Source organism: Dyella lutea, from assembly GCF_024158035.1.
GTDB lineage: Bacteria > Pseudomonadota > Gammaproteobacteria > Xanthomonadales > Rhodanobacteraceae > Dyella_A > Dyella_A lutea.
In genome coordinates, this window is sequence record NZ_JAMZEK010000001.1 from 281,577 (window position 1) to 508,157 (window position 226,581).

Consider the following 226,581-nt stretch of genomic DNA (forward strand, 5'->3'; position numbering starts at 1 on the left):
GTGAGCCCGGCCCCGCTATGCAGCGTAAGCCGCATTACGTCCTGCTCGCCATCACGGCGATGGCACCGCCAGGTCGCTGGTGTAGGTGCGGGCCAGGGCGATCACGCGGGCGGTGAAGTCGTCGTAGCCGTAGGGCCACGGGCCTTTGCCGTCGTAGCTGGGGTCGGCCTCGATCTGGCGCACGGCGACCAGGTGCGCCTTGGGTACCACCACGATGTACTGGCCGAGATAGCCGTTGGCCTCGTAGGCCACGATCGGGCCGGAGCGGTCCTCGATGAGGTCGTCCATGCCGCGGCCGTGCGCGTTGATGTCCTTGGCCAAGGTGGGCAGCTCCGCGCCCAGCGCCTGCGTGAACGCCGGCCGCAGTTCGCTGGGCTGGGTGAAGGTGCGCGGCACCAGCGGACGCAGTTTCTCCAGGCCGACCCGATCGATGCCCTGCTGCTCCATCGCGTCGATCGCCTTGGCACTGACACCCATCTTGCGGTCGGCGCTGCGGCGCCACCAGAGCAGGCCATAGCTGGGCGTGAAGGGCTGGCTCTGACCGACCATGGCGCGGATGTACGCCGGGTCGATCAGCTGCTTGCCGTGCCAGCGGCCGTCGGCCAGCACCAGCTCGCCGATCTTCGCCGCGTCGGCGGCGGTGGCCTTCCAGCCGGCCATCGCATAGGGGTGACCGGCATGATCGAAGCCGCCGTCCGTGTTCCAGGCCGGTCCCGGGATGCCCATCGGCTGCAGGATCGTGCGCTCGATGTAGTGATCCATGCGCATGCCGGACGCCTGCTCGATGACGCCGGCGAGCAGGTTCATCGCCTTGTTGTTGTAGCTGAAGCGGGTGCCGGGCGGGCTGCTCAGCTCCGCCGCCAGCGCGAGCTTGATGCCATCCGGCGCGGGATAGATCTCCACGGTGGTGTTGGGCACGTTCTGCAGGCCGGAGGTGTGGTCGAGCAGCATCCGCACCGTGATCTTGGCCTTCTGGCCCTGCTTCCACTCCGGATAGAAATCGCTGACCGGCTCGTCGATCGACTTGATCTTGCCTTCGGTGACCAGGCGCCCGACGACGAGGCCCACCAGCGACTTGGTCGCCGACATCATCTCGATCGCGTGCGGCGTCTCACCGGGCTTGGTGTAGGAAGCGAGCACCTTGCCGTCGCGCAGCACCAGCATGGTGTCGCTGTGCGAAGCCTTGGCGCCCTCGACCAGCGCGTTCAACGCCGTATCGGACGCGCGGCCGGCGTGCGCGGTGGAGACCATCAGCAGGCTGGCAAACAAGGGGAGTAACCATCGGGGCGTGCGCATTCGTTTCATTCCTTTTCACGAGGCTCGTTCACGGAAGGGCTCTCATGGCGCCCAGGACTTTGCAGCCTGGCTACTCGCTTCGACTGGCTCCGCAGCGCAAAGCCTGCAGGTCGCGGCGCGGAGAGGGCGACTGCCGGTAAGCGGGAATATAAGGGGCACTACGGGCGGTTCCGGAAGTGACAGTCGGCCTATACGGACGTGAGGCCGAGTGGTGGGGCCAACTAGCGAGCGACATCAGGTTCACTTCATTTCGTGCGCGGAAGCAGGGGCCACGGTGCTCATTCGGGGCGAAGCGGGCACCTCTGACCAGTCAGCTGCCACTCGTCCATCTCAGTAGCGCCCGCTCGAGTTGCACCTCGTTATGGAACGGAAGTGTTTCCAATGCCCACGCCAGGAATGCCGATACGGCGTCGATCTGTGCGTCGGTCTGCACCACTGCTTTGGGGGGAGCAGATGCAGTAGTTGATCGCAGGGCGTCGAGAGCGGAGGCATGTGGGGCCATGCTCAACGAAGGGCCGGCATTCCCGTCCAGAGCTCCAATCACCACATCGAGCGGCGGTCAAGGCTGCCAACAGCCTTCGGCTCAGAGGCGAAGCGCTCGGGCCCCCGCTTTTTTCTTGGACTTCAACTCTCGCTCGAACTCAGCGACAAAGTCAGTCAGCGACTGCCCGCATGCGCTGCAGAACTCCTGAAGTTGCAGGAGATCCATTCGCCTGGACCCGCGCTCGACGTCGCTTACATAGGATTGCGGGCGCTTTAGTACCGCGCTCAGATCGACTTGGGTTAAGCCGGCCTGTGTCCGTAGTGCACGCAGGTGGCGCAGCAACACCACGTACTCGCTCTTATGTATGGACTTCGAAGACATGATCGCGGCCGCAGGAGACGGCGACGACGCTATATCTGCTTTTCAAATATCTGAAAAAGAGATATTGTGTAATTGAACGTACAAGTCCTCGCATGCCGCCAGGGAGCCACGCCATGACCCAGGAACGCCTTTCCTTCGGAGTCACCCTCAACCAGATCGATGAGCTTCACGGTTTGCTTCGCACGATCACCGCCAACGGCGACATGGTGACCGTGGGTTGCCAGGAACCGCTGCACCCACAGACCGTCTCGGCGCTGGGTGAAGGCATTTTCAACGCGGCACTGAGCGTGCGCGAGATCGTCGACCGGATCGAGGAACAGCGGCTAGCGCCGGAACCGGTGTCGAAGGTCGTCGACCCGGCGCTGTGACGTAGGCACCGGAACGCGGGCGTTCATCGCCGCGGCTTGCGGGTGGCGCGCTTCTTTGGCGCCATCGACTGTGTTGCCGTGCCCGCTGTGCCCAACTGCTCCAGCCACGCCAGCTCATCCACGTAGGCGAGGAACGCGCGCAGGTAGCCGGGCGACAGCTCGCGCATCAGCGCGATGGCGCGGCTGGCGAGAGCGGTGGAATTGAGCGGGCCGGCGTCGGCGGGGATGTGCGCGACCGCGTGCTGCAGCTGGCTGTCGGCGCGCAGGGTGGACCAGCGCTGGCGGAAGTCGGCGAGGGCAGGGAGTTCCGGATAACGGCTGCGGTCGGTCGGCGCCTCGCGGGCGAGCTGGTCTGCCAGTTCACGCAGGGGGCCGAACTGGCGTTCCGACGGCTCGACTTCTGCCGTGTCACCGGAGGCTTCGGCATCGCGCGCACGCAGTGCGGCCAGTCGCGCATCGAGCACGCGGCGCGCTTCACCGTCGAGGCCGGCGGCGCGCTGTTCCAGCGCCGCGATCAGCTGCGCGCGGATGGCCGTGGCGGTATCAGGGCCCATGGCCGGGGGCGACGTCTTTCGTGGCGGTGTTGCCGGCCGAGGAGCGCGGGATCGGGGCGATCTCGACGCGGCGGTTCTTCGCGCGGCTGGCTTCGTCGGTGTTGGCGCTGACCGGCTGCTGCGCGCCGAAGGCAGCGGCGAACACGGCATTGGCGGGCACGCCGGCGGCGATCAGCGCACGGGTGACGGTGAGCGCGCGCTGGGCGGACAGCTCCCAGTTGTCGGCGAACTGGCGGTTGTCGCCGTGCACCGGCTGGTCGTCGGTGAAGCCACTGACCATCAGCAGCTCGTCGCGCGATTGCAGGTACTGCGCCAGCGGCGCAGCGAGACTCTGGATCAGCTGCCGGCCCTCGGGCTGCAGCTGGTCGGAGTTGAGCGCGAACAGCAGGTTGCCGCGGATGCCGATACGGCCGTTGACCAGGGTGACGCGGCCCTGCGCCAGCGGGGTGGCGAGCGCCTTCTCCAGCGTGGTGCGGCGTTGCAGTTCAGCCTGGCGCTGCTTCTCGGCCACTTCCAGTTTGTGCGAGAGCTGCAGCTGCACGCCGATGACGCCGACCAGGATCAGCACGAAGGCACCGAGCAGCACCGACATCAGGTCGCCGAAGGCCCAGATCGGCGCGGTGGATTCGGGCTCGAGTTCGACTTCGTCGGTCATGGGGTGGGGCGGGCGATGAGCGGATGGTTCGTGCCGGTCGAGGCCACGGGCTCCCCACGGCTTCCTGTAGGAGCGCACCCTGTGCGCGACTGGACGCTTGGTGGTCGCGCACAGGGTGCGCTCCTACAGGGGTTTGGGTTCATGCCTTGGCCGCCTTGGCCGGGGTGCGGCGGCCGGCGAGTTGCTGCATGTCGTCGAGGATCTGCTGCTGCGAGAGCACGCTGAGTTCGACCACTTCCTTCGCCTGTGCGACGTAGTAGGCGAGCTGCTCGTCGCTGCGCGCGAGCGAGGCGTCGAGCGCGCCGGCGATCTGCTGCAGGCGTTCCATCAGCGCGTCGTTGGTCTGCGCGAACTGCGCCACGCCGGCACCAAAGGCTTCGCCCAGGCCGGCCACTTCGGCGGCGCTGGCGGTGAGCTGGGCGGCGGCGTGGTCGAGCTTGCCGGTCTCGCTTTCGATCTGCGCGGCGAAGCGGCTGCCGACGCGGTCGAGCAGCTCGGCCGAGGTGCTGACCAGCGCGTCGACCGCGCTGCGCTGTTCGGTGGACGCGTGGTTGACCGCGTCGAGCAGGGTTTCCAGCGTCGCCAGCAGGCGGCTGCGTTCCTCCAGCATGGCGGTGTCGCGCACCATCGAGTCGGACAGCTTCTGGCGCAGCTCACCGACCACTTCGGCGGCCACGCGCGGCGCCTCGGAGGCCGCCTCGACCAGCCGGCCGATCTCGGCGAGGGTCTGGCCGGCGTGGGCCTGGGTCTGTTCGGCGATGCCGGCGGCGGTGGCCTCCAGCGTGTCGCAGATCGCCTGCTGGCGCTGGGCGGTGGCGTCGCCGGTGGCGGTCCATTGCGCGCCGAGGTCGGCGCTGATGGCGTCGAGCTTCTGCGCCCAGGCGGCGAGGCGCTGCTCGTCGCCCGCGGCCAGCGCCGACCGCAGCTCCGCATGCGAGCGGTTCACCGCCTGCACCAGCGCGGCGGCGTGCGACGCGAAGGCTTCGCCCGCGGCGGCCAGCGCCTGCTGGTTGCGGGTGGCGAGTTCGGCGTGGGTGGCATCCTGTTTCGCCAGCGCGGCGTTCCACGCCTCGGCGGCCCGTTCGGCTCCGGCGTCGAGGCGGCTGGCGACGCCGTCCAGCAAGGTGGACGAGCGCTGCTCGAAGGTGTCGGCAAAGCGGGTGAGCGTGTCCCCCAGCGCCTGCGCGTGCGCTGCGTTGGTCTGGCGATGCTGGACGAGTGCGTCGTTCCAGATGCCGGTGACGGTGCGCGCGGTATCGTCGAAACCGGCGGCGACGCCGTCGAGCTGGCGCTGCACCGCGGCGCTGACGCTGGCCTGGATCGCCGCGGATTCGCGGGCGAGGCTGGCCAGGGTGGATTCCACCACCGGCTGCAGCACACCGCTGGCGGTGCGCGCGCTGGCGACCACGCTGTCCTTCAGCGACTGCTCGACCGACTGCGCCAGGCGCGTGTACGCCGTTTCGGTGTGGCGATGAAAGGCCTCCTGCTCGGCCTGCTGGCGCGCGTGCGCTTCGGCGCTGTGCTGTTCCAGCGTGGTGGCCATCGCCTGCAGGCGATCGACGATCGTCGGCATCGCCGCAGCCTGCTGCTGCAGCAGACGGAAGGCTTCCTCGCGCTGGTGCGCCTGCGAGTGGACCCGCAGGGTGGTGGCGATGCGCGCGTCCAGACCCTGCACCGCGAGCAACCGCTCGCGACGGACCAGCGCGGAGAACAGGCCGAGCATCGCCGAGCTGGCGACACCGGCGATCGAGGTGCCGAAGGCGAAGCCCAGGCCGTTCACCGGCGCGGCCAGCGAGCCGCGGATCGCCGCGATATCGCTGGCGCTCTCGAGCGCCATGCCGGTGCCGCGCAGCGTGGCCATCATGCCGAGCAGGGTGCCGAGCATGCCCAGCAGCACCAGCAGGCCGACCAGGTACGGCGTCATCGCCGGTGCCGGCAGCGCGACGCGCTCGCCTTCCACGCGCAGCCGCACGGCGTGGCGCAGGCCGGGATGCAGGCGCTGCAACCAGCTGCCGAGATCGGCCGGGGCTTCGTCCAGGTCATCCACCGCATGACGCAACGAAGCGGTGGCCTGGCGGTAGCGGAACAACTCGGACGCGCCGGCGAGATAGCAGGCGCCGATCAGCAACGCGACCGCCATGCCGAGCGGGTTGGAACCGACATAGCCGACGGCGATCCAGCCGATGGCGGCGAGGCCCAGCGCAAAGACGGCAGCGAGGAGGAGATTCTTGATCATGCGGACTCTTGGGTAGTGCACAGCGCCGCAAGCAGCGCGTCGACCGGTTGAAAACGGAGCTCCAGCTCGGCCAGCAACACGCTTTGCATGTCGCGGCGGAAGGTGTCGAGCCAGTGGGTCTGCCCGGCGCTGCGCAGGGATTCGAAGCGCCGCTCCAGCAGCGTCGGCACCTTGGCCAGCAGGCTGTGTTCGCGAGGGCTGAGCGTCACTTCCATCACCGCGTCGACTTCGGCCAGCCGCGCGGCATCGGTCGAGGCCTGCGCCAGGGCATCGCGCAGCTTGCCGCGCAGACGGCCGGTGGTGGCCTGCATCGCACGCTGGTGGGTGAGACAGCTCTGGCGCATCGCCGCGTAGTCGGCCTCGTCCGCCGTCGCGGTGCCTGCGGCGAGCAACGGGTCATTCCGGATAGCGGAATCGAGCACCTCGCGGGCCCGCGCGCACCCGGCCGCCAGCTCGTCCGACGGCGTCACGGCACCCCCGCACACGACCGGACACGCATCCAGTGCGGACGAGAGCGCCAGCGCATGTTTCCAGTCCAGCCACTGGCCAAGCCGATCAGGCAGCGACGCGCCCGGTGCGGCCACGTCCACCTCTGCCAGGCGCGCCAGCAGACGGATGAAGGTAGGTCCGCGGACCGTTGGGCGGAGGGCTGCTTGCGCCATGTTTCGCCGGGCAAAACCGGCAGTTTACCGCGCCAGCGGGGCTGCGGCCCGCCCGGTCGTCGCAGCGAGCGCGCGGTCGCTCACGCTTCGGGAGCTGCGCCCCTCCGTCAGCTCGCCCGACCGGCCCGGTCAGGCCACGCTGGCGCGCCGCGTGAGATGGGCGGCTACCAGCCGGCGGAACAGCGGCACGCGCCCGGCAGCGCCCAGCAGGGCACCCCGCAGGAAGCACGCGGGCGGACGATCGTCGGTGTACAGCGAGGCGATCAGCCCGGTGGCGAGATAGAGCGGTGCCGTGGCGCGGCGGTGCGCCTGTTCGTAGGCCGCCAGCACATGCGGGCTGCCGATGTCCCGCCCGCTCTGCACGGCGGCACGCAGGTGGGCGGCCAGCGTCTCCGCACTCTGCAGGCCGAAATTGAAGCCGTGCGCGGTGACCGGGTGCATGCCGACCGCGGCATCGCCGACCAGCGCACAGCGCGGCGCCACGAAGCGCTGTGCATAGGTGCCGACCAGCGGATAGACATGGCGCTCGCCGAGCAGGCGCATGCTGCCGAGGCGATGGTCGAAGCGCTCCTGCATGGCCCGGGCGAAATCCTCCGGCGGCAGGTCCTGCATCGCCTGGGCGAGCTGGTGCGGCAAGGTCAGCACCACCGAGGATTGCCCCTCCCACAGCGGCAGCAGGGCCAGCGTCTGGCCGTAGCCGAACCACTCCCAGGCTTCCTGCCGGTGCGGCTGCTCGTGCGCCATGCGGCACACCAGCATGCTGCGGCCGAAGTCGCGCATGCGCGCACCGATGCCGAGCAGCCGGCGCATGGCCGAGAAGCGGCTGTCCGCCGCCACCGCCAACCGCGCCAGCACGGACAGATCGCCGGCGCAGTGCAGGCGCACGCCACTGCCTTCGATGGCGATGTCCTGCACGTCGGCATGGTTTACCACCTGCACCGAGGCGCGGCTGTTGGCCGCCTCGAACGCGGCGCGGCGGATCTGGGCGTTGCTCACCAGGTGTCCGAGCAGGCCGTGGTCCGGCGCGGCGATCTCCATCGGACGGGCACCGCGGCCGTCCATCACCCGCGCCGCGCGCAGCGGATGGATGTAGGCCGGATCGATCCGCGACCACACGTCCAGCCGCTCCAGTCGTTCGCGGGAGGCCTTGGTCAGCGCGATCTCGCGGCCGTCGTCAACCGGCTCGGCCAGCGCCAGCAGCGACTGCCGCTCCAGCACCGCCACCTCGAGCCCCGCATCGGCCAGCGCGCTGGCCAGGCACAAGCCGGCCGGTCCGCCCCCCACCACCGCTACGTCCACACGCATCGCGCTTCTCCGTCCGGAAAGACGGGAGGCTAGGACTGGCGGGGGACGGCCGCGCTGACGCGGATCAAGCGGGTGCGGCGAAGCGCTCTACGCGCTGTGATCGGCGATGTAGACCAGCAGGCCGTCGAACACGCGGTATTCGGAGCGGCCTGGCATGGCGATGCGCTGGCCGGCGCGGATACCGTTGGGCAGGTCGAGGGCGAAGGTGCCTTCGAACTGGATCTCGGCCCAGGCGGTGTCACCCTGTTCGCGGTAGGCGGTGATCACCTGCCGGCGTGCGCTGAACAGCGGCTGCGTGCTGCGGGCGAGGCGGTCGAAGTCCAGCAACCCCTCGGTGCGCAGCGTGCGCTGGCCGCCGGCATGGTTCTCGAACACGATCGTCGGATGCAGAGTGAGCAGCATCGCGTCGACGTCGATACGGTTGTAGGCGTCGATGTAGCGGTCGATCAGGGGGCGCATGGCGGGTGGCTCGACATTCGGGACGACAGTGCGGCCATTATCCCGGGCCGGCCGGCCGATCGACTAGCTGGCCGGATAAAAGACGTACCCCATTCGCACGGGCGAGCGCCATGCCGTGAACCACCCCACGGGCCGGACGCTCTCGGCACGGACATGCGGTGCATCGGCACGATTCACCGCGCCCCACTTTCCTTCCGGATGCCAATCGGCCATCAGCGCAGCGCGGGCCTGCAGCACAGCGGCGTCCGCGTGGGGCGCGCGCACGGTAAAGGTGACGTAGAAGCCGACGATCGGCTCGGAACCGTCCTCCGCCGGTACCTCGACATGCTCGCCGTGCAACATCACCCGGAAGAATGGCATCGCGACTCCCCCGCACCGGGTGGAAAGGGCGGGCCGCAAACGGCCCGCCCGCGGACTTACTTCACGTTGTCGGTAGCCTGGATGAACTTCACCACATTGTCGTGCAGCGTCTTCAGCGAGGCGGTGTGGGCGTAGACCATGTGGCCGGACGGGTACCAGGCGTAGCTGATGTTCTTCTGCAGCGAGTCCGGGATCGGCAGGTGGTCCATCTCGTACTTGGCGGCGTAGAACGGCGTGGCCAGGTCGTAGTAGCCACTGTTGAGGAAGACCTTCAGATCCGGGTTGGTCTTCATCGCCATCGCCAGGTCGCCCATCACGTTCATGGCGCCGTCGTGGCCGTCGTGCTTCATGCCCCAGTCGTCGATGTCGGCGAACAGGCGATAGGTCTGGTTCTTGCCGAACTTCAGCTGCTGGCGCACGTAGTCGTTGAACACCGCCACATAGGCCGAGCTGATCGCCGAGGACTGCGGGTCGTACTCGGAGCTCTTGCTCAGCGGATCGATCGAGGGGCCGGAGAAGCGGCTGTCGAGGCGACCGGTGGTGATGTCGCCATCGGCCTGCAGCTCGTGCTCGAACATGCCGCCGGTGACGCGCAGGTCGGCCTTCAGCAGGTAGGCCACCGGCAGGCCGGTGTACTGGTGCAGCTTCTCGGCGATCGCCTGCTTGCGCGCGGCGTCCAGCGCGGCGCCGGCGAACAGCGCGCTGGCATAGTCGCCCGCGGCGAACTGCTCCACCTCGGCCAGGAACGGCTCGAGCGCGGCCGGCTGCTGCGGCAGCTTGTGGTGGTAGTAGGCGGTGGCGGCGAACGTGGGCAGGGCCAGCGCGTAAGGCAGGTCCATGCCCGGGTTGCGCTCGGGGCCGTCGATGGAGTTGTCGAAGTTGAGGATCTGCGAGAGCAGGATCACGCCGTTGAGATCGACGCTGTCCTCGTTCTCCAGGTCGTTGGCCAGCACCGCCGAGCGGGTGGTGCCGTAGCTCTCGCCGAACAGGTACTTCGGCGAGTTCCAGCGACCGTACTTGGACAGGAACTGGGTGATGAACTGGGCGAAGGCGTGGCCGTCGCCGTCGACGCTGTAGATGTCCTTCTTGCGCTCCTTCATCTGGTCGGCGCGCTTGGCCGGATCCTTGTCGTCGGCGATCAGCCGGCTGAAGCCGGCGCCGGGCGCGTCGATGAACACCAGATCGGAAGCGTCGAGCAGGCTGTAGTCGTTGTTGACCAGGCCGTAGGGAGCGGCGGGCGTGTGGGTGTCGTCATTGGTGACCACGCGCTTGGGACCGAACGCGCCCATGTGCAGCCACACCGTGGCCGAGCCGGGACCGCCGTTGTAGATGAAGGTGACCGGACGCGAACCTGGCGCCACGCCCTTCTTGAAGTAGGCGGTGTAGAACATGCTCACCGTCGGCTCGTTCTCCTTGTCGCCCTTGCCGTGCAGCACCAGGGTGCCGGCAACCGCCTTGTAGTCGATGCGCTTGCCTTCGACGGTGACGCTGCCTTCGGTTTCGGACGACTGCGGCTTGACCAGCGCGGCGTCGGGCGCGTCGGCCTTGGCCTTGGCGTCGTCGTGCTTGTCGTCGTGGGCGAAGGCGGCGGTGCTGATCAGTGCGCTGGCGAGCGCGGCGGCAAGAGCGAGTCGACGCATGCGGGTTCCCCTGGGGTAGTGGTGGGCCAAGCCTTCGAGACTAGGCGCCACCGCGCGGTCAGCCATCCCCCGGAAGTCACGCTTCTCAACCCAGTGTGAGCAGCGCGATCGCGGCGGCGGCCAGCAGCACGCCCAGCGCATTCAAGCGCCCAAGCCGTTCGCGGAACGCGACGACGCCCACCAGCGTGCCCAGCGCGACCACGCCGAGGTTCATCGCGGCGAACACAAACGCAGGATTTTGCGCCAGCGCGACGTGCGCGCGCAGGTAGAAAAGGATGTTGGCGAAGTTGAACACCCCCAGCAGCAGGCCACCGGCCAGGCTGCGTGCAGTGAAGCGTTCGCCGCTGCGCTGGCGGGCGACGAGGGCGAAGCCCAGCGCCACCGGCAGCGCCAACGCGAACATCGCCTGCAGCGAGGCGGCGATCGGCACGCCCGCGGCGGCGACGCGCTTGAGCAGGATGTCGATCGCGCCGAAGCCGGCGAACACCACCAGCGGCCACAGCCAGGCCGCCGCACCGTGATCGCCAGTGGCACGTCCGCTGCGCCAGACCATCGCCAGCAACGCCGCCAGGCCGAGGGCCAGGCCGGCCAGCATGCGCAACGTCGGCACCTGGCCGAACAGCGCGAAGGCGGCCAGCAGCGAGAGCAACAGCGACAGCCGCTGCGCCACCTCCGAGCGCACGATGCCGGCGTGGCGCACCGAGGCGCCCAGCGCCAGGAAGATTGCCGGCAGCAGCACCGCCAGCGCGAGCAGCGTGTAGCGAGGCGCAGCCGGCTGGCGCAGCGGCTCCAGCGACGGGTGCAGCACCAACGCCACCAGCGCGCCGGCGGAAAGATAGTTCCACGCCACCATCTGCGGCACGTCGAGCCGGTAGCGCCGGGCCAGTTTCAGCCAGACCGACACCAGCACGCTGCAGACGATGGCAAGGCAGAGGTAAGGCATGGCGTCAGGATCCGCGAAAACCCGGAACGATAGCCGGAGCGGGCGTCCCGTGCATCGCTAACGACGGCGCCGGCGACGAATTTACCCGGGTGATATTGACGGCGGCATTTTATCCGGGTCAAATACGTCGCCATGACGCCTGCCGACTGCCTACGCTGCACCGCCTTCGATGGCCACCACCGCATCGCCTCCGGCACGCCGGAGAAGGTGGCGCTGGCGGTGCACGCCCACCTCGCCGGACATCGCCGGAGTACGCCACTAGTGCTGGACGACGCCACCGGCGAGGCGCTGGAGTTCGACCTGCGCGGCAGCGCCGACGAGGTGCGGGCGCGCCTGCGCTCCGCGCCGACGGAGGTCTCGCCCGCACCGCGCGGCCCCGGGCGACCGAAGCTCGGCGTGGTGCCGAAGGAGGTCACCCTGCTGCCGCGCCACTGGGAGTGGCTCTCCCGCCAGCCCGGCGGCGCCTCGGTAACCCTGCGGCGACTGGTCGAAGAGGCGCGACGGGCCGGCAGCGCGAGGGACCGGGCGCGCCAGGCGGGCGAGGCGCTGGACCGCGCCATGCGCACCCTGGCCGGCGACCTGCCCGGTTACGAGGATGCCTCGCGTGCGTTCTGGCGCGGCGAGCAGGCCGCCTTCGAACGACTGACCAAACCCTGGCCGGCCGACGTGCGCAGCTACGTGCGCCGGCTGGCCAAGCCCGCGTGGACCGAACCCGCGCACGACGATTGAGCGTTACCCCCTATCGAAAGGATGCCCCCATGTCGCGCCACCCGCTCGCTACCAACGCCAACTTCCGCCTGCTGTTCGGCGGCAGCACGGTGTCGATGTTCGGCGACCAGTTCACCCTGGTCGCGCTGCCCTGGCTGGTGCTCAAGCTCACCGGCGATCCCGGCGCGCTGGGGCTGGTGCTGGCCACCATGGCGGTACCGCGCGCGGTGTTCATGCTGATCGGCGGCGCGGTGGTCGACCACTTCTCCGCGCGGGCCGTGCTGCTGCTGGCGCGCGGCGCCAACGCGGTGATGGTGGCGGTGCTGGCGGCGATGGTGCTCACCGGCACCATCAGCATGCCGTGGGTGTACGCACTGGCGCTCGGCATCGGCCTGGCCACCGCCTTCGCCTACCCGGCCAGCACCGCGCTGCTGCCGTCGGTGATCGATCCGCGGGAACTGCAGCAGGCCAACGGCTCGATGATGGGGATGCGCCAGCTCAGCCTGTTCATCGGCCCGGCACTGGCCGGTGTGGTGATCGGCACCGGCGCCCACGCGCCCACCGCGGGCAGCGCGCTGGCCGACGCCTACGGGCTCGGCCGGGCGTTCGCCATCGATGCGGCCAGTTTTTGTGCGTCGCTGCTGTCGCTGGCGTTGATCCGCGTGCCCGCCGCCGCGGAGCCGGGCCCCGTGCAGCACGGCGTATTCGGCAAGCTGCTCGGCGGCCTGCGCAGCATCGCGGCCGATCCGCCGCTGCGCGCGTTCATGTTCTACGCGGCGGTGGTGTCGGTGTTCGTCGGCGGACCGACCCAGGTCGGCCTGCCGGTGCTGGCGGACATGCGGCTGGACCACGGCGCCACCTCGCTGGGCATTGTGATGGCCGCCAGCGGCGGTGGCATGCTGCTTGGCGGCCTCGCCTCCGGCGCGGTGGCGAAACTGGTGCGCGGCCACCTGGGGGCGATGATCCTGTGCTTCGACGCCTGCATCGGCCTGGCCCTGGTGGCGCTGGCCGGGGTGCATTCGACGGTGCTGGCCGCGTTGCTGCTCGGCGTGACCGGCCTGTTCGGCGGCATCGCCCAGATCACCCTGGTCAGCTGGATCCAGCGGCGGGTGCCGCGGGAGCTGCTCGGCCGTACGATGAGCGTGCTGATGTTCACCTTCCTCGGCCTGGGACCGCTGTCCGCCGCCGGCGTCGGCGCCCTGCTCAAGGTGATCTCGCTGCCGACGCTGTTCGTGATCGCCGGCCTCACGCTCACCGCGATCGCGCTGGGCTGCATGACCAGCCCGGCGCTGCGCGGCATCCGCGCGCAGGATGCCGCGCCGACGGTGGCCTGACCGGCTGGCTCGACGAAGGCTTCGGCCACGAGCATGGCCACTGAACGAAGGAGTCCCCGGATGCTGGTACTGCGCCCCACCTGCGAACACTGCAACACCGCGCTGCCCGCGGACTCGACGGCGGCGATGATCTGCGGGTTCGAATGCACGTTCTGCCGCGACTGCGTGGAGCGGCTGGACAACGTCTGCCCGAATTGCGGGGGTGGCTTCGCGCCACGCCCGATCCGCCCGGCCGCCATGCGGGCGAAGTACCCGCCCAGTACGGAGGTGGTCCACAAGCCGGTGGATCTCGAGGCGCATGCAGCACGCGCGGAACAGCTGCGGGGGATTCCGCCGGAACGGCGATGAGCGTCGAAGCGGCCACCCTGCGCCGAGCCGGCGGTGCGGAGCTCGACGCGCTGCTGCCGCCATGTACCGAGCACGCCACCTAGGAGCGCCTCGCACACGACAAGGCCGGCGAACATCAGCTGTTGGCCGCGGCGCTGAATGCGGCGCCACCGAAGCTCTCGCCTGGCTGGCATTCGTTACGGAGACAGCAGTCGACTACGCCCGCGCCACCCTGGACTTCTCCACGCTGGATCGCACCCCGTTCCTGCACCTGGACTGCTTCTACGTGTGCAAAGCCTGGCGCAGCCGTGCGATCGGCCGGCGCCTGTGGCAACTCGCCCGAGACCACGCCGTCCAGTTGCGTTTTCGCCCGCGGCAATGGCAGACGCCGGACTGGAACGAGGCTGCGATCCGCTTCTGTCGCAGGCTGGGCGCCACGGCCCGTGCCAAACAGCGCTTCACACCGGATCTCGGTGCCGGACCCGCCGCCGCGTCCTAACGCAACGAGGCCGCCTCGCGAGCGAGCAACTCGATGGCGGCCCAGTCGCCGGCCCTGAGCTTGTCCGCCGGGGTCAGCCAGGAGCCGCCCACGCACAGCACGTTGGGCAGGGTGAGGAAGTCCGAGGCGGTGCTCAGGCTGATGCCGCCGGTGGGGCAGAACTTCACCTGCGGCAGCGGGCTGGCCCAGGCGCCGATCAGCTTGGTGCCGCCGGCGGGCACGGCTGGAAAGAATTTCAGGAAGCGGTAGCCGCGCTCGATCAGGGTCATCACTTCGCTGGCGGTAGCCGCGCCGGGCAGCAGCGGCAGCTCGCTGTCGTCGGCCGCATCGAGCAGTTTCGGTGACACGCCCGGCGACACCGCGAAGCGCGCGCCCGCGGCCTTGGCGGCGGCCAGATGCCCGGCGTTGAGGACGGTGCCGACGCCGACCACGGCGCCTTCCACTTCCTGCGCGATGGCACGGATCGCATCCAGCGCGGCAGGGGTGCGCAGGGTCACCTCGATCGCCGGCGTGCCGCCGGCGACCAGGGCGCGGGCCATCGGCACGGCGGCAGCCACGTCGTCGATGATCACCACCGGGATCACCGGCGCCAGCCGCATGGTGGCCTCGACCTGGGCCTGCTTGGTTTCCATCGATTGCGTCACGGCTTCACTCCGGGAATGCGGGGGGATCAGAGCACGCCGGCGCCGAGATCGGCGGTGACGGCGTTGTTGCGGAACAGGCCGAACAGCTCGCGGCCCATGCCGACGTGGTGCGAGTGGTCGGGCAGGGTGACGCTGGGGCGTGCGGCGAATTCGGCGGCGTCGACCAGCACGTCGAGCGTGCCGTTCACTGCATCGAGGCGGATCAGGTCGCCATCGCGAACCTTGGCCAGCGCGCCGCCAGCCTCGGCCTCGGGGGTGACGTGGATCGCCGCCGGCACGCGTCCGGACGCGCCGGACATGCGCCCGTCGGTGAGCAGCGCGATGCGGTGGCCGCGGTCCTGCAGCAGGGCCAGCGTCGGGGTGAGCTTGTGCAGCTCCGGCATGCCGTTGGCGCGCGGCCCCTGGAAGCGCACCACGGCGACAAAGTCGCGGTTGAGCTCGCCGCGCTCGAACGCGCCGCGCACCTCGTCCTGGTCGTTGAACACGATCGCCGGCGCTTCGATCACCATGCGGTCGTCGGGTACCGAGGACACCTTGATCACGCCGCGGCCGAGGTTGCCGTCGAGCAGGCGCAGGCCGCCGTCGGGTCGGAACGGCTCGCTGATCGCGCGCAGCACGCCGCGGTTGCCGCTCTCGCCGGACACCTTCTGCCAGGCCAGCTTGCCGCTGGCGTCGAGCACCGGCACCTGGGCATAGCCGTCCAGGCCGGTGCCGTTGACCGTGTTCACGTCGGCATGCAGCAGGCCCTGCGAGAGCAGCTGATCGATCAGGAACGCCATGCCGCCGGCCTCGTGGAACTGGTTCACGTCTGCGTAGCCGTTCGGGTATACGCGCGCCAGTAGCGGCACCACCGAGGACAATGCGTCGAAGTCTTCCCAGCGCAATTCCACGCCGGCCGCGCGCGCCATCGCCACCAGATGCAGCAGATGGTTGGTGGAACCGCCGGTGGCGTGCAGGCCGATCACGCCGTTGATCACCGACTTCTCGTCGACGATGTGGCCCACCGGCAGGTAGTGCTCGCCCAGCGCGCTCATCGCGGCCGCACGGCGCACCGCCTCGGCGGTGAGCGCGTCGCGCAGCGGGGTATCCGGCGGCACGAAGCTCGCCCCGGGCAAATGCATGCCCATGATCTCCATCAGCATCTGGTTGGAGTTGGCGGTGCCGTAGAACGTGCAGGTGCCGGGCGCGTGGTACGCAGCGGCCTCGGCTTCCAGCAGCTCCTCGCGGCTGGCCTTGCCCTCGGCATAGGCCTGGCGCACCTTGGATTTCGCCTCGTTGGTGATGCCGCTGGGCATCGGGCCAGAGGGCACGAACACGCCGGGCAGGTGGCCAAAGGCCAGCGCGCCGATCAGCAGGCCCGGCACGATCTTGTCGCAGATGCCCAGGTACAGGCCCGCGTCGAACATGTCGTGCGACAGCGCCACCGCGGTGGCCATGGCGATCAGGTCGCGCGAGAACAGCGAGAGTTCCATGCCGGCACGGCCCTGGGTGACGCCGTCGCACATCGCCGGCACGCCGCCGGCCACCTGCGCGGTGGCGCCCGCCTCGCGCGCGATGGCGCGGATCAGCTCGGGGTAGCGCTCATACGGCTGGTGCGCCGAGAGCATGTCGTTGTACGCGGTGACGATGCCGAGGTTCGGCGCGCGACCGGCGCGCAGCGCAGCCTTGTCGTCGGCGCCGCAGGCGGCGAAGCCGTGGGCGAGGTTACCGCACGACAAGTGCTGGCGGTGGGTGCCGTCGCCGCGGGCGGCGGCGATCTTCGCCAGGTACGCCGCGCGCGAGGCGCGGCTGCGCTCGCGCAAGCGCTCGGTGACTTCACGGAGGACGGGGTGCAAGGAACTCATGGTTTCACTCCTGGAACGGATGGCAGCAGCCCGCCGCGGCGGGCGCTGCGCAGTGCCTTACGGGCACCAGTAGACCGAAACGGGCACGCGGGTCTGTTCGAGCACCGCGCGCACCGGGTAATCGCGACCTTCGGCCAGGCCCAGCTGCGCGTCGGCGAGCACGCGGCGCTTGGCGTCGCCTTCGATGTGCAGGAACAGCGCGCGGGTGTCGAGCAGCGCCGGCAGCGTGAAGGTGATGCGCGGCTCGCCGGCGCCGTCGGCGCGCATCGGGATCACCCGCACGGTGCCGGCCGGGTCCAGCGCCTCGGCGAGGCGGTCGCCACCCGGGAAGAACGACGCGGTGTGGCCGTCCGGCCCCATGCCGAGGACGACCACGTCGAACGGCAGGGCCAGCGCGTCGACCTGCGCCTCCAGTGCGGCGAGGCCTTCCTCGGGCGTCGGTGTGTCCTGATGCAGCGGCACGAAAGTGGCCGCGGCGGCGCGATCGGTCAGCAGCATCGCCTTGACCAGGCGCGCGTTGGAACGATCGCTGCTCTCCGGTACCCAGCGTTCGTCGACCAGGGTGACCTGCACCTTCGACCAGTCCAGCCCGGCGTGCGACAGGTGTTCGAAGAAATGTTTCGGCGTGCTGCCGCCGGACACCGCGAGCACGGCACGGCCGCGTGTGGCGATGGCTTCGCGCAGCAGGTCGGCGACGCGTTCGGCGAGCGAGGCGGCGAGCGCCTGGCAATCGGTGAAGCTGTGAGTGGCGATGTTCAGCATGACGTTCCGTGGGGCAGCAGGGATGGCACGACGGGGTTTACTCGCCGCCGTCGTTCCAGGTGCGGCCGTCGCGCTCGATCAACGCGACCGAGGCGCTCGGGCCCCAGGTGCCGGCGGTATAGGGCTTGGGCGATTCGCCGCTGCAGGCCCACGCGTCGAGGATCGGGTCGGCCCAGAGCCAGGCCGCCTCCACCTCGTCGCGGCGCATGAACAGCGTGGGGTTGCCGCGTACCACGTCGAGCAGCAGCCGCTCGTAGGCATCCGGCTGCGACACGCCGAAGGCCTCGGCGAAGCTCATGTCCAGCGGCACGTGGCGCAGGCGCAGGCCGCCCGGGCCCGGATGCTTGATGGTCAGCCACAGCTTCACGCCCTCGTCCGGCTGCAGGCGCAACACCAGCCGGTTGTTGGCGATCGCGCCGGCGGACGCGTCGAAGATCGAGTGCGGCACCGACTTGAACGCCACCACGATCTCGGACACGCGCTCGGGCAGGCGCTTGCCGGTACGCAGGTAGAACGGTACGCCGGCCCAGCGCCAGTTGGCGATCTCGGCCTTCAGCGCGACGAAGGTTTCGGTATCGCTCTTGCCACCCAGCTCCTCGAGGTAACCGGGCACGCCCTGTCCCTCGGCCGCACCGGCGCGGTACTGGCCGCGCACGGTGAGGTGGGCGGCGTTGGAGGCGTCGATCGGCTTGAGCGAGCGCAGCACCTTGAGCTTCTCGTCGCGCACCGCGTCGGGCGACAGCGAGGCCGGTGGTTCCATCGCCACCATGCAGACCAGCTGCAGGATGTGGTTCTGCACCATGTCGCGCAGCGCACCGGCGCGGTTGTAGTAGGCGGCGCGGTTGCCCACGCCCAGCGTCTCGGCCACGGTGATCTGTACGTGGTCGATGTGCTCGGCATTCCACAGCGGCTCGAACAGCGCATTGCCGAAGCGCAGCGCCAGCAGGTTCTGCACAGTTTCCTTGCCGAGGTAGTGGTCGATCCGGTAGGTCTGCGATTCGTTGAAGACCTGGCCGACCGCGTCGTTGATCTGGTTGGCGCTCTCAAGGTCGCGGCCGATCGGCTTTTCCAGCACCACGCGCGAGGCGCCCTCGTTGAGACGGTGGCTGCCCAGCCGGGTGCAGATGTCGATGAACAGGTCCGGCGAGGTGGACAGATAGAACACCCGCACGTTGTCCGGACGCTCGGCCATCAGCGCGGCGAAGTCGTCCCAGCCGGCGTCCTTGCGCGCGTCGAGCGAGCGATAGAACACCTGCTTGAGGAAGGCGTCGACCTTCTCCGCCTTCGGGCCCTCGGCATTGAGCGCCTTGCGCATCTGCTCGCGGTAGCCGGCGTCGTCGGTGGCCTCGCGGGCGATGCCGATGATGCGGCTGTTTTCCGGGATCTGGCCGTCGACGAAGCGATGGAACATCGCCGGCAGCAGCTTGCGCGCCGCCAGGTCGCCGGTGCCGCCGAAGATCACCAGGTCGAAGGATTGCACCTGCGGGTTGGGGGAGCTCACTGCGGACACCTCGCGCACATCGGTTGCTTGGCAGGGCGGCCGCGACAGTCGCGCGGCGCGCCGGGAAAGGCCCTGATCGTACCAGTGTCATACCAGCGCCGACCAGCTTTCGACGACGACCGCCGTCGATCGGCAGGATGTATTCGTTTGCATTTGTAACTAACTGGCGCGGCCCGGACGCCGCGGCCAGGCACTGGCATGTCCAGACACGCCCATGTTGCGGCCATTGGTTTGAAATTGGTATTGTCCCGGTATGGAGACCACTCTCGCCAAAGAATACCGCCGGCTCTGCCGCGACCCGGCCTCGCACCAGCCGCTGGCCTACCTGCGCCTGCGCAGTGCGATCCGCAACGTGATCGAGCAGCGCGACATCGAGCCGGGCCACGCACTGCCCAGCGAGCGTGACCTGGCCCGCGCGCTGGCGCTGTCGCGGGTGACCGTGCGCAAGGCGATCGCCGGGCTGGTCGAGGAAGGCATGCTGACCCAGCGCCACGGCGCCGGCACCTTCGTCGCCGAACGCATCATCAAGCCGATGTCCCGGCTGACCAGCTTCACCGAGGATCTGCGCGCCCGCGGCCTTAACCCGCGCTCGGAGTTCTTCGAGCGCGGCATCGGCGAGGTGACGCCGGAGGAATCGATGGCGATGAACCTCTCGCCCGGCGTCGCGGTGGTGCGCCTGCACCGCGTGCGCTACGCCGGCGAGGAGCCGCTGGCAATCGAGCGCAGCGTGGTGCCGGCCAACCTGCTGCCGGACCCGAGCCTGGTCGACGACTCGCTCTACGAGGCGCTGGAAAAGCGTGGCTGCCGACCCCGTCGCGCGCTGCAGCGGCTGCGCGCCGTGCTGCTCAGCGCCCAGCACGCGCGCCTGCTGCACGTGCCGACCAACAGTGCCGGCCTGGCCATCGAACGCCGCAGCTTTCTCGACGACGGCCGCGTGGTCGAGTTCACCAGCTCCTGGTACCGCGGCGACATCTACGACTTCGTCGCCGAGCTGCATACCGACTGAGACGTCGGCCCGGCCGCAGATTGCCGCGATCCCGGGCGACCGCTATCGTAGGCGGCGTTTCGGGTGTCCCCGCGGCCTGTCCGGGGGATGAAACGGGAAGCCGGTGCGTCGCGTGTCCTCACGCAGCCAGGCCGGCGCTGCCCCCGCAACGGTAGGCGGATGATCCGCCGGACGTCGACAAGACCACTGTGCTTCGGCATGGGAAGGTGTCGTCCGGTACATGCTTTCGAAGGCATGTCGTCCGCGAGCCCGGAGACCGGCCCGATTCACTGTCCTGACGGCTCGCGGTGGGCGAGGCTGCGGTTTCGTGCGCGGCCCTCGCCCGTGCCCGCGTCGCTGCCCCGCTCCCGCCTGCCGCCAGCTCGTTCCTCTTCGAGCCGCGCGTGGGCGCACGGCAAAGGGCTTTGACTTCATGAATCGCACATTCCTCGCAGCGGCGCTGATCGCCGCCCTTCCGGCCACCGGGGCCATTGCGGCGCCGGCCGACGCCGGCCAGTCGCTCGACCCGGTGATCGTCACCGCCACGCGCACGGCCATCACCGTGGACGACGCGCTTTCCTCGGTGACCGTGATCACCCGCGACGACATCGAACGACTGCAGCCGGTCTCGCTGGTGGATCTGCTGACCGGCCTGCCCGGCGTGACGCTCACCCAGGCCGGCGGCATGGGCGAGCAGACCTCGCTGTTCCTGCGTGGCACCAATTCCTCGCACACCCTGCTGCTGGTCGATGGCGTGCGGGTGGGCACGGTCAGCGCCGGCTTGCCGGCGTTCGAGCAGATCCCGGTGGAGCAGATCGAGCGGATCGAGATCGTGCGCGGACCGCGTTCCAGCCTCTACGGCGCTGATGCGATCGGTGGCGTGATCCAGATCTTCACCCGCCACGGCCACGCCGGCGCCGGGCTGGTGCCCTCGCTCAGCGTGACCACCGGCAGCCGGCATACCGTGGGCGGCCAGTTCGGCCTCTCCGGCGGAAGCCGGCACGCCTGGTACAACCTCAGCCTGGGCGGCGAGTACACCCACGGCATCAACGCCTGCCGGGTCGGTGCGGGCACCGTGTTCGCCGGCTGCTTCGCCAACGAGCCGGACAGCGACGGCTACCGCAACTACAACGCGCTGGCCAATGCCGGCTACCGCTGGGACGGCGGCACCGAGCTGGCCGCCACGTACCTGCGCAGCCGCAACTTCGTCTATTTCGACGGCGCACCCTACGGCAACCAGGCGCTCAACCAGCAACAGGTCGCCGGCGCGCGGCTGTCGTTCCGGCCGCTGTCGTTCTGGCAGGTCACGCTGGGCGCCGGGCAGAACCTGGACAAGGCCACCACCTACAACGACGGCGCCTATGTGCGCTATTCGGACTCGCGTCGCAACCAGGCCTCGTGGCAGAACGACCTGACCCTGGCCGACAACCAGTTGCTGACCCTGGGCACCGACTACCAGCTGGAGCACCTGTCCAGCGACACCGGCTACCTGGCCAGCCGGCGCCAGGACACCGGCGTGTTCGTGCAATACCAGGGCACCTTCGGCCGCAACGAGTTGCAGGCCTCGGCGCGGCACGACCACAACGGCCAGTTCGGCAACCACGATACCGGTGCGCTGGCCTGGGGCTACCGGCTGGATCATGGGCTGCGCCTCTCGGCCAGCGTCGGCAGCGCGTTCCACGCGCCGACCTTCAACGACCTGTACTACCCGTACGGCAGCGGCAATCCGGACCTGAAGCCGGAAACCTCGCGCAGTGCCGAACTGGGGCTGGCCCAGCAGGGCGAGGGCTGGAACTGGGCGCTGAACGCCTACCAGACCCGGATCCACCAGCTGATCACGCTGGATGCGAACTACTACCCGCGCAACCTCAGCCGCGCCCGCATCCGTGGCCTGGAAGGCCAGCTCGGCCTGACCCTGGCCGGCTGGCGCTGGCAGGGCTACCTGACCCTGCAGCAGCCGCGCAACGACGACGGTGGCATCAACGACGGCCACTGGCTGCCACGCCGCCCGGAGCGGACCGCCCGCATCGACGTTGACCGCCGCTTCGGCACGTTCGGGATCGGCGCCACCTTCAACGCCGCCGGTGCGCGCTACGACGACCTGGCCAACGTGCATCGCCTGGGCGGCTATGCCACCACCGACCTGCGCGCCAGCGTGGCGTTCGCGCCGCACTGGGAACTGGAGGGACGGCTGGCCAATGCCTTCGACCGGCGCTACGAGACGATCTACTACTTCAACCAGCCCGGTCGCAGCTGGTACCTGACCCTGCGCTACCGTCCCGGCGGCTGAACCACGGCGGCACGGGGGCGCTTCGTCCCCGTGCCTTCCGGCACGGTGGGGACTTCAGGCACATACACTATGACGGGCACGCGGGCATAAAAGCGCGCATGCCTGTCACCCTGAACCCTGCGGCCCTCACCGTGCCCGTGGCGCCTCGCTGGCGCGCCGGTCGGTCGCAACCTCCGCGGGCCACGGAAGCGCCATGAACATTTTTGCTCCACTGATCCGCCGTCCCGTCGGCACCTCTTTGCTGGCTGCCGGCCTGGTGCTGGCGGGCATCTGCGCCTACCTGTTGCTGGGCGTGGCCGCGCTGCCGTCGCTGGAGTTTCCCGGCGTGTACGTGGTGGCGCAGCAGCCGGGGGCCAGTGCGCAGACCATGGCCAGCACCGTGCTGGCGCCGCTGGAGCGCCACCTCGGCCGGATTCCCGGCGTGGACGAGATGTACGGCAACGCCAGCGAGGGTTCGGCCTCGGTGATGGTGCGCTTCACCTTCGACCGCACCGCCGACAAGGCGGCGCGCGACGTGCAGGCGGCGATCAACGCGGCCGCCCCGGATCTGCCCTCCGGCATGCCCTCGCCGCCGCAGTACTTCAAGTTCGACACCTCGCAGATCCCGATCCTGTTCATCACGCTGACCTCGACCGGGCTGCCGCAGGACAAGCTGTTCGACCTGGCCGATACCCTGCTCAACCCGGCGATCGCGCAGATCCCCGGCGTCGCCCAGGTGCAGGTGTTCGGCGGTACCCCCCACGCGGTGCGGGTGGAGCTGGACAACGCCGCGCTCGCGGCCAAGGGACTGACCCCGACTGACGTCAGCAATGCGCTGCGCGCGGCCAACGTGACCTCACCGCAGGGCACGCTGAGCAACGGCGTGACCCAGATGACGGTGGTGGCCAACGATGCCCTGCACGAGCCGGAGGAATTCGCCCGGCTGCTGATTGCAAGCAAGAACGGCACGGCGGTGCGGCTGTCCGACGTCGCCAAGGTCTACGGCGGCCAGCAGGACAAGTACCAGGGCGCCTGGTTCAACGGCCATGACACGGTGGGTCTGCAGATCACCAAACGGCCCGAAGCCAACGCCGTGGCGACGGTGGAGGCGATCCGCGCCAAGCTGCCGCAACTGGAGGCCTCGCTGCCGGCGAACATCACCGTGACGCCGGTGTTCGACCTGACCCAGACCACCAAGTCCGCGCTGCACGAGGTGGAGACCGCGCTGCTGATCTCGATCGCGATGGTGGCGATGGTGATGCTGGTGTTCCTGCGCCGGTTGCGTCCGACCCTGATCGCCATGCTCAGCGTGCCGCTGTCGCTGGCCGGCGCCTTCGTCGCGATGTGGGCGCTGGATTACACGCTCAACACGCTGTCGCTGGTCGCGCTGGTGCTGTGCATCGGCTTCGTGGTCGACGACGCGATCGTGGTGATCGAGAACATCGTGCGCCACATGGAGAAGGGTGACGCACCGCTGGAGGCCTCGCTCAAGGGCGTGCGCGAGATCGGCTTCACGGTGATCTCGATCACCCTGTCGCTGGTGGCGGTGTTCGCGCCGCTGCTGTTCGGCAACAACATGCTGGTGGTGCTGCTGCGCGAGTTCTCGGTGACGCTGACCGCGGCGGTGGTGATCTCGGCGGTGGTCTCGCTCACCCTCACGCCGGCACTGTGCGGCCGCGTGCTCAAGCACGAGAACGAGCACGAACGCTCGCCGGGTCGGCTCGAACAGGCCGTCGCCCGCTTCGACCGCACCCTGCTGCGCGTGTACGAGCGCGCACTGGACTGGGCGATGCACCATCGCCACCTGATGCGCTGGCAGCCGCTGCTGCTGATCTTCCTCACCTTCGCGCTCGGTTTCGCCGTGGTGAAGACCGCCGGCGGCACCTTCATGCCGGACGAGGACACCGGCCAGCTGCAGGTGTTCATCAGCGCCGACACCAACATCTCGCCGGCACTGCTGACCGAGCGCGCGCGCGAAGTGAGCCGGATCATGGCGAAGGATCCGGCGGTACTGGACCAGCTCACCATGCTCGGCGGCAACGGCTTCGGCGGCGCGGTGGGCAACTCGGCCCAGATGTTCGTCGACCTCAAGCCGCTCGGCGACGGCCCGGGGATGCGCAAGGAAGGCATCAAGACGGTGATCGAGCGCCTCTCCAAGCAGTACAACGCGCTGCCCAACGTGCAGGTGTCGCTCAGCGCCGCGCAGTTCCTCGGCGGCGGTGGCAGCGGCGGCAACGGCGGCCAGTACGAGTTCCAGCTGATCAGCGACAGCGGCGCCGACCTGCAGCCGTGGGCGCTGAAGATGGTCCGCTACATGCGCACGGTGAAGGACTTCCAGGACGTCAGCAGCGAGTTCGACCAGACCGGCAAGCAGCAGCTGATCAGGATCGACCGCGAAGCGGCCGGTCGCCTGCACGTGGGCGTCGGCACGATCGACTCGGCGCTGTACAACGCGTTCGGCCAGAACCAGGTGTCGGTGATCTACTCGGACATCAACCAGTACCGCGTGATCCTCACCTCCGACTCGGCCGAGGACCTGAGCCCGCAGGCGCTGCTGAACATCCACGTGCGCAGCACGCTGGGCCAGATGATTCCGCTGTCGGCACTGGCGACGATCCAGCCCACGGTCAGCCCGATGCGCATCCGTCACCACAACCAGCTGCAGGCGGCGACGATCAGCTACAACCTGGCCAAGGGCGTGACCCAGGACCGCGGCATCGCGCTGGTCAACCAGGCGGCCTATGCCGCGCACCTGCCGGACGGCATCCGGGTCGAGTTCACCGGCAACAACCAGCGTCTGCAGCAGGCACAGAACAACGGCATGATCCTGCTGCTCGCCTCGATCGTGGCGATGTACATCGTGCTGGGCATCCTCTACGAGAGCCTCGGCCATCCGCTGACCATCCTGTCGACGCTGCCCGCCGCCGGCATGGGCGCCTTCCTGGCCATGCTGGTGACGCAGACCCAGCTGTCGCTGATGGCGATCATCGCGATCCTGATGCTGATCGGTATCGTGAAAAAGAACGCGATCCTGATGGTGGATTTCGCCCTGGTCGGCGAGCGCGAGCACGGGCTCACCCCGCCGGAAGCGATCCGCGAGGCCGCACTGGTGCGCTTCCGCCCGATCACCATGACCACGCTGGTCGCGCTCGGCGCGGCGCTGCCGCTGGCGATCGGCTTCGGCATCGGCTCGGAGATGCGCCAGCCGTTAGGGATAGCCATCGTCGGCGGCCTGCTGGTGTCGCAGCTGCTGACCCTGCTCAGCACCCCGGCGATCTACTTGTTCGATTACGACCGGCTGGCCCGGCACGCGAAGGGCCTGATGCCGAACCGGCTGAAGTGGTGGGCGATCGGCTGCATCGTGCTTGGCGCAGTGCAGGTGCTCGGCGGCCTGGCCGTGGCCCTGGTGCCGAAGCTGGGCGAGAAATTCGCCGGCAAGGGCCCGGTGGTCGGTATCGCGATGGTGCTGCTGGGCGCCGTGCTGCTGACCTTCGCGATCCGCCTGCTCAAGCACAAGCGACGCGCGCGCTTCGTGCTGTTCGGCATATTCGCCGTGGCGCTCGGCCTGCCTGCGCTCGCCCAGATCGCCGCGCTGGCGACGGCGCCACCGGGTGCGCCGGGCGGCAACCCGGCCGGCATCGTGCTGATGCTGGTGCTGCTCGGCGTGTTTGCCTGGGCGACCTTCAGCGCGCGCACCAAGGCCTACTTCGGCGAGCCGCCGCAGGGTTTCCTGGCGCGTCGGTTGGCGCGCCTGAAGCCCGCTCGCCAACACGGCTGAGCACGCCAGGCGGCGATCAGCCGCCGGCGGAACCCAACGCCCGCCGCAGCGGCTCGAGCTGCGATTCGTAGCGTCGCCACTGCTCCAGGGCGCGCCGATGCAGCGGCTCACGCACCTGCGCGCTGCTCGGGGTCGCCACCGCGCCGCGGTTGGCTTCCGGATGGAGACAGCGGATGTCCATGGACAACCCGCAGTGGTCAAGGACGCGTGCCAGCGTCGCCTCCGGATCCGTCACCAGGTCCTCGTAGGCGACCTCCAGCATGGCGTCGGCGTCGAGCTGGCGCCACCGCTCGACGATCCGCCTGTACAGGCCGTGGTAATGCGCCATCGCCTGCATGTCGTAGCAGTAGGGCGAGGCGCTGCCGAACATCACCTTGAGGTTGGAATAGCAGACGTCCATCGGCGGCCGCACGATGTGGATGATCCGCGCCCGCGGCAGCGCCCGGCGGATGAAGGGAACCAGCCGCACGTTGATCGGCAGCTTGTCGATGAAGTAGCGCGCACCGGCGGCACGCCATGCGGTCCGCTCCAGGTAGCGCCGGCCAACCAGCGGCAGATCGAGTGACGGCATACGCTGCATCACCGCCCGCAGGCTGCGATGCCCGGCCTGGGCGACGTCGGCGACCCAGTGCAGCTGGCGCTGGAAGTCGCTGATCTCGCCCGCGGAGACGATCTCCGGATGCGCCGAAAGCATGTGGTCCAGCAGGGTACTGCCGGAACGCGGCAGACCCACGATAAACAGTGGCGCGGGAGCGCCCGCCTGCGGCAACTGCTCCGGCGGAACCGGACCGAGGCGATCGGCGGCCTGCTCGAGCGCCTCCACGGTGGCGAGTTCGTCGTCCCCATCGTAGGGATGCAGCTCACGCATGACGGCATTGCAACGTTCCAGCGCGGCCCAGGCAGGTCCGTATTGGCCCAGGTCGTCATGCACCTTGAACCGCGCCGAGTCGTACTCGGCCAGGGCGAAGCGGCCGCGGGAATCGCTCGGCGAACCCAGCCGTGCGCGCCACCGATCGATCCGGTCGAGCAGGTTGTCGTCCACCGTCTGCCGACGCAGGTTGGCGAGGATCACCACGGCGTCGGCGTGGCCCGGCCAGCGCTCGAGCAGACCGGTAAGCACGGCCTCGGCCTCGTCCAGACGCCCGGTGAACTGGAGCAGCATGCCACGAAGGTAATACTCGCCCGGTCCATCCAGACCCAGCGCGTTTGCACGCTCGATCGAGCCGGCGGCGGCCTCGATGTCACCCAGCATCCAGTGCAGATGCGCCTGTTCGACCAGCACGTGCGATGGCGGATTCGGCGCCCGTGCCAGATGGGCGAGGCAGGCACGCGCCCCCGGCGCCTCGCCCTGCAGCGCGAGTTGCCAGGCGAGCCGCGCGATCAGCTCGGCGTGGTTCGGCAGGCAGGGGACCGCTTCCAGCAGGTGTCGCGTGGCCTCGCGCATGCGTCCCTGCCGGAGGATCGCACCGGCAAGTTCCATCCTGACCGGAACATCATCCGGCTCGCTCTCGGCCAATCGCCGCAGCAGGGTTTCGGCAAGCGCGTGCTGCCCCGCCGCGATGGCCTCGCTGGCCTGCCGGCGCAATTCCGGTCCGCTGGCAATCAAGCGGCAGCCCTCCCGGAGACGATAAGGGTGCGGATCATTCCACGGGACATTCCATCGCTCATGAGCCAAGTGCCCGCTGCAACGGCCCGAGGTGCTGCGCATACCGCCGCCACTCGCCGATACTTCGTGCATGAACGGGCTCGCGTACCTGGCTGCTGCTCGGCGTGGCGACCGGAGCCTCATTGCGCTCGGGCTGCAGGCATTCCGGCACGAATGCCAGGCCGCAGCGCGCGAGAATGTTCCGCAGCAGCGGTTCCGGATCGCGCACGAGATCTTCGTAGCGGACGTCGATGACGGCCCCGGGATCGCGCCCGGACCACGGCCCGACGCAACGGCGATACAGGCCGTGGTAGTGCGCCAGCGAATCCATGTCGTAACTGTAGGCCGAAGCGGGTCCAAGCATCGCCTTCAGGTTCGAGTAGCAGACATCCATCGGCTCTCGGTGGATATGCACGATGACCGCGTCGGGCAGGGCGCGGCGGATGAAGGGAACCATGCGGAAGTTGATCGGCATTTTGTCGATCAGGTAGCGCGCCTCCGGCGCGCGCCATCGGGTCTGCTGGCGATAGCGCTCGCCGAGCAACCGGAAGTCGGTGCCCGGCAGCCGCTCCAGCACGGCGAGCATGCCGGCGACACCGTCGGCGGGCACATCGGTGACCCAGCGCATCTGGCGACGGAAATCGTTGATCTCGCCGGCGGAGGCGATCTGCGGGTGGCGCGAAAGCATGCGGTCGAGCAACGTCGTCCCGGAACGAGGCAGGCCGACGATGAAGACCGGCCTCGGGCCGACGCTGCTCTCGTCGGGTACTTCCGCGGAGATGGGGATTCCGGACCCGGCACCGATCAGCGCGTCGACGACCGCACTCTCGCCAGACCGGTCATAAGGAGCATGCCGGTGCATCAGTGCGTTGCTCCGTTCGAGATGGGACCAGGCTTGGTCGTAGTCGCCCAGATCGTCGTGGATCTTGAACAGCGCCGATTCGAAGTTGGCCAGCGCGAGACGGTCAACCGGATGGTCCGGCATGGCCGGCAGGCCCTTGACCAGGCCGCGGATCCGATCGACATGGTCCGCCGCGGTCTGAGGGCGCAGGTGCACCAGCGCTACCGCTGCATCTCCGAAGCGTCGCCATGTACGCAGACATCGCAGCAGCACCTCCTCCGCCTGGCCGACACGTCCGTGGAACTGCAGCAGCATGGCGTAGAGGTAGTGCGCATCCGGCGCCTCAATGCCCTGCCTGACCGACCGTCCGATCAGCGTCAGGGCCTCGCCGAACTCCCCCAGCAGCCAGCGCATGCGCCCCGCTTCGGCAAGGGTCGCCGGAGCGCCGACCTCTTCCCACGAGATGCGGGCCAGACATCCTCGAGCAGCCTGGAGCTCGCCAGCGAAATACAGATGCCGTGCCAGGGTGAGCATCACAGCCGGCTGGGCGGAGGCGAGCTCCGCCGCACGCAACCACTGACCGATTGCACCCCGCAGCCGCCCTCCCGCCATCAGCACGGCGGCCAGATCCGCCCGCACGGCGGCATCCTCCCCACCCTCGCGCAGCACCGCCTCGAGGCTGGATCGGGCCGCGTCCCACTGGCCCAGTTCGACGTGCCGGGCCGCAAGGCGACGGTGCCGCTGCAGCGATATTTCCCGTTGGATGGAGCCAGGTTCCATCAATGAGTCCAAGGCGAAGGTGAGCCGTGGTCCGGTTGCGTCTCGATCATCCGCCTACACAGCCGCATCACGGTTTTGGGTGGGTTCGAGCGCTTTTCGAAGCGGCTCGAGATGATCGGCGTAGCGCTTCCATCCGGCAACGCCGCGGCGATTGAGCGGCTCGCGCACCTGCGCGGCACTCGGTGTCGTCACCGGAAAGGGATTCCGCTCCGGATGCAGGCAGGCGTCGTTGAACGGGAGGCCGCAGTCGTGCATCAGTTCGCGCAGCACCGACTCGGGATCGGCCACCAGGTCCGCGTAGGAGACCTCGATCATGGCGCCGGGATAGTCCTTCCGCCACGCCTCGACGATGCGCTCGTAGCAGACATGGAAGTGGGCGACCCAGGCCAGCTCGTTGCACCAGGGCGACACGTCGCCGAACATCGCGCGGTAATTCGAGAAGCACACGTCCATCGGATCGCGCACGAGGTGCAGGATGGGCGCATGGGGCAACGCCCGGCGGATCAGCGGCACCAGCTGAACGTTGATGGGCAGCTTGTCGACGAAATACTTCCGGCCACCCGCCCGCCAGGCGGTCTGTTCGAGGTAGCGACGTCCGAGTTCGACTGGATCGACCCGGTCCAGCCGCTCGAGCGCCCGGTGCATACCGGCATGGCCGGACGGCGGCACGTTGGCCAATCGATGCAACTGGCGCAGGAAGTCGTTGATCTCGCCTGCCGGCGCCACGTCGGGGTGCGCGGAGATCATCCGGTCCAGCAGGGTGCTGCCCGATCGCGGCATGCCCACGATGAAGATCGGCGTCGGCCGGCCGTGCACGTGGCCGGGCTGGAAAGCCGCCGGCTGCACGTGGCGGCGCATCGAGGCGACGATGTGCCCGGTGATGGCCGATTCGGCCTCCGCGTCATAGGGGTTGAGGTTCCGCAGAATACCCTTGCTGCGGGACAGGGCCTCCCACGCGCCGGAAACATCCCCCAGATCGTCAAGTTCCTTCGACAAGGCTGCCTCGAACTGCGCGAGGTTCAGCATGTGGGCGGGTGCTTTCTCCGTGCGCGCATGCAACTCCTTCAGGCGCATCTGCAGTGCGGTCACGTGATTGCTGCCTGGCGTCTGGCGACGCAGGTTTGCACGCGCCTGGGCCGCCGTCCCGAAGTTGGGCGCCAGCCTGACGCACTCTTCCAGCAGGCGGTCGGCCGCCCCGGCGTCTCCCCGGAAGTGGCAGAACATTGCATGGAGATGCAACTCGTCGGGTGCGCGTAATCCCGAGCGGTAGGCACGCTCGATCCATTCGAACGCATGATCGACCTCACCGGTCATCCAGCGCAGGTGAGCGATCGCGGCATGCAGGTGGGCGGTTCCCCGCAGACGCTCCAGGCGGTCGATGCATCGGCGGGCGACCTCGACCTCACCATGGAAATTCAGACGCCTTGCCAGCGCGATCAGCGCCGAAGGGTCATCGTCGGAGATGCCTGCCGCTTCGACGAGGACCCTGGCCGAGGCATCGAAGTCGCCGGCCTGCAACAGCAGGTGCGCCAGCTGCAATCGCGGCGGATACAGCGTCGGATGGCCCTGGACGATTCGACGCTGCAGGTCTGCAGCGTCGGCGAAACGTTGATCGTCCTGCAGCGCCTGAATGGTCCGCTGCAGGTCTGCCAGCGGGAGCGATGATGGCGAGATCGACATGGAATAAGTGGAGGACCGGCAGGAATCCCGAGCATAACGCACCCCTTGCGGGACAACGGCACTCACGCCGGGCATGCAACGCAAGACCTCTTCGGCAAAAAAAAGCCACCGACCCGGAGGTCGGTGGCTCGCTTGGGCGGAACAGCCTTGCGCTATCAGTAGTCGTAGGACACCGACAGACGCATGTAGCGCGGCTGCTGGAAGTAAATGCCCATGCCGTAGGTGTTGCTGATCACGTGGTTACCCGCTTCACCCACCGGATCGGTCTGGATCGCCTTCTGCTCGTTCAGCACGTTGTAGATGTCGAACTTGAAGGCGAGCTTCTGGTTGGCAAAATCCGGGGCGTAGCGGACACCCAGGTTGATGGTCTTGGTCCACGGGGTGTGGCCCGGATCGCCCGGATGGACGATCTTGCCGGAACACCAGTGGTAGTTGCCGCCACCACCCTGGTTGTAGCCGGTCGGATCGCCGTCGGCGTTGGGGCCGTAGTAGCCCAGGCACTCCTTGGGCGTACCGGACTGGATCAGCGCGGTGGCCGATACCAGCCACTCGGGGGTGAACATGTAAGCACCGCGGAAACGCAGCGAGTGCTTGCGGTTGTTGATCAGCTCACCGTCCTGGCCCTGCATCAGCTGCCAGGAGTCCCAGTCTTCCGTCTTCGACACGTCGGCCTGGCCGAAGTCCGAACGCACCTGGCCCTCGGTGTTGCCGATGCCGTGGGAGTAGGTGTAGTCGACGCGACCCATCCACTTGCCGTCGAACGGGTGCTCCAGGTACAGGTCCAGCGAGGTGATCTGACGCTTCACACCCTTCAGGTAACCCCAGTCCTGCTGGTTCATCTTCACGATGACCGAGCCGGTGCCGTCGTCGCGGGTAACCAGCAGGTCGTTGGTCAGGCCCGGATTGATCAGGCGGCAGTAGGCGGCGCCATAGAGCGAGTCGTAGTACTGGTTCGGATCCAGACCCATCTTGGTCATCTTGGCCGCGATCTGGCCCGGCGAGCACTCGTCGTCGATGGCCGTCTTCAGGTCGCGATAGGTGAGCTTGGCACCGTAGGTCCACTTGTCGTTGAGCTGCTTGTCGAAGCCAACGATGTACTCGTCGAGATACTGCGCCTTCAGGTTGCGCGCGGTCACCTGTTTCGGATCCTTCGCGCCGCCGGTCTCGCCGTCGGGCGAAATCGGACCCTTGTACTGGGTGAGGCCCGTCGGAATGCCGTTGGCATCGATGCCGGTGTAATCGTAGTAGGTATACAGGAGGGTCGAGCGGGTCGCTGCACGCTCAGCCGCATTGTTCGGCAGGGCCAGATAGTAACGACCGGCATTGCCGTACACCTTGAACGACGAGTCACCGTTCACGTCCCAGCTCACACCCAGGCGAGGCTCCCACTGGTTCTTCTCATCCACGAACGCCTGGTGCAGGTCGTTGTAGTTGGTGAACCGGTCGTTGCGCAGGCCGAGGTTCAACTGCACGTTCTGCGAAACCTGCCAGACGTCCTGGAAGTAGTACGCCTTCTGCGACAGCGACATGCTTGCCAGCTTGGCGAAGTGGATCTGGCGAGCGATGTAGTGCGTGCTGCCATCATCGTTCTGGCCGGTGGTGTAGCTCCAGTAGTAGCCGTTGGCGGCGTTGAACGGATCGGAGATGCTGGCGTTCGGACCGCTGGCGTAGGTGCCTTGGTCGTGTGCCTTGTAGTACTGGTTGTCGATACCGACGCTGAGGTCGTGGTCGCCCAGGCGGTAATCGAAGTCAACGCGCAAGCCGCGGGTATCGGATGTGGCATCGATCGCGCTCAGGCTGGTTACCGTCTGCGCATTGCGGATCTGCTGGCCGCCCGTGTACGCGGGATTCTGGTACTGGGCGCGGGAGATGAACGGCAGGTCGCTCAGCGCGCCGTAGATCGTCGGGTTCGTGAAGTGGCCCTTGCCGTACTCCACGCTCAGCGTGCCGTTGTCACCGATATAGCTGGTGTACTTGCCGATGTAGAACGTGGCGGTGTCTTTGGTGCGGTTGCTCGGCTGGACGAAGCTACCCGTGGACAACGTGGTGTAATCGTAGTTGTACAGCGAGCCACCGCCATTGTCCTGGCGATCCTGCAGGGTGGTCAGCTCGAGGACGTTGTTCTCGTTGATGTTCCAGTCCAGCTTGCCGTAGATCTTGTTTTCCTTGTTCGTGTAGAACGATTCACGGCCGTTGTCGAGGTTGCCAACGTTGGTGCCCTTTTCCTTGGTCTGCTCGGCCGACAGGAACATGTACAGCTTGTCCTTGATCAGCGGACCGCCCACGTAGCCGGAGTAGATCGTCTGCCAGCTCTTGTTCTTGCTGCGATCCCAGTAGAGGGTCCCCGGCGCGCTGGGGTCGGCCAACTTGAAGGCCTTGCCGTCCGGCGTCGGTCCCGGAATGGTCGGGTGGCCGTAATAGACGTCCTTGCCGCCCGACGAGAGATACTTCGGCGCCCAGGCGATCTGGCCACCGAAGTGCCACTCGTTGGTGCCGCGCTTGCCGATCTGGTTGATCACGCCGCCGTCGGAACGACCGTACTTGGCGCTATAGCCGCCAGTCAGGGTCTGCTGCTGGTCGATCGAGCCGTAGGGCAGCGAGAAGCCACCGATGTTGCGGTACGGCTCGCCGGTGTTGTAGCCGTTGATGTAGTACGCGTTCTCGGAAACGCTTGAGCCGCCGAACGAGACGGCGTTGCCGAAGTAGCCGCTACCCTGGACGGTACCCGGCGCGAGCAGTGCGATCGACTCGGCGCTGCGGCCGACCGGCAGCTGCTGCAGATCCTTCGAGGTGATGATGGTGCTCGAGGTCACGCTCGATACGTCGATGGTCGGCAGCGCGCTGGCGACGACCTGCACCGCGCTCAGGTCCTGCGCATTCTGGCTGCTGGCGAACGGCACTTCGGTACCGCCGCCGACCGTCACGTTGACGTTGTCGCTGGTGGACACCACCTGGCCGTCCTTGAGCAGCGAGACGGTGTACTTGCCGACCGGCAGGTTGCTCGCCGAATAGCGACCGGAAGAGTCGACCGGCACCGTGCGGGTGGCACCATTGGAGACGTTGACCACCTTGACGGACTCGCCCGAGGCGACCGGAGCGGTGCCGAAGATGGAGCCAGTGGTGGACTGGGCAATCGCGGCCGTCGAAGTGAGGCCCATACCGATTGCGAGCGCGAGCGCCAGCGCGTTGTGCCGGGGGGTGAGCCCCTGCAGGGAATTACGCTTGTGAAGTGCCATGTTTTGCTGATCTCCCCAGATCTGCCCAAACGGGCTGAGAAAAATTCGGACGCTCGTAATTGGCGACCGGCTTTGAACCTCCTTTCGGTGTTAGGCATCCGATGCATACCGGGCTCTCGCGAGGAACCGCGCAGACATCCCGTCTTGAGACTTTCCCCTGGGTGGTCCCCTGAGCCCGACCACCGCTCGAACCTACGACGGCCTCCTGGCAGTGTCAACAATTTCTTAGCAACTGCCAAAAGGCGCTGGTTTCGGCAATTTCCGAGCCGGCGCAGTCACATTCGCCCGCATGCGATGGTGATGAGAGGGAGCCTCTCAACAGGCATGCGACGAGGGATGGATGGAAGCCGTCTCCCAAAGGTCACGTGCCTGCACGCGGCCCGGGCTTGCTAACGTGGATGGATCATCCGGGAAAGGAGATCCGCCCATGCACCCTCGTCTACGGGCCGCCGTCCGGCTCGTGCCCCTCTTGCTGCTGACTGCTGGCACCACGCCAGCCCTGCACGCGGCCGAACTCGTTGCGCCACCGATTCGGTACCACGAGCACACCCTGGCCAACGGCCTGCAGGTGATCAGCGTGGAGGACCACGCCAGCCCCACCGTCACCGTGCAGGTCTGGTATCACGTCGGCTCGAAGGACGACCCGGCCGGCCGGTCCGGCTTCGCCCATCTGTTCGAACACCTGATGTTCAAGAGCACGGCGCATATGCACGCCGAGGAAATGGACCGGCTGACCGAGGACGTCGGCGGCGCCAACAACGCCTCCACCGGCGACGACATCACCAACTACTTCGAGGTGATTCCGGCCAACTACCTGCGCACGCTGTTGTGGGCGGAGGCCGAACGCCTGTCCAACCTCAACGTCGACGAGAAGAACTTCACCTCCGAGCGCGCGGTAGTGGAGGAGGAGTACCGCCAGAGCGTGCTGGCCAATCCCTACGGCAAGCTGTTCAACGCGATCGATCCGCACTCGTACACCGTGCATCCATACCAGCGGCCAACCATCGGCAGCATCAAGGACCTGGAAGCCGCCTCGCTGGCCGACGTGATCGCCTTCCACAAGACGTTCTACCGACCGGACAACGCCACCCTGATCGTCGCCGGGGACTTCGACCAGAAGGAGCTCGACACCTGGGTGGACGACTATTTCGGCGGGATCCCGAAGCCTTCCACACCCGTGCCGCAGGTCACCGCACAGGAGCCGGCGCGCACCGCCGACAGGCGCTACACCGAGACCAGCCCCACCGCGCCGCTGCCGGCGATCGCAATGACCTGGTTGATCCCACCGGCGCGCTCGTCCGACACCATCCCGCTGCAGGTTGCCGCAGCACTGCTGTCGCAGGGTGATTCCTCGCGGCTTTACCAGGCGCTGGTGTACCGCACGCAGATCGCCCAGCAGGCGGGTGCGGAGGTCGATGGGCGGGTGGGTCCCGGCCTGTTCACCGCCTACGCCATTCTGGCCAGCGGGCATCAGCCGGCCGAGGCAGAAAAAGTGCTGCGCGACGAGATCGCCCGGCTCGCCGACCAGCCGATCCCGGAGGCCGAGCTGGCCAAGGTGAAGACCCAGTTGCTCACCGGGGAGCTGGAGCGGCGCCAGACGCCGATGGGTCTGGCTTTCGCGCTGGGCCAGGCGACCCTGACCGAAGGTGACCCGGCCCGGGTCAACACGGATCTGGCTGCGCTGCAGAAGGTATCGGCCGCCGACGTGCAGCGGGTGCTGCACCAGTACGTGACTGGCGCACACAGCGTGACCATCGATTATCTGCCGCAGCCGAAAGCTGTGCCGGCCAACCGCCAGGGAGCGACGAAATGAGCCGAGCCATCCACCGCCTTGCCCTCGCCGCGCTGATCACCGCCAGCTTTGCCTGCCGCGTCGCGGCGGCCGACTTCCCCACCACGCCACCGGCGCCGGGGCCCGCGCCAGCGCTGCACATTCCCTCGCCGGTACGCCAGATCCTGCCGAACGGTCTGGAGGTCATCAGCGTGCGACGCGCCGACCTGCCGCTGGTCACCGCCCGCCTGCTGATCCGCCGCGGCGGGGAGATGGATCCCCCGAAGCTCGCGGGCCTGGCCAGTCTGACCGCCAATCTGCTGACCAAGGGCGCGGCGGGCAGGACCGCGCCGCAGATCGCCGCCGATGCCGAGGCACTGGGCGGCTCGCTCGACGCCTATGCCGGCTGGGACCAGAGCAGCGTGGGCATCACCGTCACCACCCCCAAGATCGACGCCGCGCTGGCCCTGCTGGCGGACGTGGTGCGCCAGCCGACCTTCGCGCCGGACGAGCTCGCGCGCGCGCGCAAGCAGGCCGCCGACGATCTGGAACTGCTGCTCAGCCAGCCCACCGCGCTGGCTTCGCTGGCCTCGTCCCGCGCGGTGTTCGGCGAGGGTGCTTACGGGCATCCACGTGGCGGCACGCCCGAGTCGCTCAAGCGGATCACCCGCGCCGACGTGCTCAAGCTGCACGAAGAGCTTTATCGGCCGGACAACGCGATCCTGGTGATGACTGGCGACATCACCCCCGAGCAGGCATTGGCGCTGGCGCAGCGACGCTTCGGCGACTGGGCGAAGCCCGCCTCCGCGCTGCCGCCCCTGCCGGCGGCCAACGGCCACCCGACGCTACCGGCATTGCTGGTGATCGACCAGCCAGGCGGTGGCCAGGCTGGCGTGGTGGCCGCTCACGCCGCACCGCGCCGCGACGATGCGCGGTTCTACGTGGGCACGGTAGCCAACGCGGTACTCGGGGGCTCCTACTCGGCCCGACTCAACGAAGAGATCCGCATCAAGCGCGGCCTCTCCTACGGGGCCAACAGCAGTTTCGATCCGCGCCGCGATGGGGGCCTGTGGCTGGCCTCGGCACAGACCAAGAATCCCTCCGCGGTGCAGGTCGTGCAGCTGATGCAGGGTGAGTTCGACCGGCTCGGCAAGACCCCGGTGGCGGCCGCCGAACTGGCCGCGCGCAAGGCCACCCTGGTGGGAGCCTACGGTCGCAGCCTGGAGACCACCGCCGGACTGGCCCGCCGCGTCGGCGAGCTGGCGGTGTACGGGGTGGATCTCGACGAGGTCGGACGGTACGTCGATGCGGTGGAGGCGGTCACGCCTGCGCAGATCGAAGACTATGCCCGCGCGTACCTGGGTCCGACGGGACGCCATGTCGTGGTGGTCGGGGATGCATCGGTGTTCGCCGCAGCGATGCACCGGGCCTATCCGCAAAGCCGGCAGATCAGCAAAAAATTGCTCGATCTGGACAACGCGAACCTGGAAGCATCGGGGCACGGTTCGCACTAGATCCCGCGCCAGCAACAGCCTCCCGGGCCCGGGCGAGTGATCGCCCGGGCCTTTTCGTTGCCCCGCGTGAACGCTCTGTCCATCAGTTCGCCAGGGGAAATGCACTGCATTTCGACACATCTTTTATTAAACTATGCGGTGCAGTAACCCTCCCAACCCCCAAAACGCAAGGACTCCCCACCGTGCGCGCAACATCTCCCCTCCGCCGCCTTGCCCTCGCTGCCGCCCTGCTCGCGCTCCCGGTACTGTCGCAGGCCGCGACCCGGATCGAAGTGCAGGCCGGTCGCAGTTACATGGACTCCCATGGCGCGAACACCGGCTTCGTCGAGGCGGTTTTCGCTCCCCACGCGATCGGCACCACGCGCTTCACCTGGTCACCGGATGTCTCGGCCGGCTGGATCGACGGCCGTAGCCTGTCGCAGTTCCGCGGCATGCGCTACGACACGAGCCCGTCGGTCGCGCTGATCGCCGCCGGCGCGCGCCTGCGCACCACCGACGAGAGCACCTGGTACCACCCGGTGTTCTTCAGCTTCCAGGTCGCCGGCACCAACCACACCACGCAGGCGCTCTCCACGCACTACCAGTTCGTCAGCACGCTGGGCCTGCAGTTCGACCACGTCACCGTCGGCATCCGCCACATCTCCAATGGCAGCACGCACAAGCCGAACCGCGGCGAGACGATGGCCGTGGTTGGCCTGGGTTTCGACATCTGAGCCGGGCGCCGCGCATCCGGCGCCGCAGCGCCGGATGCCACGTCAAAGCAGGCGGATCCCGAACGGCTTCACCGCCCAGGCGAACAGCGCGAAGCACACCACGGTGATCACCGCGCTGATGGCCAGCGCAGGCCAGAAGCCGAAGCGCGACAGCAGGCGCGGGAAAGCGAGGAACATCGGCAGGGTCGGCACCACGTACCAGAACGTGTACCAGGCATGGTTGGCGACCTTCTCCACTGGCTGCTTCTCCACGTGCAGCCAGATCAGCGCCAGCAGCGTGACCAACGGCAGCGAGGCGATCAGCGCACCGGCGCGATCGCTGCGCTTGGCCGCCTCGGAGACGATCACCACCACGGCGGCGGTGATCAGGTACTTGGTGATGATCCAGGGCATGGCGCGGCTCGCGATCGGTGGCGTGTGATGGCATAACGACAGACCGGCATCGTATCGTCTCGCCTCGTTCCCGCCGCAACTGCGATCCTCCGTGGCCCACTCCTCGCACCATCCGCACGATCACGCCCACGATCACCCCCGCGATCACGATCATCGTGACCACGGACATGACCACGGCCACAGCCACGCGCTGGCCAAGGACGCCGACCGCCGCTATCTCGCCGCGGCACTGGCGCTGTTGCTGGGTTTCACTGCCGTGGAGGTGGTGGTCGGCGTGGTCGCCGGATCGCTGGCGCTGATCTCCGATGCCGGCCATCTGCTCACCGACGCCGCCGCCATCGCGCTGGCGCTGTGGGCGATGCACCTGGCCGATCGACCCGCCACCGGCAGTTACACCTTCGGCCTCAAACGGGCGGAAATCCTCAGCGCCCAGGTCAACGGGCTGAGCCTGTTGCTGCTCTCGGTGTGGTTCATCGCCGAAGCGGTGATCCGGCTGGTCAGGCCACCGCGGGTCGACGGCGAGCTGGTCACCCTGGTCGCGACCGCCGGCATCCTCGTCAACCTCGCCGCGGTGTGGGTGATGAGCAAGGCCAACCGGCAGAGCCTCAACGTCGAAGGCAGCTTCCAGCACATCCTCACCGACCTGTATGCCTTCATCGCGACGGCCGTGGCCGGCGCGGTGGTGTGGTGGACCGGCTGGAACCGGATCGACTCCGTCGCCGCGCTGGTCGTGGCCGGGCTGATGTTCAAGGCCGGCTACGCGCTGGTGCGCGATGCGGGCCGGGTGTTCCTGGAAGCCGCGCCGCGCGGGATGGAGCCGGCAACGATCGCCGAGGCGATGCGGGCGGTCGAGGGCGTGACGGCGGTGGAGGATCTGCACGTGTGGGAAGTCACCTCGGGCTTCCCGGCCCTCTCCGCCCACCTGTTCGTCAGCCGCGCGCTGGACTGCCACGCCACCCGCCGCCAGGTGCAGGCGATGCTGGTCGAGCGCTTCGCGATCCAGCATGCGACGCTGCAGACCGACCATGCCGACGAGGGCGAGTCCAGCGACCGGCCCGACTCGCCCTGCGCGTTCACGCACGCGCACTGACGCCGCCGCGCTAGTGTCGGCCGGCGGACGATGTTCTGGCCGGTGAATCGGCCTTCGCGTCATCCTGCATGCCACCATCCATGTCGTCGTCCGGCGGCGCCCGGGCGACGATGTCGCGATACTGTGCCGGGCTCAGGTCCGGTAGCGTCTGCAGGAACGCCACCATCGACCAGATCGTGGCGTCGTCGTGGCTGGTGCCCCAGGCCGGCATCGCACTCATCTTGATGCCGTGCTTGATCGCCCAGAAGGCCACCTTCGGGTCGATCCGCACCCGGGTCAGATCCGGCGGCTGCGGGTACAGGCCCGGGCGGATCTCCGAATGGCGCATCACCGGGGTCAGATGGCACTGCGTGCACATCGCCGCGTACTGGCCGGCCCCCTGGAGGATGCGCCGGGGATCGGTCAGGTCCGGAACCCGCAGTCCAGCCGCATGGGTGCGCAGCGAACGCTCGCGGAGCACGGTCAGCAACGCGGCAACCGGTCGCGTGTGGGGCGCATCCGCGCCGATGTCGTAGCGGCCGGCATAGACGAACAGGAGCAACCCGGCGGCGGACAACCCCGCGGCGACGAGCACGCCGAGCAGGAACGGACGAAGCGATGTCTTCATGAGAGTCTCCCGGTCAGAACCAGAGGCGCAGGCCGACCACCAGCTGGCGGTCGGATACCGGCTGCCCAATGGCGCGGGCGAAGTCGGCGGTGCGGCCAAGTCGGCGCACGAACTGCATGCCGACATACGGTGCCAGCTCGCGACGGATCTCGTAGCGCAGGCGCAGGCCGAACTGCACATCGGAGAAGCCCCGGCCGATGCCGCGCGCGGGGTCGTCGCGCCCGTACAGGTTGGCTTCGAGCTCCGGTTGCAGGATCAGTCGCTGGGTGAACAGTACTTCGTAGTCCGCACGCAGTCGCGCGGCGGTACGCCCGGAAAGCCCCACGTAGCCCGTGGCTTCCACGTCGAACCCGTAGGGCGCCAGACCCTGCACGCCGACCGCCAGCCAGTTGCGGCACGGGCCATCACCCAGGTCGTGGCGGACACCCAGCGTGGTGTCCCAGTAGGCCGCGACGGCGTGACTCCACAGCGCCTCGAGATCGCCCTCAGCCACGCGGCCAGCGCTGCGTTCGCCTTCGCTGCGTACCAGCAGCTTGTCGTTGTCGTTGCCGTACCAGCCGTGCAGCTCCCAGCGCTGGCCATGTTCCTCGCGTCCCGCGAACGACTCGAGCCGGTCGAACTGCAGCAGCGCGAAACGGGCCTCCTCGCCCATGTCCATGCCCGGCAGGTGACTGGGGGCGACGCCGTCGGAGTAGTCCGGACTGCGGGCATCGGCTGGCGGCGGACCGCCCTGCATGCGGCCCATGGCCATGGCGCGGGCGGACGGCCCGGCCGCGTCGCCCTGGGCAGACATCCCCGTCATGGTGCCCGGGTGCATGCCCTGCGAGCTGGCATCGTGGATGCCGCGCTGTGTGCCGGGGGACATGGCATGCCCGGCCGGCGCTGCTTCGCCACGCATCGGCGCCGGCACGCCGCTGGCGGCGCGGGCGGGCATCGCCGTGCCACCCATCGTGGACGACGCCGGGGCGGGCGCGCTGGCGGCCGGGGCGGGCATGTCCATGCCCGGCATGCCATCCATCCCGGCATGCTGGTGCTGGGCGGTTGCCGGGAGGGCCAGCACGGCGAGGAAGATCGCCAGGGCGGCGGCGCGGATCGTCGGCCGGTTCAGACGGATGCTCATGACACCACCACCTCGCGGAACATGCCCGCCTCCATGTGGTAGAGCATGTGACAGTGGTAGGCCCAGTGCCCCGGCGCATCGGCGGTCACGGCGTAACTCACGCGCTGCGCCGGCTGCACGTTGATGGTGTGCTTGCGCACCTGGAACGATCCGTCGGGATTCTCCAGCTCGCTCCACATGCCATGCAGATGGATCGGGTGATTCATCATGGTGTCGTTCACCAGCACGATGCGCAGGCGCTCGCCAGCGCGGAAGTGGATCGGCTTCGCCTCCGCATAGGGCACACCGTCGAAAGACCAGCGGTAACGGGCCATGTTGCCGGTGAGGTGCAGCTCGATCTCCCGCCCGGGCGAGCGCGGATCGAGCGGCCCGCCGAGCGTGTGCAGGTCGGCGTAGGTGAGCACGCGCCGGCCGTTGTCGCGCAGGCCGATGCCCGGGTCGTCGAGGTTGTCGCGGGGCATGTCCACGTGCATGTCCACGCCGGGGCCGTATTCGGTGCGCGCGTGGCGGGCCATCGCCGGGCGCGCGTCCGCTGCGCCGGACATGCCCATGTCGGGCATCGCATGGCCGCCATGGCCCATCGCCATCGCTCCCATCATGTCGACCATGGTCAAGCGCGCGCGCGGATCCAGCGGCGGCACCGCGGCGGCCATGCCGGGACGCGGCGCCAGCGTGGCGCGGGCGTAGCCGCTGCGGTCGATGGCCTGGGCGAACACGGTGTAGGCACGGTCGTCGACCGGCTCCACGATCACGTCGTAGGTCTCGGCCACGCCGATGCGGAACTCATCGACGCTGACCGGCTCCACGTCCTGGCCGTCGGCGGCGACCACGGTCATGCGCAATCCCGGAATCCGCACGTCGAAGAAGGTCATCGACGAGCCGTTGATGAAGCGCAGCCGCACCCGCTCGCCGGGGCGGAACAGTCCGGTCCAGTTGCCGGCCGGCGCAGTGCCGTTGACCAGATAGGTGTAGGTGGCACCACTGACGTCACTGAGGTCGCTCGGGCTCATCCGCATCGTGTTCCACATGCGGCGACCGGCCAGCGCCTGCTGCAGACCGTGCTCGCGCACGTCGCGGAAGAACTCCGGGGCGGTCGGCTCGGCGTAGTTGTAGTAGTCGCTGTGGCGCTTGAGCGTGGCGTAGATGTGCTCCGGATCGTCGTCGGTCCAGTCCGACAGCAGCACCACGTGCTCGCGGTCCGCCGGGTGGTGCTCGCCGTCGGCCGGGGCGACCACGATGGCGCCGTACAGCCCGGTCTGCTCTTGGAAGCGGCTGTGCGAGTGGTACCAGTAGGTGCCGGACTGCCTGACCGGAAAGCGGTAGGTGAAGGTCTCGCCGGGTGCGATGCCGGGAAAGCTCAGGCCCGGCACGCCATCCATCGCGGCCGGCACCAGGATGCCGTGCCAATGTATCGAGGTCGGCACGGCCAGGCGGTTGGTCACGTGCAGGGTGACCTCGGTGCCCTCGCGCCAGCGCAGCACGGGGCCGGGCACGCTGCCGTTGATGGCCGTGGCCAGCCGGCGCCGCCCGGTGAAGTCGACCGGCTGCTCGCCGATCGCGAGCGCGAAGTCGGTGCCGGGCAGCTCGGGCGTCGTGCCGACGGCGGTCGCCGCCGGGTGGCCCCAGGCCGAGGCCTTCGGCACGATGCCGAGCGCCACGGCGCCGCCGCCAAGCGCGCAGCCCAGCACGAAGCGGCGACGGGAAAGATCCGGCCACTGCACGGCCGGGGGATGGAGGGAAGATCGGTTCATCGGTGACTCCTCGCGCGACGGCGCCTGCCGCAATGCGCATACCCATGGGCCCGACCGACGACAGGCCGGGCGGGAGCGGTCTCGGGGTAGGACTCAGACCAGGGGAGGGCGCAACGGAGGGCTGCCGAAGCGGCGCGGAGCGGTACCGGCGGCACTGCCGGCCGGACTACCTGACGGCGGCAGCGGGGCGAGTACCGCGCTGTCCGGCAGGATCGGCAGGGCGGCGGTGCAGTTGGCTGGGCAGGCGCAATGCCCGCCGGCGGCACCGCAGCAATCGGGCATGCCGGTGTGGGCGTCCAGCATCGCCGCGTGATGCATGGCAGCAGCCGCCAACGTCCCCATCCCGCCGTGCATGGCCGGATGGACGGCAGCGAGCACGCCGCCCCCCTGCAGCGCGAGTGCGAGCCAGGCCAGCAGGCCCAGCGCCCACAGGCGCGGCGATCGACGGAGCAGGTGCGGAGCCGGCAACATGCGCGGGAGACTAGGGGGAACCGGCGGCCCGCTCAACGCTGGAGCAGGCTCCATGCCGGCTCAGGGCTGGCTGTACCCCAGGTGCAGGGTGATCTTGTCGCCGGGCTTGAGGTTCTTCATCGCCGGCGGCGGGAAATGCACCACCAGCGCCATCCCGGCGGAGTCGACCTTGACCAGCCCGGTGGTCGGGTCGGCCGAGGTGACCGTGGCCGGCATGCGGTGCGAGCCTTTCACATACTGGGTGCCGTGCAGGCGCTGCATGTGCTGCATGTGCTGCATCGGCGACATGGGCGCGGAGCCGGCGGCGGCCGGCATGGTCTGGGCGCAAGCCGTTCCGACGGCCAGGGCCACGGTGGCGAGGCTGGCGGCGAGCATGGTGCTGCGGTTCATGGCGTTCTCCTCGAGCGTGGGGATCGGGACGAAACCGCGCCACGATAGCGCGCACCGTGTTCAGTTCCCCTGAAGACGGCGCGCGCGCAGCGCTCAGTGTCCGCCCGAGGAGGGACCGGCCTTGGCCGCGAACGGCGGCTTGGCCAGCCAGATCACCGCCACCAGCGCGAGGAAAATCCAGCCCAGCATGTGGAACACCTCGTTGAAGGAGATCTGGTAGCCCTGCTGGGTGATCATGCCGTTGATCATGCCGGCGGCCAGCTGGTCGTTGCCTCCGCCGAGCTGCTCGATCGCTCCGGCGGCCACCGGATTGTAGGGATTGATCCGCTCGGCCAGCTGCGCGTGATGCACCACCGCGCGGTGCTCCCACAGGAAGGTGGTGATCGAGGCGGCGAAGCTGCCGCCCAGGGTGCGCAGGAAGGTCGCCAGGCCGGAGCCTGCGGCGATCTCGTTCTGCTGCAGGTCCGACAGCAGGATCGACAGCACCGGCATGAAGAACAGCGCCACGCCTAGGCCCTGGATCAACTGCACCAGCGCCACGTGGGTGAAATCGATGCCGAGATAGAAATCCGAGCGCATGAAACAGGTCACGCCCATCACCACGAACGCGGCCGAGGCCAGCAGGCGCAGGTCCATGCGATGCGCGTACTTGCCGACGATGAAGGTCAGCAGCACCGGGATCACGCCCAGCGGCGCGGTGGCGAAGCCCGCCCAGGTGGAGGTGTAACCGAGGTTGCGCTGCAGCCACAGCGGCACCAGCAGGCCGATCGAGAAGAACGCGGCGTAGGCCAGCACCAGCGCCAGCGTGCCGGCACTGAAGTTGCGGTGGCGGAACAGTTTGAGGTCGACGATCGGATCCTTGTCGGTCAGCTCCCAGATCAGGAACACCGCCAGCGCGATCGCCGAGACGATGCTGGTGACGATGATGAAGGTGGAGTTGAACCAGTCCTCGTCGTTGCCCTTGTCCAGCACCACCTGCAGTGCGCCGACGCCGATGATCAGGGTGATCAGGCCGACATAGTCGATCTTCGGACGCTGGGTCTGCTCCACCCGTTCGCGCATCTGCGCGGCGACCACCGTGCTGGCGAAGATGCCGATCGGCACGTTGATGAAGAAGATCCACGGCCAGGAGTAATTGTCGGTGATCACGCCGCCGAGGATCGGGCCGGCGATCGGCGCCACCACGGTGACCATCGCCAGCAGCGCCAGCGCCATGCCGCGCTTGGCCGGTGGGTAGATCGAAATCAGCAGACTCTGCGTGATCGGGTACATCGGCCCGGCCACCGCGCCCTGGATCGCGCGGAACAGGATCAGCATGCCCATGCTCTGCGACACGCCGCACAGGAACGAGGTCAGCGCGAACAGCAGCGTAGACCACACGAACAGCTTCACCTCGCCGAAGCGGCGGGTGAGGAAACCGGTGAGTGGCAGCGAGATCGCCATGCTCACCGCGAACGACGTGATGACCCAGGTGCTCTGGTTCGAACTCACGCCGAGGTTGCCGGCGATGGTCGGCAGCGACACGTTGGCGATGGTCGTGTCCAGCACCTGCATGAAGGTCGCCAGCGACAGGCCGATCGTGGTCAGCGCCAGATTGGGGGGGCGGAAGGCAGTGCTCATCGGACTCAATCAGTCAATGTTGTAGGAGCGCACCCTGTGCGCGAACGCTCTTGGTCACGTGACGGGAAACACCGCACACGGGTGCGCTCCTACGGGTTATTTGGAGCGTGCTAGGTTGGCGTGGATGATCCGGGCGATCAGGTCATCCGCCTGTGCCAGCTGCTTCTCGTACACGTCGGTGTTGAGGATCGGCGCGGCCGGCGTCTGCTGGGCCAGCATCGGACCCTTCTGGTCGTGCAGGCCCACCTCCACATCGCTGGACAGGCCGATGCGCAGCGGATGCGCGTCGAGCTGCTTCGGCTCGGTGAACACCACCCGCACCGGCACGCGCTGCACGATCTTGATCCAGTTGCCGGTGGCGTTCTGCGCCGGCAGCAGCGAGAACGCGCTGCCGGTGCCCACGCCCAGGCTCTGCACCTTGCCCTTGTAGACCACGTCGTCACCGTACAGATCGGTGGTGATCTCTACCGGCTGACCGATGCGCATGTGGGTGAGCTGGGTTTCCTTGAAGTTGGCGTCGATCCATACCTGATGCAGCGGCACCACCGCCATCATCGGTGCGCCCGGAGCCACGCGTTGGCCGAGCTGCACCGAGCGCTTGGCGACATAACCGTCGACCGGCGCCACGATGGTGGTGCGCAGGTCGTCGAGGTAGGCAGCGCGCAGCTTGGCGGCGGCGGCCTGCACATCCGGGTGCGAGGCGACCACGGTGTCGTCCACAAGCACCTTGTTGGTCTGGTACAGCTGCTCGGCGTTGGTCAGCGCGCTCTCGGCGGCGGCCAGCGCATCGCGGGCGTGCGCCAGTTCCTCGGCCGAGATCGCGCCGGACTTGACCAGATCCCTGCGGCGCGCGAAGTCGGCCCGGGCCTTGTCGACCGCCACCTTGCGCGCGGCGACGTCGGCCTGGGCTCCGGCCACGTTGTTGTACAGGCCGCGCACTTTGCGCACGGTGTTGGCGAGGTTGGCCTTCGCTTCGGCCAGCGCGACCTCGGCGTTGCTCTTGTCGAGCTTCACCAGCACGTCGCCGGCATGCACCAGGTCGCCGTCGTCGGCGCCGATGGTGACCACCGTGCCGGGAATCTGCGGCGTGATCTGCACGATGTTGCCGTTGACGTAGGCATCATCGGTCGATTCGTACCAGCGGCCATCGAGGAAGTACCACACGGTCCAGCCGATGGCGGCCAGGACGATGACGATAAGCAGCAGGCGAAGGAGCAGGCCACGGCGGTTGTTGGCCGGCTTGGCCGGTGCGCTGGCCGGATTGTCGGCCGTCGGAGTGTTGGGGCTGGACATGGTCGGCCTCAGGAATGATCGGAGGGGGGAACGGGGGAGGAAGAAGCGGCGGGCGGGACGGCGCTCGCATCGCGGGGCTGGTAGCCACCGCCGAGCGCGGCAAGCAGCTGCACCGAGGTATCGACCTGCTGCGCTTTCAGCGCGGCCATGCCCTGCTCGGCCTGCAGCAGCTGCTGGCGCACCGTCAGCGCCTCCAGGTAGCTGCCGACACCGGCCTTGTAGCGCTGCTCGGCCAGCTTCCAGGCGTCGCGGGCGGCATCGAGGGCATGCTGCTGGGCATCGATCTGGGTGCGCAGCGAATCGAGCGCGGACAGGTCGTCCGCCACCTCGTTCACCGCGCCCACCAGGGTCTGGTTGTACTGCGCCACGGCCATGTCGTAGGCAGCATCCTGGCGATCGAGATTGGCGCGCAGGCGGCCGCCATCGAAGATCGGCAGGCTCAGCGACGGTCCGAACTGGTAGAACCGCGCCGGCAACTCGAACAGGTTGTGGCCGCCGGTGGCGAGCAGGCCGGCCATCGCGCCGATGCTGACGTTGGGGAGGAACTCGGTCTTGGCGGCCTTGATCTGCTTCTGCGCCGCCTCGACCCGCCAGCGCGCCGCCACCAGGTCGGGGCGGTGGCCGATCAGGTCCGCGGGCAGGTTCGCCGGTACCGCCACGGCGGCGGGCTGCAGCACGGCCGGCCGGTCGATCGAAAGGCCGCGGTCCGGACCCTTGCCGAGCAGCACGGACAACGCCGAACGGGCCGCATCCACCGCGCGATCGGCCACTGCCTGCTGGCGCTGGGCCTGCGCCACCTCGGCGTCACCCTGCTTGAGCTGGAGCTGGCTGTCGATCCCGGCGGCGACCCGCTGCGCGGTCAGCTTGCGGGCTTCGCTGGCGCGCTGGTACTCGGCATCGGCGACGTCCTTTTGGGAGAAGGCGTAGCCGAGCCGCGCGTAGGCGCGGGCGACATTCGCGGACAACTCGATGCGCGCGGCGCGCGACTCGACGTCGGCGGCCCTGGCTGCGCCGACGGCCGCCTCCCAGGCGGCTTTCTTGCCGCCCCACAGGTCCAGCCCCCAGTTGAAACTGGCGTAGCCATACTCGGCCTTGAGGAAATGGCCGCCGATGGGGACCGACGCCGGCAGGCGAGCGCCGGATATCGCCGCGCCCGCATTCACGCTCGGACCGCGCGCGGCGTTGGCATCGACCACGGCCGTCTGCGCCTCGCGGGCACGGGCATCGGCGACGGCCAGGCCCGGGTTGTCGCGCAGCGCCTCGGCGATCAGCGCGTCGAGCTGCGGATCGCCCAGCGAGGTCCACCAGTCCTGGTTCGGCCAGGTGGCCTCGGCGGCGTGCGCGCGCGCCAGGCTCTGGCCGGTGGCCAGCGAGGACGGGTCGGTCAGCGTGCCGTTCGGATGCAGGCCGCCGCTGGTGGCACAGGCGGCCAGCAAAAGCGAAAACCCGATGCCGGCCGCGAGGTGGTGCAGGCGCATGATCGTGATCTCTGGGGAGAGGGTGTGGGGGTCAGGATTTGTCGCGGAGCGCGTACAGCACGCGCTCCAGATAGTCGTGGAGCTGCTCGCGCTCGATGGCGCTCAGCGAACGTTGGGCCGCTTCCAGCACGCGGTCGTTGCACGGCGTCATCTGTTGCCACAGGGCATCGCCGGCCGCGGTGAGCTCGATGCGCAGCGCGCGGCGGTCCTGCTCGTGCGGCGTGCGGCGCAGCAGACCCTTGGCCTCGAGCTGGTCGAGCTGGCGGGTCATCGCGCCACCATCCAGCTCGACGGCGCGGGCCAGTTCGCTCGCGCTCATCGGGCCCAGCTTGGCCAGCTTCTTGAGGATCAGGAACTGGGTGAAGCGAAGGCCGATCTGCTGCGCAGCCAGCTCCGATTCCATCGCACGGACGATCTCGGTGCGGACCAGGCCCAGCAGCACGCCCAGACTCTCAGCGGGGCCCTTGGCGATCGAACAGGAGTGCGTGGCGGTATTCATGGCCGCGCATTCTATTGCCTCGAGTTTATTTGTCAAGGCAAATATCTATATCGCAGTCTTTGGGCGGGCAAAATTTCGATGAGCTCAATTTCGCAGGAAGTGGAAGCCTCGGGTGCGGCCCGGGTGCTGCCTCCGGTAACGGTCCGGCCATCGCGAGCGGCTTTCCCGACGCCGCTGCCGCGCCGGCGGGCGCAGCAGCGGGCGGGCCATCACCGCCATCCTTGAATATTCGAATATGCTAATATAATGTTCCAGCGAAGGCGCTGTCCGCCTCAGATTGATTGCCCACCCCGCGTCACCGATGCCGGTCCAGGAGCAGGAAATGGCCTCGCAGCGCCCCGATGTGAAAGCGTTCTTCGACGAACCGTCCAACACCTTCAGCTACGTGGTGTCCGATCCGGGCACCGGCCGCGCCGCGGTGATCGACAGCGTGCTCGACTACGACGCCGCTTCGGGGCGCACCCGGCACGACTCGGCCGACGCCATCGTCGCCTGGGTCCGCGAGCACGACCTGAGCGTGGACTGGGTGATCGATACCCACGTGCATGCCGACCACCTCTCTGCCGCGCCGTACATCCAGCAGGAGCTGGGCGGCAAGCTCGGCATCGGCGCACACATCCGCACCGTGCAGGAGACTTTCGGCAAGCTGTTCAACGCAGGCACCGGGTTCGCCCGCGACGGCAGCCAGTTCGACCACCTGTTCGTCGACGGGGAGGCCTACAAGGTCGGCGGGATCGAGGCGGTGGCGATCCACACCCCGGGGCATACGCCCGCCTGCATGACCCACGTGATCGGCGACGCGGCCTTCGTCGGCGACACCCTGTTCATGCCCGACTACGGCACAGCGCGCTGCGACTTCCCGGGCGGCGATGCCGCCACGCTGTACCGCTCGATCCGCAGGATCTTCGCGTTGCCGGATGCCACGCGCATCTTCCTCTGCCACGACTACAAGGCGCCGGGCCGCGATAGCTATGCGTACGAAACAACCGTGGGTGCGGAAAAGCGACACAACCTGCACGTGCACGAAGGCATCAGCGAAGCCGAGTTTGTCGCCATGCGCACCGCGCGCGACGCCACGCTGGCGATGCCGAAGCTGATCCTGCCCTCGGTACAGATCAACATGCGTGCCGGGCACAAGCCGCCGCCGGAAGCCAACGGCGTCAGCTACCTGAAGATTCCCCTCGATGCGCTCTGACGCGCCGGAGTAGACGCACCATGGACATCCGCCCGCTGACCGACACGCTGAGCGTGTCCCCGCAGATCGCCCCGTCCGACCTGGCCGAACTGGCCGCACGCGGTTTCCGCACCGTGATCAACAACCGTCCCGATGGCGAGGAGCCCGGCCAGCCGACGTCATCGGCCATCGCCGCGGCCGCTGCGTCCGCCGGACTGGCCTATCGCCATATCCCGGTGGTGCCGGGGCAACTGCAGGAAGCCCAGGTGGACGGCTTCGCCGTGGCGCTCGCCACGCTGCCGGGACCGACCCTCGCGTACTGCCGCACCGGCACCCGCTCGACCACGCTGTGGGCGCTGCAGGCGGCGCGCCGGCTGCCTGCCGACAGCGTGCTTGCCAGCGCCCGCGAGGCCGGTTACGACCTGTCCGGGCTTGCGCCGCGGCTGGCCGCCATGCGCCGCGACTGAGCCCGGCCATCCCCTCCCAAACCCGAGCGAGATCCCGTCGATGCCGGCATTCGACCTGGTCCAGACCCTCATCGCGATCGCCTGCGGCTCGGCCGTCGGCTTTTCGCTGGCGCTGATCGGCGGCGGCGGCTCGATCCTCGCCGTGCCGCTGCTGCTCTACGTGGTCGGCGTACACGATCCGCATCTGGCGATCGGCACCAGCGCGCTGGCGGTGGCGGTGAACGCGTTCGCCAACCTGATCCCGCACGCGCGGGCCGGCCACGTGCGCTGGAAGGCGGCCTTCATCTTCGCCGCCACCGGCGTGGTCGGCGCCTTCATCGGCTCGACCATCGGCAAGGCGGTGAACGGCCAGCGCCTGCTGGTGCTGTTCGCGCTGCTGATGATCGTGGTGGCGGTACTGATGGTGCGCGGCCGCGGGCGCGGCGGCCCGGACCGTTATCCGCTGCCGCACACCAACCCGCGGCTGGCCGGGGTGGGCCTGGGTGCCGGCGCGCTGTCCGGCTTCTTCGGCATCGGCGGCGGCTTCCTGATCGTGCCGGGGCTGATGCTGGCCAGCGGCATGGAGATCATCCACGCCATCGGCACTTCGCTGTTCGCGGTGGGCGCGTTCGGCCTCACCGCGGCGGTGAACTACGCCCGTTCCGGCCTGATCGACTGGCCGGTCGCCGGCGCCTTCATCGGCGGCGGCGTGGTCGGCGGCTGGCTCGGTGCGCTGGGTGCGAAGCGGCTGGCGAAGACCCGCGGTGCACTCAACATCGTGTTCGCCGGGGTGATCGTCGCCGTCGCCGTCTACATGCTGGTGCGCTCGCTGCGCGGCTAGGCCGTTCCCGGCCTGCCGCGCAGCACGTTTCACGGCGTCGCCGGGCGGTTCTTCACCCAGGTGGTGAACAGCTCGTGGATGCGGCGGTACTCGTCGTACCACGAGTCCGGATGGACGAAGCCGTGCCGCTCCAGCGGGTAGAGCGAGATCCAGAAGTTCTTCTTGTGCAGCTCGATCAGGCGCTGGTACAGGCGGATCGAGTCGGCGGTCATCACGTTGTCGTCGATCAGGCCGTGCTCGATCAGCAGCGGGTCCTTCAGGTTCGCCGCGTACTCGATCGGCGAGCTGGTCTTGTACGCCTCGGGATCGATCTGCGGGTCGTTGAGGATGTTCGAGGTGTACTCGGCGTTGTAGGTAACCCAGTCCGACGGCGGACGCAGCGCCGCGCCCGCGGCGAACTCGCCCGGCGCACGCAGCAGCGCCATCTCGGTCATGAACCCGCCGTAGCTGCCGCCGTAGATCCCCACGCGCTTCGGGTCGACGCCGTGCTGCTTCACCAGCCAGGCCTTGCCGTCCAGGATGTCCTCCAGCTCCGGATGGCCCATGTGCCGGTAGATCGCCACGCGCCACGCGCGGCCGTAGCCCTCCGACGCGCGGTAATCCATGTCCAGCACCACGTAGCCCTCGCGCACCAGCAGGTTGTGGAACATCTGTTCGCGGAAGTAGTAGGTGGAACCCAGCGTCACGTCCTGGGTATAGCCGGCGCCATGCACGAAGATCACCGCCGGGCGCGAGGCCGGCGCGTCGGTCTCGTTCGCCGGACCGTAGTACTTGGCGTAGATCACCCCGGCCCCGTGCGAGGAGGGCACCTGGACGATCTTCGGCGCGATCCAGTGGTGCGCCATGTAGGCCGGCTTCATGGTGTCGGTCAGCTCGCGCGGCGCGCCGCCCGCGGCCGGCAGCACCGCCAGCTGGTCGAACACGTAGGGCGCCGAATGCAGCACCGCCAGCTGGCTGCCGTCCGGCGAGAGCACGAACTGGTCCATGCCCTGGTACTGCGTGAGGCGGGTCAGGTCGCCGCCCGTCGAAGGCACGCGGTAGACGTCGTAGCTGTACGGCGCCACGCGGTTGGAGCGCACGTAGAACCAGCGGCCGTCCTCGCTCAGCTGCGGGTGGCTGATCTCGAACTTGCCCGCGGTGAGCGGCTTCGCCTTGCCGTCCAGCGGCTTGACGTAGAGCTGCGACCAGCCGGTCTGCTCGCTCAGGTACCACAGCGTGCGGTTGTCTTTCAGCCAGCCGAAATCGTTGAAGTTCCAGTTGATCCAGGCGTCATCGTGCAGGCGCTGCTGGTTGACCAGTGCGTGTTTGGTGAAATCGACGCTGGCGATCCAGCGGTCCTTGTTGTCGACCGCGCGCAGCTGGATGGCAAGCTGGGAGCCGTCGTCGCTCCACACGATGCCGCCGCCGGAACCGTCGTTGTCGCCGGACACGATGTGTACCGGACGGACCTTCGGCGCCTTCAGCGCCTCGGCGCCGGCGCTGTCGCCGGCCTTTTCGCGGGCGGCGATCGCCTTGGCGCGCAAGGCCTTCAGCGGATCGTCCTTGATGCCGGGCAGCACGGCGGTGTCGAGGTTGTAGGTGGCGTGCCTGGACAGGTCCAGCAGCAGCAGCGACTGCGCGATCGGATCGTTGCGACCGACGTAGGTGCGCGCGTCCTGGGTCTCGGTGTAGCCCGAGTCGGTGACGTAATGGATCACCTTCGGCGCCTCGCCCTTGGGCGCGCCCTTCGGCTCGGTCACCACCAGCATCCAGCGTCCGTCGGGCGACAGCTCGGTGTCCACCGCGGTGATCTTGTCGCCCAGCCAGAACGGTTCCGGTGCGCGACCGGGATCGGCCGCCTCCAGCGTCTTCTGGCGCGCGCGCACGGCGTCCTTGTCGGCCTTGATCTGGCGCAGCGTGCTGAACAGGTCGAGCTGGTGCTCGCGCAGCGTATTGGGCTTCTCCGCGTGCGGATCGTCGGCGAACTTCAGCACCGCGGCCGGGCCGCTGACGCCGCTGGCCAGGTCGTAGCTGTACCAGTCGTTGCCCTGGCGGTACTGCAGCGCGTGGCCGTCGGCGGAGAACTGCGGCGCGGACTCGTCTTCCGGCGTACGGGTCACCTGGGTGCGGCGGCCGCTGGCGAGGTCGACCAGGAACACGTCGCCGTGGCGGATGAACGCCGCGTGGGTGTGGCTACGGTCGTACACCGCCGGGCCGTCGGCCTGCGCCACCGCTGCTGGGTCCAGCTTCCCGCCGCGACCGGTGGCCGGATCGACGCGATAAAGGTCGCGCACCGGGCCGCCGTCACGCTGCACCTGGTAGTACAGCGAACGTCCGTCGACGCTCCAGTACGGCGACTCGACCGGATGCCCGATCCAGTCCGGGTTGGCCATGATGGTTTCCATGTCCAGGTGGCCGGCGTTGGCGGCGGGACTGGCGGCATGGGCTGGCAGCACGAGCAGGGCGACGAGGCCCGCGAGCACGGTTCGGTGCATGGGTGGCTCCACGGTGGCAATCCACTGAGCGTACCCAGCCGCGATGCGCCGTGCCTACCGCCCAAGGTCATGGTCGGCGCACGCAAGGAATTTCGTACACGGCCTCTCAGCGGCCGCGGAATTCGCGCCGGTAGGCCGAGGGCGTGGTATCGAACGCTGCCGCGAAGTGCTGGCGCATCGACAGCGGCGTGCCAAAACCCGCGCGCTCGGCGATGCGCTCCACCGGCTGGTCGGTGGTCTCCAGCAGCCGCTGGACCAGCGCCAGTCGCTGCCCCAGCAACCACTGGCTCACGGTGGTACCGGTGTGGCGACGGAAATGACGGGTAAAGCTGCGCCGGCTCATCGCCGCGCGGGCGGCGAGCGTGTCCAGGCTGTGTGGCAGGTCCAGATGGCCGTTTGCCCAGTCCAGTGCGCGCTGCAACGGTCCGGGCTCGGCGCGCGCGGGCACCGGCTGTTCGATGTACTGCGCCTAGCCGCCCTGGCGGTGCGGCGGCACCACCATCCGGCGTACGATGCGGGCCGCAGCGTCGGCGCCGCACAGGCGTCGCACCACATGCAGGCAGCAGTCGACGCCCGCAGCGGTACCGGCCGAGGTCACCACCGGGCCCGCGTCCACGTAGAGCACGTCGGGCTCCAGCTTGACCTGCGGAAAGCGCTGCGCGAACAGGCCGGCACCGACCCAGTGCGTGGCGGCACGGCGCCCGTCCAGCAGTCCGGCGTCGGCGAGCACGAACGCGCCCAGGCACAGGCCGACCAACAACGCCCCGCGCCGGTGCGCCGAAGGCTCGCATAGCTGGCAATTGCACCCGGCCGTTGCGGGTAGGCCGCATGACCACCTGGTGCGCAAGCGGCTGCCCAGCGCATTCACCGGCACCGACCTCGGCGACTGGCTGCGCGCGCGCGGCATCGACACGCTGGTGGTGACCGGCTACATGACCCACAACTGCAACGACACCACCATCAAGCACGCGTTCGATGCGGGGCTGCAGGTGGAATTCCTGATGGACGCGTCCGGCAGCGTGCCTTATGCCAATCGTGCCGGCACGGCCAGCGCGGAGGAGATCCACCGGGTGTTCGCCGTGGTGGCGCAGTCGCGCTACGCGGCAGTGCTCACCACGGCCGAATGGATCGCGTGCGTGCGCGAAGGGCGGTTGCCCGAACGCGACACGATCCATGGTTCGCACCAGCGGGCGCTGGCATCGGGACAGCCTGCCTGAGGCACAGCGATAGCTTTCCCGGCTGGCGGGACGGACGGGCATCGTGGAGACTTGGGCGCCTTCCCGTTCCCCGAGTCCAACGCATGAGCCTGCTGCCCACCGTCGAGCGTGAAACCGGTGCCGACCCGACCCACAGCGTGATCTGGCTGCATGGCCTGGGCGCGGACGGCAACGACTTCGCGCCGATCGTGCCGGAGCTGGTGTCGCCGCAGTGGCCGGCGCTGCGCTTCGTCTTCCCGCACGCGCCGGTACGTCCGGTGACGATCAACGGCGGCATGCCGATGCGCGCCTGGTACGACATCCTCGGCTTCGACCTGATGAGCCGGCAGGACGCGACCGGCATGCGCGCGTCGATCGAAGCGGTGGAAGCGCTGGTCGCCCGCGAGCACGAGCGCGGCGTGCCCAGCGAGCGGATCGTGCTGGCCGGCTTCTCGCAGGGCGGCGCGATCGCGTTGGCGGCGGGCCTGCGCCACGTGCAGCGACTGGCCGGCATCGTCGCGCTTTCCACCTATCTGCCGCTGGCCGACACGCTGGCCGCCGAGCGCAGTCCGGCGAATGCGCAGGTGCCGATCTTCTGGGGTCACGGCACGATGGACCCCGTCGTCGCCCTGCAGCGCGGCCTCGATTCGCGCGCCGCGCTGGAGGCGCTGGGCTATGCGATCCAGTGGCACACCTACCCGATGCCGCACTCGGTCTGCGCCGAGGAGATCGCCGACCTGCGCCGCTGGTTCGACGCGCGACTGGCCGGCTGATCGCTACCCCCGGTCGTACGGCATACTGCGACCAATGCCGTCCGCGACCGCACCCCGCCCCGCCAGCCCGCTGCCGGATTTCTGCGGCCTGCCGGCGCTGTTCGCGATCCTGCTGGTCGGCGCGCTGGCGGTCACCGTGATGTGGCTGGCACCGGATACGCGCTTCAGCTGGCGGGGCTACAGCGTCGCCATGGCGTTCGTTGCCTGGCTGGCGATGCTCGAGACGCTGGCGCTGTGCAAGGCGAGACCCTGGCTGGAACGCCTTTCGGGCTGGATGCCGTATGCCGGCGTCTGGCTGGTGATCGTACTGGTGGTGATCGCCGCCAGCCTGGCGGGCCGCTGGCTGGACCGGGTGCTGGGTCTGGCCCTGGTCGACGGTGGCTACATGCGCTTCGCCCGCGCCAACGTGCTGGTAGCCGCCCTGCTCGCCGCGGCGATGCTCCGCTATTTCTATGTATTGGGGCAGTGGCAGCTGCGACTGGCTGCGGCCGCCCAGGCGCAGGTCGCCGCGCTGCAGGCGCGCATCCGCCCGCACTTCCTGTTCAACAGCATGAACACCGTGGCCGCCCTGGTGCGGGTGGATCCGGACGCGGCCGAGCGCACCATCGAGGACCTGTCCGAACTGTTCCGCGCGGCGTTGGGAGAGCAGGGCGGCGGCGACGACACGCTGGCCGAGGAATGGGCGCTGGTGGATCGCTACCTGGCGATCGAGCAGCTGCGGCTTGGCGGGCGCCTGCACGTGCATCGCGAACTGGACACGCTTCCGCCGGACTTTCCGCTGCCGCGCCTGCTGCTGCAGCCCCTGGTGGAGAACGCCGTGCGGCACGGCATCCAGCCGCTGCGCGAAGGAGGCGAGATCCGGTTGGAGGGACACGTCGACCAGGGCACGCTGGTGATCGAAATCAGTAATCCGCTGCCGGCCGCCCCCACGCCACGGGGCAACGGACAGGGCCTCGACAACGTGCGCCAGCGGGTCGCCTATCGCTATGGCGCGCGCGCGCGGGTGGAGGCCGGACCGGTGGGCGATCGCTTCGTGGTGCAACTGCGCCTGCCGGCCTCCGGTGGACGCGATGGCTGAGCACGACCCGATGCGCGTGCTGATCGTCGACGACGAGCCGCTGGCGCGGATGCGCCTGGCGGCGCTGGTCGGGCAGTGCGAAGGAGCCGAGGTGGTAGGGCAGGCCGGCGACGGCGAGGCGGCGCTGGCGGCGATCAGCGAGCTTTCGCCCGACGTGCTGCTGCTGGACATCAACATGCCCGGGCTCGACGGCACCGCGCTGGCGCGCCGGCTGGGCCACCGGGTGGGGCCCCACGTGGTGTTCTGCACCGCTTACGAGAATCACGCGGTAACCGCCTTCGAACTGGGCGCGGTCGACTACCTGCTCAAGCCGGTGCGGCTGGACCGGCTGCGCGAGGCGCTGGCGCGCGCCGGGCGGCGGAGGGAGGCGGCGCCGAAACGGGCTCCCGGCTACCTGCACGCCCGCCAGCGCGGCGAGGAAGTGCGCATCGCGCTGGACGAGGTGATCGCGCTGCAGGCCGAGGACAAGTACGTCGCGGTCCTGCACGGCGGCGGCGAACTGCTGATCGAGGAATCGCTGCGCCAGCTCGAGGAGGCCTACCCCGACCAGCTGATCCGCCTGCACCGAAGCTGCCTGGTGCCGCAGTCACGGCTGGTCGGGCTGAAGACGCTGGGCGACGGACGCACGCTGGCCCGGCTGGCGGGCAGCGAGCTGCAGCCGGAGGTCAGCCGGCGCAACCTGCCCGCCGTTCGCCGACTGTTGCGCATGGGCTGAGCCGCCGACCCCGGGGAGACCTTGCGCCGCACTGCCCCACCGGCGCGAATGCGGGACAATGCATGCTTCCACCGCGCCGTTCCCATCATCCGCCGAGGCCCGAATGACCCCGACCACGCTGCGTATCGCCACCCGCAAGAGCGCACTCGCCCTATGGCAGGCCGAGCACGTCGCCGCGCAACTGCGCGCAGCGCATCCCGGGCTGGAGGTGGAGCTGGTGCCGATGAGCACGCGCGGCGACGAGGTCCTCGACCGGCCGCTGGCGGCGATCGGTGGCAAGGGACTGTTCCTGAAGGAACTGGAAGTGGCGATGCTCGAGGATCGCGCCGACCTCGCCGTGCATTCGCTCAAGGACGTCCCGGCCGAACTGGAACCCGGCTTCGCGCTGCCAGCGATCCTGGCACGCGCGGATTGCGCCGATGCCTTCGTCAGCAACCACTACCAGGATCTGGCGGCGCTGCCGCAAGGCGCGCGGGTCGGCACCTCCTCATTGCGCCGGCAGGCGCAGCTGCGCGCGGCACGACCGGACCTCGAATTGCTCGACCTGCGCGGCAACGTCGGTACGCGCCTGGCCAAACTCGATGCCGGCGATTACGACGCGATCCTGCTGGCCTGTGCCGGCCTGGACCGGCTCGGCCTGTCCAGCCGCATCCGCAGCCTCCTGGTCGCTCCGGACTGGCTGCCCGCACCCGGCCAGGCCGCCATCGCGATCGAGGCGCGCGACGACCGGCCCGACGTACTCGAGTTGCTGCGCGCGCTGGACGACGCCGATACCCGGCTGACGGTGACCGCCGAGCGCGCGATGAACCATGCGCTGGGAGGCAGCTGCTCGGTCCCGGTCGGCGCGTGGTGCATGCGCAGCGAAAAGGGCTTGCACCTGCGCGGTCTGGTCGGCGATCCGCACGGCGGCAGCCTGCTGCACGCCCATGCCGACGGATCGGAACAGGCACCGGAGGCGCTGGGCCGCGCCGTCGCCGAATCGCTGCTGGCACAGGGTGCGGCGGCCTTCCTCGACCGACACTGAGCGCAAGGTTCCGCCCACAAAAAAGCCGGCGGCCTGAGCCGCCGGCTTTTTCGCGCCACCGGAACCGCCTGCGTCAGAAGTTGTAGACGAGGTTGGTGGTGGTCAGCGTATCGGTGCTCTTGGTGCCCGGCTGGGTATCGCTGTTGTAGCGCACCTGGAAACCGAGCTTGAGCGCCATCTTCTTGGTCATGCTGACCGACAGGCCGGCGTCGTTCTGGTAGTACTTGTTCTTCGAACCCGCTTCGGTCAGCAGGGTGTCTTCGAACGCCGTGTTGTCGGTCAGGCGGTACTTGAAGTTCGCCAGACCGCGCGCCACCGCCTCGCCCTGGGTCGGCTGGCGCACCTTCAGGGTCGTGCCGTTGACGTCCTGCTGCTCGTCGGCCGGCCGGTACCGCTTGTAACCGGGACCGATTTCGAACGACAGCTCGGTACGCTGGCTCTTCAGGGCGATGTATCCGTAGCCGAGCGACACCGTGCCCTGCCACAGGTTGGCGCCGAAATCGTCGTGCTCGTAGCGCAGGGCACCGACGATGTAGCTGCGCGGGTCCAGCTTGTAGCCAACCGAGGCTCCGCTGTCGTAGCGGTTGGCCGTGGTGCTGAAGCGGTTCACGGTGTTGCCGGCGGCATCCGTGACACTTACCTCACCCTTCGAACGCAGGCCGTTGAGGAAGAAGTTGTTGCGCCACAACTCGTTTTCCTGACTGAGACCGAGCTTGGCGTTGAGGTTCTCCGAGCGCGAGTTGCCGCGGGCAGAGGCGAAGCCGAATTCGCCCGAGCCGCTCCAGCCACCGTTGTCGGTGGCACTGGCATCGGACCCGGCGGCAGCGCCGCCGGCAGTGGTTTGGGCGTGCGCATGGCCGGCCATCAGCGTGGCGGCCAGCAGGAGAGTAAGCGGGGTCTTGTTCATCGAGGGGACGATCCGATTGTTAAACAAACGTAACCGATTACCTTAACGGATCGCGTTGAATCCGTTGTGAACCAATGGCGCGCCCGTCATCCCGGGCAGGGCTCGGCGTTGCGTGCGCACTCGCGCCGATAGAGCCACTGTTCCCAGCCGCGCCCGACGAGATTGCTGACCGCCGCGATGGCCGCCAGCAGGCCGCTGGCCTGCCAGCGATCGGCAAGCAGCAGGGCCACGCACGGCAAGGCGTGGCTGAGCACGGCCGCGACGAACCGCCCCTTCGGCAGGCGGGCCGGTGCCCGCGCATCGTCTGCGCCCCCCGCGCGCAGCGTATGCCAGCGCATGCCCTCGATCAGCCCCAGCAGCAAGGCCATGATCATCAGCACCAGCAGCCATGACTGGTGCTCGGGCAGCGCCGGACCGACCGGCACGTTGCTGTCGGCGGCCACGCACAACCACAGCCACAAGCCGCCACCGAACAGTGCAGCCATCACCCGGCCCGCCGGCAGGGCAGCGACCGGCGCCGAACCCGGTACGCGGCCGGGCAGTCGACGGGTGCTGTAGAGCAGGTGCCCCAGGCAGGCCATCATCAGCACGGCGCCCGCCAGCCGGGTGGCCCAGAAATCGTTGTCGCCGCGGGTCAGCCCCGCCACGGCCAGCATCGGCAGGTAGGTCGCCAATGCCGTCAATGCTTCGCGCGTTGGGCGGGCGTTGCGACCCGGCCACCAGCCGTACCAGTCCGGTGGTCCTGCCCGGCGTAGGCTGGCCACCACGAGCCCAGCGCTGACCAGCACCAGGCCGATCAGCAACGGCACCAGCGACTCGCCGCGCCCGCTGCGGTAGATGCCGAGGGCGAGCCCGATGCCCTGCAGGGCCCAGATGCCGTAGCCGGTGTCCGCGGTCACCTGCAATGCGACGGCGAGCGCCCCCGGGGCGGGGGACGGGCGGGCGGGCGACCCGGTTTCGGGAACGTCGAGAGGTACTGGCATCGTGGAGTTTCTCGGGCGGGGAAGCGGAGTGGGAGCGCCGAAGGCACACCGGGGAACTCGGGCTTGCGGCCGTCACGGGGCGTGCCCATGCTACACAACGCCTCCCCTCGACGATATGCCATGGACCGCTACGAGCGCATTCTCACCCTGCATCGACTGCTCAAATCCGCACATTACCCCGTGCCGCTGCCGCGCCTGATGGACGAGTTGGAGTGCTCGCGCGCCACGCTTTACCGAGACATCGCGTTCCTGCGCGACGCCCTGGGCGCGCCGATCGAAAGCGGTGGCGGCGAGCAGGCGGCCTTTCGCTACGAGGTGGGTGAGGGCGAGCGTTTCGAATTGCCGGGCCTGTGGCTGACCTCCGACGAGCTGGCGGCCTTGCTGGCGCTCAACGAGCTGATCGGGCGCAGCGGACCGGGGGTGCTGGCCGGCGCGCTGGCGCCGTTCAAGGCACGCATCGAGGGACTGCTGTCCGACCAGGGCAGCGGCAGGGCGCTGCCGATCGAGCGCATCCGCGTGATCGCCTGGGGCGAGCGCAGGCTCGACCAGCAGGTGTTCCGCATCACCGCTGGCGCCGTGCTCGAACGCCGCCAGCTGCGCTTCCGCTATCGCGCGCGCACCACCAACTCGGACAGTCGCCGCACGGTTTCGCCGCAGCGGCTGACCCACTACCGCGACAACTGGTATCTCGATGCCTGGGACCACGATCGCGAGGCACTGCGCAGCTTCGCGGTGGACCGCATCCTGGAGCCGCATGCGCTGGACGAGCGGGCGATCGACGTCGCCGACAGCGACCTCAACGAGATGCTCTCCTCCAGCTACGGCATCTTCGCCGGCAAGCCCAAGGCCTGGGCGACGATCCGCTTTTCCGCCCATGCGGCGCGCTGGGTCGCGGACGAGCACTGGCACTCGCAGCAGAAGGGCGAATGGTTGCCCGACGGCCGCTACGAGCTGCAGGTGCCCTACTCGAACTCGCGCGAGCTGCTGATGGACGTGCTCAAGTACGGGCCGGATGCGGAGATCGTGGCACCGCTGCCGCTGCGCGAGGAGATGAAGATCATGCTGCAGCTGGCGCTGACCGGCTACACCCGTTGACCCCGGCCGGTGCCGGCCGTGCCGCTCAACGGGTGAGCGGCTGGAACGGCCAGAAGTGCGGGATCAGCCACATCGACAGTGCGCAGAACAACACGATCAGCGGGATGCCCACCCGCATGAAATCGGTGAAGCGGTAGCCGCCGGCGTAATAGACCATGGTGTTGGTCGGATAGCCGACCGGCGTGGCGAACGAGGTGGCCGCAGCGAACGCCACCGCCACCACGAATGGCCGCGGATCCACGTGCATCGCGTGCGCCACCGAGGCGGCGATGCCGACCATCAGCACCACCGACGGGTTGTGCCCCATCAGCTCGGTGAGCAGGGCGGTGAGCAGATAGACCATGAACAGCGCCGCCAGCGGTCCGTGGCTGCCGACCACGGCCATCCCGGCGTGCACCACGGCGGTGGACAGGCCGCTCTTCTCGATCGCCACCCCCAGCGGCAGGATCGCGCCGAGCAGGATCACGATCTTCCAGTCCATGCCTTCGTAGACATCCTTGCGGCCGAAACAGCCGGCCAGCGCCATCGCGGTGGCGCCGCAGATCGCCGCGATCGGGATCGGCAGCCAGCGCAGCCCCGAGGCGACGATCACCCCGGCCATGATCGCCACCGCGTAGAGCGCCTTGCGTGGCGTCCTGTGTGCGTTCTCGCGCTCGCTCAGCACGATCAGCGACTCGTCGTTGCGCAGGTTGGACATCGCCTCTTCCGGCACCAGCACCAGCAACACGTCGCCGACCGCCAGCACCACGTCGCTGAGCTTCTCGCGCAGCACCTGGCCACGGCGGTGGATCGCCAGCGCCACCGCGTCGTAGCGCCAGCCGATGCCGGTCTCGCCGAAGCGCCGACCCTCCAGCGCGCTGGCCGGCGCGACCATGATCTCGGCCAGCACCCGCTGGCGATCGTCGGTATGCGCGTAATGCCCTTCCGGCGCATTGCGCAGGCCGGCTTGGCGGCGGAACTCCTCGATCTTCTCCCAGTCGCCGCGCACCAGCAGCACGTCGCCGCGGGCAATCTTCTGCGACCGCGGCGACCAGGTGCGACGATCACCCCGCAGCAGTTCCAGCGGGTAGACGCCGTAGCGCTCGCCCAGGCTGGCATCGGCGATGCTCTTGCCGAGCAACGAGGAGTGCTCGGTGACTTCCAGCTCGGTGACGTACTTGCCGATCTCCACCTGCACCGGCATGTCGGTGTGGATGTGGCGCGGCAGCAGCCAGCGGCCGACCAGCATCAGGTAGACGATACCGACCACCGCCAGGATGGCACCCAGCTCGGTGAACTCGAACACGCCGAACGGCGGCATGCCCTGCTTCTGCGCCAGCGTGTCGGCCAGCAGGTTGGACGAAGTGCCGATCAGCGTGCATACGCCGCCCATCTGCGCGGCGAACGCCATCGGCATGAGCACCCGGCCAGGCGAGGTCCCGGTGCGCTGACACACCTTCAGCGCCAGCGGCAGGAAGGTGGCGACCAGGGCAATGTTCTTGATGAAGGCGCCCAGCGGAGCGATCGCCAGCATCAGCGCCAGGGTGAGCAACCACGGCCGGCGGATCTTCATCAGCAGCCGGCTCAGCGGCTCCAGCGCACCGGAGCGCTCGATGCCCATGCTCAGCGCGAACATCGCCGCCACGGTCACCGTCGCCTCGTTGCTGAAACCGCTCAGCGCCTCCGCCGGGCTGACCACGCCCAGGATCACCAGGGCCGCCAGCGCCATCAGCGCCACCAGGTCGATGCGCACCTTCTCGCTGGCGAACAGCGCCATCGCAGCGACGATCACCGCCACCGTGGCCCAGGCCTGCCAGCTCATGCGCCTTCCCCGGGGACAACGGATCGCCGGGCAGCCGCGCGGAGCGGTCGTCGCAAGAGGTATCGCATCAAGACAGAACTTCCCAGGGAGACAGACCGGCGCCTGGTGCGAACCGACCGCGGCGGACCGTCGGTCGGCCTTCCGCGCGGTCGCCGCTGCGGCGCCTTTCTGGCATCGTACGGAAACCGGGCGTTTGCACAACGTTATGAAGCGCCCTCCCGCTGCGACGCCATGGCCGACAACGATCCTCCCGGGCAGGACATCCAGACCACCGCGCGCGCCGGCGGCGCGTCGAGCCGGCCCACGGTGGCGCTTGCGCTCGGCGCCGGCGGCGCCAAGGGGCTTGCGCACATCGGCGTGATCGAGGAGATCGAGGCGGCCGGCTACGAGATCTCGGCGATCGCCGGCAGCTCGATGGGCGCGCTGATCGGGGGCATCTACGCGATGGGCAAGCTGGACGTCTACCGCGACTGGGTGTCCACCCTGGCCAAGCTCGACGTGCTGCGCCTGCTGGACTGGACCTTCACCGGCGGCGGCCTGATCAAGGGCGAGAAGATCATCGGCACACTGCGCGAGCTGATCGGCGACGTGCACATCGAGGACCTACCACTGGCCTACACGGCGGTAGCCACCGACCTGGAGCGCGAGCGCGAAGTGTGGCTCACCCGCGGCTCGCTGTTCGAGGCGATCCGGGCGTCGATCGCCATTCCCACCATCTTCCGGCCGCATCGCGTGGGCGGCCGGCTGCTGCTCGACGGCGCGCTGCTGAACCCGGTGCCGGTGACCCCGCTGATCCGCGAGCGCGCGGACTATCTGTTCGCGGTCAGCGTGGACGGGCCGGCCGAAGGCGCCCGGCCGGACCCCGCGGTAGCGGTCGACGACGAAAACCACCGCGGCCGGCTCGGCGAGTGGCTCGGCAAGTTGTTGCCGGCCGGCAACGGCACGCCCCGCGATGCCGCGCCCGGTGCACTTGAGCTGCTCAACCAGTCGATGGACCTGATGCAGGCCAACCTGTCACGCCTGCGGCTGGCAGCCTATGCGCCGGACCTGCTGATCCAGATGCCGCGCGACGTGTCCACCGCCTTCGAGTTCTACCGCGCGAAGGAGCTGATCGAACTCGGACGCGACCGGGCGCGCCAAGCGTTGCGCGGCTGGCACGAGCGCGAGGGGGCGGTGCCCGCGGGCATGCCCCGCTAGGCCGTCTCAGCGCGGCCCATGGCCGTGCAGCCAGCATTCCAGATAATCCTTGAGCACCAGCGCATGGTTGTGTTCTTCGTCGCGCGCGGCATAGAGCAGGGTCAAGGGCCGGTGCACGGCCTGGTCGGCCAGCGGTCGCCAGTACTCGGCAAGATCATCCAGCTCCGCGGCATAGCGATGGCGGAAGGCCTCCCAGCGCGCGGGCTCATGACCGAACCAGCGTCGCAGCGCGGCCGACGGCGCCACCTCGCGGATCCAGCCATCGAGCCCGGCGGCGTCTTTGCGCACGCCTCGGGGCCACAGCCGGTCGACCAGCACCCGCCGACCGTCAGCCGGGTCGGGCGGAAGATAGATGCGTTTGACCCGGATGCGCATGCGCCGCCCCGCGTCCCAGGGAAAGCGCGAGCTTACGCCTGAAGCGGATGGTGGCGGGCTAAGCCGGCGTGAAGCCGGTTACAGCTCCTCGACCGCGGTGACCTTGCCCCGGCGCATCAGCCAGGCCACGCCCCGCAGGTCGGCCAGGCCGACCCACAGGCGATCGAGCATGCCGTACTTCGACGTGCCCGCGGTGCGCGGGCGGTGCCCCACCGGCACACTGGTGCTCTGGAAGCCGGCGCGCTTGACCAGCGCCGGCAGGTAGCGGTGCATGTGGTCGAAGTAGGGCAGGCGCAGGAACACCTCGCGCTCGAACAGCTTCAGGCCGCAGCCGGTGTCCGGGGTGGCGTCCTTGAGCATGCGCGAGCGCACCGCGTTGGCGATCTTCGAGGAGATCCGCTTGTTGAAGCTGTCCCGGCGCGTGGTGCGCCAGCCGGCGAACAGCCGCACCGCCGGCGCGGCGTCGGCGCGCGCGGCGAGCAGCTTGGGGATGTCGGCCGGGTCGTTCTGGCCGTCGCCGTCCAGCGTGGCGATCCACGGCGACTGCGCCGCGCGCACGCCGTTCCACACCGCCGTGCTCTGGCCCGAACGGGTGACGTGGTGCAGCACGCGCAGCTCCGGGTGCTGCGCTTTCTGCGCGGCCAGCACCTGGCGACTGTCGTCGGTGGAGTCGTCGTCGACGTAGATCACCTCGTAGTCGACCTGGCCACGCAGGGCGGCGGCTATCTCGGCGAGCAGGGGCGGGATGTTGTCGCGCTCGTTGAAGACGGGGACGACGACGGAAAGCTGGGGCATGGGTCGGGCCTTGGAATGACGCGCCGCGGCGGCAGGCAGCGCAAGAGTTTACCGCCTGGCGGGCACGACCGCCCGGCACCGGCGCGACGGAACCGCGCCGCGTCGCCGACGGGCGATCAGCGGATCTTGCCGAGGATGCCCTCGAGTTCGTCGTTGCTGTGGTAGTGGATCACCAGCTTGCCGCGGCCGCCGCGGCTCTGCGCCAGCTCCACCCGGGTGGCGAAGCGCTCGGCCAGCTCGCGCTCCAGCGCGTCGATGTTGGGATCTCGCGCACCGGCCGCCTTGGCCTTGCCCTTCGGCGCGCTCTGCGCCTTGCGCGCGGCATCCTCCAGCTCGCGCACGCTCCAGCCCAGCGTGGAGGCTTGGCGCGCCAGCGGCACGGCAGCCGCCTCATCCAGCGTGAGCAGGCATCGAGCGTGGCCCATCTCCAGCTTGCCCTCGTCGAGCAGCTTCTTGATCGCCGGGGGCAGGTCAGTCAGGCGCAGCAGGTTGGACACCGCGGCGCGCGAGCGACCCACCGCGTCGGCCGCCTGCTGGTGGGTGAGCTCGAAATCCTCGATCAGCCGCTTCAGCGCGTCGGCCTCTTCCAGCGGGGTCAGGTCCTGGCGCTGGATGTTCTCGATCAGCGCCATCGCCGGCACGGCGACTTCCGGCACGTCTTTCACCAGCGCCGGGATCTCGCTCATCTGCGCCCGCTGCGCAGCGCGCCAGCGTCGCTCGCCAGCGATCAGCTCGTAGCTGTTCTTGCCCAACGCGCGGACCACCACCGGCTGGATCAGGCCTTGGGCCTTGATCGAGGCGGCCAGCTCGTCCAGCGCCTCGTCGTTCCAGTGACGCCGCGGCTGGTACTTGCCGGGCTGGATCTGCTGGATCGGCAGGGTGCGCAGCTCGCCCTCCTGCTCGATCACCGACGGGGCGCCGGCTCCATCGCCGCCCAGCAGGGCATCGAGCCCGCGTCCCAGTCCACGCTTCTTCGCAGCCATGCTTACTCCTGGTGAAGATCGATCGTCGCGTCGTGCGCGGCGGTCGGGTCGTCGTGCATTTCGCCCAGCGCGGCGAGCGCCGCCTGGGCGCCGCGCTCGCGGCGGATGATCTCGCCGGCCAGCCCTATGTAGGCGATCGCACCGCGCGAGCTGCGGTCATAAAGGTGAATCGGCTGGCCGTGGCTGGGCGCCTCGGCCAGGCGCACGTTGCGCGGAATGATCGAACGCAGCACCTTGTCGCCGAAGTGCTGGGTCAGCTGTGCCGAGACCTCGTTGCCCAGGTTGTTGCGCACGTCGTACATGGTGCGCAGCAGGCCCTCGATCTCCAGACCCGGGTTCAGCCGTGCCCGCACCGCCTTGACCGTGTCGAGCAGGCTGGACAGGCCCTCCAGCGCGAAATACTCGCACTGCACCGGGATCAGCAGCCCGTCGGCCGCGGTCAGCGCGTTGAGCGTGAGCAGGTGCAGCGAGGGCGGGCAGTCGATCAGGATCGTGTCGTACTTGCCGGCCACCTTGGCCAGCTGTTCCTTCAGCCGGCTCTCGCGCGCCAGTGCGTCCATCAACTTGAGCTCGGCCGCGGTCAGGTCGCCGTTGCCCGGCAGCAGGTCGTAGTGCGCCGCGGTGGTGACGATGGCGCGCTCGATCGGCGCCTCGTCCAGCAGCACCTCGCAGCCGTTCGGCTTGGCCTGGTTCTTGTCCACACCCGAGGCCATCGTCGCGTTGCCCTGCGGATCGAGGTCGACCAGCAGCACCTTGCGCTTGGCCGCCGCCAGCGCAGCGGCAAGGTTGACGGCGGTGGTGGTCTTGCCGACGCCGCCCTTCTGGTTGGCGACAGCGATGATGCGTGCCATGGGTCGTCGTTACCGTGCGCGGACGAAAAGGGCAGGTAGATTAACAGGCTGCCGGGGCCGAAGCGGGCCCCGCATGGCGGATTACCGCGAGGTGGCGTTCGCCCTCCAGCCCGGGCACGGCCAGCGTGTGCATCGAGGCCAGCCCGAAACCCGGCGGCAGCGCCTCCAGCTCGTCGTCGGGCCGGCGCCCCTTCATCGCCAGCCAGGTCCCGCCCGGGGCCAGCAAGTGGCCGCCCCAGCCCAGCATGTCGGCCAGGGTGGCGAAGGCGCGGGCGGTGATGCACTCGAACCGGCCCTGCACGTCCTCCACCCGCGACTGCACCGCCTGCACGCCCTCCAGTTTCAGGCTGCGGATCGCCTCGCGCAGGAAGCGGACCTTCTTGCCGTTGGAATCGACCAGGGTGATGGCCCGACCTGGCGCGGCAATCGCCAGCACGATGCCCGGCAGCCCGGGGCCAGTGCCCAGATCGGCCAGCGTCGCCCCGGACACGAACGGCAGGATCGCCAGCGAGTCGAGCAGGTGTCGGGTCACCATCTCGGCCGGATCGCGCACCGCGGTGAGGTTGTAGGCCGCGTTCCAGCGCACCAGCAGGTCGAGGTAATCGAGCAGCCGCGGCACGGCGCCGGGCGGGAGCTGCAGACCGAGCGTGGCGATGCCCTGTTCCAGGCGGTGTTGCAAGGCGGCGCGATCGGTCATGGTGGGTCCAGGCAGGCGGTTTGGCCGACGAGTATCGGGCGTGCTCCGGGCAAAAGAAAACCCGCCGGAGCGGGTTCGCAAGTACGCAAAGTCCCCTTCGCGCCGCCGCTCTGGGGCGGCTCGGCGCGCTTCGGATTCAGGCGATTTCCAGCTCCACCCGCGTGATCATCAGACCACGCTCACGCAGGGCACCGTTGAGCGCCTGCTTCATGCGGCTGCCGAGATCGCGGCGATCGCCAGCGACAAGCGGCGACTCGCCGAGCGCGGCCAGCGCGCCGCAACGGATCAGCTGGGGTGCCTCGTCGATGGTGGCTTCGGCACGCTCGGGCTCGAGCACCTGCCAGTACACGGTGCCGCGCAATTCGTGGCTGTCGGCCTGCGGTTGCTCGAAGCGCAGCACCTGGCCGCCCAGATCGATGCGGTGGCCTATGCGATCCAGACCCGGCACCACCCAGTGCGTACCCGGCTCCAGCAGGCGCAAAGGCTGGCCCCGGCGATACAGGCTGTGGACCTGGCCGATCGGCACCCGACGCATCGCGGCGGCGATCACGCCGGCGGCGACTGCGATGATGGCGATGGCCAAGGTCAAGTTCATAAGAGTCAGTGAGTTGCAGAGTTTTATTGCTCAAACTTTCATGACAAGCATACAGGTGCATGTATGCGCTTTGATTAATTTAAATTTAACGGCACTACAAGTCCAGCACCCGGACTGTGACGGGCAGCACGCCGCGGATGGCGGATGGGCGCCTCCACCCCGATATCGGCGGACCGAGCGGGTGCTTGAGGCATCCCGCCCCAGCGCCGTCGGTGGGTGAGGAAGACTTCTTGCTGCGTCGCGGGATATCACTCCGCGCATGTGATCCAGTTCAAAAACGAATCCCGGCGGGCGTTTCCGGCGACGCGCCAGCCGTTTCGGGGATTTTTCCTTATCGCAGCGCAGCAAATCTTTGTTTTGCAAAAGCTTTACAAGCTTCGATGAAAACGTTTACGTTCCACCCCGGCGCAGGGGACCGGCGCGGCAAAAAGGCGGAATCGTGACGACAGTGACCATCAAAGACGTGGCGCGGGAGGCCGGCGTGTCCGTGGCCTCGGTGTCGCGTGCGCTCAATGGCACCGGCGGCGTCACGGCCGAGACCGAGAAGCGGATCCGCGATGTCGCCGCGCGACTGCGCTACATCCCCCACGGCGCGGCACGCAGCCTGATCACCCGCCGTACGCACACCATCGGGGCGCTGTTGCCGGACATGTACGGCGAGTTCTTCTCCGAGCTGATCCGCGGCATCGACCTGGCTGCGCGCGCCCGCGGCCTGCACCTGCTGGTGTCCAGCGCGCACGACGGCGTGGAAGATGCCGCTGCCGCGTTGCGCACCATGCGCGGACGGGTCGACGGCATGATCATCCTGTCGCCGCGCGCCGACGCTTCGTTCCTGCACACCAACCTGCCCGAGTCGCTGCCCACGGTGCTGCTCAACAGCCCGCTGCGGGGTCCGCGCTACCCGGTGCTGAACATCGACAATCATGGCGGTGCGCACGCCATGGTGCGGCACCTGGCGGTCGAACGCGGCTATCGCGACATCGCTCTCGTCGCCGGTCCACACGACAACTACGACGCCCAGCAGCGCGAAGAGGGCTATCGCGCGGCGATGGCGGAATTCGTACCCGGTGCCTCGTTGCGCATCATCCGCGGCGAGTTCACGGAGGAGTCGGGGTACCGCGCGGGCTGCGAAATGATGGCCTCGGGGAAGCTCCCGCGAGCGGTGTTCGCCGCCAACGACATGATGGCGATCGGCTGCCTGCTGGCACTGCGCGAGGCCGGCGTGCGCGTGCCCGAAGAAGTCGCGGTGACCGGCTTCGACGACATCCCCATCGCCCGCTACATCACACCTGCATTGACCACGGTGCAGGTGCGCATCGTGGACCTGGGACGGAGTGCCCTCGAGCGACTGGCCGCGCTGCTGGATGCACCCGACCAGGCCACCCCGCCGGAAGCCGACACGCTCGGTTGTCACGTCGTGGTGCGTGACAGCTGCGGCGCACGTCCGCCCGGCAAGACATCGACCAAGAAAGCCCGCTAAGGGCACAACAGAATCATCCCTTTGGGAGGGAAGTCATGAAGGCGCCACTGCATCTGAAGAGAAAGCTGCTTGCGAGCGCCATCGCCACCACGGTGGTGGCGATCGGCGCGGCACCCACCACCGCCTGGAGCCAGTCGGCCTACGCGACGCTGCGCGGCAAGGCCTCGCCCGGCGCGACGGTCACGGCATTCAACCCGGCCACCGGCACCACCCGCCGCACCACCGCCAGCGGGGACGGCAGCTACACGCTGACCGGCCTGCCGCCGGGCACCTACCAGGTCGACGCCGGCCCGGGCACGCAGCAGAACATCAAGCTCACCGTGGCCTCCACCGCCACGCTGAACTTCGGCGCAGCTGCGGGCCCGGCGCCCTCTACCGCGAACGCCACCAATCTCGGCGGCGTCACGGTATCGGCCACCACGCTGCAGGAAGTGAAGACCTCCGAAATCGCCACCACGATCTCGCAGCATCAGATCGACACCATCCCGCAGATCTCGCGCAACTTCCTCGAGTTCGCCGACACCGTGCCGGGCATGGTGTTCAGCGTGGACTCCAGCGGCCACACCTCGCTGCGCGGCGGTGCGCAGAACAACAGCTCGGTGAACGTCTACATAGACGGCGTCGGCCAGAAGAGCTACGTGAAGGAGGGCGGCGTCAGCGGCCAGTTCTCCAGCCAGGGCAACCCGTTCCCGCAGCTGGCGATCGGCGAGTACAAGGTCATCACCTCGAACTACAAGGCCGAGTACGACCAGATCTCGTCCGCCGCGGTGACCGCCGAAACCAAGTCGGGTACCAACGAATTCCACGGTGAGGCCTACTACACCTACACCAACGATGGCCTGCGCGCGCGCACGCCTGCCGAGGCAGCGGCCGGTACCAAGACGAAGTCGCACGAGAAGCAGTACGGCTTCGCGATCGGGGGGCCGATCATCAAGGACAAGATGCACTTCTTCTTCGCCTACGAGCCGAAACGGTTCGACACGCCGACCACGGTGGTACCAGGCGTGACGGGGGTGACCAACCTGCTGCCGGCGAGTGTCGCGGCGCAGGAAGGACCGTCGAACCTCCCGTTCAAGGAAGACCTGTACTTCGGCAAGATCGACTGGGAGCCGACCGACCGCGACCGCTTCGAGTTCAGCGGTCAGGTCCGCAAGGAAGACCAGTACGACAACATCGGCGGCGCGACCGCGGCCAGTGCGGGTATCGACACCAAGAACAACGATACCCGCCTCGCGCTGCGCTGGCAGCACAGCGGCGAAAGCTACTTCAACGAGGTGCTGCTGACCCACGAGAAGGCGTACAACAACCCGACTTCGCTCGGGAGCGGCAACGGTTCGGTCTACACCTTCGAGCCGCTGCAGGACGCCACCATCCTGATCACCGGCTCGGCCAACGCGCTGGCGACCCAGAAGAAGGGCCAGAAGGGTCCGGCGATCCAGGACGACCTGACCTTCAATGACCTGGAGTGGCACGGCGACCACGTCGTGAAGATGGGCGTGAAGTACAAGGAGGTCACCCTCAACGCGCAGGACGCGGGCCTCTCCAATCCCCAGTTCTTCTACAACGTCACCACCAGCGGAACCAGCAGCACGCCGTACAAGGCGTTCTTCCCGAACCCGGTGGCCGGCCTCAACCCGGTGGCGAAGTCCAAGGACAAACAGCTGGGCATGTACATCCAGGACGACTGGGCGGTGAACGAGAAGCTGACCCTGAACCTGGGCGTCCGCTGGGACTATGAGCGCAACCCGTCGTACCTGAACTATGTGACCCCGGCGAACGTGATCGCCTCGCTGAACGGCCCCAACCCGGATCCGGCCGCGCCGGCCGGACAGACCTATGCGCAGGCGCTGGCCCTGGGCGGCATCAACGTCAACGACTACATCAGCAACGGCCACAACCGGAAGGCGCAGAAGAACGAGTTCCAGCCGCGCCTGGGCTTCTCCTACGACATCAACGGCGACGAGGAGCACGTGATCTTCGGCGGTGCCGGCCGCGCCTACGACCGCGACCTTTACGATTACCTGCAGCTGGAGCTGACCAAGTCGGCGCTGCCGGAATCCACCGTCTACTTCACCGATCCGGCGACCGGCCTGTGCAAGAACGGCGGCACGCCCTGCTTCGCCTGGGACCCGGCCTACCTCGGTGGCGTCGGCACGCTGCAGTCGCTGGTGTCGACCACCAACGCCGGCAACGAAGTGGACATGATCAACAACAAGCTGAAGGCACCGTATTCGGACCAGTTCAGCATCGGCATGCGCAACAAGCTCGGCGACTGGAACACCAGCGCCACCATCGCGCGCATCCTCAGCCACGACGGTTTCGCGTTCACCCTGGGCAACCGCTATCCGGACGGCGCGTTCTTCCACAGCAACGGCCAGCCCTGGGGCAACGGCGTACCGGGCTTTGGCGGACTGATTCTCGGCAACAACGGCATCGAGACGCGCACCACCCAGCTGCTGCTCTCGGTGGACAAGCCGTACGACAAGGAGTCGGGCTGGGGTGCCACCTTCGCCTACACCTATACCAAGGCGACCCAGAACCGCGACATCAACGAGCACTACTCGTTCGACGAGGCGACGATCGGGAATTACCCGTTCATCACGTCCAACGCGGCTTCGAAGCACCGCTTCGTCGCCACCGGCGTGATCGACGTGCCGTGGGGCATCACGTTGTCGGCCAAGGTGACCCTGGCCACGCCGATCCCGGGCAACACCATCGGCTGCTACAACTTCACCTTCCCGACCGGCAGCCACTGCACGCCGCAGGCGGGCATCCCGGGCGGCAACGGGCGGTTCCTGATCGGCGGCAAGGTGTTCGGCTATCGTGACGTGGACTTCCAGGCCACCAAGGACTTCGACCTGGGCCACGGCATCTCGATCTACGGCCGCTTCGACCTGCTGAACGCGTTCAACTTCCGGAACTTCTCGGACCAGCTGTACTACTTCGGCGCAACACCCAGCGACCTGGTCGTGAGGTACAACACCACCGGCAACATCACGTTCGTCCCGCGGACGTTCAAGCTGTCGGTCGGCATGCGGTTCTGATCCATCCGCGACGCCGGGCCGGACGGTCCGGCGTCGCACGGTTTCCCTGGACGCGGCGCAAGCCGCGTCGTTTTTTTCGAGACTTGGCATGAACGAGCAGGCCATCCGCAACATCGTGATCGTCGGCGGCGGCACCGCCGGCTGGATGGCCGCCGCGGCCTTTGCCCGGGTGCTTGGCCCCGCCTGCACGATCCGACTGGTGGAGTCCGAGGAGATCGGCACCGTCGGCGTGGGCGAAGCCACGGTCCCCCACCTGAAGCTGTTCAACAACCTGCTGGAGATCGACGAGACCGAGTTCGTCCGGCAGACCCAGGGCACCTTCAAGCTGGGTATCCAGTTCAACGACTGGGGCCGCATCGGCGACTCCTATATCCACGGCTTCGGCGAGCTGGGCCATGACCTGGGCCTGGTGCCGTTCCACCAATGCTGGGTCCGCGCGCGGCAACTCGGCTTCGCCGGCGACCTGGGCGACTACTCGATCAACACGCTGGCCGCGCCTCGCGGCCGGTTCATGGCATCTGCCAGCGACGTACCGCGCAACTCGCCGTTGGCGAACATCGCCTACGCCTATCATTTCGATTCCGGTCTCTATGCGCGCTTCCTGCGCCGCTATGCCGAGGCGCGTGGCGTACAGCGGACGGAAGGCAAGATCGCGCAAACCCGCCTGCGACCGGACAACGGCTTCGTCGAAACGGTGCTGATGGAGAACGGCGAGGCGATCGCCGGCGACCTGTTCATCGACTGCTCCGGCTTTCGCGGTCTGCTGATCGAACAGGCCCTGCATGCCGGATATGAAGACTGGACGCACTGGCTGCCCTGCGATCGCGCGCTGGCGGTGGGATGCGAGAAGGTCGGACCGCCCACCCCCTATACCCGCTCCACCGCACGCCTGGCCGGCTGGCAGTGGCGGATTCCGCTGCAGCACCGCACGGGCAACGGTTACGTGTATTCCAGCGCGCACGTCAGCGACGATGAGGCTGCCGCCACCCTGTTGGCGAACCTGGACGGCAAGGCATTGGGCGATCCCCGGCCGCTGCGCTTCACCACTGGCATGCGGCGCAAGTTCTGGGATCGCAACGTGGTTGCGCTCGGCCTGTCGAGCGGCTTCATGGAGCCGCTGGAGTCCACCAGCATCTACCTGATCCAGTCGGGCATCGCCAAACTGCTGAACCTGTTCCCGCGCCAGGGCATCAGCCAGGTGCTGGTCGACCGCTACAACGAGCAGTCACGCTTCGAGTTCGAACGCATCCGCGACTTCCTGATCCTGCACTACCACGCGACCCGGCGCGATGACACGCCGTTCTGGAACCAGTGCCGGACGATGGACATCCCGTCATCGCTGAAGGACAACATCGCCCTGTTCCGCGACAGCGGGCGATTCTTCCGCAACGCGGAGGAGATGTTCGCCCTGGTGAGCTGGGTGCAGGTGATGATCGGGCAGGGCATCGTTCCGCAGGCATGCCATCCCTTGGCCGACCTGATACCGCCAGAGGAGCTGCGCGCCTTCATGCAACACGTGCGACGCGTGATCGCCGACTGTGCCCAGGCCATGCCCGCGCATGAGGCCTTCATCGCGAAATACTGCGCCGCTCCGGTACCTGGTGCACCGATGCCCGCATAGGGCGTTCCGATGACGGTGCGCCCGGCTCCAACCGCCGGTATCGCGCGTCGCCCCTTCCTTTTTCAGACGAGACCGCTTCCTGATGCAGGCTGCAACGAAGAGAATTTCCAGGGTAAACGTTTTCGTCACCCCGTTCGCCGCTGCGCTGGTCCTGGCCACTGCGGCCGCCGGCGCGACCGGGCGCGCCACGCCGCCGATGAAGGCTGTCCACACCTTCCAGGACGCGTCGCCCGCCCAGCAGGCGATGATCGACGACCTGGAGCAGCGCACCTTCCGCTGGTTCTGGGACAGCGCCGATCCGGGCACCGGGCTGGTGCCGGACCACTACCCGGGCGAGTCGTTCTCCAGCATCGCCGCGGTGGGCTTCGGCCTGACCGCCTACGGCATCGGCGCGGAGCGCGGCTACATCACCCGCGACCAAGCCGTGCAGCGCACGCTGGCCACGCTGAAGTTCTTCCACGACGCGCCGCAGAACGCCAGTGAGGACGACGCAGCCGGCTACCACGGATTCTTCTACCACTTCCTCGACATGCGCACCGGCAAGCGCGAGGGGCGCTGGACCGAGCTGTCCAGCGTCGACACCACCCTGCTGCTCGGCGGCGTGCTGTTCGCGCAGTCCTACTACGACCGCGACACCCCGCAGGAACAGCAGATCCGCCAGCTCGCCGACGCCATCTACCGGGCGGTGGACTGGCCGTGGATGCAGGTGCGCTATCCGCTGATCTCGATGGGCTGGACCCCGGGCGGCAAGTTCATCCCCAGCGACTGGAAGGGTTACAACGAAGGCAAGCTGGTCTACCTGCTGGCGCTGGGCTCGCCGACCCACCCGGTCAAGCCGGACGCATGGAAGGCCTGGTGCTCCACCTACGACACCACCTGGGGGCGCTTCCACGGCGAAACCTTCCTCAACTTCGCACCGATGTTCGGCCACCAGTACACCGAATCGTGGGTGGACTTCCGCGGCATCCGCGACGACTGGAACCGCAAGCACAACCTCGACTACTTCGAGAACGGCCGCCGCGCCACCTACAGCCAGCGCAACTACGCCATCGCCAACCCCGGCGGCTGGACCGGCTACGGCAAGGACGTATGGGGCCTGACCGCCAGCAACGGCCCGGGCGGGTTCGTGGTGAAGAGTGCGCAGGGCGAAAAGAAGTTCCAGGGCTACACCGCGCGCGGCGCCGGGCTGGACTACATCTCCGACGACGGCACCATCGCGCCGACCGCAGCCGGCGGCTCGATCGCCTTCGCGCCGGAGATCGTGTTGCCGGCGCTGATGGCCATGAAGCAACGCTACGGCCAGTACATCTACGACCAGTACGGCTTCGTCGACGCCTTCAATCCCAGCTTTCATACCCAGACCGCGCTGCGTACGGGCAAACTGGTGCCCGACGTGGGTTGGGTCGACACCGAGCAGCTCGGTATCGACCAGGGCCCGATCCTGCTGATGATCGAGAACTGGCGCAGCGGCTTGGTGTGGAACGTGATGAAGAAAAACCCGTACATCCGCAAGGGCCTGGAGCGCGCCGGCTTCACCGGCGGCTGGCTGGCGGCGGAGCCGGCCACGCCGTGAAACGAGGCGCACGGCCCGCCCTGCGCCAGGCGCAGCGGGCCGTGCTGCGCGCCCTGGCCGTGTTCTGCGTGGCCGGCGCCCTGCTGACCGGCTGCCACGAGGAGACCGGCGGACGGCAGACCCTGACGTTCTGGACGTTCGGTCGCGAGGGCGAGGCGATGCAGGCGCTGCTGGCGCCGTTCGAACAGGCCCATCCGGGCATCCAGGTGCGCGTGCAGCAGCTGCCGCTCAGCGCCGCGCACCAGAAGCTGCTCACCGCCTATGCCGGTGGCTCGATGCCGGACCTGATGCAGCTGGGCAACACCTGGCTGCCGGAGATGGTGGCACTGGATGCGGTGGAGCCGCTGGACGCCCGCGTCGCCCATTCGACCGTCATCCAGCCGGCCGACTACTTCGACAGCATCTGGGCCACCAACCGCATCGACGGGCGGCTATACGGCGTGCCGTGGTACGTCGACACCCGCCTGCTGTTCTACCGCGTCGACCTGCTGCGCCAGGCCGGCTTCGACCATCCGCCGCGCACCTGGGCCGAGTGGCGGCAGATGCTTGCCGCGCTGAGCGATCCGGCCGAGCATCGCTACGGCATCCTGCTGCCGACCAACGAATACGAACAGCTGATGTCGCTCGCGCTGGAGCAACCCGACCCGCTGCTGCGCGACGGCAACCGCTACGGCAATTTCGAGAGCGCCGGCTTCAAGCGCGCGCTGAGCTTCTACGTCGACACCTTCCGCCTGCACCAGGCGCCGGCCATCAGCAACGTGGTGGCCGGCAACCCATGGGAGGAATTCGGTCGCGGTGTCTACGCGTTCTATTTTTCCGGTCCGTGGAACATCGGCGAGTTCCGCAGCCGCCTGCCGGCCAGCGCGCAGTCCACCTGGGACACCGCGCCCCTGCCCGGCCCCGACGGCCCGGGCACCGGGGCGGCCGGCGGCGCCAGTTTGGTGATCTTCCGCGGCTCGTCGCACAAGGAGGCAGCCTGGGCGCTGATCCAGTACCTGTCCGAGCCCGCCGTGCAACGGCGCTTCTACGAGCTGGTCGGCGACATGCCGCCGCGGCGCAGTGCCTGGGCCGGTGGCGCGCTGAGCCGTGACCCCAAGGCGCAGGCGTTCCGCGTCCAGCTCGAGCACGTCAAGCCGACCCCACCGGTGCCGGAGTGGGAGCGCATCGCCAACGAGATGCAGCTGGCCGCCGCCCGCGTGATCGCCGGCGAGCTGAGCGTCGACCAGGCCTGCGCCGCGCTGGACCAACGCGTGGACGCGATCCTGGAAAAGCGCCGCTGGGTGCTCGACCACCGCAAGGAGGGGCGATGAACCGGCAGCGCGTCGCCTGGCTGTTCCTGACCCCCGCGCTGATCGTGCTCGGCGTGTTCTTCCTGCTGCCGGTGCTCGGCGCGCTGGCGCTGAGTTTCACCGACTACGACCTGTACGCGCTGGCCGACCCGCACAACGTGCGCTTCGTCGGGCTGCACAACTACTGGGCGCTGCTGCACCGGCCGGTGTTCTGGGCCGCACTGGGACACACCGCCTACTTCGTCGCGGTGGGGGTGCCGCTGTCGATGGTGGTGTCGCTGGGCGCGGCACTGCTGCTCAATTCACCGCTGGCGAAGGCACGGGCGTTCTTCCGCACCGCGCTGTTCGCGCCGGTGGTGACCACGGTGGTGGCGGTGGCGATCGTCTGGCGCTACCTGTTCAACACCAAGTACGGCCTGGTCAATGCGCTGCTGGAGTGGCTCGGCCTGCATCCGGTGGACTGGCTGGGCGACCCGCACTGGGCGATGCCGACGATCATCCTGTTCGCGGTGTGGAAGAACTTCGGCTACAACATGATCATCTTCATGGCCGGGTTGCAGGCGATCCCCGCCGAGCTGTACGAGGCCGCCCGCATGGACGGCGCCACGCCGTGGCGGCAGTTGCGCCACATCACCCTGCCGCTTCTGCAGCCGACCCTGCTGATGGTGGCGATCCTCACCGTGTCGGGCTATTTCCAGCTGTTCGCCGAACCTTACGTGATCACCGAGGGCGGCCCGCTGCAGAGCACGGTGAGCGTGCTCTACCTGATGTACGACGAGGGTTTCACCTGGTGGAACCTGGGCTCGGCGTCGGCAGTGGCGTTCGTGCTGTTCATCGTGATGTTCGCGGTCACCGCGCTGATGCTGCGGCTGTCGCGACGCAGCCTGCGCGAGGGCGAACTGGCATGAGGCCCCGACTGGCCAGCTGGACGCTCAACGGCCTGCTGCTGGCCGGTAGCGCCGTGGCGCTGTTCCCGCTGGCGTGGATGCTCTCAGTGTCGTTCATGCACCCCGGCGACACCGGCAGCCTGCCGCCGCCGCTGCTGCCGGCCGATGCCACGCTGGCCAACTACCGCACGCTGTTCCTGCGGGTGGGCATCGGCGGCTACCTGGCCAACAGCCTGGCGGTATCGACCGCGATCACTGTGTTGTCGCTGGCGTTCAACCTGATGGCCGGCTACGCCTTCGCCAAACTGCGCTTCCGCGGCCGCACGGCAGTGTTCCGCGCATTGATCGGCGGCCTGGTGATCCCGGCCCAGGTGGCCATGCTGCCACTGTTCCTGCTGCTGAAGTACCTGGGCCTGGTGAACAGCTACGCAGGCGTGGTGCTGCCGGCGCTGGCCAGCGTGTTCGGCATTTTCCTGGTGCGCCAGTACGCCCGCGGCATTCCGCGCGAGCTGCTGGAGGCCGCGCGCATGGACGGCGCCGGCGAGGTACGGATCTTCGTGCAGATCGTGCTGCCGCTGCTCCGGCCGATCGTGGTGACGCTGGCGATCATCACCTTCCTCACCGCCTGGAACGATTTCATGTGGCCGCTGATCGTGCTGACCGGGCAGGACCACTACACGCTGCCGATCGGACTGGCCTCGCTGGCCCGCGAACACGCACGCGATACCGAACTGATGATGGCCGGCGCGGTCGTTACCGTACTGCCGGTGCTCGCGCTGTTTCTGGCGCTGCAACGCTATTACCTGCAAGGGCTGCTCCTGGGCAGCATGAAACGATGACCGAAAACCTCCCCCCGCTGCTGCCGCGACGCTATCGGCTGGCCTGGCTGCTGCTCTGGTTCGCCCTGCTGGGCGCGCTGGCGTGGTCGGCCGCACAACCGCATCACGCCTCGCCAGCGCCGGCCATCGGCGCACAGACGCACCGCCCCAAGGACGCGCACGGTGGCGCCGACGAGACGATCGACCGCCACCTGCGGATCGGCGGCGCACCCGGCGAGACCGCGTTCCGTCAGCGATGAGGGACGCAGCCCCGCTCGCGCTGGTGGTGATGGGCGTGTCCGGCAGCGGCAAGAGCCATGTCGGCGCAGCGCTGGCCGCGGCACTGGGCGCGCAATTCCTCGACGCCGACGATCTGCACCCGGAAGCCAATTTGCACAAAATGGCCGCCGGTACGCCGCTGGACGACTGCGACCGCATGCCATGGCTGGACGCCGTGGCCGCCTGGATCGGAGCGGGACGGGCCCGCGGCGAGGCCGGCGTGGTGGCCTGCTCGGCGCTGCGCCGACGCTATCGCGACCGACTGCGCGCCGCTGCACCCGACCTGGGCTTCGTCCATCTGGCGGTACCGCGCGATGAGCTGGCCCGGCGGATGCGCGAGCGTCGGCACTTCATGCCGCCGTCCCTGCTGGACAGCCAGCTCGCCACGCTGGAGCCGCCGGCGGCCGACGAGGACGCCTGCACCCTCGACGGCACCCGCCCCATGGACGAGAACATCGCGCGCGTCCGGGCCTGGCTGTCGACGCGCGCGGCGGCGAAGGGCTAGAACTTCCCGGCGCGGAAATCCGCGATCGCCTCGTGGATCTGCTCGGTGGTGTTCATCACGAACGGACCGTAGCGCGCCACCGGCTCCTTCAGCGGCTGGCCGGCGACCAGCAGCACGCGCGCTGCGCTGTCGCCACCGGCAATCGTCACCGACTCGCCGCGGGTCAGCACCGCCAGCTCGCTGCGCGCCAGCGACTCGCCGGCGACCTGCGCCGATGCGCCCTCGAACACATAGGCGAAGGCGCTGTGGCCTTCCGGAAGCGGCACGGTGATCGCGGCACCCGGCTGCACACTCACGTCGAGGTAGATCGGTGCGGTCGCCACTCCGCTGACCGGGCCGGTGGCGCCACCGAGCTCGCCGGCAACCACGCGCACCTCGACACCGGGCGCCGGCTGCACCACCGGGATGCGCTCGGGTGCGATGTCCTGGTAGCGCGGTGCGGTCATCTTGTCCTTCGCCGGCAGGTTCACCCACAGCTGGAAGCCCCACATCAGGCCGTTCTCCTGCTGCGGCATCTCCGAATGCAGGATGCCGCGGCCGGCGGTCATCCACTGCACGCTGCCGGGACCGAGATCACCCCGGTTGCCCTGGTTGTCGCCGTGCTGCATGTGGCCGGCCAGCATGTAGGTAACCGTCTCGAAGCCGCGGTGCGGGTGCTCGGGGAAGCCGGCGATGTAGTCGCCGGCCTGGTCGGAGCGGAACTCGTCCAGCAGCAGGAACGGGTCGAGCATGTCCAGCGCGGGCTGGCCGATGACGCGCTTGAGCTTCACGCCCGCGCCGTCGGCGGTGTCCATGCCGTGGATGCGGCGGAAGATGCGGCGCTCGGTCATGACGGACTCCATGCGGAAGGGGATCGCGACAAGATGCGCGCGGGCACGCGATTCGCCAAGGGTGGACCGGCGAACGGATCGTTTCGCCGGCGGCTCAAGCCAGCCAGCGGAAGGCGCGGCGCAGCTCTGCCTCGCCGTCCTGCAGATAGCAGCGGCCGTGCGCCAGGATCACCCGGCGTGGCCGCCACGCCAGCATCCGCTGCAGGCTGGCGCGGGCGATGCGCTTGCGGCCGACATAGGTCAGGCGCATGTCCACCGGCGCCTTGCCGTCGGGATCGAGCGAGCCGGCCAGGCGCACCAGCAGGCGCATCGCACGCGGCAAGCGGGACGGCTCGAAATTCTCGATCAGGTCGGTGAGGATCAGCGTGCCGCTGTCGCGGTGCAGGAACACGATCTCCTCCAGCACGCGGCTGCCGCGGAAATGCAGCTGGTCCAGCGTCGCGGCCCATTCCGGCGGTGGCGCGTCACCGAGCTCGGCATCGAACGCCACCGCGATGTGCTGTCCGGCGGCGCGCTCGCGCACGCCGGGCGAGGCCCACGCCACGGCATCGGGATAGCGCTGCTTCCACGCCGCGATGTGCGCGTAGTGCAGCCTGTTCGGCGATACCAAGTGACGCACCGGTCCCAACGCGTCGATCGCCGCGAACAGGCTGGCGTCCGGCGCGATCGGCGAGTGGCACCACAGCCCGCCATCGGCGAGCCGGACCACGGTCATGCGGGTGGGGAAGGGGATATGGCCGCCGGGGATGGCCATGCGGATCGCCGGACCATCCACCAGCCAGAGATCGGGGGCCACCGGCTTGAGGACGTTGAGCGGTTCGTACAGGCCGACCGAGATCACGCCCCGCCCCGAAACCTCAGTGCACCCAATGGCCGCTGCGCTGGCGCGGCGGAGTCGACGGCTCGTCCTCCTGCGCGACAGCCGTGCGGGCCATCGCCTCCAGCTCCGCCTCGGTGGCCGGATGCTCCTGCCAGTAGCGGCTGACCGCACCCAGCACGGCCGGCAGCTGCGCCAAGCACTCGTCGTACTCCTCGTCGCTGAGTTTCTCGAACTCGGCGTCGGCGTTGAGCACGCCCTCGTCCACCGCCAGCGCCATCACCGGGCCCAGCAGCTCCATCAGCGAGGGGTCGTCGGCCAGGCGCTTCTCCCACAGCGTGGCGCGCAGGTCGATGCCGCGGCTGAAGCCCTCGCACCAGCCGGCGGCGCTCAGCGCCGGGCCCATCTCCGTGTCGATCTCGCCGAGGATCGGCTCGTAGGCGTCCACGTCCAGCTCGGCCTCGATCGAGTCGTTGAGCTTGGCCAGCAGGGCCAGCACGCGGTTGCCCTCGTCCTCGTCGGCGAAGGGCTGGTGCAGCACCTCGGGCAGCCATTCCTCCGGGGTCACCAGGATCGGCCCCACCGCCAGCGCGGAGAGTAGGCCATGCACGCCGTCCAGCAGCAGATGGTCGCCTTCGGCGTGGGAGCGCAGGTAGCGGTCCAGTTCGTCCAGTTCGCTGTCGTCCAGCGAGCTGGGCCAGTCGTTCGATGCGTTGCTCATGCGTGTCAGATATCCAGGTCCAGCGTGACCGGCGTGTGGTCGGAAGGGCGCTCCCAGCGGCGCGGTTCGCGGTCGATCGCGGCGGCGCGCGCGCGCGGCTTGAGCGCCTCGCCGATCAGGATGAGGTCGATGCGCAGGCCCATGTTGCGCCGGAACGCCGCCTGCCGGTAGTCCCACCAGCTGAAGTGGCCGGCATCCTGCTCGAACAGGCGGAAGCTGTCGGTGAGGCCAAGGTCGGTGATCGCCTTCAGTGCGGCACGCTCGGGCGGCGAGCAGAGGATGTCCTCGCCCCAGGCCACCGGGTCGTAGACGTCGCGGTCGTCCGGGCAGATGTTGAAGTCGCCCAGCACCACGAGGTTCGGGTGACGTTCCAGCTCGCCGGCGAGGAACTCGCGCACGCGCGCCATCCAGTCAAGCTTGTAGGCGTATTTCTCGTCGCCCACCGCCTTGCCGTTGACCACGTACAGGTCGACCACGCGCAGCTCGCCGATGCTGGCGGCAAGGATGCGCCGCTGCGGGTCGTCCAGCCCGGGGATGTCGGTGACCACGTCGGCGAACTCGGGCTGGCCGTCCGTGCGGGCAAGCAGGGCGACGCCGTTGTAGGTCTTCTGGCCCGAATACACCGCGCGGTAACCGGCGGCGGCCAGCGCATCGACCGGGAACTTGGCGTCCTCCAGCTTGGTTTCCTGCAGCGCCACCACGTCCGGCTGCGCGTCGGCAAGCCATTGGGTGAGATGCGGCAGGCGCACGTTGAGCGAGTTGACGTTCCAGCTGGCGATCTTCATCCACGCATTGTAAGGGAGCCGCCCACGGGCCGCTTCGCGATCAGCCGGGCGGCGCCACCAGCCGCACCGGGGCCGGCGGGATCGGCAATGGAGTGGTGCAGTGCACGGGCGAATCGGCCGGCGCCGGCTGGCCATGCTCGGCCGCATAGCCAACCACAACCGGCTTGCCGGCGATGCACAGGGCACGCACTTGCCGCGCCAGCGCCAACGGGTCGGCCGCGGCCAGCGGTTCGCCGAGAATCGAGGCGACCCGCGCGCCGGCGTGCAGCGCGTGGCAACGCGGCAGCGGCTGGTCGAGGCGGAATCCGTCGGGGTTGTTCCAGAAGCTGACGGTACCGCCACAGTCCGCCGCCATCAGATGCATCATCACCTTGCCGAGATAGACCCGGCGGGTGCCGGCATCAAGCGTGGTGACCGGCTGCACCTGCACGCCCAGCGCCGTCCACGCCTGCTCGAGCTTCGGCGCGAAGGCGTCCGGCTCGGCCACCGCCTGTTCCAGCCGTTGCCGCACGGCCGGCGCCAGAGTGGGTGGCATCAGGTCCTGCCAGCGGTAGCCGTCGCGCGGATGCCGTGCACGCGACTGGCGCAGTGCACGCCACAAGCCGAAATAGCCGCGTGCCGGATCGGCGGGATCGGCCGCCACGGCCAGCGCCGACATCAACGCCGCGCCGCAGGCATAGGGCAGGACCCCGGGCTGCCGACGCTGCAGCGCCGTGGCCACGCTGGTGTCCGGCGGCAGCTGCAGCAGGCAGGTGTCATAGGACCGCGCCACGGCGTCCCAGATCGCCTGCCGCGACTGGCCCAGCACCGCGCCACCGGCAAAGATCTTGGCGAGGTCGGCGCCACCTTCCTTGGCCAGCAGCGCCTCGCCCTCGGGCGAACCCAGCGCCGGACCGCTGTTCCAGCTGTGGAACAGCTCGTGGGCGACGAAGCGGGTGAGCTGGTCGGCACTGTCCGGGTCGACCTGGCTCCAGCCATCGCCGAACAGGCCGAGGGTGATCGAGGCGGGCAGGTGATCGCCCTTGAAGCCGCGCGCGCCACGCGGCAGCGGTCGGTTGAAGACGAACAGCATCGATACCCGCGCCGGACCCATCGACTGCGTGTACCGATGGACGAGCGCCGGCACCTCGCGGGTGATGCGCTGACGCACCCAGGCCGGCGTGCCGCGGTCGCTCACCAGCATCAGCGCGCCATGGTGCAGCACCTGCGGGTGGCCGAACGCGACGTAGCCCTCGGGCCTGGCCATGTCGGTGGCCAGCGGGGTGGACTGCGCATGGCCGTAGCCGATCACCCGCTGTGCCGACGAAGGCACCCAGCGTGGACACAGTTCGATCGGGCTGTCCGACGCTGCGAGGAGCATGGGCGCATACACCGCCACCGTGCCGTCGGCGAAGCGCAGCCAGGGCGCATACCCGCGGTCCTCGATCGGTGCGTCCCCATGCACGTCCATACGCAGGTGCAGCACGCGTTCGTCAGGCCGTGTCCCCACCAGCTTGGTTTCGTCGATCCGTGCCGAACCATCCGGCGAGGTCCACAGCGTGCCGCGCCGGTAGGGCGACAGATCGCGCAGCGCCAGCGTGTCCACGCCCCGGGGCAGGGTAACGGTGGCTTCCACCGCCTGGGCCCTGGCGTCGTAGCGCACCGTCACGGGAACGCATGCGGCGTGGGCCTGCACAGCGTGAGACGCCACTGTCGCCATCAAGGCCGTCAACACGCGTTTCATCGTCGGGCATCCTTGTCGAATCGGTCGTCCATTGAAGAGGGCGCGCACGCACGCGCGCACACCCCAGAGGTCACGCGAGCACCGTGACGTTCGACTCAGTCGATCAGGCCATGGCTGCGCAGCAGCGCGTCGGGCTCGGGCTTGCGGCCGCGGAAGGCGACGAAGCTCTCCAACGCCGGGCGGCTGGCGCCGACAGCGAGGATCTCCTGGCGGAAGCGCGCGCCGGTGGCCGGATCGATCACGCTGCCGCCCGCCTTTGCGGCCTCCTCGAAGGCGCCGAAGGCATCGGCGCTGAGCAGTTCCGCCCACAGGTAGCTGTAGTAACCCGCCGCGTAGCCGCCGGCGAAGATGTGGCTGAAGGCGTGCGGGAAACGCTGCCAGGCCGGCGGGTGCAGCACCGCCACCTCCTTGCGCGCCTGCTCGAGTACGGCCATCGGCCGCGCGCCCTGGGCGGGGTCGTAGTCGCGGTGCAGCAGGAAGTCGAACAGCGCGAATTCGAGCTGGCGCACCAGGAACAGGCCGGCGTGGAAATGCCGTGCGGCGAGCATGCGCCGGAACAGCTCCTCCGGCAGCGTCTCGCCGGTCTGCCAGTGGCGTGCGAATAGGTCCAGCGCCTCGCGGTTCCAGCCGAAGTTCTCCATGAACTGGCTGGGCAGTTCCACCGCGTCCCATTCCACCCCGTCGATGCCGCCGATCGAGGGTAGGTCCACCTCGGTCAGCAGGTGGTGCAGGCCGTGGCCGAACTCATGGAACAGGGTGAGCACGTCGTCGTGGGTGAGCAGGGCGGGCTTGCCCTCGGTGGGCGGCGCGAAATTGCAGGTGAGGAAGGCCACCGGCAGCTGCTTCGCCGTGCCGTCGTCGAAGCGGGCGCGGCACACGTCCATCCACGCACCGCCGCGCTTGCCGCTGCGCGCGTACAGGTCGACGTAGGCGCCGGCGAACACCCGGCCGTCGGCGTCGACCACGTCGAAATAGCGCACGTCCGGATGCCACACGTCGACGTCGTTGCGCGCGGCCAGGGTGATGCCGTACAGCTTGCGGGTGATCGCCCACAGGCCGTCGATCACCGCCGGCAGCGGGAAGTACGGCTTGAGCTGCTCCTCGTCGAGGTCGAAGTTCTTCTGGCGCAGCTTTTCCGAGGCGTAAGGCACGTCCCAGGGCTCGAGGTTGTCGAGCTTGAGCTCACGGCTGGCGAAGTCGCGCAGCGTGTCGAGCTCCCGGCGCGCGACCGGCTTGGCGCGCGCGGCGAGATCGCGCAGGAAGGCCAGCACCTCGTCGGTGGACCCGGCCATCTTGGTCGCCAGCGACTCCTCCGCCGCGTTGGCGAAGCCGAGCAGCTGCGCAGCCTCGTGGCGCAGCGCCATGATCCGGTCGATGCGCGCGGAGTTGTCGTACTTGCCGGCGTCCGGCCCCTGGTCCGAGGCGCGGGTCTGGTAGGCCCAGTACACGCGCTCGCGCAGGTCGCGGTTGTCGGCGTAGGTCAGCACCGCCTGCACGCTGGGCTGCTTGAGCGTCACCAGGAAGCCCTCCAGCTCCTGTTCCTTCGCGTACTGGCGCAGCACGGCGCGGCCGGACTCGGGCACGCCGGCCAGGTCGCGCTCGTCGGTGATGTGCTGGTGCCACGCATCGGTGGCGTCGAGCACGGCGTTGGAGAACTCGGTGCCGAGCCTGGACAGCGCCACGCCGATCTCGCGGAAGCGGCTGCGCGCCGGCTCCTCCAGCGCCACGCCGGAGAGGCGGAAGTCGCGCAGCGCATGCTCGACCAGCGCCCGCTTCGCGCGCGGCAGGCTGGCGAACTCCGGCGCGTCGGCCAGCGCCTGCACGGCGGCGTAGAGGTCGCGGTTCTGGCCCAGCTCCAGTGCGTGATCGGTGAGCTTTTCCTCGGCAGGACCGTAGGCTTCGCGCAACGCTGGCGTGTCGGCCACCGAGTGCAGGTGGCCGACCGGGGCCCACGCCCGCACCAGTCGCTGCTCCAGCCGCTCCTGGCCGAGCATCACGGTGTCGAAATCGCGCGGCGCGTCCGGCGCGGTCATCGCGGCGATGGCGGCGCGGTAATCGGCCAGCAGCGCATCGACCGCCGGGCCCACGTGCTCGGGGCGGATCGCCGAGAAGGCCGGCAGCGGCGCGTTGGACAGCAGGGGGTTGCCGGTGGGGGCGGTATCGGAAGCCATGGGATCTCCTACGTGGTGGTCCAGCGTGGCGACCGCCGGGGGTGAAATCAAGCGGCGGCGCGGGCTGCGGCACCGTGCTGTCACATTCGCCGCCTAGCATCGTCCGGATGTCCCGCGCCCCTGCCGACCTGCTGCTGGAGCATCCGTTGTTCGGCCGCCTGGATGCGACGACGCGGCGGGCGCTGGGGGCCGCCATGGTGCGACTCGGCCTACCGGGCGGACGCCCCCTGTTCAAGGCCGGCGAGCCGGCCGACGCGCTCTATCTGGTGGCCAGTGGCAGCCTCGGCGTATTCGACGGGCCGACCCACCTGGTGCGGCAACTCGGCGCCGGCATGAGCGTCGGCGAAGCCAGCCTGCTCGGCGACGGCAAGCGTCATCGCACCGTGCGCGCCCTGCGCGACAGCGAACTGCTGCGGCTGGATCGCCCCACCTTCGAGGCCCTGCTGCATCACCATCCGGAACTGCTGCTGCAGCTGGCGCGCGACACGGTGGCGCGGATGCAGCCGCGGGTGCGCGAGGAACAGGCCACCGATTCGCCGCGCACCTTCGCGCTGGTGGCGGCCGATGCCGGGGTACCGGCACGCACCCTGGCCATGCAGCTGGCACGCGAACTGGAAGCACTCGGCAACGCCGTGGTGCTCGATGCCCAGCAGGGTCGCGACCGCAGCGCCGACTGGTTCGCCGAACGTGAAGCCCGCGCCCGGTTCGTCATCTATCTGGACGAGTCGAAGGACCCGGCCTGGCGGCGACGCTGCCTGCGCCAGGCCGACGTGCTGCTGCCGACCGCCCGCGCCAACGACGTGGCCCGCCCCTGGCCGGACCTGACCCATCCGGCTGCCGCGAGGCACCGACCACGGCATCTGTTGCTGATCCACCCCGGACACCGGGTCGCACTGGGCAGTGCCGACCGCTGGCGCGCCGTGTTCAGCGGCGAGCTGATGCACCACCACGTTTGCCGCGCTGCCGACATGGCGCGGGTGGCGCGCCTGGTCAGCGGTCACGGCCGCGGGCTGGTGCTGGCCGGCGGCGGCGCGCGCGGACTGGCCCACCTGGGCGCGCTGCGGGCGCTCGCCGAGGCCGGCCACCGCTTCGATGCGATCGGCGGCAGCAGCATCGGCGCCATCGTCGGCGCCGGCGTGGCCGCGGGCTGGACCATCGACGAATGGCAGGCCCGTTGCGTGGACGCGTTCCTGCGCGGGCGACTGCTGTCGGACTGGACCGTGCCGCTGGTGGCCTTGACCCGCGGCGCGCGCGCCACGCGCACCCTGCGCGGCACATTTGGCGCGCTGGCAATCGAGGACCTGCCGGTGCCGTTCTTCGCCACCGCCACCAGTCTGTCCGGCGCCGGCCCGCGGGTGCTGCGGCAGGGACCGCTGTGGTTGGCGCTGCGCGCGTCCAGCGCGATCCCCGGCGTGCTGCCGCCGGTGCTGCAGGGCGGCGAGGTGCTGGTGGACGGCGCCCTGGCGAACAACCTGCCGACCGACGTGATGGCGGCCGACGGGCTGGCACACATCACCGCGCTGGACATCCGCGCCGAGATCACCCTGCGTGCCGGCGTGGACGAGGCGGTCACCCCGCCCTGGTGGCGCGTGCTGCTTGAGCGCGACCGCCGTCCGGGACTGGTATCCAGCCTGGTGCGCGCGGGCATGGTCAGCGGCGAGGCGGCGGCGCTGGAACGCCGGGCGCTGGCCCACCGGCTGGTCACGCCCGCGCTCGACCGCGTCGGCGTGCTCGACTGGAAGGACTGGCGGCGGGCGGTGGAAGCGGGCTACCGGGCGACGGTGGAGGTGCTGGAGAGCGAGAAGTGAGGGAAGAGGAGTGAGGAGTGAGAGAGAGCCAAAGCGTGGGGGAGCCGCTTTTCTCTCACTCCTCACTCCTCTTCCCTCACTCCTAGAATGCTCCCATGAGCATCCGCACCTACCAGCACCACACCCCCACCCTCGGCCAGCGCGTCTACGTCGATCCGGCGGCCACCGTGATCGGCCGCGTCGAGCTGGCCGACGACGTGTCGATCTGGCCCGGCGCGGTGCTGCGCGGGGACGTGCACTTCATCCGCGTGGGCGCGCGCAGCAACGTGCAGGACGGCGCCGTCGTGCACGTCACCCACGACGGCCCGTATTCGCCCGGCGGCTTTCCCACGGTGATCGGCGAGGGCGTTACCGTCGGCCACGGCGCAGTGATCCACGCCTGCACGATCGGGGATTACTGCCTGGTCGGCATGCACGCCACCGTGCTCGACGGCGCGGTGGTGAAGAAATACGGCTTCGTCGGCGCCGGCAGCCTGATCCCGCCGGGCAAGGTGGTCGGCGAGCGCGAGCTGTGGCTGGGCAACCCGGCCCGCTGCGTTCGCCTGCTCAGCGACAGGCAGATCGAGCAGCTGCACTACTCCGCCGACCACTACGTGCGGATCAAGGACGGTTACCTGGCCGAGGCCGGATGACGCCGCGGCGCGTGCTGTTCCTGTGCAGCCGGCACCGGCTGCGCAGCCCCACCGCGGCAGCGGTGTTTGCCGGCCGGTCCGGACTGGAGGTCGACTCGGCCGGCCTTGCCGACGACGCGGACACGCCGCTGGATGCCGAACAGCTGGACTGGGCCGACCTCGTCGTGGTGATGGAGGCGCAACATGCGCGCCGCCTGCACCAACGCTTCGGGCCCCGGCTCAAGGGCAAGCGCGTGGTCACGCTCGACATACCCGACGACTATGATTTCATGCAGCCCGAGCTGGTCGCGCTGCTGGAACGCCGCGTCGCGCCACTACTGCGCTGAGCCGCCGCTGGAGCTGGCCGTCGCGGCCTCCGCCTTCGCCCGGATCGCCGCGGCGCGGGCCTCGTCCTCACGCACCACGATCGCGCGCTGCGCGTCGAGCTTGCCCGCCAGCAGCTGCACGGTGAAGTTGTTGTTGTCCACCTCGCGCAGCAGGCGCAGCTCGCGCGCCGCTTCGTCCAGTTGGCGACCGTTGATCGCCTGCTCGACCGCCTCGGTCGCCTGCGGCAGGTGGTCGGCCAGGTTCTGGTGCGCGGTGGCGTTGGCCGGGTCGAGCTCGAGCACGCTCAGGTAGAACTCGTAGGCATTGGCACCGGCCGGGGCGATCAGGCGGTGGTCCTTGAGCGCCTCGTCGGCCAGGTTGAGCAGGATGCCGACGCCATCGTTGTTCGAACCACCGGCGCTGTCTACGCTGGACGAATCGCTGCCGCCATGCGATGTACCGCACGCCGCGAGCATGGCCGCGAGGGCAAGCAAAGCGGCGCGGCGCGGAATCTCCCGGCACGCGGCCGGTATCAGGGGCTGCATGGATATCACTCTCGGTCGGGGGAGCCAGGCATGGTGCGGGGCACGCATGTCATCGCCGTGACGATGGTGCGGGTTTGCGTTACAGGCGGAAGTCCAGCCGCTGGTGCAGGTCCATCGCGATCGGCCGGCCGTCGCGCGTCGCCGGCTTGAAGGTCCAGCGGCGCACCGCGGTGGTCGCGGCCAGGTCGAACATGCTGCCCGGCTCGGCCTGCAGCACGCGTACCGCGTCCACCCGCCCGTCGGGCAGCACGGTGAAGGCCAGCTCCACCCACCCTTGGCGGCGGGCCCGACGCGCGGCCTGGGGATAGTACGGCTCCACCCGGCGCAGCAGCACCGGCGGGGTCACGCGGGGCGCCGGTGCCGCCGCGGGCTTCGGCGATGGCGCGATCCGGGCGACCGGCGGCGGCACGGGCATCGTCGACGCGGGCGAACGGCTTTCCGGTACGGGCACCGCTGCAACGGTTGGCGCCGGCGGCTCGCGTCGTGGCGCCGGCACCGCGGCGGAAGGACTGTTTGCCGTTGTCGCGGCAGCGGCCGTCGCGGCGAGCTGTGCCTCCTGCGCGGCGAGCTGGTTGCGCAGCAGGGTCAACGTGTAGTTGGCCGGGTCGGCGCGAGCGAGCAGGTCGAGCTCGCGCTTCGCCTCGTCGGTATGGCCGTCGCGGATCGTCGCCGCCACATGGTCCGCCGCATACGGAAACAGTTCACGCAGGGCATCGTCGGCGACCCCGCGCGAAGACGGCTGGGCGCGCAGGACCAGGTAACGCTCGAATGCGTTGTCGCCGACCGGGGCCAGCAGGTGCTGCGCGGCGACATCGGCGCGCGCCGCGCGCAGCAGCGCATCCGGCGGTAGCGCCTCGGCCGGACGTGCCACGGAGCCGGCAGCGGCGCTGGTCACCGGGGATGGCGGCAGCGAGGCATCGCGATGGATGCGCTGCCACCACGCGTGAACGAACACGCCGGCCAGCACCAGCAGCAGCACGACCACGGCGAGGGCCGGACGGGTGACGCCGCGCTGGCTGCGACGCCGCGCGGGAATGGAAGATCGGAACATGGGCTGACCGGGGATCGTCGGCACCGGCAGGCATACCGGCGGCGCGCAGGGTAGTCAGGCGATGTTGCGATCGCGTGGCGACTTGCCATCGAGCGGGAGTGCCGCTGCCGTGCGCGCACGACAGCGGCGATATGGCTACCAGCCCAGCAAGGCGCTTCCGCTGACCGGCGAGCCATCCGGACGGGTGAACCAGTAGACGTGGTTCTGGCCGTCCGGGCAGCCCACCCCGGTGGCTTCGTCGGTGACTACGCCGTCGGTGCTGGCCACGTCCGTGCGGTAACAGCCGCCGAGCGAGTCGCGGAAGGCGAAGCTCTGCGCGTTCTGCTGCCCGTTGTGTCCGGTCACGTTGAAGCTGCCGTCGAAGTCCAGCGTGTCGCCGGCATCCACCGTGTTGCTGACGTGCGCGGCGTACAGCGTGCGCCCGGCGAACTCGCGGCGGATGTCGTTGGTGTAACCCTGATGCACCTGGGTCGCCATGACGTAACCGCCATCGCTCGTGGGATCGAAGCTGTAGTCGACGTGCAGCGGGTAGCGGAGCCGTTCGTGGTACTCGGCGACGAGGTGGCGACCGATGCGGTGGCGGCTGACGCCATCCACCGAGGTGAGCTGGTCGGTGACCTGGCGATAGGTGCTGGCGTCGATGGTGAAGCTCTGCGTGTCGGTGAAGGCCACGGTCTGATCCACCGTGCTGTCCACCCGCCCGTGCGAGGTGATGGCGTATCCCGCGATCACGTAATGGCGGCTGAGACGGGTGGTGATGGCACCGCTCACGTTGCCGTCCGTGTCGGTCGCCAGCGTGTCGCCGATGGTGGGCGTCGGTGCCTGTCCGGCCAGGGTGTTGCGGAGCAGTCCGCCGCGGACCCGGCGCAAGTGCGGATCCTGGTAGAGCAACAGCGTGGCGCTGGCCAGGAAATAGTGGTTGGCGCCGGCGACATTCACCGCCACGGTGTGCGGGTTGCCGTCGCTGAGCAGCCCGGCGAATGGCGTGAGGTCGACCCGGTAGGGCATGAAGTTGAGCGTCTGCACGCCCGGCGTCGGCCGCCACAGGTAGGGATCGATGCCGCCGGTGTAGATCCATGGATACACCGGAGCCACGCCGGCCGGCTGCCCGTCGATGCTGACCTCCGCCTCGCGGAAGTTGCCGCCGCCGCACTCCTGCACTTCGGCCGCGTAGCTGTCGGGTACGCAGGTGTACCAGAACTCGTCGCTGCTCTGGCTCTGCGCGATGACGTCCAGATAGGCGCGATCGATGTTGGTCGGCAAGGTCAGCGTCTTCGACAGCGGGCTGTCGGAGGTGTCCAGCAGGGTGGCGTTGCCGACGGCGTCGCTGCCGAGCGGCAGCACGCTGTCGGGCGTGAGGGCCCCCGGAGCCCGCAGCGAGGCCGGATAGAACAACAGACGCGCGCTGCCGTGGATCACGCCTGTGTAGGTGCCGTTGACCACGTTGCCCAGCACCGCGCGGCCAGTGCCGGCCTGACGGAGCAGGGCGCTGTAGTCGGTCAGGTCGCGCTCCACGTGCCAGCTCGGCGAGACCGTGGACGAAGGCTCCTGGGTGGTGCCGTAGTAGAGGTTCACCCCACCCAGCCAGAGCTGCGCAGTGCGGTCGAACTGACGTCCGGCGGTGACGGAAAAATCGGCCTCCAGCACCACCTTGGCCCAGTGTGTGCCGCAGCCGCCGGGCGGCGCATAGCTGTACGGGTGGTCGCTGAAATCGACGAAGCTGTCGCCGCTGAACAAGGTCACCACGCACGGTGTGCCGGGCGGTCGCGGTACCGTCGGATCGGCGACCGTGACATTGGTCGAACCTACCGCGCTGGCGTCGGCCACGCATGGTCCGGCGATCGACAACGCACCCAGCAGCCCGCACAACCACGGACCGCACTTCGAATATCCCCTCGGCAGCATGCGCGTACTCCCTTCGTCATGATGCCCCCTGTGAGGCGCACGCTAGCACGGACCTGCCGCGCAAGAATTCGCGCTTCGCGGATGAAGCGCGGGGCTCAGCGCGTCGCCGCTTCCAGCCGGGTCAGCCAGCGCATGGCGTGGTCGCGATCGTCGCCACACATCGCCGGTTCCGGGCGCAGGCTGGCGCAGACGGCCGGGCGTTCTGGCCGGCCGAACAGCCGGCAGCGGTTGGCCTCGTCCAGCTGCACGCAGCGCACGCCGGCCGGCTTGCCGTTTGGCATGCCGGGGATCGGCGAGCTGATCGACGGGGCGATGCAGCACGCGCCGCAGCCGGCGCGGCAGTCCATCGGGCGGCTCAGCCGCGCAGCATGGCGTAGACCGGATCGGTGTCCGGACGATGCCCATGCCACAGCTCGAACGCGTCGGCTGCGGTCTCCACCAGCATGCCCAGCCCGTCGAAGGCGAACAGCGCGCCGGCGCTCTTCGCCCAGGCGAGGAAGGCGATCGCCGCAGTGCCGTAGCTGAGGTCGTAACAGAGCGCGCGCGCGCCGACCAGCGCGGTGGGCAGCTCCAGCGACTTGCCCAGCACCCCGGCCGAGGTGGCGTTGAGGATCAGGTTGTAGCTGCCGATATCGGCGAGGTCTTCCCAGTAGCGGGTGTGGACGCGATCCGGCTCGCCGATGGCGTCGGCCAGCGCATCGGCCGGCGCCGGGCTGCGGTTGACGATGGTCAGGCTCTGCACCCCCGCATCGAGCAGCGACCACGCCACGCCGCGCGCCGCGCCGCCGGCGCCGAGCAGCAGCGCATCGTGGCCGCGCAGGTCGACGCGGTGGCGGTCGGCGAGGTCGCGCACCAGGCCGGCGCCATCGGTGTTGTGGGCGGCCAGCCGGCCGTCCTCCAGCCGGGTCAGCACGTTGGCGGTACCGGCGCGGTGCGCCGCCTCGCTGGCGGTGTCGGCCAGCGCCAGTGCGGCGGCCTTGTGCGGCAGGGTGACGTTGGCGCCGTGGCCGCGGTCGGCGAAAAACGCGTGCACGGCCTCCGGGAAATCCGCCGGGGCCGCGTCGATGGTGCGGTAGTCGACGGTGAGGCCGAACTGCCGCCCGAACGCCTCGTGGATGCGCGGCGACAGCGAATGGCCGATCGGATGGCCGAACACGGCGTAGCGGCGGTCGGTCATGGCGGGTCCTTCGATGGAAGCGGGCGTCGATTCTAACCGGGCCGCGGCGGCGTTCCGACCCGGCTCAGGGCGTGTCGAAGCCCGGCTGGCCGAAGTCTTCCGGCTTCTGCGGCACCTTGCGCACCTCCTCGACCGGGAAGCCCTGTGCCTTCGCCACATCGAGCAGGCGGCGGTACTCGGCCTCCGGCAGCTGCCGCTCGCGCGCCATGATCCACATGAGCTTGCGCGAGGGCAGGCCGACCAGCACCGAGTGGTAGTCCGGCGACAGGTCGACGATCACGTAGTCGGAGCGCAGCGGCCATACCAGCTGCACTTTCCAATGCGCCGCGTTGGACGGATCCGGCAACCATGCCTTGCCGCCCCAGGTTTTTTCCGGCGCGTCGAAGCCCTTGCGGTAGTGGTAGGTGACGGCAATGGTGCCGTCCGGCTTGAGCCGATACTCGTCGGCGGTGGCGACGTCGCCGCGCTCGGCGAAGTAGGGCACGTGGGCGATGACGTACCAGGTGCCCATGTAGCGCTGCAGGTCGACCGAATGCGCTTCGCGCAGCGGCGGCTGGCTGGCGCAGCCACCGAGCAGGGCGATGCCGAGCAGGAGGGCGAGCGAGTGGGAGTGGCGTTGCATGGGGAGCCTCGCTTGGGGATCGGGAATCGCTCAGAGGTACGGCCTGCCATGCCGAACCGATGCACGCTCCCGGCGGTTGCCGTCAGCCATCGCAGCCGCTGAGACGGCCCCAACGGAAGCTCGCCGGCAACCGTTCGGCCACCGGAGTCCGCCATGTCCCGCCTGTCCACCGCACGCCTCGTCGCTCCCTCGTTCACGCAGTACGCCGCCGCGATCGCCCTGTGCTGGCTGCTGGTCGGTGCCTTCGCCCTGACGCTGACGCCGCTGCCGGCGAGAACCGCCGGGGCGGGGTGGTCGCCCTTGTTCTGGCTGGTGCTGGCGCCGGCCTGCACGCTGGCCGGGTTGCGTCTGCGCCGGGGCTGAACCCACCGCGGTCCCCGCGCCGGGGGCGTGCTTCTGTGCTACAAGACGCGCTCGCTTGAACGTCGACAGTGCCCGGGGATGCGGCCCCGGGCGTGAACACGGGGCCGCATGGCACTACCTCACAACCTCTGGTTGCCCGCGCTGCTGGGCGCGCTCGCCACCCTGCACGCCTATCTCGCGCTGGACACGATCCCGCGAGTGGCTGCCGCGCGCGGTGCGGTGGCCATGTTGTGGCTGGGGTTCGGCGCGGCGGTGCTGGCGGTCGGTGTGTGGACCACGCAGTACCTCGGCCACGCCGGGACCTCCGGCCTGGGCGGCGCGCGTGCGGCCGTGGCCGGCGGCATCGCCTGGGCGAGCGCCGTGCTGGCGCTGTGCCAGGCCGCACGGGGACGCGCCTGGCTCGCCGGCATTCTGCTCGGCACGGGCCTGGTGCTCGCCACCACCTTCGACCAGCGGCTGGACCGCCCGGGCATGGCCAGTTGCCTCGCGTGCATGCTGCTGCTCGGCGCTGGCGGCGCGATGGCCGCGCTGGCCTGGCGCGAGCGGCGGCCCCCGGCGCCGCGGGTGTGGAGCGCCGCGGTGCTGCTCGGTCTGACCATCGCAGCGCTGCCGGTCGCCGGTAACGCCCTCGCGCCCGACGCGGCGATGCGCCCTCCGGCACAGGTGCCCGGCGCCGCGGCATTCGTGATCTCCGCGCTGGTACTGCTGCTGGCCGCAGTGGTGCAGCTCGCGCAGCGCGAGCTGGCGCGGCAGGCGGCGCAGATCCGCGGCGAACTGGAGTCGGCGCGCCAGGCGCTGGTGCACCAGGCCTTCCACGATGCGCTCACCGCCCTGCCCAACCGCGCCAAGGTGCTCGCGCAGTTGCAGGAGCTGCTGCCGGAGGCGCGACGCGACGGGCAGGACGTGGCGGTGATGTTCATCGACCTGGACGGCTTCAAGTCGATCAACGACACCCTCGGCCACGAGGCCGGCGACGAGTTCCTGCGCCGCGTCGCCGAGGCGCTGAGCGCCAGCGTGCGCCCGCGCGACACGGTGGCCCGCTTCGGCGGCGACGAGTTCGTGGTGGTGCTGGAACGGTTCCGCAACCGCGAGAACCTCGGCGCGATCTGCGAGAAGATCCTCGCCCGCGTCGGCGCCCCGGTGCTGGTGGCCGGGCAGAAGGTGACCGCTACGCCCAGCATCGGCGTGGCGGTGTTCCCCGACGATGGCGCCGAGCCCACCGAACTGCTGCGCCACGCCGACATCGCCATGTACGCCGCCAAGGAGCGGGGCAAGGCCGGCTTTTGCTTCTACGAACCGCAGATGATCGCCCGCGCCAGCGAGCGGCTGGCGCTGTCCACCGACCTGCGCGAGGGTCTGGGCCGCGACGAGCTGCGCGTGTGCTACCAGCCGAAGGTGGACCTGCGCTCGCGTCGGCTGGTCGGGCTGGAGGCGCTGGCGCGCTGGGCGCATCCGACCCGCGGGCACCTGCCGCCGTCGATGTTCATCCCGCTGGCCGAGGACTGCGGCCTGATCGCCCGTCTCGGCGAACGCGTGGTGCGCGAGGTGGCCGGGCAGATCGCGCGCTGGCGCGCCGAGGGCCTGCCGCTGGTGCCGGTGGCGATCAACCTGTCGATGCAGGAGATCCAGGGCGTCAACTTCGTGCCGTCGCTGCTGCGCACGCTTGCCGAGGCCGGACTGGACCGCCACGCGATCGAGTTCGAGATCACCGAGACCGCGGCGATGACCGACGTACACACCACGCTGCGCCACCTGCGCGAACTGGAAGCGCTCGGCTTCCGCATCGCCATCGACGACTTCGGCACCGGCTTCTCCAGCCTCAGCCACCTGCGCCAGCTGCCGGCGCGCACGATCAAGATCGACCAGTCGTTCGTGCACGGCGCAGACGCCTCGCACCACGACCGCGAGATCACCGAGGCGATCATCGCGCTGGCCCGCAAGCTGCGCCTGCACACCGTGGCCGAGGGCGTGGAGAGCGAACAGCAGGCGCGCTGGCTGGTGCAGGCCGGCTGCGACATCGGCCAGGGCTATCTGTTCGGACGGCCGCTGCCGCCGGGCGAGACGGCGACCCTGCTGGCCGCGGGGTTCGCCGGCGCGCCGATCGACGCCTGAGCCGGCTCAGCGGCCGATGCCCAGCCGCTTGTGCTCCAGCCGGCGCAGGAACTCCTGCATGATCCGGCGATACAGGTCCTCGCCGAGGTAGACGTCCTCGACGCCGGCGTCGATCGACGGGTTGTCGTTCACCTCGATCACCACCGGCTTGCCGTTGACCTGCTTCAGGTCCACGCCATACAGGCCGTCACCGACCGCGTGGGTGGCCTTGAGCGCCAGCTTCAGGACGTCCGACGGCACGTCGCGCACCGGGATCGTCTCGAACCCGCCTGACTTGGCGGTGCCCTTCGCGCCGTGGTTGTAGATCTGCCAGTGGCCGCGCGACATGTAGTACTTGCACGCGTACAGCGGCTCGCGGTTGAGCACGCCGATGCGCCAGTCGAACTCGGTGTAGAGGAACTCCTGCGCCAGCAGCAGCGCGCTGTGCTGGAACAGCTCGCCGGCGGCCTTCTCCAGCGCCGCGGCGTCCTCCACCTTCACCACGCCGCGCGAGAACGAGCCGTCCGGGATCTTCAGCACGATCGGGAAGCCGAGCTTCTCGCCGATCTCCTTCAGTCCCTTGGTGTTCTCGCGGTAGAGGATCTCCGTGCGCGGCACCGCCAGTTTGCGCGAGACCATCAGGTCGTTGAGGAAGATCTTGTTCGTGCAGCGCAGGATCGAGGCGGGGTCGTCGATCACCACCATGCCCTCCTTCTCCGCGCGGTGGGCGAAGCGGTAGGTGTGGTTGTCGCTGGCGGTGGTCTCGCGGATGAACAGGCCGTCGTACTCGGCCAGGCGCTGGTAGTCGTTCTTGCCGATCGGATCGACCTCGATGCCGAGCTCCTTGCCGGCCTCGACGAAGGACTTCAGCGCCTTCTTGTTCGACGGCGGCATCGCCTCGTTCGGATCGACCAGCATGGCGATGTCGTAGCGGTAGCGCTTGCGCGCCCGCGGCTTGCGCCAGAGCTTCTTGGAGAAGCGGTCCAGCTCGGCGGCAAAGGCGTCTTCCTGGGCGTCGTCCAGCGTGTGCAGGCCGACCGGCTTGATCGAGGCGACCTGCCACACGCGCTCGCGCTCGAACTCGATCCGCAGCAGCGGGCAGGGGAACATCTCGAACACCTGGCGCGACAGATCCTGCAGCGCGGGGTAGGCAGTCTCGCCGAAGTACACCAGGATGCCGAAGTCGGTGGTGTCGCGACCGCCGGCCGGCAGGAAGTGGGTGAGCTTGCTGTTGAGGTCGTCGATGTCCAGGCCGTACAGCGAGCGCCGGCGCAGGTCGTTGATGGTGCGCACCGAGGGCATCACGCGGTGCCCGCGCGCCTCGGCCAGCAGCGACACGTAGTAGCCGGTGCCCAGGTACTTGTAGCTGCGGCACAGGTTGATGACGTGGGTGCGCTCGTCGTCGGTGCCGATCGGCTCGCGCAGGTAGTCCATCGCGCTGACCACGTCCACCGACGGGTAGTACGAGCCCCAGTCCGAGGCTTTCTCCACAACGATGACCAGGCGGGTCATGACACCTCGAGAACACGCGTGAGAGGGAGGCCCCGTCGCAGGCCGTGAGCGGGCGGCGCGGCACAAGGCGCGCAGTTTGGCATAGCGCCGCGGGCGTACAAACCGGTCCACTGAAGGACGACTAAACCGCCTGTGGCCAAGCCAGCCGGACCGGTGCAGCGCAAGCGTCGCTGCACTAAAGTGCCGCGCTCGTCACGGCTGCCCCACACCCGTGGCGCGAACCTTCGCGCTTTCCCTGTCTGGATCGACCGCCCTGAACAGAGCTACCCGCCCCGCCCATGACGCCGCGCCTGCGCCCGCCACCGCTGACGTGCGCGTGCGACGCGCCGAGCTGTCCGACCTGGACGACCTGGTGGCACTGGAAGACGCCACCTTCGACAGCGACCGCATGAGCCGGGTGCAGTATCGCCGCCACCTGGACAGCGGAAGCGCCAGCATACTGGTGGCCAGTGCCAACCATCGGCGCTTCCTCGGCACGGCCGTGGTGTTCTTCCGCAAGGGCAGCCGGGTCGCTCGACTGTATTCGCTGGCCAGCCGGCCCGAGGCGCGCGGCAAGGGGGTCGGATCGGCGCTGCTGGCGGCAGCCGAGCGCACTGCACGCCAGCGCGGCTGCACCGAACTGCGGCTGGAAGTGCGTACCGACAACGCCAGCGCGATCCGCCTGTACGAGCGACTCGGCTACCAGCGCTTCGCCCGCATCGATGGCTACTACGAGGACGGCGCGGACGCCTGGCGCTACGCGCGGCCGCTGGACGCGGCGACGCGCTGACTAGCGCAGCAGTTCCTGCATCCGCTGTGCGGTCGCGTCGTCCGGACGAGCCACCAGCGCGCCGGTGCGCATCATGGACACCTCGTAGTGGCCCCGGTCGACCAGCGGCAGGAACGCGCCGCTGCCGAACACGGCATCCACTTCGGGTAGCCAGCCGGGCAGCTCCTTGCGCAGGGTCAGCAGGTCGAAGCCACCGGAGGGAGCGAAGTCGATTACCGTACGCGGCGCCTCCTGCTCCTGGCGGGCATCGTCATAGCGACCGTCGATGCGGTCGAGCCGGTATACCGGCGGGGCGCCGGCGAGCAGCGCCGGCAGCTTCCACTTCAGCACGATCGCCTCGACCCGGAAGGCATCGCCGGCCACCTCGACCACCCGCGAGCTGCCGTCCGGCCAGGTCAGGGTGAGCGCCCAGCGCTGGGGCGACAGGATGCGTGCGTCGACCGCCACCACCGGCACTTCGGCGACCAGCTTGCGGTAACCCCGCAAGCTCCATCCCAGCGTGAACGAGCCCAGTGCCAGCACCAGCCAGGCCAGAGTCAGCACGAGCGCCAGCGAGGCACGCAGGTGCCGCCGGTCTCGCCAGTGACGACGGCCACCCGCGGCAGCGGTCAACGCCAACAGCAGCAGCGCGGCGGCGACCACGAACAGCAGGGTGGCAGGCAGAGCGAGCAGATGCTCCCAGTTCACGGATCACTCCAGCGACAGGACAGGTTCAGGCCGTGACCATCGGCGTGTTGCCGGCCGCGACTCCCGGGCGTAGGTTAGCCGATGCTCCCCAGCGACCAAGGAGGTTCGCCATGCGCAGGATGTGTGTTGCCGTTTTCGTGCTGGCCGGGACGGCCGGTTTCGCCCAAGCCGCCAGCCAGCCACCGAAGCCACCGGAAGATCCCCAGGTGCGCGCCCTGCTCGACGGCATGGCCGAAGCGAGCACCTGGGGACATCCCGACCAGTTCGGCCAGTACCAGGGCATGGTTGCCTACTCGCACGGCCGCTACGCGGCGGCGATGCGGCTGTTCACCATCGGCGCCTATTACGCCGACAAGGTGTCCCAGCTCAGCATCGGCCTGATGTATCTCAACGGCCAGGGCGTCGCGCGCGATCCGGTGAAAGCCTGGGCGTGGACGGCACTGGCCGCCGAGCGCGGTTATCCCCGTTTCGAGGCGACCCGCGACGGCATCTGGAAGAACCTGTCCAGCGACCAGCGCAAGCAGGCATTGGCGATGCGCGACGAGTTGGCCAGGACCTATGCCGACGTGCACGCGAAGCCGCGGATGATCGGGGAGTTGCGTTATTACCGCACCCAGCTCACCGGCTCGCGCCTGGGCGACGATCCCGGCGTGCATACGGTAGCGGTCGGGCCGTCGCAGACCGAGGGCGTGAATTGCATGCGCGCAGCCCGGGTCGGGTTGCGTGGGGCAGGGTGTGGCAGCGCGGACATGGCCTCGCCCGAACAATGGGACCCGAAGCTCTACTTCAAGGTGCGCGACGCGCAGTACGAGGGCACGGTGACCGTCGGCGAGGCCCAGCGGGACACCAGCAGCAAGCCCTGACCGGCAGCGGCGGATGGCTATACTCGCGGTCTCTTATTCGAGGAATCCCGCATGCGCCGTCTGCTCCTGCCCACCCTGGCCGCCCTGTCCGCAGCCGCCTTGGCTGGTTGCGGCAACAAGGGTCCGCTGGTGCTGCCCGCGAGGCCGGTGGCGCCCGCCTCCGCCACGAGCGTGCCGGTGACTCCCGCTGGCGCAAGCAGCTCGTCGCCGGCGCCGGCGACGAGCGCGCCGGCATCGACCGGCTCGCGCTGAAGCGGCTCCCGGCGCATGAAGCTGCGCTTTTCCAAGATGCACGGCATCGGCAACGACTTCGTCGTGCTCGACCGCCGAAACGATCCTTCCGTCCCGGATGTCGCGTTGGTCCGCGCCATGGCGGATCGTCGCAAAGGCGTTGGTTTCGACCAGCTGCTGACCATCGAGCCGGCGCGCGATCCGTCCTGCGCCTTCTATTACGGCATCTGGAATGCCGACGGCTCGCCGTCCGGCCAGTGCGGCAATGGCGCGCGCTGCGTCGCTGCCTGGCTGCACCGCGCCGGGGCGCTACCGCTGGGCCGGACGGTGCGGCTGGAGAGTCCGTCCGGCCCGGTCGCGGTGCAGCTGCAGGCTCCGCTGGACGTGGCGGTGGACATGGGCGAACCGGCTTTCCAGCCGTCGCGCATACCGTTCCAGCGCGCGCGCGACGTCGACAGTCATCCGCTCATCGTGGGCAGCGACACGCTGACCATCGGCGTGGCATCGATGGGCAATCCGCACGCGGTGCTGCTGGTGGAAGACACCGATGCCCCGAGGGTGGATGCGCTGGGGCCGCGCATCACCACGCACCCGGATTTTCCGCAACAGGTCAACGCAGGCTTCGCCCAGCCGCTGGCGCGCGACCACATCCGGCTGCGCGTGCACGAACGCGGTGCCGGCTGGACGCTGGCCTGCGGCACCGGGGCCTGTGCGGCGATGGCGGTGCTGCGGCGGCGTGGCCTGGTGGACACCGAAGTACGCGTGGATCTGCCCGGCGGCTCGCTCACGATCACCTGGTCCGGCCCCGGCCACACGCTGTGGATGCGCGGTCCGGCCGCCTTCGTGTTCGAGGGCGAGTGGCCGGCGTGACGCAGCGTTGATGTTCGCCGGCGCAGGTCGCAGACTCGGTGCGTTCGCGCGGCGAAAGATGCTGCGCCCTGTCCCCGACGTGCCCGAGGATCGACCCGCATGACCGACAGCGTGACCGAGCCGACGCTGCAGCCCGAGCAGGTGGCCGCCTACCTGCGCCGCCACCCCGACTTCCTGACCGACTATCCCGACCTTGCCGCGAAACTCACGCTGCCCCGCGAGCAGGGGGCTGCCGCGTCGCTGGCCGTGTACCAGCTGCAGAGCCTGCGCGAGAAGAACGCCGAACTCGAGGGCCGGCTGGCCGAGCTGATCGCCATCGCCAGCGAGAACGAAACGCTGATGAAGCGGGTGCACGACCTGACCATCACCCTGCTGCGCGCCAACACGCCCGAGGTTACCGCGCGCAGCGTGATCGCCAAGCTCAGCGCCGACTTCCAGACCGAGCAGGTCCGGCTGGTGCTGTTCGGACCGGCCACGCTGCCGCCCGCGGACTGGCTGGTGCACGTGCCGGAGGGGCGTGGGGGGTTGCCGGAGTTCGCGGACTTCCTGGCCCACCACGAGCCGATCGCCGGACGCCTGTCGGCCGAACGCCTGTATCGGCTGTTCGGTCAGCGTGCGGAAAACGTGCGCTCTGCGGCAGTGATGCCGCTGGGCGAACTGGGCCTGCTGGCGATCGGCTCGAGCAATCCCGATCATTTCCAGCCGGGCATGGGCACGCTGTTCCTGAAGATGATCGCCACCACGATCACCGCCGCGCTCGCGCGGGCACGCGACATCGGCTGAGTCCGTCGCCATGACCCGGACATCGGCCGCCCCCGCCCGATCGCAGGTGGAGGCGTGGCTGGCACGGCTGGCCGACGAACGGCAGGCATCGCCACATACCCTGGCCGGCTACCGGCGCGATCTGGACAAGCTGCTGCGCTACATGAAGGCACAGGATTTGGCCGGCTTCGACCGGCTCGACGTCCACGCCATGCGCCGTTTCGTCGCCGCCGAACACCGCGCCGGACTCTCGCCGAAAAGCCTGCAGCGCCTGCTTTCGGCCTGTCGCAGCCTGTTTCGCCACCTCACACGGGAGGGTCGGCTCGACCACGACCCCGCACTCGGGGTACGGGGACCCAAGGTGCACCGCAAGTTGCCGCAGGTGCTCGATGTGGACGAAGCGGCCAGCCTGATCGAACACGGCGGGCAGGAAGGCCCGCTTGGTCTGCGCGACCGGGCCATGCTGGAGCTGTTCTATTCCTCCGGCCTGCGTCTGTCCGAACTGTGCGGGCTGCACTGGCAGGACCTGGACCTGGAGGGGGGCGAGGTGCGCGTGCTCGGCAAAGGCCGCAAGACCCGCATCGTGCCGGTGGGCCGCCAGGCGGTGGAAGCGTTGCGGGCGCTGGCTGCCGCCGAAGGCATGAGCCCTGCCTCGCCGGTGTTCCGGGGCAGAGCGGGCGCGCCGATCAGCCCCCGGACGGTGCAGGCCCGCCTGAAGACGCTGGCGCTGCAGCAGGGGAGCGCCAAGCGCGTCCATCCCCACTTGCTGCGGCACACCTTCGCCAGCCACATGCTGGAGTCTTCCGGCGACCTGCGAGCGGTGCAGGAGTTGCTCGGCCATGCCGACATCGCCACCACGCAGATCTATACCCACCTGGATTTCCAGCATCTGGCCCGCGTCTACGACGCGGCCCATCCGCGTGCCAAACGCAAGTAAATCCGGCGGCGAAAGGTTGGCGACGGAATGACGCAAGCGGCCTGAAAGCAGGGAACGTGGACACTCCCGGACACCCTCCGCTCAGCATGGCTGCCGATGGTTCCCGTCGTCTCCCCGGACAACCCGTTGGCACAATCCCCCGCATCCCGGGAGTTCGGACCGTCGTCACCGCCCATGACAGGTGGACGCGTACCGGTCGGCGGGCTGGCTTGCCGCGGCATCCACCGGATCCTGGTGCTTCGCCCCAACCACCGGCTGGGCAACACGCTGCTGATCACGCCGCTGCTGTGCGAACTCGAGCGCTATTTCCCGGGCGCCGAGGTCGACGTGGTCACCGGTTGCGAGGCCGCCCCGGACATCTTTGCCGGCTTTCGCCAGGTCCGCCGCATCTATCAGCTCACCCGCCGCCCTGGTCACCATCCCTGGCGCCTGTGGCGGGCGATCCGTTCGATGCGTCGCGCCCGCTACGACCTCGCTATCGACTGCGTGAAGGGGTCGCACTCCGCCCGCCTGCTCATGCGCTGGAGCGGCGCACGACATTGGATAGCACCGCCATTCGATGCCCGGGATCAGCGCCAGGCCGGCCCTGCGTGGCAGGCGGTGTGGTCGAGCGCCCCGGGCCATTTCGCCCTCGATGCGGTGCACGCGCTGCGGCATGCGCTCGTGGCCGGGGCGGGCGCCCCGGAACGTCCGCAGCCCCGGTTGTGCATGAAACTGCGCGCCGATGAAATACAGGACGGACGCGCCACGCTCGACAATCTGCTCGAACAGGCGCCCCCCCGCGGGCCGGTGGTGGCGATCTTTCCCAATGCCACGGGCAACAAACGACTGCCCGGCAAGTGGTGGCAGCAGTTCATTGAGGCGCTGCAGCAACACGATCCTTCACTGCGCTTCATCGAAATGGTGGCTGCGCACGGCTGCTCGCAGCTCGAGGGAAAGCTGCCGGCCTACTTTTCCAGCGATGTGCGCCGGATGGCGACACTCATCCGCCAATGCGACGGCTACATCAGTGGCGACTGCGGCGTGATGCATCTGGCCTGCGCCAGCGGCACGCCCACGTTGGGCCTGTTCACCCGGCCCAATCTGGAGCGCTACCGACCATACGGCCCGCTCGACGGCGCCATCGCCGTCGATCCGTCCGACGTGGCGCCAGCCGTCGCGGCCGCGAAATCCTTCCTGGATGCCCTGTCCGAAAGCCGGGCCGTGAACTAAGCGCGGGCTGGACTCGCCGCGCTTGCAATCGCCAGCTCCGAACCCCACTGAGACCGTTCGTCTGTCTCGCGGAGCTGCCATGGAATCGTTCCACGCCACCACCATCGTCTCGGTGCGCCGCCACGGCAAGGTCGTGATCGGCGGCGACGGTCAGGTGACCCTGGGGCACACGGTGATGAAGGCCAACGCCCGCAAGATCCGCCGGCTCGGCAAAGGTGACGTGCTGGCTGGTTTCGCCGGTGCCACCGCCGATGCGTTCACTCTGTTCGAGCTGTTCGAGCAGAAGCTCGAAAAGCACGGCAACAACCTCACCCGCGCCGCGGTGGAGATGGCCAAGGATTGGCGCACTGACCGTCGCTATGGAAAGCTCGAGGCGATGCTGGCGGTGGCCGACAAGGACACCTCGCTGCTGATTTCCGGCAACGGCGACGTGCTGGAGCCCGAGCAAGGCCTGATCGCGATCGGCTCAGGCGGACCCTACGCCCAGTCCGCGGCGCTCGCGCTGCTGGAGAACTCCGACCTCGATGCCCGCAACATCGTCGAGAAATCGCTGAAGATCGCCGGCGACATCTGCATCTACACCAACCACAACGCGGTGATCGAAGAGCTCTGAGCGCTCCCCGCTGCCGCCGTTCCGGCCCCGGGCCGGGACGGCGGTCCCGCCAGTCCCCACCGACCGGTGCCCCATGTCCGAACTCACCCCCCGCGAAATCGTCAACGAACTCGACCGTTACATCATCGGCCAGCACGACGCCAAGCGTGCCGTGGCGGTGGCCCTGCGCAGCCGCTGGCGCCGCATGCAGCTGGAACCGGCGATGCGCAACGAGGTGACGCCGAAGAACATCCTGATGATCGGCCCCACCGGGGTAGGCAAGACCGAGATCGCGCGGCGCCTGGCCACGCTGGCCAACGCGCCGTTCGTCAAGGTCGAGGCGACCAAGTTCACCGAGGTCGGCTACGTCGGCAAGGACGTCGAGTCGATCATCCGCGACCTCGCCGACGTGGCCTACAAGCTGACCCGCGAGCAGGCGGTCAAGCGCGTACGCACCCAGGCCGAGGACCGTGCCGAGGACCGCATCCTCGACGCCCTGCTGCCACGCCGCCAGGCGCCGGCCGACTGGAGCCACGACACTGCAGCCACGCCGTCGATCGACAGCGACACCCGGCAGAAGCTGCGCAAGCAGCTGCGCGAGGGCGTGTTGGACGAACGCGAGATCGAGCTGGAGACAGCGATGAACGTGGGCGTGGAGATCATGTCGCCACCGGGCATGGAGGAGATGGGCGCCCAGCTGCGCCAGATGTTCCAGAACCTCGGCGGCGCCAAGACGCAGAAGCGCAAACTGGCGATCAGGGCGGCACGGCCGCTGCTGATCGACGAGGAAGCGGGCAAGCTGCTCAACGACGAGGAGATCCGTGCCCAGGCCGTGGAAGCCGCCGAGCAGCACGGCATCGTCTTCATCGACGAGATCGACAAGGTCGCCCAGCGCAGCGACTACGGCCACTCCGGCGTCAGCCGCGAGGGCGTGCAGCGCGACCTGCTGCCGCTGGTCGAGGGCTCCACCGTGTCGACCAAGTACGGTCCGATCAAGACCGACCACATGCTGTTCATCGCCTCGGGCGCGTTCTCGCTGGCCAAGCCTTCGGACCTGATTCCCGAGCTGCAGGGCCGGCTGCCGATCCGGGTCGAGCTGTCGGCGCTGTCGGTGGACGACTTCAAGCGGATCCTGCGCGAGCCGAACAACGCGCTGACCAAGCAATACGTCGCTCTGCTGGCAACCGAGGGCGTGACGGTGGAATTCGCCGGGTCGGGGATCGACCGGCTGGCCGAGGTGGCCTTCCAGGTGAACGAGCGCACCGAGAACATCGGCGCCCGCCGCCTGCACACCGTGATGGAGCGCCTGCTGGAGAGCATCTCGTACGAGGCTGCGGACAAGAGCGGCGAAAAATACCTGATCAACGACGAATTTGTAGACAAAACGCTCGGTAGTCTCGTCGAGGACCAGGATCTGAGCCGCTACATACTCTGAACAAGCCGGGCTGTCCCAGTCTGCTAAAATGATTGCCATGGGCAAGGTCATCGAACTCAAAATCACCGGTCAGCGGGCGCAGTTGCGTGAAGCGCAGCAGCGGCAGCAACTGGTGCGGCTGTGGCGCGGCGACCTGGAACACGGCAGCTTCTGCGGCTACGTGGCCGGCGTGGGGCGGGAGTTCTTCCTGCTCTGGGTGGTCGGTGATGCCATCACCTACGATGGCTTGTACGTGATGCGCCACCGCGACGTCACCGAGCTGGAGGCGCCGGATGCGCACCACTCGTTCATCGAACGCGCGCTGGCGGTCAAGCACATCGTGCCGCGGGTGCCACGCCAGTTCCCCCTGGACGGCATCCGCGAGGTAGTGCAGGCCGCCGGCCTGCTCTCGCCGGTGGTCGGCGTGCACGTGGACAGCGAGGAGGAGTCGGAGGTCTGCTACGTCGGGCGGGTACTCGGCGTGGAGGAAGACGGCTTCAACATGCAGGAAATCACTCCGGACGCGGAGTGGCTGCGAGAGCCCTCGTTTTTCGCCTGGGACGAGGTATCGACCATCAGCATCCAGGATGGCTACGCACAGTCTTTGCTGGCCGTGGCCGGCGATCCGCCACCGTTGGAGCAGGGCGATTCCGGCGTCGGTCGCGCACAGTAAGGCCGCCACACCAGCGCCACACGAAGCCCACCGGAAACGGTGGGCTTTTTCGTGCGCGCCCTCCGGACGATGGCGGCAACGTTCACTCCCGCTTGCCGGGACCGGCGTTGCAATGGGGCGATCGCCCATCGACGCGGAGTGCCCCATGTCCAGGAAGAAGGTCGCCGACATCATCATCGAGACGCTGGCCGAGGCCGGCGTGCAGCGCTGCTACGGTATCGTGGGTGACACGCTGAACCACATCACCGATGCGATCCGCCGCAGTCCGATCGCCTGGGTGCACATGCGGCACGAAGAGGCCGGCGCCATGGCCGCGGGCGGGGAGGCGCTGATCACCGGACGGCTGACGGCCTGTGCCGGTACCTGTGGACCGGGCAGCCTGCACTTCGTCAACGGGTTGTTCGAGGCTCATCGCAATCGCGCACCGGTGGTGCTGATCGCCACCCAGGTGGCGACCGCCGAGATGGGCATGGACTTCCCGCAGGAAGTGGATCTGAAGGCGATCTACGACACCTGCAGTCACTTTTGCAGCTACATCCATCATCCGGCGCAGGCGCGCAGGGTCACCGCGCAGGCCGCGCAGGCGGCACTGAACCGCCGCGGTGCGGCGGTGATCATCGTGCCCGGCGACATCAGCAGCGCCGAGGTGGACGAGGGCCTGCCGTTCCGGCCGCACCAGCCGCAGCCGGTGCTGCGTCCCAGCGACGCCGAACTGGATGCGATCGCCGAACGGCTCAACGCCGGCAAGCGCGTGACGATCTACTGCGGCTCCGGCTGCGAGGGTGCGCACGACGAAGTGGTCGCACTGGCCGAGAAGATCCAGGCGCCGGTGGCGCATACCTCGCGCGCCAAGGATTTCATCGAGCCGGACAACCCCTACAACGTCGGCATGACCGGCATCATCGGTGAACCCTCGGGATTCCGCGCGATCGACGCCTGCGACACCTTGCTGCTGCTCGGTGCGGACTTCGCCTGGAGCCAGTTCTACCCACATGAGGCCACCCTGATCCAGGTCGACAGCGACGCCACCCACCTGGGCCGCCGCCATCCCGTCGACCTAGCAGTGGTCGGCCACGTGCGCGAGACGCTGCAGGCGTTGTTGCCACGGTTGCATCCGCGTGAGGATCACGCCTTCCTGCGCAACAGCCTGCGCCTTCGCGCCGACACGCGCGGGCGCGAGCGGGGCGAAGAGCATGCCGGTCACGACGGGCTGGTCCATCCGCAGTACCTGACGGCACTGATCGATCGCCACGCCGACGACGATGCGGTGTTCACGGCCGATGGCGGCAGCCCGATGGTGTGGCTGTTGCGGCATGTGCGCAGCAACGGCCGGCGACGGACGCTCACCAGCCTGGTCCACGGCACCATGGCGAACGCGATGCCCTCGGCGCTCGGCATCAAGAAGGCCCTGCCGCAGCGGCAGGTGATCGCGTTGTGCGGCGATGGCGGCCTGGCCATGCTGCTGGGCGACCTGCTCACCGCCGTGCAGGAAGACATCCCGATCAAGGTGGTCGTCTACAACAACGGTTCGCTCGGCTTCGTCGAGATGGAGCAGAAGGTGGAAGGTCTGCTCGACGCCTATACCGACCTGAAGAACCCCGACTTCGCCCGTCTCGCCGACGCAATGGGCATCTACGGCCGGCGGGTGGAAGGCGCAGACACGCTGGAGGAGGCGATCCAGGACGTGCTGTCGCGACCCGGGCCGGCCCTGATCGACGTGAGGGTCAACCGCTACGAACTGGTGATGCCGCCGAAGATCGAACCCGGCCAGGTGCTGCATACCGCGCTTTATTCGGCCAAGGCCGTGCTGAGCGGTCGCGGCGACGAGGTGGGCGAGCTGCTGCGCAGCAACTTCCTCGACTGAAGGTCGGCTGGGAGCGACGCCTTGCCCGCCGCCCGGGCAGCACCGGCGGGCCGCCGCAGCCTGGCGCCGCGTTCGGCTGCGCCAGTGGTTCCCGCCCGGCAGCCGTCTCGCGGACCAGCGGCCGGGATGGCCCGCTACCTCAAGGGAAGCGCCGCCTGAGCGGGTCAACCCACCGCACGGAAGGGCGTTCGGGAGGAACCTTCCCACGCAGGAGCCGGCCATGTCCCGTCCGCTGATATTCATCGCACTGCTCGGCTTCGGCCTGGTGTCCGTCCAGGCCATGGCGCAGGATGCATCCACCACGCCGCCCGCCGGTGCCCGTGTCGAAAAGGATCCGCAGCGCCAGGTCCGGCACCTCAGCCGCCTGCTCGACCTGAGCCCGCAGCAGGCCGCCGCATTGGCGCCGGTGATCGCGCAACGCCAGCAGCAGCTGGCCCAGTTGCGGCAGGACCCGTCGATGGACAAGCGGGTGCGACGCGACCGGCTCCGCTCGATCCAGCGCGACACCGACGCGCAGATCCAGTCGGTGCTGACCGACAGCCAGAAGCAGAAGTACGCGCAGTGGAAGCAGCAACTGCAGGAACGCCGTCAGCAGAAACGGCAGGGCAGCAGCGCCGCGGACGGCGAGTAGGCACGGCACGCGATCGGCATCGCGTATGCTGGACGGCCTGATCGCTTTCCGGAGTGCGCATGACCCGCATCGTCGTCGTGGGCAGCATCAACATGGATCTGGTGACGCTGGCGCCGCGCTTCCCCGCGGCGGGGGAGACGCTGCTGGGCGAACGCTTCCTCACCGTGCCGGGCGGCAAGGGCGCCAACCAGGCGGTAGCGGCGGCGCGACTCGGCGCGGAAGTGGCGCTGGTCGGCGCGCTGGGACGCGACGCGTTCGGCGAACAGCTCGCCCGCGGGCTGTCCGAGGAAGGCGTGGACACGACCCACGTGGCGTGGCGTGATGACGTCGGCAGCGGCACGGCATCGATCACCGTGGCCGAAGGCGACAACCAGATCGTCGTGGTTCCGGCCGCCAACGCCCATGTCACACCGGCCCAGGTCGAGGCCGCGCGGGCGCACATCGAGCGCGCCGACGCGGTGCTGGTGCAGATGGAAATTCCGCTGGAAAGCGTCGAGGCGACCGTCCGGCTCGGCCGGTCGCTCGACGTGCCGGTGATCCTCAACCCGGCGCCGGCCCAGCCGCTGCCGACGGAATGGCTGGCAAGAGTGCGCTACCTCACGCCCAACCAGCATGAACTGGCGACCGTGCTCGGTGACGAGGGCCGGACCGACTTCCGCGAACTGATACGGCGCGCGCCCTGCCCCGTGGTACTGACCCGGGGCGGCGAGGGCGCGTGGTACCGCGAGCAGGGCGAACCGCGGCACCAGGCCGGGTTCGCCGTGGACGTGGTCGACACCACCGGCGCCGGCGATACCTTCAATGGTGCGCTGGCGGTGTTCCTGCGCGAGGGACTCGAGACCGCCGTGCGCAAGGCCTGCGCCGCTGCCGCACTGTCGGTGACCCGGCTCGGCGCCCAGGGCGGCATGCCCCGCCGGGTCGAGCTTGATGCGTTTCTCGCCGGCCAGGCCAGCGCGTGAGTGCGTTGGAGATCGCTGCCAACGTGCTGGCCGGGGCGTCGATCCTGCTGGCCGGACGCAACAGCGTGCACACCTGGTGGACCGGCATCGTGGGTTGCAGCCTGTTCGCCATCGTGTTCCTGCACAGCCGGCTGTATGCCGACGTGGTGCTGCAGGCGTTCTTCGTCGGCACCAGCGTCGTCGGCTGGTGGCAATGGCTGCACGGCCGCGACGGCGAGCAACTGCCGGTGACCGACCTGCCGCCGCGTCACCTTCTCGGACAGATGCTGGCGGGCGCCGCCGGGGCCGCGCTCTATGGCCTGCTGCTGCGCCGCTTCACCAATGCCTACGCGCCGTTCCTGGACTCGACCGTGCTCGCCTTCAGCATCGTCGCGCAGTTGCTGATGATGCGTCGGCGCGTACAGAACTGGCCGTTCTGGCTGCTGGTCAACTCGATCGCCGTACCGTTGTATTTCAGCCGCGGTCTGTACCTCACCTCGGCGCTGTACGCGGTGTACTGGATCAACGCGCTGGTGTCATGGCGGCACTGGCGCCGCTTGCGCGAGGCAACGGCGGGGCTCGCCATCGCCTGATCCGCGGCGCTGGGCGCGAACAGGCGCTACTTGCCGATGCAGAACGAGCCGAAGATCGCGCCGAGCAGATCGTCACTGGTGTACGTGCCAGTGATCTCGCCCAGCGTGTGCTGGGCCTGGCGCAGTTCTTCCGCGGCAAGCTCACCCGCGCGCAACGCACCCAGCGCGTGGGCCGCCTGAGCCAGTCGGTTCCCGACCCGCCGCAACGCGTCGACGTGGCGGCGGCGCGCGCTGAAGGCACCTTCGCCACCGGTCTGACCCGCGAGCCGTTTGAACGCCTCGCGCAGTGCATCCACGCCGAGACCGGTACGCGCCGACAGCCATAGCGTCTGGATCGCGTCCACCGTCCCGGTGGCGGGAAGCCCGCCATCGCGGTCGATCTTGTTCACCACCACCACGCGCGTGATGTCCGGCGGGAGCGAGGTCAGCAGGGCCAGGTCCTCCGCGTGGTGCGCCTGTTCGGTCACCAGCAACGCGACGTCGGCCATGGCCAGTTCGCCATGCGCACGGCGCACGCCTTCGCGCTCGACCTCGTCCTCGGTATCGCGCAGCCCCGCGGTATCGGCCAGCTCCAGCGCGATGCCGTCGAGCCACACGGTTTCGCGCAGTACGTCGCGGGTGGTGCCGGCGATCGATGTGACGATGGCGCGATCCCGTCCGGCCAGCGCGTTGAGCAGGCTGGACTTGCCCGCGTTCGGCCGGCCGACGATGACCACCCGAAGGCCGTCGCTCAGCCGCACCCCGCGTTCGGCCTCTTGCAGCAATGCCGCGTGCCCGGCGCGCAACTCCTGCAGTTTCCGGGCAATGGCCGGATCGGCGAGAAAGTCGATTTCTTCCTCGGGAAAGTCGATCGCCGCTTCCACGTGCACGCGCAGGTCGATCAGTTGCTGCAGCAGATCGAGCACCCGGCGCGAAAAAGCGCCTTCCATCGACTGCAGCGCGGCCCGGGCCGCTGCTTGCGAGCGGGCCGCGACCAGATCGGCGACCGCCTCGGCCTGGGCGAGATCGAGCTTGCCGTTGAGGAATGCCCGCTCGGTGAACTCGCCGGGTCGGGCCAGTCGCGCACCTAGCGCGCATACCCGGCGCAGCAAGGCGTCGAGCAACACCACGCTGCCGTGTCCCTGCAATTCGAGCACGTGTTCGCCGGTGTAGGAATGCGGGGCCGGGAAGTACAGCAGCAGGCCGCGATCGATCAGCTCGCCGTCGGCGCCGCGGAAGGCGGCGAAGTGCGCATGCCGCGGCGTCGGCGCACGGCCGAGAAGGACCTGCGCGATTGCCGGGACGCCCGGCCCGGACACCCGCACCACGCCGACACCGGCCGCGCCTGCTGCGGTAGCGATGGCAGCGATGGTGTCGTGGTTCGCGGTGGCATTCACGCGGAGGACTCCCGACATGGAACGGCCCGCCAGGGGCGGGCCGTCCGGATCAGCGGCTGGCCAGCGCCTTGGCGGCCTCGGCGCGATCGATACGTCGCGTGACCCACCACTGCTGCGCCAGACGGCACAGGCCGTTGACGATGTAGTACAGCACCAGGCCAGCAGGGAAGAAGGCAAACATCACGCCGAACATCAGCGGCATGAACTTCATCATCTTCGCCTGCGTCGGGTCCATGCCCGGCTGGGTCGGCATCATCCACTGGGTCATGAGCATCACGCCCATGTAGAGCACCGGCAGCACGAAGTACGGATCGGCCGCGGACAGGTCGTGGATCCAGCCGATGAACGGTGCCTGGCGCAGCTCCACGCTCTCGCGCAGCACGGTGTACAGAGCGAAGAAGATCGGGATGGTGATGAGGATCGGCAGGCAACCGGCGACCGGGTTGATCTTTTCCTTCTTGTACAGCTCCATCATCGCCTGCTGCATCTTCTGCTTGTCGTCGCCGTAACGCTCCTTCAGCGCGTCCATCCGCGGCTTGAGCTTGCGCATGCGCGCGGCGGAAACGTACTGCGCCTCGCTGAGCTTATAGATCGCAAGGTTGATCAGCAGCACCAGCAGGATGATCGCGAAACCCCAGTTGCCGACCAGGTGGTGCAGGTGGGAGAGGATCCAGTGCAGTGGGCTGGCGACGATCGAGAAGATGCCGTAGTCCAAAGCCAGCTCGAAGCCCGGCGCCAGCGCGCCGAGCTGCTCGCGCAGCTTCGGTCCGACGTACAGGCGGGCATCGGTGGTGCTGCTCTGACCCGGCGCCACGGTGATCGACGGGCCCATGTCGCGCACCAGATAGCGTGGGCCGTCCTGGTCGTTGATCACCGTGCTGGAGAAGGTGTCGGCCTCGCTCGCCGGCGGCAGCCAGGCGGTGACGAAGTAGTGCTGCTCCATCGCCAGCCAGCCACCGGTGACCGGCTGGTTCAGCGGCTCCTTGGCAAATTTGTCGAAGGCCAGCTTGTCGAACTTGTGCTCCGGGCTGTACCACGCGGCACCGAAGAAGCTGTAGCGCGACTGGTCGGAGAACTTCGCCAGGAAATTGCTGTGCACCGGAGCCGGCGGCACCACACGCTGCAGCTGGCGGTAGGCGTTGCCGGTCCACGGCTTGGCGCTGCCGTTGTCGATCTTTTGGCTCAGGTCGACCACGTAGCTGCCGCGGTGCAGGGTGTAGCGCTTGATGACCTTCAGGCCGGAGGGGTCGGTCCAGGTGAGGTCCACGTTGAGCGCGTCCTGGCCGTTGGCCAGCGTGTAGCTGGCCTGCGTCGACTGGAACAGCGCGCGGTGGTCCGGCGCCGGGCCGGTGCCGCTGATCAGACCGTCCTGGGCGGCGAAGAAATGCGAGCCGGTATCGTCGAGCAGGCGGATCGGCGCGGGATCCGGATCCCTCTTCGTACGCGGTGTAACCGGGTAGTCCAGCAGTTCCGAGCGGACCAGGCTGCCGCCGCGGGTGTCGATGGTCAGCCGCAGCACGTCGGTGGTAACGGTGATCAGCTGTGTCTTGTCGCCGGCGGCCGGTTTGGCCACCTCGTTCGACGGCAGCGCTGGCGTGGTCGGCACGGACGCACCCGGAACGCTTCCGTCAGCGGTGGTCGCAGCTGCCGGTGCGGCGGCGGTGCCTGCGGCCGCCACGGCGGGTACGGCTGGTTGCGGACCGTAGTCCTTTTCCCAGGCGTTCCACAGCAGGTAGGCCACGGCCACCAGGGCAAACAGGAGGAAGGTACGCGTTTGGTTCATCGCGAGGCAGGTCCGGTGGGCGCGTCGCCAAGGCGCGGCGACGGAAGAAAATAGGTCAACGCGCGATTGTGCCGGCCGCGGGATCGGGCTTCAACGGCAGGAGCTTGCGCCACAACAGGTCAAGCTCGGCCAGCAATTCCGTTCCGGGCAAGTGTGCAGCTTGCTCGCGCGCCATCACCACGAGGTCGATCGCGGGCAATTGGTGGCGAATGCGGCGGAATGATTCACGCACAAGACGCTTGATGCGGTTGCGCTCGACCGCGCGCTTGGAAACTCGCTTCGAGATCGCCAGGCCGAGCCGGGCGTGGCCGTGATCGTTCGGTCGATACCGCACAGAAAAACAGCGGCCGCCAAGGCGGCCGCTGGCGTGGCGCAGAGCGGCGAAATCACCGGCGCGGCGAAGCCGCGCCTCGCGCGGCAGGCCGGCGGCACGCATGGCTTGCGCGCCGCTTACGGGATCAGGCGCTTGCGGCCCTTGGCGCGGCGCGCATTGAGAATCTTGCGACCGTCGGCCGTGGCCATGCGGGCACGAAAGCCGTGGGTGCGGGCGCGCTTGAGCTTGCTGGGCTGGAAGGTCCGCTTCATGGCTTCCTCCTGATTAATGGTGAGAAAAAGGTTGGAAATTATGCGGAGTTGCTTGACCTGCTGTCAAATAGCCCCTCGTCCGGGCTGTGGACGGGGGTGTGGATAAATCTGCCATTCGCGGTGGATGGTGCTGTTAGACTTTCGCGTCCACCCTGCGCGCAAGCGCCCCTGCCGTGGTTGAAAGAACGATTCATGAGTGATCTCTGGCGGCGCTGCCTCGAGCGTCTGGAAGGCGAGCTCGGCGCCGACGAACTGCACACCTGGCTGATGCCCCTGCAAGCGCGGGACGCGCATACCGGGCTGCAGTTGTTCGCCCCGAACCCCTACACCCTGGACACCGTTCGCGACCGCTACCTGGCGCGGATCGAAGCGGTGATCGAACAGCTCACCGGGCATGTGCTCGAGGTGCGTCTCGAAGTCGGGTCGAACACCTCACGCGCCCCGACGACGCGATCTGGGTCGGCCACTGCCCCCGCACGCCCGGCGGCAGTGGCCCAGGTCCCTCAGGGCGCGCCGTTCGTCCACAACCTGGACCCGCACTACACCTTCGAGACCTTCGTCGAGGGCAAGTCCAACCAGCTCGGCAAAGCGGCTGCCATCCAGGTGGCGACCAACCCGGGACGCGCCTACAACCCCCTGCTGCTGTATGGGGGCACCGGGCTGGGCAAGACCCATCTCATGCATGCCGCGGGCAATCTGATGCGCGAGCACAACCCGGACTTCAAGGTGCTGTACCTGCGCTCCGAGCAGTTCGTCGGCTCGATGATCGAGGCGCTGCGGACCAAGAGCATGGACCAGTTCAAGCAACGGTTCCGCTCGGTCGACGCCCTGCTGATCGACGATATTCAGTTCTTTGCCGGGAAGGACACTACGCAGGAAGAGTTCTTCCACACGTTCAACGCGCTGTTCGAGTCCAAACAGCAGATCATCCTCACCTGCGACCGCTACCCGAAGGAAGTGGACAAGCTCGAGCCGAGGCTGAAGTCGCGGCTGGGCTGGGGCCTTTCTGTGGCGATCGAACCGCCTGATTTCGAGACGCGCGCCGCGATCCTGCTGTCCAAGGCGCAGGACAAGGGCGTGCAGGTAAGCGAGAGCGTGGCGATGTTGCTGGCCAAGCGTATCCGCTCCAACGTTCGTGACCTGGAAGGCGCGCTCAACACGCTCGCGGCCAAGGCCAACTTCTTCGGTCGACCGATCACCACCGATTTCGCGGAGGAAACCCTGCGCGACCTGCTGGCTACGCACGCCCAGGCTGTCACGGTACCGAACATCCAGAAGATCGTCGCCGAGTACTTCAACGTGCGTCTGCAGGACCTGTTGTCCAAACGGCGCGTGCGCTCGCTGGCGCGTCCGCGGCAGATGGCGATGGCGCTGGCGAAGGAACTGACCGAGCACAGCCTGCCCGAGATCGGGGAAGCATTCGGTGGGCGGGACCACACGACCGTCCTGCATGCCTGCCGGACGATCAAGAAGCTGTGCGAGACCGATGCACGCATGCGGCAGGACTGGGAGCAGCTCATCCGGACCCTTACCGGTTGAGGTTCGGCCCGGATCCAGCCACAAGCTCTTGATAAGACGTGCCGTAACTTGTGGATAAGCGGGGGATGTTTTGGCGTCGAAATTTATCCACAATTGGCGCACAGTCTCGCCAAGGCTTCAGACACAGGGTGGGTTTGCTGCAAAATTTTGATTTATAAGCAATGTTTGCCTAAATCCGGGTTTTGCACCGGTACAGCAACAACTACCGCCCTTCTTTTAAAAACAGAAAAGCAGTGTTAGGGGACGCCCACCTATGCAATTCAGCATCCAAAGAGAAGCCCTGCTCAAGCCGCTCCAGCAGGTCGTCGGCGTCGTCGAGAGGCGGCAGACCTTGCCGGTTTTGGCCAACCTGCTCGTCCGCGTCTCCGACGGTCGTGTTTCCCTGACCGGCACGGACCTGGAGGTCGAGATGGTCGCGACCACAGCGGCCGACAAGTTGGCCGATGGCGAAACCACGATTCCTGCGCGCAAGCTGTTCGACATTGTTCGTGCCTTGCCCGACGGCGCCCTCATCGAGCTGAAGCTCAACGGTGATCGGGTCGCTCTCAACGCGGGACGGAGTCGGTTCACTCTGGCGACGTTGCCGGCCGGGGAGTTCCCGACAATCGACGAAATCGAACTGGTCGAGAAGGTCAGCCTCCCTGAAGAAGTGCTCAAGGACCTGATGGAGCGCACGGCTTTCGCGATGGCGAACCAGGACGTGCGTTACTACCTCAACGGTATGCTGCTTGATCTGCAGGAACACACACTCCGTTGTGTGGCGACCGATGGTCACCGGCTGGCACTCAAGGAAACCCAGCTGGAAAGCTCGGTGTCCGCGCGCCGCCAGATCATCATTCCGCGGAAGGGCGTGAACGAGTTGATCGGTTTGTTCGAGAACGGGGACGGCACGGTCGAACTGGAGTTCGGACGGAACCATCTGCGGGTACGTCGCGGCGATGTGGTGTTCACCTCGAAGCTGATCGATGGCCGGTTCCCGGATTACGAAGCGGTGATCCCGCTCGGTGCGGACAAGCGCGCGACGCTGGATCGCGAGGTTCTGCGTGGAGCACTCCAGCGTGCGGCGATTCTCTCCAACGAAAAGTATCGCGGAGTGAAACTGGAGCTTTCTCCGGGCAGGCTGCGCATCGTGGCGCACAATCCCGAGCAGGAGGAGGCCGTCGAGGAAGTCGAGGCGGATACATCAGTTTCCGATCTCGCGGTGGGCTTCAATGTGGGTTATCTGCTGGACGCGCTGGCAGCACTGCGGGGAGACAAGGCTCGGCTCAACCTTCGCGACGCGCAGTCCAGCTGCCTCGTGCAGGAGGACGACAGCGAGCAGTCCCGCCATGTGATCATGCCGCTGCGACTCTGATGTTGATCACGTGAGCCGGAGGCGCTCGACCCGTATCGCCACTAGACGCCGGAGCCGTCGCCTGACGCTCCGGCGTTCTTCGTTGTGGATGTCCCCATGCGCCTGGTGAGACTGAAGATCAACTCGTTTAGGTGCTTTCGAGACGTTGAGCTTGAGTTGTCGCCCGGGATCAATGCTTTCGTCGGGCCCAATGGAGCAGGGAAGACCAGTCTGCTCGAGGCTGCATTTGTGCTTTCTCACGGACGCTCGTTTCGTAGCGGCGCCCGCGATGCGTTGATCCGGCGCGGAGAGCACTCCCTTGGCATCTTTGCCGAGGTGTTGCATGCCGATGGCCGGCTGGATCGCCTGGGCATGGGCAAGGATGGAGCGCATTGGCAGGCTCGCCTCAATTTCGAGGGCTGTTCGGTGGCCGAGCTGCTTGGAAGATGCGCAGTGGTCAGCTTCGATCCTGGCTCGCACGCACTGATTTCCGGGGGAGCCGAGGAGCGCCGGCGGTTTCTTGACTGGGGTGTGTTTCACGTGGAACACGCGTTCCTTGCGCTTTGGCGGCGTTACCAGCGTGCTCTGCGGCAGAGGAACAGCCTGCTTCGGAACAAGCATTCGGACGATGCCCTATTCGCGCCGTGGGAGTACGAACTGGACGAGAGCGCGGCGAACATCGATCGACTCAGGCGGAGCTACCTCGATCGCCTCGCTCCGGTTCTGGCGCAATCTGTGGCTACCTTGCTTCCGGAGCTGGGCGAGTTGAGCCTGCGTTATCGCCCGGGTTGGTCAGAACAAGGAACGTTGCGGGAGCAACTGGCCAGTTCCCGGGGGAGGGATCTTTCCAAGGGACACACGACTGTCGGCCCGCATCGGGCCGACTGGCAGATTGCCTTCGCGCACGCACCCGCTCGTGAGCATTTGTCGCGCGGCCAGGAGAAGCTCACCGCGCTGGCTTGCCTGCTCGCCCAGGCGGGACTTTTTTCGGAAGAGCGGGGGGAATGGCCGATCGTTTGTATCGATGATCTCGCCTCGGAGCTTGATCGGGCACATCAGGCGGCGCTCGTCGAGCAATTGCGTGCGGCCGACGCACAGGTTCTCGTCACCGGCACTGAGCTACCGGCCAGCCTGGATCCCCAGGCACGTGTGTTCCACGTGGAACAGGGTGTGGCAACGCCCCTGCTATAATTGAAAAGTTGACCATCCTCCGGCCCTTCGAGGCGCCATGCCGGGGGATTCTGGCGCCGGAGACCAGCCACCGAATGAACACGACTTACGATTCGAGCAACATCAAGGTACTCAAGGGCCTCGAAGCGGTGCGCAAGCGCCCCGGCATGTACATCGGCGACACCGATGACGGCACCGGCCTCCACCATATGGTGTTCGAAGTCGTCGATAACTCGATCGACGAAGCGCTCGCCGGCTATTGCGACCATGTCGTCGTCACCATCCACGACGATGGGTCGGTCAGCGTCAGCGACAACGGTCGCGGCATCCCGGTCGGCATGCACCCAGAGGAGGGTCGATCCACCGCTGAGGTGGTGATGACCGTGCTGCACGCGGGCGGCAAGTTCGACGACAACTCGTACAAGGTGTCCGGTGGCTTGCATGGTGTGGGCGTCTCGGTGGTCAATGCCCTGAGCGCGCACCTGTGGCTCACGATCTACCGCGAGGGCAAGGAGCACGTCCAGGAATACAAGCTGGGCGAGCCGCAGTACCCGGTGAAGGTGGTGGGCGAGACCACGCGCCGCGGCACCACGGTGCGCTTCCTTCCCAGCTCGGAAACCTTCAGCCAGGTCGAATTCCACTACGACATACTGGCCAAGCGTCTGCGCGAACTGGCCTTCCTCAACTCCGGCGTCACCATCGATCTGAGAGACGAGCGGGGCGAAGGGCGGCAGGATCGCTTTGCCTACGAGGGTGGCATTGCCTCGTTCGTACAGCATCTGTCCCAGCTGAAGACTCCGCTTCACCCGAACGTTATCAGCCTCAGCTCGATGTCCGAGCAGGACGGGATCTCGGTAGAGCTTGCGATGCAGTGGACGGACTCCTATCAGGAGACCGTGTTCTGCTTTACCAACAACATCCCGCAGCGAGATGGCGGTACCCATCTGACCGGCTTCCGTGCCGCGCTCACCCGTTCGCTGCAGGGCTACATCGAAAAGGAGGGGCTGGCCAAGAACGCCAAGGTCGCCCTGTCCGGCGATGACATGCGCGAAGGCCTGATCGCCGTGCTCTCGGTGAAGGTGCCTGATCCGAAGTTCTCGTCCCAGACCAAGGACAAGCTGGTTTCCTCCGAGGTCAAGACCGCCGTCGAGCAGGCGGTGAACGAAAAGCTTGGCGAGTTCCTGCTCGAGCATCCCAACGAAGCCAAGGCGATCGCCTCCAAGGCGGTCGATGCCGCACGGGCCCGCGAGGCGGCCCGCAAGGCGCGCGAGATGACCCGACGCAAGGGCGCGCTCGACATCGCCGGCCTGCCAGGCAAGCTGGCCGATTGCCAGGAAAAGGATCCTGCGCTTTGCGAGCTGTTCCTGGTCGAGGGTGATTCGGCAGGCGGTTCGGCCAAGCAGGGGCGCAACCGCAAGTATCAGGCCGTTCTGCCGCTTAAAGGCAAGATCCTCAACGTGGAAAAAGCGCGCTTCGACAAGATGCTGTCCTCGGCCGAGGTCGGCACGTTGATCACCGCGTTGGGCACCGGGATCGGCAAGGAGGACTACAACCCCGACAAACTGCGCTACCACCGCATCGTCATCATGACCGACGCGGACGTGGACGGTTCGCACATCCGCACATTGCTGCTGACGTTCTTCTACCGTCAGATGCCCGAGCTGATCGAGCGCGGCCACGTCTACATCGGCCTGCCGCCGCTCTACAAGCTCAAGCAGGGCAAACAGGAGCTGTACCTCAAGGACGATACCGCGTTGAACGAGTACCTGATCTCGAACGCGGTCGACAATGCCGAACTGGTCTATGCACCGGGCGCGCCGGCGATCACCGGCGAGGCTCTCGAAAAGCTGCTGCGCGACTACCAGCAAGCACTGGACCAGATCGTCCGTCTCAGCCACCGCGTTGATGCGGCGGTGTTGTCCGCGCTGCTCGAGCACCCGCCCATCGATGCGTCGCTCTGGGCCGAGGCGGATGCGATGCAGGGGTGGCTCGACGCCGTATCGGCCAAGCTCGCAGCCTCCGGCCTTGGCAAGCCGCGCTATCGACTGGCCCTTCGTGAGGCGATCGCCGACCAGCCGGCCGCGATCGAGGTGATCCGCGAGCAGCATGGGTTGAGCCACACCTGGCTGCTACCGCAATCGTTCTTTGCCAGCAGTGAATTCCGGCCGATCCTGTCGACCAGTCACCAGCTCTCGGGCCTGGTGCAACCCGGTGCGGTCATTCGGCGAGGCAATGCCTCGCGTGGCGTGGCTAGCTTCGCCGAGGTCCGCGCCTGGCTGCTCGACGAAGCCAAGAAGGGCCGTAGCATCCAGCGCTTCAAGGGCCTGGGCGAGATGAACCCAGAGCAGTTGTGGGAGACCACGGTGAATCCGGAAACCCGGCGCATGCTGCAGGTCGGTATCGAGGACGCTTTCGCTGCCGACCAGATGTTCTCCATGCTGATGGGCGAAGCCGTCGAACCACGCCGCGACTTCATCGAAGCCAATGCCCTGAAGGTGGCGAACCTCGACATCTGACAAGGTTCCGGCGAACCCGTCCGGCGGCGCTCATCCTTCTGGTGGCGCCGCCGTACTCGCGGGAGGCGCGTTACAGGTAACTGCATACGCGGCCGCATGCTAAATGTTTGATTTTTATAAAATCGTCATGTGGCACCGCGACTTGTTATCGATTGCATGTGCCGCTAGTCTTGGGGATCCCCTTACGCCTTTCTGCGCGTAATCCCGACATGAGGACAGCCATGAAGCATGCCCCCCTGTTCAAGTTGCTGGCAGGTGCGACCCTTGCCTTGACGATCGTCGCTGCGCCGGTGGCCCATGCCAGCCATGCAGACAAGGACAAGAAGGAAGCGTTGTACCCCAACGCGACCCGCAAGGAGCCCAAGCTCGACCTGACCAGCAGCAAGGATCAGAAGCAGCTCAACGAAGGCCTCGATGCAGTGAACTCGGGCGACGCGGCCAAGGCCGAGTCGGTCCTGCAGCCCATCCTGGACAAGAGCAAGAGCAAGTACGCCCAGGCACTGGCCCTGCAGGGTCTGGCCAGCCTGAAATACAACGCGGGCGACCTGAAGGGGGCGATCTCGCTGCTTTCCCAGGCACTGGCCAACGGGGTCATGCCGAATGACACCTACTTCCAGCTCGAATACGAGATGGCCCAGTTCCAGCTCGCGGACGAGCAGTACCAGGCATCGATCGACACGATCGCCAAGTGGCGCGCCGAGGGCAAGCGCGACACCGCGGATTCCCACGCGCTCGAAGGCAATGCCTACTACCGGCTGCAGAAGTATCCGGAGGCGATCGCCGCGATGAAGCAGGCGATGTCGATGTCCGACAAGCCGCAGAGCAGCTGGAACCAGATCCTGATGGCCAGCTATGCCGAGTCGGGCCAGAGCGACCAGGCCGCGCAGCTGGCCGAACAGCAGTTCGAGGCCAATCCGAATGACCCGACCACGCTGAACAATGCGGTGGCGGTGCTGATGCAGGCGCAGAAGTACCCGGAAGCCATCAAGCTAATGGAGAAGGCCAAGGCACAGGGTGTGCTGAAGTCCGACAAGGACTATGTGAATCTGGCCAAGCTCTACCTGATCACCGGCCAGACGTCCGACAACCCCAAGCCCAGCGCCCTTAAGGCCGTGCAGACCCTGGAGGACGGCATGGCCAGCGGGATCATCCCGAGCACCTACGAGAACAACAAGCTGCTCGGCGATGCGGCCTACGTGGCCGGTAACGAATCCAAGGCGGTCGCCGCGTACAAGAAGGCCATCCCGATGGCGACCGACGGCGAGGCTGCCGTTCGTGCCGGCCAGATCCTGGTGGTGCAGAATAAGAATCGCGAAGCGGTTCCGCTGATTCAGCAGGGTATTGCCAAGGGCGTGAAGCACCAGGGTTCGGCCTACATGCTGCTGGCCGAGGCCGAGCGCGGCCTGAAGAACAAGCCGGCCGCCATCGCGGCGATGAGGAAGGCCGCGCAGGATCCGGAAACCGCGGCAAAGGCCAAGGACTGGTTGCGGAAGGCAGGAGCCGGCAAGTAACGCCAAGGCCTTGTTCCCCGGGTACAAATAGACGTCCAAAACCCGTGCCCGGGAGCTATACAAACGCCTTGCGCTGATGTACCGTTGAAATCTTTCCGCGCGCGAAAAGTTCCCGCGTTTCATGGCCTTGTTAAGGCCTGAGACACCGCTTCAGCGCTGCGGCAAACGCCCACCGATCGACTAGCTCCAAGATAGTGACAGATGGCCTCAAGCAACCACGAAATCGACAATAAGTCGTTCAATTGGAGGCGCACCTGGGCGTTGGCAGCCGCCATCGCGCTGCATTCCTTCGCGTTCCTGATGCTGGTGGCGCCCATGGCCCCGCCCAAGCAGGCGCAAAAAGAGAAGGATAAGGTCGTCCAGGTAAACTTCATCGAGCCGCCGCCGCCGCCGCCGCCCCCGCCGCCGCCGCCGCCGGAGCCGCCGAAGCAGCCGCCCCCGAAGATCATCAAGCAGGTGCAGCCGCCGCCGACCCCGCCGCCGCCGGCTCCGCCGCCGCCGGTGGAAGAGGCGACGAACAACCCGGCACCGCCGGTTCCGCCCGCGCCGCCGGCACCCCCTGCGCCGCCGTCGGACATCACGGCCAGCCAGGACCTGAGCTACAACAGCCGTTTGCAGCCGCGCTATCCGCCGCAGGCGATCCGTCAACGTCACGAAGGTACGGTGACGCTGCTGATCCTGGTTGGTGTCGATGGCTCGGTGAAGGACGTCAAGGTGGACGTCTCGAGTGGTTATCGCGAGCTGGACCGCGCCGCCATCGAAGCTGCACGCCACTGGCGCTTCAACCCGACGATCCGCAATGGTCAGAAGGTCGAGGGCTACGCCCGTGTCCCGGTCAATTTCAACCTCAATCAGCTGTAATCCCCATTACAGTTACAGTTCACGCTTGACTTCCCAAGGGTAGCGTTATGTTCCAAGAGACCTCTGCACCTCTGTCCAATGCCGAAGCGATGAAGCAGATCGGCTTCGACGCACTTCTCCACAACCTTGATCCGCTGGGCTGGATCGTGCTGGTCACCCTGGTGATCATGTCCGTGTCCTCCTGGTACTTCATCGTCGCCAATGCGATCCGCAACGCAATGGTGCGTTCGCGTGCCGACAAGGTGATCGACGGCTTCTGGAACACCGGTTCCACTCAGGAAGCCATCCGCGAGCTCGAGGCCCAGCCGAAGAGCGAGCCGTTCTCCAAGATCGCGCTGGACGCGGCTTCGGCCGTCGCCCATCACCAGCAAGCTGCTGGTGGTGGCAACGGTCTGGCCCAGACCCTGAGCCGCTCGGAGTTCATCGATCGCGCCCTGCGTCAGGCCGTGGCCCGCGAGAGCCTGCGTCTGGAAGGCGGCCTGACCCTGCTGGCGACGGTCGGTTCGTCCGCTCCGTTCGTCGGTCTGCTCGGTACCGTGTGGGGCATCTACAACGCGCTGATCGGCATCGCTGCTGCCGGCAATGCGTCGATGGTGGCCGTGGCCGGCCCGGTGGGTGAGTCGCTGATCATGACCGCGATCGGTCTGTTCACCGCCATCCCGGCGGTGCTCGCCTACAACTTCTTCAATCGCTCCAACCGTCTGACCTACGCCCAGTTCGACGAGTTCGCGCACGACCTGCACGACTTCTTCGCCACTGGCGCGCGCGTCGAAGGCAAGTGAGGGTCTGACCCATGGCGATGAGCACCGGAAATTCCGGCGGTCCGATGTCGGAAATCAACGTCACGCCCCTCGTGGACGTGATGCTGGTGCTGCTGATTATCTTCATGATCACGGCACCGCTGGCCAGCCATCGGATCACCGTCAAGCTACCCACGGCGACTCCGATCAAGGCGGACAACAAGCCCATCAAGCCGCTGGACCTGGCCGTGCAGGCAGACGGATCGATGTTCCTCAACGATGCATCGGTGGATGAGAACCAGCTGAAGGCCGCCCTGGCCGTTGCTGCGTCCGAGTCGCCCCAGCCGGAACTCCAGATCCGCGCCGACAAGACGACCGAGTACAAGATCGTGAAGAAGATCCTCTCCGATGCGAAGGACCAGGGCATGGTCCACGTCGGTTTCATCACGACGGCGAAGGAGTAACGACCATGGCTTTCAGTACGGGAAGCGGCAAGGGACCGATGGCGGACATCAACGTCACGCCCCTCGTGGACGTGATGCTGGTGCTGCTGATCATATTCATGCTCACCGCGCCGATCGTGACGCATGACGTGAAGATCGATTTGCCGCAGCCGACCAACAATCCGCCGCCGGATACCGATCATCTTGATCCGATCCGTCTGAAGATCGATGCATCGGGAGCCTATTACTGGAACGATGTGCCTGTCGACGAGGCAGGCATGAAGGCCCAGATGGCGGTGATCGCGCAGCAGACCAACCAGCCGGAAATCCAGATCAACGCGGATGACGCGGTGGCCTACGAGTATCTCGCTAGGGCCCTGGCGGACGCGAAGAGCTACGGCCTGGTCAAGATCGGCTTCACCGAGCAGTAACCCTGCTCGGAGCACAAGCGTGAACTGAAACCCCCGCCTCGGCGGGGGTTTTCTTTTGGGCAAACCGGTCGCCGAACTAGTCGAGGATCTGCAGGTAACGACGCACCGTTGCCGCCATTCCTTCGTAGAGCGCCTCGCCGATCAACGCGTGACCGATCGACACCTCGGCCAGGCCGGGAATGGCCGCCTTGAAAGTGCCGAGGTTTGCCTGGCTCAGATCGTGTCCTGCGTTGACCGCCAGCCCGGCCTGCTGCGCGCGCCGGGCCGTTTCCACGCAAGCGGCCAGTGCGTCGCCGACGCGGCCTTCCGCAAATGCAGCGGCGTACGGGCCGGTATAGATCTCCACGCGTTGTGCGCCGATGCGCACCGCCGGCTCGAAGTTCGTCGTCCCGGCATCCACGAACAGGCTGACCCGGCAACCGATTTCGCGGAAGCCAGCCACCAGTGGCGCCAGCCGGTCCGCGTCACGCGCCAGATCGAAACCGTGGTCCGAGGTGATCTGTCCGTCGCCGTCCGGCACCAGGGTGATCTGGGTCGGGCGGACCTCGCGCGCCAGTGCGAGCAGACCGGGATAGCTTCCGCGCGCCCCGGCGAACGGATTGCCCTCGATGTTGTATTCGACGCGCCCCCGCAACAGTTGCGCCAGCATCCGCACATCGTCGGGTCGGATGTGCCGCAGGTCCGGGCGCGGATGGACGGTGATGCCCCCGCAGCCGGCCTCGATGCAGGTGTGTGCGGCCCGGGCGAGAGAAGGCTCGTCGCCGCCGCGCGAGTTGCGCAGTACGGCGATCTTGTTGAGGTTGACGCTCAGCAGGGTCATCTAAGTCGGCACCGGCGCAGCGAGGAAAGGACACGCGCGGAGCGAAGTACCGCGGCGAACCCCAAGAGTACGCCAACTGCATGACGCCGGATCACTCCAAGTCGCCGCGCCAGCGAACCTCCATCGGGCGGCCGCGCCAGGCAAGCGCGGCCACCCAGGCTTCGTCGCACATGAGCTCTTTCAGATGCCAGTCTGCGAGCACTTCGCCCTCGAAAGCGAGCAGCGCGGGCGAGCCGGGATCCAACGACACGGCTACCCGCTCCATGCCGAACGCGAGGCCACGGCCCTGCGCCTTCAGCAGCGCCTCCTTGGCTGTCCACAGGCGCAGGAACTGCAGTGGCCGGCTCGCATCGTCACAGCGTTCGAGAGCGGTCGCCTCGGTCGCGGCGAAGAAGCGTCTGGCAAGCGCCAGCACATCACGCGTCCGCCGGGCTCGATGCTCGAGATCGATACCCGGCTGCACCGATCGAGCCACCGCGACGAGCGCGCGCTCACCGCTGTGCGACCAATTGAAACGAAGCGCGCCGCGCCCGCCCGCCTGAAGCACCGGCCGGCCGTGTTCCTCTTCGTGCAACTGGAGCGTATCCGCATCGCTGCCCAGATACCGGGCGAGCAGGCGCCGCAGCGGTTCCCGCCCCACCGCGGGACGATAAGCGCAGGACCACACATGAATCTCGTCTTCGCCCAGGGGCTCTGCTAGTTTGGCCTGTGGCGGCCGGACATGCTCGGACATGCCCGGCATGGTGCCGGGCCGCATGCGGCCAGCACAAGAACCGGACAGGAGCGCCACGGACGCGCGCGCATCGGGCGAGGGCCATCGGTGATTTCAGGCTGGCTGCTGCTGATCGTGGCCGCACTCTACGTGGGGCTGCTGTTCGTGGTCGCCTGGAAAGGCGACCGCAACCCGCTGTACCCGCGCAAGGCGTCCCTGCGGCCGCTGGTCTACAGCCTCGCGCTCGCCGTCTACTGCTCGTCCTGGACGTTCTATGGCGCGGTCGGTACGGCGGCGCGCGATGGCCTGGCCTACTTGCCGATCTACCTCGGCCCGGCCCTGCTGTTCCTGTTCGGTTTCGGCCTGATGAGCCGGCTGGTGACCGTGGCCGGCCAGCGCAACATCACCACCATCGCCGACTTCATCGGCGCACGCTTCGGCAAGTCGCACGGCCTGGCTGCCCTGGTGGCGCTGATCGCGGTCATCGCCGTGGTGCCTTACCTCGCGCTGCAGTTCAAGGCGATGGCAATGTCGGTCGACGTGCTCTCGGACACCGGGCCGACATCGATCATTCCCTCCGCGGACAGCGCGCTCTGGTGCGCGTTGTTGTTGGCCGCCTTCGCGATCCTGTTCGGCACCCGCAGCATCGACGCCAGCGAACACCATCACGGGATGATGCTGGCGATCGCTCTGGAGTCGGTCATCAAGCTGGTTGCCTTCCTCACGCTCGCCATTTACGCGCTGTGGCGCGGGCCCGGCTGGGAGGCCCTGGCGGCGTTGCCGCCGGCGCGTTTCACCCAGGGCCAGTCGCCGGGCTTCCTGGCCCAGACCGTGCTCGCCTTTCTAGCGATGTTCTGTCTGCCGCGACAGTTCCAGATCGGCGTGGTGGAGTGCGAGGACCCGCACGACCTGCATCGGGCGCGCTGGATGTTTCCGCTGTACATGCTGCTGATCAGCGCGGCGGTGTTGCCGATCGTGGCCGCCGGCATGCACCTGCCGGCAGTGCGCGGTGGGCTCGCCGACGCGTGGGTGCTCAACCTGCCCCTGGCTCACGGCGATCGCGGCACGGCTCTGGTGGCGTTTCTCGGCGGATTCTCCGCCGCGACCGGGATGGTGATCGTCGCCACCGTGGCGCTCTCGACCATGATCAGCAATGACCTGGTGATGCCCGCCCTGCTGCGCATCCGGAGGCTGCGGCTGGAGCAGCGGCAAGATCTCTCGCTGCTGCTGCTGCGCATCCGGCGCGTGGCCATCATCTCGCTCTCGCTGCTGGCCTACGGCTACTACCGGCTGGTGGCGGACAACGCCAATCTGGCGGCGACCGGCCTGCTGGCATTCGCTGCGGTGGCGCAGTTCGCGCCGGCGATCATCGCTGCGCTGTACTGGCGCGGCGCCAGCCAGTCGGGCGTGGCGATCGGCCTGCTCGCCGGCTTCGCCTCCTGGTTCTACACCCTCCTGCTGCCGGCCATCGATCGCCATGCCAGCTGGCTGCAGGAAGGGCCGTTCGGCATCTCCTGGCTGCGCCCGCAGGCGCTGTTTCACCTCAGTGGCTGGGACCCGGTGATGCACAGCACCTTCTGGTCGCTGCTGCTCAACGTCGGTTGTCTGGTGTTCTTCTCGCTGCGTTTCCGGCCCAGCCTGGCCGAGCGTATCCACGCGGCGATGTTCGTCGATCCGTACATCGCCAGCAGCAGCGGCAGCGGCGACTGGCGCGGCCGCGTCGCGGTGGGCGACCTGATGACGATCGCCGGCCGCATCGTGGGCGAGCGCAGTTCGCAGCGCGCCTTTGCCGAGTACGGCCTGCGCCAGGGCAAGGCGCTCGAGCCGAACGAGTCGGCCGACCGCGCGCTGATCCAGTACACCGAACGCCTGCTCGCCGGCGCCGTGGGCGCGGCCAGCGCGCGCCGCATCCTGATGGGCGCGCTGTCCGGCTCGGGCCTGGACATCGCCGAGGCGATGGCGCTGATGGACGAAGCCTCGCAGGAGCTGCGCTTCAACCGCGAGCTGCTCTCCACCACGCTGGAGAACGTCTCCCAGGGCATCAGCGTGGTCGATGCGCGCATGCGCCTGGTCACCTGGAACCGCCGTTATCTCGAGCTGTTCGACTACCCCGACGGCATGGTCTACATCGGTGTGCCGGTCGCCGACCTTATCCGCTGGAACGCCGAGCATGGCGAATGCGGCCCGGGCGAGGTGGAGGAACACGTGGCCAAGCGCATCGGCCACCTGCGCGCCGGTACGCCGCACCTGTTCCAACGCGTGCGCCCGGACGGCACGGTGATCGAGATGCGCGGCCGGCCGTTGCCCGGTGGCGGCTATGTCACCACTTACACCGACGTCACCGCTTACAAGCATGCCGAGCTCGCGCTGCGCGAGGCGAACGAGAATCTCGAGCAACGGGTGGACCAGCGCACCGCCGAGTTGAGCGAGGCGCTGGACGCCACCGCGCGCGCGCAGCGCGAGGCGGAGGCGGCCATGGTCTCTAAGACCCGTTTCCTCGCCGCTGCCAGCCATGACCTGCTGCAGCCGCTCAACGCCGCCCGCCTGTTCACCTCGGCCCTGCGCCAGCAGCCGGCACTGGACGAGGAGTCGCGCCGCCTGGCCGAGCGCATCGACGCGTCATTCCGCGCCGCCGAGGACCTCCTGGATGCGTTGCTCGACGTCTCGCGACTGGATGCCGGGCGCTACCAGCCGGAATTCGGCGATTTCGCCATGGCCGACCTGTTCGATTCCCTGCGCGCACAGTTTGCCGTGGTCGCCGAGCAGCGTGGTCTGCGCCTGCGCGTGGTGCCGACCAACCTGTCCATCCGCAGCGACCCGCAGTTGCTGCGGCGGATCCTGCAGAACTTCCTCTCCAATGCGCTGCGCTACACCCGCGAAGGTGGTGTGCTGCTGGGCGCGCGGCGCGACGGCGACGAGGTGCGGATCCAGGTCTGGGATACCGGGCCTGGCATCGCGCCGGAGCAGCGTGCGCACATCTTCGACGAGTTCCAGCGCCTGCAGCGCCCTTCCCCGTGGGGCGAGAAGGGGCTGGGCCTGGGACTGTCGATCTGCGACCGCATCGCGGCGATCATGGGGCATCGTCTCGAACTGCATTCGCGCGAGGGACACGGCAGCTGCTTCGGCTGCGTCGTACCGCGTGTGGCTGCGGTGCCCCGTCGCCCCGCGGTCGCCCCGCGCCTGCCTACCGGCGAACAGTTGCCGCTGACCGTGCTTTGCCTGGACAACGACCCCGCCATCCTTGATGGCATGAAGGCGCTGCTCGGGCGCTGGGGCGTCGATTGCCGGCTCGCCGAGGACGTGGCGCAGGCCGAGGCCGAGCTGCGCCGCGGCGGGGTCGATCTGGTGCTGGCGGACTACCACCTGGCCGACAGCACCGATGGCCTGCAGGCGTTGAACCAGTTGCGGCTCAGGCTGGGCAGCCTGCCGCCGGTGGCGATGATCACCGCCGACGGCAGCAGCGAGCTGAAGCAGCGCGCGCGCGAACTGGGCTACCCGCTGCTGCACAAACCGGTGCGTCCGGCCGCCCTGCGTGCACTGCTGGGAGCGCTGGTGCGTCGCCAGGCCAGCAACGGCTGACCGCCGCGCCTACTCCGAGTCGTCGTCGGGGAACGACTGCATGGCACCCGGATCCACCGCCAGCTGGCTTGCGGCAAGCGCTACCTGGGTGCGGTTGTTGACCCCCAGCTTGCGCATGATCGCGGTCATGTGGGCTTTTACCGTCGCCTCGGACACGCCCAGGTCCCATGCAATTTGCTTGTTGAGCTGGCCCTCGGCGATCATCGTCAGCACGCGGAACTGCTGCGGCGTGAGCGAAGCGACCCGTGCGGCGACGTCGGCTTCGTCGCGCTTGAGCGCGATCTCGCCGCCGACCAGCTGGTGCGGCAGCCAGGTGTTGCCGTCGAGCACGGCATGGATCGCCTGCACGATCTCATCGCCCGGCGTCGACTTCGGAATGTAGGCCGAAGCGCCGTGTGCCAGCGCGCGGCGAGCCACCTGGGCCTCCTCATGGCCGGAGACCACAATGGTCGGCAGCCCCGGATACTGGCCCCGGATGTGCGCGAGGGCGGAATAGCCACGGGCTCCGGGCATGTGCAGGTCCAGCAGCAGCAGGTCCGCCTCCGGGTACTGCTCGATCATCGCCATCAGCTTGTCGACGCTGTCGGCGCAATGCACCGCGGCGGCGGGCAGGGCGGAAACCACCGCGCGCTCCAGCGCGTCGCGGAACAGGGGATGGTCGTCGGCGATCAGTACGTCAGGCATGGGATGCGGTGCGGGAGCGCTTCGGCAGCACCCCCGCCCATGATCACTTGATGAGTCGCTCGTCGACGAGGTTCTTCACCACGCTGGGATCGGCCAGGGTGGAGATGTCGCCGAGCTGGTCCGGTGCGTTCTCGCCGATCTTGCGCAGGATCCGGCGCATGATCTTGCCCGAGCGCGTCTTCGGCAGCCCGGGCGCCCATTGCAGGAAATCCGGCGTGGCGATCGGGCCGATCTCCTTGCGCACCCACGCGATCAGTTCCTTGCGGAGGGCGTCGTCCCCGACCTCGCCAGCGACCAGGGTCACGTAGGCGTAGATGCCCTGGCCCTTGATCTCGTGCGGGCAGCCGACCACCGCGGCCTCGGCCACCTTCGGATGCGACACCAGTGCGCTCTCCACCTCGGCGGTGCCGATGCGGTGGCCGGAGACGTTGATCACGTCGTCGACGCGGCCGGTGATCCAGTAGTAGCCGTCCTCGTCGCGGCGCACGCCGTCGCCGGTGAAGTAGTTGCCGGGGTAGGCGCTGAAGTAGGTCTCGACGAAGCGCTGGTGGTCGCCATAGACCGTGCGCATCTGGCCCGGCCAGGAATCGGTGATCAGCAGGTTGCCCTCGCAGGCACCCTGCTGCACCTCGCCATTGGCGTCGACGATGGCAGGCACCACGCCGAAGAAGGGCAGGGTGGCCGAGCCGGGTTTGGTGGCGATGGCACCGGGGAGCGGGGTGATCAGGATGCCGCCGGTCTCGGTCTGCCACCAAGTGTCCACGATTGGGCAGCGCTCGTCGCCGACCACGCGGTGGTACCACTCCCAGGCCTCGGGGTTGATCGGCTCGCCGACCGAGCCAAGCACGCGCAGGGACGCGCGCGAGCAGGCCTTCACCGGCCCCTCGCCCTCGCGCATCAGTGCGCGGATCGCGGTGGGGGCGGTGTAGAACAGGCTGACCTTGTGCTTGTCCACCACCTGCCAGAAGCGGCGGTAGTCGGGGTAGTTCGGCACGCCGTCGAACATCAGCGTGGTGGCGCCGTTGGCCAGCGGCCCGTACACCACGTAACTGTGCCCGGTGACCCAGCCGACGTCGGCGGTGCACCAGTAGACGTCGTCCTCGCGCAGGTCGAACACGCATTCGTGGGTGTAGCTGGCGTACACCAGGTAGCCGCCGGAGGTGTGCAGCACGCCCTTCGGCTTGCCGGTGGAGCCGGAGGTGTACAGGATGAACAGCGGGTGCTCGGCCTCCATCGGCTCGGGCGGGCAGTCGGCGCTCTGGCCGTCCATCAGGTGGTGCCAGTAACGGTCGCGCGGCGACTGCATCGGCACGGCCGAACCGGTGCGACGCACCACCACCACGGTCTCCACGCTGTGGGTGCCGGGACGCTCCAGTGCGGCGTCGACATTCGCCTTCAGCGGAATTTTCTTTCCGCCGCGCACGCCCTCGTCGGCGGTGATCACCACCTTGCACTGCGAATCGGCGATGCGCCCGGCCAGCGAGTCGGGCGAGAAGCCGCCGAACACCACCGAGTGGACCGCGCCGATGCGGGCGCAGGCCAGCATCGCCATCGCCGCCTCGGGGATCATCGGCAGGTAGATCGCCACGCGGTCGCCCTTCTGCACGCCGAGATGCTTGAGCGTGTTGGCGAACTTGCACACCTCGGCATGCAGCTCGCGGTAGCTGATGTGGCGCGACTCGTTCGGATCGTCGCCCTCGAAGATGATCGCGGTCTTGTCGCCGCGCTTTTCGAGATGTCGATCAAGGCAGTTGGCGGCGACGTTGAGCTGGCCGTCCTCGTACCAGCGGATGAACAGGTTGTGCGGGTCGTACGACGTGTTCTTGATCTTCGTCGGCGCCTTCATCCAGTCCAGCCTCTGACCGATGCGACCCCAGAAGCCCTCCGGATCCTTCACCGATTCGGCGTAGAGGCGCTCGTAGTCCTCACGGTTCACCCGGGCGTGGGCGGCGAATTCGGGATTGACCGGATGGACCTTGGACATGACGGGCTCCTTCGAATGACTTCGTGGCACGGGACGAAGATGCCCGCGCGTTTGACCGAGTGTAGCGTTCGACGCGGTGCAGCACCCCGGCGGAACCGCTTCGACTTTCGTCGATTCTCGACCAAAGCCGAATAGCTGCGCGCATTGCAGCATCCCCATGCTCGGCCCTGCCTCCGCTGCGACGTCTTGTCTCCGGCGCGTCTCTCGCTCGGCGGCACCACGTGTTCGACGGGACACATGGACCGGGGGGTCCATCCCGACACATGGCCGCGATGACGCGGCGCCATCTCCGCCAGGGTGCGGAGCCGTTCTTACCAGAGGGGAATACAGCATGGCCACCACCGGCATCACCGCGGACACCTCGCTCGATGTCAGCCATCGGCGGGTGATCTTCGCGTCCAGCCTCGGCACCGTCTTCGAGTGGTACGACTTCTACCTTTACGGTTCGCTGGCGGCGATCATCGCCAAGCAGTTCTTCTCCGGTCTCAACGAGGCCTCGGCGTTCGTGTTCGCCCTGCTCGCCTTCGCCGCCGGCTTCGCGGTGCGTCCGTTCGGTGCGATCGTGTTCGGTCGCATCGGCGACATGGTCGGACGCAAATACACCTTCCTGGTCACGATCCTGATCATGGGCCTGTCGACCTTCCTGGTCGGCGTGCTGCCGGGCTACAACAGCATCGGCGTGGCCGCCCCGGTGATCCTGATCGCGCTGCGCCTGCTGCAGGGCCTGGCGCTGGGCGGCGAGTACGGCGGCGCGGCCACCTACGTCGCCGAGCACGCGCCGGACGGCAAGCGCGGCCTGTACACCAGCTTCATCCAGATCACCGCCACCTTCGGCCTGTTTATCTCGCTGCTGGTGATCCTGGGCTGCAAGATGGCGCTGGGTCCGAAGTTCGACGAGTGGGGCTGGCGCATCCCGTTCCTGCTGTCCTCGGTGTTGCTCGCGGTATCGGTGTACATCCGCCTCCAGTTGTCCGAGTCGCCGGCGTTCAAGCAGATGAAGGAAGAGGGTCGTCATTCCACCGCGCCGCTGACCGAGTCGTTTGCCCGCTGGGGCAACCTCAAGGTGGTGATCCTGGCGCTGCTCGGTGCCACCGCGGGCCAGGCCGTGGTGTGGTACGCCGGCCAGTTCTACGCGATGTACTTCCTCGGCAATACGCTGAAGATCGACGCCACCACCACCCAGCTGATGATCGCCGGCGCGTTGCTGATCGGCACCCCGTTCTTCGTGGTGTTCGGCTGGCTGTCCGACCGCATCGGACGCAAGCCGGTGGTGCTGGCCGGCTGCCTGCTGGCCGCGCTCACCTACTTCCCGATCTTCAAGGCGCTCACCCACTTCGGCAACCCGGCGATCGAGGCGGCCAGCACGTCGGCACCGATCCGCGTCACGGCCGACCCGAAGGACTGCCACGTGCAGATCGACCTGATCGGCAAGAAGGTGTTCACCAGCTCCTGCGACGTGGCCAAGAGCTTCCTGACCAAGCGCGGCGTGCCGTATGAGAACGTGGCCGCGGCGCCGGGCACGGTCGCGGTGGTGTCGGTGGGCGGCAAGGACTTCCCGTCGTTCGACGGTTCGCAGATGGCCAAGGCGGACTTCGCCGCCAAGGTCAAGGCGTTCGGCGAGGAGGTTGGCACGGCGGTGAATACCGCCGGCTACCCGGCCAAGGCCGACCCGGCGATGATCAACAAGCCGATGGTGATGCTGCTGCTGTGGATCCTGGTGATCTACGTGACCATGGTCTACGGCCCGATCGCGGCATGGCTGGTGGAGATGTTCCCGACCCGTATCCGCTACACCTCGATGAGCCTGCCGTACCACATCGGCAACGGCTGGTTCGGCGGCTTCCTGCCTTCGGTGTCGTTCGGCATCGTGGCGGCCACCGGCGATTTCTACGCTGGCCTGTGGTACCCGATCATCATTGCGGCGATGAGCGTGGTGATCGGCGGCCTGTTCCTGCACGAGACCAAGCACGTTTCCATCCACGACTGAGCGGTGCCGGTGGCGCCATCCCGGGGAGGGAGGGCGCCACCGGCCCGACCACGGCCGATGTCGCAGCTTTCTGCGCGGCGGTGCAGCGCGACGAAAGTCGTAATGCACCGGGACAAAGACCGCGATTAACGTGCGCCTAATGTTTCGCCACTTGCGATCGATATTGGTCGGAGCGCTGCCCGACGGGTGCGGCTCCGCCGATACCGGTCCTTCCATCCGGGGATACAAGCCATGAAAAGAAATCCGATGTTCTTCGCCGTTGCTGTCGCACTCGGGCTGGCGGTGGCCGGCCCGTCGTTCGCTGCCACCAAGCAGAAGACCGACGTCAAGGCGCTGCAGGCGCTGATCGAGAAACAGCAGGCCCAGCTCGATGAGCAGCAGAAGGAACTGGCGCAGATGCGCGAGGCGTTGCAGCAGATCCAGGGCAACCAGCAGGCGCAGCAGCAGCAGATCGAGAAGGTCGCCAGCACGCCGCCGCCCCCGCCCCCGGCTCCGTCGGCGTTCAGCAGCGCGCCCGGCGTATCGGTGGCCCTGCATGGCTTCGTCTCGGCCACCGCGTTCAGCCAGGACAAGAGCTTCACCTTCGGCAACGGCCAGAACGCCGAATTCCCGGTGACCGGCTCGCACGGCAACACCAGTGGCTTCGACGTGCGCAATACGCGTTTCTGGCTCGACTTCAAAGGCGCCAAGTTCAATGAGAACTGGTCGGGTGGCGGCCGAATTGAGATGGATTTCTTCGGCGGTTTCAACGGCACCGGCGCCTACTCGCTGTCGCAGCCGACGCCGCGTCTGCGCCAGGCCTACATGGACCTGGCCAACGCCTCCAGCGGCACCACGATCCGCGTCGGCCAGCAGTGGGACCTGCTGTTCCCGCTGGACAATGTGCCGGCCTCGATCACCCACATCGCCTTCCCGCTCGGCTACGGCACCGGCATGATCGGCTGGCGTTTCCCCGGCGTGGTGATGATGCAGGATCTCAACCACGGTTCGGATGGTCCGAAGTGGCGATTGGATCTGGGCGCCTTCGAGGGCTCCTGGGATGGCCCCGGCAACAACGTGAACTACCTCACCGGCGGCAATGCCGGCTTCCGTCCGCAGCTGCAGGCGCGCCTGCACGTGCAGGACAAGGACTGGCTGGCCTACTTCGTGGCGCACTACTCGCAGATCGACCTGCGCGGCGTCGATGGCACCGCGGCCACGCCGGTCGCCACCAAGATCGACAGCCAGGGCTTCGAGGTGGGCGGCAACTGGCATCCGGGCAACTGGATGTTCAAGGGTAACCTGTACACCGGCAAGGGCCTGGGCCAGGTATTCGGCGGCCTGATCCAGTTCGGCGACATCAAGGAGACCGGCGGCTTCCTGCAGGCCGGCTACAAGTTCACGCCGAACTGGAGCGCCAACGCGTTCTACGGCTACAGCAAGCCCAAGCGCAGCGACGTGGTGGCCTGGCTGGGCCAGGGCTCGGCCGGGCGGCTGGAGAATCGCCAGTCCGCGCTCAACCTGATCTACACCTCGGGCGCCTACGAGCTGGGCCTGGAGTACATGTACTCCGAGTTGGACAGCACGTCAGCGGCCAATCCTACGGCCACCACCACCACCAAGGGCAACCAGGTCTCGCTCAGCGCAAAGTACAACTTCTGAGTCGGGACCGCGGCGGGCGCCGACCGTCCGCCGTCATTCCCGCGAAGAGCCACGCCGCGAGGCGTGGCTCTTCCTTTACGGACCGGATCGCTCAGTCATGGCCGAGCGGCTGCTTGCCTTCGCGCAGCCGCTGCAGGTCGTAACTGGAGAGCGATTCGGCGCGGGCGCTGGAGCTGATCCGGGCCTGGGCGAAGGCCAGCCCGGTGCCCAGCAGTCCGATCAGGCCCAGTAACAGCCAGATCGCCATGGCCCCGCCCCCGTGGCGGGTGAAGCACAGCACAAAAGCCAACATTGTTCCGGTCAGCCAAAGCCAGCGCATGAGAGGAATGCCTCGTCGACCCGGTGCCGCGCCCCGGTGGTGGCGCCGATCATAAACCTGCTTCCGGGCCGGGCGTCAGCGCAGGGATCCGGTTGTGCCAAAGCCGTCGCGCGCGGTGAGATGCTTGTCACCCAGGCTGCGTCCCATGTCCGACTTCAACGACCCCTTTTCGCCCCGGGCCCACAGAGGCCGCGGGGCGGCCTCCAACCCGGAAGGCCGCTTCGAGGCCCTGCGGCGCCAGGCCGAGGACGACGGCTGGCAGAGTGCCCTGCTCGACGACGCAGCGCCACGGCCGCGCACCGAAGTCAGCGAAGAACGCGCGCGCAGCGTGATCACCCGCAACGACTCGCCGGACATCCATTTCAGCCAGGCGATGAACCCGTACCGCGGCTGCGAGCATGGCTGCATCTACTGCTTCGCGCGGCCTTCGCACAGCTATCTCAACCTGTCACCGGGCCTCGACTTCGAGACCAAGCTGCGCGCCAAGGGCAACCTCGCCGAGGTGCTGCGCCACGAACTGTCACGCCCGGGTTACCGCGTGGAGCCGATCAATATCGGCAGCAACACCGATCCCTACCAGCCGATCGAGAAGCGCTGGCGCCTCACCCGCGCCGCGCTGGAGCTGCTGGCCGGCTGCGGACACCCGTGCACGATCGTCACCAAGAACGCGCTGGTCGAGCGCGACATCGACCTGCTCGCACCGATGGCACGAGCGAATCTCGTGCAGGTGTTCGTCTCTGTGAACTCGCTGGACAACCACCTCGCCGCGAAGCTCGAGCCGCGCGCCAGCGCGCCGCACCGCCGGATCAAGGCGATCCGCGCGCTGGCCGGGGCCGGCGTGCCGGTGGGCGTGCTGGTCGCGCCGATCATCCCCGCGCTGAACGACCGCGACATGGAGGCGGTGCTCGAACAGGCCGCCGCCGCGGGCGCCTCCTGCGCCGGCTACACCGTGCTGCGGCTGCCGTACGAGCTGAAGACCCTGTTCCGCGAATGGCTGGCCCTGCATGCCCCGGATCGCGCGGCCCACGTGATGAGCCTGGTGCAGCAGATGAATGGTGGCCGCGACTACGACAGCGACTTCCGCACCCGCATGCGCGGGCAGGGCGTGTTCGCCGACCTGCTCAAGCGACGCTTCGAGGTCGCCTGCCGCCGGCACGAGTTTGGCCGCGCCCGCGATCTCCAGCTCGACACCACCCGTTTCGTGCCCCCGCGCCCGTCGTCACCGCAGGGTCAGCTGTTCTGACCGATCTCCGGTCGCGGCGAGTGCCTGGGCACGCTCCAGCATGGAATCGCGGGCGAGCAGGCGCGGCAGGAAGAAGGCCGGCGTCGTGAGCAGCAGACCCAACGACTCCGTGCCCGCCAGCGGCCACCCGTGCAACGTCGGGAACACCCAGTGCGCCCCCGCCAGCAGCCAGAACAGACCGGTGAGGTGGATCAGCGACAGCAGCCATGCCTGGGCTCCGCGTGTGCCGGCCCGCAGGCATTCATCGCGCACGATCCGTTCGGCCTGCGTCCACGGAATGCGGTAGGCGCGGACCAGGCGCCGCGTGGTGATCCATCGCATGACGTCATTCCCTCCTGCGAGCGATGGGATCGCGCGCCAGCCGCTCCGCTTCGGCCAGGATCGTCATCCGGGCCGCGCGCTGCGCCAGCCACAGATGCAGGCCGAGCAGCGCCAGCGCGGCAACCACCATGAGACCGCCCCAGCCGCGCGGCAGTGTCACCCACCCGAAGTCTCCTGCCACGCTGGTCAGCCAGAGCGCTGCGGTGGGAGGCGCCAGCCAGCCGTAGCGCCGCCACTGCCTGAGGCTGTGGTCGCGGACTACGGCGCGTGCCACCGGTAGCCGCAGCCCGTAACGTGCGGCCAACCATTCCGGGCGGATCGCGGTGCGCGTGATCATGTGTCCGGCCCCGCATGGACGCGAGCGGCGATGCGCGCCGCCTCGGCATGGATGGCCGGGCGCGCCAGTCGTTGGCCCAGCAGTCGCCAGGCCAGCATCACCGCCTGGGTAGCCATGATCAGCGCGAAGATGTTCAGGCCGTGGAGGTCTCCCCGAACGTAATCGCCCAGCGCATACGCCAGGCCAGCCACGCCGCCGAGCCCGACGACGAGCAGGGTCCAGCACCATCCGGAGCGCAGCAGCGCCTGACGGGTCGCTTCACCGACGATCTCGGCGGTCGTGGCGACGGGTAGACGGTAATGCTCGGCGAAGCTTCGTGCCGTGGTCGGAGCCATGGTCGACGGTTCTCCATCATCCGTGGGCGAGGAAAGGGTGCGGCTGCCGCGCCATGCCCCGAGCGCCGCTAGCGGTGATCCAGCCGAGCACCGTGGCCAGTGCCAGTGCAACCACGAGGTATGCGCTCCACAGGACAGGCGACCCGGCCCAGGGGCCGTCTTGCTGCAACTGGCTGGCGAGCAGGCCGGTGATCGTGCTGATCAGCACGACGGCGGTCAACGCGCCGCTCACCAGACCGAGAGCCCAGCCGGGCAACGGCTGCCGACCGAGAGCGTCCAGCGTCAGCGCCACGCCGGCAAGGAGGCAGAGTAGTGGCGCCGCGACCAGCGCGAGGGTAGCGATCACGCTCAGATTCATGCGCTGGGCGACGATCCATCCCGCCACGGCGAGCAGCAGATTGATGACGACGGGCCGCGCCAGGGTGGCTCGCAGCAGCGCCCGGCGTACCCGATCGGGTGTACCCAGACCGGGCAGCACCCCCAGGACGGCCAGTTCGCGCTGCGACGTGGACCAGCGCTGGCGCACGGTCAAGGCACTGACCAGCGGCAGGCCGAGTGCCAGCATGAACGCGAGCCCGGCCAGCATGGGGATGCCCAGTGCATAGATCAGCCCCAGCCACGACACGCTGGCACCGGGCCTCGTTGCACGGATCAGCACCATCGCAACGATGAAGACCAGCATCGGCCCGGCCATCGTGAGGCCGCGGCGGCAGAGTCCCCGCAGGGTTTGCGGCACGAACCCGCGGCCGAGCGCCACGCGCAGCGAGCCCACCGGGTGCGCCGGGCCGATATGCCGGAGGTTCGTCTCCGGCTGCAGCCAGCCTGGCCGCCGCCGATCCACGATGCGGATGCCGGCGCCGCTGCCGTCCCAGTGGCCGGTGGCGTTCTTGCCGCGCATGCGCATCACCATGGCGCTCGAACGCCCAGCTTGGCTGGCTTCCAGACGCACCAGGCCGTGCCAGCGGATGGCACAGATCACGCCGAAGCCCGCCGCCGCCACCGCCCACCAGATCGTCGAACGGGGATCGTCGAGCGTGGGAACGGGCAGCACCCGCCGCGCGGCGTCGGACGCGGCGGGCAGGAGTCCGATCAGCATCGCCACCGGACCCGGAAGCAGGCTGAATGCGAATCCCGCTGCAAGCACCAGCGCCGTCAGGGCGGCCGCACTCGTCTCCCCCAGCGTGGCACGCCCGAGCGCGGCTCCGATTCCGATGGTCGCCAGGGCGGCAAGTCCGACGGCAGCGGCTGCCACCACCTCCAGCCGCGGAATGCGCAGTTGACGCGCGTCGCGGGCCAGCAGCAGGCCCGCCGGCATGAGAAAAGCCCACAGATAGGCCACGCCGGCCTCGAAGGCGAGCAGCGCGATATGGCCGCCCTTCGCACCCGGCCACAGCAGACGGACAACGATGGCGACCACGAGCCCGAGCAGGAACACGCCCCCCACGAGCCAGCGAACCGAAGGGTAGGTGGCTCTCCAGAAGGTCAGCAGCAGGTCGCGCGGTCTCATTCGGCCACCTCCACGAACAGGTCCTCCAGCCCCAGCGCGTCGACGCGTGCGCCGGTCAGTCGCGACGCCTCCGGCCACTGGCCGCGTTCATCGCGCTCGACCACCAGGCTCAGGCTGCCGTCCTCGTGGCGCCGCCGGCTCAGCGCGGCGGCGGGTGCAGCCGCACTCATTGCGGCCGGCAGCCACAGGCGGGCGAAGCGCTCCTTGGTGTCGTCGGCGGCGCAATGCAGCAGCAGTTTTCCTTCGTGCAGGAAGGCGATGTCCGAGGCGATCCGCTCCAGGTCGGAGACGATGTGGGTAGAGAACAGAACCGTGGTACCGGACTCCCCAGCCCGCAGCGCCACCTCGCGCAGCAGTTCGCGGCGGGCGACCGGATCGAGCGCGGCCGCCGGTTCGTCCAGCACCAGCAGCTCCGGCTGCGAGGCCAGTGCCCGGATCAGGTCGACGCGCTGTCGCTCACCCGGCGACAGCTTGGCCAGCAGCTTGTTCGGCGGGATCTTCCAGCGCTCGAGGGTCTTTCCGGCAAAGCGCGCATCCCACCCGGGATAGAAACGGCCGACGTAGTCGAGCAGTTGTGTGGCGGTGAGCCAGCCCAGCGCCTCGGGCTGTTGTGGCACGTAGGCCAGTCGCGCCTTTGCCTGGTCGTCCATGCGCAACGCCGGCTGGCCGAACACGCGGGCCTCGCCGGCGGCGGGTTCGAGCAGGCCGAGCATGGCGCGGATCAGGGTGGATTTGCCGGCACCGTTGCGACCGATCAGGCCGAGCACGCTGCCCGGTGCCAGCGCCAGGTCCACGCCGCGCAGCACCTCGCCATCCGGGTAGCTGTGCCTGAGTCCTGCGACCGACAATGGTGACGTCGTGTCGACGGCGGCTGGGGCGAGCTGGGCGTTCATGGGATTCCTCCTTAAATCGGGTTCGGCGATGGCCGGGACGGATCAGGGTTCGAGCAGGCGGCCAAGCCGACGCAGCACGGCGTCGGACGGCAGTTCCAGTTCCCGGGCATGGCGCGCCAGCGCCTGCAGCTGCGGCTCCAGCAGGGCGAGCCGCTGCGCCTGCGTCTGCGTCGGTCGCGTGGTGGCGGCCACAGCCATGCCTTTGCCGCGCAGCCGCTCGAGCAGGCCTTCGGACTCGGCCATGCCGTAGGCGCGCGAGACGGTCATCGGGTTGATCGCATGGAATGCGGCCACCTCACGCACCGAGGGCAGCAGGTCGCCCGCGGCGAGCTGGCCGCCGGCGATCAGGCGGCGCAGCTGCTCGACGATCTGCCGGTAGATCGGTTCGGGCGAGGCCGGCTGGATGGTGAGCAGCGATGCGTCCATGTGTATCAGTACATCAATACACATGGGGTGCCGTCAAGGGTGATGCGTGGCAGGGCCCGGGCGGGTCGGGCGCACACCACGCAAAAGGGCGAGTCCTGCGACTCGCCCTTTTGCTTCATCCGCTCCTGTCGGTTGGCTCAGCCGCCCGGCGGAAGGTATTTCTCGAACCACATCAGCGCGCGCTGCAGTACGTCGCGCTGGTGTGCCGGGTCGACGAAGTGGTGGCCCTCGTTCGGGTACACCACCAGCGAGGTCGGCACGCCGAGCGTGCGCAGCGCGTGCCACATCTCGAACGACTGCGGGGCCGGGCACTCGGCGTCGCGGTCGCCGACCACGATCAGCATCGGCGTCTTCACCTGCTTGATGAAGTGGATCGCCGAGCTCTTCGCGTACACCGCCGGATCGTCGTACACCGAGGCGCCGAAGTACGGGATCATCCACTGGTCGATCAGGTTCTCGCCGTAGTAGCTCTGCCAGTCGGAGATGCCGGCGCCGGCCACCACCGCGCGGAAGCGCTGGGTCTGGGTCGGCACGAACATGCTCATGAAGCCGCCGTAGCTCCAGCCGGTGAGGCCCAGGCGCTTGTCGTCCACCGGCAGCTTCTTCTCGATGGTGTCGACGCCGGCGAGGATGTCGCGCAGGTCGCCGTAGCCGAAGTCCTTGCGGTTGGCCTGCACGTAGGCCTCGCCCTGGCCGTAGCTGCCGCGCGGGTTGGGCATGAACACGAAGTAGTCCAGCGCCGAGAACGGCACGCCGCCGAAGCCGACCGCCGGCCAGCGCGGCAGCACGGCACTGGCCGGACCGCCGTGCACGGTGACGATCATCGGGTAGGACTTCTTCGCGTCGTAGTGCGCCGGGTACAGCAGCCAGCCCTGCACGTGGCGGCCCTCGTTGTCCCACTCGACCGACTCGGCCTTGCCCCACGACGGCTTCAGCGCCGCGTTGATCGCGGTGACCGCCGACGGCGGCGTGCGCCCCAGCCGGCCGGCATGCACTTCCGGCGCGGCGGCGTAGGAGCTCTGCGCGAACGCGACCTTCGCATGGTCGGCCGACAGCGACAGCCCCATCGCCGCCGTGCCGTCACCGAGGCTGGCGTCCAGCGCGAACAGCGGCGCCTGCGCCGTCGCGTGGGTCGCGTCGATCGCATACGGCGCCACCTCGCTGCGGCCGTTGCGGATCTGCGCCACCAGCAGGCGGTCGGCCCCGGTCCAGCCGAACCACACCGGGGTGACCTTGATGCCCGGAGTCAGCGTGGTGACCGCGCCGCGGGCGGACGGCACGGCGTAGAGGTCGCCGCCGGTCGCGCCCTGGTCGCTCATCAGGCCGCCGATGAAGACGATCCGCGAACCGTCCGGCGACCAGCGCGGCAGCGCCATCTGCAGGCCGTGCAGCGGGCCCGCCACGGTGCGCGTGTCGACCAGTGCGCGGGGCTCGGCGCCGGCCTTCGCCTCCTGCGCGTACAGCCTGGCGATCCACCAGTTGTTGTCGCCGGGTGCCGGTGCGGCGACGTAGGCGAGCTGGCGGCTGTCCGGCGACCAGCTGAACTCGTAGACGTAGCTCGACGCCGGGGTGATCATCTCCTCCGCGCCACCGGCCGCCGGTACCGCGGCGACGCGCTGCACTTCCAGCCCGTCGACACCGATCTCGCCGGCGGCCGGCTTGGCCGCGGCCACCGCGCTGGCGGCACGGGTGGCGCCTTCGACGTAGAGGAAGCCGAGCGCTTGGCCGTCGGGCGACCAGCTCAGCGCGTGCGCGTAGCCGTCCAGCATCGCCAGCTTCTGCGGCGCGGCGGAGCCAACGGTGTCGGCCACCACCACGGCCGGGTGGCCCTTGCCCGCGCCGACGCTGGCGCAGGTGGAGAGGAACGCGAGGTGCTGCGAATCCGGCGCCCAGGCGATGCTGGATTCACGGCAGCTGCCGGCCGCGTCGCGGGTGTTGAGTCGGTGGGCGTCGCGGCCGTTGGCCTTCGCCAGCATCACCGCGGGCTCGCCATCGGTGTCCACCACCCAGGCCAGCTGGCGTCCGTCGGGCGAGAGCTGCACGCCGTGGATGCCGCGCACCTTGCCCAGTTCGGTCAGCAAATGGTCGATGCGCGGATCGACCGGCGCGGCGCTGGCGAAAGCCGGCAGGGTCAGGCCGGCCAGCAGGGCCAGCGGCAGCAGGGAGACTCGGGACATCGGCGGCTCTCTCGGCGGGTGGAGAAGCCTTCGAACCTAGCAGCGCGCGGGGCACCGCTCCAAGTGCTGCAAGCCATGGCGCGGGCGCTTCGCAAACCCCTGCGGAACGCCCGCGCCGTGCGGTCAGCCGCGCAGGCCGTCGGCCTCGCGGTGGTAGTGGGTTGCCCGTTCCACTTCCTCGCGCGAGCCGAGGAACACCGGCACGCGCTGGTGCAGGCCATTCGGCTGCACACCGAGGATGCGCTCGCGGCCGGTGGTCGCCGCGCCGCCGGCCTGCTCGACGATGAAGGCCATCGGATTGGCTTCATACATCAGCCGCAGCTTGCCGCCCTTGGCCTTGATCTTGGCGTCCAGCGGATAGAAGAACACGCCACCGCGGGTGATGATGCGGTGCACGTCGGCCACCATCGAGGCGACCCAGCGCATGTTGAAGTCGCGCCCGCGCGGACCGTCCTTGCCGGCCAGCAGCTCGCCGACGTAGCGCTGCATCGGTGCCTCCCAGTGGCGCTGGTTGGACATGTTGATGGCGAATTCGCCGGTGGCCTCGGGGATGCGGATGTCGCGCCGGCTGAGGACGAAGCTGCCGACCTCGCGGTCCAGCGTGAACTCGTGGGTGCCGTGGCCGAAGGTCAGCACCATCACCGTGGCCGGCCCGTACACCACGTAGCCGGCGGCCAGCTGTTCGGTGCCGGCCTGCAGGAAGTGCTCGGCCTTCGGCTCGGTCACGCCGTCCGGGCAGCGCAGCACCGAGAAGATCGTGCCGACGGAGATGTTCACGTCGATGTTCGAGCTGCCGTCCAGCGGATCGAACAGCAGCAGGTGGTTGCCCTTCGGGTACATGTCGGGGATCGGCTGCGGATCTTCCATCTCCTCCGAGGCGCAGGCGGCGAGGTGGCCGCCCCAGGCGTTCGCCTCCAGGAGGATCTCGTTGGAGATCACGTCCAGCTTTTTCTGTGCCTCGCCCTGCACGTTGATGCTGGCCGCGTCACCCTCGCCGGCGGCCATGCCGAGCACGCCGCCCAGCGCGCCCTTGTTGGTCGCCACGCTGATGCGCTTGCAGGCCCGCGCCACCACCTCGATCAGCAGCGACAGCTCGGCGTTGATGTGGCCGGCGCGGCGTTCCTCGATCAGGAACTGGATCAGCGAAACGGGCTTCATGGCGTCTCCGGGACGAAACAGGACCGCCATTGTCCCGTGCGCGCCGCAGGCACGCCAGTCGGCGTCCACCATCCGCCCCCGGACGGTCGGGCTGCTGACAGCACGTTGGCAGCAGGCCGGGACCATGCTTGCGCTCCACCCACGGAGGGCAAGTCCATGCGCGATACGGTTCATGTTCTAGTGTTCGACGGCTTCGCCGACTGGCAGGCCGCGCTGGCCCTGTGCGAGGTGCGCCGCCCGGGCGACTGGCAGGTACGGACGGTCGGCTTTGACCGCCAGGCTGTCGTCTCGATGGGGGGGCTGACGGTACAACCCGACGCCACCCTGGTCGAAGTCGACCGGCAACGCGCCGCGCTGGTGATCGTCCCCGGCGGCCACCTGTGGCAACGCGGGGAAGGCCAGCCCGCCGTCGACCTGCTGGCGGAGGTGCACGCCGGTGGGGCGCCCGTCGCCGGTATCGACAGCGGCGTGCTGGCGCTGGCCCGTGCCGGGCTGCTCGATGACTGCCGCCATACCGGAAACTGGGCCGGGCAACTCGCCCAGATCCCCGGATATGCCGGCGCCAGCCAGTACGACAGCGACGTGCTGGCGGTCAGCGATGGCGGCGTGATCACCGCCAGCCACCTGGGCAGCGTGGAGTTCGCCCGCGAGGTGATCCGTACGCTCGACCTCTACAACCCGAGCGACCGCGAGCACTGGTACCGCCTGTTCCGGCACGCCCAGTTGCCGCCCTGGTGCGTGGGCGAACCGGCGGAGGAGGCGGTGGCATGAGTACCCGGTTCGATCGCGTGATCCGCGCCTACGGCCCGCTGCGGCTGCGCGGTACCTTGACGGAAGGCCACTGGATGCAGGCACCGCGCAAGGCAACCACGAAAGACCCGGCGCGCCCGAAGCGTGCGCACCTTTTCGCACTGGTGGCCCTGCTGCTGCGCCAGGGAAGGAGCCGCCCATGAGCGCGCCGGTGATCGGCGTGCTGGAGCTTCGCCAGTACACCCTGCGCGCGGGCCAGCGCGAACGCCTGGTGGAGTTGTTCGAACGCGAGTTCGTGGAATCGCAGGAGGCGCTGGGCATGGTGCTGCCGGGCCAGTTCCGCGACCTGGACGATCCGGACCGCTTCGTCTGGCTGCGCGGCTTTGCCGACATGGCGACGCGGGCACGGGCGCTGACCGCGTTCTACGACGGCCCGGTCTGGCGCGACCACCGGGATGCGGCCAACGCCACCATGATCGATTCGGACGATGTCCTGCTGTTGCGTCCCTGGCAGCCGTTCGACCTGCCGGGGGCGCCTCGGCCGGCCCCGGGGCGTGCCGGGCCTCCCGGCTGGCTGGCGGCCATGGTCTGCCCGGTCGACGCCCTGGTCGGTGCGGCGCTGGCCCGTGCGTTCGACGACGAGGTCCGGCCATGGCTGGCCACGCGCGGGCTGCGGGTGCTCGGCAGCGGCCTCAGCGAGACGGCGCCGAACAACTTTCCGCGCCTGCCGGTACGGGAGAACGAGCCGGTGTTCGTCTGGTTCGGCCTGTTCGATCCGCCGGCCGCCATCGCGCCGTGGCCGGCGATGCTGCTGGCCGAGGCGGAGGAAAACCCTCTGCAGGCGTGGACGCACCGACTGGCCGGACCGTCGCAGCTGCTGCGCCTGGCGCCGACACCACGATCCCTGCTGCGCGGCCATACGGTGGCGCGTCGCGGCGAACCTTCCATGGAGCCCCCCGCATGAAGACCACCTATCACGGCAGCTGCCACTGCGGCGCCGTCGCGTTCGAAACCGACATCGACCTGGCCGAGGGTACGGGCCGCTGCAACTGCTCGATCTGCACCAAGACCCGGGCCTGGGGCGTCATCGTGCGGCCCGATGCGTTCCGCCTGGTCCGCGGTGAAGAGGCGCTGTCGGACTACCAGTTCGGTACGCGCTCGATGCATCACCTGTTCTGCCGCCATTGCGGCGTGCACCCGTTCGGGCGGGGTCACCTCGACGTGCTTGGCGGCGACTTCCTGAGCATCAACCTGGCGTGCCTGGACGACGTCGAGCCGCAGGCGCTGATCGCCGCACCGTTGCGCTACAGCAACGGTCGCGACAACGACTGGATGCACCCACCGGCGGAAACCCGGCACCTGTGAAACCGTCGTCGAGCCATCACCACGAGCGATCGCCTGTCATGACCACACCCCGGGTCACCTTCTTCTACGCCCCGCAGACCCGCGCCGCCGGCACGCTCGCCTTGTTCGAGGAACTGGGCGTGGACTACGACCTGCATCTGCTCAGCCTGAAGACCGGCACCCAGCGGGCGCCGGACTACCTGGCGGTCAACCCGATGGGCAAGGTGCCGGCGATCCTCCACGACGGCGCGCTGGTGGCCGAGCAGCCCGCGGTGTTCCTCTACCTGGCCGATCTCTACCCGGAGAAAGGGCTGGCGCCGGCGATCGGCGACCCGCTGCGCGGCCCCTATCTGCGCTGGCTGGTGTTCTACGGCTCGTGCTTCGAGCCGGCGATCGTCGATCGCGCCATGAAGCGCGAACCGGCGGCGCCGTCGACCTCGCCCTACGGCAGCTGGGAGCAGGTCTACGACACCTTGGTGGCCCAGCTGGCGACCGGTCCCTGGCTGTTCGGCGAGCGTTTCACCGCTGCCGACGTGCTGTGGGGAACCGCCCTTAACCGGACCACGAACTTCCAGCTGGTGCCGGAGCACCCGGCGATCCGCAGCTACATCGATCGCGTCCTCGCCCGCCCGGCGATGCAGCGGGCACAGGCGAAGGACGCCGGCTACGCCGCGCAGCAGGCCTGACCGGTGGCCGGTTCGGCGGAGCGAGCAGGAGCGTCCGCCGTCCGGCATGACCGACGTCGCAGGCGCTGCGACCGGAGGCAGGGCATCATGCGCGGATGCGCCGTGCCGACCGCCTGTTCCTCATCATCCATGCCCTGCGCGGCCGCCGCACCGCGCTGCCGGCCCGGTCGCTGGCCGACACCCTGGGCGTTTCGCTGCGCACGGTCTATCGCGACGTGGCCGACCTGCAGCTGTCCGGCGTGCCGATCGAGGGCGAGGCCGGGGTCGGCTACGTGCTGCGCAAGGGCGCGGACATCCCGCCGCTGATGTTCACCGCCGACGAGCTCGAATCGCTGGTGGTCGGTACCCGCTTCGTGCGGGCGTTTGCCGGCGACCGTCTGTCTGCCGGCGCCCAGGCGGCGCTGATGAAGATCGAGGCGGTGCTGCCGCCGGAGCTGCGCGAGCGCTCTTCCCGTACGCGCATCTATGCGCCGGTCTGGCGCGACGAGGCGCAGGCCACCTTCGCCGCCCGCATCGACCGGCTGCACGCGGCGATCGAGGGCCGGCAGGTGCTGCGGCTGGACTATCGCGACGAGGCCGGGCGCTCCAGCGAGCGCGAGGTCGAGCCGCTGTGCCTGGCGTTCTGGGGCGGTGCCTGGACCCTGGGCACCTGGTGCCGGCTGCGGCGGGACTTCCGCAACTTCCGGCCCGATCGCATCGCCGGCCTGGGCGAGACCGGCGAATGCTTCGCCGATCGCCCGGAACACAACCTCGACGCCTACCTCACGGCAATGCGCGGTTACTACGCAGGCATGGATTGACGCTGGCATAAGGCGCAATCTCTGCGAAGATCGTCGACTGATCTTGCGGAGGGAACGTCTCGATGAAGTACCTGCTGGGCGGCCTGCTGGCCGCAGTCCTGGGCCTGGTCCCCGTCATGGCCGGCGCACAGGCAAACGATGCCGATGCACGCTTCCATGCGATCTATTCGCAGGAATGGGCGTGGCGGACCGGGCAGAGCGGCATCAGCAGCTCGGGCGAGGCCCTGCCCGGCGACGGCCGCCTGGACAGCGTCGATGCGGCGACCCAGCAGGCCAGGCTGGAGCGCTGGCAACAGGTGCTGAAGGACCTGGACGCGATCGACCTGCAGGCGCTGTCGCCCGGCGAGCGGGTGAACTACGAGGTCTACCGCGCGCAGATCGCCAACCTGCTGGCCGACCAGCGCTTCAAGGTCTGGCAGATGCCGTTCAACAGCGACTCCTCGTTCTGGGGCGACATCGGCTACGAACTGCACGACGACCACCTGCGCAGCGTCGACGACTACGAGCACTACCTGGACCGGCTCGGCCAGATCCCCGCCTACTTCGACCAGCAGATCGCCAACATGCGCGCCGGCCTGAAGCGTGGCTTCAGCGTGCCGCGGGCGGTGCTGGACGGGCGCGACGTGTCGATCGCCGCGGTCGCCGACCTCGCCGATCCGACCGACAGCAGCTTCTACGCGCCGTTCAAGCACCTGCCGGACAGCATCCCCGCCGACCAGGCACAGGCGCTGCAGGGTGAGGCGTTGCGGCGCGTGCGCGACGACGTGATCCCGGCCTACCAGAAGCTGCTGGCGTTCTTCCGCAACGAATACGTGCCGCAGGCGCGCACCACGCTGGCGGCCGAGGCGCTGCCGGACGGCAAGGCGTTCTATCGCCAGCAGATCCGCGAATACACCACGCTGGACCTCGACCCGGAAGTCATCCACCAGCTCGGGCTGGAGCAGGTGGCGAAGATCCACGCGCAGATGCTGGAAACGATGAAGCAGACCGGCTTCAAGGGCAGCTTCCCCGAGTTCCTGCATTTCCTGCGCACCGACCCGCAGTTCTACGCCAAAACCCCGGACGAGCTGCTGATGCGCACGGCCTGGGTGGCCAAGCAGGTCGATGGCCAGCTCGGCAAGTTCTTCGGACGCCTGCCGCGTCAGCGCTTCGCGATCGAGCCGGTGCCGGCCGACATCGCGCCGTACTACACCTCCGGCCGCGGCGGCGCCGACACCTACCTGGTCAACACCTACGACCTGAAGTCGCGCCCGCTCTACAACATGCCGGCGCTGACCCTGCACGAGTCGATGCCCGGCCATGCACTGCAGCTGGCCCTGGCCGCCGAGCAGCATGGTCAGCCGGCGTTCCGTCGCGACGGCTACATCTCCGCCTACGGCGAGGGTTGGGCGCTGTACGCCGAGTACCTGGGCAACGAGATGGGCATCTACCACACGCCCTATGAGCGCTTCGGTTATCTCACCTACCAGATGTGGCGCGCCTGCCGGCTGGTGGTGGACACCGGCATCCACCACGACGGCTGGACCCGCCAGCAGGCGATCGACTACCTGACCCAGAACACCGCGCTGTCCGATCGCGAGATCGCCAACGAAGTGGATCGCTACATCAGCTGGCCGGCGCAGGCGTTGTCCTACGAGATCGGCTACCTGAAGATCCTGGAGCTGCGCCACAAAGCGGAGCAGGCGCTGGGCGACAAGTTCAAGCTGCGCGCGTTCCACGACACCGTGCTGCAGATCGGCTCGGTGCCGCTGCCGGTGCTGGAGAAGCGCATCGACCGGTTCATCGCCGACGGCGGGCCGGAGCCCGACTTCGGCTGCGACTGCAAGGCCAAGCCGGCCGGCTGAACGGTCAGCGGGGCGCGACCGGTTGGTACTGGCCGCGCTCGCCGTAGCGCTTGCCTTTCGCTTCGACGTGAGCGCACAGGTGTCCGTCGCACAGCGTCACGTCGGCCCGGTTGTAGGCCTGCAGCAGCTCTGCCGACAGCCGGTTCTGCTCGATCATGCCCGCATAGTGCAGCGACAGCCACGCACCACCGGCCAGCAGCAGCGCGAGGCAGGCCGCCACGGCGGCGACTGTCTTCCATAGCAGCAGCCGGTGCAGCCGCTGCAGCCGTTCGATCTGTCCACCGAGCTTGAGCGCAGCGGTCTTCAGTTCGCCGCCGGCACGATGCAGGCGTTGCTGGTATTCCTGCACCGGCCGTTCCAGGCCACCGCCTAGCCGGTCCATCACCAGTCCCGGCAGCGCATGCAGCGAGCCATCCGCCGATTGCCGCACGATCGCCGGCACCTGCTGGCTCAACCGCTCCAGCTCGCCCGAATGCGTACGCAGGCGCTGTTCGATCTCCCCGCAGCGGCGGTCGAACTGCTCCATCAGCATGGCGGTCTTGCTGATCAGGCTGGCGACCTCGGCCGTCTGCAGAGGGCCCGGTGCAGACGCGCTCATCGCTGCCAGCCCTGGGATGGAATGATCGGAAGATCGGGCCTTTGCGGCGGCGATTCGCGTGTCTGCATCTGGTTGTCCACCGTCGTGCGGGCCTCCTGGCGCAATGCCTGGCCCGGATCCATGGCCGCGAAGCGTTCGGTCCCTTGCCGAAAACCCGACCAGTCGTTTGCCCGTGCGGACGCGAGCATGCGATCGACCTCGTCGGATACAGCCTGCGCCTGGGGGCCGACGGAGGTCGTGGGCGAGCCGGGTACCGGGCCATCCGGCATCGGTTGGCGCGGGTAGCGGGCGTTGATCGTCTCGTCGCGTGGTTCGTTGTTGAACGGGTCGGCGACCTTGCCGATATCGCGGCGAGGCACCAGCAGTTCGCGATACCCCTCCGGCTTGAGCCGGTCGACCTTCGGCGTGATGCGATAGATGAACATCCCTTCTTCGGATCGGTGGACCACGTTGAGGCGCGGATCGTCCGGTTCAGGCAGCTTGGTCAGGAATGGCTGGTCACTGAGGCCGTTGAGATAGTCGATCACCAGGTTGCCGGCCCGGTTGGAGAGACCATTGCGGTGGTAGCCACCGCCCACGTCGGAGTGCGCCCCCGGCACGTAGATGCCGGCGAAGCGGCCATCCGGGGTGATGCCCGGATCGATGATGTGGTCGGACTTGAATAGCCAGCGTCGCTCGTCCGTCGCCGTCAGCTGGAAGCCGGAGATCACCGTCGGCGGCAGCCGTCGGTCATCGTTGCGCACCTCGCTGCCGGTACCGACCGGGTCCATCAAAGCCACCGCCTGGGCGACCTGGCCGGGTGGAACCAGCGGAGGAAGAGTGTATTCGACGTGCTTCACCAGTCCGTCGGAGGTGTAGGTGTATTTCGCACCAGCAGGGTTCTGGATGCCGCGCTCATGCACCAGGCGCGCAAAGATCGCGACCTCATCAGCTCCCCGGCTGAAGCCGATCTCCGCGATGCTGATCTGAGCATCGGGATCTCGCTGCTTGGTACGCCAAGCGAAGTCGGTGAATTTCTTGTACATCGTCTCCGCCCGCTGCTCGGCGGTATAGCCATCGGCTCCGTCCAACGCACTGCGGAGCCAACTCTGCTGCGTACCAGGTCCCGCCACGTACCCAGCCGCGATATGGCTGGAGCGTTGGTCGGCCCCCTGGCTAATCTGCTGAACGATCTTGGCGACATTGGTCTTGTGCTCGGGATCCGCCGCGGCGTCATTCCCGGTGCCGTCCATGCCGGCCACGAAAAGATATTGATGGGGCTTACCCGCGCACACGAAGACCGGCTCATCGAAAGGAGCTATCCCCAGCCGGGCCGCCTCGTACGTTGCCAGCCGCGTTGTGTCCGCTGGATAGAAGGGTGAACCATCCCCGAGGATGCTATCAGCCTGCAACTTGTGTTTCTCAGCCATTCCTTGGCTCCCTGCTCAGTCAGTACGTGTGAGTCCAGGCCAGCACGACATCATCTCGGCCATTGCTATAGGGATTTCCGGGAATCTGCAGATGTTGCGTAGGGATGAGGGCCTTCATGTACACGTTGATGGTCCGATCGTTGACCTCCAGGAAAATGCTGGGATCGAGGAATAGCCCCTGTGGATAGAGGTCGGCCGGAATCTCCCGGTCCGGCACCCGATACAAAACTTGCTCGTTCCGGAAAATCTCACCGATATCGACGGTTGCTTCATGACTGCTGCCATCCAGGGATACCCAGGACACGCGGGCAGGCGGCGGAAAATTCCGGATGCCCGCATAGGACGCGAAATTCCAGTGCTCTCGATAGTCGGAAGAGGGCGGTGGACCCGTTGGGCTATCGACCGGTTCCGGTGCGAACTCTTGGTTTACATAAATGATCCGGCAGCTTCGGGTGTTGTAGACCTTGGCGTCGAAATCGTGGGCTTTGAACCGCAACGGCAGCAGATTGCCGTTGACCACGTGTTGTGCGACGGGCGTGTTGGACATGGCGTGGGTGCACCCGGAAAGGGGGAGAAGGGCAAAGCATGCGGCAAATACACGGGAGAGGTTCGACAAGCGGCTTGGCTCCTTCGTGTCTTGCCTCCGTGGTCGCAAGGAAAGCGAACCTGGCGAGAAGGTGCCCGACGAGCAGGCCGGTCTGGGAGGGAGCGATGCGCGAATCCACCCCGATCCCTGGCTCGCGGTAGCCTCGATCCCGGACACGCAGGTGTGCGACACACGATCCGGAACATCCGGCATTTCAATGGACCTCGCTTGCGTGGCCGCCGTCGGCGCCCAGCCTGTGGAACGGCAGGATTTCACGTGCCCTCCTCCTCCGAACGATGCACCACGTTCATCCGCGGGTCGTCCGGCTCGGGCTGCTCGCTGAGCAGTGGCGTGGTGCTGAGCCGATTGATGTATTCGATCAGCAGGTTCGCTGCGCGCGTGGAGAGACCATTCAGGCGGTAGCCGCCGCAGACATCCGAAAGCGAACCGGGAACCGGCAGGCTGAGGAAGCGTCCGTCGCTCGAGCGGCCTTTGCCGAGGATCGGCAGCGACTGGAAATCAGGGCGTTGCTCGTCCGTCGCGCTGAGCTGGAAGCCGGAAATCACCGAGGAGGGCAGGCGCAGCTCTGGCGGCAGATAGCCGGTAGGGGCCAACAGGGCAAGAGCCTGGGCTGTCCGGTGCGGTGGCACAAGAACTTCACCTGTGGGGGAATGCAACCCCAGCACGTCGACCATCATCGTGAACTCGGCGCCCTGCAGGGCGCCCCAGCTGCCACCGACGATCAGCAGGCTGATCCGGGCGTCGGGGTCCTCCCTGAGCCACGCTTCCGACCGCACCGAGAGCTGCTTGTACATGGCGGCAAGCCGGGTGCCGGCAAACGCTTCGCCATGCTTGTCCAGGGTCAGCCAATTGTCGTGGGCGCAGTCGGTGCTTACGTAACCGGTGCCAATCGACTTGGGCGCCGTACCCCGGATCAGCTGCTGGTGGATCCAGGCTACGGTGGTGGGCTCGGTGGGTCCCTTGCGCGCCTGTTTCCAGCTGCAATCGAACAGCGCAACGAAAAGACGATCGTGGGCGCCCGGCGTCGATGACGTCGACACCGGGCGGGTGGCACGCGTCGGTATCACCGGCGCGGTTGCGGCCTGCGACCGGATCGGCAGCCATCCGGTCATGGCCAGCAGTAGGGCGAGCGCTGCGTGCTTCCTTGGCATGGAGTCTCCCTGGGTCCTTGCAGGGGATGATCCGGCCCGCGGGCCAGATCCGTGGGGAAGCATGGTAGGCGATGGAAAATCCCTGGCGCTGTGAGCGCATGCCGGTTTTTGGGTCATCGTGCGGCGATGACGTGCCTGAACGGCGTGCGGCATACCCCACGCGGGTCCGGTGTTCATGACTTCATGTGTGGAGTAAATTGCACACAAGCTGCATATAGGAACATCGTATGGTTTCCAGTCCGCAAGCGGCGATCCTGCCCCTGGCCGGTCTCGGCGGCCCGGCCCTGCGCAGTTTTTTCCGGCTGGCCGAGGTTTGGAAGCTGCGCGTGGCAGAGCAGCGCAGGTTGCTGGGTGATCCGCCGGAGTCCACCTTCTACAAGTGGAAGCGCGAGCAGGAAGGCAGCCCCGGGCGCGACGTGATCGAGCGGATCAGCTACCTGCTGGGCATCTTCAAGGCGCTGCAGATCCTGTTTCCCGATCCGGCACAGGCCGACGCCTGGTTGCGCCGGCCGAACCAGGCGGCGCTGTTCGGCGGCCAGTCGGCGCTGGAGCGGATGCTGTCGGGCAACGTGGCCGACCTGTTCGTGGTGCGCCAGTACCTGGATGCGCAGCGCGGCTGAGGCTCGTCGCGGCGCCGGTCGCGACCGGGGAGACGCCGCGCCGCCAGGCTATCCACCTTCCTCCACGAACCCTCAGCCGAGCGCCGACGTGACCGCCGAGACGCCCCCGATCAAGCGCATCCGCTGGAACCATGCCTATCGCATCGTGCCCAGCCGCTTTCCCCCGGTCGGGCTGTTCGACCGCATCGCCGATCCGGCCGATCTCGACGCGGTCTTCGCCATCGAGGCACTGACCAATCCGCGTCTGCGCGAGGAGGCCGACGCCCTGAAGCTGGTGCCGAAGACGCGCCGGATCAGCGGCCCCGGCAGCACGCCGGTGATGGCCGCGTTCACTCACCTCAATCCGGAGGGCAGCCGCTTCTCCGACGGCAGCTGGGGCGTGTTCTATGCCGGGCACAGCGTGGCCACGGCGGTGGAGGAAACCGTGTATCACCGCGAGCGCTTCCTTGCGGCGACGGCCGAGCCGCCCTGCGAGATCCCCATGCGCTGCTACCGCACCAGCATCACCGGTCGACTGCACGATCTGCGTGGCGGCTGGCCGCAGATGCACGATGCCCGCGACTACACCGCCAGCGTGGCGCTGGCGCGCTCGCTGCGCGAAGGTGGCTCCAACGGCATCGTCTACGACAGCGTGCGTCATCGGGGCGGCGAGTGCGCGGCAGTGTTCTATCCCGACCTGCTCGCGCCCTGCGTGCAGTCCGAGCATCTCGTTTATCGCTGGGACGGCCGGCGCATTGTCACGGTGCTCAGGGTGTCCGAACTGCCCCGCGCGCGTTAGGGTTCGCTCTCCCCACCCGCTGTCACGAGAGGTCCGCATGAACCGCTGGATGCTGCTGCCCCTGCTTGCCCTGCTGCCTGTGCTGGGCCTGGCGCACGAGCGCGATGCCGCGAACGACCACACGATCTGGAACAAGGACATCGCTGCCTTCGAAGCGGCCGATCAGGCACAGCCGCCGGCACCGGGCGCGGTACTGTTCATCGGCAGTTCGTCGATCCGTTTCTGGACCAGCGTGGCGAGCGATTTTCCTGAAGTGCGCACGATCAACCGCGGCTTCGGCGGTTCGGAGATCAACGACTCCACATACTTCGCCGATCGCATCGTGGCGCCGTACCGGCCCAGCGCCATCGTGATGTACGCGGGCGACAACGACATCGCGGCCGGCGACAGTCCGGGCTTCGTGCTGAAGGAGTTCCAGGGTTTCGTGCGCAAGGCACGAGCCGTCACGCCCGGCGTGCCGATCGCCTTCATCGCGATCAAGCCGAGCATGGCGCGCAAGGCGCTATTGCCGCGGATCCGCGAGGCGAACGACAAGATCCGCGACTGGGCCGCCACGCAGTCGGGCGTGACCTACCTGGACATTTTCACGCCGATGCTCGGTCCGGACGGCCAGCCGCAGCTGAAGTGGTTCCGCCCGGACGGTCTGCACATGAACCGCAGCGGCTACGAGCTGTGGATCGGCATCGTGAAGCCGTGGGTCGATGCGCACGGGCGGTGAATGCAGTCGCCGCGGCAGTTCAGTCGCGGCTTGTCTTTGCTGTCCTGGTTCCTTCCGCAGGTCGCTCACAGGGTGAGCTCCTACCGGTGACCTCTTCCCCGTGGGAGTCAGGTATCGGCGTTGGTCGCCCAGCCCTCGCGGGTGCCGACGTTGAACACGCGGTCGCCGTCGAGCACGTCGCCGGCCGCGTGCGCCGTCTTCGCCGCGAGGCGCTGGTAGATCGGGGTGAAGTCCGGCCGCGTGGCGTCGAACAACTGCTCGAAGCTCTCGATCACGAAGTAGGTCTGCTGATAGGTGTCGATGCGGTAGCGCGTGTTCATCACGCGCTCCAGATCAAAACCGATGCGGTTCGGCGCGTCCGAGTCCAGGCAGTAGATCGACTCGCCCTTGGAGCTGACGATGCCGGCGCCGTAGATGCGCAGGCCGTCCGGCGTGTTGATCAGCCCGAATTCCACCGTGTACCAGTACAGGCGCGTGAGGTTCATCAGCGCTTCGGGGCCGATCCCGAACGCCTTCATGCCGCCGCGGCCGTAGGCCTGCATGTAGTCGGCGAACACCGGGTTGAGCAGCAGCGGCACGTGGCCGAACAGATCGTGGAACAGGTCCGGCTCGCTGAGGTAGTCCAGCTGGTCCGGCTTGCGGATCCACCAGCTCACCGGGAAGCGGCGATTGGCCAGGTGGTCGAAGAACACCTCGTCGGGCAGCAGGCCTTCCACGGCCACGATCTGCCAGCCGGTGGTCTTGCCCAGCAGCGCGTTCAGGTCGGCGAACTTCGGGATGCCGTTCTCGCCTATCCCGAAACGCTCCACGCCCTCCAGGAACTCGGCACAGGCGCGCCCGGGCAGCAGCTCGCGCTGGCGCCGGTACAGCGTGTTCCACACCTCGTGGTCGGTGGCGGTGTAACTGTCCCAGGGTTGCTCGACGACGCCGGTGGCATACACCGGCACGTAGCCGCGGTCGGTCTGCTGGTGCTCGACCCGGCGTGGCGTGGCGTGGTCCATGGCGTGGCTCCCGAAGTGGCTTGCAGGTGCACCATCATACGGACTGGTCCGCGCACGAGGCTTGTTTTATTGCTGAACAAGTCGTTACATCAACAATAAAATTCTTCATACATCCATTTATGCAGAATAAAGTTGCATGACGAGCCTGGACCGTACCGATCTGCGCCTGCTAGCCGAGCTGCAGCGCGACGGCCGCGTGACCAATGCCGAACTGGCCGAACGGGTCAGCCTGTCGCCGTCCGCCTGCCTGCGCCGGGTGCAGCGACTGGAGGCGGAGGGCGTGATCGCCGGCTACGCCGCCCAGGTCGATCCGCAGGCGGTGGGCCTCGGTCTGCAGGCCTTCGTGCGCGTGCAGCTGGCCAAGCACGAGGCGGCGGCGATCGAGCGCTTCGTCGGCCAGGTCAACGCGTGGGAGGAGGTCGTCGCCTGCCACGCCTTGACCGGCGACATGGACTACCTGATGCATGTCTACGTGGCCGATCTGGAGCATTTCTCGCGCTTCCTGCTTGATCGCCTGCTGACCGCGGCCGGCGTGGCCGACGTGAATTCCAGCTTCGTGCTGCGTACGGTGAAGCGTTCGCCCTCGTTGCCACTGGGCCAGGTCGGCGCCTGAACCGGCCCCCCACCCTGCCTTGCGACGTATGTCGTTGCGGCGAACTAACGCTAAACTAACTGGCTGATGAGTACGGACACTTCACACCCGCACGAACGCGCTCCCTGGCAGCCTATCCGCTACCTGTGGCGCGTGCCGCTGCTGCTGGGGCATATCGTGCTGGGCATCCTGCTGTGTTCGCTGATCCTCAGCTGGAACAAGCACCGGGTAATGAAGAACGGCCGCGTGCCCTTCGCCCACCGCATGATCAACTGGTGGTCGCGCCTGTTGATGCGCATCTTCGGCCTGCGCTCGGTGCTGATCGGCCAGCCGCTGCCCGACCCGGTGCTGTTCGTCGCCAACCACACCTCGTGGATCGACATCGAGCTGCTGCACAGCCAGCGCGCGGCCTGCTTCGTGGCCAAGGCCGAGATCGCCGGCTGGCCGCTGGTCGGCTGGATGGCCGCCAACGGCGGCACCATCTTCCATCGCCGCGGCTCCAACCACTCGCTGACCTCGGTGATGGCGGTGATGGTCGACCGCCTGCGCGAAGGCCGCTCGGTGGCGGTGTTCCCGGAGGGCGGCACCGGCTACAACGGCGTGCTGAAGGTGTTCCACGCGCGCATCTTCCAGGCCGCGCTCGATGCCGAGGTACGGGTACAGCCGGTGGCGCTGCGTTTCTCGAAGAACGGTCGGCGGGTGATCGATGCCGGCTTCCGCGAGCACGAGAGCTTCATGGCGAACTTCCTGCGCCTGCTCGGCAGCGCGCCGCTGGACGCGGAAGTGCACTTCCTCGATCCGGTGCCGTCCACGCCGGATGCGCGTCGCCGCATGGCCGAGCTGTCGCGCGAGCGCATCGCCGCCGCGCTGGAAGATGCCACCGCGGGCCAGGCCGACGCATGACGCTTCCGAAAGGCAGTGACTTCCTGCCGCCGTGGCCGCTGCGCAGCGGCCACCTGCAGACCATGCTGTCCTCCAGCGGCGTGCGCCGGGTGCTGCTGCCACGGCGTGCGCGCACCGTGGTCGAGGGTGCCGAGCACGTGATGGTCGGCGGTGGCGGTGACGTGCGGCTCAGCGGCGCGTTCACCGCGCAGCAGGCGCGGCCGGAAGCCCGTGGCCTGGCCGTGCTGTTCCACGGCTGGGAGGGCAGCGTCGACTCCACCTACGTGCTGCAGACCGGCAGTCGCCTGCTCGCCGACGGCTGGGACGTGTTCCGGCTGAACTTCCGCGACCATGGCGACAGCCATCATCTCAACGAGGCGCTGTTCCACTCCTGCCGCATCGACGAGGTGGTGCGCGCGCTCGGCGAGATCGCCGAGCGCTGGCCGGCTCGGCCGATGGCGCTGGCCGGTTTCTCCCTGGGCGGCAACTTCGCGCTGCGTGCGGCGTTGCAGGCGCCGAAGCTCGGTATCCCGCTGACTTACGCGCTGGCGGTGTGTCCGATCATCGATCCGGCCGAGGGCCTGTTCTCGCTGGAGAAGCAGGCGCCTTGGTTCTACCAGGCCTACTTCATGCAGAAGTGGCGCCACTCGCTGAAGGTCAAGCAGTCGCTGTTCCCGCAGCACACCTACTTCGAGCTGGCCGAGCTGAAGCAGAACCTGCGCGGCCTGACCGAGGCGCTGGTGCTCCGGCACACCGACTTCGATTCGCTCGAGGCCTATCTGGACGGCTATTCGGTGGCCGGCGAGACGCTGCGGGAACTGACCCTGCCGGCCACCATCATGACTGCCCGCGACGACCCGGTGATCCCGGTCAATGCCTTCGAGCAGCTGAAGCTGCCGTCGAACGTGGAGCTGGACATCGCGCGCTATGGCGGCCACTGCGGCTTCATCCGAGGCTGGGACATGACCAGCTTCACCGACGACTACATCGCCGCGCGCTTCAATGCGGTGGCCGACGCACGCTAGGGATGGTCTGATTCACCCCGGCACAGGCGTCGCCAGTCTGTCTGCGCGAGGCCCACAGGCACAGGGGCGTCGTCGAAGGCAGGCTGGTGGCCTGTCGAGACGGCGAGCCGCGGGGATGCGCGCAGACAGAACGGCCTCAACCGCCAGGATTTCATTGACGAGGTGATATCCGGAAGGCCCTCATATCGCCTCACGCGCCGCGCCCAGACCGCCAGTCTGGGCGGCGCCGCACACGACCATCTGTGAACCTTCCGGACATCATGCCGGCTGCGCCGGGGTGAATCAGACCATCCCCGGGTTCAGGGCAAGGCGCCGGGTTCGCGCCGGCGCATCCAGCAGGCGATGCTCATCCGTTCGCGCGTGGCCGGCAGGACTTCGTGCTCGAAGCGACCGGACAGGAACAGTGCCAGCGTGCCGGCCCGCGGCAGCACGTCGTGGCTGTGGTCATCGTCCAGGTAGAGCCGCAGCGCGCCACCGTCCTCGGGCTCCCAGTCGGCGTTGAGGTAGTACACCGCCGAGACCACCCGGGCGTCGCGCCCGCGCAGCTGGTCCAGGTGCCGCGCGTAGCGTGCGCCGGGCGGATACACCGCGTAGTGCGCCTCGCTCTCCACCAGCCCGAGCATCAGGCTGCGGTTGAGCATGTGGCGCAGGGTCTCGATCGCCTCCACGAAGGGCTGTTGCGCTGCGCTCAGCGCGTTCATCTCGAACCAGCGGGTGTGGTCGCCGCGCAGCGCGGGGGCGGACTGACCGGTACCGACGCGGGCCGGGGTCATCCGGTGCGCGGTGTGCATCGCCGCGCATTCGGCGGCGAGGACCGCGGTCGCCTCGGCCGGCAGCAGCTGGCCGAGCACGCACCAGCCATCCACGGCCAGCGTGTCGGCAGCGGCTTGGAAACGGTCGACGAGGGTGGTCATGGTCCGGCGGCGGGCAGGGCAGGGGCGCGCAGCATACGCCCATCGGCGACGCGCGATCAGCGCAGCGGATCAAGCAGGCCGCGCAGGCCGTTGTGGTCCAGCTCCAGCGACAGCGCCAGCAGGCGCCCCAGCTGGCCCGGCGGAAAGCCCTTGCGCGCGAACCACGCCAGGTACGCGCCGGGCAGGTCGCCGATCAGCCGGCCCTGGTACTTGCCGTAGGGCATGCGCACCGTGACCAGTCGCTTGAGATCTTCGGCTTCCACCGCGGCCTACTTCGCGAACAGCCGCGACGGGTCGGCGAACGCCTTGAACTCCAGCGCGTTGCCGCAGGGGTCGAGCAGGAACATCGTGGCCTGCTCGCCGCTCTGGCCGGCGAAACGCACGTGCGGCTCGATCACGAAACGCACCCCCGCGGCGCGCAGCCGGTCGGCCAGCGCCTGCCATTCGTCCATCGGCAGCACCAGGCCGAAGTGGCGCACCGGCACGGCGTCGCCGTCCACCTCGTGCGCGGCGGCCGCGCGCACTTCCTCCGGCGCGAGGTGGGCGACGATCTGGTGGCCGCGGAAGTCGAAGTCGACCCAGTCCTCGCAGCTGCGCCCTTCGGGGCAGCCGAGCAGTTCGCCGTAGAACGCCCGCGCCTTGGCCAGCGAAGTCACCGGGAAGGCGAGGTGGAACGGAGCGAGCTGGCTCATCGTCGGTCACGGGCAGGGCAGGGCCATCGAGCATGCGGCCCGTTGCGGCGGCGGTCAACGCGGGGCGGCCGTTATGCTGTCGAACCTGTCCGCAGACGCCCAGGACCACCATGCCCGCTGGCCGGCACATCGTCTTTGCCACCGTCGGCTCGCTCGGCGACCTGTTTCCGTTTCTGGCGGTTGGCCAGGCGTTGGCAGCGCGCGGGCACCGCGTCACGGTGGCGACCCATCCGGTGCACCGCGAGCCGATCGAGCGGGCCGGGCTGGTATTCGCAGACGCCAGCGGCATGCCCGAGCCGGACGACCGCGAGGCGTTCACCGCCAAGGCGTTTCATCCCTGGCGCGGCCCGGCCTTCGTGGTGCGCGACTTCGCCGCCGCCGACGTGCGCGCCAGCTATGCGAAGCTGGCGCCGCTGTGCGACACGGTCGATGTACTGGTCACCAGCACCCTGGCCTTCGCCGGGCAGATCCTCGGCGAAACGCTGGAGGCGGCCGGGCGCCTGCGCTGGCTGTCCGCGGTGCTGGCCCCGGCCAGTTTCCTGTCGGCGTACGACATGCCGGCCACCGGACTGGCTGCGCTCGACCGCCTCTTCCATGCCACGCCCGCGCGCGGCCGTCTGCTGCAGCGGCTGTCGCGCCGGGTGACGCGGGGCTGGACCGCGCCGGTGCGGGCGTTCCGCCGCGAGCTGGGCTTGTCGCCGGAGTCGCCGCGCGGCGATCCGTTCCATCGCGGCCAGTTCGCGCCGGGCGGCACGCTGGCACTGTTTCCCGCGCTGCTCGGGGCGCCGCAGCCGGACTGGCCGCCGCATGCCACGCAGTGCGGCTTCGCCCGCTACGTCCAGCCCCACACGCTCGATCCGGCGCTGGCGGAGTTCCTGCGCGCCGGGCCCCCACCGATCGTGTTCTCGCTCGGCTCCACCGCGGTGCACGCCAACGCCTCGTTCCTGCACGAGAGCCTCGCCGCCGCCGTCGCGCTGGGATGTCGTGCGGTGCTGTTCACCGGTTCGCCGGCGATGCGTGAGCGACTCCCGCGCGAGCTGCCCGAAGGGATCGCCTGCGTGGAATACGCGCCCCACGCCGCTGTGTTCCCGCAGGCGGCGGCGGTGGTGCATCACGGCGGGGTCGGCACCAGTGCCGAGGCCCTGCATGCCGGTGTCCCCTCGCTGGTGGTGCCGCACGGCTTTGACCAGCACGACAACGCCGCCCGCCTGCAACGCCTGGGCGTGGCCGGAGTGCTCGCCGCCACCCGCTATCGCCGAGACGCGGCGGCGGCGGGCCTGGGCGGCCTGCTCGACCCCGCCCATGCCAGCCGCGCCCGCACCGTGGCCGGATGGCTGAAGGAGGCCGATGGCGCCGCCGCTGCCGCCGACGTGATCGAGCACGTCGGCAGTTCCGGTTGAGGAGCCTTGCGTTTTCGTAAGGTTTCCGCGTGGCGATCGACAGCCCACCGTAAAGGTCGCGCCACAGCGGCTGCCCAGCATGGCGTGAATTCCCGAGCCCTTGCGGAGAGTTCCCCATGCTGCTGCATCGTCGTTTTCCGTCACCCACCCTGCTCGCGCTGGCCCTGGCCTCCGCCATGCTGCCCTCGGTTCATGCGACCGACGCCGCCACGCCGGCCGATGCAGCCACCACGACGGCTGCCAGCGATCACGTCAAGAACCTCGCGGGCATCCACGTGGTGGCCACGGCCCCGCGCGTGGCGGAAATGCCCACGCATGTCTCGCTGAAGGCGATCGAGCCGAAGTCGATCATCGACCAGGCCTACATCGACAACAACGCCATGCCGATGGACAGCTACAGCTCGATCGCCGCGCTTGCGCCCAGCGTTGTCGACGTCGAACCGAACGGCCCTGGCCTGGGCAACAACAAGGGCTTCACCATCCGCGGCATGAGCGATGGCCAGTACAACCTGACCATGGATGGCATTCCGGTCGGCGACTCGAACGACTTCACCCATCACTCGTCGAACTACTTCATGCCGCAGGACCTGGGTCAGGTGGTCGTCGATCGTGGTCCGGGTCAGGCCTCCACCATCGGCTACGCCACCTTCGGCGGAACCGTTTCGATGCAGACCCGCGACCCGCTGGCGCACACCACCACCGAGGTGTACGGGGGCTTCGGCAGCTTCGCCACCCGGCTGGCCGGAGTGAAGTTCAACACCGGTACTTTGTCCAACGGCGGCAGCGGCTACCTCGATTACCGTCAGCTGCGTTCGGACGGTTATCTGTCCGGCGCCACGGTCGACCGCAGCAACCTCGCCGCCAAGTTCGTGCAGCCGTTCGGCGACGCCACCACGCTGACCATGCTGGCCATGCGCAATACCAACGGCGGCAGCAATGCGGCGATCGTCGGCGCCACCTCGTACCCGTACGTGTCCGACGGCAACTATCCCTACACCAGCGGCATGCCGGGCCAGATGCAGGTGTTCGGCCAGCGCTACGGCCTTTCGAACGACCCGCACAGCCAGGCCTATACCGGCTACAACTACGACCACTTCAACAGCGATTTCGAGTACGTCGACCTCGCCTCGGATCTCGGCGCAGTGACGCTCGACAACAAGCTCTACACCTACTCGTACTACCACCGCGGCTGGAACGGCCTGGACCCGAACGGCGGCAACATGGACTACGGCCAGCTCAGCGGGCCGGCCGGCTCCATCGGCGACGGCACCTTCCCGGCGGGCCTCGGCACGCCCAACGGCACGGCCTACGGAGACAACAACATCCCGGGCCAAAAGATGTACCTGCTGTACCGCAACTGGGGCGACCTGTTGCGCCTGTCGCAGTCGCTGGGCCCGGGCGAGCTGGGCTACGGCGTGTGGGCCAACAAGCAGCTCTATCACCGCTACGAGGCCGAGATCGATTTCAGTCTCGGCGGCGCGCTGAACCCGGTACTGAAGGGTAGCGATCCCGTGACCCAGGCCACCGACCGCCGCATCGACGGCACGTTCTGGGTGATCCAGCCCTACCTGCAGTACGCCTGGCACATCACCGACCAGCTCACCTTCACGCCTGGCCTGAAGTACGTCACCTTCAAGCGTCACGACGTGGCGCCGATCCAGCAGAAGGTGCGTACCGCGTTCGACTACTCCCAGACCTGGAAGAAGGTGCTGCCCTCGTTTGACCTGCATTACGCGATCACGCCGGAGTGGTCGGCCTACCTGCAGGCCGCCGAGGGCTACCTGGCACCGAACGAGAACCAGTACTACGTATCCAATCCGTCCACCGCCAACCAGGGCCTGCAGACCGAGTCGACGAAGAACTACCAGCTCGGCAGCAGCTGGCAGAACGGCACCTGGAGCCTGTCCGGCGACGTGTACGCGATCAACTTCTCCAACCAGATCAGCAGCCGCAAAGTGGGCAAGGAAACCTTCTTCACCAACCTGGGCGGCACCCGCTACCGCGGTGCCGAGGTCGAAGGCAGCGTCTACGTGGGCGACGGCTTCAGCCTCTACGCCAACGCCAGCTACAACAAGGCGACGGTGAACAAGACCGGGCTGCAGTTGAAGAAGGTGCCCAAGACCACCGCCGCCGGCGGCATCCTTTATCACGCCGGGCCCTTTAGCGGATCGCTGCTGGCCAAGCATCTCGGTGTCAGCTATGGCGACACCGGCGTGGACGCCAGCGGCAACCCGGCGCTGATCTACCGGCTGCCGGCCGTCACCCTGGTCAACCTGTCACTGAACTACACCATGCAGCACGGCGGTTTGCTGCCGCGCGGCAGCCGCCTCGGCCTGCGCGTCAGCAACCTCACCAACCAGACCCCGCTGATCGACGAGACCAGTACCGCCAACGGCGTGCCGCTGTTCTACGCCGTCGCCGGCCGCTCGGTGATGGGGACGTTCTCGCTTCCATTCTGATTGTCGCCTGCCGCCTGCCGTCTGCCGCCGTCACCGGCGGCAGTCCCCTCCTTCGCCCACGACACTCCATGAATCGACTCCTCCGCCTCATGCTGGCGGCCGGCCTCGCTGCCGGCCCCGGCCTCGCCGCTGCCACCGCGGTCCGCCACGTCCTGCTGATCAGCGTCGACGGCCTGCATGCGCTGGACCTGCGCAACTACATCGAGATCCACCCCGACTCCCATCTCGCCGCCCTGGCCGCGCGCGGTGTCGAGTACACCCATGCCGACACCGTGGTACCCGCCGACTCGTTCCCGGGCCTGCTGGCGCTGGTCACCGGCGGCACGCCGGCGGCCACCGGCGTCTACTACGACAACACCTGGGACCGCTCGCTGGCACCACCGACTGGCCCGTGCACGGCCATCGGCGCCCACGCGAAGTTCAACGAAGCGGTGGATACGCCCGACGGCCACGGTATCGACGCCAGCAAGCTGCCGCGTGATCCGGCCCACGGCTGCCGTCCGGTCTATCCATGGCAGTACCTGCGGGTGAACACCATCTTCAACGTGGTGCGCGGCGCCGGTGGCTATACCGCTTGGGCCGACAAGCATCCCTCCTATGCGATCGTGCAGGGCCCGTCCGGTGACGGCGTGGCCGACCTGTACACGCCGGAGATCGGCACCGACGGCGAGGACCACCCGGACACCGACGCGGTCACTGCCTCGATCGCGCGTACCGAAACCTACGACACCGGCAAGATGCAGGCGGTGATCCACGAAGTGGACGGTTATCGCCACGACGGGCGCACCCGCGCGCCGGTCCCGACCCTGTTCGGCACCAACCTGCAGAGCGTCAACGTGGCCGAGAAGCTGGCCGGCTACCAGAATGCCGACGGCACCCCGACGCCCTCGCTGGACGCCGCGCTGACCCACCTCGACACCCTGATCGGCGAACTGATGGACGAGCTGGCGCGCCGTCACCTGGATGCCAGCACTCTGATCATCCTCACCGCCAAGCACGGCAACGGCCCGGTCGATCCCGACCAGCTGCGGCACGTCTCGAACCAGGCGCTGCGCGCGGTGATCGCCGCCGCCGCCGATGGCGAACCGGCCCAGCTCACCACCGACCGCAGCGCGCTGGTGTGGTTGCACGACGAGCGCACCACCGGCACCGTCGCGCGCACCCTGCTGGCCGACCGCGAGCGCCTCGGCATCGAACGCGTGCTGTGGGGCCGGGCGTTGGGCCTGCTGTTCCCGTCGCCGTCGCACGACGTGCGCACGCCGGACCTGATCGTGATCCCGCAGGCCGGTGTCATCTACGACAAGCCCGGTGCCAGCAAGCGCGCCGAGCACGGCGGCTTCGACACCGACGACACCCACGTGGCCCTGCTGGTGGCCGGCCCGATGCTGCCGGAGCCGGGCCGCCGGCTGGACGCACCCGTGTCCACCACCCAAGTCGCGCCCACCGTGCTGGCCGCGCTCGGGCTCGATCCGGAGGCGCTGCAGGCGGTGCACGAGCAGGGCACGCCGACCCTGCCGGGCGTGCGCTGGACCAACCTGCCGCCCTCCGGGACGCACTGAGTGGCGGACTTCATCGGTCCGTCATATTCCTCGCCTACCGTGACGGACTCGAGTGCTGGGAGCGACCGCAAGGCGCCTGCCGGCGGCAGCGAGTCGGAGGGTGCCTTGCGCATTCTGATCGTCGAGGACGACCGGGACACCCGCGAGTGGATCGATGGCGGGCTGTACGAAGAGGGCTATGTCACCCACGCGGTCGCCGATGGCCGCGAGGGGCTGGCGCTCGCCGTGCAGGGGGCGTTCGACGGCATCGTGGTCGACCGCAAGCTGCCCGGCCTGGACGGCATCAGCTTCATCCTCGCGGTGCGCAATGCCGACGTGCAGTCGCGCATCATCATGCTCACCGCGCTGAGCGAGACCCACCAGCGCATCGAGGGGCTGGATGCCGGTGCCGACGACTATCTCGGCAAGCCGTTCTCGATGGCCGAACTGGTGGCGCGGCTGCGTGCGCTGTCGCGCCGGCCGGCGCTGAACCGCGAATCGCCGTTGCTGGAGTGGGGGCCACTGGTGCTCGATCCCACGCGACATTCGGCGAGCTGCCGCGGTGAACGGCTGGAACTCACACCGACCGAGTTCCGCCTGCTCGACATCCTGCTGCGCCATGCCGGCAACGTGGTGACCCGCGCGATGCTGCTCGAGCAGGTCTGGCAATTCCACTTCAGCCCCCGCACCAGCGTCGTCGAGACCCACATGTCGCGCCTGCGCGGCAAGGTGCGCGATGCCGGCGGCGCGAGCTTCATCGAGACGGTGCGTGGCTACGGTTATCGCCTCCAGCTCCCGACCGGTCCGACATAGGCAGACCAGCGCATTCCGGCTGGCGCTGATCCTGGCCGGGATGTTCTCGCTGTCCTCGCTGCTCACGGCGGCGGTGTTGTGGCTGGGCACCGAGCGCGAGGCGCGTTCGGAGCAGCGACAGGAGCTGGTCGCCGACGCGCGCGACCTCGCGCTGCTGTCCTACCAGCACGGGCTGGATGCGCTGAGCACGGAGATCGAGGAGCGCATCATCCTCGGCGCCGGGCTGGAGCGCTGGTACGCGCTGTACGCCGGCAACGGCATCAGGCTGGCAGGCAACCTGGATGGCCTTCCTGGGCCCGAAGGCTGGTCCGAGCGTCGTTTTATCCCGCGCGCCACCACGCTCGCGCCCAGCCCGCGCGCCCACCTGCTCACCCTGTACACCGTACGCACCGTGCGCAACGGCTGGCTGGTGGTGGGACGCGACGCGTACTTCATCCAGCACATGCGCGAGGTGGCCGAGCGGATCTTCCTGCTGGCGTTGGCGCTGATCGTGGCGGTGTCGCTGGTGGTCGGGTGGGTGATCGGACGACAGCTGTTGCGCCGGGTCGGTGCGATGTCGGACGCCGCCGAGCGAATCAGCGACGGCGACCTGGAACACCGTATGCCGGTGCGCGGTGCGGGCGACGAGCTGGACATGATCGCGCTCACCGTGAACCAGATGCTCGACCGCATCGCTTCGCTGCTGGCCGACGTGCGCCGGCTCGGCGCCGACATCGCGCACGACCTGCGCACGCCGCTGACCCGCCTGCGCCGCCGGCTCGAGCAGCTGCGCCAGCCGCCGCCGCACCCGGCCGCCCACGAAGCGGCCGTCGATGCCGCGCTGGCCGAGATCGATGGCCTGCTCGACGTGTTCCAGGCACTGCTGCGCATCGCCGGCATCGAGTCGGGCGAGATGCGCCGCGGCTTCGCGTCGGTGGATCTGGCCGCGGTGCTGGAGGAACTGTTCGATGCCTATGCGGCGGTTGCGGAGGCCGAGGGCCATCGGCTGGAAGCAAGTATCACGCCGCAGCCACCGGTGCACGGAGACCGCGGTCTGCTGGTGCAGGCCTTCGTCAACCTCATCGAGAACGCGATCCGCCACACCCCGCCGGGAACGCGGATCACGCTGGAACTCAAGCGCGTCGGCGACGCGCTGCACGCCGGCGTGCGCGACGACGGCCCGGGCATCCCTGCACACGAGCACGCGCAGGTGCTGCAGCCGTTCATGCGGCTGGATCGCAGCCGCCATACCGAAGGCAACGGTCTGGGTCTGGCGCTGGTGCGCTCGGTTGCCGAGCTGCATCGCGCCGCGCTGCAGCTGGACGACGCGCGCCCGGGTCTGCGCGTGAAGCTGTGCTTCAGCGTGACGCCGGGTTCGCCGCACACGCCGGATGGACGGCTTGCACGAAGCCGGGCAGATCGGCCGCAGTGAAGCCGAACACGTAGAAGCGGTTCGGGTTGTCGATACCGCCCGGATGCAACCGGTCGCGCAGGTCCGGGCGGAAATCGTTGTCGCTGCTGACATAAAGGGTATGCAGCAGGCGGCCGTGCCAACGCACGTCCGGACCGAAGCTGAGCCCCTCGAGCTTGGCCGGGATGTCGGCTGCGTCCACGCCTCCCCGGCCCAGCGCCGCCACCACGTCCAGGAACGGCCGCTTGCGCAGGGCGACGGCGGCGAGCGCGGCCTGGCCGTGCCGGTCGCCCAGCGGCCGGGCATGCGCAAGGTCGACCCGGAACACCCGCTTGAATCTCGCTGCGGTGCCGTTGCCCAGGCCACTGTTGTCCCGCTCGTCCACCAGCAGGCTGTCGCCGTCGATGGCGAGGATGTCGCTGATGCCGGTGAAATGGGGCTTGCGCGCACCGCTGTCGAGCCGGCTCAGCGGGTAGGCGAACTGCTGCACGGCGCCGCCCGCCAGCTCGATGCGCAGGATGCGGGTGTAGCCGCCATGCTTGCCGCCGTCCTGCAGCAGCGGCCCCTGCAGCGCGGCATACAGCACCTTGCCGTCCGGCGTCAGCGCGAGTCCCTCGATACCGTGGTTGCCGACGCGGCCGCTGCGGTTGGCCCGGTCCTCCGCATGGCCGCTGGGCTGGGGGTGCGCCACCGCCAGCGCGGCCGGCAGCGCATACACCTGCTCGCGTACCCCGCTGCGCCGGTCGAAGCGCATGATCCGCGGGCCGTATTCCTCGCCGACGAACACCGAGCGCCCGTCCCGCGATACGCGCAGGCTCTCCGGATCAAGCCGCCCATCGTCGGGCCAGCTGGACGGCCGCGCCGGGTCGTAGCCGTCGGAGCGGCCGGTGAAGAAGTACCGTTGGCCCGGCCGGTTTGTCGCGGACGCACCGTCGCCCACGCCCAACCCGCGCCCGCTGCCGTAGACCAGCGGCTCCCGGCTGGAGAGCAGGGTGGTGGCTTGCAGCGAGACGTGCAGCTCGAACGGCAGCCGGGCTCCGGCCGGTGCCGGTTGCAGCGCCAGGTCGAGGGTCTGGATCCGGTCGAGGTAGGAGCTGGTGTTGTCGATCGCCGGATCGAACGCCACCGCGTTCGGGCCGCGGTCCGGCAGCGCCACGAACTTGCCGCAGCCGGCATGGTCGATCGCCGAGCCCAGTCCGCCGAGCAGGTTGCCGGGCACGCCGTTCTCCAGCGGCGCGGCAGTTGCGGTGGACAGGTCGCGGCGATGCGCATCGAGCTGGCCGATCGCCAGTAGTCGAACCGCGGCGTGCGCCCATGCGGGCAGGGTCAGCAGCAGCGCGAAGGCGAGGGCGCGACGGCGGGGCATGGCGCAGGCTCCCATGGCAAAACCTCATCGTCCCGCACCGCCGTTGCCGGACCATGACATGCGCCATCGCCGCGGGCGGGTCCCGGTCAGTCAGCCGGCACGCAGCGATCCCGGGCCCAGGCGCGCAGGGCGTCGACCTGCTCGTGCATCAGCACCGACAACGGGCGGGTCTGGCCAAGTGCGGCGAGCAGATGCGCCTGGTCCGGCGTAGCGTCGGCACCGACCGCGTCATACAGCGCGCTGACGATGGCCTGCTCGATCTCGGCACCGGAGAAGCCTTCGCTCGCTTCGGCCAGCGCCGGCAGGTCGAAGTTCTCCACCGGCAGTTTCCGGCGTTCCAGGTGCAGCCGGAAGATTTCCGCGCGCACCGGTTCGGTCGGCAGGTCGACGAAAAAGATCTCGTCGAAGCGGCCCTTGCGCAGCAGCTCGGCCGGCAGCTCGTGCACGGCGTTGGCGGTGGCCACCACGAATACCTTGGCCTTGCGCTCGGCCATCCAGGTCAGCAGGTAGCCGAGCACGCGGCGCGACACGCCGCCGTCCTCGCCGCCACCGGCCAGGCCCTTCTCGATCTCGTCGATCCACAGCACGCAGGGACTGAGCAGTTCGGTGCTGGCCAGCGCCTCGCGCAGGTTCTTCTCGGTCTCGCCCTGGTACTTGTTATAGAGCGTGCCGAAGTCCAGCCGCACCAGCGGCACGCCGAAGCCGCCGGCGATCGCCTTGGCCGCCAGGCTCTTGCCGCAGCCCTGCACGCCGAGCAGCAGCAGGCCCTTCGGCGGGTCGAGCATCGGTACCGACTCGGGCGACAGGAACACCGCGCGCCGTCGCTGCACCCACTCGCGCACGTGCCGTACACCGGCGACATCGGCGAAGCTGGCGGTGGCGTATTCGTAGTGCAGCAGGCCGGAGCGGTTCAGCAGCTCGAATTTCGACTGCATCAGTTCGGGCAGGTCGTGCTGGCCGAGCGCGCCGTCGTTGTAGATGAGCTTGCGCACGATGCGCCGCGCGTCAGTCGCAGACAGCCCGACCAGGTTGCGCACGATAGTGCGTGCGGCCTCGTTGTCCACTTCCAGCCGGCGACCGTGTTCGCGCTGCCAGGCGGCCGCCTCGCCGCGCATGATGCCGGCCAGCTCCTTCAGGTCCGGCAGCGCCAGCGGCACGCGCAGCGCGAGCGCTTCCAGTTCCTCCGGCAGTTCCACCTTGGCGCCGACCAGCACCACCGTGTGCGCCGCCGAACGCTGGCGCTGCACGATCTCGCGCAGCATGCGCTGGCTCATCGCGTAGCGCACCAGCGGGTGGAAATCGAACAGCAGGAACACACCCGGGTCGGGTGCACTGCGGATCGCTTCCAGCGTGGTGGTGACGTCCGGGGCGACATCCGGATCGGCATGGGTGAAATCCAGCCGGCCCAGGCCGTCGGTGATCGTCCAGCGCCACAGCGGGCGCAGCGATTGCGCGATGACATGCCGGAAGCAGTCGATCACCCGCTGCTCGTCCACCGTTTCGATCACCAGCAGTGGCGTCGTGGCGCGCACCAGCGTGGTGAGGTCCTGCAGTTCGCTCATGCCTGCCCCTCGATGAGGCCGGTAACGGTAGCAGAGCCCGTCGGCAACGGTCGCGAAGTTTCACGTGACCGGTATATGGTGGTCCGGTACCCCCACCGAGGATCGTCCCATGCGCATGCTTGCCGTCCTCCTGGCGCTGGTCGCCCTGCCGGCGTCCGCCGCCATCCACCTCGACCGGTTGACCCTGCCCAAGGGCTTCCACATCGCCGTGTACGCCGACCAGGTGCCGAACGCCCGCGAGATCGCGGTCGGTGCGAAGGGCACCGTGTTCGTCGGCTCCAACGACGCCGGCAAGGTCTACGCGCTCACCGACCGCAACGGCGACGGCGTGGCCGACCAGGTGCGGGTGATCGCCAGCGGCCTGACCCTGCCGGTCGGCGTGGCGTTCAGGAATGGCGATCTGTACGTGTCGGCGGTGAGCCGGATCCTGGTGCTGCGCGACATCGAGAACCACCTGGACGACCCGCCCGCGCCGCAGCTGGTCAGCGATGCCTTTCCCACCGCCATGCACCACGGCTGGAAATTCATCGCGTTCGGCCCGGACGGCAAGTTGTACGTGCCGATCGGCGCGCCGTGCAACGTCTGCGACCGCGGCAAGGCCTACGCCAAGATCACCCGCATGAATCCCGACGGCGGCGATCAGGAGGATGTCGCCTATGGCATCCGCAACTCGGTCGGTTTCGACTGGCAGCCCGGTACCGGGCGCCTGTGGTTCACCTCCAACGGGCGCGACCTGATGGGCGACGACATGCCCAGCGACACGCTCAACGAAGTCACCCGCATCGGCCAGGATTTCGGCTTTCCGTTCTGCCACCAGGGCGACACGCTCGACCCGGAGTTCGGCAAGGGCAAACGCTGCAGCGACTACCGTGCGCCTGCGCTCAAGCTCGGCCCGCATGTCGCCTCGTTGGGCATGCGCTTCTACACCGGGCACCAGTTCCCGGCCAGCTACCGGGGGGCGATCCTTATCGCCGAGCACGGCTCTTGGAACCGCACGAAGAAGTCCGGCTACCGTGTGATGACGGTGCGGCTGAAGGGGGACAAGGTGCTGTCCTACGAGCCGCTGGTGACCGGCTTCATGCAGGACGAGAAGGCCTGGGGACGCCCGGCCGACGTGCAGATGCTGCCGGATGGCAGCTTGCTGATCAGCGACGACCTGGCCGGCGCGGTGTACCGGGTGACCTACGACGGGCCGGGAACGTCATCGGAAAGGTGATCGAATCTTCAGGTGATTCAGGCACTTCTTCACATGGGCGAGGCGTCCGGTATGGGGTAATGGCGCAACCAGGCATGTACATGCCCACCGTCAATTCGTCCGCATGAGGATTGCGCCATGCTTCATTACGCTCTGGTTTTCCTGGTCATTGCCATCATTGCCGGCGTGTTCGGTTTTGCTGGCATCGCCGGCGCCGCGGCGGGTATCGCGAAGATCCTGTTCGTGATCTTCCTGGTGCTGGCCGTGGTGGCGTTCTTCCGCCGCGCCGCCAGATAGGTCCGTTGTCCGCCGTCACGTCCGATCCACTGCCCCCCGGGAGTCACCCATGAACAAACCCGCCGATATCGCCAGCTCCACCGTTGACCGCCCGAACGCCGCCGTACGCATCGAGGAGGGCGCCGAGCGCGTCAAGCAGGCCACCTCGCACGCCGTGACCAGCACCAAGGAAGCGGTCGACCGCGCCGCCGACCGGGTCGAGGAAGGTCTGCACCGTGCCACCGACAAGGCCGCGGGCGCCGCTACCCATGCCACCGAGAAGGCCACCGAATATGGCGAGCGCGGCCGCGAAGCCTACGACCACGCCCGCGATCGCGCCGAGGACTGGGTCGATCAGGCACGCGACTACGTCCGCGAGAAGCCGCTGCAGTCGATGGCCATCGCGCTGGGTGCCGGCTGGCTGCTCGGCCGGCTGCTGCGCCGCTGATCAGCGACCCGCGCACCGGACCGTCATGCATGGATGAGACTCCGCGCGGCGAGCCCGCCGCCGAGACCCCACCGGACCCCGCCGCGTCGTCGCGCCTGCTGGACGAACTGGGGCGTCTCGCCCACGCGGTGCGCCACCTGTTCGGTGCGCAGTGGCGGCTGTTCCTGGCCGAGTTGTCGCTGGCGCGCGGAGCGGTCTCGCTGCTGCTGGCGCTTGGCCTGGTCGCCACGGTCGCCGGCGTCGGCCTGGGTCTGACCGTGCTGGCGCTGATCGGCGTAGCGCTGGCCCGCTGGTTCGATTCCTGGCTATGGGCGCTCGCCGTGCTGGTGCTGTTGCAGGGCGCGGTGCTGACCGCGGCGATCGTGCTGTTCCGGCGAGCGCTGCACTGGCTCAGCCTGCCGGCGACGCGCGGCGAGTTCGGTGCGATGATGCGCAGCGCGGCGGCCAAGGCCCGCGAAGCGGACGCCGCCACCACCGATCCCGCCCGGACCCCGCCACCATGAGTGTGACCCGTCGACTCGCCAAGGTCCGCCTCGCCCAGGCCGAGGTCCGTGCCGCGCGTGCCGAGTTGGGCGAGCCGGCCCACGCCCTGCTGCAGCGCGTGCGCGACTACCCGGTCGCCAGCGTGAGCGTGGCGGCCGGTGCCGGTGTGGTGCTGGGTCAGCTCGACGTGCATCCGCTGCGGGTGCCGGGGGTGGGATCTCTGCTCGGCAGTGGCCTGCTGCCGCTGCTGACCCAGGGCGTGCGTCTGCTGGTCGAGAACGGGCTGGACGGACTGGTCGACCCGGGCGGCGGCGATCAGGAACCGCCGGATAGCCCATGAGCCATACCGACCCTGCGCCGGGAGCTGGCGTCGAACTGGCGTCGGCCCCGTCGCCTGTGCCCCTGCCGGTCGTGGCCCCGTTGCCACCGGCGCCGCGGATCGAGCGGCGGCGTGCCCGCGCTCCGCACGGCACGCGGGGGCACATCCGGGCGCTCCGTTTCACCCTCAGCACGCTGCTGCTGCTGGCGGTGCTCTACACCATCGTCGTGATCAAGGTGCTGTTGATCCCGCTGGTGCTCGCGGCCTTTCTCGGCGTTGCGCTCAATCCGATCGTCGCTTTCGGCGCGCGCTGCCACCTGCCGCGCTGGCTCAGCGCCAGCCTGCTGATGATCGCCCTGATGGGGGGTATCGGCGCCGGTGCCGTGGCGCTGGCGCAGCCGGCGCTGGGCTGGTTCCACGATGCACCGGCGGCGTTGCGCAACTTCGTGCCCAAGCTCAAGGGCATCACCCAGCCACTGGAGGCGGCCAGTCGCGCCACCCAGAGCCTAGTCAACGGCCAGGTCGCGGTGCGCGTGCAGCCGCCGCGGCAGGCCTCGGTCGCGGTCACCGCCTGGGACGTGCTGGCCGCTGCGCCGAAGGTGCTCGCCGCCGTGCTGACCGTGGCCCTGCTGGTGTTCTTCTTCCTGATCTATGGCGACGACCTGCTGCGCAGGCTGGTGGAGATCATCCCCAGTTTCCACCACAAGCGGCACGCGGTGAGCATCGTGCGCAGCATCCAGACGGAGGTCTCGCACTACATCCTGACCACCACGATGATCAACATGACGCTGGGCGCAGTGACTGCCTTCATGTTGTGGCTGCTGCACGTGCCTGATCCGCTGCTGTGGGGCAGCATCGCGATGATCGCGAACTTCATTCCCTACGTCGGCGCGATCACCACCGCCACCATCCTGCTGCTGGTCGGCATGATGAATTTCCGCGAGCTGACCCAGGCACTGCTGCCGGCGCTGGTGTTCGCCAGCATCACGGTGGTGGAGGGCAACCTGGTGACACCGATGATCCTCGGCCGGCGCATGCGGGTGAGCCCGGTGGCGATCCTGATCTGGCTGCTGTTGTGGGGCTTCCTGTGGGGCATCCCCGGCGCGCTGCTGGCGGTGCCGATGCTGACCAGCGCCAAGCTGATTGCGGAGCGCGTACCCAACTGGCGCTGGTTCGCGCTGATGGTGCAGCGCTAGCCAGCGCCTCCTGTCCCGTGCGTCGCCGTCCATGGCGATGTGCCCCAGGTCGCTTCTCAGTCGACCTTGGCCACCACGCTGCACTGCACGTCGCCACAAGCCTGCCAGCCGCCGCCCAGGGCCTTGTACAGGGCGATCGCCTGCAGGTTCACGTCGGCCTCGGCGGCGGCCAGCTGGTCTTCGGCGGCCAACTGGGTGCGCTCGGCGTCCAGCAGTTCCAGGTAGTCGGCGGCACCGGCTTGGTAGCGCGCCCTGGCGAGCGAAGCGGCATGACGGCTCTGCTCGGCCTGCTCGACCAGGTGCTGCACCCGTTCGCGTTGCTGGTTGTAGCCGACCAGCGCGTTGTCCACGTCCTCCAGCGCACGCAGCACGGTGCGCTGGTAGTTGGCGAGGGCTTCGTCGGCACGCGCCTCGCTGGCCTTCACGCCGGAGCGCACCCGCTGCACGTTGAGGCCGTCCCAGCGGATGCTCGGCGCTACCGACCAGGCGCGGGTGGCCGGGCTGCCGAAGTCGTTGCTGCGTCCGGCCAGGAAGCCGACGAAACCGCCCAGCGAGACGTGCGGGAACCAGTCTGCCCTGGCCACGCCGATGCGTGCGTTGGCCGCGGCCAGCTCGCGTTCGGCGACGCGGATGTCCGGCCGGCGCGCTAGCACGTCGTCGGCGTGGCCGACCGGCAGCACTGCGTCAATCGGCTTGAAGCCCTTCGCGGACAGGTCGACGTCCAGCGCGCCCGGCCGTTCGCCGAGCAGCACCGCCAGGTGGAAGCGGTCGGCCTGCGCCCGGGTTTCCAGCAGCGGTAGCTGCGCCTGCACGCCGGCGAGGCGGGCGCGGGCGCTGGCCACGTCCTGGTCCGAGCCGGTGCCGATTTCGGCGCGGCTGGCGATCAGCTTCAGCGAGGCCTGCTGGTTGGCGATGTCGCGGCGTGCCACGTCCTGGCGCAGCTGGGTGCCACGCAGGTCGAAGTAGTAGCGGGCGACCTCGGCAAACAGGCTGACCTGCGCGTCCTGCAGCGCCGCTTCGCTGGCCTCGCTGTCGGCACGGGCGGCTTCCACCGAACGACGCACGCCGCCGAACAGGTCCAGCTCCCAGCTGGCGTCGAAGCCGGCCTGGTAGCTGGTGACCGTGTTGCGCTCGCTGCTGAATCCGGGCGCCTGTTCGCGGCTGCGGCTGTACGCGGCGGTGGTCTGGATGTCCGGCCACTGCTGCGACTCGGTGCTGCCGAGCACCGCACGCGACTGCTTCAGACGGGCTACGGCGATCTTCAGGTCGGGGCTGTTCTTCGCCGCGCGGGCGATCAGCGCATCCAGCGTGGGATCGCCGAACTGCTTCCACCAGGCGGCCTGGAAGGCCGTGTCGGACTCTCGCGCAGTATCGACGCCCTGCAGCGCCACCGGCTTTTCCTCGGGGCGGTGATAGTCCGGCCCCACGCTGATGCAGCCGGCCAGTAACAGCGCACCGGCGAGCGCACTCCAACGGATTGGATGATTCATCTCAATGCTCCTCCAGCGCCGGCCGCGACAGCGGCGCGGCGGCGTTGCGGGCGGCGCGACGCGCGGCGCTGCGCTCGCTCCAGCCGCGGATCAACACGTAGAACAGCGGGGTGAAGGCCAGCCCGAAGAAGGTGACCCCGAGCATGCCGGAGAACACCGCCACGCCCATCGCGTGACGCATCTCCGCACCCGCCCCGTGCGAGAGCACCAGCGGCACCACGCCCATGATGAAGGCGAACGAGGTCATCAGGATCGGCCGCAACCGCAGCCGCGCGGCTTCCAGCACTGCCTGCACGCGGTCCAGGCCCTCCAGGATCTGCGCCTCGCGGGCGAACTCGACGATCAGGATCGCGTTCTTGCACGCCAGGCCGACCAGCACGATCAGGCCGATCTGGGTGAAGATGTTGTTGTCGCCGCCGGACAGCCACACACCGAAGATCGCCGACAACAGCACCATCGGCACGATCAGGATCACCGCCAGCGGCAGGGTCACGCTCTCGTACAGCGAGGCCAGCACCAGGAACACCAGCAGCACGCACAGCGGGAACACCAGCACCGCGGTGTTGCCGGCGAGGATCTGCTGGTAGGTCAGCTCGGTCCATTCGAAGCTCATGCCGTTGGGCAGGGTCTTGTGGGCCAGCTGCTCGATCGCCGCCTGTGCCTGGCCCGAGCTGTAGCCCGGCGCCGGGCCGCCGTTGATCTCGGCGGTGGGATAGCCGTTGTAGTGCATCACCCGGTCCGGACCTACGGTCTGGCTGACCGTGACGAAGGAGCCCAGCGGCACCATCTGTCCGGCCGCGTTGCGCGTCTTCAGCTGGGTGATGTCCTGCGGCTCGCGGCGGAATCGCGGTTCGGCCGACAGGTTCACCTGATAGGTGCGGCCGAAACGGTTGAAGTCGTTCACGTACAGCGAGCCCAGGTAGGCCTGCATGGTCTGGTAGACGTCGGCCAGGTCCACGCCCTCGGCCTTGGCCTTCTCGCGGTCCACCTCGGCATCGATCTGCGGCACCGCGACCTGGTAGCTGGAGAACAGCCCGGCCAGCGCCGGCTCCTTACGGCTCGCCGCGATCAGGTTCTGGGTCTGCTTGTACAGCTCCTGGTAGCCGAGGTCGCCACGGTCCTCCACCTGCAGGCGGAAGCCGCCGATGGTGCCCAGGCCCTGCACGGGCGGCGGCGGGAAGATCGCGATGTAGGCGTCCTGGATGGACGCGAATTTCTGGTTGAGCGCCGCGGCGATCGCACCGGCCGACAGCGACGCATCGCGCCGCTGGTCGAACGGCTTGAGCGTGACGAACACGATGCCGCTGTTCGGCGAGTTGGTGAAGCCGTTGATCGACAGGCCGGGGAAGGCCACTGCGTTCTCCACGCCGGGCTGCTTCAGCGCGATCGCGCTCATGCGGCGGATCACGTCCTCGGAGCGGTCCAGCGAGGCGGCGTCGGGCAGCTGCGCGAACGACACCAGGTACTGCTTGTCCTGCGCCGGCACGAAACCGGTCGGCACCTTGGCGAAGCCGAACAGGCCCAGCAGCACCAGGCCGCCGTAGATCACCAGCGCGATCGAGCCCTTGCCCAGCACGCGTTTCACGCCGCCGACGTAGCCGTTCGCGCTGCGCACGAAGAAGCGGTTGAACGGGCGGAACAGCCAGCCGAAGCCGCGGTCGATCGCCAGGCTCAGCCTGTCCTTCGGCGCGCCGCGTTCCTTGAGCAGCAGGGCGGACAGGGCGGGGCTCAGGGTCAGCGAGTTGAACGCCGAGATCACGGTGGAAATGGCGATGGTCAGCGCGAACTGGCGATAGAACTCGCCGGTCAGGCCACTGATGAAGGCCGCCGGCACGAATACCGCGCACAACACCAGCGCCGTGGCCACGATCGGCCCGGTCACTTCCTTCATCGCCTGCTTGGTCGCCTCGCGCGGCGCCATGCCGTGCTCGATATGCCGCTCGACGTTCTCCACCACCACGATCGCGTCGTCGACCACGATGCCGATCGCCAGCACCAGCCCGAACAGGCTCAGCGCGTTGAGCGAGAAGCCGGCGAGGTGCATCACCGCGAAGGTACCGACCAGCGATACCGGCACGGCGACCAGCGGGATCACGGACGCGCGCCAGGTCTGCAGGAACAGGATCACCACCAGCACCACCAGTACGATCGCCTCGAACAGCGTGTGCACCACCGCCTCGATCGAGCCGCGCACGAACACGGTCGGGTCATAGACGATGCGATAGTCGACGCCCTGCGGGAAATCCTTCTTCAGGCCCGCCATCAGCGAGCGGACCTCGTTGGAGATCTGGATCGCGTTGGAACCGGGGCGGGCGAACACCGGCAGCGCCACCGCCGGCTTGTTGTCGAGCAGGCTGCGCAGCGCGTAGTTGTTCGAACCCAGCTCGACCCGGGCGACATCGCGCAGGTGGGTCACCGCGCCGTCCTTGCCGGTGCGCACCACGATGTTGCGGAAGTCGTCCGCGCTGACCAGCCGGCCGCGGGTGTTGATGTTGAGCTGGAACGCCGCGTTGCCACGGTCCGGCGGCGCGTTCAGCGCGCCGGCGGCCACATCCACGTTCTGCTCCTGGATCGCGTGCACGATGTCGCCGGTGGTCAGGCCGCGCTGGGCCATGCGGTCCGGATCCAGCCACACGCGCATGCTGTACTCGCCGGCACCGAAGATCTGCACGTCGCCGACGCCGTCCAGCCGGGCGAGCTGGTCCTTGATGTGCAGGCGCGCGTAGTTCGACAGGTACAGCATGTCGTAGCGCTGGTCCGGCGAGATCAGGTGCACCACCATGGTCAGGTCGGGCGAGCTCTTCTGCGTGGTCACGCCGAGTCGCTGCACTTCCTCCGGCAGCCGCGGCAGGGCCTGCGCCACGCGGTTCTGCACCTGCACCTGGGCGTTGTCCAGGTCGGTGCCGAGGGCGAAGGTGACGGTCAGCGTCATCGCGCCGTCGCTGGTCGCCTGCGAGGAGGTGTAGAGCATGCCTTCCACGCCGTTGATCTGGGTTTCCAGCGGCGTGGCGACGGTCTCGGCGATCACCTTGGGGTTGGCGCCGGGGTAGCTGGCGCGCACCACCACGGTGGGCGGTACCACTTCCGGGTACTCGCTGATCGGCAACTGGAACAGCGAGATCGCACCGGCGATCACGATCAGCACCGACAGCACGCCGGCGAGGATCGGTCGATCGACGAAGTATTGGGCGAGTTTCATGGGATCAGTCCTGGGCGCGGGTCAGCGCCGGGCCCTGCGACGGATTGCTGCCGCCGGAGGCCAGTTGGGTATCGGGGTCCAGGCTGCGCGACTCCATCGACACGCGGGTCGGGTTCACCGGCATGCCGGGGCGCACGTGCTGCAGGCCGTTCACCACCACCACGTCGTTGGCGTCCAGGCCCTGCTCGATCACACGCAGGCCATCGACCAGCGGTCCGGTGGTGACCTTGCGATAGCTCACCTTGCCGTCCTTGCCGAGCACGTAGACGAACTTGTTGCCGAGGTCGGTGCCGACGGCGCGGTCGTCGATCAGTGCACGCGGCTTGGCGCTGTCGGTGCGTAGCTGCAGGCGCACATACAGGCCCGGGGTGTAGCGGCCGTCGCTGTTGTCGAACACGGCGCGCAGGCGAATGGTGCCGCTGGCGGTGTCGAGCTGGTTGTCGACGAAATCGAGGCGGCCGGCGTGGGGGAAGCCGGATTCGTCCGCCAGGGCCATCGCCACCCGCGGTGGGCTGCGGTGGTCGCGGCGCAGGTGGTCCAGTTCGAGGTAGCTGTGCTCGTCCACGTCGAAGTACGCGTAGACCGGGTTCACGCTGACCACGCTGGTCAGCACGTCGGCGGGCGTGACCAGGTTGCCGGCGGTGATGGCGGCATTGCCGACGCGGCCGTCGATCGGCGCGCGCACCTCGGTGAACTCGCGGTTGAGCTGTGCGGCGTCGAGCGCCGCGGCGGTGGCGGCGATCTGCGAGCGGGCGCTGGCCGCGGCGGTGTCCAGCCGATCGGCCTCCTCACGCGAGATCGCATGCTGGGCCACCAGCCGCGTGCCGCGCGCGGCATTCTCTTCGGCCAGCTTCGCCTCGGCACGGGCCTGGACGAGATTGGCGCGCAGACGGTCGACTTCGGCCTGGTACGGCCGGGGATCGATGCGGAACAGCAGCTCGCCCTTGTGCACCAGCGTGCCTTCCTTGAACAGCACGCTGTCGATGTAGCCGCTGACCCGCGGGTGCACCTGCACGGTGTCGACGGCCTGCAGGTGGCCGGTGAACTGGGCGGTGTCGCCGACGGCCCGGACCAGGGTCTGGGCGACGGTGACGGCGGGGGGCGGCGGCGCGGCCTGTGCCTGGCTGCTGCCGTGATGGTCCAGGACGGCCCAGCTGCCGGCGGCGAGCGCCACGGCGAGGGCGATGAAGATCCAGCGTTTCTGCATGACGGGCTCCCTGAGCAACGTGCGCCGAACCGGGGGGAGTCGGCGAGGCCCGGGAGAATAGGTACACTGTCCGGTATAGAAAACCGTCGTTTGGTGCAATGCAATGGTGACTCCCAGTCACCAATCGCCCGAGGAAACCCCTGATGGAAGACTTTTCCGCCATCTCAGTCTTCGTTCGCGTGGTCGAAGCGAACAGCTTCGCCGCCGCCGCCGCCCAGCTCGGCATGACGCCCTCCGGAGTCAGTCGCGCCGTGTCCCGGCTGGAGGCCCGGCTCGGCGCGCGGCTGCTGTTCCGTTCCACCCGTTCGCTGCGGCTGACCGAGGACGGCGCCGCGTTCCACGCCCGCTGCAGGGAAATCCTCGCCGACCTCAGCGAGGCGACCGAGGCACTGGGCGAGGCCAGTCGCGAGCCGGCGGGCAAGCTGCGTGTGGGGCTGTCATTGGGCGTGGGACGCGCGGCGCTGATCCCGCGCCTGGCCGAATTCGAGAAACGCTATCCGGACATTCGCCTCGAACTGCTGATGAGCGACCTGCCCGGCGACCTCAACGGCGAGGGCATCGATTGCGCGATCCGCGTGGGCCAGCTGGAGGACTCCAGCCACATCGCGCACAAGATCGGCTACCTGCGCAATGTCGTGCTCGCCTCACCCGACTACCTCGCGCGGCATGGTGCCCCGGCCGGCATCGACGACCTCAGGCACCACCGCTGCATCAACTACGTGTACCCGAACGGCAAGCCGCGGCAGTGGCAGTTCGACGGACCGGACGGGCAGATCGAAGTGGACATCGACGCGCACCTGCTGATCAACGACGGCGAGTCGGTGATCCAGGCGGTGAGCGAAGGGCTGGGCATCACCCAGGCGCCGCATCTGCTGGCCTCATGCCTGCTCAGCAAGGGGATGCTGCAGCTGGTGATGACCGACGTGCGCTCCACCGGTAAGCCGGTATGGATCGTCTACCCGCAGAAGCGGCACCTGTCGGCGCGGGTGCGCGCCTTCATCGGCTGGGTGCGCGAGCTGTTCGACGCGTTGAACGAGCCGGACGTGCTGAAGCGTCCGTCGATACCGACGGTGCCGGCACCGTCAGCGGTGGCGAAGGCTCCGGCGCGGGTTCAGCTACCCAGCGGCATCCAGGCCAGCAGCGCCAGACCCAGTGCGATGCGGTAGACCGCGAAGGCGGTGAAGCGGTGGGTGCGGATGTAGCCGAGCAGCCACTTCACCGCCGCGAATGCGACGATCGCCGACACCACGAAGCCGACTGCCAGCGCGGTCCAGTCCTCGTGGGCGACGCCGCCGTTCTTCAGCACCTTCAGCAGTTCGTAGCCAGTGGCTGCATACATGGTCGGGATGCCGACCAGGAACGCGAATTCGGTCGCGGCGGGTCGATCGCCGGTACCGGCCAGCAGCGCGGTGAAGATCGTCGCCGAGGAGCGCGAGGTGCCCGGGAAGATCCCGGCGACCATCTGCGCGACACCGACCAGGATCGCCACCGTCCAGGTCACCTGCGTGCTCGGTGGCCGCCGCGCAGCCAGCTGCTCGGCGGCGATCATCCACACGCCGCCGATCACCAGCGCCCAGGCCACCGGCGTCACTGTCTCCGGCAGCTTGAATCCCATCTTCACGGCGATCAGCCCGAGCACCGCGGTGATCAGGAAGGCGACAGTCAGCTTGGCCAGGTAGTCGCGGTTGGCCGGATCGCGCCACTGCGTCAGCAGCTGCCAGATGCGCTTCCAGTAGATCAGCGTCACCGCAAGGATCGCGCCGGCCTGGATGCCGACGTTGAACAGGTCCGATCGCGCGCCCAGTCCGAGCTTTTCCGCGATCAGCAGGTGCCCGGTACTGGAGATGGGGAGGAACTCGGTGATGCCTTCGATGATGCCGAGGAGGATGACGCGGAGCAGATCGATCACTGGAGCGGGCCTTGGCGCGGGGACGGCCACCGTGGCCGCCACAAAGGGCGACAGCATACGGGCTGCGGCTGCGAAATGGCCTGCGGAACCGGGGCGTTCGCCGGGCAACGATCGAGACCGATCGCCCGCGGATTTTCCGTGCGGCGTTGCAGCGTTCTTGTAACGAAATGTGATAAGCAACGGCCAGGTCACCTTATTGCAATGCAGCAAGTCATAAGGCAGGATCAAATTGCAACAAAGCTCCGGCCGCTTCGCGAGGCAGCGCAAGTCACGCGCCTGCGATTAGCTGGAGCTGGCAGTGGGGAGACATTCGCCTGGCTGGGCGCGCGATATCCGCGACGCCGCCGATCGTTGGTCCCGACTCCTGCCGGATCATGCGGCTCGCCGGACATGAGCCTGCCTCTTTATCGCCCGCCGCCGGTCGGCTGGCCGATCCGCTACACGCCCGAGATCCAGCCGCCCGGCCGCGCCGCGCGGTGACGGGGCCGGCTGGCCGCTGCACCGGCTCGTGGGGTCAGGGCGCATTCGCACTGTGGCGAGCTATTTGCCTACCGATAACTCGGTCGGACGGTCGCGTCCTCTACTCGGGGCGGCCGTCGCTGGCCTGGTCATGCGTTCCATGCATAGACGTCCAGACGTCCATGTGCGGGACGCTCACTCTGGCACGGGGAGAAGGGTCGATGAAGCGAATTGTGCAGCGGTCGATATGGGGAGCGGCAGTGCTGGCGGCGATGGTTGCGATGCCGGCAGCGGCAGACGGCGCGCCACAGAGTTCGGTGGCGGGAAGCGTGGCGGTGGTCAACGACTACCTGTTCCGCGGCCTATCGCAGACCAACTGGAAACCGGCGGTGCAGCCGGGCATCGAATACGATCACGCCAGCGGCTGGTACGCCGGCGCCTGGGGCAGCAACATCAGCTGGCTGTCCGATGCGTCGACCGACGCCGCGCACATCTCCAGCAGCCTGGAGCTGGATTTCTATACCGGCTTCCGCGGCAGCATCGCCGGCGACTGGAGCTACGACGTCGGCGTGTACGAGTACTACTACCCGGGCAGCTACCCGAGCGGCTTCACTCGCCCCTACACCACCGAGGTCTACGGCTCGCTGGGCTACAAGGGCGTGACGCTGAAGTATTCGCACGCGCTGACCAACCTGTTCGGCTTCGCCCACAGCAAAAACTCCGGCTACGTCGATCTCTCCTACAACGTCGAATTCAGCCCGGGCTGGACGCTCAACCTGCATGCCGGCCACCAGAACGTGAAGAACGTTTCCGGCGCCTCGTACAGCGACTGGAAGGTGGGCGTGACCAAGGCGTTCGACCATGGCTACTCGGTGTCGCTGGGCTACTACGACACCAATGCCTCGCGCAGCGTCTACACCAACGCCTACGGCCACTACGTCGGGCGCGCCACTGGCGTGCTCACGCTGAGCAAGTCGTTCTGATCGGGTCCACGGCGGTGGCCGGGGGCCGCCGCCCTTCACGTGTGCACAGGCATGAGGGGGAGACAAGCATGAAATTGATCAGTTGCATCATCCGGCCGTACAAGCTCGACGAGGTACGCGATGCGCTCGCCGCGGCGGGCGTGAGCGGCATCACGGTGACCGAAGTGCGCGGCTTCGGTCGGCAGAAGGGCCATACCGAGATGTACCGCGGCGCCGAATACGTCGTGGACTTCCTGCCCAAGCTGAAGGTGGACGTGGTGGTCACCGACGAGCAGCTCGAGGGCGCACTCGAGGCGATCCAGCAATCGGCCAGGACCGGCAACGTGGGCGACGGAAAGATCTTCGTCAGCCCGGTCGAACAGGTCGTCCGCATCCGTACCGGCGAGCTTGACGCCGATGCCCTCTGATTCCGCTGCCACGAGGTCTTCCATGAAAGAGATCGCGCTTTCCCGTTCCGCCCGGGCGCTTCCGGCCTGGGCGCTGCTGTTCGCCGTGCTGTGCATGCTGCTCGTCCCGTCGGCCTCCCATGCTGCCGAGGCGGCCCCCACCGTCGACAAGGGCGACGTGGCCTGGATGCTCACCTCCACGTTGCTGGTGCTGCTGATGACGGTGCCGGGCCTGGCCCTGTTCTACGGCGGCCTGGTCCGCTCGAAGAACGTGCTGTCGATCCTGATGCAGGTGATGACGGTGTTCTCGATGATCGTGGTGCTGTGGGTGATCTACGGCTACTCGCTGGCCTTCAACGGCGGCAATGCCTTCATCGGCAACCTGGACAAGCTGTTCCTCAGGGGCGTGACCAAGGACAGCCTGGCGGCCACCTTCACCGCGGGCGTGGCGCTGCCCGAATACGTGTTCGTGGTGTTCCAGTCGACCTTCGCCGGCATCACCGGCGCGCTGATCGTCGGTGCGTTCGCCGAGCGCATGCGCTTTCGCGCAGTCCTGGTGTTCTGCGCGCTGTGGTTCACCTTCGCCTACCTGCCGATCGCGCACATGGTCTGGTACGGACCGAACGGATTCATGTTCGCGAAGGGCGCGCTGGACTTCGCCGGCGGCACCGTGGTGCACATCAATGCCGGTATCGCCGGCCTGGTCGGCGCCTATTTCGTCGGTCCGCGGCTGGGGCTGGGGCGCGAGTCGATGAAGCCGCACAACGTGACCTTCACCATGGTCGGCGCGGCGATCCTGTGGGTGGGCTGGTTCGGTTTCAACGCCGGCTCCAACCTGGAGTCCAACGCCGGCGCGGCGCTGGCCTTCATCAATACGCTGGTGGCGACCGCGGCGGCGGTGCTGGTGTGGCTGCTGATCGAGGCGGTGCACAAGGGCAAGCCCTCGATGGTCGGCGGTGCCTCGGGCGCGGTGGCCGGCCTGGTGGCGATTACCCCGGCCTGCGGCACGGTCGGCCCGATGGGCTCGCTGGCGATCGGTGCGGCAGCCAGCGTGGCCTGCGTCTGGGGTGTGACCGGCTTGAAGAAGCTCCTACGCGCCGACGACGCGCTCGACGTGTTCGGCGTGCACGGGCTGGGCGGCATTGTCGGCGCCCTGCTCACCGGCGTGTTCAGCGCCCCGACACTGGGCGGCACCGGCTTCGGCAGCGGCAACAGCACGATCGCCCAGCAGCTGGGCGTGCAGGCGCTCGGCGTGGGCGTGACCCTGGTCTGGAGCGGCGTGGTCTCGGTGCTGGCCTACCTGGTGGTGAAGGTGGTGTTCGGGCTGCGGGTCTCGGCCGAGGCCGAGCGCGAGGGCCTGGATATCACCTCGCACGGCGAGAGCGCCTACGAGGGCTAGACCTTGGGCGCGTCCGTCTCGTGGAACGGGAGCGCCCCTTTTTAGTGCAAAACCAAGGTATCGTTGCCCACGTTTGAAGCGTCAGTCCGCCCCGCCAACCCCGCGAACCGCATGCCAGCGCGGCGCGCGACTGGTCCCGCAGGTGGCATGGCGCTTGCTAAAACCCTGCTGCCAATCCACCACCGAGGTTCTTCCATGTCCGTTGCCAAAGTGCTTGACCTGATCCAGGAGCATGACGTCGAGTTCGTCGACTTCCGCTTCGTCGACATGCTGGGCAAGCAGCACCACGTCACCTTCCCGGCCCACGCCATCGACGAGAGCACCTTCGAGGACGGCAAGATGTTCGACGGTTCGTCGATCTCGGGCTGGAAGGGCATCAACGAGTCGGACATGGTGCTGATGCCCGACCCGGACACCGCCTACATCGACCCGTTCAGCGGCCACCCGCAGCTGGTGCTCCACTGCGACGTGCTCGAGCCGTCGACCATGCAGGCCTACGGCCGCGACCCGCGCTCGATCGCCAAGCGCGCCGAGGCGTTCCTGAAGTCCACCGGCATCGCCGACACCGCGTTCTTCGGCCCGGAGCCGGAGTTCTTCGTATTCGACTCGGTGCGCTGGCAGAACGACATGGGCCGCGTGTTCTACGAGATCGAGTCCGAGGAAGCCTCCTGGAGCTCGCGCTTCAAGTACGACGAGGGCAACACCGGCCACCGTCCGGGCGTGAAGGGCGGCTACTTCCCGGTCAGCCCGGTCGATTCGCTGGGTGACCTGCGCGCCGACATGTGCAAGGTGCTCGAGGCGCTCGGCCAGACCGTCGAGGTGCACCACCACGAGGTGGCCAACGCCGGCCAGTGCGAGATCGGCGTGAAGTTCAACACGCTGGTGAAGAAGGCCGACGAGCTGATCACCCTGAAGTACGTGATCCGCAACGTCGCCCACCAGAACGGCAAGACCGTCACCTTCATGCCCAAGCCGATCGTCGGCGACAACGGCAGCGGCATGCACGTGCACCAGTCGCTCTCGAAGGACGGCAACAACCTGTTCGCCGGTGACCTCTACGGCGGCCTGAGCCAGACCGCGCTGTGGTACATCGGCGGCGTGTTCAAGCATGCCAAGGCTATCAACGCGTTCGCCAACTCCGGCACCAACAGCTACAAGCGCCTGGTGCCGGGCTTCGAGGCGCCGGTGATGCTGGCGTACTCGGCCCGCAACCGCTCGGCCAGCTGCCGCATCCCGTACGTGTCCAGCCCGAAGGGCCGCCGCATCGAGGTGCGCTTCCCCGATCCGCTGCAGTCCGGCTACCTCACCTTCACCGCGCTGATGATGGCCGGCCTGGACGGCATCCTGAACAAGATCGACCCGGGTGCGCCGTCGGACAAGGACCTGTACGACCTGCCGCCGGAGGAGGAGAAGAACATCCCGCAGGTGTGCTCCAGCCTCGACGCCGCGCTGGAAGCGCTGGACAAGGACCGCGACTTCCTCAAGGCCGGTGGCGTGTTCACCGACGACTTCATCGATGCCTACATCGAGCTGAAGATGCAGGAAGTCACCCGCTACCGCGCCAGCACCCACCCGCTGGAGTTCCAGATGTACTACGCGATCTGACCGCTGCGGTCGGACACGATGACGGAGGGGAGCCGCAAGGCTCCCCTTTTTCGTGGGCGGATGCCGGTCAGTGCCCGGGGCGCCGCACGCGCAGCGCCAGCAGCGCGGCGGCGAGCAGGCCGGCGCCGGCCAGCCGGATCACGTTCTCCGGGTTGTCGCCGAGCACGCGGTGGTAGAGCAGCGGCACGGTGAGGATCTGCATCAGCATCGGCAGCACGATGAAGCCGTTGAAGATGCCCATGTACACGCCGGCGCGCGCCGGCGGGATGCAGCCGGCGAGCATCGCGTAGGGGTTGCCCATCAGGCTGGCCCAGGTCAGGCCCAGGCCGAGCATCGGCAGCAGCAGCCACCACGGGTCGTGGATCAGCGGCAGCGACAGCAGGCCGAGGCCGCCGAGGGTGAGGCAGATCGCGTGCAGCACCGGCGCGCCCATCCGTCGCGCCAGCGGCAGCATCGCCAGTGCGGCGACGAACGCCACCGCGTTGTAGAAGCCGCCAATGCGGCCGGTGACCAGCACCGCCTCGCCGAAGCCGGCCGAGGCGGCGTCGGTGCTGCCGTAGAGCGTGCGCGCCAGCGACAGCGTGATGTATTCCCAGTAGCAGAACATCGCGTACCACTGGCACAGCATCATCACCGCGAGCTGGCGCATGGTCGGCGGCATCTGCCGCACCGCGTCGACGATCTCCGCCAGCGTGGCGGCGAGCGAGCGCGGCCGCGCCCGCATGGCCGCGCGCTCGGCCTCGTCCAGCGGCAGCTCCGGCGTGGTCCACGCCGACCAGCCGACCGAGCCGATCGAGAACACCGCGCCAATGACGAACGCGGTCACCACCGCATAGGGAATGCCGTGCGCGTTGGTCGCCTTCAGGTCCAGCCCGGCGAACACCAGCAGCGACGGGGTGAGGTAGGCCAGCGTCTGCGACAGCCCGGTGAACGCGCTCTGGGTGAGGAAGCCGGCGCTGTGCTGGGAGGCGTCGAGGCGGTCGCTGACGAAGGCGCGGTACGGCTCCATCGTCACGTTGTTGGCCGCGTCGAGGATCCACAGCAGGCTGGCCGCCACCCACAGCGCCGGGCTGAACGGCATCGCCAGCAGGCACAGGCTGCAGATCAGCGCGCCGATCAGGAAGTACGGCGTGCGCCGGCCGAAACGGCTGTCGGTGCGGTCGCTCATCGCGCCGATCAGCGGCTGCACCAGCAGCCCGGTGATCGGCCCGGCCAGCCACAGGTAGGGCAGGGTGGCGTCGTTGGCGCCCAGGTACTTGTAGATCGGGCTCATGTTGCTCTGCTGCAGCCCGAAGCTGAACTGGATGCCGAAGAACCCGACATTCATGTTGACGATCTGCCAGAACGCGAGGCGTGGCTTGCGCGTCGTCATGGGGTCGCTCCCTCGGTGTCAGCGTGATCCGGCGGCGTCCGCCAGCGAGCGTACACGGCCGGATCGGCCGGCAGCGCGCCGCGCCAGCCGCAGCTGGCGCTGGCGAAGGCCACCGCCCGGTCGAGCACCGTCCCCGCGGCCTCGCCCTGCACCAGCCCGGCCAGCATCATGCCGCTGAAGGCGTCGCCGGCGCCGACGGTGTCGACGATCCGCGCCAGCGGCGGTGCCGGCGCGCGGGCCGTGCAATGCCCGCCGGCGTCCCAGGCGACGGCGCCTTCGCCGCCATGGGTCACCAGCAGGGTGCGCGCGCCGGTGCGCTGGCACAGCGCGGCGATGCCGCCGTCGCGGTCGCCCGGTGCCGGCATCCCGGCCGGACCGGCGAGGTCGAGCCAGCCGAGCAGCCGCCCCAGTTCCTCGTCGCTGAGCTTGAGCACGTGGACGTCGCGCAGCAGGTCGAGGATCACCGATGGCGCCGGCCCCGCTTCGCGCCAGTTGAGGTCGACATAGGCGCGGTGCGGCAGCGTCGTGCGGATCGCCGCCAGCGCCTGCCGCGACGGGCCGGCGCGCAGCGCCAGCGTGCCGAAGTACAGCCAAGCGCCGGGACCGGCGCGCTGCGCGACCGCCACCGCGTCGGCCGCGTCGATACGGTCGAACGCCTGCGCATCGGGAATCTCGAATGCGTGCCCTTCCGGCCGCTCGTGGACGAGGACACGCGCGGTCTCCGCATCCGCCTGCGCCTCGTCCAGCGACAGCCCGAGGCGCGCGGCGGCTGCGCGCAGGGCGTCACCTGCCGGGTCGCGGCCGAGCCGCGTCACCAGCCGCGGCGCACGGCCCAGTGCCGCCAGGTGGCAGGCCACGTTGAACGGGGCGCCGCCGGGCACCACGCCGTCGGCGAACGCGTCCACCAGCGCCTCGCCGAATACCAGTGGACGCGAGGATTCACGCATCGCGCGGCTCCCGCTCCGGAAAGATCCACAGCGTGGCCCACGGCGCCAGCGTGCGCAGGCTGCCGGTGTCGTCCACGCCGCTGGTGATCGTGCCGCGCGCATCTACCGGCAGGCCGAGCGCCGCCAGGTCCACCGCCACCGGCTCGCGGCCGAAGTGGAACAGCGCCAGCGCATCGGCACCGCGTCGCAGCGCGAGCAGGCCGGGGTGGCCGGCATCGACCACCTGCACCGGTTCGCGCGCCGGGAAGCCGGGCCGTCGCCGCGCCGCGACCAGCGCCCGCAGCGCCGCGAACGTAGTGGCGGGCACGCCGCGCTGCTGCTCCAGCGCCTCCATCGCCGCGGCCGACAGGTGCGGCCGCTGCAGCCAGCGACCGTCCGCCGCGATGCGCCCGCGGTCGGCCGGGTCGGCGTTGTTGCCCTGGCCGAGTTCGTCGCCCATGTACAGCAGCGGCACCGCGCCGACCCACAGGGCCAGCGCGTGCATCAGCACGAAGCGGCGCACGGCCGCCGGGTCCGGCGCCACGTGCGGATCGTCCGGCAGCCCGACCAGCGCCGCGGCCATGCCGTTGCTGCCGTGGAGCGCGTCGTCGTCGCCGGCCTGGAACGGTGCGCCACGGGCGAAGCTGCCCGGCACCCGGCCCTCGAGGAACGCCGCCGCGCGGCCGATGCGCTCGTGGAAATTCCCGCCCGCCGACTCCACCAGCGGACGCAGCACGTTCCACACGATGTCGTCGTGGCAGCGCACGTAGGTGATCCAGCCGGTGCCCGGCGGGGTCGCCGGTGTGCTGGCCAGCAGCTGTCGCGGCAGTGCCGCGTCGCCCTCGGCCAGCGCCGCCCACGCGCTGGCCATCAGCCCGCTGTGGTAGGCGAGCTGGCACTCCTGGCCGCGCCGCTCGCCCTCGCCGAAATACGGCATCACCTGCTCGACCGGGACGATTGCCTCGGCCTTCAGCAGCACGCCCGGCGCCACCAGCGCGGCGCAGGCGCGCAGGGCGGCCAGCACCACGTGCACCTCGGGCTGGTTGAGGCAGTTCGTGCCGGGTCGCTTCCACAGGAACGGCGCCGAATCGAGCCGGAACACCTCCACGCCGCGGTTGGCCAGCCGCAGCATGGCCTGGGCCATCTCGGCGAACACCGGCGGGTGCGCGTAGTTGAGGTCCCACTGGAACGGATAGAACGTCGTCCACACCCAGCCGCCCATCGCCGGCACGTGGGTGAAGTTGCCCGGCGCGGCCTGCGGAAACACCTCGCCCAGCGTCGCCTCGTAGGCATCCGCCTGCGCGCGCTCGGCGAACACGTGGAAGAACGCGCGCTTGTCCGCGTCGCCGGCCACCGCCGCGCGGGCCCAGGCGTGGTCGTCGGCGACGTGGTTGAGCACCAGGTCCGAGCACAGGCTGATGCCGGCCTCGCGCAGCTGCGCGGTGAGCGCGTCCAGGTCGGCCATGCTGCCGTAGGCCGGGTCCACCTCGTCGAAGCTGGCCACGGCGAAGCCGCCGTCGCTCTCGCCGCTGCGCGCGCGCAGGAACGGCAGCAGGTGCAGGTAGTCCACGCCGAGCCGGGCCAGGTGGGGAATCCGCCCGGCGACGCCGGCCAGCGTGCCGCCGAAGCGGTCCACGTAGGCCGAGTAGCCCAGCATGCGCTGCTCGATGAACCAGTCCGGCTGCGATTCGCGCCGGCTGTCCAGCGCGGCCAGGTCGCGCGGCCGCGCGGCCGCGAGCGTGCCCAGCGCCCGGCACAGCGCGCCCAGCCAGTCGGCGAAGTCCCCGCGCTGGCCGTAGAGCGAGGCGAGGCGGTCGACCAGCGCCGCACCGGCCCGGTCGAACCGCTGCGCCCCCTCGGCCTGGCGGTCGGCGGGCAGGGCTTCGAGGAAACGGCCGCGAGCCGCCGCGATCCATGCGGATCGCGACGGCCCGGCCACGGGGGAGTCGGTTTCGTTCAAAGTCACAGACGGTAGTGCCAGCTGGCGTAGATGGTGCGGCCGAGGATCGAGCGCGCGGTGTTCAGGCCGTTCGCAGTGACGCTGCCGGGGCTCTGGTCGATCTCGGTCAGGCCGGTGGCGTTGAACAGGTTGTCGGCCTGCAGCGTGATCGCGTTGCGGTCGTTGACGTTGTAGCGGGCGAACGCGTTCACCTGGGTGTAGCCCGGCATCACCAGCCCGTTCGGGTTGGTCGCGTACGACTTGGTGGTGCCCAGCACGGTGGCGCCCAGGTCGAAGTCGCCCACGTGCCAGGTCGGCGCGAGCTGGTAGACCCAGGTGGCCTGGCGCTGCGGCACGTCGCCGACGTTGGCCGGGGTGATCGCGTCCCTGGTGATGCGCGAGTGGGTGTAGGTGACGCCGCCGCGCACGCTGAAGCTGCCGTAGTCGACCGAACCCTCCACCTCCAGGCCGCGCGCCTTGTAGTTGCGGCTGATCAGGGACTGCGTCTGCGAGGTGACGTCCTGGTTCTGCTCCTGCGTGGTGGCGTAGAACGCGGTGACGAACAGGCTGGTGTGGCGGGTGTTCCACTTCACGCCGCCCTCGTACTGCTTGACCACGTTCACCGCCACGCCGTCGGGCGCGGTGCCGTTGTCGAGCAGGCCGCCGCCGAACAGCAGGCGGTCGGCGTTGAAGCGCGCGCCGCGGCTGGCGCGACCGAACAGGGCCAGCTCGTCGGTGAGCAGGTAGTTCGCGCCGAACGAATACTCCAGGTGGCTCTTGGTGTAGCGGATCGGCTTGGCGGCGTTGTTGTCCACCACCGGCACGGTCTGCTCCGGCACCTGCAGGGTGCCGTCGTTGTTCACGTCGATCGGGGTTACGCCGCTGGCGCCGGCGTAGCTGCCGCGCGCCCGCATGCGGTCGTAGCGCAGGCCCGCGTCGATCTGCCAGGCGCCCGGCTGCCACGACAGCGAGACGTACGGCGCGTCGGTGTCGTAGTGCGCGTCGTACGAGCGCACGCAGCAGTTGCCCCAGTACGGCGTGCCGTAGGCCACCAGCCCGTTCTGGGTGAGCTTGTTGCCGTTGGCGTCATACACGTCGAGCAGGCTCGCGTCCTTGCCCTGCACGGTTTCCAGGTAGGTGTTCCAGTGCCAGTCCTGCACGATGTCCTGGCGCGAGTGGTAGTAGCCCAGCAGCAGCGAGAGCGGGCCGCTGTCGAGCTGGAAGTCGCGCTTGAGCTTCAGGTCGTTGGTGGCGTTGTCCATGTTCGGCAGCGTCACGTTGAACAGGTGCACCCGCGTGGCCAGGCCGTTGCCGCCCACCGCGCCGGCGGCCACCGGCTGGCCGGCGTTCGGGCCGGTGGCGTAGGCCAGCGTGGCGCCGGCGCCGCCGATCTCCTGCGCCAGCGCGCTGGCGGTGTTCACCTCGGCCGGGTAGGGGCCGACGAAGTCGCCGCTGTTGGAGGCGATGCGGAACTGCTCGTGCAGCGTCCACTGGTCGCCGAGGTCGAACTTGCCCTCGCCGCCGAATGCGCGGACCTTGGAGTGGTAGCCGTCGGACAGGTCGGTGACCTTGCGGTTGCCGTTCGCGTCGATCGCCAGGTCGCGCTGGAAGTAGGGCGACTGCAGCGCGCCGTCGCGCAGGTTGAAGCCCGGCAGCGAGCGCACCGTCGGGTTGCCGTTGCTGCCGGTGATCGACACCGGCACCGGCAGGTACACCGGCGCCTTGTCGTCCAGCAGCTGGGCGCTCAGGCGCAGGAAGCCGCCGTCGATGTCGTGGGTGACGTTGGCCATCAGCTGGCCGCCGGACTGCGCGGTGTAATCCACGCTCTTCGGGCCTTCGCCGCTGCGCAGGAAGCCGCCGAAGTGGAAGCGGGTGCTGTCGCTCACCGGCTGGCCGTAGTCGAAATCCAGCCGCTTGCTGTCGTAGTTCAGGCCGGTGGTGAGGCCGATGTCGCCGCCCTTTTCCTGGCCCGTCTTGGTGATGAAGTTGAACACTGCGCCGGGCGCGTTGCTGGCGAACACCGACGAGGAGCCGCCGCGCACCACCTCGACGTGGTCGATGTTGAAGTCCGGGCGCAGGAAGGTGTCCGGCGTGGCGAAGGCGATGTCGCCGAACTCCAGCACCGGCATGCCGTCCACCTGGAACTGCACGAACTTGCCGCCGCCGGAGGCCACCGGCAGGCCGCGCACCGAGATGTTGGCGTTGCCCTCGCCGCCGGACGACTCGGCGCGGATGCCGGGCACGTCGCGCAGGATGTCCGAGGCGCTCTGCGCCCCGCTGTCGGCCAGCTGGTCGGCCTCCAGCGAGCTCACCGAGATGCTCGAGCTCATCTTGCTCAGCGCGCCCGGCGAGGCGGTGACCACCATCTGGTCGAGGTTGACGGCCTTCTTCTCGGCCTTGGCTGTGGGCGCGTCGCCCTTGGCCGGGCGGGCGTCGGTGGTGGCGTCCTGGGCCATCGCCAGGGCCGGCAGCAGGGCCAGCGCCACGGCGACGGCGAGCGCGTGCTTGCGGACAGCGTGCTTGTTCATCGTTCTCTCCCCATGCGGTGAAAGAAGCCGCGCCTCATCCCCTCGATACCCCGGGCGGGCCGACCTCCGGATCGTTTGCGGATCCATCGTCGGCCTCAGTGCAATCGATTGCAATGCGCGTTGCAGCAGGATTCCCGTGGCTTGCATGAAAACGTTTTTGCAGTTTTCCACAGCCGAAGAAAAGCGCTAGGGCACGCGGCCTGCGCCCTTCTTGCAATCGTTTGCAAAGAAACCCGAAAAAGGCGATTTCGTGTTGCGCTGCACGATCAGCCGTGGGCGGGGGAACCGGCGGCGCGGCTGCTTTCGCGCTCCACCAGGCGGGTATCCAGCACCCGCGCGCGAGTCGCCGCGTCGCCCGCGAGCTGCGCCAGCAGCTGCTCCACCATGGCTGCGCCGCCTTCGTGGATCGGCTGGCTGACCGTGGTGAGAGGGGGGTTGAAGTGCCTGGCCAGCTCGACGTCGTCGTAGCCGACCACGGCCACGTCCTCGGGTACCCGGCGGCCGCGCTCGCGCAGCGCGCCGATCGCCGCCATCGCCAGCAGGTCGCTGCTGGCGAATACGCCGTCGATGTCGGGCTGTTCGTCGAGCAGCGCGGCCATGGTCTGCCGCCCGCTCTCGACCAGGAACGGCACGTTGGCACGCTGCTGCAGCTCCACGCCATGCTCCTTCAGGCCCGCCGTGAAGCCGCGGAAGCGCTGGGCGACCTCGGGCAGCCCGGTATCGCCGAGGAACACCAGCCGGCGGCGCCCCTGCGCCAGCAGGTGCTCGGCCACCAGCCGGCCGCCCTGCAGGTTGTCGCCGCCCACCGTGCAGTACTTCTGCCGCGGCAGCTTGGCGCCCCACACCACCAGCGGCAGGTCGCGCTCGGCCATCGCGTTGAGCTGGTCGTGGTGGCGCCACTGGCCGATCAGGATCAGTCCCGCGGCGCGCCCGCCGTCCACCAGCGTGGCCGCCGCATCCAGCCGCTCGGCGTCGATGCGCGACAGCAGCATCTCGTAGCCGCGCTCGGTGAGGGCGTCGGCCAGCGCGCCGATCATGCCGTGCAGGAACGGGTCGGCGAAGCTCTGCCGCGTGCCCTGCTCATAAGGCACCACCACGGCGATGGTGCGCTTGACGCCGGAGCGCAGGTCGGTGGCGACGCTGTTGACGGTGTAGTTGAACTGGCGCGCCAGGGTCTGGATGCGCTCACGGGTGTCTTCGCTGATCAGCGGACTGCCGGCCAGCGCGCGCGACACGGTGGACGCCGAGACCCCGGCCAGCCGTGCCAGGTCGGCCATCTGCATGCGCTTGCGCGGGTCGGCGGGCGTGCTGCGCCGGTTCATGCAGCCGTTCCGGCGGGAATGCGGAACAACGCGCGGGAGGAGCGGAAAGGCATGGCGTTCATGACGTTCGCGACCTGCGGGTCCTTCACGGGCAAGCCCCCAGCCTAATGCAGGCCCGGACGAGCTGCCTAGGCCGGACCTGTGCCCGCCGTCCCGCCCAGTGCCGACAACCGCAGCAACACGCCGGCCAGGCTCTTGAGGTCCTGCGCGTTGTGCTCGGCCACGCGGCGCAGGTTGGTGGCCGGGCCGCCGCGCAGATAGGTGAGCCAGGCGGCCGGCGCCTCGGCGCCGGGCAGGTCGTCCTCGCGCAGCACGCCGAGCAGCTGGCGTTCGGCGGTGGCGAGGCGGCAGTTTTCCCACTGGCCCTTCCAGTGGCGGCGCACCGGATGCAGCAGGTCCAGATGGTCCAGCCCGGCCAGCGGATTGGCCAGCCGCGCCAGGCGATAACGCGTGGCCAGCAGCGGTGCGTCGTAGCACTTGCCGTTGTAGCTGACGAGCACGCTCTCTGGCGCCAGCCACTCGGCGAAGGTGCGCAGCATCGCCGGCTCGGCGGCCATCGTGGTGATGGTGAGCTGGCGCAGGCGCAGCCGGCCGCCTTGCCAGTCGGCCGCGCCGATCATGAAGGCGCGGGTGCCGGTGCCGCCGGCCAGTCCCGTCGTCTCGGTGTCGAAGTGCAGCAGGCGTGCCGGGTCGATGCGATCCTCGCGGCGGGCGAAGCGGGTGTCGATGGGCGCGGGCGGGCCGGGCCAGTCGACGTGTTCCTCGGTGTAGCGCAGCCCCGGCACGATTTCCTCGCCGAACAGTTCGCGGTCGCGCGCGGGGAAGGGCGGTGTGGCGGGACGCGCGTGCGAGCGGGCGCGCACGCCGAGCAGCCAGCGCAGATCCTCAGTCGTAGTCTGGCGCGGCGCGGGCACCGGTGCCGCGGCCGTCACGCTCTGCCCGGCCTGCGCACGCAGCCTGTGCAGCCGATCGCGCAACGCGCTCACAGGCTGGCCAGCAGGGCGAGCACGCGCGCGGCCAGGGCCTTCGGCGCGCGATCATTCGCCTCGTCCACCGCTAGCACCGGACCGACGCAAGCCGGGCAGCCGAAGTGGCAATCGCAGCGCTCCAGCAGCGAACGCGCCTGCGCCAGCAGATCCTCGCGCCGCTCGAACAGCGGCGCGCTCAGGCCCACGCCGCCGGGGAACGCGTCGTACAGATAGACCGTCGGCGTGAACGGCGCATCCGGTTCCAGCGCGGTGGGCTGGCCGTCCGCACCGCGCAGCTGGCCGCGGCCGCTGGCATCGCTGCTGACGAACCACGCGCCGTCGCCGCTACCCACCGCCTTCTGCAGGTCGCGCGACTCGGCCATCACCGCCACGGTGGCCACGATGTGCAGCGCGTAGGCGGCACCGAGGAAACCGTCCAGCGCCTGCTGCCGCTCGTCGAACGCCTGCTGCAGCGTGCGCTGGTCCAGCTGCCACCACACCGCGGTGGTGTGCAGCTCCTGGTCGGGCAGGTTCACCGGGCCGTAGCCGATGTTCTCGTGCGTGTAGTAGCGGATCTTCTTGTAGCCGGCCACGCGGCGCACCACGTGCACCTCGCCGTGATGGGCCTGGCCGCGGCCGGCCGGCGCGCTGCCAAAGGCGTCCAGCACCTTGAGCTTGGTGTAGTCGATGGCGTCGGTGAAGTAGTCGACGTGGGTGCGCGTGACGTAGGCCTTGCGCCCCTCCCAGTCCAGCCGCTCCACCTGGTAGGGCGTGGCCTGGATCATGTGGATGGCGCCTTCGTACAAGGTCAGCGCGGCGGCGGAGTAATCCACTTCAGCGAGGATGGTCTGGCGCCCGCCGGTGCGGTCCACTACCACGAAGTTGCCGTCGGCCACCGAGCGCAGCGACACCGCGTTGGCCGGGTAGCTGTCGGCGATCCACTCCCAGCGCTCGCCCTCGCGGTGCAGCACGCCTTCCTCGCCCAGCACCTCCAGCCACGGCGTGGCCACTTCATTGCCGAACACTTCGTGGCCGGCAAACGGCAGCTCGAACGCGGCGCAGCGGATGTGGTCGAGCAGGATCAGCGGCTGGTCCGGCGCGATGCGCGCGTGCTCCGGCGGCGCACCCTGGAAGAACTCCGGATGGCGCACCAGGTATTGATCGAGCGGATCGGAACTGGCCACCAGCACGCCCAGCGCCGATTGCTGTCGCCGGCCGGCGCGACCGAAGCGCTGCCAGGTCGCCGCCACCGAACCGGGGTAGCCGTTGAGCACCACCGCGTCCAGCGCGCCGATGTCCACGCCCAGCTCCAGCGCCGAGGTGCTGACGATGCCGTCGATCTGGCCCGCGCGCATCGCCCGTTCGGCGTCGCGCCGCTCGGTCGGCAGGTAGCCGCCGCGATAGGCGCGGATGCGTGGCGGCTTGCGCGGGTCGTGGTCGAACACGTCCTTCAGGTATTTGGTGAGCACCTCGACCATGCTGCGGCTCTGCGCGAACACCAGGGTCTTCAGGCCGGCCTTGATCGCCAGCCGCGCGATGCGGTTGCTCTGCGAACGCGCCGAGGCGCGCAGGCCGAGGTCGGGATTCACCACCGGCGGATTCCACAGCAGCACGTGGCGGTCGCCGGAGGGCGCGCCCGATTCGGTGATCGCATGCACCGGCGCCTCGATCAGTGCCTCGGCGTGCTGCTGCGGATTGCCGATGGTCGCCGAGCACAGGATGAACTGCGGACGCACGCCGTAGAACGCGCAGATGCGCTTGAGCCGGCGGATCACGTTGGCCACGTGCGAGCCGAACACGCCGCGGTAGCTGTGCACCTCGTCGATCACCACGTAGCGCAGGTTCTCGAAGAACTGCGCCCACTTGGTGTGATGCGGCAGGATCGCCTGGTGCAGCATGTCCGGGTTGCTCACCACGATGTCGCCGTGCAGGCGGATCGCCTGCCGCGCGTCGCCTGGCGTGTCGCCGTCGAAGGTGAACGCCTTCACCCCGAGTTCGCCGGCGCGGTTGAGCTCCAGCAGCTCGGCCACCTGGTCCTGCGCCAGCGCCTTGGTGGGAAACAGGTACAGCGCCTTGGCGTGGCTCTGCATCGCCGCGGCCACCACCGGCAGCGTGTAGCACAGCGACTTGCCCGAGGCCGTCGGCGTCACCACCGCCACGTGCGCCCCCGCCTGCGCCGCCGCCCACGCCTCGCCCTGATGCTTGTAGAGCTGGGTGATGCCGCGGGCGCGCAGCGCTTCGGCCAGCGCCGGAGGCAGGTCCTCCGGCAGCGGCTCGTACGCCCCCTCGCGACCCGGCACCACGAACGAACCAGTCACCCGGCCGGCGTAGCGTTTGGCCAGTCGGGCCGCCAGCGCGCCACCGTCCGCGGGGCCGCGCAGTACCAGTTCATCGGCGGCAGCGTCATCGGCACGGTGGGCCGGATCGATCAGGGCGTTCATGGCGTCGCTCGCGATAGGCAGGCGTCGCAGTAGAGCCGCGCCGGGTCTCACCGCGTGAGACGTCCCACCGGGATGCATCGGAGCGGAAGCATCGCCAGCACGGAGGTCCCTGCGTTCATTGTTGACAGCCCAGTGGCCTGCGCTCGACATTGCGTGAAGAACAGGACCGCTGACCGGCGAGGCTCGCCTCGCCCGTACGAACACCATCCACCCACCAAGGAAGGCACCCGTGAAGAAGCTCATGTTCGCAGCGCTGCTCGCCCTCACCGCGGCAGCCGCCCATGCAGGTCCCACCAAGAATCTGGAAACCTCGGCCGTGGTCGACGGCACTATCGTGCTGGCTAAGGACGGCGCGGTGCAGCTCGCCACGGTGGAGCACCCGGAGAAGTACGGCCAACCCATCGCCGATCTGGTGCGCAAGGTGGCCCTGACGTGGCGCTTCGATCCGGTACTGCGCGGCGGTGAGCCGGTCGTCGCCAAGGCGAGCATGCACGTGCGGGTGATCCTCACGAAGAACGCGGACGGCAACTTCACCGCGCGCATCAAGGGCGCCACGTTCGGCGGCAATAACGCGGACACGCCCGACGATCTGTACAGCGAGAACCAGAAGAAAATTGGCCCGCACTATCCTCCGGCAGCGATCAAGGCCCGCGTGCAGGGAACGGTCTACCTGGCGTTGCACGTCGATCGCGAAGGGCGCGTCATCGACGCCGTGGCGGAGCAGGTCAATCTGGAGAACATGGGGCCGGACGGCTTGCTCCAGAAATACCGCGAACTGATGGCCAAGTCGTCACTCGACGCCGCCCGCCGCTGGACCTACCGGATTCCCACCACCGGCAAGCTCGCCGGCCAGGACAGCTGGACCCTGCACGTGCCCATCGTCTACACCCTCAACGAAACGGGCGCTGCCCCGGTCGAGCGCGTATGGCGGACCTATGTGCCCGGCCCTTACACGCCCGCGCCGTGGGTCGACAAACCCAGCATGACCACGGCCGATGCGCTCGCTGACGACGGCAGCTATACCGAAGGCGCCGGGCCGGTGCTGCGGTCCTCTTTTGATCACGGTTGATCTGTCACTCCAACTGTTCGCAGATGGTGTTTGAGAAAAACCGGGTCGGGCTGCTTCATCTAGCTGCTAAAGGCGAACCTGACCCCTATTTTGATTAGGCCCCGCATGCGACTCTTCAAATACCGCGACATCTCATCTTCAAGCGGCGCGGGCTTAGAGCGGCTGCGCACAATCTTGCAAGATCAGACGTTCTGGTGCGCGAGCCCAAGCACCCTGAACGATCCGGAGGAATTCGTTTGGGAATGCGACTATTCACCCTCGGACGAGACGACTGAGCTTCTTGCGGAGGTGTTCCGCGCCAAAACTGGAAGGCCACAATTGGAAGCTCTAGCCCGAGCCCGTTCGGTAGTGCGCGCAGGACACCTTGAGCCCATCGCCCGTCCCATTTTTGAGCAGATGATCGCTCGCTGCCGGGACGAGATTGGACTCACCTGCTTCGCGACGTCGTCGAAGAACGAAGTGATGTGGGAGCGTTACGCCGCCGGAGGTGAAGGTGTCTGCATTGAAGTTGAGGCGCCCGATCGTCTTCTTCACACTCAGCTCCATCCGGTTCAATACCCAGCCAAGAAGCAACTTCATGTGGATCATCTGCTTTCGAGTTCTACGCGACGCTCTTCCGCCAAGTTGGTCTATGAAGTAGCCCTCCTCTCAAAGCCCGCCAGTTGGGCTGCTGAGGCTGAGGTTCGCCTCGTCTCAAAGCGGCAAAACGTCTGCGTGCAGATCGAAGACTCGCAGATCGTGCACCTCCACATCGGTTCTAAACTTGCTGCCAGTAACGTCTCGCAGCTTATGAAGCTCGTGGGCACTCTGCCGTACGATCTGCCGATGTCCGTCGGTGAAGCCTAACCCCTCGCTCAGCTCTACCCTCCGCAGCATGCCTCTGCCGCGGCCCGGTTAGCCCCGAAAATGGGGCCAGGCTGACTTATTTAGCTCTTGGAAACGAAACCGGGCCCGTTTGTGATTTGTTAGCCTGCGTGCTCTAACTGGCCATCTACGTGGACGGTGTCCCATGCACCGTTTAATTCAAACGTTAAAGCCTTCATGAAATTCTCGCGACACTTGGCAAAGGTTGAACTGATAGCGCTCGCCGCGCTGGCTGTCGCTGTCGGTGCTTTGGCAGCCTATGCGGCGATATGGACATCACTCCACCCGAGCCCATTTTTTACCGTCGCCGACTCAGTTACGTTTGTCTTGGCCTACGGGTTCGCCACAGGCTGCATTCCTGTTGTCGTATATGTTGCCCCTTTATATGCAGCCTTGCTGCACAACGGTCGACCATCCTGGCCAGCAGCCTTTTTCATCGGCGCTATCCCAGGAGCGGTTCTCCTGTTCGTCTCAGTCCGGTTCGGGCTCTTGGCGTTGGCCTCCGGCGCATTCGTAGCGATGGCAACGCACGCGATCTGTGCGTCTGGCTCGAACCGCTCGCCGCTCCAGCGAGAGCGCTAAAGGCCATCGTCTGCACGTCAGAGCCGGCATCACAGCCCGCTGAATGCGCGCTTTGGCGATCGTCACGGCGCCCGCTCAGTCGGCTTCGGCCCGCACTCGGCGCCACACATTGCACCAGCCCGATGCATTCCCCATGATGGTGCAATGAACAATGCATCCTGGCGCCCGCTGGCGGAGCAGATGGCGACCGGGCTGGCCCTGGTCGACGCCGAGCTGCGCGTGACGTGGCTGAATCCGGCGCTGGCCGAGCGGCTGGCGCTGGGGACCCGCAGCCTGGTCGGGCAGCCGACGACGCTGATGTTCGCCGACGACGCGGCGGTGCTGGCGCAGGCGCGGCGGGCGCTGGCTGAGGATCGGGCGCTGCAGTTGCGTGGCGTGGCGATGACCACCCAGCGCGGCACGGAGTGGCAGGCGGACCTGAGCCTGCAACCGTTCGACGGGCAGCTGCTGCTGGAAGTGCACGCGCTGGCCGAGCCGGCCGCGGCGGCCTCGCCGCTGTCGGCGACGCTGCGCGGCTTCGCGCACGAGGTGAAGAATCCGCTGGCCGGCTTGCGCGGTGCGGCGCAGCTGCTGCAGCGGCGGCTGGACGACGAGGACCTGAAGGCGCTCGCCGGCATGGTGATCGCCGAAGCGGACCGCCTCGGTGCGCTGGCCAACCGCCTGCTGCATCACGACGGCGCGCCGCGGCTGGCGCCGGTGAACATCCATCACCTGCTGGAGCGGCTGGAAGATCTTCTGGAAGCCGAGCCTGCGCCGCTCACGCTGCGCCACGACTACGACCCCAGTCTGCCGGACTTTCCCGCCGACGCCGACCGCCTGCTGCAGGTATTGCTGAACCTGGCGCGCAACGCGCGCGAGGCCGGCGCGCAGACGCTGACCCTGCGCACGCGGGCCGAACACGGTGTGCGGCTGGGCGAGCGCATGCTGCGTAGCGCGCTGCGGGTGGACGTGATCGATGACGGCGCCGGGGTGCCGACCGCACTGCGCGACACGCTGTTTCAGCCGCTGGTGTCCGGGCGGCCGGACGGCACCGGCCTCGGCCTGGCGCTGTCGCGCGAGATCGCCCACGAGCACGGCGGCGAACTGCGCTGGCAGGGCCGGCCCGGCGAAACCGTGTTCTCGCTCTACCTGCCGCTGCCGCCGCCGCAGCGCGCCTCGACCGACACCCCGACGGATGTGACCGATGACTGATGCCCCCGCCTCCCGCGACGTCTGGGTGGTCGACGACGACCGCGGCGTGCGCTTCGTGCTGGCCGAGGCGCTGCGCGACGCCGGCCACGCCGTGCGCGAGTTCGGCGACGTGGCCAGCGTGCGCGACGCGCTCAAGACCGCCCGCCCCGCGCTGCTGCTTACCGATGTGCGCATGCCCGGCGAGGACGGGCTGGCCCTGCTCAGCGAGCTGAAGGCGCAGGGCGTGGGGCCGGTGATCGTGATGAGCGCCTACACCGATGTGGCCACCGCCGCCGCCGCGTACCGGCAGGGCGCGGCCGACTACCTGGCCAAGCCGTTCGACCTGGACCAGGCGGTGGCCGCGGTGGAACGCGCGCTGGCCGACGTCGCCCCGCCGCCGGCGCCCGCGAAGCTGATGGAGACGCCGCGGCACACCCTGCTCGGCGAGAGCAGCGCGATGCGCGAGGTGTTCCGGCTGATCGGCCGCGTCGCCGCCAGCGACCTCAGCGTGCTGATCACCGGCGAGACCGGCACCGGCAAGGAGCTGGTGGCGCGCGCGCTGCACGAGGAGAGCGCGCGGCGCGACAGGCCGTTCGTGGCGCTCAACACGGCGGCGATTCCATCCGAGCTGCTGGAGAGCGAGCTGTTCGGCCACGAGGCCGGCGCGTTCACCGGCGCCACCCGCCGCCACGCCGGCCGCTTCGAGCAGGCCGAGGGCGGCACGCTGTTCCTCGACGAGATTGGCGACATGCCGCTGGCGCTGCAGACGCGCCTGTTGCGCGTGCTGGCCGGCGGCGAGTTCTACCGCGTGGGCGGGCGCGAGCTGATGCGCGGCGACGTGCGCATCGTCGCCGCCACGCATCAGGATCTGGCCGCGCGCGTGGCCAGCGGGCAGTTCCGCGCCGACCTGCTGCACCGCCTCGACGTGGTGCGCATCGAGCTGCCGCCGCTGCGCCAGCGCCGCAGCGATATCCCAAAGCTGGCTGAGCATTTCCTCGCCGCCGCGGCGGTGGAGCTGAAGCTGCCGCCCAAGCGCTTCTCCAGGGCGGCGCTGAAGGCGATCGCCCAGCGCGATTTCCCCGGCAACGTGCGCGAGCTGGAAAACCTGTGCCGGCGCCTCGCAGTGATCGCGCCGGGCGCGGAGATCCTGCCCAGCGACCTGGGCACCGCCGCGCCCACCGCCGGCGGCGACGACTGGACCCACGCCCTGCGCGACTGGGCCGAACAGGCGCTGGCGCGCGGCGAGGCAGACATCCACGCCCGCGCCCGCGAGGCGCTGGACCACACCCTGATGCAGGCCGCGCTGCGCGCCCACGACAACCACCGCCAGCACGCCGCCGCCGCGCTCGGCGTGGGCCGCAACACGCTCACCCGCAAGCTTGGCGCCTCGCGCACGCGCCGGCCGAACAAGACCTGATCCGGAGACACCCGCATGACCGTGACCGTCCGCGACGCCCGTCGCGAAGACCTGCCGAACCTCATCGCATGGAACGCCGCCATGGCGTGGGAGACCGAGCACAAGCGGCTCGACCCGGACGTGCTGACGCGCGGCATGGCGGCGGTATTCGACGAGCCGCGCCGCGGCTTCTACCTCGTCGCCGAGCACGATGGCGTGCCGGCCGGCTGCCTGATGGTGACCTACGAGTGGAGCGACTGGCGCTGCGGCGATTTCTGGTGGATCCAGAGCGTGTACGTGGCCGAGTCCGCGCGCCGCAGCGGCGTGTTTCGTGCGCTGTACGCCGACGTGGCGCGTCGCGCGCGCGCGGCCGGCGCAGTCGGCCTGCGGCTGTACGTGGAAACCGAGAACGAGCGCGCCCAGGCCACCTATGCCGGCCTGGGCATGGAGCGCTGCCACTACTTCATGTACGAGCAGGCGCTCGAACGCGCCAGCTGAGCGCGGGGTGACGGGCCCGGCGCAAAGGGCGTACAACGGGCGCGATCATGCAAGACGGCCAGCGACCGGCTGAAGACCCTGCAAGGCTCACGTCCACCGAGGAACCCGCCATGATCCTCCTGCTCGCTGCACTGCTCATCGGCATCGTCGCCGACCTGCGCGCGATGACCGCGCCGGCCATCGTCAGTTGGGCAGCACAGCTGGGCGTGCTGCCTTTGCAAGGTACGCCGCTGGCCTTTCTCGGCTGGCGCTTCACGCCGTGGATCCTCTCGCTGCTCGCCGTCGGCGAGCTGATCACCGACCAGTTGCCCACCACGCCCAGCCGCAAGCTGCTGGCGCCGTTCGCCACGCGCATCGTGATGGGCGGGTTCTGCGGTGCCGCGGTGGGTCTGGCCGGTGGCCAGTGGTGGCTGGGTGCCGCGGCCGGCGCGGTGGGTGCGGTGCTCGGCACGTTGGGTGGTGCCGCGGCGCGGGCCCGGCTGGCCGCGGCGTTCGGACGCGATCGCCCGGCGGCGCTGCTGGAAGACATCGTCGCCATCGGCGGCGGCATCGCGATCATGGCGCTGCTGCCATGAGCGCCACCTACGACGCCATCATCGTCGGCGCGGGTCAGGCCGGCCCCGCGCTCGCCGGGCGCCTCACCGCCGCGGGCATGCGGGTGGCGCTGGTCGAGCGACACCTGTTCGGCGGCACCTGCGTCAACACCGGCTGCATGCCGACCAAGGCGCTGGTGGCCAGCGCCGAGGTGGCGCACCTGGCGCGCCGCGGCGCCGACTACGGCGTGCAGGTGGGCGGCGAGGTCACGGTGGACTTCCCCAAGGTGATGGCGCGCGCGCACACAGTGACGATGAATGCGCGGCGCAACGTCGAGCGCTGGCTGCACGGTATGGAGCAGCTCACCGTGCTGCGCGGGCACGCGCGCTTCGTGGCGCCGGACACGCTACAGGTGGGCGAGATGACGATCCGCGCGCCGCGCATCTTCCTCAACGTGGGTGGACGCGCTGCGGTGCCGCCGCTGCCCGGCGTGGACGGCATCGACTACCTCACCAACACCTCGATCCTGCAGCTGGACACGCTGCCGCGGCATCTGGCCGTGGTGGGCGGCAGCTACATCGGGCTGGAGTTCGCGCAGATGTTCCGACGCTTCGGCGCGCAGGTGACGGTGATCGAGCGGCAGTCACGACTGATCGCCCGCGAGGACGAGGACGTCTCGCAAGCGATCCGCGAGCTCCTGGAAGCCGAAGGCATCGCCGTGCGCATCGGCGCCGAATGCATCGCCTTCGCCCCGCACGCCGACGGCGTCGCGGTGAAGGTGGACTGCCGCGACGGCGCGCCCGAGGTGGTGGCCAGCCACGTACTGCTGGCGATGGGCCGCCGGCCGAACACCGATGATCTCGGCCTGGACCGCGCCGGCGTGGCCATCGACGAGCGCGGCTACATCACCGTCGACGACACGCTGGCCTGCAACGTGCCCGGCATCTGGGCGATGGGCGACTGCAACGGCCGCGGCGCGTTCACCCACACCGCCTACAACGACTTCGAGATCATCGCCGCCAATCTGCTCGACGGCGACCACCGCACGCTGTCGCAGCGGGTGCCGGGCTACGCGCTGTACATCGATCCGCCGCTGGGCCGCGTGGGAATGACCGAGGCGCAGGCGCGCGCCAGCGGCCGCCCGCTGCTGGTGTCCAAGCGACCGATGACGCGCGTCGGCCGCGCGGTGGAGCGCGGCCAGACCGAGGGGTTCATGAAGCTGGTGGCCGATGCGGAAACCAAGCGCGTGCTGGGCGCGGCGATCCTCGGCGTGAGCGGCGACGAGGCGATCCACGGCGTGCTCGACCTGATGAGTGCGGACCAGCCGCTGGACGCGCTGCGCTGGGCGGTGCCGATCCATCCCACCGTGTCGGAGCTGTGGCCGACCGTGGTGCTCGGCCTCCAGCCGGCCGAAGACGACTAGGTGTCGCCGCTCGACGCGCGCGGACCGGGGGGCTGCTCGCGCAGCCGCGCTTCCAGCAAGGTGGCATCCATCGGGGCGCCGTAGAGGTAACCCTGCAGCACCGGACAGCCTGCGTCGCGCAGGAACTCGCTCTGCGCCAGCGTCTCCACGCCCTCGGCGACCACGTCTTTGTGCAGGCTGCGCGCCATCGCGATGATGCCGGTGGTGATCGCCGCCGTCTCGCTGTCCTGGATGATGTCGTGCACGAAGGCGCGGTCGATCTTCAGCACGTCGACCGGGAAGTGCTTGAGGTAGGACAGGCTGCAGTAACCGGTGCCGAAATCGTCCAGCGAAATGCGCACGCCCAGGCGGCGGATCGCCCGCAGCAGCGCACCGGTGGCCCGGCTGCCGGAGACCACCACGCGCTCGGTCAGCTCCAGCTCGAGCAGGTGCGGATCGAGACCGGATTCCACCAGCGCGGCATCGAGATGACCGAGGAACCCCGGATCGTCGAGCTGCACCGGCGACACGTTGACCGAGACCGGGATGCCGTGGCCTTCGCGTTGCCAGGCCCTGGCCTGCCGGCACGCCTGGCGCAGCACCCAGGCGCCGATCGGAACGATCAGTCCGCTGTCCTCGGCGATCGGGATGAACTCGTCCGGCAGCCACCAGCCGCCGTCCTCCTTGGACCAGCGCAGCAGCGCCTCGGCGCCGACGATGCGGCCGTCCACCGCGTCGACCTTGGGCTGGTACAGCAGGCGCAGCTGGTCGCGCGCCAGGGCGGTGTGCAGGCCGTCCTCGATGCGCCGGCGCGCGCTGTCGCGCTCGCGCATCGACGGCGTGTAGAACCGGTAACCGTGGCGCCCGCCGACCTTGGTTTCGTACATCGCGCTGTCGGCGTTGTGCAGCAGCAGTTCGGCATCGCTGCCATCGTCGGGGAACAGGGTGACGCCGATGCTGGCGCGCAGCTCCAGCGTGGCCAGCCCCTCCGCCCGCAGCTCGCCGCATGCCTCGAGCAGGCGCTCGGCCATGCCCGCCGCATCGGCGGGTGCCTCGATCTGCGGCAGCAGCACCACGAACTCGTCGCCACTGAGCCGGCTCAGCACCTCGTCGTTGCCGAGCAGAGCGCGCAGGCGGCCAGCCAGCGCCTGCAGCACGCGGTCGCCGGCATCATGGCCCCAGGTTTCGTTGATCCGCTTGAACTGGTCCACGTCCAGGTGCAGCACGGCACCACGCTGGCGTCGCCGCTCCGCATTGGCGATCGCCTGCTCGATGCGGGCGTGCAGCAGCTGCCGGTTCGGCAGGCCGGTGAGTGGATCGTGCTGGCTCAGGTGCATCATCTTCAGCGCCAGCGAGCGCGTCTCGCTGACGTCGTGGAACACCAGCACGCCGCCGATCACGTTGCCGGCGTGGTCGTGGATCGGTGCGGCCGAATCCTCCACCGGCGTGACGAAACCGTTGCGGTGGCGCAGCACCGCCTTGCCGGCCAGATCGACGATGGCGTTGCGCGCCAGCGCCTCGCGCAGGGGGTTGGCCACGGTGTCACCTTCGGCATCGCCCTGCAGCTGGAAGACGTCCTCCAGCGGTTGCCCCAGCGCCTGGGTGCGGGGCCAGCCGGTCATCGCCGCAGCGATCGGGTTGAGCGAGGTGATGCGCAGCTGCAGATCGGTGGTGATCACGCCGTCGCCGATCGAACTCAACGTGACCTCGGCCAGCTCGCGCTCGCGGAACAGCTCGTCCTCGAAGCGTTTGCGCGCGCTGATGTCCTGTGCCTGCGAGACGAAATACAGGGGCTCGCCGGCGGCGTCGCGCACCACCGACACGCTGAGTTGCAGGTAGACCACCTGGCCGTCCTTGCGGATGTTGCGCTTTTCCATCTGGTACGAGTCGCGCTTGCCGGCGAGCAGCTCGTCGCGCAGCTCGTTGTCGTCGGCCATGTCGTCGGGATGGGTGACCGAGGCGATGTCCAGCTGCAGGAATTCCTCCTCGGTGTACTGGAACATCTGGCAGACCGCGGTGTTCACGCGCAGGAATCGCCCGTCCGGATGCACCAGCGCCATGCCGATGGCCGCATGCTGGAACGCGCCGAAGAAGCGCTGCTCGCTCTCGCGCAGGCGCTGTTCCAGCGCATGGCTGTCGGTGGTGTCGGTGAGCAGTGCGATCACGCCGTGCACGGTGCCGTCGGCGGCGCGGTCCGGTCGCAGGCTGGCATGCACGTAGCGACGGGCCGGGTCGTCGAACAGATGGCCGTCGAAGTCGACCGCCTTGCCCTGCAATGCCGCTTCCAGGGCCGGGCGGATCGCCTCGCCGCCGGCGACGCCGAGCCAGTCCCCGATCGGCTGGCCGAGCATCGCGGCCGGATCGGCACCGGTCCATGTGCGGTACTTGTCGTTGAGGTAACCCACGCAAAGCTCGCGGTCGAGCCAGGCGACCAGCCCCGGCAGCTGCGACAGCAGGTGTTCCGCGTGTCCCTCCGCGGAGGCAGCACTGCCGGACCGGTCGTCGTGACCGGCGGCCAATGGACCGTGGCGGTTGGCTGTCACCCCGAAGCTTCCCCGATGCCTGTGGCAGGCCTGAGCATGATGCGCTGCCCGGCGTCGGGATGCACGGTGTCAGTGCAGCGGCGTGTCCGGCGCACCCAGCCGGCCCGCGGCATCCAGGTGGATGTGGCCGAGCGCTTGCAGGTCCGGGTCCAGATCGAAGCGCTCGGCCAGCGTCGTCACCAGTGGCCCCAGCGCCTGCGGCTGCAGCGGGTAGCCATGGGCGAGCACGCGGGCAAGGCCGCCGTCGCCACGCTGTGCCGCGGTGACCGCGACCACGCCGAGGCCGGCCGCCTCGTGGGCGACCAGGCGCGGCGCGTCGTAGCCGGGATCGGCCGCTGCCAGGGTTTCCAGCAGATAGCCGTCGCGGGCCTCGGTCGGGACGCCGTCGACCGGCGCCAGGCGCATCGGCAGGCCGTGTGCCTCGAGCAGGGCGGCGTACTGGCGCAGTTCGAAGATCGCGCCGGCGAATGCGTGGGCACGGTCCTCCTCCTGGTTCGATGCCAGCCATTGCGCGGGCGACTGCACCAGCACGCCGCCGTCGGCGTAGCACAGGGGCACGCCGCGCGCGCTGAGCGTGGCTTCCTCGCGGTAGGGCGTGAGCAGCGCGGCCTCCAGCAGGGTCCACAGCGGCGCCAGGTTGACGTGCTCGTATTGCACGCAGGTCAGCGCCAGCAGGTCGTTGCGGCTGAGGTAGCGCACGTGCTCCAGCGGCACGCCCAGCGTGCGGATCAGCCAGTCGGCGGTACGCTGCCCGGCCTCGCCGCGGCCGACCAGTTCCACTTCGAGCTGCTCGCCCAGCGTGGCGGCGAGAGTCTCGGGGGCGAGCAGGGTGATCGGCAGCAGTCGCATCGGGCCGTCGGCGTAGGTGGCCTCCGGCTCCAGCGGCTGGGCCGGCATGCGGCCCTCGTGGGTGCCGAAGGCGACCACGTTCTCCAGGTGGCCGCGCGGCACGCGCCGGGCCAGCTCATCCAGCGTGGCCCACACCGGGAAGCCCGGACGCAGCAGTTCAACCGTGTCGAACAGCGCACCGGCCAGCGCCAGCCGCGCCTCGGTGGCGGCCGGCACCAGCGACTGCAGGTCAGCGGCGACGTGGGCAGCCAGCTCGGCGGCCTCGTCGCGGGTGAGCGTGGCGCGCGGGAGCTGGGCGCCGGTCTCGATCGCGAGGACCACCGGCAAGGCCTCGAGAGGCGTGCTTTCCAAGGGATTCTTCCGGACGGCAAAGACCCGTGATTCTACCAGCGGGCCCCGCAAGCCTCGCCGGTGCTGAACCGGTTCGCACAAACGGCCTCGCAGCGGGCTTTCCCGGGGCGGCCACGCGGGTTAGCCTTGCAGGCTCAATACCCGGCCGGATGTTTCTCAGACCATGGACAACTCGCAGCGGCGCGTCGGCGTGATCGGTGGCGTGCGGATTCCCTTCTGCCGCAACAACACGGCGTACGCCGAGGTCGGCAATTTCGGCATGTCGGTGAAGGTGCTGGGGGCCCTGGTCGAGCGTTTCGGACTGCACGGCGTGGAGCTGGGCGAGGTCGCACTGGGCTCGGTGATCCGGCTGTCCTCGGAGTGGAACCTGGCGCGCGAGGCGGTGCTCTCTTCCGGCCTGGCGCCGACCACGCCGGCGATCACCACCGCGCGCGCCTGCGGTACTTCGCTGGACAACGCGATCATCGTCGCCAACAAGATCGCCGCCGGGCAGATCGAGGCGGGCATCGCCGCCGGTTCGGATACCACCAGCGACGTGCCGATCGTCTACGGCGAGCGCCTGCGCAAGCGGCTGCTGGCGGTCAATCGCGCGAAGACCCCGCTGGACAAGCTGAAGACCGCCTTCCGCGGTTTCTCCTTCGGTGAACTGAAGCCGGCCTTCCCCGGCGTGGCCGAGCCGCGCACCGGCATGTCGATGGGCGACCACTGCGAGAAGATGGCGCGCGAGTGGCACATCGCGCGCCGGGCGCAGGACGAGCTGGCGCTGGAGAGCCACCGCAAGCTCGCCGCCGCCTACGACACGGGCTTCTTCGACGACCTGGTCGTGCCGTTCCGCGGCCTCAAGCGCGATGGCTTCCTGCGTCCGGACACGACGCTGGAAAAGCTCGCCGCGCTGAAGCCCGCGTTCGACAAGAGCTCCGGCCACGGCACGCTCACCGCCGGCAATTCCACCGGTCTGTCCGACGGCGCCGCCGCAGTGCTGCTCGGCACCGAGGCATGGGCCGGCGCGCACGGCCTGGCCGTGCAGGCGTGGCTGCGCGATGCGGAAGTGGCGGCAGTCGATTTCGTGCGCGGCGAGGGCCTGTTGATGGCGCCTACGGTCGCCGTGCCGCGGATGCTGGCGCGGCAGGGGTTGTCCCTGCAGGACTTCGACTACTACGAGATCCACGAGGCCTTCGCTGCTCAGGTGCTGTGCACGCTGCGCGCGTGGGAGAGTGCCGATTACTGCAGGCAGCGCCTCGGCCTGGATGCGCCGCTGGGCAGCATCGATCCGGCAAAACTCAACGTCCACGGCTCGAGCCTGGCCACCGGCCACCCGTTCGCCGCCACCGGCGCGCGCATCATCGCCTCGCTGGCCAAGCTGCTGCTGCAGAGGGGATCCGGTCGCGGCCTGATCTCGATCTGCACGGCCGGTGGCATGGGCGTGACGGCGATCCTCGAGCGCTGACTGGCCGGGCGGCGTGTCGCGGTGAGAATCACCCCGCGCCTGCGCGTCACGTCGCTGCTCAGCGTGCTGGCGCTGCTGGTGGGTGTGCTCGGCACGCAATGGTTGTCCGGGCAGACCGCCGGCTGGGCCGGTCCCCGCCATGCGGTGATCGCCGAGCACACTGCGCCGCCCGCCCTCCGCTATCGCGCCGACCGCGAGCGCCCGGCATCGCCGCGCGTCGCCTCCATGCATGCGGCCGGCCCCGCAGAGGCGCCCGTGCCGCCGCCGCCGGAACTGGTGCCGGTCAGCATGCCGTCGCTGTCGGCCCGCTATGCCGGACTGGCCGGACACCTGGCCGGCGACGTGGTGCTGCATATCCAGGTGGATGGCACTGGACGCGTACTCGATGCCCGGGTCGCCCGATCCAGCGGCGATGCGGTGCTGGATGCACACGCGCGGGCGCTGGTGGCGCAATGGCGATTCGCCGTGCCGCCGGACCATCCCGGCGGCCTCAGCGGCGAGCTGCCGATGCACTTCGGCACGGCGCCCGCCGCCCGTTGAGTGACGAGTGGCCGACCTACAGGATGCCGCTCGCCCCGGCGCCGAAGGCGGTGATCAGGCGCGTATAGATCAGCTTGAACGACAGCGCGACCCCGGGGAAGTCGCCGACCGGCTCGTAGCAGCTGAAGAACGCCGGGTCGCTCGGCGCCATCGGCGTGCAGCCGGGCTTGAGGTCGTAGCTGGTGGCGTAGCGGTAAGGCCAGAAATCGAACAGCGGCAGCTTCTCGGAAATGTCGCCGATCGCCTGGTTGACCTGCGAGAGCACTGGAACCGATACCCGTCGCGGTGCGATCACCCAAGCGTTCTCCGGTCCGGTCAACCGCAGGATCGACGCGCGCACCGCGTTGGCGAAGTCGCGGTCATGCACGATCACGCCGGCCTCGGTGTTGTAGTGGTCCGAGCGCGGGTCGAAGTTGTGCGAGCCCACCATCGCGAAACTGTCGTCGACGACGATCGACTTGGCGTGCAGGCCGAAGCGCAGGCCGGGCTCGATCAACGGCGCCGGCCGGTTGCGCTTGCCGCGGCTGCCGAACATCGCGCGCGTTTCCACGCCCGGGTAGCGCTCGCGCCGGCCCGTGGCGGCAGCCAGGCGTGGCGGGAGGTCGGCGTTGGCGATGGCGTAGTCCTCCTCGGCGGCCTCGGCATGCGGCTTCATCTCCTGGATCTGGAAGCCGAAATCGCGCAGGTAACGCTTGCGATGCTTGTAGGACAGCGCGTAGACCGCGAACGCGTCAGTCGAGGCCAGTGAATTGGTCGATACGCGGATCCGCGGCGGGTCGGCGCGCTTGTGCATGGCCTTGAAGATGCGCTGCGCCTGCTTGCTCATCACCAGATACGGCGTCTGCAGCACCACCTCGTGCTTCGCGCTGGCCACCAGTTGCATCACGTGGTGGGTGAAGTCCAGCGCGTGCTTGCGGGTGGGCGCGTCGGTCTTGGCCGGCAAGTCGCTGAAGAACTCGACCTGGCTGGTATGGAAGGCCGGCGCCAGCAGGTGCGCCTGCAGCCACAGCGGATTCTGGGCGTCGTGTTCGAGTCGTGCCACGCGCTGCGGTCGGCGGAAGGTCGGCGCCGGCCACCCGGGTGCCTCGGGGTGCTGCCGGATGTACTGGTTGACGTCGCGCAGCCGGGTCAGCGGCACCGAGCGCTTGTGGTGCCAGAATAGCTCGAAGCTTGCCGCCATGTCGCGCGCGGCCGGCCCGCCGACCATCACGTCGCGGTCGACGTAGTCGAAGCCGCCGTCCCAGTTGAAGTAGCGGTCCTGGTAGTTGCGTCCGCCGGTGATGCCGACGGTGTCGTCGACCAGCAGCACCTTGTTGTGCATGCGCTGGTTGAACTTCATGAAGCAGCACACGATGCCCGCGGCGAACTCGGCCGGGTCGGTCTCGGCATCGTGGAAGGTCGGGTTGTAGAGCTTCACCTTGAGGTGGCTGTCCACCCGCGCCAGCCGGTTCAGCAGCGCCAGGTTGCCGAACGAGAACAACTGGTCGGCGAGGATGCGCACGCGCACGCCGCGGCGGGCCGCCTGCACCAGCTGGTCGAGCACCAGCTGACCGACGTCGTCCTGGTCCCAGATGTAGGTCTGCACGTCGATCGAGTGCTTCGCCGCCTGGATCAGGTTGATGCGCGCGGCCAGCGCGTCCTCGCTGTCGGCGAGCAGTGTCACGATGTGCTGCGGATGGTCGGGCGTGGACTGCGCCATCGCCTGTTCCGCGGCCGCGAGCACGGGTGACGGTCGCGCGCAGTGGTCGGCCCCGGAGCAGTCGGAAGCCGGCGGCGTGGTCTCGGCGACGATGGCCTGCGCCTGCCGCACATGCAGGCGCGATACGGTGCAGCCCTGCAGGGCCAGCGCCAGCACGGCGCCCAGGAGCAGGAAGTGTTTCGACATCCGTGGATGATACGTTGCGGTGTCAGCGCGCGGCCGCGTCCAGCGTGATCAGCAGGCCCAGATCGACCGCGTCGCTGACCGCCGTACGGTGTGCGTTCATCCCGTAGTCGCTGCGCCGGATCTGTCCGCGGACCTCGATCCGGCACGTCGTGTCGCGGCGCAGGGTGCAACTGGCCGGCTCCAGCCGGAACTGCACCGGCCGGGTCACCCCACGCAGGGTCAGCCAGCCCGGCAGCGGCCCGCCCTGGTCGAGCGCGCGCACCGGCAGTGGCGCGGAGACGAAGCGGATGGTCGGAAACAGGCGCACATCGAAGAATTCCGGGTCGAGCACCCAGCGCCGCAGTCGTGCCGAGGTCATCGCGACGCTGTGGACGTCGACCGTGGCCTCGACCACCGCGGTGTCACGCAGTGGATTGAGCGTGACGTCGCCTTCGATATGGGTGAAGCGCCCGCCGATCTGCCGCACCCACAGCAGGCGCACGCTGAACTCCGCATGCGAGCGGGCGCTGTCGATGCGGTAGTCCGCGGCGGATGCGACAGCGGGCAGGAACAGCAACGCGAGCAGCAGCGGCAACCAGGCCGCGGCCCTCATGGTGACCAGAAGGCGTCCAGTCGCGCGTTGCCGGGCTCGAGCGCGCCGTTCAGGTGCAGCACCGCCAGGCCGGCGGGCGGCATGCCGCGGAACTCGTCCGATCGCCCCTCCACCAGCAGGGCGACCAGCCGCTCGATGCCCGGGTTGTGGCCGACCACCATCACCGTGGCCACGCTCTCGTGTTCGTCGAGCAGGGCGAGCAGCTCGCCGGGCGTGGCGTCATAGATCTCCTCGGCGTAGGCGAGCTCCGGCGCATGATCCAGTGCCTCCATCGCCAGTCGCGCGGTGGCGCGGGTGCGCTCGGCGGGCGAGCAGAGCACCCGCTGTGGCCGCGTGCCGTGCCGGGCCAGCCAGCTGCCGGCGGCGCGCGCTTCCTGTTCGCCGTGCCCGCTGAGTCGCCGCTCGCGGTCATCGTCGCCCGGGCTGGCTGGCAGGGCTTCGGCGTGTCGCAACAGGATGAGTTCGAGCATGCATGACTCCGGATCGGCCGGGCGGGTCACACCCTGGCCTGGTTTGGTTCAATGGGCGCGCTTGATCCAGCGCAGCAGGGCCTTCCAGTCGTCCTGGTGGCTGCGCACGTTCTCCGACTGGTAATCGAAAATGCCCTTGCCCAGGGCCGCGAGCAGCACGTAGGCCTGGCTGTCGCGCAGCTGGGCAGCGATCGGGAAAGGGGCCGCCTCGCCGAGCTGGGCGACTGCGTCCTGGCTGGCGTGCGTCCAGGGCTTGAGCCGGTTGGCCACCAGCGCCACCGGCAGCTTGCCGCGCTTGATGCGCGGGATCTGCCCGAGTTCCTCGATGAAGGCGAGGGTGGCGTCCATGTCGAAGCTCGAGGGCAACACCGGTACCAGCAGCACGTCCGCCGCTTCCAGGTAAGGCTCCAGGTCGCGTTCGGTAACGCCCGCCGGGGTGTCGATCAGAGCCCGCTCGGTGTCCTCCGGGAGCTTGCCCAGTGCCTTGCGACCACCTTCCAGTGCGAGCACGCCGGGAACGCCTTCCGGCCGGCGGGCCGCCCAGCGGAACGAGGAATGCTGCCGGTCGGCGTCGATGATGGCCGTGCGTTTGCCCGCCTGGGACCAGTGCGAAGCGAGCTGCGTGACCACCGTGCTCTTGCCGCAACCGCCCTTGCTGCTTGCCACCAGCACCGTAAGCATCGGCCTGACTCCGCGCGGGTAAGTGGGGCCAAGCCTACTGTGAGAGCGATGCGGCGGGAACCCGGGGGAGTGAGGAGGCCGGCTCCGTGCTCAGGGCGTCACGGTCGACGCGGCGGGGGCGATCGTGGCGGTTTCGCTGGTGCCGGGGGCGTCGAGCGGGATGCCCTCGTCGCGGAGCGCCGCCAGCATCAGGCTCATCTCGGTGCCACCGTTGCGGGCGAGCGCCAGCAGGTGCTGCGCCAGTGCCTTGTCGCCGGCGGCATGTGCGGACAAGGCGGCGAAGTTGCGCACCTCCCAGGCGAGGTTGGCCATCTCCGTGCGGGCCGCAGCCTGGGCCTCGGGGTCGTCCGACAGGGTCTCGCGCAGATGCAGGCCGAGCGACCGTGCCAGCGGGCTGGACCCCCACTCCAGCAGATGGGCGAGCTGCAGGCAGCTCTGCCGGGTCGCCGGATCATCCTTGCCGTCTTCGCACAGGCGCGCGGTCGCCTGCATGCCCGGCTGTGGGGCCGGCAGCAGTCCGCTGACCCCGAATACCATCACCACCTGGACCCCCCAGGCCCCGGCCGGCGAGCCGGGATCGAGCGCCGCCGGGGGCGGGGGCAGCGTGCCGACGGTGGTCGCCAGCGCCTGCAGCGCGGTGCCGGTGTAGTCGTCGTAGAGCTTGGCTCCCGCGGCACGGCGCAGGTCCTCCCGGGCGTCGTCGCGGCGCTCGTTGGCGCTGTCCTGACCCAGCTTGAGCAGCCAGACCGCGGCATTGTCGCCGGCTTCGGCGGTGAGTGCGGCGAGCGCGTCGGCATTCGGGCAGGTCCGGGCTGCGGCGTCGCAGTCGGTCAGGCGGGCCCACTGCGCCGCCGGACTGGCGCTGTCGGCCCGGGCGGCGCGGGTGATCAGGGCGTGGAAGCTCGTCGAGGACGGCTGCTTCTGCAACGGCCGGGCCAGCAGGGCGGCGCCGAGCAGGGGCATCGCGTCGGCGCGCGGCGCCAGCACACTCACCAGGTCGCGCTGGAAGCCGACCAGCGCCTGCGCGCGGGTCGTGGCCGGCGAGGGCGCCGCCTTGTCCCGCGCCATCGTGGCCATCGGCAGGCTCGCGAGGCCCAGCATCAGGCTGATGGCCAGTCGTTGGCGTACTCGCATGGATGCAGGTCCCTTGGCATGCAAAGCGGCAAGCGTACCGCGTGCGGATTAAGCCTGGCTGATCCGCGGGCCGGCGCGACCATCGCTGGCCGCCCCGGGTTGCTACCATCGAAGTCTTTGCCGCGCATGACGCGCGCCATCGTGCGATCACCGGAGACGCGAGTGGATACCTTCAATCATCTCGACGGCGCCATGCCGTGGTTCGCCGGCTGGGGGACCCTGGCCCTGGTCAATGCCGGGCTGGCGCAGGGCAAGAACCGCAGCGGCCTGCTCTGGTTCGCCCTGTCACTATTGTTCGGACCGCTGGCGACACTCGCGCTGGTGCTGTTGCCGAAGGTGCGCGCCAAGCTGTTCTGAGCCGGCGCGCGGGCGGCTTACTCGCCCAGTGCCTCGCGCATGAACTCCGGCTGCGCCAGCGCGGCCTTGTGGATCTCGGCGTTGTAGTAGCGGGTGGCGAAATTCTTGGCTGCCGCGCCGCGCTCGCGGAAGCCGGACAGCTCGCCGCCCTTGCGCACCATGGTGCAGCTCCACCAGCCGGTCGGGTAGCACGGCTGCGGGAACGGCAGCGTCTTCACCGCGCTGAAGCCGGCCGTGCGCATCGCGGCCCGCATCGACTTGATCAGCTCGATGTGCGCCAGCGGCGACTCGGACTGCTGCACCAGGATGCCGCCGTGGCGCAGGGCCTTGTGGCAGCTGGCGTAAAAGGCGGCGTTGAACAGGCCTTCGGCCGGGCCGACCGGGTCGGTCGAGTCGACGATGATCAGGTCCAGCGATTCCGGCTCCGCCTCGGCCATGTACTTGATGCCGTCGATGAACAGCAGCTCGGCGCGCGGATCGTTGTTCGCCTCGCACAGGTCCGGGAAGTACTGCTCGGCGAGGCGGGTGACGCGCTCGTCGATCTCTACCTGGGTGGCCTTCTCCACTTCCTCGTGCTTGAGCACCTCGCGCAGGGTTCCGCAGTCGCCGCCGCCAATGATCACCACGCGCTTGGCGCGCGCATGGGTGAACAGCGCCGGGTGGGTCATCATCTCGTGGTAGAGGAAGTTGTCGCGGCTGGTCAGCATTACGCAGCCGTCGATCACCATCAGGTTGCCCCAGTCGGTGGTCTGGTAGATCTCGATGGTCTGGAACGGCGTCTTCTCGGCGTGCAGCTGCTTCTCCACGCGAAAACCGATGGAGGAGCCGGAGGCCTGGTGGGCTTCGGTGAACCAGCTGGGCTGCTGCGACATGGCGGGTGTTCCTGGTGACGCGTAAGGGGACGGGGATACGTAAAGACCGCGTATTGTAGCGAGTTCCCCCGGGTCCCGGGGGGACACGCACCAGTCATCCGGCCCCGCTACAATGCGCGCCTGGCGCTCCCCGGCCGCGGCCGCGCGGAGCGCCTCAAGGTCTTCCCGGCCCCGCGGCGTGCGAGGCTTCCGGCCGGCAGACCTCCTGCTCTCGCCGAGCATCTCGTCAAGGCTCGCCGCTGCGACGTTACGTTCCGTTTGCACAAGGGAGATACCGTCCATGGCGAGTTCCTGGGACCGCGCCGCCGCCCGCCACACCTATGCCGTGCCGCACTGGAGCGACGGCTACGTCGACGTCGGCGAGGCCGGCGAGATGGTCATGCGCCCGCGCGGCGCCACCGGCCCGTCGATGTCACTGCCGCAGATCGTGGCCAAGGCACGCGCCGAAGGCCTGCGGCTGCCGCTGCTGGTGCGCTTCCCCGACATCCTGGCCGACCGTCTGGCCAGGCTGCAGGGCGCGTTCGCCCGGGCGATCGCCGACTGGCAGTATGCGGGCGGCTACACGGCGATCTACCCGATCAAGGTCAACCAGCAGCACAGCGTGGTCAGCGAGCTGGTGCGCGCCGGCAGCGCGGGCTTCGGCCTGGAGGCCGGTTCCAAGCCCGAGCTGATGGCAGTGCTGGCGATGGCGCGGCCCGGCTCGATCGTGATCTGCAACGGCTACAAGGACCGCGAGTACATCCGCCTGGCATTGATCGGCAAGAAGCTCGGCCTGCGCGTGCACATCGTGATCGAGAAGCTGTCGGAGCTGGACCACGTGTTCGCCGAGGCCAGGGCGCTGGACGTGGAGCCGCTGCTCGGCGTGCGCGTGCGGCTCGCCTCGATCGGCGCCGGCAAGTGGCAGAACACCGGCGGCGACAAGGGCAAGTTCGGCCTGTCGCCGAGCCAGGTGCTTACGCTGATCGAGCGACTGGATGCGGCCGGGCTCAAGCACACGCTGAAGCTGCAGCACTTCCACATGGGCTCGCAGATCTCCAACGTGCGCGACATCGCCAACGGCATGCGCGAGGCCACCCGCTACTTCGTCGAGTTGCGCAAGCAGGGGGTGCCGCTGGAGATCGTCGACGTCGGCGGCGGCCTGGGCGTGGACTACGAGGGCTCGCGTTCGCGCAGCCACAACTCGATCAACTACTCGATCGAGCAGTACGCCGCGACCATCGTGCAGTCGCTGGCCGAGGCGGTGGTGGCCGAAGGCCTGCCGGCGCCGCACATCCTCACGGAGGCCGGCCGCGCGATGACCGCGCACCACGCGGTGCTGGTGGTGGACGTGAGCGAGGTGGAGGCGGTGCCGGCCGGCGCCATCCCGCCGCCGCGCGCGGACGAGCCGCCGGTGCTGCGCCATCTGCGCGAGGTGCACGAGGAGCTGGACCAGCGTCCGCCGCTGGAACTGTTCCACGAGGCGCAGCACCATCTGGCCGAGGGCCAGGCGCTGTACGCGCTGGGCCAGTTGCCGCTGGCCGATCGCGCGCGGTTGGACGAGGCCTACTATGCGATCGCCAACGCGGTGCGCGCCCGCCTGCTGCCGGGCGAGCGTGCGCACCGTCAGGCGCTGGACGAGCTGGACGAAAAACTGGTCGACAAGTACTTCGTCAACTTCTCGGTGTTCGAGTCGGTGCCGGACATCTGGGCGATCGAGCAGATCTTCCCGATCGCGCCGATCGCGCGGCTGGACGAGGCGCCGACGCGCCGCGGCGTGATCGTCGACCTGACCTGCGATTCGGACGGCCGCATCGACCACTACGTCGATGCCGAGGGCGTGGACGTGAGCCTGGCGCTGCATCCGCTCAAGCGCGGCGAGAGCTACTGCCTGGGGCTGTTCATGGTCGGTGCCTACCAGGAGACGCTCGGCGACATCCACAACCTGTTCGGCGACACCGACGCGGTGAACGTGCGGGCCGAGGGCGAGGGTTTCACCTTCGCCCACAAGCGTCGCGGCGACACCACCGACCTGATGCTGGACTACGTCGGCTACGACCTCGCCGCGCTGCGCCGCAGCTATCGCGAGCGCATCGCGGCGGCGGGTATCGACGGCGAGCCGGCGGCGCAGCTTTTTGCGAGCCTGGATGCGGGCCTGACCGCGTACACCTATCTGGCGCCGGAAACGGACTGATCCACTCGTCACGCTTTTCCTGTCACGACAAGGGGCGCAGAATGATGCACTGCAAAACTTCCCCGAGACCCACAGGAGAGCGCTCATGGCAAGTCTGGACGGCAAGGTTGCACTGATCACCGGCGCAGCCAGCGGCATCGGCAAGGCGATCGCCGAGCTGTATGCGAAGGAAGGCGCCGCGGTCGCCATCGCCGACATCAACCAGCAGGCCGCGGATGCCGCGGCGGCGGAGATCACCGCCGCCGGCGGCAAGGCGATCGGCGTGGTGATGGACGTCACCGACGAGGCCGCCGTCAACGCCGGTACCGAAAAGGTGGTGGCCGCGTTCGGCCGGCTGGACATCCTGATCTCCAACGCCGGTGTGCAGATCATCAACCCGATCGACCAGTTCGCCTTCAGCGACTGGAAGAAGATGCTGGCGATCCATCTCGATGGCGCCTTCCTCACCACCAAGGCCGCGCTGCAGCACATGTACAAGGGCGACCAGGGCGGCATCGTGATCTACATGGGTTCGGTGCATTCGCACGAGGCCTCCAAGCTCAAGTCGGCCTACGTCACCGCCAAGCACGGCCTGCTTGGCCTGGCCCGCGCGCTGGCCAAGGAAGGCGCGCCGCACAACGTGCGCTCGCACGTGATCTGCCCTGGTTTCGTGCGCACGCCGCTGGTGGAGAAGCAGATCCCGGAGCAGGCCAAGGAGCTCGGCATCAGCGAAGACCAGGTAATCAAGAACGTGATGCTCAAGGACACCGTGGACGGCGTGTTCACCACGGTCGAGGACATCGCGCAGACCGCGCTCTACCTGGCGACCTTCCCGTCGGCGGCGCTGACCGGGCAGTCGTTCGTGGTCAGCCACGGCTGGTACATGCAGTAACACCCCGAGTGGAACCGCCACGACGCGGCAGGGCTGCTGCGTCGTGCCCTTGTGCAGTGTTTTCGATGGAGTGATCACGCATGAAGCAGGCCGATGTCCGGGCGAACGCGTTCGCCATGCCGCTGACCAGTCCGGCGTTCCCGCCGGGCCCCTACCGTTTCGTCAATCGCGAATTCCTGGTCATCACCTATCGCACCGACCTCGATGCGTTGCGCGCGGTGGTACCCGAGCCGCTGGAGGTGACCGAGCCGCTGGTGAAGTACGAGTTCATCCGCATGCCGGACTCCACCGGCTTCGGCGACTACACCGAGAGCGGGCAGGTGATCCCGGTGCGTTTCCAGGGCGTGCACGGCGGCTACGTGCACTCGATGTACCTCAACGACCATCCGCCGATCGCCGGCGGGCGCGAGCTCTGGGGTTTCCCGAAGAAACTGGCCTCGCCCGAGCTGGAGGTGGAGACCGACACCCTGGTCGGCACGCTGGACTACGGCAAGGTGCGCGTGGCCAAGGCGACCATGGGCTACAAGCACCGTCCGGCCGACCATGCCGCGGTGATGGCGGCGCTGCAGGCGCCGAATTTCCTGCTCAAGATCATCCCGCACGTCGACGGCACGCCGCGCATCTGCGAGCTGGTGCGCTATTTCACCACCGAGATCACGCTGAAGGGCGCCTGGACCGGGCCAGCCTCGCTGGAACTGCATCCGCACGCGCTGGCGCCGGTGGCCGACCTGCCGGTGCTGAAGGTTGAATCGGCGCTGCATTTCGTCTGCGACCTGACCCTGGCGCTGGGCGAGGTGGTGCACGACTACCTGGCCGAACCGGCGGCCTGAGGAGTACGTCATGAGCAAGCCCACTTCCAAGCTGCGCGCAGGCAAATCGTCGGTCGCCTCGCGCAAGGCCGATACCGCGCCGCGCGAATACCCCACCGTCGCCCTGGTCCTGCAGGGCGGCGGCGCCCTGGGTGCCTACCAGGCCGGTGTCTACGAAGGCCTGCATGCCAGCGGTCGCCTGCCGAACTGGGTGGCAGGGATTTCCATCGGCGCGTTGAACGCGGCGGTGATCGCCGGCAACGCGCCTGAGCACCGCGTGGCGAAGCTGCGCGAGTTCTGGAAGACCATCTGCAAGCCGCCGTTCCTGCCGGCACCGCTGGCAGCGCCGGAGTTCGATGACCTGCCGTGGCCGCTGCCGCTGCAGCACGGCCTCAGCGGCATGGCGGCGATGCGCGCGCTGCTGGAGGGCCAGGCCGGCTTCTTCCTGCCGCGCATGCCGATCCCGCCGCTGGCGCCGTGGAGACGCGGACCGCACCTGGCCAGCTGGTACGACACCGCACCGCTGCGCAGCACGCTGGAGCGACTGGTCGATTTCGACCGGATCAACGACCCGCGCACGATCCGCGTCTCGGTCGGCGCGGTGAACGTGCGCAACGGCAACTTCGAGTATTTCGACAGCACCCGGCAGATCCTTCGCGCCGAGCACTTCATGGCTTCCGGTGCGCTGCCGCCGGGCTTTCCGGCGGTGGAGATCGACGGCGAGTTCTACTGGGACGGCGGCATGGTCTCCAACACGCCGCTGTACAAGGTGCTGTGCGACCGCCCGGCCCACGACGCGTTGATCTTCCAGGTCGACCTGTGGAGCGCGACCGGCGAGTTGCCGCACGACCTGCCGCAGGTCGCCTCGCGCAGCAAGGACATCCAGTTCTCCAGCCGCACCCGCCTGGTCACCGAGTACATGGCGCGCGAGCACGAGCACCAGCGCCTGCTGCACGACCTGATGGCGCTGGTCCCCGAGTCCCGCCGCGACGATCCGGCCTATCTGCGCGCGCAGGCGCGCTCATCCGGCGCGCTGACCAACCTGGTGCACCTGATCTACCGCGACAAGCCGTACGAAGGGCACTACAAGGACTACGAGTTCAGCGCCAACAGCATGCGTCGCCACTGGCGCGCCGGGCTGGAGGACATGCGCCACACGCTGGCGCAGCCGCACTGGCTGGATTACCCCGATGCCCAGCATCCGTTCGTGACCCACGACGTGCATCGCTTGTAGGAGCGCACCCTGTGCGCGATGCCTTTGGTCACGTGAAGGAGAGCGTCGCGCACAGGGTGAGGGTGCGCTCTTACGGACGATATCAGGCGTTGCGATGCACCTGCAGGCCGGCCGCCGACTGGTTCACCGGCATCACTTCCAGCCGGTTGATGTTGAGGTGCGGCGGCAGGGTGGCGATCCACCAGATCGATTCGGCGATGTCCTGCGCGGTGATCGGGTCGACGCCCGCGTAAAGCTTGTCCGAGGCGGCCTGGTCGCCGCCGGTGCGCACCAGGGTGAACTCGGTCTCGGCCATGCCCGGTTCGATCGAGCTCACCCGCACCCCGGTGCCGTGCAGGTCGGTGCGCAGGTTCTGCGTGAACTGGCTGACGAAGGCCTTGCTGC

Annotated in this window: 208 protein-coding genes and 1 riboswitch (1 of these 209 cut by a window edge); of the genes, 106 read left to right on the forward strand and 102 right to left on the reverse strand. The window is 68.7% G+C overall.

Features of this window, described 5'->3' with window-relative positions; all coding sequences use genetic code 11:
* Nucleotides 1-51: 51 nt before the first annotated feature.
* Both NC595_RS01295 and NC595_RS01300 read right to left on the reverse strand, forming a co-directional pair.
* Nucleotides 52-1,296 carry a serine hydrolase domain-containing protein gene (locus tag NC595_RS01295; protein WP_253564346.1) on the reverse strand — a complete coding sequence of 415 codons (1,245 nt, stop codon included), beginning with the start codon at nt 1,294-1,296 and terminating at the stop codon, nt 52-54.
* A gap of 583 nt (nt 1,297-1,879) precedes the next feature.
* The gene (locus NC595_RS01300) at nt 1,880-2,161 is read right to left on the reverse strand and encodes a helix-turn-helix domain-containing protein (RefSeq protein WP_253564347.1); all 282 of its coding nucleotides are present in this window, start codon (nt 2,159-2,161) and stop codon (nt 1,880-1,882) included.
* Between the two features lie 113 nt (nt 2,162-2,274).
* Here NC595_RS01300 and NC595_RS01305 point away from each other — a divergent pair, with 113 nt between their 5' ends.
* Entirely contained in the window at nt 2,275-2,529 is a 255-nt protein-coding gene (locus tag NC595_RS01305; RefSeq protein ID WP_253564348.1) for a hypothetical protein, read from the forward strand.
* Nucleotides 2,530-2,552: 23 nt separating this feature from the next.
* Here the strand turns inward: NC595_RS01305 and NC595_RS01310 are convergent, their stop codons facing one another.
* From NC595_RS01310 to NC595_RS01350, 9 genes are all read right to left on the reverse strand, one after another.
* Nucleotides 2,553-3,083, reverse strand: coding sequence for a DUF2894 domain-containing protein (locus tag NC595_RS01310; protein WP_253564349.1), 531 nt, complete (start codon nt 3,081-3,083; stop codon nt 2,553-2,555).
* A complete protein-coding gene (locus NC595_RS01315; protein ID WP_253564351.1) occupies nt 3,073-3,738 on the reverse strand; it encodes an OmpA family protein in 666 nt (221 codons plus the stop codon). The genes NC595_RS01310 and NC595_RS01315 overlap by 11 nt, the downstream gene beginning before the upstream one ends.
* Nucleotides 3,739-3,877: 139 nt before the next feature.
* A complete protein-coding gene (locus NC595_RS01320; protein WP_253564353.1) occupies nt 3,878-5,974 on the reverse strand; it encodes a DUF802 domain-containing protein in 2,097 nt (698 codons plus the stop codon).
* Nucleotides 5,971-6,636: a DUF3348 domain-containing protein gene (locus NC595_RS01325; protein WP_253564354.1), complete on the reverse strand. Its 666-nt coding sequence runs from the start codon at nt 6,634-6,636 to the stop codon at nt 5,971-5,973. The genes NC595_RS01320 and NC595_RS01325 overlap by 4 nt, the downstream gene beginning before the upstream one ends.
* Nucleotides 6,637-6,765: 129 nt before the next feature.
* A complete protein-coding gene (gene ubiM, locus NC595_RS01330; RefSeq protein ID WP_253564356.1) occupies nt 6,766-7,941 on the reverse strand; it encodes a 5-demethoxyubiquinol-8 5-hydroxylase UbiM in 1,176 nt (391 codons plus the stop codon).
* An 87-nt stretch (nt 7,942-8,028) separates the two neighbouring features.
* On the reverse strand, nt 8,029-8,400 hold the full coding sequence (locus NC595_RS01335) for a nuclear transport factor 2 family protein (protein ID WP_253564357.1): 372 nt from the start codon (nt 8,398-8,400) through the stop codon (nt 8,029-8,031).
* Between the two features lie 63 nt (nt 8,401-8,463).
* Nucleotides 8,464-8,760, reverse strand: coding sequence for a hypothetical protein (locus NC595_RS01340; protein WP_253564358.1), 297 nt, complete (start codon nt 8,758-8,760; stop codon nt 8,464-8,466).
* 56 nt (nt 8,761-8,816) lie between these two features.
* Nucleotides 8,817-10,400 carry a S10 family peptidase gene (locus NC595_RS01345; protein ID WP_253564359.1) on the reverse strand — a complete coding sequence of 528 codons (1,584 nt, stop codon included), beginning with the start codon at nt 10,398-10,400 and terminating at the stop codon, nt 8,817-8,819.
* 85 nt (nt 10,401-10,485) lie between these two features.
* Nucleotides 10,486-11,343 carry an EamA family transporter gene (locus tag NC595_RS01350; protein WP_253564360.1) on the reverse strand — a complete coding sequence of 286 codons (858 nt, stop codon included), beginning with the start codon at nt 11,341-11,343 and terminating at the stop codon, nt 10,486-10,488.
* Nucleotides 11,344-11,475: 132 nt separating this feature from the next.
* On the opposite strand from NC595_RS01350, the gene NC595_RS01355 reads away from it, so the two are divergent.
* The 4 genes from NC595_RS01355 (at nt 11,476) to NC595_RS20530 (ending at nt 14,211) form a co-directional block, all read left to right on the forward strand.
* On the forward strand, nt 11,476-12,072 hold the full coding sequence (locus NC595_RS01355) for a DUF2239 family protein (RefSeq protein WP_253564361.1): 597 nt from the start codon (nt 11,476-11,478) through the stop codon (nt 12,070-12,072).
* Nucleotides 12,073-12,101: 29 nt separating this feature from the next.
* On the forward strand, nt 12,102-13,385 hold the full coding sequence (locus NC595_RS01360; protein WP_253564363.1) for an MFS transporter: 1,284 nt from the start codon (nt 12,102-12,104) through the stop codon (nt 13,383-13,385).
* A 60-nt stretch (nt 13,386-13,445) separates the two neighbouring features.
* On the forward strand, nt 13,446-13,733 hold the full coding sequence (locus tag NC595_RS01365) for a DUF1272 domain-containing protein (protein ID WP_253564364.1): 288 nt from the start codon (nt 13,446-13,448) through the stop codon (nt 13,731-13,733).
* 61 nt (nt 13,734-13,794) lie between these two features.
* A complete protein-coding gene (locus NC595_RS20530) occupies nt 13,795-14,211 on the forward strand; it encodes a GNAT family N-acetyltransferase (protein ID WP_425493038.1) in 417 nt (138 codons plus the stop codon).
* On the opposite strand, the gene eda is transcribed toward NC595_RS20530, so the two are convergent.
* From eda to zwf, 4 genes are read right to left on the reverse strand one after another with little or no spacing between them, the layout of a single operon-like run.
* Nucleotides 14,208-14,843 carry a bifunctional 4-hydroxy-2-oxoglutarate aldolase/2-dehydro-3-deoxy-phosphogluconate aldolase gene (gene eda, locus NC595_RS01370; RefSeq protein ID WP_253565673.1) on the reverse strand — a complete coding sequence of 212 codons (636 nt, stop codon included), beginning with the start codon at nt 14,841-14,843 and terminating at the stop codon, nt 14,208-14,210. The two genes, NC595_RS20530 and eda, sit on opposite strands and share 4 nt — an antisense overlap.
* 38 nt (nt 14,844-14,881) lie before the next feature.
* Complete coding sequence (gene edd, locus NC595_RS01375; RefSeq protein ID WP_253564366.1) at nt 14,882-16,699, reverse strand: phosphogluconate dehydratase; 1,818 nt, start codon at nt 16,697-16,699, stop codon at nt 14,882-14,884.
* 57 nt (nt 16,700-16,756) lie between these two features.
* Entirely contained in the window at nt 16,757-17,461 is a 705-nt protein-coding gene (pgl, locus tag NC595_RS01380) for a 6-phosphogluconolactonase (RefSeq protein ID WP_253564368.1), read from the reverse strand.
* A gap of 37 nt (nt 17,462-17,498) precedes the next feature.
* Nucleotides 17,499-18,962 (reverse strand): glucose-6-phosphate dehydrogenase, encoded by a 1,464-nt coding sequence (gene zwf, locus NC595_RS01385; RefSeq protein WP_253564369.1) that lies wholly within the window; start codon nt 18,960-18,962, stop codon nt 17,499-17,501.
* A gap of 253 nt (nt 18,963-19,215) precedes the next feature.
* On the opposite strand from zwf, the gene NC595_RS01390 reads away from it, so the two are divergent.
* The 3 genes from NC595_RS01390 to NC595_RS01400 all read left to right on the forward strand — a co-directional run bounded on the left by NC595_RS01390 (nt 19,216) and on the right by NC595_RS01400 (nt 25,994).
* On the forward strand, nt 19,216-19,968 hold the full coding sequence (locus tag NC595_RS01390) for a GntR family transcriptional regulator (RefSeq protein WP_063673350.1): 753 nt from the start codon (nt 19,216-19,218) through the stop codon (nt 19,966-19,968).
* Nucleotides 19,969-20,012: 44 nt separating this feature from the next.
* A riboswitch (cobalamin riboswitch) is annotated at nt 20,013-20,247 on the forward strand.
* Between the two features lie 133 nt (nt 20,248-20,380).
* Nucleotides 20,381-22,237, forward strand: a complete 1,857-nt coding sequence (btuB, locus tag NC595_RS01395; RefSeq protein ID WP_253564371.1) for a TonB-dependent vitamin B12 receptor — start codon at nt 20,381-20,383, stop codon at nt 22,235-22,237.
* A 193-nt stretch (nt 22,238-22,430) separates the two neighbouring features.
* Nucleotides 22,431-25,994 carry an efflux RND transporter permease subunit gene (locus NC595_RS01400; RefSeq protein ID WP_253564372.1) on the forward strand — a complete coding sequence of 1,188 codons (3,564 nt, stop codon included), beginning with the start codon at nt 22,431-22,433 and terminating at the stop codon, nt 25,992-25,994.
* 16 nt (nt 25,995-26,010) lie between these two features.
* Here the strand turns inward: NC595_RS01400 and NC595_RS01405 are convergent, their stop codons facing one another.
* The 4 genes from NC595_RS01405 to NC595_RS01420 all read right to left on the reverse strand — a co-directional run bounded on the left by NC595_RS01405 (nt 26,011) and on the right by NC595_RS01420 (nt 34,176).
* The gene (locus NC595_RS01405) at nt 26,011-27,600 is read right to left on the reverse strand and encodes a tetratricopeptide repeat-containing sulfotransferase family protein (protein ID WP_253564373.1); all 1,590 of its coding nucleotides are present in this window, start codon (nt 27,598-27,600) and stop codon (nt 26,011-26,013) included.
* A 58-nt stretch (nt 27,601-27,658) separates the two neighbouring features.
* Entirely contained in the window at nt 27,659-29,149 is a 1,491-nt protein-coding gene (locus tag NC595_RS01410) for a tetratricopeptide repeat-containing sulfotransferase family protein (RefSeq protein WP_253564374.1), read from the reverse strand.
* A gap of 165 nt (nt 29,150-29,314) precedes the next feature.
* Nucleotides 29,315-30,940, reverse strand: a complete 1,626-nt coding sequence (locus NC595_RS01415; RefSeq protein ID WP_253564375.1) for a tetratricopeptide repeat-containing sulfotransferase family protein — start codon at nt 30,938-30,940, stop codon at nt 29,315-29,317.
* A gap of 155 nt (nt 30,941-31,095) precedes the next feature.
* On the reverse strand, nt 31,096-34,176 hold the full coding sequence (locus NC595_RS01420) for a TonB-dependent receptor (RefSeq protein WP_253564377.1): 3,081 nt from the start codon (nt 34,174-34,176) through the stop codon (nt 31,096-31,098).
* Nucleotides 34,177-34,603: 427 nt separating this feature from the next.
* Between NC595_RS01420 and NC595_RS01425 the strand changes: the two genes are divergently transcribed.
* The 3 genes from NC595_RS01425 (at nt 34,604) to NC595_RS01435 (ending at nt 38,174) form a co-directional block, all read left to right on the forward strand.
* The gene (locus tag NC595_RS01425) at nt 34,604-35,989 is read left to right on the forward strand and encodes a M16 family metallopeptidase (RefSeq protein ID WP_253564379.1); all 1,386 of its coding nucleotides are present in this window, start codon (nt 34,604-34,606) and stop codon (nt 35,987-35,989) included.
* Nucleotides 35,986-37,461, forward strand: coding sequence for a M16 family metallopeptidase (locus NC595_RS01430; RefSeq protein ID WP_253564380.1), 1,476 nt, complete (start codon nt 35,986-35,988; stop codon nt 37,459-37,461). The genes NC595_RS01425 and NC595_RS01430 overlap by 4 nt, the downstream gene beginning before the upstream one ends.
* A gap of 182 nt (nt 37,462-37,643) precedes the next feature.
* Nucleotides 37,644-38,174, forward strand: a complete 531-nt coding sequence (locus NC595_RS01435) for an acyloxyacyl hydrolase (RefSeq protein WP_253564382.1) — start codon at nt 37,644-37,646, stop codon at nt 38,172-38,174.
* Nucleotides 38,175-38,216: 42 nt separating this feature from the next.
* On the opposite strand, the gene NC595_RS01440 is transcribed toward NC595_RS01435, so the two are convergent.
* On the reverse strand, nt 38,217-38,567 hold the full coding sequence (locus NC595_RS01440; RefSeq protein ID WP_253564384.1) for a DUF3147 family protein: 351 nt from the start codon (nt 38,565-38,567) through the stop codon (nt 38,217-38,219).
* A 91-nt stretch (nt 38,568-38,658) separates the two neighbouring features.
* On the opposite strand from NC595_RS01440, the gene NC595_RS01445 reads away from it, so the two are divergent.
* Nucleotides 38,659-39,657: a cation diffusion facilitator family transporter gene (locus NC595_RS01445; protein ID WP_253564386.1), complete on the forward strand. Its 999-nt coding sequence runs from the start codon at nt 38,659-38,661 to the stop codon at nt 39,655-39,657.
* Nucleotides 39,658-39,667: 10 nt separating this feature from the next.
* Here the strand turns inward: NC595_RS01445 and NC595_RS01450 are convergent, their stop codons facing one another.
* From NC595_RS01450 to NC595_RS01490, 9 genes are all read right to left on the reverse strand, one after another.
* The gene (locus tag NC595_RS01450; protein ID WP_253564388.1) at nt 39,668-40,264 is read right to left on the reverse strand and encodes a c-type cytochrome; all 597 of its coding nucleotides are present in this window, start codon (nt 40,262-40,264) and stop codon (nt 39,668-39,670) included.
* A gap of 13 nt (nt 40,265-40,277) precedes the next feature.
* Nucleotides 40,278-41,384 carry a copper resistance protein B gene (locus tag NC595_RS01455; protein WP_253564389.1) on the reverse strand — a complete coding sequence of 369 codons (1,107 nt, stop codon included), beginning with the start codon at nt 41,382-41,384 and terminating at the stop codon, nt 40,278-40,280.
* Nucleotides 41,381-43,135 (reverse strand): copper resistance system multicopper oxidase, encoded by a 1,755-nt coding sequence (locus NC595_RS01460; RefSeq protein ID WP_253564390.1) that lies wholly within the window; start codon nt 43,133-43,135, stop codon nt 41,381-41,383. The genes NC595_RS01455 and NC595_RS01460 overlap by 4 nt, the downstream gene beginning before the upstream one ends.
* Before the next feature lie 93 nt (nt 43,136-43,228).
* Nucleotides 43,229-43,606 carry a hypothetical protein gene (locus tag NC595_RS01465; protein WP_253564391.1) on the reverse strand — a complete coding sequence of 126 codons (378 nt, stop codon included), beginning with the start codon at nt 43,604-43,606 and terminating at the stop codon, nt 43,229-43,231.
* A 60-nt stretch (nt 43,607-43,666) separates the two neighbouring features.
* Nucleotides 43,667-43,996, reverse strand: coding sequence for a hypothetical protein (locus NC595_RS01470; RefSeq protein ID WP_253564392.1), 330 nt, complete (start codon nt 43,994-43,996; stop codon nt 43,667-43,669).
* Nucleotides 43,997-44,089: 93 nt separating this feature from the next.
* Nucleotides 44,090-45,616 (reverse strand): DHA2 family efflux MFS transporter permease subunit, encoded by a 1,527-nt coding sequence (locus tag NC595_RS01475; protein WP_253564394.1) that lies wholly within the window; start codon nt 45,614-45,616, stop codon nt 44,090-44,092.
* A gap of 96 nt (nt 45,617-45,712) precedes the next feature.
* Nucleotides 45,713-46,909: an HlyD/EmrA/EmrK family protein gene (locus tag NC595_RS01480; RefSeq protein ID WP_253564396.1), complete on the reverse strand. Its 1,197-nt coding sequence runs from the start codon at nt 46,907-46,909 to the stop codon at nt 45,713-45,715.
* An 8-nt stretch (nt 46,910-46,917) separates the two neighbouring features.
* Nucleotides 46,918-48,387 (reverse strand): efflux transporter outer membrane subunit, encoded by a 1,470-nt coding sequence (locus NC595_RS01485; protein WP_253564398.1) that lies wholly within the window; start codon nt 48,385-48,387, stop codon nt 46,918-46,920.
* A gap of 31 nt (nt 48,388-48,418) precedes the next feature.
* A complete protein-coding gene (locus NC595_RS01490; protein WP_425493040.1) occupies nt 48,419-48,886 on the reverse strand; it encodes a MarR family winged helix-turn-helix transcriptional regulator in 468 nt (155 codons plus the stop codon).
* A gap of 322 nt (nt 48,887-49,208) precedes the next feature.
* Here NC595_RS01490 and NC595_RS01495 point away from each other — a divergent pair, with 322 nt between their 5' ends.
* From NC595_RS01495 to NC595_RS01505, 3 genes are read left to right on the forward strand one after another with little or no spacing between them, the layout of a single operon-like run.
* Nucleotides 49,209-50,081, forward strand: a complete 873-nt coding sequence (locus NC595_RS01495) for an MBL fold metallo-hydrolase (protein WP_253564399.1) — start codon at nt 49,209-49,211, stop codon at nt 50,079-50,081.
* A gap of 20 nt (nt 50,082-50,101) precedes the next feature.
* Entirely contained in the window at nt 50,102-50,527 is a 426-nt protein-coding gene (locus NC595_RS01500; RefSeq protein ID WP_253564401.1) for a protein tyrosine phosphatase family protein, read from the forward strand.
* 40 nt (nt 50,528-50,567) lie between these two features.
* Nucleotides 50,568-51,347: a sulfite exporter TauE/SafE family protein gene (locus NC595_RS01505; RefSeq protein WP_253564403.1), complete on the forward strand. Its 780-nt coding sequence runs from the start codon at nt 50,568-50,570 to the stop codon at nt 51,345-51,347.
* A gap of 29 nt (nt 51,348-51,376) precedes the next feature.
* On the opposite strand, the gene NC595_RS01510 is transcribed toward NC595_RS01505, so the two are convergent.
* The 3 genes from NC595_RS01510 to NC595_RS20445 form a co-directional block, all read right to left on the reverse strand.
* Entirely contained in the window at nt 51,377-53,821 is a 2,445-nt protein-coding gene (locus tag NC595_RS01510) for a S9 family peptidase (RefSeq protein WP_253564405.1), read from the reverse strand.
* Between the two features lie 106 nt (nt 53,822-53,927).
* Entirely contained in the window at nt 53,928-54,269 is a 342-nt protein-coding gene (locus NC595_RS01515; RefSeq protein WP_253564407.1) for a helix-turn-helix domain-containing protein, read from the reverse strand.
* A gap of 21 nt (nt 54,270-54,290) precedes the next feature.
* Complete coding sequence (locus tag NC595_RS20445; protein WP_253565714.1) at nt 54,291-54,581, reverse strand: helix-turn-helix domain-containing protein; 291 nt, start codon at nt 54,579-54,581, stop codon at nt 54,291-54,293.
* Here NC595_RS20445 and NC595_RS01525 point away from each other — a divergent pair.
* The 5 genes from NC595_RS01525 (at nt 54,508) to hemC (ending at nt 58,607) form a co-directional block, all read left to right on the forward strand.
* A complete protein-coding gene (locus NC595_RS01525; RefSeq protein WP_253564408.1) occupies nt 54,508-55,038 on the forward strand; it encodes an isochorismatase family protein in 531 nt (176 codons plus the stop codon). The genes NC595_RS20445 and NC595_RS01525 overlap by 74 nt on opposite strands.
* Before the next feature lie 83 nt (nt 55,039-55,121).
* A complete protein-coding gene (locus NC595_RS01530; RefSeq protein ID WP_253564409.1) occupies nt 55,122-55,790 on the forward strand; it encodes an alpha/beta hydrolase in 669 nt (222 codons plus the stop codon).
* 34 nt (nt 55,791-55,824) lie between these two features.
* On the forward strand, nt 55,825-56,868 hold the full coding sequence (locus NC595_RS01535; protein WP_253564410.1) for a sensor histidine kinase: 1,044 nt from the start codon (nt 55,825-55,827) through the stop codon (nt 56,866-56,868).
* A 10-nt stretch (nt 56,869-56,878) separates the two neighbouring features.
* Nucleotides 56,879-57,583: a LytR/AlgR family response regulator transcription factor gene (locus NC595_RS01540; RefSeq protein ID WP_253565675.1), complete on the forward strand. Its 705-nt coding sequence runs from the start codon at nt 56,879-56,881 to the stop codon at nt 57,581-57,583.
* A gap of 103 nt (nt 57,584-57,686) precedes the next feature.
* Nucleotides 57,687-58,607 carry a hydroxymethylbilane synthase gene (gene hemC, locus NC595_RS01545; protein ID WP_253564411.1) on the forward strand — a complete coding sequence of 307 codons (921 nt, stop codon included), beginning with the start codon at nt 57,687-57,689 and terminating at the stop codon, nt 58,605-58,607.
* Between the two features lie 73 nt (nt 58,608-58,680).
* On the opposite strand, the gene NC595_RS01550 is transcribed toward hemC, so the two are convergent.
* Together NC595_RS01550 and NC595_RS01555 are read right to left on the reverse strand one after the other, a co-directional pair.
* Complete coding sequence (locus tag NC595_RS01550) at nt 58,681-59,514, reverse strand: DUF481 domain-containing protein (protein WP_253564413.1); 834 nt, start codon at nt 59,512-59,514, stop codon at nt 58,681-58,683.
* A gap of 86 nt (nt 59,515-59,600) precedes the next feature.
* Nucleotides 59,601-60,413 (reverse strand): hypothetical protein, encoded by an 813-nt coding sequence (locus NC595_RS01555; RefSeq protein WP_253564415.1) that lies wholly within the window; start codon nt 60,411-60,413, stop codon nt 59,601-59,603.
* Nucleotides 60,414-60,617: 204 nt separating this feature from the next.
* On the opposite strand from NC595_RS01555, the gene NC595_RS01560 reads away from it, so the two are divergent.
* Entirely contained in the window at nt 60,618-61,592 is a 975-nt protein-coding gene (locus NC595_RS01560) for a helix-turn-helix transcriptional regulator (RefSeq protein ID WP_253564417.1), read from the forward strand.
* A gap of 25 nt (nt 61,593-61,617) precedes the next feature.
* On the opposite strand, the gene NC595_RS01565 is transcribed toward NC595_RS01560, so the two are convergent.
* The gene (locus NC595_RS01565; protein ID WP_253564418.1) at nt 61,618-63,393 is read right to left on the reverse strand and encodes an SLC13 family permease; all 1,776 of its coding nucleotides are present in this window, start codon (nt 63,391-63,393) and stop codon (nt 61,618-61,620) included.
* 231 nt (nt 63,394-63,624) lie between these two features.
* On the opposite strand from NC595_RS01565, the gene NC595_RS01570 reads away from it, so the two are divergent.
* Nucleotides 63,625-64,590, forward strand: coding sequence for a patatin-like phospholipase family protein (locus tag NC595_RS01570; protein ID WP_253564420.1), 966 nt, complete (start codon nt 63,625-63,627; stop codon nt 64,588-64,590).
* 6 nt (nt 64,591-64,596) lie between these two features.
* On the opposite strand, the gene NC595_RS01575 is transcribed toward NC595_RS01570, so the two are convergent.
* From NC595_RS01575 to NC595_RS01600, 6 genes are all read right to left on the reverse strand, one after another.
* A complete protein-coding gene (locus NC595_RS01575; RefSeq protein ID WP_253564421.1) occupies nt 64,597-64,965 on the reverse strand; it encodes a DUF488 domain-containing protein in 369 nt (122 codons plus the stop codon).
* A gap of 78 nt (nt 64,966-65,043) precedes the next feature.
* Complete coding sequence (locus NC595_RS01580) at nt 65,044-65,760, reverse strand: glycosyltransferase family 2 protein (protein WP_253564422.1); 717 nt, start codon at nt 65,758-65,760, stop codon at nt 65,044-65,046.
* Between the two features lie 116 nt (nt 65,761-65,876).
* Nucleotides 65,877-66,743 (reverse strand): ParB/RepB/Spo0J family partition protein, encoded by an 867-nt coding sequence (locus tag NC595_RS01585; protein WP_253564423.1) that lies wholly within the window; start codon nt 66,741-66,743, stop codon nt 65,877-65,879.
* Nucleotides 66,744-66,745: 2 nt separating this feature from the next.
* Nucleotides 66,746-67,594 carry a ParA family protein gene (locus tag NC595_RS01590; protein WP_253564424.1) on the reverse strand — a complete coding sequence of 283 codons (849 nt, stop codon included), beginning with the start codon at nt 67,592-67,594 and terminating at the stop codon, nt 66,746-66,748.
* A 40-nt stretch (nt 67,595-67,634) separates the two neighbouring features.
* On the reverse strand, nt 67,635-68,291 hold the full coding sequence (gene rsmG, locus NC595_RS01595) for a 16S rRNA (guanine(527)-N(7))-methyltransferase RsmG (protein ID WP_253564426.1): 657 nt from the start codon (nt 68,289-68,291) through the stop codon (nt 67,635-67,637).
* A 136-nt stretch (nt 68,292-68,427) separates the two neighbouring features.
* Nucleotides 68,428-68,886 carry an SPFH domain-containing protein gene (locus NC595_RS01600; RefSeq protein WP_253564427.1) on the reverse strand — a complete coding sequence of 153 codons (459 nt, stop codon included), beginning with the start codon at nt 68,884-68,886 and terminating at the stop codon, nt 68,428-68,430.
* Nucleotides 68,887-69,325: 439 nt separating this feature from the next.
* Here NC595_RS01600 and NC595_RS01605 point away from each other — a divergent pair, with 439 nt between their 5' ends.
* The 9 genes from NC595_RS01605 (at nt 69,326) to NC595_RS01645 (ending at nt 80,382) form a co-directional block, all read left to right on the forward strand.
* Nucleotides 69,326-70,366, forward strand: coding sequence for a LacI family DNA-binding transcriptional regulator (locus NC595_RS01605; RefSeq protein ID WP_253564429.1), 1,041 nt, complete (start codon nt 69,326-69,328; stop codon nt 70,364-70,366).
* Nucleotides 70,367-70,401: 35 nt separating this feature from the next.
* Nucleotides 70,402-73,410: a TonB-dependent receptor gene (locus tag NC595_RS01610; protein WP_253564430.1), complete on the forward strand. Its 3,009-nt coding sequence runs from the start codon at nt 70,402-70,404 to the stop codon at nt 73,408-73,410.
* Between the two features lie 88 nt (nt 73,411-73,498).
* Nucleotides 73,499-75,031, forward strand: coding sequence for a tryptophan halogenase family protein (locus tag NC595_RS01615; protein ID WP_253564432.1), 1,533 nt, complete (start codon nt 73,499-73,501; stop codon nt 75,029-75,031).
* A gap of 82 nt (nt 75,032-75,113) precedes the next feature.
* Complete coding sequence (locus NC595_RS01620) at nt 75,114-76,604, forward strand: glucoamylase family protein (protein WP_253564433.1); 1,491 nt, start codon at nt 75,114-75,116, stop codon at nt 76,602-76,604.
* Nucleotides 76,601-77,914, forward strand: a complete 1,314-nt coding sequence (locus tag NC595_RS01625) for a sugar ABC transporter substrate-binding protein (RefSeq protein WP_253564435.1) — start codon at nt 76,601-76,603, stop codon at nt 77,912-77,914. The genes NC595_RS01620 and NC595_RS01625 overlap by 4 nt, the downstream gene beginning before the upstream one ends.
* Nucleotides 77,911-78,801 (forward strand): carbohydrate ABC transporter permease, encoded by an 891-nt coding sequence (locus tag NC595_RS01630; protein WP_253564436.1) that lies wholly within the window; start codon nt 77,911-77,913, stop codon nt 78,799-78,801. Before NC595_RS01625 ends, NC595_RS01630 begins: the two co-directional genes overlap by 4 nt.
* Nucleotides 78,798-79,619 carry a carbohydrate ABC transporter permease gene (locus tag NC595_RS01635; RefSeq protein ID WP_253564437.1) on the forward strand — a complete coding sequence of 274 codons (822 nt, stop codon included), beginning with the start codon at nt 78,798-78,800 and terminating at the stop codon, nt 79,617-79,619. The genes NC595_RS01630 and NC595_RS01635 overlap by 4 nt, the downstream gene beginning before the upstream one ends.
* Nucleotides 79,616-79,858, forward strand: coding sequence for a hypothetical protein (locus NC595_RS01640; protein ID WP_253564438.1), 243 nt, complete (start codon nt 79,616-79,618; stop codon nt 79,856-79,858). The genes NC595_RS01635 and NC595_RS01640 overlap by 4 nt, the downstream gene beginning before the upstream one ends.
* Nucleotides 79,855-80,382 carry a gluconokinase gene (locus NC595_RS01645; RefSeq protein WP_253564439.1) on the forward strand — a complete coding sequence of 176 codons (528 nt, stop codon included), beginning with the start codon at nt 79,855-79,857 and terminating at the stop codon, nt 80,380-80,382. Before NC595_RS01640 ends, NC595_RS01645 begins: the two co-directional genes overlap by 4 nt.
* On the opposite strand, the gene NC595_RS01650 is transcribed toward NC595_RS01645, so the two are convergent.
* The 6 genes from NC595_RS01650 to NC595_RS01675 all read right to left on the reverse strand — a co-directional run bounded on the left by NC595_RS01650 (nt 80,379) and on the right by NC595_RS01675 (nt 87,429).
* Nucleotides 80,379-81,212: a pirin family protein gene (locus NC595_RS01650; protein WP_253564440.1), complete on the reverse strand. Its 834-nt coding sequence runs from the start codon at nt 81,210-81,212 to the stop codon at nt 80,379-80,381. The genes NC595_RS01645 and NC595_RS01650 overlap by 4 nt on opposite strands.
* A 94-nt stretch (nt 81,213-81,306) precedes the next feature.
* Nucleotides 81,307-82,053 carry a DUF4336 domain-containing protein gene (locus NC595_RS01655; protein WP_253564441.1) on the reverse strand — a complete coding sequence of 249 codons (747 nt, stop codon included), beginning with the start codon at nt 82,051-82,053 and terminating at the stop codon, nt 81,307-81,309.
* A gap of 16 nt (nt 82,054-82,069) precedes the next feature.
* A complete protein-coding gene (locus NC595_RS01660; RefSeq protein ID WP_253564442.1) occupies nt 82,070-82,750 on the reverse strand; it encodes a YecA/YgfB family protein in 681 nt (226 codons plus the stop codon).
* 5 nt (nt 82,751-82,755) lie between these two features.
* Complete coding sequence (gene xth / locus NC595_RS01665) at nt 82,756-83,535, reverse strand: exodeoxyribonuclease III (protein ID WP_253564444.1); 780 nt, start codon at nt 83,533-83,535, stop codon at nt 82,756-82,758.
* Between the two features lie 40 nt (nt 83,536-83,575).
* Nucleotides 83,576-85,183: a hypothetical protein gene (locus NC595_RS01670; RefSeq protein WP_253564446.1), complete on the reverse strand. Its 1,608-nt coding sequence runs from the start codon at nt 85,181-85,183 to the stop codon at nt 83,576-83,578.
* A 170-nt stretch (nt 85,184-85,353) separates the two neighbouring features.
* Entirely contained in the window at nt 85,354-87,429 is a 2,076-nt protein-coding gene (locus tag NC595_RS01675) for a M3 family metallopeptidase (protein ID WP_253564448.1), read from the reverse strand.
* 107 nt (nt 87,430-87,536) lie between these two features.
* On the opposite strand from NC595_RS01675, the gene NC595_RS20425 reads away from it, so the two are divergent.
* From NC595_RS20425 to NC595_RS01695, 3 genes are all read left to right on the forward strand, one after another.
* Complete coding sequence (locus tag NC595_RS20425; protein ID WP_289623579.1) at nt 87,537-89,237, forward strand: patatin-like phospholipase family protein; 1,701 nt, start codon at nt 87,537-87,539, stop codon at nt 89,235-89,237.
* 95 nt (nt 89,238-89,332) lie between these two features.
* On the forward strand, nt 89,333-89,869 hold the full coding sequence (locus NC595_RS01690) for a gamma carbonic anhydrase family protein (RefSeq protein ID WP_253564449.1): 537 nt from the start codon (nt 89,333-89,335) through the stop codon (nt 89,867-89,869).
* Nucleotides 89,866-90,195, forward strand: a complete 330-nt coding sequence (locus NC595_RS01695; RefSeq protein WP_253564450.1) for a low molecular weight protein tyrosine phosphatase family protein — start codon at nt 89,866-89,868, stop codon at nt 90,193-90,195. The genes NC595_RS01690 and NC595_RS01695 overlap by 4 nt, the downstream gene beginning before the upstream one ends.
* Here NC595_RS01695 and NC595_RS01700 read toward each other — a convergent pair.
* From NC595_RS01700 to NC595_RS01725, 6 genes are all read right to left on the reverse strand, one after another.
* Nucleotides 90,184-90,720 (reverse strand): hypothetical protein, encoded by a 537-nt coding sequence (locus tag NC595_RS01700; protein ID WP_253564451.1) that lies wholly within the window; start codon nt 90,718-90,720, stop codon nt 90,184-90,186. The genes NC595_RS01695 and NC595_RS01700 overlap by 12 nt on opposite strands.
* Nucleotides 90,721-90,799: 79 nt before the next feature.
* On the reverse strand, nt 90,800-91,771 hold the full coding sequence (locus tag NC595_RS01705) for an energy transducer TonB (RefSeq protein WP_253564452.1): 972 nt from the start codon (nt 91,769-91,771) through the stop codon (nt 90,800-90,802).
* Between the two features lie 135 nt (nt 91,772-91,906).
* On the reverse strand, nt 91,907-93,676 hold the full coding sequence (locus NC595_RS01710) for a peptide-N4-asparagine amidase (RefSeq protein ID WP_253564454.1): 1,770 nt from the start codon (nt 93,674-93,676) through the stop codon (nt 91,907-91,909).
* A 95-nt stretch (nt 93,677-93,771) separates the two neighbouring features.
* The gene (locus NC595_RS01715) at nt 93,772-94,023 is read right to left on the reverse strand and encodes a YkgJ family cysteine cluster protein (protein ID WP_253564455.1); all 252 of its coding nucleotides are present in this window, start codon (nt 94,021-94,023) and stop codon (nt 93,772-93,774) included.
* 8 nt (nt 94,024-94,031) lie between these two features.
* Entirely contained in the window at nt 94,032-94,853 is an 822-nt protein-coding gene (gene aroE / locus NC595_RS01720) for a shikimate dehydrogenase (RefSeq protein ID WP_253564457.1), read from the reverse strand.
* A gap of 64 nt (nt 94,854-94,917) precedes the next feature.
* Nucleotides 94,918-95,475 carry a lipocalin family protein gene (locus NC595_RS01725; RefSeq protein ID WP_253564458.1) on the reverse strand — a complete coding sequence of 186 codons (558 nt, stop codon included), beginning with the start codon at nt 95,473-95,475 and terminating at the stop codon, nt 94,918-94,920.
* A gap of 153 nt (nt 95,476-95,628) precedes the next feature.
* Between NC595_RS01725 and NC595_RS01730 the strand changes: the two genes are divergently transcribed.
* Together NC595_RS01730 and NC595_RS01735 are read left to right on the forward strand one after the other, a co-directional pair.
* Nucleotides 95,629-95,838: a hypothetical protein gene (locus NC595_RS01730; RefSeq protein WP_253564460.1), complete on the forward strand. Its 210-nt coding sequence runs from the start codon at nt 95,629-95,631 to the stop codon at nt 95,836-95,838.
* Between the two features lie 108 nt (nt 95,839-95,946).
* The gene (locus NC595_RS01735) at nt 95,947-97,950 is read left to right on the forward strand and encodes a putative bifunctional diguanylate cyclase/phosphodiesterase (protein ID WP_253564461.1); all 2,004 of its coding nucleotides are present in this window, start codon (nt 95,947-95,949) and stop codon (nt 97,948-97,950) included.
* 6 nt (nt 97,951-97,956) lie between these two features.
* On the opposite strand, the gene NC595_RS01740 is transcribed toward NC595_RS01735, so the two are convergent.
* Entirely contained in the window at nt 97,957-99,441 is a 1,485-nt protein-coding gene (locus NC595_RS01740; RefSeq protein WP_253564462.1) for a RimK family protein, read from the reverse strand.
* A gap of 310 nt (nt 99,442-99,751) precedes the next feature.
* Here NC595_RS01740 and NC595_RS01745 point away from each other — a divergent pair, with 310 nt between their 5' ends.
* Nucleotides 99,752-100,210, forward strand: a complete 459-nt coding sequence (locus NC595_RS01745; RefSeq protein ID WP_253564464.1) for a GNAT family N-acetyltransferase — start codon at nt 99,752-99,754, stop codon at nt 100,208-100,210.
* Here NC595_RS01745 and NC595_RS01750 read toward each other — a convergent pair whose 3' ends face one another.
* Nucleotides 100,211-100,897 carry a hypothetical protein gene (locus tag NC595_RS01750; protein ID WP_253564466.1) on the reverse strand — a complete coding sequence of 229 codons (687 nt, stop codon included), beginning with the start codon at nt 100,895-100,897 and terminating at the stop codon, nt 100,211-100,213.
* Between the two features lie 110 nt (nt 100,898-101,007).
* On the opposite strand from NC595_RS01750, the gene NC595_RS01755 reads away from it, so the two are divergent.
* The 13 genes from NC595_RS01755 to pnuC all read left to right on the forward strand — a co-directional run bounded on the left by NC595_RS01755 (nt 101,008) and on the right by pnuC (nt 112,477).
* Nucleotides 101,008-101,760, forward strand: a complete 753-nt coding sequence (locus NC595_RS01755; RefSeq protein WP_253564467.1) for an SEL1-like repeat protein — start codon at nt 101,008-101,010, stop codon at nt 101,758-101,760.
* 51 nt (nt 101,761-101,811) lie between these two features.
* Nucleotides 101,812-102,012: an LPS translocon maturation chaperone LptM gene (lptM, locus tag NC595_RS01760; RefSeq protein WP_253564469.1), complete on the forward strand. Its 201-nt coding sequence runs from the start codon at nt 101,812-101,814 to the stop codon at nt 102,010-102,012.
* 15 nt (nt 102,013-102,027) lie between these two features.
* Complete coding sequence (gene dapF, locus NC595_RS01765) at nt 102,028-102,861, forward strand: diaminopimelate epimerase (protein ID WP_253564472.1); 834 nt, start codon at nt 102,028-102,030, stop codon at nt 102,859-102,861.
* A gap of 99 nt (nt 102,862-102,960) precedes the next feature.
* Nucleotides 102,961-103,644, forward strand: a complete 684-nt coding sequence (locus NC595_RS01770) for a DUF484 family protein (protein ID WP_253564474.1) — start codon at nt 102,961-102,963, stop codon at nt 103,642-103,644.
* A 10-nt stretch (nt 103,645-103,654) separates the two neighbouring features.
* Nucleotides 103,655-104,560 carry a tyrosine recombinase XerC gene (gene xerC, locus NC595_RS01775; RefSeq protein ID WP_253564475.1) on the forward strand — a complete coding sequence of 302 codons (906 nt, stop codon included), beginning with the start codon at nt 103,655-103,657 and terminating at the stop codon, nt 104,558-104,560.
* A 96-nt stretch (nt 104,561-104,656) separates the two neighbouring features.
* Entirely contained in the window at nt 104,657-105,772 is a 1,116-nt protein-coding gene (locus NC595_RS01780) for a glycosyltransferase family 9 protein (RefSeq protein WP_253564476.1), read from the forward strand.
* 79 nt (nt 105,773-105,851) lie between these two features.
* Nucleotides 105,852-106,385 (forward strand): ATP-dependent protease subunit HslV, encoded by a 534-nt coding sequence (hslV, locus tag NC595_RS01785; protein WP_253564477.1) that lies wholly within the window; start codon nt 105,852-105,854, stop codon nt 106,383-106,385.
* Nucleotides 106,386-106,458: 73 nt separating this feature from the next.
* Entirely contained in the window at nt 106,459-107,799 is a 1,341-nt protein-coding gene (hslU, locus tag NC595_RS01790) for an ATP-dependent protease ATPase subunit HslU (RefSeq protein WP_253564478.1), read from the forward strand.
* A gap of 37 nt (nt 107,800-107,836) precedes the next feature.
* Nucleotides 107,837-108,451 carry a hypothetical protein gene (locus tag NC595_RS01795; RefSeq protein ID WP_063673418.1) on the forward strand — a complete coding sequence of 205 codons (615 nt, stop codon included), beginning with the start codon at nt 107,837-107,839 and terminating at the stop codon, nt 108,449-108,451.
* A gap of 145 nt (nt 108,452-108,596) precedes the next feature.
* A complete protein-coding gene (locus NC595_RS01800; protein ID WP_253564481.1) occupies nt 108,597-110,315 on the forward strand; it encodes a thiamine pyrophosphate-dependent enzyme in 1,719 nt (572 codons plus the stop codon).
* Nucleotides 110,316-110,535: 220 nt separating this feature from the next.
* Nucleotides 110,536-110,946 carry a hypothetical protein gene (locus tag NC595_RS01805; RefSeq protein WP_253564483.1) on the forward strand — a complete coding sequence of 137 codons (411 nt, stop codon included), beginning with the start codon at nt 110,536-110,538 and terminating at the stop codon, nt 110,944-110,946.
* Between the two features lie 59 nt (nt 110,947-111,005).
* On the forward strand, nt 111,006-111,905 hold the full coding sequence (rbsK, locus tag NC595_RS01810; protein WP_253564484.1) for a ribokinase: 900 nt from the start codon (nt 111,006-111,008) through the stop codon (nt 111,903-111,905).
* Nucleotides 111,902-112,477 carry a nicotinamide riboside transporter PnuC gene (gene pnuC / locus NC595_RS01815; RefSeq protein WP_253564486.1) on the forward strand — a complete coding sequence of 192 codons (576 nt, stop codon included), beginning with the start codon at nt 111,902-111,904 and terminating at the stop codon, nt 112,475-112,477. The genes rbsK and pnuC overlap by 4 nt, the downstream gene beginning before the upstream one ends.
* 26 nt (nt 112,478-112,503) lie before the next feature.
* On the opposite strand, the gene mnmE is transcribed toward pnuC, so the two are convergent.
* From mnmE to rpmH, 4 genes are read right to left on the reverse strand one after another with little or no spacing between them, the layout of a single operon-like run.
* Nucleotides 112,504-113,853 carry a tRNA uridine-5-carboxymethylaminomethyl(34) synthesis GTPase MnmE gene (mnmE, locus tag NC595_RS01820; RefSeq protein WP_253564488.1) on the reverse strand — a complete coding sequence of 450 codons (1,350 nt, stop codon included), beginning with the start codon at nt 113,851-113,853 and terminating at the stop codon, nt 112,504-112,506.
* 49 nt (nt 113,854-113,902) lie between these two features.
* Nucleotides 113,903-115,636 carry a membrane protein insertase YidC gene (gene yidC / locus NC595_RS01825; RefSeq protein WP_253564489.1) on the reverse strand — a complete coding sequence of 578 codons (1,734 nt, stop codon included), beginning with the start codon at nt 115,634-115,636 and terminating at the stop codon, nt 113,903-113,905.
* Between the two features lie 55 nt (nt 115,637-115,691).
* Nucleotides 115,692-116,072, reverse strand: a complete 381-nt coding sequence (gene rnpA / locus NC595_RS01830; RefSeq protein WP_253564492.1) for a ribonuclease P protein component — start codon at nt 116,070-116,072, stop codon at nt 115,692-115,694.
* A 14-nt stretch (nt 116,073-116,086) separates the two neighbouring features.
* The gene (gene rpmH / locus NC595_RS01835; RefSeq protein WP_008211413.1) at nt 116,087-116,221 is read right to left on the reverse strand and encodes a 50S ribosomal protein L34; all 135 of its coding nucleotides are present in this window, start codon (nt 116,219-116,221) and stop codon (nt 116,087-116,089) included.
* A 192-nt stretch (nt 116,222-116,413) separates the two neighbouring features.
* On the opposite strand from rpmH, the gene dnaA reads away from it, so the two are divergent.
* The 9 genes from dnaA (at nt 116,414) to NC595_RS01880 (ending at nt 126,765) form a co-directional block, all read left to right on the forward strand.
* A complete protein-coding gene (gene dnaA, locus NC595_RS01840; RefSeq protein WP_253564494.1) occupies nt 116,414-117,760 on the forward strand; it encodes a chromosomal replication initiator protein DnaA in 1,347 nt (448 codons plus the stop codon).
* A gap of 253 nt (nt 117,761-118,013) precedes the next feature.
* Entirely contained in the window at nt 118,014-119,114 is a 1,101-nt protein-coding gene (gene dnaN / locus NC595_RS01845; RefSeq protein WP_253564495.1) for a DNA polymerase III subunit beta, read from the forward strand.
* A 96-nt stretch (nt 119,115-119,210) separates the two neighbouring features.
* Nucleotides 119,211-120,284 carry a DNA replication/repair protein RecF gene (gene recF, locus NC595_RS01850; protein WP_253564496.1) on the forward strand — a complete coding sequence of 358 codons (1,074 nt, stop codon included), beginning with the start codon at nt 119,211-119,213 and terminating at the stop codon, nt 120,282-120,284.
* A gap of 74 nt (nt 120,285-120,358) precedes the next feature.
* Nucleotides 120,359-122,779 carry a DNA topoisomerase (ATP-hydrolyzing) subunit B gene (gene gyrB / locus NC595_RS01855; RefSeq protein ID WP_253564498.1) on the forward strand — a complete coding sequence of 807 codons (2,421 nt, stop codon included), beginning with the start codon at nt 120,359-120,361 and terminating at the stop codon, nt 122,777-122,779.
* A 221-nt stretch (nt 122,780-123,000) separates the two neighbouring features.
* Nucleotides 123,001-124,290 (forward strand): tetratricopeptide repeat protein, encoded by a 1,290-nt coding sequence (locus NC595_RS01860; RefSeq protein ID WP_253564500.1) that lies wholly within the window; start codon nt 123,001-123,003, stop codon nt 124,288-124,290.
* A 201-nt stretch (nt 124,291-124,491) separates the two neighbouring features.
* The gene (locus tag NC595_RS01865) at nt 124,492-125,151 is read left to right on the forward strand and encodes an energy transducer TonB (protein ID WP_253564502.1); all 660 of its coding nucleotides are present in this window, start codon (nt 124,492-124,494) and stop codon (nt 125,149-125,151) included.
* A 47-nt stretch (nt 125,152-125,198) separates the two neighbouring features.
* The gene (locus tag NC595_RS01870) at nt 125,199-125,933 is read left to right on the forward strand and encodes a MotA/TolQ/ExbB proton channel family protein (RefSeq protein ID WP_253564503.1); all 735 of its coding nucleotides are present in this window, start codon (nt 125,199-125,201) and stop codon (nt 125,931-125,933) included.
* Between the two features lie 11 nt (nt 125,934-125,944).
* On the forward strand, nt 125,945-126,355 hold the full coding sequence (locus NC595_RS01875) for an ExbD/TolR family protein (RefSeq protein ID WP_253564505.1): 411 nt from the start codon (nt 125,945-125,947) through the stop codon (nt 126,353-126,355).
* A gap of 5 nt (nt 126,356-126,360) precedes the next feature.
* Nucleotides 126,361-126,765 (forward strand): ExbD/TolR family protein, encoded by a 405-nt coding sequence (locus NC595_RS01880; protein WP_017461658.1) that lies wholly within the window; start codon nt 126,361-126,363, stop codon nt 126,763-126,765.
* 76 nt (nt 126,766-126,841) lie between these two features.
* Here NC595_RS01880 and NC595_RS01885 read toward each other — a convergent pair whose 3' ends face one another.
* A complete protein-coding gene (locus tag NC595_RS01885; RefSeq protein ID WP_253564506.1) occupies nt 126,842-127,585 on the reverse strand; it encodes a pyridoxine 5'-phosphate synthase in 744 nt (247 codons plus the stop codon).
* Between the two features lie 91 nt (nt 127,586-127,676).
* The gene (locus NC595_RS01890) at nt 127,677-128,318 is read right to left on the reverse strand and encodes a 4'-phosphopantetheinyl transferase family protein (protein ID WP_253564508.1); all 642 of its coding nucleotides are present in this window, start codon (nt 128,316-128,318) and stop codon (nt 127,677-127,679) included.
* A gap of 87 nt (nt 128,319-128,405) precedes the next feature.
* Here NC595_RS01890 and NC595_RS01895 point away from each other — a divergent pair, with 87 nt between their 5' ends.
* Nucleotides 128,406-131,876: a hybrid sensor histidine kinase/response regulator gene (locus NC595_RS01895; RefSeq protein WP_253564509.1), complete on the forward strand. Its 3,471-nt coding sequence runs from the start codon at nt 128,406-128,408 to the stop codon at nt 131,874-131,876.
* 9 nt (nt 131,877-131,885) lie between these two features.
* Here the strand turns inward: NC595_RS01895 and NC595_RS01900 are convergent, their stop codons facing one another.
* Together NC595_RS01900 and acs are read right to left on the reverse strand one after the other, a co-directional pair.
* Nucleotides 131,886-132,560, reverse strand: a complete 675-nt coding sequence (locus NC595_RS01900; RefSeq protein WP_253564510.1) for a response regulator transcription factor — start codon at nt 132,558-132,560, stop codon at nt 131,886-131,888.
* 43 nt (nt 132,561-132,603) lie between these two features.
* On the reverse strand, nt 132,604-134,544 hold the full coding sequence (gene acs / locus NC595_RS01905) for an acetate--CoA ligase (RefSeq protein ID WP_253564513.1): 1,941 nt from the start codon (nt 134,542-134,544) through the stop codon (nt 132,604-132,606).
* Nucleotides 134,545-134,875: 331 nt separating this feature from the next.
* Here acs and NC595_RS01910 point away from each other — a divergent pair, with 331 nt between their 5' ends.
* Together NC595_RS01910 and NC595_RS01915 are read left to right on the forward strand one after the other, a co-directional pair.
* A complete protein-coding gene (locus tag NC595_RS01910; protein WP_253564516.1) occupies nt 134,876-136,531 on the forward strand; it encodes an MFS transporter in 1,656 nt (551 codons plus the stop codon).
* Between the two features lie 231 nt (nt 136,532-136,762).
* Nucleotides 136,763-138,172, forward strand: coding sequence for a hypothetical protein (locus NC595_RS01915; RefSeq protein WP_253564518.1), 1,410 nt, complete (start codon nt 136,763-136,765; stop codon nt 138,170-138,172).
* Nucleotides 138,173-138,263: 91 nt separating this feature from the next.
* On the opposite strand, the gene NC595_RS01920 is transcribed toward NC595_RS01915, so the two are convergent.
* Nucleotides 138,264-138,419 carry a hypothetical protein gene (locus NC595_RS01920; protein WP_253564520.1) on the reverse strand — a complete coding sequence of 52 codons (156 nt, stop codon included), beginning with the start codon at nt 138,417-138,419 and terminating at the stop codon, nt 138,264-138,266.
* A 217-nt stretch (nt 138,420-138,636) separates the two neighbouring features.
* Between NC595_RS01920 and NC595_RS01925 the strand changes: the two genes are divergently transcribed.
* Nucleotides 138,637-139,734: a PA0069 family radical SAM protein gene (locus NC595_RS01925; protein WP_253564522.1), complete on the forward strand. Its 1,098-nt coding sequence runs from the start codon at nt 138,637-138,639 to the stop codon at nt 139,732-139,734.
* On the opposite strand, the gene NC595_RS01930 is transcribed toward NC595_RS01925, so the two are convergent.
* From NC595_RS01930 to NC595_RS01965, 8 genes are all read right to left on the reverse strand, one after another.
* Nucleotides 139,711-140,055 (reverse strand): hypothetical protein, encoded by a 345-nt coding sequence (locus NC595_RS01930; RefSeq protein WP_253564524.1) that lies wholly within the window; start codon nt 140,053-140,055, stop codon nt 139,711-139,713. The two genes, NC595_RS01925 and NC595_RS01930, sit on opposite strands and share 24 nt — an antisense overlap.
* A gap of 4 nt (nt 140,056-140,059) precedes the next feature.
* Nucleotides 140,060-140,392: a hypothetical protein gene (locus tag NC595_RS01935; protein ID WP_253564526.1), complete on the reverse strand. Its 333-nt coding sequence runs from the start codon at nt 140,390-140,392 to the stop codon at nt 140,060-140,062.
* Nucleotides 140,389-140,727: a hypothetical protein gene (locus NC595_RS01940; RefSeq protein WP_253564528.1), complete on the reverse strand. Its 339-nt coding sequence runs from the start codon at nt 140,725-140,727 to the stop codon at nt 140,389-140,391. Before NC595_RS01940 ends, NC595_RS01935 begins: the two co-directional genes overlap by 4 nt.
* 16 nt (nt 140,728-140,743) lie before the next feature.
* Nucleotides 140,744-142,234: a hypothetical protein gene (locus NC595_RS01945; RefSeq protein ID WP_253564530.1), complete on the reverse strand. Its 1,491-nt coding sequence runs from the start codon at nt 142,232-142,234 to the stop codon at nt 140,744-140,746.
* Complete coding sequence (locus NC595_RS01950) at nt 142,231-143,127, reverse strand: ABC transporter ATP-binding protein (RefSeq protein ID WP_253564531.1); 897 nt, start codon at nt 143,125-143,127, stop codon at nt 142,231-142,233. The genes NC595_RS01945 and NC595_RS01950 overlap by 4 nt, the downstream gene beginning before the upstream one ends.
* A gap of 42 nt (nt 143,128-143,169) precedes the next feature.
* Nucleotides 143,170-143,553: a GntR family transcriptional regulator gene (locus NC595_RS01955; protein WP_253564533.1), complete on the reverse strand. Its 384-nt coding sequence runs from the start codon at nt 143,551-143,553 to the stop codon at nt 143,170-143,172.
* A gap of 137 nt (nt 143,554-143,690) precedes the next feature.
* Nucleotides 143,691-145,730: a S9 family peptidase gene (locus tag NC595_RS01960; protein WP_253564535.1), complete on the reverse strand. Its 2,040-nt coding sequence runs from the start codon at nt 145,728-145,730 to the stop codon at nt 143,691-143,693.
* A gap of 123 nt (nt 145,731-145,853) precedes the next feature.
* Nucleotides 145,854-146,888: a class 1 fructose-bisphosphatase gene (locus NC595_RS01965; protein WP_253564537.1), complete on the reverse strand. Its 1,035-nt coding sequence runs from the start codon at nt 146,886-146,888 to the stop codon at nt 145,854-145,856.
* 156 nt (nt 146,889-147,044) lie between these two features.
* Here NC595_RS01965 and NC595_RS01970 point away from each other — a divergent pair, with 156 nt between their 5' ends.
* From NC595_RS01970 to NC595_RS02000, 7 genes are all read left to right on the forward strand, one after another.
* Nucleotides 147,045-147,659: a DJ-1/PfpI family protein gene (locus tag NC595_RS01970; protein ID WP_253564539.1), complete on the forward strand. Its 615-nt coding sequence runs from the start codon at nt 147,045-147,047 to the stop codon at nt 147,657-147,659.
* Nucleotides 147,656-147,841, forward strand: coding sequence for a hypothetical protein (locus NC595_RS01975; RefSeq protein ID WP_253564542.1), 186 nt, complete (start codon nt 147,656-147,658; stop codon nt 147,839-147,841). Before NC595_RS01970 ends, NC595_RS01975 begins: the two co-directional genes overlap by 4 nt.
* Entirely contained in the window at nt 147,838-148,602 is a 765-nt protein-coding gene (locus tag NC595_RS01980) for an NIPSNAP family protein (RefSeq protein ID WP_253564545.1), read from the forward strand. The genes NC595_RS01975 and NC595_RS01980 overlap by 4 nt, the downstream gene beginning before the upstream one ends.
* On the forward strand, nt 148,599-149,003 hold the full coding sequence (locus tag NC595_RS01985; protein WP_253564546.1) for a GFA family protein: 405 nt from the start codon (nt 148,599-148,601) through the stop codon (nt 149,001-149,003). The genes NC595_RS01980 and NC595_RS01985 overlap by 4 nt, the downstream gene beginning before the upstream one ends.
* A gap of 38 nt (nt 149,004-149,041) precedes the next feature.
* On the forward strand, nt 149,042-149,668 hold the full coding sequence (locus NC595_RS01990) for a glutathione S-transferase family protein (protein WP_253564549.1): 627 nt from the start codon (nt 149,042-149,044) through the stop codon (nt 149,666-149,668).
* A gap of 95 nt (nt 149,669-149,763) precedes the next feature.
* Nucleotides 149,764-150,468 carry a helix-turn-helix transcriptional regulator gene (locus NC595_RS01995; RefSeq protein WP_253564552.1) on the forward strand — a complete coding sequence of 235 codons (705 nt, stop codon included), beginning with the start codon at nt 149,764-149,766 and terminating at the stop codon, nt 150,466-150,468.
* 62 nt (nt 150,469-150,530) lie between these two features.
* Nucleotides 150,531-152,312 (forward strand): DUF885 domain-containing protein, encoded by a 1,782-nt coding sequence (locus NC595_RS02000; RefSeq protein ID WP_425493052.1) that lies wholly within the window; start codon nt 150,531-150,533, stop codon nt 152,310-152,312.
* A 4-nt stretch (nt 152,313-152,316) separates the two neighbouring features.
* On the opposite strand, the gene NC595_RS02005 is transcribed toward NC595_RS02000, so the two are convergent.
* The 4 genes from NC595_RS02005 to NC595_RS02020 all read right to left on the reverse strand — a co-directional run bounded on the left by NC595_RS02005 (nt 152,317) and on the right by NC595_RS02020 (nt 156,038).
* Nucleotides 152,317-152,910, reverse strand: a complete 594-nt coding sequence (locus NC595_RS02005; RefSeq protein WP_253564555.1) for a relaxation protein — start codon at nt 152,908-152,910, stop codon at nt 152,317-152,319.
* Nucleotides 152,907-154,319, reverse strand: coding sequence for a phospholipase effector Tle1 domain-containing protein (locus NC595_RS02010; protein ID WP_253564558.1), 1,413 nt, complete (start codon nt 154,317-154,319; stop codon nt 152,907-152,909). The genes NC595_RS02005 and NC595_RS02010 overlap by 4 nt, the downstream gene beginning before the upstream one ends.
* A gap of 19 nt (nt 154,320-154,338) precedes the next feature.
* Nucleotides 154,339-154,935, reverse strand: a complete 597-nt coding sequence (locus NC595_RS02015; protein ID WP_253564560.1) for a hypothetical protein — start codon at nt 154,933-154,935, stop codon at nt 154,339-154,341.
* Between the two features lie 242 nt (nt 154,936-155,177).
* Nucleotides 155,178-156,038: a hypothetical protein gene (locus NC595_RS02020; protein ID WP_253564562.1), complete on the reverse strand. Its 861-nt coding sequence runs from the start codon at nt 156,036-156,038 to the stop codon at nt 155,178-155,180.
* A 266-nt stretch (nt 156,039-156,304) separates the two neighbouring features.
* Here NC595_RS02020 and NC595_RS02025 point away from each other — a divergent pair, with 266 nt between their 5' ends.
* From NC595_RS02025 to NC595_RS02035, 3 genes are all read left to right on the forward strand, one after another.
* Complete coding sequence (locus NC595_RS02025; protein WP_253564565.1) at nt 156,305-156,697, forward strand: MbcA/ParS/Xre antitoxin family protein; 393 nt, start codon at nt 156,305-156,307, stop codon at nt 156,695-156,697.
* Nucleotides 156,698-156,785: 88 nt separating this feature from the next.
* Nucleotides 156,786-157,475 (forward strand): RES family NAD+ phosphorylase, encoded by a 690-nt coding sequence (locus tag NC595_RS02030; RefSeq protein ID WP_253564569.1) that lies wholly within the window; start codon nt 156,786-156,788, stop codon nt 157,473-157,475.
* Between the two features lie 37 nt (nt 157,476-157,512).
* Entirely contained in the window at nt 157,513-158,193 is a 681-nt protein-coding gene (locus NC595_RS02035; protein WP_253564570.1) for an SGNH/GDSL hydrolase family protein, read from the forward strand.
* A gap of 107 nt (nt 158,194-158,300) precedes the next feature.
* On the opposite strand, the gene phhA is transcribed toward NC595_RS02035, so the two are convergent.
* A complete protein-coding gene (gene phhA / locus NC595_RS02040; RefSeq protein ID WP_253564571.1) occupies nt 158,301-159,194 on the reverse strand; it encodes a phenylalanine 4-monooxygenase in 894 nt (297 codons plus the stop codon).
* Between the two features lie 136 nt (nt 159,195-159,330).
* On the opposite strand from phhA, the gene NC595_RS02045 reads away from it, so the two are divergent.
* The 3 genes from NC595_RS02045 to NC595_RS02055 all read left to right on the forward strand — a co-directional run bounded on the left by NC595_RS02045 (nt 159,331) and on the right by NC595_RS02055 (nt 161,693).
* Nucleotides 159,331-159,807 (forward strand): Lrp/AsnC family transcriptional regulator, encoded by a 477-nt coding sequence (locus NC595_RS02045; RefSeq protein WP_253564573.1) that lies wholly within the window; start codon nt 159,331-159,333, stop codon nt 159,805-159,807.
* Between the two features lie 66 nt (nt 159,808-159,873).
* Entirely contained in the window at nt 159,874-160,689 is an 816-nt protein-coding gene (locus tag NC595_RS02050) for a lysophospholipid acyltransferase family protein (RefSeq protein WP_253564574.1), read from the forward strand.
* Entirely contained in the window at nt 160,686-161,693 is a 1,008-nt protein-coding gene (locus tag NC595_RS02055; protein ID WP_253564575.1) for a YheT family hydrolase, read from the forward strand. Before NC595_RS02050 ends, NC595_RS02055 begins: the two co-directional genes overlap by 4 nt.
* A 299-nt stretch (nt 161,694-161,992) precedes the next feature.
* On the opposite strand, the gene NC595_RS02060 is transcribed toward NC595_RS02055, so the two are convergent.
* From NC595_RS02060 to NC595_RS02070, 3 genes are read right to left on the reverse strand one after another with little or no spacing between them, the layout of a single operon-like run.
* Nucleotides 161,993-162,607, reverse strand: a complete 615-nt coding sequence (locus NC595_RS02060) for a 2OG-Fe(II) oxygenase (RefSeq protein ID WP_253564576.1) — start codon at nt 162,605-162,607, stop codon at nt 161,993-161,995.
* 56 nt (nt 162,608-162,663) lie between these two features.
* Nucleotides 162,664-162,870, reverse strand: a complete 207-nt coding sequence (locus tag NC595_RS02065) for a DUF3820 family protein (RefSeq protein ID WP_063673465.1) — start codon at nt 162,868-162,870, stop codon at nt 162,664-162,666.
* A gap of 6 nt (nt 162,871-162,876) precedes the next feature.
* The gene (locus NC595_RS02070; protein ID WP_253564577.1) at nt 162,877-163,299 is read right to left on the reverse strand and encodes a VOC family protein; all 423 of its coding nucleotides are present in this window, start codon (nt 163,297-163,299) and stop codon (nt 162,877-162,879) included.
* A 110-nt stretch (nt 163,300-163,409) separates the two neighbouring features.
* Between NC595_RS02070 and NC595_RS02075 the strand changes: the two genes are divergently transcribed.
* The 5 genes from NC595_RS02075 (at nt 163,410) to NC595_RS02095 (ending at nt 170,920) form a co-directional block, all read left to right on the forward strand.
* Complete coding sequence (locus tag NC595_RS02075) at nt 163,410-164,699, forward strand: glycosyltransferase (protein WP_253564578.1); 1,290 nt, start codon at nt 163,410-163,412, stop codon at nt 164,697-164,699.
* A 116-nt stretch (nt 164,700-164,815) separates the two neighbouring features.
* The gene (locus NC595_RS02080) at nt 164,816-167,158 is read left to right on the forward strand and encodes a TonB-dependent receptor (protein WP_253564579.1); all 2,343 of its coding nucleotides are present in this window, start codon (nt 164,816-164,818) and stop codon (nt 167,156-167,158) included.
* Nucleotides 167,159-167,226: 68 nt separating this feature from the next.
* A complete protein-coding gene (locus NC595_RS02085; RefSeq protein WP_253564580.1) occupies nt 167,227-168,717 on the forward strand; it encodes an alkaline phosphatase family protein in 1,491 nt (496 codons plus the stop codon).
* A gap of 105 nt (nt 168,718-168,822) precedes the next feature.
* Nucleotides 168,823-169,509, forward strand: a complete 687-nt coding sequence (locus NC595_RS02090) for a response regulator transcription factor (protein ID WP_253564582.1) — start codon at nt 168,823-168,825, stop codon at nt 169,507-169,509.
* Nucleotides 169,466-170,920, forward strand: a complete 1,455-nt coding sequence (locus NC595_RS02095) for a sensor histidine kinase (protein ID WP_253564584.1) — start codon at nt 169,466-169,468, stop codon at nt 170,918-170,920. Before NC595_RS02090 ends, NC595_RS02095 begins: the two co-directional genes overlap by 44 nt.
* On the opposite strand, the gene NC595_RS02100 is transcribed toward NC595_RS02095, so the two are convergent.
* Together NC595_RS02100 and NC595_RS02105 are read right to left on the reverse strand one after the other, a co-directional pair.
* The gene (locus NC595_RS02100) at nt 170,847-172,265 is read right to left on the reverse strand and encodes an esterase-like activity of phytase family protein (protein ID WP_253564591.1); all 1,419 of its coding nucleotides are present in this window, start codon (nt 172,263-172,265) and stop codon (nt 170,847-170,849) included. The genes NC595_RS02095 and NC595_RS02100 overlap by 74 nt on opposite strands.
* A gap of 86 nt (nt 172,266-172,351) precedes the next feature.
* On the reverse strand, nt 172,352-173,827 hold the full coding sequence (locus NC595_RS02105; protein WP_253564593.1) for an AAA family ATPase: 1,476 nt from the start codon (nt 173,825-173,827) through the stop codon (nt 172,352-172,354).
* Nucleotides 173,828-173,936: 109 nt separating this feature from the next.
* Between NC595_RS02105 and NC595_RS02110 the strand changes: the two genes are divergently transcribed.
* The 6 genes from NC595_RS02110 (at nt 173,937) to NC595_RS02135 (ending at nt 177,744) form a co-directional block, all read left to right on the forward strand.
* Complete coding sequence (locus NC595_RS02110; RefSeq protein WP_253564595.1) at nt 173,937-175,043, forward strand: PQQ-dependent sugar dehydrogenase; 1,107 nt, start codon at nt 173,937-173,939, stop codon at nt 175,041-175,043.
* Nucleotides 175,044-175,160: 117 nt separating this feature from the next.
* The gene (locus tag NC595_RS02115; RefSeq protein WP_017461609.1) at nt 175,161-175,319 is read left to right on the forward strand and encodes a DUF1328 domain-containing protein; all 159 of its coding nucleotides are present in this window, start codon (nt 175,161-175,163) and stop codon (nt 175,317-175,319) included.
* Nucleotides 175,320-175,368: 49 nt separating this feature from the next.
* On the forward strand, nt 175,369-175,746 hold the full coding sequence (locus NC595_RS02120; protein WP_253564597.1) for an ElaB/YgaM/YqjD family protein: 378 nt from the start codon (nt 175,369-175,371) through the stop codon (nt 175,744-175,746).
* Nucleotides 175,747-175,775: 29 nt separating this feature from the next.
* The gene (locus NC595_RS02125; protein ID WP_253564599.1) at nt 175,776-176,249 is read left to right on the forward strand and encodes an ABC transporter ATP-binding protein; all 474 of its coding nucleotides are present in this window, start codon (nt 175,776-175,778) and stop codon (nt 176,247-176,249) included.
* Nucleotides 176,246-176,569 (forward strand): hypothetical protein, encoded by a 324-nt coding sequence (locus NC595_RS02130; protein WP_253564601.1) that lies wholly within the window; start codon nt 176,246-176,248, stop codon nt 176,567-176,569. The genes NC595_RS02125 and NC595_RS02130 overlap by 4 nt, the downstream gene beginning before the upstream one ends.
* A complete protein-coding gene (locus tag NC595_RS02135) occupies nt 176,566-177,744 on the forward strand; it encodes an AI-2E family transporter (RefSeq protein ID WP_253564603.1) in 1,179 nt (392 codons plus the stop codon). Before NC595_RS02130 ends, NC595_RS02135 begins: the two co-directional genes overlap by 4 nt.
* Before the next feature lie 56 nt (nt 177,745-177,800).
* Here the strand turns inward: NC595_RS02135 and NC595_RS02140 are convergent, their stop codons facing one another.
* The 3 genes from NC595_RS02140 to NC595_RS02150 are packed head-to-tail and all read right to left on the reverse strand — an operon-like array spanning nt 177,801 to nt 183,640.
* Complete coding sequence (locus tag NC595_RS02140; RefSeq protein ID WP_253564605.1) at nt 177,801-179,234, reverse strand: efflux transporter outer membrane subunit; 1,434 nt, start codon at nt 179,232-179,234, stop codon at nt 177,801-177,803.
* A gap of 1 nt (nt 179,235) precedes the next feature.
* Nucleotides 179,236-182,433 carry an efflux RND transporter permease subunit gene (locus NC595_RS02145; protein ID WP_253564607.1) on the reverse strand — a complete coding sequence of 1,066 codons (3,198 nt, stop codon included), beginning with the start codon at nt 182,431-182,433 and terminating at the stop codon, nt 179,236-179,238.
* Nucleotides 182,434-182,437: 4 nt separating this feature from the next.
* Entirely contained in the window at nt 182,438-183,640 is a 1,203-nt protein-coding gene (locus tag NC595_RS02150) for an efflux RND transporter periplasmic adaptor subunit (protein ID WP_253564608.1), read from the reverse strand.
* Between the two features lie 143 nt (nt 183,641-183,783).
* Here NC595_RS02150 and NC595_RS02155 point away from each other — a divergent pair, with 143 nt between their 5' ends.
* Nucleotides 183,784-184,806, forward strand: a complete 1,023-nt coding sequence (locus NC595_RS02155) for a LysR family transcriptional regulator (RefSeq protein ID WP_253564613.1) — start codon at nt 183,784-183,786, stop codon at nt 184,804-184,806.
* On the opposite strand, the gene NC595_RS02160 is transcribed toward NC595_RS02155, so the two are convergent.
* The gene (locus NC595_RS02160) at nt 184,752-185,549 is read right to left on the reverse strand and encodes an undecaprenyl-diphosphate phosphatase (RefSeq protein WP_253564615.1); all 798 of its coding nucleotides are present in this window, start codon (nt 185,547-185,549) and stop codon (nt 184,752-184,754) included. The genes NC595_RS02155 and NC595_RS02160 overlap by 55 nt on opposite strands.
* A 680-nt stretch (nt 185,550-186,229) precedes the next feature.
* Here NC595_RS02160 and NC595_RS02165 point away from each other — a divergent pair.
* The 4 genes from NC595_RS02165 to glnA all read left to right on the forward strand — a co-directional run bounded on the left by NC595_RS02165 (nt 186,230) and on the right by glnA (nt 190,381).
* Nucleotides 186,230-186,991, forward strand: coding sequence for a TorF family putative porin (locus NC595_RS02165; protein WP_253564620.1), 762 nt, complete (start codon nt 186,230-186,232; stop codon nt 186,989-186,991).
* A 68-nt stretch (nt 186,992-187,059) separates the two neighbouring features.
* Nucleotides 187,060-187,398: a P-II family nitrogen regulator gene (locus tag NC595_RS02170; protein WP_253564622.1), complete on the forward strand. Its 339-nt coding sequence runs from the start codon at nt 187,060-187,062 to the stop codon at nt 187,396-187,398.
* Nucleotides 187,399-187,492: 94 nt separating this feature from the next.
* Nucleotides 187,493-188,776 (forward strand): ammonium transporter, encoded by a 1,284-nt coding sequence (locus tag NC595_RS02175; protein ID WP_253565677.1) that lies wholly within the window; start codon nt 187,493-187,495, stop codon nt 188,774-188,776.
* Between the two features lie 195 nt (nt 188,777-188,971).
* Nucleotides 188,972-190,381 (forward strand): type I glutamate--ammonia ligase, encoded by a 1,410-nt coding sequence (gene glnA, locus NC595_RS02180; RefSeq protein WP_253564628.1) that lies wholly within the window; start codon nt 188,972-188,974, stop codon nt 190,379-190,381.
* Nucleotides 190,382-190,448: 67 nt separating this feature from the next.
* Here glnA and NC595_RS02185 read toward each other — a convergent pair whose 3' ends face one another.
* From NC595_RS02185 to NC595_RS02215, 7 genes are all read right to left on the reverse strand, one after another.
* On the reverse strand, nt 190,449-191,753 hold the full coding sequence (locus tag NC595_RS02185) for an MFS transporter (protein WP_253564630.1): 1,305 nt from the start codon (nt 191,751-191,753) through the stop codon (nt 190,449-190,451).
* Complete coding sequence (locus tag NC595_RS02190; RefSeq protein ID WP_253564632.1) at nt 191,750-192,700, reverse strand: PfkB family carbohydrate kinase; 951 nt, start codon at nt 192,698-192,700, stop codon at nt 191,750-191,752. Before NC595_RS02190 ends, NC595_RS02185 begins: the two co-directional genes overlap by 4 nt.
* Nucleotides 192,693-194,618, reverse strand: a complete 1,926-nt coding sequence (locus NC595_RS02195) for an alpha-amylase family glycosyl hydrolase (RefSeq protein ID WP_253564642.1) — start codon at nt 194,616-194,618, stop codon at nt 192,693-192,695. The genes NC595_RS02190 and NC595_RS02195 overlap by 8 nt, the downstream gene beginning before the upstream one ends.
* 23 nt (nt 194,619-194,641) lie before the next feature.
* A complete protein-coding gene (locus NC595_RS02200) occupies nt 194,642-197,146 on the reverse strand; it encodes a TonB-dependent receptor (protein WP_253564644.1) in 2,505 nt (834 codons plus the stop codon).
* 266 nt (nt 197,147-197,412) lie between these two features.
* Nucleotides 197,413-198,468, reverse strand: coding sequence for a LacI family DNA-binding transcriptional regulator (locus NC595_RS02205; RefSeq protein WP_253564646.1), 1,056 nt, complete (start codon nt 198,466-198,468; stop codon nt 197,413-197,415).
* A gap of 128 nt (nt 198,469-198,596) precedes the next feature.
* Nucleotides 198,597-199,454, reverse strand: coding sequence for a ribonuclease H-like domain-containing protein (locus tag NC595_RS02210; RefSeq protein ID WP_253564648.1), 858 nt, complete (start codon nt 199,452-199,454; stop codon nt 198,597-198,599).
* On the reverse strand, nt 199,451-201,877 hold the full coding sequence (locus tag NC595_RS02215) for a DEAD/DEAH box helicase (protein WP_253564650.1): 2,427 nt from the start codon (nt 201,875-201,877) through the stop codon (nt 199,451-199,453). The genes NC595_RS02210 and NC595_RS02215 overlap by 4 nt, the downstream gene beginning before the upstream one ends.
* Before the next feature lie 229 nt (nt 201,878-202,106).
* Between NC595_RS02215 and NC595_RS02220 the strand changes: the two genes are divergently transcribed.
* The 7 genes from NC595_RS02220 (at nt 202,107) to NC595_RS02250 (ending at nt 209,413) form a co-directional block, all read left to right on the forward strand.
* A complete protein-coding gene (locus tag NC595_RS02220; RefSeq protein WP_253564652.1) occupies nt 202,107-202,946 on the forward strand; it encodes an energy transducer TonB in 840 nt (279 codons plus the stop codon).
* 105 nt (nt 202,947-203,051) lie between these two features.
* Nucleotides 203,052-203,792: a hypothetical protein gene (locus tag NC595_RS02225; RefSeq protein ID WP_253564654.1), complete on the forward strand. Its 741-nt coding sequence runs from the start codon at nt 203,052-203,054 to the stop codon at nt 203,790-203,792.
* A gap of 744 nt (nt 203,793-204,536) precedes the next feature.
* Nucleotides 204,537-205,583: a two-component system sensor histidine kinase NtrB gene (locus tag NC595_RS02230; protein WP_253564655.1), complete on the forward strand. Its 1,047-nt coding sequence runs from the start codon at nt 204,537-204,539 to the stop codon at nt 205,581-205,583.
* Nucleotides 205,576-206,979 carry a nitrogen regulation protein NR(I) gene (ntrC, locus tag NC595_RS02235; protein ID WP_253564657.1) on the forward strand — a complete coding sequence of 468 codons (1,404 nt, stop codon included), beginning with the start codon at nt 205,576-205,578 and terminating at the stop codon, nt 206,977-206,979. Before NC595_RS02230 ends, ntrC begins: the two co-directional genes overlap by 8 nt.
* 15 nt (nt 206,980-206,994) lie before the next feature.
* A complete protein-coding gene (locus tag NC595_RS02240; protein ID WP_253564658.1) occupies nt 206,995-207,456 on the forward strand; it encodes a GNAT family N-acetyltransferase in 462 nt (153 codons plus the stop codon).
* Nucleotides 207,457-207,566: 110 nt separating this feature from the next.
* The gene (locus NC595_RS02245) at nt 207,567-208,031 is read left to right on the forward strand and encodes a DUF4126 domain-containing protein (protein WP_253564660.1); all 465 of its coding nucleotides are present in this window, start codon (nt 207,567-207,569) and stop codon (nt 208,029-208,031) included.
* Nucleotides 208,028-209,413 carry an FAD-containing oxidoreductase gene (locus NC595_RS02250; RefSeq protein WP_253564662.1) on the forward strand — a complete coding sequence of 462 codons (1,386 nt, stop codon included), beginning with the start codon at nt 208,028-208,030 and terminating at the stop codon, nt 209,411-209,413. Before NC595_RS02245 ends, NC595_RS02250 begins: the two co-directional genes overlap by 4 nt.
* Here NC595_RS02250 and NC595_RS02255 read toward each other — a convergent pair.
* A complete protein-coding gene (locus NC595_RS02255) occupies nt 209,410-211,935 on the reverse strand; it encodes a sensor domain-containing protein (protein ID WP_253564663.1) in 2,526 nt (841 codons plus the stop codon). The genes NC595_RS02250 and NC595_RS02255 overlap by 4 nt on opposite strands.
* 69 nt (nt 211,936-212,004) lie before the next feature.
* Nucleotides 212,005-213,135 carry a hypothetical protein gene (locus NC595_RS02260; protein ID WP_253564664.1) on the reverse strand — a complete coding sequence of 377 codons (1,131 nt, stop codon included), beginning with the start codon at nt 213,133-213,135 and terminating at the stop codon, nt 212,005-212,007.
* A 163-nt stretch (nt 213,136-213,298) separates the two neighbouring features.
* On the opposite strand from NC595_RS02260, the gene NC595_RS02265 reads away from it, so the two are divergent.
* Both NC595_RS02265 and NC595_RS02270 read left to right on the forward strand, forming a co-directional pair.
* Nucleotides 213,299-214,582 carry an acetyl-CoA C-acetyltransferase gene (locus tag NC595_RS02265; protein ID WP_253564665.1) on the forward strand — a complete coding sequence of 428 codons (1,284 nt, stop codon included), beginning with the start codon at nt 213,299-213,301 and terminating at the stop codon, nt 214,580-214,582.
* Between the two features lie 21 nt (nt 214,583-214,603).
* Nucleotides 214,604-215,122 carry an energy transducer TonB family protein gene (locus NC595_RS02270; RefSeq protein WP_253564666.1) on the forward strand — a complete coding sequence of 173 codons (519 nt, stop codon included), beginning with the start codon at nt 214,604-214,606 and terminating at the stop codon, nt 215,120-215,122.
* A gap of 16 nt (nt 215,123-215,138) precedes the next feature.
* Here the strand turns inward: NC595_RS02270 and NC595_RS02275 are convergent, their stop codons facing one another.
* From NC595_RS02275 to NC595_RS02295, 5 genes are all read right to left on the reverse strand, one after another.
* A complete protein-coding gene (locus NC595_RS02275) occupies nt 215,139-217,007 on the reverse strand; it encodes a phospholipase D-like domain-containing protein (RefSeq protein WP_253564667.1) in 1,869 nt (622 codons plus the stop codon).
* 22 nt (nt 217,008-217,029) lie between these two features.
* Nucleotides 217,030-217,599, reverse strand: coding sequence for a YceI family protein (locus tag NC595_RS02280; protein ID WP_253564668.1), 570 nt, complete (start codon nt 217,597-217,599; stop codon nt 217,030-217,032).
* Nucleotides 217,596-218,069 (reverse strand): SixA phosphatase family protein, encoded by a 474-nt coding sequence (locus NC595_RS02285; RefSeq protein WP_253564669.1) that lies wholly within the window; start codon nt 218,067-218,069, stop codon nt 217,596-217,598. The genes NC595_RS02280 and NC595_RS02285 overlap by 4 nt, the downstream gene beginning before the upstream one ends.
* Nucleotides 218,070-218,117: 48 nt before the next feature.
* Nucleotides 218,118-218,750 carry a ParA family protein gene (locus NC595_RS02290; RefSeq protein WP_253564670.1) on the reverse strand — a complete coding sequence of 211 codons (633 nt, stop codon included), beginning with the start codon at nt 218,748-218,750 and terminating at the stop codon, nt 218,118-218,120.
* A gap of 90 nt (nt 218,751-218,840) precedes the next feature.
* Nucleotides 218,841-219,884 (reverse strand): hypothetical protein, encoded by a 1,044-nt coding sequence (locus NC595_RS02295; RefSeq protein ID WP_253564671.1) that lies wholly within the window; start codon nt 219,882-219,884, stop codon nt 218,841-218,843.
* A 192-nt stretch (nt 219,885-220,076) separates the two neighbouring features.
* Here NC595_RS02295 and NC595_RS02300 point away from each other — a divergent pair, with 192 nt between their 5' ends.
* A complete protein-coding gene (locus tag NC595_RS02300; protein WP_253565678.1) occupies nt 220,077-220,241 on the forward strand; it encodes an antitermination protein NusB in 165 nt (54 codons plus the stop codon).
* A 17-nt stretch (nt 220,242-220,258) separates the two neighbouring features.
* On the opposite strand, the gene speE is transcribed toward NC595_RS02300, so the two are convergent.
* Nucleotides 220,259-221,113: a polyamine aminopropyltransferase gene (gene speE, locus NC595_RS02305; protein WP_253564672.1), complete on the reverse strand. Its 855-nt coding sequence runs from the start codon at nt 221,111-221,113 to the stop codon at nt 220,259-220,261.
* A 280-nt stretch (nt 221,114-221,393) separates the two neighbouring features.
* Here speE and speA point away from each other — a divergent pair, with 280 nt between their 5' ends.
* From speA to NC595_RS02325, 4 genes are all read left to right on the forward strand, one after another.
* On the forward strand, nt 221,394-223,283 hold the full coding sequence (speA, locus tag NC595_RS02310; RefSeq protein ID WP_253564673.1) for a biosynthetic arginine decarboxylase: 1,890 nt from the start codon (nt 221,394-221,396) through the stop codon (nt 223,281-223,283).
* A gap of 85 nt (nt 223,284-223,368) precedes the next feature.
* Nucleotides 223,369-224,154 carry a 3-hydroxybutyrate dehydrogenase gene (locus NC595_RS02315; RefSeq protein WP_017461570.1) on the forward strand — a complete coding sequence of 262 codons (786 nt, stop codon included), beginning with the start codon at nt 223,369-223,371 and terminating at the stop codon, nt 224,152-224,154.
* Nucleotides 224,155-224,234: 80 nt separating this feature from the next.
* Nucleotides 224,235-224,984, forward strand: coding sequence for an acetoacetate decarboxylase (locus NC595_RS02320; RefSeq protein WP_253564674.1), 750 nt, complete (start codon nt 224,235-224,237; stop codon nt 224,982-224,984).
* Nucleotides 224,985-224,994: 10 nt separating this feature from the next.
* Nucleotides 224,995-226,197, forward strand: coding sequence for a patatin-like phospholipase family protein (locus tag NC595_RS02325; RefSeq protein ID WP_253564675.1), 1,203 nt, complete (start codon nt 224,995-224,997; stop codon nt 226,195-226,197).
* A gap of 82 nt (nt 226,198-226,279) precedes the next feature.
* Here NC595_RS02325 and NC595_RS02330 read toward each other — a convergent pair whose 3' ends face one another.
* A protein-coding gene (locus NC595_RS02330) for an SDR family NAD(P)-dependent oxidoreductase (protein WP_253564676.1) crosses the window boundary here: on the reverse strand, nt 226,280-226,581 show its 3' end. 454 nt of this gene lie beyond the right edge of the window; 302 of the gene's 756 nt are visible here — the last part of the coding sequence; its start codon lies off the right edge, out of view — the gene reads right to left on this strand; the stop codon is at nt 226,280-226,282.

Excerpts from the sequence above, each read along its gene's own strand:
- NC595_RS01295 (WP_253564346.1), bottom strand. The coding sequence starts at position 1,296 with ATGCGCACGCCCCGATGGTTACTCCCCTTGTTTGCCAGCCTGCTGATG.
- NC595_RS01300 (WP_253564347.1), bottom strand. The coding sequence starts at position 2,161 with ATGTCTTCGAAGTCCATACATAAGAGCGAGTACGTGGTGTTGCTGCGC.
- NC595_RS01305 (WP_253564348.1), top strand. The coding sequence starts at position 2,275 with ATGACCCAGGAACGCCTTTCCTTCGGAGTCACCCTCAACCAGATCGAT.
- NC595_RS01310 (WP_253564349.1), bottom strand. The coding sequence starts at position 3,083 with ATGGGCCCTGATACCGCCACGGCCATCCGCGCGCAGCTGATCGCGGCG.
- NC595_RS01315 (WP_253564351.1), bottom strand. The coding sequence starts at position 3,738 with ATGACCGACGAAGTCGAACTCGAGCCCGAATCCACCGCGCCGATCTGG.
- NC595_RS01320 (WP_253564353.1), bottom strand. The coding sequence starts at position 5,974 with ATGATCAAGAATCTCCTCCTCGCTGCCGTCTTTGCGCTGGGCCTCGCC.
- NC595_RS01325 (WP_253564354.1), bottom strand. The coding sequence starts at position 6,636 with ATGGCGCAAGCAGCCCTCCGCCCAACGGTCCGCGGACCTACCTTCATC.
- ubiM (WP_253564356.1), bottom strand. The coding sequence starts at position 7,941 with ATGCGTGTGGACGTAGCGGTGGTGGGGGGCGGACCGGCCGGCTTGTGC.
- NC595_RS01335 (WP_253564357.1), bottom strand. The coding sequence starts at position 8,400 with ATGCGCCCCCTGATCGACCGCTACATCGACGCCTACAACCGTATCGAC.
- NC595_RS01340 (WP_253564358.1), bottom strand. The coding sequence starts at position 8,760 with ATGCCATTCTTCCGGGTGATGTTGCACGGCGAGCATGTCGAGGTACCG.
- NC595_RS01345 (WP_253564359.1), bottom strand. The coding sequence starts at position 10,400 with ATGCGTCGACTCGCTCTTGCCGCCGCGCTCGCCAGCGCACTGATCAGC.
- NC595_RS01350 (WP_253564360.1), bottom strand. The coding sequence starts at position 11,343 with ATGCCTTACCTCTGCCTTGCCATCGTCTGCAGCGTGCTGGTGTCGGTC.
- NC595_RS01355 (WP_253564361.1), top strand. The coding sequence starts at position 11,476 with ATGACGCCTGCCGACTGCCTACGCTGCACCGCCTTCGATGGCCACCAC.
- NC595_RS01360 (WP_253564363.1), top strand. The coding sequence starts at position 12,102 with ATGTCGCGCCACCCGCTCGCTACCAACGCCAACTTCCGCCTGCTGTTC.
- NC595_RS01365 (WP_253564364.1), top strand. The coding sequence starts at position 13,446 with ATGCTGGTACTGCGCCCCACCTGCGAACACTGCAACACCGCGCTGCCC.
- NC595_RS20530 (WP_425493038.1), top strand. The coding sequence starts at position 13,795 with ATGTACCGAGCACGCCACCTAGGAGCGCCTCGCACACGACAAGGCCGG.
- eda (WP_253565673.1), bottom strand. The coding sequence starts at position 14,843 with ATGGAAACCAAGCAGGCCCAGGTCGAGGCCACCATGCGGCTGGCGCCG.
- edd (WP_253564366.1), bottom strand. The coding sequence starts at position 16,699 with ATGAGTTCCTTGCACCCCGTCCTCCGTGAAGTCACCGAGCGCTTGCGC.
- pgl (WP_253564368.1), bottom strand. The coding sequence starts at position 17,461 with ATGCTGAACATCGCCACTCACAGCTTCACCGATTGCCAGGCGCTCGCC.
- NC595_RS01390 (WP_063673350.1), top strand. The coding sequence starts at position 19,216 with ATGGAGACCACTCTCGCCAAAGAATACCGCCGGCTCTGCCGCGACCCG.
- btuB (WP_253564371.1), top strand. The coding sequence starts at position 20,381 with ATGAATCGCACATTCCTCGCAGCGGCGCTGATCGCCGCCCTTCCGGCC.
- NC595_RS01400 (WP_253564372.1), top strand. The coding sequence starts at position 22,431 with ATGAACATTTTTGCTCCACTGATCCGCCGTCCCGTCGGCACCTCTTTG.
- NC595_RS01415 (WP_253564375.1), bottom strand. The coding sequence starts at position 30,940 with ATGTCGATCTCGCCATCATCGCTCCCGCTGGCAGACCTGCAGCGGACC.
- NC595_RS01420 (WP_253564377.1), bottom strand. The coding sequence starts at position 34,176 with ATGGCACTTCACAAGCGTAATTCCCTGCAGGGGCTCACCCCCCGGCAC.
- NC595_RS01425 (WP_253564379.1), top strand. The coding sequence starts at position 34,604 with ATGCACCCTCGTCTACGGGCCGCCGTCCGGCTCGTGCCCCTCTTGCTG.
- NC595_RS01430 (WP_253564380.1), top strand. The coding sequence starts at position 35,986 with ATGAGCCGAGCCATCCACCGCCTTGCCCTCGCCGCGCTGATCACCGCC.
- NC595_RS01440 (WP_253564384.1), bottom strand. The coding sequence starts at position 38,567 with ATGCCCTGGATCATCACCAAGTACCTGATCACCGCCGCCGTGGTGGTG.
- NC595_RS01450 (WP_253564388.1), bottom strand. The coding sequence starts at position 40,264 with ATGAAGACATCGCTTCGTCCGTTCCTGCTCGGCGTGCTCGTCGCCGCG.
- NC595_RS01455 (WP_253564389.1), bottom strand. The coding sequence starts at position 41,384 with ATGAGCATCCGTCTGAACCGGCCGACGATCCGCGCCGCCGCCCTGGCG.
- NC595_RS01460 (WP_253564390.1), bottom strand. The coding sequence starts at position 43,135 with ATGAACCGATCTTCCCTCCATCCCCCGGCCGTGCAGTGGCCGGATCTT.
- NC595_RS01465 (WP_253564391.1), bottom strand. The coding sequence starts at position 43,606 with ATGTTGCCGGCTCCGCACCTGCTCCGTCGATCGCCGCGCCTGTGGGCG.
- NC595_RS01470 (WP_253564392.1), bottom strand. The coding sequence starts at position 43,996 with ATGAACCGCAGCACCATGCTCGCCGCCAGCCTCGCCACCGTGGCCCTG.
- NC595_RS01475 (WP_253564394.1), bottom strand. The coding sequence starts at position 45,616 with ATGAGCACTGCCTTCCGCCCCCCCAATCTGGCGCTGACCACGATCGGC.
- NC595_RS01480 (WP_253564396.1), bottom strand. The coding sequence starts at position 46,909 with ATGTCCAGCCCCAACACTCCGACGGCCGACAATCCGGCCAGCGCACCG.
- NC595_RS01485 (WP_253564398.1), bottom strand. The coding sequence starts at position 48,387 with ATGCGCCTGCACCACCTCGCGGCCGGCATCGGGTTTTCGCTTTTGCTG.
- NC595_RS01490 (WP_425493040.1), bottom strand. The coding sequence starts at position 48,886 with ATGAATACCGCCACGCACTCCTGTTCGATCGCCAAGGGCCCCGCTGAG.
- NC595_RS01495 (WP_253564399.1), top strand. The coding sequence starts at position 49,209 with ATGGCCTCGCAGCGCCCCGATGTGAAAGCGTTCTTCGACGAACCGTCC.
- NC595_RS01500 (WP_253564401.1), top strand. The coding sequence starts at position 50,102 with ATGGACATCCGCCCGCTGACCGACACGCTGAGCGTGTCCCCGCAGATC.
- NC595_RS01505 (WP_253564403.1), top strand. The coding sequence starts at position 50,568 with ATGCCGGCATTCGACCTGGTCCAGACCCTCATCGCGATCGCCTGCGGC.
- NC595_RS01510 (WP_253564405.1), bottom strand. The coding sequence starts at position 53,821 with ATGCACCGAACCGTGCTCGCGGGCCTCGTCGCCCTGCTCGTGCTGCCA.
- NC595_RS01530 (WP_253564409.1), top strand. The coding sequence starts at position 55,122 with ATGAGCCTGCTGCCCACCGTCGAGCGTGAAACCGGTGCCGACCCGACC.
- NC595_RS01535 (WP_253564410.1), top strand. The coding sequence starts at position 55,825 with ATGCCGTCCGCGACCGCACCCCGCCCCGCCAGCCCGCTGCCGGATTTC.
- NC595_RS01540 (WP_253565675.1), top strand. The coding sequence starts at position 56,879 with ATGCGCGTGCTGATCGTCGACGACGAGCCGCTGGCGCGGATGCGCCTG.
- hemC (WP_253564411.1), top strand. The coding sequence starts at position 57,687 with ATGACCCCGACCACGCTGCGTATCGCCACCCGCAAGAGCGCACTCGCC.
- NC595_RS01550 (WP_253564413.1), bottom strand. The coding sequence starts at position 59,514 with ATGAACAAGACCCCGCTTACTCTCCTGCTGGCCGCCACGCTGATGGCC.
- NC595_RS01560 (WP_253564417.1), top strand. The coding sequence starts at position 60,618 with ATGGACCGCTACGAGCGCATTCTCACCCTGCATCGACTGCTCAAATCC.
- NC595_RS01565 (WP_253564418.1), bottom strand. The coding sequence starts at position 63,393 with ATGAGCTGGCAGGCCTGGGCCACGGTGGCGGTGATCGTCGCTGCGATG.
- NC595_RS01570 (WP_253564420.1), top strand. The coding sequence starts at position 63,625 with ATGGCCGACAACGATCCTCCCGGGCAGGACATCCAGACCACCGCGCGC.
- NC595_RS01575 (WP_253564421.1), bottom strand. The coding sequence starts at position 64,965 with ATGCGCATCCGGGTCAAACGCATCTATCTTCCGCCCGACCCGGCTGAC.
- NC595_RS01580 (WP_253564422.1), bottom strand. The coding sequence starts at position 65,760 with ATGCCCCAGCTTTCCGTCGTCGTCCCCGTCTTCAACGAGCGCGACAAC.
- NC595_RS01585 (WP_253564423.1), bottom strand. The coding sequence starts at position 66,743 with ATGGCTGCGAAGAAGCGTGGACTGGGACGCGGGCTCGATGCCCTGCTG.
- NC595_RS01590 (WP_253564424.1), bottom strand. The coding sequence starts at position 67,594 with ATGGCACGCATCATCGCTGTCGCCAACCAGAAGGGCGGCGTCGGCAAG.
- rsmG (WP_253564426.1), bottom strand. The coding sequence starts at position 68,291 with ATGACCGATCGCGCCGCCTTGCAACACCGCCTGGAACAGGGCATCGCC.
- NC595_RS01600 (WP_253564427.1), bottom strand. The coding sequence starts at position 68,886 with ATGAACTTGACCTTGGCCATCGCCATCATCGCAGTCGCCGCCGGCGTG.
- NC595_RS01610 (WP_253564430.1), top strand. The coding sequence starts at position 70,402 with ATGAAGGCGCCACTGCATCTGAAGAGAAAGCTGCTTGCGAGCGCCATC.
- NC595_RS01615 (WP_253564432.1), top strand. The coding sequence starts at position 73,499 with ATGAACGAGCAGGCCATCCGCAACATCGTGATCGTCGGCGGCGGCACC.
- NC595_RS01620 (WP_253564433.1), top strand. The coding sequence starts at position 75,114 with ATGCAGGCTGCAACGAAGAGAATTTCCAGGGTAAACGTTTTCGTCACC.
- NC595_RS01630 (WP_253564436.1), top strand. The coding sequence starts at position 77,911 with ATGAACCGGCAGCGCGTCGCCTGGCTGTTCCTGACCCCCGCGCTGATC.
- NC595_RS01635 (WP_253564437.1), top strand. The coding sequence starts at position 78,798 with ATGAGGCCCCGACTGGCCAGCTGGACGCTCAACGGCCTGCTGCTGGCC.
- NC595_RS01640 (WP_253564438.1), top strand. The coding sequence starts at position 79,616 with ATGACCGAAAACCTCCCCCCGCTGCTGCCGCGACGCTATCGGCTGGCC.
- NC595_RS01645 (WP_253564439.1), top strand. The coding sequence starts at position 79,855 with ATGAGGGACGCAGCCCCGCTCGCGCTGGTGGTGATGGGCGTGTCCGGC.
- NC595_RS01650 (WP_253564440.1), bottom strand. The coding sequence starts at position 81,212 with ATGACCGAGCGCCGCATCTTCCGCCGCATCCACGGCATGGACACCGCC.
- NC595_RS01660 (WP_253564442.1), bottom strand. The coding sequence starts at position 82,750 with ATGAGCAACGCATCGAACGACTGGCCCAGCTCGCTGGACGACAGCGAA.
- xth (WP_253564444.1), bottom strand. The coding sequence starts at position 83,535 with ATGAAGATCGCCAGCTGGAACGTCAACTCGCTCAACGTGCGCCTGCCG.
- NC595_RS01675 (WP_253564448.1), bottom strand. The coding sequence starts at position 87,429 with ATGGCTTCCGATACCGCCCCCACCGGCAACCCCCTGCTGTCCAACGCG.
- NC595_RS20425 (WP_289623579.1), top strand. The coding sequence starts at position 87,537 with ATGTCCCGCGCCCCTGCCGACCTGCTGCTGGAGCATCCGTTGTTCGGC.
- NC595_RS01690 (WP_253564449.1), top strand. The coding sequence starts at position 89,333 with ATGAGCATCCGCACCTACCAGCACCACACCCCCACCCTCGGCCAGCGC.
- NC595_RS01695 (WP_253564450.1), top strand. The coding sequence starts at position 89,866 with ATGACGCCGCGGCGCGTGCTGTTCCTGTGCAGCCGGCACCGGCTGCGC.
- NC595_RS01700 (WP_253564451.1), bottom strand. The coding sequence starts at position 90,720 with ATGCAGCCCCTGATACCGGCCGCGTGCCGGGAGATTCCGCGCCGCGCC.
- NC595_RS01705 (WP_253564452.1), bottom strand. The coding sequence starts at position 91,771 with ATGTTCCGATCTTCCATTCCCGCGCGGCGTCGCAGCCAGCGCGGCGTC.
- NC595_RS01710 (WP_253564454.1), bottom strand. The coding sequence starts at position 93,676 with ATGCTGCCGAGGGGATATTCGAAGTGCGGTCCGTGGTTGTGCGGGCTG.
- NC595_RS01715 (WP_253564455.1), bottom strand. The coding sequence starts at position 94,023 with ATGGACTGCCGCGCCGGCTGCGGCGCGTGCTGCATCGCCCCGTCGATC.
- aroE (WP_253564457.1), bottom strand. The coding sequence starts at position 94,853 with ATGACCGACCGCCGCTACGCCGTGTTCGGCCATCCGATCGGCCATTCG.
- NC595_RS01725 (WP_253564458.1), bottom strand. The coding sequence starts at position 95,475 with ATGCAACGCCACTCCCACTCGCTCGCCCTCCTGCTCGGCATCGCCCTG.
- NC595_RS01730 (WP_253564460.1), top strand. The coding sequence starts at position 95,629 with ATGTCCCGCCTGTCCACCGCACGCCTCGTCGCTCCCTCGTTCACGCAG.
- NC595_RS01735 (WP_253564461.1), top strand. The coding sequence starts at position 95,947 with ATGGCACTACCTCACAACCTCTGGTTGCCCGCGCTGCTGGGCGCGCTC.
- NC595_RS01740 (WP_253564462.1), bottom strand. The coding sequence starts at position 99,441 with ATGACCCGCCTGGTCATCGTTGTGGAGAAAGCCTCGGACTGGGGCTCG.
- NC595_RS01755 (WP_253564467.1), top strand. The coding sequence starts at position 101,008 with ATGCGCAGGATGTGTGTTGCCGTTTTCGTGCTGGCCGGGACGGCCGGT.
- lptM (WP_253564469.1), top strand. The coding sequence starts at position 101,812 with ATGCGCCGTCTGCTCCTGCCCACCCTGGCCGCCCTGTCCGCAGCCGCC.
- dapF (WP_253564472.1), top strand. The coding sequence starts at position 102,028 with ATGAAGCTGCGCTTTTCCAAGATGCACGGCATCGGCAACGACTTCGTC.
- NC595_RS01770 (WP_253564474.1), top strand. The coding sequence starts at position 102,961 with ATGACCGACAGCGTGACCGAGCCGACGCTGCAGCCCGAGCAGGTGGCC.
- xerC (WP_253564475.1), top strand. The coding sequence starts at position 103,655 with ATGACCCGGACATCGGCCGCCCCCGCCCGATCGCAGGTGGAGGCGTGG.
- NC595_RS01780 (WP_253564476.1), top strand. The coding sequence starts at position 104,657 with ATGGTTCCCGTCGTCTCCCCGGACAACCCGTTGGCACAATCCCCCGCA.
- hslV (WP_253564477.1), top strand. The coding sequence starts at position 105,852 with ATGGAATCGTTCCACGCCACCACCATCGTCTCGGTGCGCCGCCACGGC.
- hslU (WP_253564478.1), top strand. The coding sequence starts at position 106,459 with ATGTCCGAACTCACCCCCCGCGAAATCGTCAACGAACTCGACCGTTAC.
- NC595_RS01795 (WP_063673418.1), top strand. The coding sequence starts at position 107,837 with ATGGGCAAGGTCATCGAACTCAAAATCACCGGTCAGCGGGCGCAGTTG.
- NC595_RS01800 (WP_253564481.1), top strand. The coding sequence starts at position 108,597 with ATGTCCAGGAAGAAGGTCGCCGACATCATCATCGAGACGCTGGCCGAG.
- NC595_RS01805 (WP_253564483.1), top strand. The coding sequence starts at position 110,536 with ATGTCCCGTCCGCTGATATTCATCGCACTGCTCGGCTTCGGCCTGGTG.
- rbsK (WP_253564484.1), top strand. The coding sequence starts at position 111,006 with ATGACCCGCATCGTCGTCGTGGGCAGCATCAACATGGATCTGGTGACG.
- yidC (WP_253564489.1), bottom strand. The coding sequence starts at position 115,636 with ATGAACCAAACGCGTACCTTCCTCCTGTTTGCCCTGGTGGCCGTGGCC.
- rnpA (WP_253564492.1), bottom strand. The coding sequence starts at position 116,072 with ATGCGTGCCGCCGGCCTGCCGCGCGAGGCGCGGCTTCGCCGCGCCGGT.
- rpmH (WP_008211413.1), bottom strand. The coding sequence starts at position 116,221 with ATGAAGCGGACCTTCCAGCCCAGCAAGCTCAAGCGCGCCCGCACCCAC.
- dnaA (WP_253564494.1), top strand. The coding sequence starts at position 116,414 with ATGAGTGATCTCTGGCGGCGCTGCCTCGAGCGTCTGGAAGGCGAGCTC.
- dnaN (WP_253564495.1), top strand. The coding sequence starts at position 118,014 with ATGCAATTCAGCATCCAAAGAGAAGCCCTGCTCAAGCCGCTCCAGCAG.
- recF (WP_253564496.1), top strand. The coding sequence starts at position 119,211 with ATGCGCCTGGTGAGACTGAAGATCAACTCGTTTAGGTGCTTTCGAGAC.
- gyrB (WP_253564498.1), top strand. The coding sequence starts at position 120,359 with ATGAACACGACTTACGATTCGAGCAACATCAAGGTACTCAAGGGCCTC.
- NC595_RS01860 (WP_253564500.1), top strand. The coding sequence starts at position 123,001 with ATGAAGCATGCCCCCCTGTTCAAGTTGCTGGCAGGTGCGACCCTTGCC.
- NC595_RS01865 (WP_253564502.1), top strand. The coding sequence starts at position 124,492 with ATGGCCTCAAGCAACCACGAAATCGACAATAAGTCGTTCAATTGGAGG.
- NC595_RS01870 (WP_253564503.1), top strand. The coding sequence starts at position 125,199 with ATGTTCCAAGAGACCTCTGCACCTCTGTCCAATGCCGAAGCGATGAAG.
- NC595_RS01875 (WP_253564505.1), top strand. The coding sequence starts at position 125,945 with ATGGCGATGAGCACCGGAAATTCCGGCGGTCCGATGTCGGAAATCAAC.
- NC595_RS01880 (WP_017461658.1), top strand. The coding sequence starts at position 126,361 with ATGGCTTTCAGTACGGGAAGCGGCAAGGGACCGATGGCGGACATCAAC.
- NC595_RS01885 (WP_253564506.1), bottom strand. The coding sequence starts at position 127,585 with ATGACCCTGCTGAGCGTCAACCTCAACAAGATCGCCGTACTGCGCAAC.
- NC595_RS01890 (WP_253564508.1), bottom strand. The coding sequence starts at position 128,318 with ATGTCCGAGCATGTCCGGCCGCCACAGGCCAAACTAGCAGAGCCCCTG.
- NC595_RS01900 (WP_253564510.1), bottom strand. The coding sequence starts at position 132,560 with ATGCCTGACGTACTGATCGCCGACGACCATCCCCTGTTCCGCGACGCG.
- acs (WP_253564513.1), bottom strand. The coding sequence starts at position 134,544 with ATGTCCAAGGTCCATCCGGTCAATCCCGAATTCGCCGCCCACGCCCGG.
- NC595_RS01910 (WP_253564516.1), top strand. The coding sequence starts at position 134,876 with ATGGCCACCACCGGCATCACCGCGGACACCTCGCTCGATGTCAGCCAT.
- NC595_RS01915 (WP_253564518.1), top strand. The coding sequence starts at position 136,763 with ATGAAAAGAAATCCGATGTTCTTCGCCGTTGCTGTCGCACTCGGGCTG.
- NC595_RS01920 (WP_253564520.1), bottom strand. The coding sequence starts at position 138,419 with ATGGCGATCTGGCTGTTACTGGGCCTGATCGGACTGCTGGGCACCGGG.
- NC595_RS01925 (WP_253564522.1), top strand. The coding sequence starts at position 138,637 with ATGTCCGACTTCAACGACCCCTTTTCGCCCCGGGCCCACAGAGGCCGC.
- NC595_RS01930 (WP_253564524.1), bottom strand. The coding sequence starts at position 140,055 with ATGCGATGGATCACCACGCGGCGCCTGGTCCGCGCCTACCGCATTCCG.
- NC595_RS01935 (WP_253564526.1), bottom strand. The coding sequence starts at position 140,392 with ATGATCACGCGCACCGCGATCCGCCCGGAATGGTTGGCCGCACGTTAC.
- NC595_RS01940 (WP_253564528.1), bottom strand. The coding sequence starts at position 140,727 with ATGGCTCCGACCACGGCACGAAGCTTCGCCGAGCATTACCGTCTACCC.
- NC595_RS01945 (WP_253564530.1), bottom strand. The coding sequence starts at position 142,234 with ATGAGACCGCGCGACCTGCTGCTGACCTTCTGGAGAGCCACCTACCCT.
- NC595_RS01950 (WP_253564531.1), bottom strand. The coding sequence starts at position 143,127 with ATGAACGCCCAGCTCGCCCCAGCCGCCGTCGACACGACGTCACCATTG.
- NC595_RS01955 (WP_253564533.1), bottom strand. The coding sequence starts at position 143,553 with ATGGACGCATCGCTGCTCACCATCCAGCCGGCCTCGCCCGAACCGATC.
- NC595_RS01960 (WP_253564535.1), bottom strand. The coding sequence starts at position 145,730 with ATGTCCCGAGTCTCCCTGCTGCCGCTGGCCCTGCTGGCCGGCCTGACC.
- NC595_RS01965 (WP_253564537.1), bottom strand. The coding sequence starts at position 146,888 with ATGAAGCCCGTTTCGCTGATCCAGTTCCTGATCGAGGAACGCCGCGCC.
- NC595_RS01970 (WP_253564539.1), top strand. The coding sequence starts at position 147,045 with ATGCGCGATACGGTTCATGTTCTAGTGTTCGACGGCTTCGCCGACTGG.
- NC595_RS01975 (WP_253564542.1), top strand. The coding sequence starts at position 147,656 with ATGAGTACCCGGTTCGATCGCGTGATCCGCGCCTACGGCCCGCTGCGG.
- NC595_RS01980 (WP_253564545.1), top strand. The coding sequence starts at position 147,838 with ATGAGCGCGCCGGTGATCGGCGTGCTGGAGCTTCGCCAGTACACCCTG.
- NC595_RS01985 (WP_253564546.1), top strand. The coding sequence starts at position 148,599 with ATGAAGACCACCTATCACGGCAGCTGCCACTGCGGCGCCGTCGCGTTC.
- NC595_RS01990 (WP_253564549.1), top strand. The coding sequence starts at position 149,042 with ATGACCACACCCCGGGTCACCTTCTTCTACGCCCCGCAGACCCGCGCC.
- NC595_RS01995 (WP_253564552.1), top strand. The coding sequence starts at position 149,764 with ATGCGCCGTGCCGACCGCCTGTTCCTCATCATCCATGCCCTGCGCGGC.
- NC595_RS02000 (WP_425493052.1), top strand. The coding sequence starts at position 150,531 with ATGAAGTACCTGCTGGGCGGCCTGCTGGCCGCAGTCCTGGGCCTGGTC.
- NC595_RS02005 (WP_253564555.1), bottom strand. The coding sequence starts at position 152,910 with ATGAGCGCGTCTGCACCGGGCCCTCTGCAGACGGCCGAGGTCGCCAGC.
- NC595_RS02010 (WP_253564558.1), bottom strand. The coding sequence starts at position 154,319 with ATGGCTGAGAAACACAAGTTGCAGGCTGATAGCATCCTCGGGGATGGT.
- NC595_RS02020 (WP_253564562.1), bottom strand. The coding sequence starts at position 156,038 with ATGACCGGATGGCTGCCGATCCGGTCGCAGGCCGCAACCGCGCCGGTG.
- NC595_RS02025 (WP_253564565.1), top strand. The coding sequence starts at position 156,305 with ATGGTTTCCAGTCCGCAAGCGGCGATCCTGCCCCTGGCCGGTCTCGGC.
- NC595_RS02035 (WP_253564570.1), top strand. The coding sequence starts at position 157,513 with ATGAACCGCTGGATGCTGCTGCCCCTGCTTGCCCTGCTGCCTGTGCTG.
- phhA (WP_253564571.1), bottom strand. The coding sequence starts at position 159,194 with ATGGACCACGCCACGCCACGCCGGGTCGAGCACCAGCAGACCGACCGC.
- NC595_RS02045 (WP_253564573.1), top strand. The coding sequence starts at position 159,331 with ATGACGAGCCTGGACCGTACCGATCTGCGCCTGCTAGCCGAGCTGCAG.
- NC595_RS02050 (WP_253564574.1), top strand. The coding sequence starts at position 159,874 with ATGAGTACGGACACTTCACACCCGCACGAACGCGCTCCCTGGCAGCCT.
- NC595_RS02055 (WP_253564575.1), top strand. The coding sequence starts at position 160,686 with ATGACGCTTCCGAAAGGCAGTGACTTCCTGCCGCCGTGGCCGCTGCGC.
- NC595_RS02060 (WP_253564576.1), bottom strand. The coding sequence starts at position 162,607 with ATGACCACCCTCGTCGACCGTTTCCAAGCCGCTGCCGACACGCTGGCC.
- NC595_RS02070 (WP_253564577.1), bottom strand. The coding sequence starts at position 163,299 with ATGAGCCAGCTCGCTCCGTTCCACCTCGCCTTCCCGGTGACTTCGCTG.
- NC595_RS02075 (WP_253564578.1), top strand. The coding sequence starts at position 163,410 with ATGCCCGCTGGCCGGCACATCGTCTTTGCCACCGTCGGCTCGCTCGGC.
- NC595_RS02080 (WP_253564579.1), top strand. The coding sequence starts at position 164,816 with ATGCTGCTGCATCGTCGTTTTCCGTCACCCACCCTGCTCGCGCTGGCC.
- NC595_RS02085 (WP_253564580.1), top strand. The coding sequence starts at position 167,227 with ATGAATCGACTCCTCCGCCTCATGCTGGCGGCCGGCCTCGCTGCCGGC.
- NC595_RS02100 (WP_253564591.1), bottom strand. The coding sequence starts at position 172,265 with ATGCCCCGCCGTCGCGCCCTCGCCTTCGCGCTGCTGCTGACCCTGCCC.
- NC595_RS02105 (WP_253564593.1), bottom strand. The coding sequence starts at position 173,827 with ATGAGCGAACTGCAGGACCTCACCACGCTGGTGCGCGCCACGACGCCA.
- NC595_RS02110 (WP_253564595.1), top strand. The coding sequence starts at position 173,937 with ATGCGCATGCTTGCCGTCCTCCTGGCGCTGGTCGCCCTGCCGGCGTCC.
- NC595_RS02115 (WP_017461609.1), top strand. The coding sequence starts at position 175,161 with ATGCTTCATTACGCTCTGGTTTTCCTGGTCATTGCCATCATTGCCGGC.
- NC595_RS02120 (WP_253564597.1), top strand. The coding sequence starts at position 175,369 with ATGAACAAACCCGCCGATATCGCCAGCTCCACCGTTGACCGCCCGAAC.
- NC595_RS02125 (WP_253564599.1), top strand. The coding sequence starts at position 175,776 with ATGGATGAGACTCCGCGCGGCGAGCCCGCCGCCGAGACCCCACCGGAC.
- NC595_RS02130 (WP_253564601.1), top strand. The coding sequence starts at position 176,246 with ATGAGTGTGACCCGTCGACTCGCCAAGGTCCGCCTCGCCCAGGCCGAG.
- NC595_RS02135 (WP_253564603.1), top strand. The coding sequence starts at position 176,566 with ATGAGCCATACCGACCCTGCGCCGGGAGCTGGCGTCGAACTGGCGTCG.
- NC595_RS02140 (WP_253564605.1), bottom strand. The coding sequence starts at position 179,234 with ATGAATCATCCAATCCGTTGGAGTGCGCTCGCCGGTGCGCTGTTACTG.
- NC595_RS02145 (WP_253564607.1), bottom strand. The coding sequence starts at position 182,433 with ATGAAACTCGCCCAATACTTCGTCGATCGACCGATCCTCGCCGGCGTG.
- NC595_RS02150 (WP_253564608.1), bottom strand. The coding sequence starts at position 183,640 with ATGCAGAAACGCTGGATCTTCATCGCCCTCGCCGTGGCGCTCGCCGCC.
- NC595_RS02155 (WP_253564613.1), top strand. The coding sequence starts at position 183,784 with ATGGAAGACTTTTCCGCCATCTCAGTCTTCGTTCGCGTGGTCGAAGCG.
- NC595_RS02165 (WP_253564620.1), top strand. The coding sequence starts at position 186,230 with ATGAAGCGAATTGTGCAGCGGTCGATATGGGGAGCGGCAGTGCTGGCG.
- NC595_RS02170 (WP_253564622.1), top strand. The coding sequence starts at position 187,060 with ATGAAATTGATCAGTTGCATCATCCGGCCGTACAAGCTCGACGAGGTA.
- NC595_RS02175 (WP_253565677.1), top strand. The coding sequence starts at position 187,493 with ATGCTGCTCGTCCCGTCGGCCTCCCATGCTGCCGAGGCGGCCCCCACC.
- glnA (WP_253564628.1), top strand. The coding sequence starts at position 188,972 with ATGTCCGTTGCCAAAGTGCTTGACCTGATCCAGGAGCATGACGTCGAG.
- NC595_RS02185 (WP_253564630.1), bottom strand. The coding sequence starts at position 191,753 with ATGACGACGCGCAAGCCACGCCTCGCGTTCTGGCAGATCGTCAACATG.
- NC595_RS02190 (WP_253564632.1), bottom strand. The coding sequence starts at position 192,700 with ATGCGTGAATCCTCGCGTCCACTGGTATTCGGCGAGGCGCTGGTGGAC.
- NC595_RS02200 (WP_253564644.1), bottom strand. The coding sequence starts at position 197,146 with ATGAACAAGCACGCTGTCCGCAAGCACGCGCTCGCCGTCGCCGTGGCG.
- NC595_RS02205 (WP_253564646.1), bottom strand. The coding sequence starts at position 198,468 with ATGAACCGGCGCAGCACGCCCGCCGACCCGCGCAAGCGCATGCAGATG.
- NC595_RS02215 (WP_253564650.1), bottom strand. The coding sequence starts at position 201,877 with ATGAACGCCCTGATCGATCCGGCCCACCGTGCCGATGACGCTGCCGCC.
- NC595_RS02225 (WP_253564654.1), top strand. The coding sequence starts at position 203,052 with ATGCGACTCTTCAAATACCGCGACATCTCATCTTCAAGCGGCGCGGGC.
- NC595_RS02230 (WP_253564655.1), top strand. The coding sequence starts at position 204,537 with ATGAACAATGCATCCTGGCGCCCGCTGGCGGAGCAGATGGCGACCGGG.
- ntrC (WP_253564657.1), top strand. The coding sequence starts at position 205,576 with ATGACTGATGCCCCCGCCTCCCGCGACGTCTGGGTGGTCGACGACGAC.
- NC595_RS02240 (WP_253564658.1), top strand. The coding sequence starts at position 206,995 with ATGACCGTGACCGTCCGCGACGCCCGTCGCGAAGACCTGCCGAACCTC.
- NC595_RS02245 (WP_253564660.1), top strand. The coding sequence starts at position 207,567 with ATGATCCTCCTGCTCGCTGCACTGCTCATCGGCATCGTCGCCGACCTG.
- NC595_RS02250 (WP_253564662.1), top strand. The coding sequence starts at position 208,028 with ATGAGCGCCACCTACGACGCCATCATCGTCGGCGCGGGTCAGGCCGGC.
- NC595_RS02265 (WP_253564665.1), top strand. The coding sequence starts at position 213,299 with ATGGACAACTCGCAGCGGCGCGTCGGCGTGATCGGTGGCGTGCGGATT.
- NC595_RS02275 (WP_253564667.1), bottom strand. The coding sequence starts at position 217,007 with ATGTCGAAACACTTCCTGCTCCTGGGCGCCGTGCTGGCGCTGGCCCTG.
- NC595_RS02280 (WP_253564668.1), bottom strand. The coding sequence starts at position 217,599 with ATGAGGGCCGCGGCCTGGTTGCCGCTGCTGCTCGCGTTGCTGTTCCTG.
- NC595_RS02285 (WP_253564669.1), bottom strand. The coding sequence starts at position 218,069 with ATGCTCGAACTCATCCTGTTGCGACACGCCGAAGCCCTGCCAGCCAGC.
- NC595_RS02290 (WP_253564670.1), bottom strand. The coding sequence starts at position 218,750 with ATGCTTACGGTGCTGGTGGCAAGCAGCAAGGGCGGTTGCGGCAAGAGC.
- NC595_RS02295 (WP_253564671.1), bottom strand. The coding sequence starts at position 219,884 with ATGCGAGTACGCCAACGACTGGCCATCAGCCTGATGCTGGGCCTCGCG.
- NC595_RS02300 (WP_253565678.1), top strand. The coding sequence starts at position 220,077 with ATGCCGTGGTTCGCCGGCTGGGGGACCCTGGCCCTGGTCAATGCCGGG.
- speE (WP_253564672.1), bottom strand. The coding sequence starts at position 221,113 with ATGTCGCAGCAGCCCAGCTGGTTCACCGAAGCCCACCAGGCCTCCGGC.
- speA (WP_253564673.1), top strand. The coding sequence starts at position 221,394 with ATGGCGAGTTCCTGGGACCGCGCCGCCGCCCGCCACACCTATGCCGTG.
- NC595_RS02315 (WP_017461570.1), top strand. The coding sequence starts at position 223,369 with ATGGCAAGTCTGGACGGCAAGGTTGCACTGATCACCGGCGCAGCCAGC.
- NC595_RS02320 (WP_253564674.1), top strand. The coding sequence starts at position 224,235 with ATGAAGCAGGCCGATGTCCGGGCGAACGCGTTCGCCATGCCGCTGACC.
- NC595_RS02325 (WP_253564675.1), top strand. The coding sequence starts at position 224,995 with ATGAGCAAGCCCACTTCCAAGCTGCGCGCAGGCAAATCGTCGGTCGCC.